The organism is Lentibacillus daqui, assembly GCF_027186265.1.
In the GTDB taxonomy this organism is placed as follows: Bacteria; Bacillota; Bacilli; order Bacillales; family Amphibacillaceae; genus Lentibacillus_C; species Lentibacillus_C daqui.
In genome coordinates, this window is sequence record NZ_CP114176.1 from 2363739 (window position 1) to 2594424 (window position 230686).

240 protein-coding genes, 1 tRNA gene, 7 pseudogenes and 1 other annotated feature (2 of these 249 only partly in view) are annotated in these 230686 nt (G+C 40.6%); of the genes and pseudogenes, 77 read left to right on the forward strand and 171 right to left on the reverse strand.

Going from position 1 to position 230686, the window contains the following annotated elements; all coding sequences use genetic code 11:
- Positions 1 to 379: the start of a 3-hydroxybutyrate dehydrogenase gene (locus tag O2S85_RS11915; protein ID WP_269409548.1), read on the reverse strand. Its footprint begins 401 nt before the window's first position; 379 of the gene's 780 nt are visible here — the first part of the coding sequence; it begins with the start codon at positions 377 to 379; the stop codon falls past the left edge of the window.
- Positions 380 to 490: 111 nt separating this feature from the next.
- Between O2S85_RS11915 and O2S85_RS11920 the strand changes: the two genes are divergently transcribed.
- The 3 genes from O2S85_RS11920 (at position 491) to O2S85_RS11930 (ending at position 3455) form a co-directional block, all read left to right on the forward strand.
- Positions 491 to 1354: an EamA family transporter gene (locus O2S85_RS11920; protein WP_269409549.1), complete on the forward strand. Its 864-nt coding sequence runs from the start codon at positions 491 to 493 to the stop codon at positions 1352 to 1354.
- Between the two features lie 728 nt (positions 1355 to 2082).
- Positions 2083 to 2526: an HTH domain-containing protein gene (locus tag O2S85_RS11925; protein ID WP_269409550.1), complete on the forward strand. Its 444-nt coding sequence runs from the start codon at positions 2083 to 2085 to the stop codon at positions 2524 to 2526.
- A 20-nt stretch (positions 2527 to 2546) separates the two neighbouring features.
- Positions 2547 to 3455, forward strand: a complete 909-nt coding sequence (locus O2S85_RS11930) for an IS3 family transposase (protein ID WP_269409551.1) — start codon at positions 2547 to 2549, stop codon at positions 3453 to 3455.
- Here the strand turns inward: O2S85_RS11930 and O2S85_RS11935 are convergent.
- From O2S85_RS11935 to O2S85_RS11955, 5 genes are all read right to left on the reverse strand, one after another.
- Positions 3379 to 3804 carry a hypothetical protein gene (locus tag O2S85_RS11935; RefSeq protein ID WP_269409552.1) on the reverse strand — a complete coding sequence of 142 codons (426 nt, stop codon included), beginning with the start codon at positions 3802 to 3804 and terminating at the stop codon, positions 3379 to 3381. The two genes, O2S85_RS11930 and O2S85_RS11935, sit on opposite strands and share 77 nt — an antisense overlap.
- 219 nt (positions 3805 to 4023) lie before the next feature.
- Positions 4024 to 5322, reverse strand: coding sequence for a M20 family metallo-hydrolase (locus O2S85_RS11940; protein ID WP_269409553.1), 1299 nt, complete (start codon positions 5320 to 5322; stop codon positions 4024 to 4026).
- 111 nt (positions 5323 to 5433) lie between these two features.
- Positions 5434 to 6666 (reverse strand): metal-dependent hydrolase family protein, encoded by a 1233-nt coding sequence (locus tag O2S85_RS11945; RefSeq protein ID WP_269409554.1) that lies wholly within the window; start codon positions 6664 to 6666, stop codon positions 5434 to 5436.
- A gap of 79 nt (positions 6667 to 6745) precedes the next feature.
- Positions 6746 to 7912, reverse strand: a complete 1167-nt coding sequence (locus O2S85_RS11950; protein WP_269409555.1) for a hypothetical protein — start codon at positions 7910 to 7912, stop codon at positions 6746 to 6748.
- Between the two features lie 310 nt (positions 7913 to 8222).
- Positions 8223 to 8750 (reverse strand): CBO0543 family protein, encoded by a 528-nt coding sequence (locus O2S85_RS11955; protein ID WP_269409556.1) that lies wholly within the window; start codon positions 8748 to 8750, stop codon positions 8223 to 8225.
- Positions 8751 to 8881: 131 nt separating this feature from the next.
- Here O2S85_RS11955 and O2S85_RS11960 point away from each other — a divergent pair, with 131 nt between their 5' ends.
- Together O2S85_RS11960 and O2S85_RS11965 are read left to right on the forward strand one after the other, a co-directional pair.
- Positions 8882 to 9670, forward strand: a complete 789-nt coding sequence (locus O2S85_RS11960; RefSeq protein ID WP_269409557.1) for a hypothetical protein — start codon at positions 8882 to 8884, stop codon at positions 9668 to 9670.
- Between the two features lie 6 nt (positions 9671 to 9676).
- Complete coding sequence (locus tag O2S85_RS11965) at positions 9677 to 10021, forward strand: hypothetical protein (RefSeq protein WP_367748339.1); 345 nt, start codon at positions 9677 to 9679, stop codon at positions 10019 to 10021.
- Between the two features lie 161 nt (positions 10022 to 10182).
- Here O2S85_RS11965 and O2S85_RS11970 read toward each other — a convergent pair whose 3' ends face one another.
- From O2S85_RS11970 to O2S85_RS12010, 9 genes are all read right to left on the reverse strand, one after another.
- The gene (locus tag O2S85_RS11970; protein ID WP_269409558.1) at positions 10183 to 11853 is read right to left on the reverse strand and encodes a CocE/NonD family hydrolase; all 1671 of its coding nucleotides are present in this window, start codon (positions 11851 to 11853) and stop codon (positions 10183 to 10185) included.
- Positions 11854 to 11925: 72 nt separating this feature from the next.
- Positions 11926 to 12588 (reverse strand): ABC transporter permease, encoded by a 663-nt coding sequence (locus tag O2S85_RS11975; protein WP_269409559.1) that lies wholly within the window; start codon positions 12586 to 12588, stop codon positions 11926 to 11928.
- Positions 12588 to 13502, reverse strand: coding sequence for an osmoprotectant ABC transporter substrate-binding protein (locus O2S85_RS11980; protein WP_500796419.1), 915 nt, complete (start codon positions 13500 to 13502; stop codon positions 12588 to 12590). Before O2S85_RS11980 ends, O2S85_RS11975 begins: the two co-directional genes overlap by 1 nt.
- Positions 13503 to 13529: 27 nt before the next feature.
- Positions 13530 to 14174, reverse strand: a complete 645-nt coding sequence (locus tag O2S85_RS11985; protein WP_269409561.1) for an ABC transporter permease — start codon at positions 14172 to 14174, stop codon at positions 13530 to 13532.
- A 3-nt stretch (positions 14175 to 14177) separates the two neighbouring features.
- The gene (locus O2S85_RS11990; RefSeq protein WP_269409562.1) at positions 14178 to 15344 is read right to left on the reverse strand and encodes a betaine/proline/choline family ABC transporter ATP-binding protein; all 1167 of its coding nucleotides are present in this window, start codon (positions 15342 to 15344) and stop codon (positions 14178 to 14180) included.
- A gap of 598 nt (positions 15345 to 15942) precedes the next feature.
- Positions 15943 to 16329 (reverse strand): ectoine synthase, encoded by a 387-nt coding sequence (locus O2S85_RS11995; RefSeq protein WP_269409563.1) that lies wholly within the window; start codon positions 16327 to 16329, stop codon positions 15943 to 15945.
- A 39-nt stretch (positions 16330 to 16368) separates the two neighbouring features.
- Complete coding sequence (ectB, locus tag O2S85_RS12000) at positions 16369 to 17616, reverse strand: diaminobutyrate--2-oxoglutarate transaminase (RefSeq protein ID WP_269412572.1); 1248 nt, start codon at positions 17614 to 17616, stop codon at positions 16369 to 16371.
- A 43-nt stretch (positions 17617 to 17659) separates the two neighbouring features.
- The gene (ectA, locus tag O2S85_RS12005) at positions 17660 to 18169 is read right to left on the reverse strand and encodes a diaminobutyrate acetyltransferase (RefSeq protein WP_269409564.1); all 510 of its coding nucleotides are present in this window, start codon (positions 18167 to 18169) and stop codon (positions 17660 to 17662) included.
- Positions 18170 to 18572: 403 nt separating this feature from the next.
- The gene (locus tag O2S85_RS12010; RefSeq protein WP_269409565.1) at positions 18573 to 19505 is read right to left on the reverse strand and encodes an aldo/keto reductase; all 933 of its coding nucleotides are present in this window, start codon (positions 19503 to 19505) and stop codon (positions 18573 to 18575) included.
- A gap of 433 nt (positions 19506 to 19938) precedes the next feature.
- Between O2S85_RS12010 and O2S85_RS12015 the strand changes: the two genes are divergently transcribed.
- Complete coding sequence (locus O2S85_RS12015; protein ID WP_269409566.1) at positions 19939 to 20391, forward strand: Hsp20/alpha crystallin family protein; 453 nt, start codon at positions 19939 to 19941, stop codon at positions 20389 to 20391.
- A gap of 77 nt (positions 20392 to 20468) precedes the next feature.
- On the opposite strand, the gene O2S85_RS12020 is transcribed toward O2S85_RS12015, so the two are convergent.
- The 6 genes from O2S85_RS12020 to mmgD form a co-directional block, all read right to left on the reverse strand.
- Positions 20469 to 20912 (reverse strand): GNAT family N-acetyltransferase, encoded by a 444-nt coding sequence (locus O2S85_RS12020; protein WP_269409567.1) that lies wholly within the window; start codon positions 20910 to 20912, stop codon positions 20469 to 20471.
- A 45-nt stretch (positions 20913 to 20957) separates the two neighbouring features.
- The gene (locus O2S85_RS12025; protein ID WP_269409568.1) at positions 20958 to 21209 is read right to left on the reverse strand and encodes a YppG family protein; all 252 of its coding nucleotides are present in this window, start codon (positions 21207 to 21209) and stop codon (positions 20958 to 20960) included.
- Between the two features lie 322 nt (positions 21210 to 21531).
- Positions 21532 to 21675 carry a hypothetical protein gene (locus O2S85_RS12030; RefSeq protein ID WP_269409569.1) on the reverse strand — a complete coding sequence of 48 codons (144 nt, stop codon included), beginning with the start codon at positions 21673 to 21675 and terminating at the stop codon, positions 21532 to 21534.
- Positions 21676 to 21743: 68 nt separating this feature from the next.
- Positions 21744 to 22649, reverse strand: coding sequence for a methylisocitrate lyase (gene prpB / locus O2S85_RS12035; RefSeq protein WP_269409570.1), 906 nt, complete (start codon positions 22647 to 22649; stop codon positions 21744 to 21746).
- An 84-nt stretch (positions 22650 to 22733) separates the two neighbouring features.
- Positions 22734 to 24167, reverse strand: coding sequence for a bifunctional 2-methylcitrate dehydratase/aconitate hydratase (locus O2S85_RS12040; RefSeq protein ID WP_269409571.1), 1434 nt, complete (start codon positions 24165 to 24167; stop codon positions 22734 to 22736).
- A gap of 44 nt (positions 24168 to 24211) precedes the next feature.
- Positions 24212 to 25321, reverse strand: a complete 1110-nt coding sequence (mmgD, locus tag O2S85_RS12045) for a citrate synthase (RefSeq protein ID WP_269409572.1) — start codon at positions 25319 to 25321, stop codon at positions 24212 to 24214.
- A gap of 454 nt (positions 25322 to 25775) precedes the next feature.
- Here mmgD and O2S85_RS12050 point away from each other — a divergent pair, with 454 nt between their 5' ends.
- Positions 25776 to 26645 (forward strand): LysR family transcriptional regulator, encoded by an 870-nt coding sequence (locus O2S85_RS12050; RefSeq protein WP_269409573.1) that lies wholly within the window; start codon positions 25776 to 25778, stop codon positions 26643 to 26645.
- Here O2S85_RS12050 and O2S85_RS12055 read toward each other — a convergent pair.
- From O2S85_RS12055 to O2S85_RS12125, 14 genes are all read right to left on the reverse strand, one after another.
- On the reverse strand, positions 26640 to 27623 hold the full coding sequence (locus O2S85_RS12055) for an MBL fold metallo-hydrolase (RefSeq protein WP_269409574.1): 984 nt from the start codon (positions 27621 to 27623) through the stop codon (positions 26640 to 26642). The two genes, O2S85_RS12050 and O2S85_RS12055, sit on opposite strands and share 6 nt — an antisense overlap.
- Before the next feature lie 25 nt (positions 27624 to 27648).
- On the reverse strand, positions 27649 to 28794 hold the full coding sequence (locus tag O2S85_RS12060) for an acyl-CoA dehydrogenase family protein (RefSeq protein WP_269409575.1): 1146 nt from the start codon (positions 28792 to 28794) through the stop codon (positions 27649 to 27651).
- 20 nt (positions 28795 to 28814) lie between these two features.
- Positions 28815 to 29594, reverse strand: coding sequence for an enoyl-CoA hydratase/isomerase family protein (locus O2S85_RS12065; protein ID WP_269409576.1), 780 nt, complete (start codon positions 29592 to 29594; stop codon positions 28815 to 28817).
- Positions 29595 to 29705: 111 nt separating this feature from the next.
- A complete protein-coding gene (locus O2S85_RS12070) occupies positions 29706 to 31049 on the reverse strand; it encodes an RNA-guided endonuclease InsQ/TnpB family protein (protein ID WP_269409486.1) in 1344 nt (447 codons plus the stop codon).
- Positions 31036 to 31458 (reverse strand): MerR family DNA-binding transcriptional regulator, encoded by a 423-nt coding sequence (locus tag O2S85_RS12075; protein ID WP_439649397.1) that lies wholly within the window; start codon positions 31456 to 31458, stop codon positions 31036 to 31038. The genes O2S85_RS12070 and O2S85_RS12075 overlap by 14 nt, the downstream gene beginning before the upstream one ends.
- Before the next feature lie 109 nt (positions 31459 to 31567).
- The gene (locus O2S85_RS12080) at positions 31568 to 32551 is read right to left on the reverse strand and encodes an NAD(P)H-dependent flavin oxidoreductase (protein ID WP_269409578.1); all 984 of its coding nucleotides are present in this window, start codon (positions 32549 to 32551) and stop codon (positions 31568 to 31570) included.
- A gap of 42 nt (positions 32552 to 32593) precedes the next feature.
- On the reverse strand, positions 32594 to 33364 hold the full coding sequence (locus tag O2S85_RS12085) for an enoyl-CoA hydratase-related protein (protein ID WP_269409579.1): 771 nt from the start codon (positions 33362 to 33364) through the stop codon (positions 32594 to 32596).
- Complete coding sequence (locus O2S85_RS12090) at positions 33357 to 34505, reverse strand: CaiB/BaiF CoA transferase family protein (protein WP_269409580.1); 1149 nt, start codon at positions 34503 to 34505, stop codon at positions 33357 to 33359. Before O2S85_RS12090 ends, O2S85_RS12085 begins: the two co-directional genes overlap by 8 nt.
- Positions 34506 to 34698: 193 nt before the next feature.
- A complete protein-coding gene (locus O2S85_RS12095; RefSeq protein WP_269409581.1) occupies positions 34699 to 35853 on the reverse strand; it encodes a thiolase family protein in 1155 nt (384 codons plus the stop codon).
- An 82-nt stretch (positions 35854 to 35935) separates the two neighbouring features.
- Positions 35936 to 36706 (reverse strand): 3-hydroxyacyl-CoA dehydrogenase, encoded by a 771-nt coding sequence (locus tag O2S85_RS12100; RefSeq protein ID WP_269409582.1) that lies wholly within the window; start codon positions 36704 to 36706, stop codon positions 35936 to 35938.
- Positions 36703 to 37323: a TetR/AcrR family transcriptional regulator gene (locus O2S85_RS12105; protein ID WP_269409583.1), complete on the reverse strand. Its 621-nt coding sequence runs from the start codon at positions 37321 to 37323 to the stop codon at positions 36703 to 36705. Before O2S85_RS12105 ends, O2S85_RS12100 begins: the two co-directional genes overlap by 4 nt.
- A 113-nt stretch (positions 37324 to 37436) precedes the next feature.
- On the reverse strand, positions 37437 to 37868 hold the full coding sequence (locus tag O2S85_RS12110; protein ID WP_367749021.1) for a class I adenylate-forming enzyme family protein: 432 nt from the start codon (positions 37866 to 37868) through the stop codon (positions 37437 to 37439).
- Between the two features lie 24 nt (positions 37869 to 37892).
- Entirely contained in the window at positions 37893 to 39518 is a 1626-nt protein-coding gene (locus O2S85_RS12120; protein ID WP_269409584.1) for an acetate--CoA ligase, read from the reverse strand.
- 279 nt (positions 39519 to 39797) lie between these two features.
- Positions 39798 to 41282 carry a peptide MFS transporter gene (locus O2S85_RS12125; protein WP_269409585.1) on the reverse strand — a complete coding sequence of 495 codons (1485 nt, stop codon included), beginning with the start codon at positions 41280 to 41282 and terminating at the stop codon, positions 39798 to 39800.
- Between the two features lie 464 nt (positions 41283 to 41746).
- On the opposite strand from O2S85_RS12125, the gene O2S85_RS12130 reads away from it, so the two are divergent.
- Both O2S85_RS12130 and O2S85_RS12135 read left to right on the forward strand, forming a co-directional pair.
- Positions 41747 to 43327, forward strand: a complete 1581-nt coding sequence (locus O2S85_RS12130) for a peptide chain release factor 3 (protein ID WP_269409586.1) — start codon at positions 41747 to 41749, stop codon at positions 43325 to 43327.
- A gap of 249 nt (positions 43328 to 43576) precedes the next feature.
- A complete protein-coding gene (locus tag O2S85_RS12135) occupies positions 43577 to 43858 on the forward strand; it encodes a spore morphogenesis/germination protein YwcE (RefSeq protein ID WP_269409587.1) in 282 nt (93 codons plus the stop codon).
- Between the two features lie 40 nt (positions 43859 to 43898).
- Here O2S85_RS12135 and O2S85_RS12140 read toward each other — a convergent pair whose 3' ends face one another.
- The 7 genes from O2S85_RS12140 to O2S85_RS12170 form a co-directional block, all read right to left on the reverse strand.
- Positions 43899 to 44096, reverse strand: coding sequence for a hypothetical protein (locus O2S85_RS12140; RefSeq protein WP_269409588.1), 198 nt, complete (start codon positions 44094 to 44096; stop codon positions 43899 to 43901).
- 23 nt (positions 44097 to 44119) lie between these two features.
- Positions 44120 to 44476: a cytochrome aa3 quinol oxidase subunit IV gene (gene qoxD, locus O2S85_RS12145; protein ID WP_269409589.1), complete on the reverse strand. Its 357-nt coding sequence runs from the start codon at positions 44474 to 44476 to the stop codon at positions 44120 to 44122.
- Position 44477: 1 nt separating this feature from the next.
- Entirely contained in the window at positions 44478 to 45083 is a 606-nt protein-coding gene (gene qoxC, locus O2S85_RS12150; protein WP_269409590.1) for a cytochrome aa3 quinol oxidase subunit III, read from the reverse strand.
- Positions 45076 to 47019: a cytochrome aa3 quinol oxidase subunit I gene (gene qoxB / locus O2S85_RS12155; RefSeq protein ID WP_269409591.1), complete on the reverse strand. Its 1944-nt coding sequence runs from the start codon at positions 47017 to 47019 to the stop codon at positions 45076 to 45078. The genes qoxC and qoxB overlap by 8 nt, the downstream gene beginning before the upstream one ends.
- Before the next feature lie 15 nt (positions 47020 to 47034).
- The gene (qoxA, locus tag O2S85_RS12160; RefSeq protein ID WP_269409592.1) at positions 47035 to 47973 is read right to left on the reverse strand and encodes a cytochrome aa3 quinol oxidase subunit II; all 939 of its coding nucleotides are present in this window, start codon (positions 47971 to 47973) and stop codon (positions 47035 to 47037) included.
- A gap of 336 nt (positions 47974 to 48309) precedes the next feature.
- A complete protein-coding gene (locus O2S85_RS12165; protein ID WP_269409593.1) occupies positions 48310 to 48465 on the reverse strand; it encodes a hypothetical protein in 156 nt (51 codons plus the stop codon).
- 54 nt (positions 48466 to 48519) lie between these two features.
- The gene (locus O2S85_RS12170) at positions 48520 to 48852 is read right to left on the reverse strand and encodes a YciI family protein (RefSeq protein WP_439649398.1); all 333 of its coding nucleotides are present in this window, start codon (positions 48850 to 48852) and stop codon (positions 48520 to 48522) included.
- A 195-nt stretch (positions 48853 to 49047) separates the two neighbouring features.
- Here O2S85_RS12170 and O2S85_RS12175 point away from each other — a divergent pair, with 195 nt between their 5' ends.
- Both O2S85_RS12175 and guaC read left to right on the forward strand, forming a co-directional pair.
- Entirely contained in the window at positions 49048 to 49518 is a 471-nt protein-coding gene (locus tag O2S85_RS12175) for a hypothetical protein (RefSeq protein WP_269409594.1), read from the forward strand.
- Between the two features lie 203 nt (positions 49519 to 49721).
- Positions 49722 to 50705: a GMP reductase gene (gene guaC / locus O2S85_RS12180; protein WP_269409595.1), complete on the forward strand. Its 984-nt coding sequence runs from the start codon at positions 49722 to 49724 to the stop codon at positions 50703 to 50705.
- 69 nt (positions 50706 to 50774) lie between these two features.
- Here the strand turns inward: guaC and O2S85_RS12185 are convergent, their stop codons facing one another.
- The 10 genes from O2S85_RS12185 to O2S85_RS12230 form a co-directional block, all read right to left on the reverse strand.
- The gene (locus O2S85_RS12185; protein WP_269409596.1) at positions 50775 to 51635 is read right to left on the reverse strand and encodes a Cof-type HAD-IIB family hydrolase; all 861 of its coding nucleotides are present in this window, start codon (positions 51633 to 51635) and stop codon (positions 50775 to 50777) included.
- A 113-nt stretch (positions 51636 to 51748) separates the two neighbouring features.
- Positions 51749 to 52579 carry a Cof-type HAD-IIB family hydrolase gene (locus O2S85_RS12190; RefSeq protein WP_369419439.1) on the reverse strand — a complete coding sequence of 277 codons (831 nt, stop codon included), beginning with the start codon at positions 52577 to 52579 and terminating at the stop codon, positions 51749 to 51751.
- Positions 52580 to 52660: 81 nt separating this feature from the next.
- The gene (locus O2S85_RS12195; protein WP_269409597.1) at positions 52661 to 52948 is read right to left on the reverse strand and encodes a nucleotidyltransferase domain-containing protein; all 288 of its coding nucleotides are present in this window, start codon (positions 52946 to 52948) and stop codon (positions 52661 to 52663) included.
- Between the two features lie 262 nt (positions 52949 to 53210).
- Positions 53211 to 54971 carry an adenine deaminase gene (gene ade, locus O2S85_RS12200; protein WP_269409598.1) on the reverse strand — a complete coding sequence of 587 codons (1761 nt, stop codon included), beginning with the start codon at positions 54969 to 54971 and terminating at the stop codon, positions 53211 to 53213.
- A gap of 28 nt (positions 54972 to 54999) precedes the next feature.
- On the reverse strand, positions 55000 to 56313 hold the full coding sequence (locus O2S85_RS12205) for an NCS2 family permease (protein ID WP_269409599.1): 1314 nt from the start codon (positions 56311 to 56313) through the stop codon (positions 55000 to 55002).
- 264 nt (positions 56314 to 56577) lie between these two features.
- Positions 56578 to 56883, reverse strand: a complete 306-nt coding sequence (locus O2S85_RS12210) for a DUF3892 domain-containing protein (RefSeq protein WP_269409600.1) — start codon at positions 56881 to 56883, stop codon at positions 56578 to 56580.
- Positions 56884 to 56971: 88 nt separating this feature from the next.
- A complete protein-coding gene (locus O2S85_RS12215) occupies positions 56972 to 57871 on the reverse strand; it encodes an MFS transporter (RefSeq protein ID WP_269409601.1) in 900 nt (299 codons plus the stop codon).
- A gap of 44 nt (positions 57872 to 57915) precedes the next feature.
- On the reverse strand, positions 57916 to 58173 hold the full coding sequence (locus O2S85_RS12220; protein ID WP_269409602.1) for a hypothetical protein: 258 nt from the start codon (positions 58171 to 58173) through the stop codon (positions 57916 to 57918).
- Positions 58174 to 58433: 260 nt separating this feature from the next.
- Positions 58434 to 58664: a heavy-metal-associated domain-containing protein gene (locus O2S85_RS12225; protein ID WP_269409603.1), complete on the reverse strand. Its 231-nt coding sequence runs from the start codon at positions 58662 to 58664 to the stop codon at positions 58434 to 58436.
- A gap of 95 nt (positions 58665 to 58759) precedes the next feature.
- Positions 58760 to 59839: an NAD(P)H-dependent flavin oxidoreductase gene (locus O2S85_RS12230; protein WP_269409604.1), complete on the reverse strand. Its 1080-nt coding sequence runs from the start codon at positions 59837 to 59839 to the stop codon at positions 58760 to 58762.
- Between the two features lie 250 nt (positions 59840 to 60089).
- On the opposite strand from O2S85_RS12230, the gene O2S85_RS12235 reads away from it, so the two are divergent.
- Positions 60090 to 61355 carry a dicarboxylate/amino acid:cation symporter gene (locus O2S85_RS12235; protein ID WP_269409605.1) on the forward strand — a complete coding sequence of 422 codons (1266 nt, stop codon included), beginning with the start codon at positions 60090 to 60092 and terminating at the stop codon, positions 61353 to 61355.
- 185 nt (positions 61356 to 61540) lie between these two features.
- Here O2S85_RS12235 and O2S85_RS12240 read toward each other — a convergent pair whose 3' ends face one another.
- Positions 61541 to 62668, reverse strand: coding sequence for a glycerate kinase (locus O2S85_RS12240; RefSeq protein ID WP_269409606.1), 1128 nt, complete (start codon positions 62666 to 62668; stop codon positions 61541 to 61543).
- Positions 62669 to 63252: 584 nt separating this feature from the next.
- On the opposite strand from O2S85_RS12240, the gene O2S85_RS12245 reads away from it, so the two are divergent.
- A complete protein-coding gene (locus O2S85_RS12245) occupies positions 63253 to 64302 on the forward strand; it encodes an enoyl-CoA hydratase/isomerase family protein (protein WP_269409607.1) in 1050 nt (349 codons plus the stop codon).
- A 245-nt stretch (positions 64303 to 64547) separates the two neighbouring features.
- Positions 64548 to 65717 (forward strand): YkvI family membrane protein, encoded by a 1170-nt coding sequence (locus O2S85_RS12250; protein WP_269409608.1) that lies wholly within the window; start codon positions 64548 to 64550, stop codon positions 65715 to 65717.
- 79 nt (positions 65718 to 65796) lie between these two features.
- Here O2S85_RS12250 and O2S85_RS12255 read toward each other — a convergent pair whose 3' ends face one another.
- Positions 65797 to 66072 carry a hypothetical protein gene (locus O2S85_RS12255; protein ID WP_269409609.1) on the reverse strand — a complete coding sequence of 92 codons (276 nt, stop codon included), beginning with the start codon at positions 66070 to 66072 and terminating at the stop codon, positions 65797 to 65799.
- A gap of 300 nt (positions 66073 to 66372) precedes the next feature.
- Here O2S85_RS12255 and O2S85_RS12260 point away from each other — a divergent pair, with 300 nt between their 5' ends.
- On the forward strand, positions 66373 to 66855 hold the full coding sequence (locus O2S85_RS12260; RefSeq protein ID WP_269409610.1) for a hypothetical protein: 483 nt from the start codon (positions 66373 to 66375) through the stop codon (positions 66853 to 66855).
- A gap of 61 nt (positions 66856 to 66916) precedes the next feature.
- Here the strand turns inward: O2S85_RS12260 and O2S85_RS12265 are convergent, their stop codons facing one another.
- The 15 genes from O2S85_RS12265 to O2S85_RS12335 form a co-directional block, all read right to left on the reverse strand.
- Positions 66917 to 67213 (reverse strand): hypothetical protein, encoded by a 297-nt coding sequence (locus tag O2S85_RS12265; protein WP_269409611.1) that lies wholly within the window; start codon positions 67211 to 67213, stop codon positions 66917 to 66919.
- Positions 67214 to 67217: 4 nt separating this feature from the next.
- Positions 67218 to 67415 carry a hypothetical protein gene (locus O2S85_RS12270; protein WP_269409612.1) on the reverse strand — a complete coding sequence of 66 codons (198 nt, stop codon included), beginning with the start codon at positions 67413 to 67415 and terminating at the stop codon, positions 67218 to 67220.
- Between the two features lie 225 nt (positions 67416 to 67640).
- Positions 67641 to 67713, reverse strand: a tRNA-Val gene (locus tag O2S85_RS12275).
- A 415-nt stretch (positions 67714 to 68128) separates the two neighbouring features.
- A complete protein-coding gene (locus O2S85_RS12280; RefSeq protein ID WP_269409613.1) occupies positions 68129 to 68284 on the reverse strand; it encodes a hypothetical protein in 156 nt (51 codons plus the stop codon).
- Positions 68285 to 68321: 37 nt separating this feature from the next.
- Positions 68322 to 69026, reverse strand: a complete 705-nt coding sequence (locus O2S85_RS12285) for a hypothetical protein (RefSeq protein ID WP_269409614.1) — start codon at positions 69024 to 69026, stop codon at positions 68322 to 68324.
- 27 nt (positions 69027 to 69053) lie between these two features.
- Positions 69054 to 69389, reverse strand: coding sequence for a hypothetical protein (locus O2S85_RS12290; RefSeq protein WP_269409615.1), 336 nt, complete (start codon positions 69387 to 69389; stop codon positions 69054 to 69056).
- Positions 69344 to 69637: a hypothetical protein gene (locus O2S85_RS12295; protein ID WP_269409616.1), complete on the reverse strand. Its 294-nt coding sequence runs from the start codon at positions 69635 to 69637 to the stop codon at positions 69344 to 69346. Before O2S85_RS12295 ends, O2S85_RS12290 begins: the two co-directional genes overlap by 46 nt.
- Before the next feature lie 472 nt (positions 69638 to 70109).
- Positions 70110 to 70553: a hypothetical protein gene (locus tag O2S85_RS12300; protein WP_269409617.1), complete on the reverse strand. Its 444-nt coding sequence runs from the start codon at positions 70551 to 70553 to the stop codon at positions 70110 to 70112.
- A 103-nt stretch (positions 70554 to 70656) separates the two neighbouring features.
- Positions 70657 to 70788 carry a hypothetical protein gene (locus tag O2S85_RS12305; RefSeq protein WP_269409618.1) on the reverse strand — a complete coding sequence of 44 codons (132 nt, stop codon included), beginning with the start codon at positions 70786 to 70788 and terminating at the stop codon, positions 70657 to 70659.
- Positions 70789 to 70921: 133 nt separating this feature from the next.
- Entirely contained in the window at positions 70922 to 71785 is an 864-nt protein-coding gene (locus O2S85_RS12310; protein ID WP_269409619.1) for a hypothetical protein, read from the reverse strand.
- 618 nt (positions 71786 to 72403) lie between these two features.
- On the reverse strand, positions 72404 to 72640 hold the full coding sequence (locus O2S85_RS12315; protein ID WP_269409620.1) for a helix-turn-helix transcriptional regulator: 237 nt from the start codon (positions 72638 to 72640) through the stop codon (positions 72404 to 72406).
- Positions 72641 to 72800: 160 nt separating this feature from the next.
- On the reverse strand, positions 72801 to 73346 hold the full coding sequence (locus O2S85_RS12320) for a hypothetical protein (RefSeq protein WP_269409621.1): 546 nt from the start codon (positions 73344 to 73346) through the stop codon (positions 72801 to 72803).
- Entirely contained in the window at positions 73346 to 74251 is a 906-nt protein-coding gene (locus O2S85_RS12325) for a DUF3102 domain-containing protein (RefSeq protein WP_269409622.1), read from the reverse strand. Before O2S85_RS12325 ends, O2S85_RS12320 begins: the two co-directional genes overlap by 1 nt.
- Positions 74252 to 74533: 282 nt before the next feature.
- Entirely contained in the window at positions 74534 to 74707 is a 174-nt protein-coding gene (locus O2S85_RS12330) for a hypothetical protein (RefSeq protein ID WP_269409623.1), read from the reverse strand.
- 179 nt (positions 74708 to 74886) lie between these two features.
- Positions 74887 to 75090, reverse strand: a complete 204-nt coding sequence (locus tag O2S85_RS12335; protein WP_269409624.1) for a hypothetical protein — start codon at positions 75088 to 75090, stop codon at positions 74887 to 74889.
- A gap of 157 nt (positions 75091 to 75247) precedes the next feature.
- On the opposite strand from O2S85_RS12335, the gene O2S85_RS12340 reads away from it, so the two are divergent.
- Positions 75248 to 75481, forward strand: a complete 234-nt coding sequence (locus O2S85_RS12340) for a helix-turn-helix domain-containing protein (protein WP_269409625.1) — start codon at positions 75248 to 75250, stop codon at positions 75479 to 75481.
- A gap of 922 nt (positions 75482 to 76403) precedes the next feature.
- Complete coding sequence (locus O2S85_RS12345; RefSeq protein WP_269409626.1) at positions 76404 to 77048, forward strand: recombinase family protein; 645 nt, start codon at positions 76404 to 76406, stop codon at positions 77046 to 77048.
- Positions 77049 to 77565: 517 nt separating this feature from the next.
- On the opposite strand, the gene O2S85_RS12350 is transcribed toward O2S85_RS12345, so the two are convergent.
- Both O2S85_RS12350 and O2S85_RS12355 read right to left on the reverse strand, forming a co-directional pair.
- Positions 77566 to 78351, reverse strand: a complete 786-nt coding sequence (locus O2S85_RS12350; protein WP_269409627.1) for a helix-turn-helix domain-containing protein — start codon at positions 78349 to 78351, stop codon at positions 77566 to 77568.
- A gap of 184 nt (positions 78352 to 78535) precedes the next feature.
- Positions 78536 to 79516: a tyrosine-type recombinase/integrase gene (locus O2S85_RS12355; protein ID WP_269409628.1), complete on the reverse strand. Its 981-nt coding sequence runs from the start codon at positions 79514 to 79516 to the stop codon at positions 78536 to 78538.
- A gap of 414 nt (positions 79517 to 79930) precedes the next feature.
- Here O2S85_RS12355 and O2S85_RS12360 point away from each other — a divergent pair, with 414 nt between their 5' ends.
- Positions 79931 to 80656 carry an alpha/beta hydrolase gene (locus O2S85_RS12360; protein ID WP_269412575.1) on the forward strand — a complete coding sequence of 242 codons (726 nt, stop codon included), beginning with the start codon at positions 79931 to 79933 and terminating at the stop codon, positions 80654 to 80656.
- Positions 80657 to 80805: 149 nt separating this feature from the next.
- Here the strand turns inward: O2S85_RS12360 and O2S85_RS12365 are convergent, their stop codons facing one another.
- Positions 80806 to 82548 (reverse strand): IS1634 family transposase, encoded by a 1743-nt coding sequence (locus O2S85_RS12365; protein ID WP_269409629.1) that lies wholly within the window; start codon positions 82546 to 82548, stop codon positions 80806 to 80808.
- A gap of 275 nt (positions 82549 to 82823) precedes the next feature.
- On the opposite strand from O2S85_RS12365, the gene O2S85_RS12370 reads away from it, so the two are divergent.
- Both O2S85_RS12370 and O2S85_RS12375 read left to right on the forward strand, forming a co-directional pair.
- The gene (locus tag O2S85_RS12370) at positions 82824 to 83342 is read left to right on the forward strand and encodes a YjcG family protein (protein ID WP_269412576.1); all 519 of its coding nucleotides are present in this window, start codon (positions 82824 to 82826) and stop codon (positions 83340 to 83342) included.
- Positions 83339 to 83764, forward strand: a complete 426-nt coding sequence (locus O2S85_RS12375; protein WP_269409630.1) for a GNAT family N-acetyltransferase — start codon at positions 83339 to 83341, stop codon at positions 83762 to 83764. Before O2S85_RS12370 ends, O2S85_RS12375 begins: the two co-directional genes overlap by 4 nt.
- Positions 83765 to 83869: 105 nt before the next feature.
- On the opposite strand, the gene O2S85_RS12380 is transcribed toward O2S85_RS12375, so the two are convergent.
- The 3 genes from O2S85_RS12380 to O2S85_RS12390 form a co-directional block, all read right to left on the reverse strand.
- Complete coding sequence (locus tag O2S85_RS12380) at positions 83870 to 84040, reverse strand: hypothetical protein (protein WP_269409631.1); 171 nt, start codon at positions 84038 to 84040, stop codon at positions 83870 to 83872.
- A gap of 113 nt (positions 84041 to 84153) precedes the next feature.
- Positions 84154 to 84363: a hypothetical protein gene (locus tag O2S85_RS12385; protein ID WP_269409632.1), complete on the reverse strand. Its 210-nt coding sequence runs from the start codon at positions 84361 to 84363 to the stop codon at positions 84154 to 84156.
- Between the two features lie 80 nt (positions 84364 to 84443).
- A complete protein-coding gene (locus O2S85_RS12390; RefSeq protein ID WP_269409633.1) occupies positions 84444 to 84692 on the reverse strand; it encodes a hypothetical protein in 249 nt (82 codons plus the stop codon).
- A 216-nt stretch (positions 84693 to 84908) separates the two neighbouring features.
- Here O2S85_RS12390 and O2S85_RS12395 point away from each other — a divergent pair, with 216 nt between their 5' ends.
- Entirely contained in the window at positions 84909 to 85403 is a 495-nt protein-coding gene (locus O2S85_RS12395) for a CotY/CotZ family spore coat protein (RefSeq protein ID WP_269409634.1), read from the forward strand.
- A gap of 121 nt (positions 85404 to 85524) precedes the next feature.
- On the opposite strand, the gene O2S85_RS12400 is transcribed toward O2S85_RS12395, so the two are convergent.
- Positions 85525 to 86058, reverse strand: a complete 534-nt coding sequence (locus O2S85_RS12400; RefSeq protein ID WP_269409635.1) for a CotO family spore coat protein — start codon at positions 86056 to 86058, stop codon at positions 85525 to 85527.
- 177 nt (positions 86059 to 86235) lie between these two features.
- On the reverse strand, positions 86236 to 87594 hold the full coding sequence (gene mgtE / locus O2S85_RS12405; protein WP_269409636.1) for a magnesium transporter: 1359 nt from the start codon (positions 87592 to 87594) through the stop codon (positions 86236 to 86238).
- A gap of 377 nt (positions 87595 to 87971) precedes the next feature.
- On the opposite strand from mgtE, the gene O2S85_RS12410 reads away from it, so the two are divergent.
- Positions 87972 to 89150, forward strand: a complete 1179-nt coding sequence (locus O2S85_RS12410) for an FtsW/RodA/SpoVE family cell cycle protein (RefSeq protein ID WP_269409637.1) — start codon at positions 87972 to 87974, stop codon at positions 89148 to 89150.
- Between the two features lie 135 nt (positions 89151 to 89285).
- Positions 89286 to 90026, forward strand: coding sequence for a bis(5'-nucleosyl)-tetraphosphatase PrpE (gene prpE, locus O2S85_RS12415; RefSeq protein ID WP_269409638.1), 741 nt, complete (start codon positions 89286 to 89288; stop codon positions 90024 to 90026).
- Here the strand turns inward: prpE and O2S85_RS12420 are convergent.
- From O2S85_RS12420 to yjbM, 3 genes are all read right to left on the reverse strand, one after another.
- A complete protein-coding gene (locus O2S85_RS12420) occupies positions 90010 to 90891 on the reverse strand; it encodes an RluA family pseudouridine synthase (protein ID WP_269409639.1) in 882 nt (293 codons plus the stop codon). The two genes, prpE and O2S85_RS12420, sit on opposite strands and share 17 nt — an antisense overlap.
- Before the next feature lie 88 nt (positions 90892 to 90979).
- Entirely contained in the window at positions 90980 to 91789 is an 810-nt protein-coding gene (locus tag O2S85_RS12425) for an NAD kinase (RefSeq protein WP_269409640.1), read from the reverse strand.
- A gap of 58 nt (positions 91790 to 91847) precedes the next feature.
- Positions 91848 to 92456, reverse strand: coding sequence for a GTP diphosphokinase (gene yjbM, locus O2S85_RS12430; RefSeq protein ID WP_269409641.1), 609 nt, complete (start codon positions 92454 to 92456; stop codon positions 91848 to 91850).
- Positions 92457 to 92661: 205 nt separating this feature from the next.
- Here yjbM and O2S85_RS12435 point away from each other — a divergent pair, with 205 nt between their 5' ends.
- The 3 genes from O2S85_RS12435 to O2S85_RS12445 all read left to right on the forward strand — a co-directional run bounded on the left by O2S85_RS12435 (position 92662) and on the right by O2S85_RS12445 (position 94758).
- Positions 92662 to 93231 carry a CYTH domain-containing protein gene (locus O2S85_RS12435; protein ID WP_269409642.1) on the forward strand — a complete coding sequence of 190 codons (570 nt, stop codon included), beginning with the start codon at positions 92662 to 92664 and terminating at the stop codon, positions 93229 to 93231.
- 102 nt (positions 93232 to 93333) lie between these two features.
- Positions 93334 to 93714 carry a globin domain-containing protein gene (locus tag O2S85_RS12440; RefSeq protein WP_269412577.1) on the forward strand — a complete coding sequence of 127 codons (381 nt, stop codon included), beginning with the start codon at positions 93334 to 93336 and terminating at the stop codon, positions 93712 to 93714.
- Positions 93715 to 93849: 135 nt separating this feature from the next.
- Positions 93850 to 94758 (forward strand): ClpXP adapter SpxH family protein, encoded by a 909-nt coding sequence (locus tag O2S85_RS12445; RefSeq protein ID WP_269409643.1) that lies wholly within the window; start codon positions 93850 to 93852, stop codon positions 94756 to 94758.
- A gap of 90 nt (positions 94759 to 94848) precedes the next feature.
- On the opposite strand, the gene O2S85_RS12450 is transcribed toward O2S85_RS12445, so the two are convergent.
- Positions 94849 to 96312, reverse strand: a complete 1464-nt coding sequence (locus O2S85_RS12450) for a nicotinate phosphoribosyltransferase (protein WP_269409644.1) — start codon at positions 96310 to 96312, stop codon at positions 94849 to 94851.
- A 628-nt stretch (positions 96313 to 96940) separates the two neighbouring features.
- Positions 96941 to 98365 (reverse strand): DHA2 family efflux MFS transporter permease subunit, encoded by a 1425-nt coding sequence (locus O2S85_RS12455; RefSeq protein WP_269409645.1) that lies wholly within the window; start codon positions 98363 to 98365, stop codon positions 96941 to 96943.
- A gap of 351 nt (positions 98366 to 98716) precedes the next feature.
- Between O2S85_RS12455 and O2S85_RS12460 the strand changes: the two genes are divergently transcribed.
- Positions 98717 to 98935, forward strand: coding sequence for a hypothetical protein (locus O2S85_RS12460; RefSeq protein ID WP_269409646.1), 219 nt, complete (start codon positions 98717 to 98719; stop codon positions 98933 to 98935).
- Between the two features lie 92 nt (positions 98936 to 99027).
- Here the strand turns inward: O2S85_RS12460 and pepF (O2S85_RS12465) are convergent, their stop codons facing one another.
- The 8 genes from pepF (O2S85_RS12465) to O2S85_RS12500 all read right to left on the reverse strand — a co-directional run bounded on the left by pepF (O2S85_RS12465) (position 99028) and on the right by O2S85_RS12500 (position 106570).
- Positions 99028 to 100833 carry an oligoendopeptidase F gene (gene pepF, locus O2S85_RS12465; protein WP_269409647.1) on the reverse strand — a complete coding sequence of 602 codons (1806 nt, stop codon included), beginning with the start codon at positions 100831 to 100833 and terminating at the stop codon, positions 99028 to 99030.
- Positions 100834 to 100926: 93 nt separating this feature from the next.
- Positions 100927 to 102117 carry a competence protein CoiA gene (locus tag O2S85_RS12470; protein WP_269409648.1) on the reverse strand — a complete coding sequence of 397 codons (1191 nt, stop codon included), beginning with the start codon at positions 102115 to 102117 and terminating at the stop codon, positions 100927 to 100929.
- Positions 102118 to 102230: 113 nt separating this feature from the next.
- Positions 102231 to 102410, reverse strand: coding sequence for a hypothetical protein (locus O2S85_RS12475; RefSeq protein ID WP_269409649.1), 180 nt, complete (start codon positions 102408 to 102410; stop codon positions 102231 to 102233).
- 79 nt (positions 102411 to 102489) lie between these two features.
- Positions 102490 to 103179 carry an adaptor protein MecA gene (gene mecA / locus O2S85_RS12480; protein ID WP_269409650.1) on the reverse strand — a complete coding sequence of 230 codons (690 nt, stop codon included), beginning with the start codon at positions 103177 to 103179 and terminating at the stop codon, positions 102490 to 102492.
- A gap of 409 nt (positions 103180 to 103588) precedes the next feature.
- Positions 103589 to 103984, reverse strand: coding sequence for a transcriptional regulator SpxA (gene spxA / locus O2S85_RS12485; RefSeq protein WP_269409651.1), 396 nt, complete (start codon positions 103982 to 103984; stop codon positions 103589 to 103591).
- A gap of 257 nt (positions 103985 to 104241) precedes the next feature.
- Positions 104242 to 104829: a GNAT family N-acetyltransferase gene (locus O2S85_RS12490; RefSeq protein ID WP_269409652.1), complete on the reverse strand. Its 588-nt coding sequence runs from the start codon at positions 104827 to 104829 to the stop codon at positions 104242 to 104244.
- A 78-nt stretch (positions 104830 to 104907) separates the two neighbouring features.
- Entirely contained in the window at positions 104908 to 106065 is a 1158-nt protein-coding gene (locus tag O2S85_RS12495; RefSeq protein ID WP_439649460.1) for a putative glycoside hydrolase, read from the reverse strand.
- 205 nt (positions 106066 to 106270) lie between these two features.
- The gene (locus O2S85_RS12500) at positions 106271 to 106570 is read right to left on the reverse strand and encodes a rhodanese-like domain-containing protein (RefSeq protein WP_269409654.1); all 300 of its coding nucleotides are present in this window, start codon (positions 106568 to 106570) and stop codon (positions 106271 to 106273) included.
- A gap of 143 nt (positions 106571 to 106713) precedes the next feature.
- Between O2S85_RS12500 and O2S85_RS12505 the strand changes: the two genes are divergently transcribed.
- Both O2S85_RS12505 and trpS read left to right on the forward strand, forming a co-directional pair.
- Complete coding sequence (locus O2S85_RS12505) at positions 106714 to 106848, forward strand: hypothetical protein (protein ID WP_269409655.1); 135 nt, start codon at positions 106714 to 106716, stop codon at positions 106846 to 106848.
- Positions 106808 to 106980 (forward strand) — a binding site (T-box leader). Its footprint overlaps the gene before it by 41 nt.
- Before the next feature lie 78 nt (positions 106981 to 107058).
- On the forward strand, positions 107059 to 108048 hold the full coding sequence (gene trpS, locus O2S85_RS12510; protein ID WP_269409656.1) for a tryptophan--tRNA ligase: 990 nt from the start codon (positions 107059 to 107061) through the stop codon (positions 108046 to 108048).
- A 130-nt stretch (positions 108049 to 108178) separates the two neighbouring features.
- Here trpS and O2S85_RS12515 read toward each other — a convergent pair whose 3' ends face one another.
- From O2S85_RS12515 to O2S85_RS12540, 6 genes are all read right to left on the reverse strand, one after another.
- Complete coding sequence (locus O2S85_RS12515) at positions 108179 to 108940, reverse strand: YjbA family protein (RefSeq protein WP_269409657.1); 762 nt, start codon at positions 108938 to 108940, stop codon at positions 108179 to 108181.
- A gap of 184 nt (positions 108941 to 109124) precedes the next feature.
- Entirely contained in the window at positions 109125 to 109331 is a 207-nt protein-coding gene (locus O2S85_RS12520) for a YuzI family membrane protein (RefSeq protein WP_269409658.1), read from the reverse strand.
- Positions 109332 to 109473: 142 nt separating this feature from the next.
- A complete protein-coding gene (gene fabF, locus O2S85_RS12525; RefSeq protein WP_269409659.1) occupies positions 109474 to 110712 on the reverse strand; it encodes a beta-ketoacyl-ACP synthase II in 1239 nt (412 codons plus the stop codon).
- Positions 110713 to 110861: 149 nt separating this feature from the next.
- A complete protein-coding gene (locus O2S85_RS12530; protein WP_269409660.1) occupies positions 110862 to 111800 on the reverse strand; it encodes a beta-ketoacyl-ACP synthase III in 939 nt (312 codons plus the stop codon).
- Between the two features lie 186 nt (positions 111801 to 111986).
- On the reverse strand, positions 111987 to 112949 hold the full coding sequence (locus tag O2S85_RS12535) for a BMP family ABC transporter substrate-binding protein (RefSeq protein ID WP_269409661.1): 963 nt from the start codon (positions 112947 to 112949) through the stop codon (positions 111987 to 111989).
- A 145-nt stretch (positions 112950 to 113094) separates the two neighbouring features.
- Positions 113095 to 113721 (reverse strand): hypothetical protein, encoded by a 627-nt coding sequence (locus tag O2S85_RS12540; protein WP_269409662.1) that lies wholly within the window; start codon positions 113719 to 113721, stop codon positions 113095 to 113097.
- 341 nt (positions 113722 to 114062) lie between these two features.
- Here O2S85_RS12540 and O2S85_RS12545 point away from each other — a divergent pair, with 341 nt between their 5' ends.
- A complete protein-coding gene (locus O2S85_RS12545; protein ID WP_269409663.1) occupies positions 114063 to 114239 on the forward strand; it encodes a YjzD family protein in 177 nt (58 codons plus the stop codon).
- A gap of 170 nt (positions 114240 to 114409) precedes the next feature.
- Here O2S85_RS12545 and O2S85_RS12550 read toward each other — a convergent pair whose 3' ends face one another.
- Entirely contained in the window at positions 114410 to 114742 is a 333-nt protein-coding gene (locus tag O2S85_RS12550; RefSeq protein WP_269409664.1) for a hypothetical protein, read from the reverse strand.
- A gap of 112 nt (positions 114743 to 114854) precedes the next feature.
- On the opposite strand from O2S85_RS12550, the gene O2S85_RS12555 reads away from it, so the two are divergent.
- From O2S85_RS12555 to O2S85_RS12565, 3 genes are all read left to right on the forward strand, one after another.
- Positions 114855 to 115676: an undecaprenyl-diphosphate phosphatase gene (locus O2S85_RS12555; RefSeq protein ID WP_269409665.1), complete on the forward strand. Its 822-nt coding sequence runs from the start codon at positions 114855 to 114857 to the stop codon at positions 115674 to 115676.
- Between the two features lie 131 nt (positions 115677 to 115807).
- Positions 115808 to 116509 (forward strand): Crp/Fnr family transcriptional regulator, encoded by a 702-nt coding sequence (locus tag O2S85_RS12560; protein ID WP_269409666.1) that lies wholly within the window; start codon positions 115808 to 115810, stop codon positions 116507 to 116509.
- Positions 116510 to 116680: 171 nt separating this feature from the next.
- Positions 116681 to 117373: a Crp/Fnr family transcriptional regulator gene (locus tag O2S85_RS12565; protein WP_269409667.1), complete on the forward strand. Its 693-nt coding sequence runs from the start codon at positions 116681 to 116683 to the stop codon at positions 117371 to 117373.
- A gap of 111 nt (positions 117374 to 117484) precedes the next feature.
- Here the strand turns inward: O2S85_RS12565 and O2S85_RS12570 are convergent, their stop codons facing one another.
- From O2S85_RS12570 to O2S85_RS12610, 9 genes are all read right to left on the reverse strand, one after another.
- The gene (locus tag O2S85_RS12570) at positions 117485 to 117952 is read right to left on the reverse strand and encodes a helical membrane plugin domain-containing protein (RefSeq protein WP_269409668.1); all 468 of its coding nucleotides are present in this window, start codon (positions 117950 to 117952) and stop codon (positions 117485 to 117487) included.
- Positions 117952 to 120891, reverse strand: a complete 2940-nt coding sequence (gene fdhF, locus O2S85_RS12575; RefSeq protein WP_269409669.1) for a formate dehydrogenase subunit alpha — start codon at positions 120889 to 120891, stop codon at positions 117952 to 117954. Before fdhF ends, O2S85_RS12570 begins: the two co-directional genes overlap by 1 nt.
- Positions 120892 to 120903: 12 nt before the next feature.
- Complete coding sequence (gene fdhD, locus O2S85_RS12580; RefSeq protein ID WP_269409670.1) at positions 120904 to 121710, reverse strand: formate dehydrogenase accessory sulfurtransferase FdhD; 807 nt, start codon at positions 121708 to 121710, stop codon at positions 120904 to 120906.
- Positions 121711 to 121888: 178 nt separating this feature from the next.
- A complete protein-coding gene (locus O2S85_RS12585) occupies positions 121889 to 123166 on the reverse strand; it encodes an L-lactate MFS transporter (protein WP_269409671.1) in 1278 nt (425 codons plus the stop codon).
- Positions 123167 to 123787: 621 nt separating this feature from the next.
- The gene (gene moaD, locus O2S85_RS12590) at positions 123788 to 124024 is read right to left on the reverse strand and encodes a molybdopterin converting factor subunit 1 (protein ID WP_269409672.1); all 237 of its coding nucleotides are present in this window, start codon (positions 124022 to 124024) and stop codon (positions 123788 to 123790) included.
- The gene (locus tag O2S85_RS12595; protein ID WP_269409673.1) at positions 124017 to 124490 is read right to left on the reverse strand and encodes a molybdenum cofactor biosynthesis protein MoaE; all 474 of its coding nucleotides are present in this window, start codon (positions 124488 to 124490) and stop codon (positions 124017 to 124019) included. Before O2S85_RS12595 ends, moaD begins: the two co-directional genes overlap by 8 nt.
- Position 124491: 1 nt before the next feature.
- Entirely contained in the window at positions 124492 to 124992 is a 501-nt protein-coding gene (gene mobB / locus O2S85_RS12600) for a molybdopterin-guanine dinucleotide biosynthesis protein B (protein WP_269409674.1), read from the reverse strand.
- Positions 124993 to 125065: 73 nt separating this feature from the next.
- Positions 125066 to 125377: a metal-sulfur cluster assembly factor gene (locus O2S85_RS12605; RefSeq protein ID WP_269412578.1), complete on the reverse strand. Its 312-nt coding sequence runs from the start codon at positions 125375 to 125377 to the stop codon at positions 125066 to 125068.
- 137 nt (positions 125378 to 125514) lie between these two features.
- A complete protein-coding gene (locus O2S85_RS12610) occupies positions 125515 to 126276 on the reverse strand; it encodes an alpha/beta fold hydrolase (RefSeq protein WP_269409675.1) in 762 nt (253 codons plus the stop codon).
- A 170-nt stretch (positions 126277 to 126446) separates the two neighbouring features.
- On the opposite strand from O2S85_RS12610, the gene O2S85_RS12615 reads away from it, so the two are divergent.
- The 5 genes from O2S85_RS12615 (at position 126447) to O2S85_RS12635 (ending at position 130183) form a co-directional block, all read left to right on the forward strand.
- Entirely contained in the window at positions 126447 to 127280 is an 834-nt protein-coding gene (locus O2S85_RS12615; RefSeq protein ID WP_269409676.1) for a Cof-type HAD-IIB family hydrolase, read from the forward strand.
- A gap of 153 nt (positions 127281 to 127433) precedes the next feature.
- On the forward strand, positions 127434 to 127586 hold the full coding sequence (locus tag O2S85_RS12620; RefSeq protein ID WP_269409677.1) for a hypothetical protein: 153 nt from the start codon (positions 127434 to 127436) through the stop codon (positions 127584 to 127586).
- The gene (locus tag O2S85_RS12625; protein WP_269409678.1) at positions 127587 to 127781 is read left to right on the forward strand and encodes a DUF3813 family protein; all 195 of its coding nucleotides are present in this window, start codon (positions 127587 to 127589) and stop codon (positions 127779 to 127781) included. It begins immediately after the preceding gene.
- 270 nt (positions 127782 to 128051) lie between these two features.
- The gene (locus O2S85_RS12630) at positions 128052 to 128315 is read left to right on the forward strand and encodes a NifU N-terminal domain-containing protein (protein WP_269409679.1); all 264 of its coding nucleotides are present in this window, start codon (positions 128052 to 128054) and stop codon (positions 128313 to 128315) included.
- A gap of 170 nt (positions 128316 to 128485) precedes the next feature.
- Positions 128486 to 130183 (forward strand): IS1182 family transposase, encoded by a 1698-nt coding sequence (locus O2S85_RS12635; RefSeq protein ID WP_269409680.1) that lies wholly within the window; start codon positions 128486 to 128488, stop codon positions 130181 to 130183.
- Here O2S85_RS12635 and O2S85_RS12640 read toward each other — a convergent pair.
- Positions 130180 to 131025 carry a YitT family protein gene (locus O2S85_RS12640; RefSeq protein WP_269409681.1) on the reverse strand — a complete coding sequence of 282 codons (846 nt, stop codon included), beginning with the start codon at positions 131023 to 131025 and terminating at the stop codon, positions 130180 to 130182. The genes O2S85_RS12635 and O2S85_RS12640 overlap by 4 nt on opposite strands.
- A 276-nt stretch (positions 131026 to 131301) precedes the next feature.
- Here O2S85_RS12640 and O2S85_RS12645 point away from each other — a divergent pair, with 276 nt between their 5' ends.
- From O2S85_RS12645 to yppF, 3 genes are all read left to right on the forward strand, one after another.
- Positions 131302 to 132162: a DegV family protein gene (locus tag O2S85_RS12645; RefSeq protein ID WP_269409682.1), complete on the forward strand. Its 861-nt coding sequence runs from the start codon at positions 131302 to 131304 to the stop codon at positions 132160 to 132162.
- A 166-nt stretch (positions 132163 to 132328) separates the two neighbouring features.
- Positions 132329 to 133564 carry a hypothetical protein gene (locus tag O2S85_RS12650; RefSeq protein ID WP_269409683.1) on the forward strand — a complete coding sequence of 412 codons (1236 nt, stop codon included), beginning with the start codon at positions 132329 to 132331 and terminating at the stop codon, positions 133562 to 133564.
- Positions 133565 to 133648: 84 nt separating this feature from the next.
- Entirely contained in the window at positions 133649 to 133834 is a 186-nt protein-coding gene (gene yppF / locus O2S85_RS12655) for a YppF family protein (RefSeq protein ID WP_269409684.1), read from the forward strand.
- Positions 133835 to 133883: 49 nt separating this feature from the next.
- On the opposite strand, the gene O2S85_RS12660 is transcribed toward yppF, so the two are convergent.
- On the reverse strand, positions 133884 to 135368 hold the full coding sequence (locus O2S85_RS12660) for an alpha-amylase family glycosyl hydrolase (RefSeq protein ID WP_269409685.1): 1485 nt from the start codon (positions 135366 to 135368) through the stop codon (positions 133884 to 133886).
- A gap of 68 nt (positions 135369 to 135436) precedes the next feature.
- Entirely contained in the window at positions 135437 to 135799 is a 363-nt protein-coding gene (locus O2S85_RS12665; RefSeq protein ID WP_269409686.1) for a YisL family protein, read from the reverse strand.
- Between the two features lie 205 nt (positions 135800 to 136004).
- Here O2S85_RS12665 and O2S85_RS12670 point away from each other — a divergent pair, with 205 nt between their 5' ends.
- From O2S85_RS12670 to O2S85_RS12695, 6 genes are all read left to right on the forward strand, one after another.
- Positions 136005 to 136217: a spore germination protein gene (locus tag O2S85_RS12670; RefSeq protein WP_269409687.1), complete on the forward strand. Its 213-nt coding sequence runs from the start codon at positions 136005 to 136007 to the stop codon at positions 136215 to 136217.
- Positions 136218 to 136235: 18 nt separating this feature from the next.
- Positions 136236 to 136445 carry a spore germination protein GerPB gene (locus O2S85_RS12675; RefSeq protein ID WP_269409688.1) on the forward strand — a complete coding sequence of 70 codons (210 nt, stop codon included), beginning with the start codon at positions 136236 to 136238 and terminating at the stop codon, positions 136443 to 136445.
- A gap of 101 nt (positions 136446 to 136546) precedes the next feature.
- A complete protein-coding gene (gene gerPC / locus O2S85_RS12680; protein ID WP_269409689.1) occupies positions 136547 to 137131 on the forward strand; it encodes a spore germination protein GerPC in 585 nt (194 codons plus the stop codon).
- Entirely contained in the window at positions 137128 to 137307 is a 180-nt protein-coding gene (locus tag O2S85_RS12685) for a spore germination protein GerPD (protein WP_269409690.1), read from the forward strand. Before gerPC ends, O2S85_RS12685 begins: the two co-directional genes overlap by 4 nt.
- Positions 137308 to 137380: 73 nt before the next feature.
- Positions 137381 to 137797 (forward strand): spore germination protein GerPE, encoded by a 417-nt coding sequence (locus tag O2S85_RS12690; RefSeq protein WP_269409691.1) that lies wholly within the window; start codon positions 137381 to 137383, stop codon positions 137795 to 137797.
- Positions 137798 to 137979: 182 nt separating this feature from the next.
- A complete protein-coding gene (locus O2S85_RS12695; RefSeq protein WP_269409692.1) occupies positions 137980 to 138198 on the forward strand; it encodes a spore germination protein in 219 nt (72 codons plus the stop codon).
- Between the two features lie 94 nt (positions 138199 to 138292).
- Here the strand turns inward: O2S85_RS12695 and addA are convergent, their stop codons facing one another.
- From addA to O2S85_RS12710, 3 genes are all read right to left on the reverse strand, one after another.
- Positions 138293 to 142012 carry a helicase-exonuclease AddAB subunit AddA gene (gene addA, locus O2S85_RS12700; RefSeq protein WP_269409693.1) on the reverse strand — a complete coding sequence of 1240 codons (3720 nt, stop codon included), beginning with the start codon at positions 142010 to 142012 and terminating at the stop codon, positions 138293 to 138295.
- Positions 142006 to 145533, reverse strand: a complete 3528-nt coding sequence (addB, locus tag O2S85_RS12705) for a helicase-exonuclease AddAB subunit AddB (RefSeq protein WP_269409694.1) — start codon at positions 145531 to 145533, stop codon at positions 142006 to 142008. The genes addA and addB overlap by 7 nt, the downstream gene beginning before the upstream one ends.
- 313 nt (positions 145534 to 145846) lie before the next feature.
- Positions 145847 to 146503 carry a TVP38/TMEM64 family protein gene (locus tag O2S85_RS12710; RefSeq protein ID WP_269409695.1) on the reverse strand — a complete coding sequence of 219 codons (657 nt, stop codon included), beginning with the start codon at positions 146501 to 146503 and terminating at the stop codon, positions 145847 to 145849.
- Between the two features lie 212 nt (positions 146504 to 146715).
- On the opposite strand from O2S85_RS12710, the gene O2S85_RS12715 reads away from it, so the two are divergent.
- Positions 146716 to 147105 (forward strand): YhjD family protein, encoded by a 390-nt coding sequence (locus O2S85_RS12715; RefSeq protein WP_269412579.1) that lies wholly within the window; start codon positions 146716 to 146718, stop codon positions 147103 to 147105.
- Here the strand turns inward: O2S85_RS12715 and O2S85_RS12720 are convergent.
- The 13 genes and pseudogenes from O2S85_RS12720 to lplA form a co-directional block, all read right to left on the reverse strand.
- A complete protein-coding gene (locus O2S85_RS12720; RefSeq protein ID WP_269409696.1) occupies positions 147053 to 147577 on the reverse strand; it encodes a competence protein ComK in 525 nt (174 codons plus the stop codon). The two genes, O2S85_RS12715 and O2S85_RS12720, sit on opposite strands and share 53 nt — an antisense overlap.
- Before the next feature lie 411 nt (positions 147578 to 147988).
- On the reverse strand, positions 147989 to 148429 hold the full coding sequence (locus O2S85_RS12725) for an NUDIX hydrolase (protein ID WP_269409697.1): 441 nt from the start codon (positions 148427 to 148429) through the stop codon (positions 147989 to 147991).
- Positions 148429 to 148632: a GNAT family N-acetyltransferase gene (locus tag O2S85_RS12730; protein ID WP_439649400.1), complete on the reverse strand. Its 204-nt coding sequence runs from the start codon at positions 148630 to 148632 to the stop codon at positions 148429 to 148431. The genes O2S85_RS12725 and O2S85_RS12730 overlap by 1 nt, the downstream gene beginning before the upstream one ends.
- Before the next feature lie 142 nt (positions 148633 to 148774).
- Positions 148775 to 149852, reverse strand: a pseudogene (locus tag O2S85_RS12735) (RNA-guided endonuclease TnpB family protein).
- A gap of 5 nt (positions 149853 to 149857) precedes the next feature.
- A pseudogene (locus O2S85_RS12740) lies at positions 149858 to 149959 on the reverse strand (transposase); the annotation flags it as partial.
- 97 nt (positions 149960 to 150056) lie between these two features.
- A pseudogene (locus tag O2S85_RS12745) lies at positions 150057 to 150428 on the reverse strand (tyrosine-type recombinase/integrase); the annotation flags it as partial.
- 11 nt (positions 150429 to 150439) lie between these two features.
- On the reverse strand, positions 150440 to 150586 hold the full coding sequence (locus O2S85_RS12750; protein ID WP_269409698.1) for a hypothetical protein: 147 nt from the start codon (positions 150584 to 150586) through the stop codon (positions 150440 to 150442).
- 72 nt (positions 150587 to 150658) lie between these two features.
- A complete protein-coding gene (locus O2S85_RS12755) occupies positions 150659 to 151822 on the reverse strand; it encodes a hypothetical protein (protein WP_269409699.1) in 1164 nt (387 codons plus the stop codon).
- A 70-nt stretch (positions 151823 to 151892) separates the two neighbouring features.
- Positions 151893 to 152327, reverse strand: a complete 435-nt coding sequence (locus tag O2S85_RS12760) for an ImmA/IrrE family metallo-endopeptidase (RefSeq protein WP_269409700.1) — start codon at positions 152325 to 152327, stop codon at positions 151893 to 151895.
- A 17-nt stretch (positions 152328 to 152344) separates the two neighbouring features.
- Positions 152345 to 152581, reverse strand: coding sequence for a hypothetical protein (locus O2S85_RS12765; protein WP_269409701.1), 237 nt, complete (start codon positions 152579 to 152581; stop codon positions 152345 to 152347).
- A 34-nt stretch (positions 152582 to 152615) separates the two neighbouring features.
- Positions 152616 to 152945: pseudogene (tnpA, locus tag O2S85_RS12770) on the reverse strand (IS200/IS605 family transposase); the annotation flags it as partial.
- A gap of 197 nt (positions 152946 to 153142) precedes the next feature.
- A pseudogene (locus O2S85_RS18925) lies at positions 153143 to 153290 on the reverse strand (GNAT family N-acetyltransferase); the annotation flags it as partial.
- A gap of 235 nt (positions 153291 to 153525) precedes the next feature.
- Positions 153526 to 154521: a lipoate--protein ligase gene (gene lplA, locus O2S85_RS12780; RefSeq protein ID WP_269409702.1), complete on the reverse strand. Its 996-nt coding sequence runs from the start codon at positions 154519 to 154521 to the stop codon at positions 153526 to 153528.
- 277 nt (positions 154522 to 154798) lie between these two features.
- Between lplA and yhfH the strand changes: the two genes are divergently transcribed.
- From yhfH to spoIIP, 3 genes are all read left to right on the forward strand, one after another.
- The gene (gene yhfH, locus O2S85_RS12785; protein ID WP_269409703.1) at positions 154799 to 154927 is read left to right on the forward strand and encodes a protein YhfH; all 129 of its coding nucleotides are present in this window, start codon (positions 154799 to 154801) and stop codon (positions 154925 to 154927) included.
- Positions 154928 to 155172: 245 nt separating this feature from the next.
- Complete coding sequence (pepF, locus tag O2S85_RS12790) at positions 155173 to 156984, forward strand: oligoendopeptidase F (RefSeq protein WP_269409704.1); 1812 nt, start codon at positions 155173 to 155175, stop codon at positions 156982 to 156984.
- A gap of 161 nt (positions 156985 to 157145) precedes the next feature.
- A complete protein-coding gene (spoIIP, locus tag O2S85_RS12795; RefSeq protein WP_269409705.1) occupies positions 157146 to 158267 on the forward strand; it encodes a stage II sporulation protein P in 1122 nt (373 codons plus the stop codon).
- A gap of 155 nt (positions 158268 to 158422) precedes the next feature.
- Here the strand turns inward: spoIIP and O2S85_RS18825 are convergent, their stop codons facing one another.
- Positions 158423 to 158614: a sporulation histidine kinase inhibitor Sda gene (locus O2S85_RS18825; RefSeq protein ID WP_367746219.1), complete on the reverse strand. Its 192-nt coding sequence runs from the start codon at positions 158612 to 158614 to the stop codon at positions 158423 to 158425.
- A 380-nt stretch (positions 158615 to 158994) separates the two neighbouring features.
- Between O2S85_RS18825 and O2S85_RS12805 the strand changes: the two genes are divergently transcribed.
- Complete coding sequence (locus O2S85_RS12805) at positions 158995 to 159477, forward strand: hypothetical protein (RefSeq protein ID WP_269409706.1); 483 nt, start codon at positions 158995 to 158997, stop codon at positions 159475 to 159477.
- 141 nt (positions 159478 to 159618) lie between these two features.
- Here O2S85_RS12805 and hemY read toward each other — a convergent pair whose 3' ends face one another.
- The 4 genes from hemY to O2S85_RS12825 all read right to left on the reverse strand — a co-directional run bounded on the left by hemY (position 159619) and on the right by O2S85_RS12825 (position 165427).
- Entirely contained in the window at positions 159619 to 161016 is a 1398-nt protein-coding gene (gene hemY, locus O2S85_RS12810) for a protoporphyrinogen oxidase (protein WP_269409707.1), read from the reverse strand.
- Positions 161013 to 161954, reverse strand: a complete 942-nt coding sequence (gene hemH / locus O2S85_RS12815; protein ID WP_269409708.1) for a ferrochelatase — start codon at positions 161952 to 161954, stop codon at positions 161013 to 161015. The genes hemY and hemH overlap by 4 nt, the downstream gene beginning before the upstream one ends.
- A 32-nt stretch (positions 161955 to 161986) precedes the next feature.
- Positions 161987 to 163036 (reverse strand): uroporphyrinogen decarboxylase, encoded by a 1050-nt coding sequence (gene hemE, locus O2S85_RS12820; RefSeq protein WP_269412580.1) that lies wholly within the window; start codon positions 163034 to 163036, stop codon positions 161987 to 161989.
- Positions 163037 to 163228: 192 nt separating this feature from the next.
- Positions 163229 to 165427 (reverse strand): transglycosylase domain-containing protein, encoded by a 2199-nt coding sequence (locus tag O2S85_RS12825; RefSeq protein ID WP_269409709.1) that lies wholly within the window; start codon positions 165425 to 165427, stop codon positions 163229 to 163231.
- Positions 165428 to 165617: 190 nt separating this feature from the next.
- On the opposite strand from O2S85_RS12825, the gene O2S85_RS12830 reads away from it, so the two are divergent.
- Complete coding sequence (locus O2S85_RS12830) at positions 165618 to 166112, forward strand: antibiotic biosynthesis monooxygenase family protein (RefSeq protein ID WP_269409710.1); 495 nt, start codon at positions 165618 to 165620, stop codon at positions 166110 to 166112.
- Positions 166113 to 166391: 279 nt separating this feature from the next.
- Here O2S85_RS12830 and O2S85_RS12835 read toward each other — a convergent pair whose 3' ends face one another.
- The 3 genes from O2S85_RS12835 to O2S85_RS12845 form a co-directional block, all read right to left on the reverse strand.
- The gene (locus O2S85_RS12835) at positions 166392 to 166883 is read right to left on the reverse strand and encodes a thioredoxin family protein (protein ID WP_269409711.1); all 492 of its coding nucleotides are present in this window, start codon (positions 166881 to 166883) and stop codon (positions 166392 to 166394) included.
- Complete coding sequence (locus O2S85_RS12840) at positions 166880 to 167317, reverse strand: disulfide oxidoreductase (RefSeq protein ID WP_269409712.1); 438 nt, start codon at positions 167315 to 167317, stop codon at positions 166880 to 166882. The genes O2S85_RS12835 and O2S85_RS12840 overlap by 4 nt, the downstream gene beginning before the upstream one ends.
- Before the next feature lie 454 nt (positions 167318 to 167771).
- Positions 167772 to 168428, reverse strand: coding sequence for a phosphatase PAP2 family protein (locus O2S85_RS12845; protein WP_269409713.1), 657 nt, complete (start codon positions 168426 to 168428; stop codon positions 167772 to 167774).
- A 120-nt stretch (positions 168429 to 168548) separates the two neighbouring features.
- On the opposite strand from O2S85_RS12845, the gene O2S85_RS12850 reads away from it, so the two are divergent.
- Positions 168549 to 168986, forward strand: a complete 438-nt coding sequence (locus O2S85_RS12850; protein ID WP_269409714.1) for a ferritin-like domain-containing protein — start codon at positions 168549 to 168551, stop codon at positions 168984 to 168986.
- Positions 168987 to 169087: 101 nt separating this feature from the next.
- On the forward strand, positions 169088 to 170263 hold the full coding sequence (locus O2S85_RS12855; RefSeq protein ID WP_269409715.1) for a M20 family metallopeptidase: 1176 nt from the start codon (positions 169088 to 169090) through the stop codon (positions 170261 to 170263).
- Positions 170264 to 170335: 72 nt separating this feature from the next.
- Here O2S85_RS12855 and O2S85_RS12860 read toward each other — a convergent pair whose 3' ends face one another.
- From O2S85_RS12860 to O2S85_RS12875, 4 genes are all read right to left on the reverse strand, one after another.
- Positions 170336 to 170734, reverse strand: coding sequence for a type II toxin-antitoxin system death-on-curing family toxin (locus tag O2S85_RS12860; protein ID WP_269409716.1), 399 nt, complete (start codon positions 170732 to 170734; stop codon positions 170336 to 170338).
- Positions 170735 to 170737: 3 nt separating this feature from the next.
- Positions 170738 to 170977, reverse strand: a complete 240-nt coding sequence (locus O2S85_RS12865; RefSeq protein ID WP_269409717.1) for an AbrB/MazE/SpoVT family DNA-binding domain-containing protein — start codon at positions 170975 to 170977, stop codon at positions 170738 to 170740.
- A gap of 147 nt (positions 170978 to 171124) precedes the next feature.
- Complete coding sequence (locus O2S85_RS12870) at positions 171125 to 172336, reverse strand: ABC transporter permease (RefSeq protein WP_269409718.1); 1212 nt, start codon at positions 172334 to 172336, stop codon at positions 171125 to 171127.
- Positions 172329 to 173072, reverse strand: coding sequence for an ABC transporter ATP-binding protein (locus tag O2S85_RS12875; RefSeq protein WP_269409719.1), 744 nt, complete (start codon positions 173070 to 173072; stop codon positions 172329 to 172331). The genes O2S85_RS12870 and O2S85_RS12875 overlap by 8 nt, the downstream gene beginning before the upstream one ends.
- 945 nt (positions 173073 to 174017) lie before the next feature.
- Here O2S85_RS12875 and O2S85_RS12880 point away from each other — a divergent pair.
- Together O2S85_RS12880 and O2S85_RS12885 are read left to right on the forward strand one after the other, a co-directional pair.
- Positions 174018 to 174446, forward strand: a complete 429-nt coding sequence (locus tag O2S85_RS12880) for an HIT family protein (protein ID WP_269409720.1) — start codon at positions 174018 to 174020, stop codon at positions 174444 to 174446.
- A 288-nt stretch (positions 174447 to 174734) separates the two neighbouring features.
- Positions 174735 to 175103, forward strand: coding sequence for a YtxH domain-containing protein (locus O2S85_RS12885; protein ID WP_269409721.1), 369 nt, complete (start codon positions 174735 to 174737; stop codon positions 175101 to 175103).
- A gap of 53 nt (positions 175104 to 175156) precedes the next feature.
- Here the strand turns inward: O2S85_RS12885 and O2S85_RS12890 are convergent, their stop codons facing one another.
- The 4 genes from O2S85_RS12890 to O2S85_RS12905 form a co-directional block, all read right to left on the reverse strand.
- Positions 175157 to 176068 carry a glycine betaine ABC transporter substrate-binding protein gene (locus O2S85_RS12890; RefSeq protein WP_269409722.1) on the reverse strand — a complete coding sequence of 304 codons (912 nt, stop codon included), beginning with the start codon at positions 176066 to 176068 and terminating at the stop codon, positions 175157 to 175159.
- 95 nt (positions 176069 to 176163) lie between these two features.
- The gene (locus O2S85_RS12895) at positions 176164 to 177063 is read right to left on the reverse strand and encodes a glycine betaine ABC transporter substrate-binding protein (RefSeq protein ID WP_269409723.1); all 900 of its coding nucleotides are present in this window, start codon (positions 177061 to 177063) and stop codon (positions 176164 to 176166) included.
- A 118-nt stretch (positions 177064 to 177181) separates the two neighbouring features.
- The gene (locus O2S85_RS12900) at positions 177182 to 178033 is read right to left on the reverse strand and encodes an ABC transporter permease (protein WP_269409724.1); all 852 of its coding nucleotides are present in this window, start codon (positions 178031 to 178033) and stop codon (positions 177182 to 177184) included.
- Positions 178026 to 179222, reverse strand: a complete 1197-nt coding sequence (locus O2S85_RS12905) for a quaternary amine ABC transporter ATP-binding protein (protein WP_269409725.1) — start codon at positions 179220 to 179222, stop codon at positions 178026 to 178028. The genes O2S85_RS12900 and O2S85_RS12905 overlap by 8 nt, the downstream gene beginning before the upstream one ends.
- A 560-nt stretch (positions 179223 to 179782) precedes the next feature.
- Here O2S85_RS12905 and O2S85_RS12910 point away from each other — a divergent pair.
- Positions 179783 to 180259, forward strand: coding sequence for a GbsR/MarR family transcriptional regulator (locus tag O2S85_RS12910; RefSeq protein ID WP_269409726.1), 477 nt, complete (start codon positions 179783 to 179785; stop codon positions 180257 to 180259).
- An 80-nt stretch (positions 180260 to 180339) separates the two neighbouring features.
- On the opposite strand, the gene O2S85_RS12915 is transcribed toward O2S85_RS12910, so the two are convergent.
- Positions 180340 to 180681, reverse strand: a complete 342-nt coding sequence (locus O2S85_RS12915) for a DUF1878 family protein (protein ID WP_269409727.1) — start codon at positions 180679 to 180681, stop codon at positions 180340 to 180342.
- Positions 180682 to 180841: 160 nt separating this feature from the next.
- Between O2S85_RS12915 and O2S85_RS12920 the strand changes: the two genes are divergently transcribed.
- From O2S85_RS12920 to O2S85_RS12930, 3 genes are all read left to right on the forward strand, one after another.
- Entirely contained in the window at positions 180842 to 181387 is a 546-nt protein-coding gene (locus O2S85_RS12920) for a DUF3267 domain-containing protein (RefSeq protein WP_269409728.1), read from the forward strand.
- 207 nt (positions 181388 to 181594) lie between these two features.
- Entirely contained in the window at positions 181595 to 181780 is a 186-nt protein-coding gene (locus tag O2S85_RS12925) for a hypothetical protein (protein WP_269409729.1), read from the forward strand.
- A 128-nt stretch (positions 181781 to 181908) separates the two neighbouring features.
- Complete coding sequence (locus O2S85_RS12930; RefSeq protein WP_269409730.1) at positions 181909 to 182814, forward strand: peptidylprolyl isomerase; 906 nt, start codon at positions 181909 to 181911, stop codon at positions 182812 to 182814.
- 125 nt (positions 182815 to 182939) lie between these two features.
- Here the strand turns inward: O2S85_RS12930 and O2S85_RS12935 are convergent, their stop codons facing one another.
- Complete coding sequence (locus O2S85_RS12935) at positions 182940 to 183164, reverse strand: sporulation YhaL family protein (RefSeq protein WP_269409731.1); 225 nt, start codon at positions 183162 to 183164, stop codon at positions 182940 to 182942.
- Between the two features lie 123 nt (positions 183165 to 183287).
- On the opposite strand from O2S85_RS12935, the gene O2S85_RS12940 reads away from it, so the two are divergent.
- Positions 183288 to 184517: a hydrolase gene (locus tag O2S85_RS12940; protein ID WP_269409732.1), complete on the forward strand. Its 1230-nt coding sequence runs from the start codon at positions 183288 to 183290 to the stop codon at positions 184515 to 184517.
- Positions 184518 to 184638: 121 nt separating this feature from the next.
- On the opposite strand, the gene O2S85_RS12945 is transcribed toward O2S85_RS12940, so the two are convergent.
- The 5 genes from O2S85_RS12945 to O2S85_RS12965 all read right to left on the reverse strand — a co-directional run bounded on the left by O2S85_RS12945 (position 184639) and on the right by O2S85_RS12965 (position 192035).
- A complete protein-coding gene (locus O2S85_RS12945) occupies positions 184639 to 185187 on the reverse strand; it encodes a GbsR/MarR family transcriptional regulator (RefSeq protein WP_269409733.1) in 549 nt (182 codons plus the stop codon).
- Positions 185188 to 185237: 50 nt separating this feature from the next.
- The gene (locus O2S85_RS12950; protein WP_269409734.1) at positions 185238 to 188195 is read right to left on the reverse strand and encodes an ATP-binding protein; all 2958 of its coding nucleotides are present in this window, start codon (positions 188193 to 188195) and stop codon (positions 185238 to 185240) included.
- Complete coding sequence (locus tag O2S85_RS12955; protein ID WP_269409735.1) at positions 188192 to 189439, reverse strand: metallophosphoesterase family protein; 1248 nt, start codon at positions 189437 to 189439, stop codon at positions 188192 to 188194. The genes O2S85_RS12950 and O2S85_RS12955 overlap by 4 nt, the downstream gene beginning before the upstream one ends.
- A gap of 453 nt (positions 189440 to 189892) precedes the next feature.
- The gene (locus O2S85_RS12960; RefSeq protein WP_269409736.1) at positions 189893 to 191143 is read right to left on the reverse strand and encodes an ABC transporter permease; all 1251 of its coding nucleotides are present in this window, start codon (positions 191141 to 191143) and stop codon (positions 189893 to 189895) included.
- Positions 191136 to 192035, reverse strand: coding sequence for an ABC transporter ATP-binding protein (locus tag O2S85_RS12965; RefSeq protein ID WP_269409737.1), 900 nt, complete (start codon positions 192033 to 192035; stop codon positions 191136 to 191138). The genes O2S85_RS12960 and O2S85_RS12965 overlap by 8 nt, the downstream gene beginning before the upstream one ends.
- Positions 192036 to 192221: 186 nt before the next feature.
- Here O2S85_RS12965 and O2S85_RS12970 point away from each other — a divergent pair, with 186 nt between their 5' ends.
- The gene (locus tag O2S85_RS12970; RefSeq protein WP_269409738.1) at positions 192222 to 192407 is read left to right on the forward strand and encodes a YhzD family protein; all 186 of its coding nucleotides are present in this window, start codon (positions 192222 to 192224) and stop codon (positions 192405 to 192407) included.
- Positions 192408 to 192771: 364 nt separating this feature from the next.
- On the opposite strand, the gene O2S85_RS12975 is transcribed toward O2S85_RS12970, so the two are convergent.
- Positions 192772 to 193131, reverse strand: coding sequence for a YlbF/YmcA family competence regulator (locus O2S85_RS12975; protein ID WP_269409739.1), 360 nt, complete (start codon positions 193129 to 193131; stop codon positions 192772 to 192774).
- Between the two features lie 218 nt (positions 193132 to 193349).
- On the opposite strand from O2S85_RS12975, the gene O2S85_RS12980 reads away from it, so the two are divergent.
- Complete coding sequence (locus O2S85_RS12980; protein ID WP_269409740.1) at positions 193350 to 194192, forward strand: PucR family transcriptional regulator; 843 nt, start codon at positions 193350 to 193352, stop codon at positions 194190 to 194192.
- Between the two features lie 108 nt (positions 194193 to 194300).
- Positions 194301 to 195398 carry an ABC transporter ATP-binding protein gene (locus tag O2S85_RS12985; RefSeq protein ID WP_269409741.1) on the forward strand — a complete coding sequence of 366 codons (1098 nt, stop codon included), beginning with the start codon at positions 194301 to 194303 and terminating at the stop codon, positions 195396 to 195398.
- Between the two features lie 115 nt (positions 195399 to 195513).
- On the opposite strand, the gene O2S85_RS12990 is transcribed toward O2S85_RS12985, so the two are convergent.
- Both O2S85_RS12990 and fumC read right to left on the reverse strand, forming a co-directional pair.
- Positions 195514 to 195711, reverse strand: coding sequence for an alpha/beta-type small acid-soluble spore protein (locus O2S85_RS12990; protein ID WP_269409742.1), 198 nt, complete (start codon positions 195709 to 195711; stop codon positions 195514 to 195516).
- Positions 195712 to 196057: 346 nt separating this feature from the next.
- A complete protein-coding gene (gene fumC / locus O2S85_RS12995) occupies positions 196058 to 197443 on the reverse strand; it encodes a class II fumarate hydratase (RefSeq protein WP_269409743.1) in 1386 nt (461 codons plus the stop codon).
- 201 nt (positions 197444 to 197644) lie between these two features.
- Between fumC and O2S85_RS13000 the strand changes: the two genes are divergently transcribed.
- Positions 197645 to 198562: a zinc dependent phospholipase C family protein gene (locus O2S85_RS13000; protein ID WP_269409744.1), complete on the forward strand. Its 918-nt coding sequence runs from the start codon at positions 197645 to 197647 to the stop codon at positions 198560 to 198562.
- A 136-nt stretch (positions 198563 to 198698) separates the two neighbouring features.
- Here O2S85_RS13000 and O2S85_RS13005 read toward each other — a convergent pair whose 3' ends face one another.
- Complete coding sequence (locus tag O2S85_RS13005; protein ID WP_269409745.1) at positions 198699 to 199970, reverse strand: MFS transporter; 1272 nt, start codon at positions 199968 to 199970, stop codon at positions 198699 to 198701.
- Between the two features lie 96 nt (positions 199971 to 200066).
- Positions 200067 to 200300 carry an IDEAL domain-containing protein gene (locus O2S85_RS13010; protein ID WP_269409746.1) on the reverse strand — a complete coding sequence of 78 codons (234 nt, stop codon included), beginning with the start codon at positions 200298 to 200300 and terminating at the stop codon, positions 200067 to 200069.
- Between the two features lie 460 nt (positions 200301 to 200760).
- On the opposite strand from O2S85_RS13010, the gene O2S85_RS13015 reads away from it, so the two are divergent.
- A complete protein-coding gene (locus O2S85_RS13015) occupies positions 200761 to 201639 on the forward strand; it encodes a cation diffusion facilitator family transporter (RefSeq protein ID WP_269409747.1) in 879 nt (292 codons plus the stop codon).
- A gap of 146 nt (positions 201640 to 201785) precedes the next feature.
- On the opposite strand, the gene O2S85_RS13020 is transcribed toward O2S85_RS13015, so the two are convergent.
- Together O2S85_RS13020 and O2S85_RS13025 are read right to left on the reverse strand one after the other, a co-directional pair.
- The gene (locus O2S85_RS13020; RefSeq protein ID WP_269409748.1) at positions 201786 to 202082 is read right to left on the reverse strand and encodes an AzlD domain-containing protein; all 297 of its coding nucleotides are present in this window, start codon (positions 202080 to 202082) and stop codon (positions 201786 to 201788) included.
- Positions 202079 to 202726, reverse strand: a complete 648-nt coding sequence (locus O2S85_RS13025) for an AzlC family ABC transporter permease (RefSeq protein WP_369419468.1) — start codon at positions 202724 to 202726, stop codon at positions 202079 to 202081. The genes O2S85_RS13020 and O2S85_RS13025 overlap by 4 nt, the downstream gene beginning before the upstream one ends.
- Positions 202727 to 203274: 548 nt before the next feature.
- Between O2S85_RS13025 and nhaC the strand changes: the two genes are divergently transcribed.
- Positions 203275 to 204654, forward strand: a complete 1380-nt coding sequence (nhaC, locus tag O2S85_RS13030; RefSeq protein ID WP_269409749.1) for a Na+/H+ antiporter NhaC — start codon at positions 203275 to 203277, stop codon at positions 204652 to 204654.
- A 35-nt stretch (positions 204655 to 204689) separates the two neighbouring features.
- Here the strand turns inward: nhaC and O2S85_RS13035 are convergent, their stop codons facing one another.
- Positions 204690 to 205457, reverse strand: coding sequence for a cobalamin-binding protein (locus O2S85_RS13035; RefSeq protein WP_269409750.1), 768 nt, complete (start codon positions 205455 to 205457; stop codon positions 204690 to 204692).
- A 105-nt stretch (positions 205458 to 205562) separates the two neighbouring features.
- On the reverse strand, positions 205563 to 206321 hold the full coding sequence (gene map / locus O2S85_RS13040; RefSeq protein WP_269409751.1) for a type I methionyl aminopeptidase: 759 nt from the start codon (positions 206319 to 206321) through the stop codon (positions 205563 to 205565).
- A gap of 413 nt (positions 206322 to 206734) precedes the next feature.
- Here map and O2S85_RS18930 point away from each other — a divergent pair.
- Both O2S85_RS18930 and O2S85_RS13050 read left to right on the forward strand, forming a co-directional pair.
- Positions 206735 to 206815, forward strand: a pseudogene (locus O2S85_RS18930) (YjcZ family sporulation protein); the annotation flags it as partial.
- Between the two features lie 115 nt (positions 206816 to 206930).
- A complete protein-coding gene (locus tag O2S85_RS13050) occupies positions 206931 to 207020 on the forward strand; it encodes a YjcZ family sporulation protein (protein ID WP_269409753.1) in 90 nt (29 codons plus the stop codon).
- Positions 207021 to 207213: 193 nt separating this feature from the next.
- Here the strand turns inward: O2S85_RS13050 and O2S85_RS13055 are convergent, their stop codons facing one another.
- The 4 genes and pseudogenes from O2S85_RS13055 to O2S85_RS13070 form a co-directional block, all read right to left on the reverse strand.
- The gene (locus O2S85_RS13055) at positions 207214 to 207972 is read right to left on the reverse strand and encodes a (S)-benzoin forming benzil reductase (protein WP_269409754.1); all 759 of its coding nucleotides are present in this window, start codon (positions 207970 to 207972) and stop codon (positions 207214 to 207216) included.
- Positions 207973 to 208104: 132 nt separating this feature from the next.
- A pseudogene (locus tag O2S85_RS13060) lies at positions 208105 to 209471 on the reverse strand (dipeptidase).
- A 101-nt stretch (positions 209472 to 209572) separates the two neighbouring features.
- Positions 209573 to 210037: an S-ribosylhomocysteine lyase gene (locus O2S85_RS13065; protein ID WP_269409755.1), complete on the reverse strand. Its 465-nt coding sequence runs from the start codon at positions 210035 to 210037 to the stop codon at positions 209573 to 209575.
- Between the two features lie 142 nt (positions 210038 to 210179).
- Entirely contained in the window at positions 210180 to 210917 is a 738-nt protein-coding gene (locus tag O2S85_RS13070) for a YhcN/YlaJ family sporulation lipoprotein (RefSeq protein ID WP_269409756.1), read from the reverse strand.
- Between the two features lie 170 nt (positions 210918 to 211087).
- On the opposite strand from O2S85_RS13070, the gene O2S85_RS13075 reads away from it, so the two are divergent.
- On the forward strand, positions 211088 to 211324 hold the full coding sequence (locus tag O2S85_RS13075; RefSeq protein ID WP_269412581.1) for a YhdB family protein: 237 nt from the start codon (positions 211088 to 211090) through the stop codon (positions 211322 to 211324).
- A gap of 134 nt (positions 211325 to 211458) precedes the next feature.
- On the opposite strand, the gene O2S85_RS13080 is transcribed toward O2S85_RS13075, so the two are convergent.
- The 5 genes from O2S85_RS13080 to O2S85_RS13100 form a co-directional block, all read right to left on the reverse strand.
- Complete coding sequence (locus tag O2S85_RS13080) at positions 211459 to 212196, reverse strand: anti-sigma-I factor RsgI family protein (protein WP_269409757.1); 738 nt, start codon at positions 212194 to 212196, stop codon at positions 211459 to 211461.
- A complete protein-coding gene (gene sigI, locus O2S85_RS13085) occupies positions 212193 to 212912 on the reverse strand; it encodes an RNA polymerase sigma factor SigI (RefSeq protein WP_269409758.1) in 720 nt (239 codons plus the stop codon). Before sigI ends, O2S85_RS13080 begins: the two co-directional genes overlap by 4 nt.
- Positions 212913 to 213300: 388 nt before the next feature.
- Positions 213301 to 215328: an ABC transporter ATP-binding protein gene (locus O2S85_RS13090; protein ID WP_269409759.1), complete on the reverse strand. Its 2028-nt coding sequence runs from the start codon at positions 215326 to 215328 to the stop codon at positions 213301 to 213303.
- The gene (locus O2S85_RS13095) at positions 215328 to 217076 is read right to left on the reverse strand and encodes an ABC transporter ATP-binding protein (protein WP_269409760.1); all 1749 of its coding nucleotides are present in this window, start codon (positions 217074 to 217076) and stop codon (positions 215328 to 215330) included. The genes O2S85_RS13090 and O2S85_RS13095 overlap by 1 nt, the downstream gene beginning before the upstream one ends.
- Before the next feature lie 648 nt (positions 217077 to 217724).
- The gene (locus O2S85_RS13100; RefSeq protein ID WP_269409761.1) at positions 217725 to 219224 is read right to left on the reverse strand and encodes a nitrate/nitrite transporter; all 1500 of its coding nucleotides are present in this window, start codon (positions 219222 to 219224) and stop codon (positions 217725 to 217727) included.
- Positions 219225 to 219634: 410 nt separating this feature from the next.
- Between O2S85_RS13100 and O2S85_RS13105 the strand changes: the two genes are divergently transcribed.
- A complete protein-coding gene (locus O2S85_RS13105; protein WP_269409762.1) occupies positions 219635 to 219964 on the forward strand; it encodes a PadR family transcriptional regulator in 330 nt (109 codons plus the stop codon).
- A gap of 52 nt (positions 219965 to 220016) precedes the next feature.
- Positions 220017 to 220736 (forward strand): pentapeptide repeat-containing protein, encoded by a 720-nt coding sequence (locus tag O2S85_RS13110; RefSeq protein WP_269409763.1) that lies wholly within the window; start codon positions 220017 to 220019, stop codon positions 220734 to 220736.
- A gap of 228 nt (positions 220737 to 220964) precedes the next feature.
- On the opposite strand, the gene O2S85_RS13115 is transcribed toward O2S85_RS13110, so the two are convergent.
- The gene (locus O2S85_RS13115) at positions 220965 to 221111 is read right to left on the reverse strand and encodes a hypothetical protein (protein WP_269409764.1); all 147 of its coding nucleotides are present in this window, start codon (positions 221109 to 221111) and stop codon (positions 220965 to 220967) included.
- A 70-nt stretch (positions 221112 to 221181) separates the two neighbouring features.
- Between O2S85_RS13115 and O2S85_RS13120 the strand changes: the two genes are divergently transcribed.
- The 4 genes from O2S85_RS13120 (at position 221182) to O2S85_RS13135 (ending at position 225796) form a co-directional block, all read left to right on the forward strand.
- A complete protein-coding gene (locus tag O2S85_RS13120) occupies positions 221182 to 221736 on the forward strand; it encodes a beta-class carbonic anhydrase (RefSeq protein WP_269409765.1) in 555 nt (184 codons plus the stop codon).
- A gap of 288 nt (positions 221737 to 222024) precedes the next feature.
- Positions 222025 to 223536: a spore germination protein gene (locus tag O2S85_RS13125; protein WP_269409766.1), complete on the forward strand. Its 1512-nt coding sequence runs from the start codon at positions 222025 to 222027 to the stop codon at positions 223534 to 223536.
- Between the two features lie 8 nt (positions 223537 to 223544).
- The gene (locus O2S85_RS13130; protein WP_269409767.1) at positions 223545 to 224663 is read left to right on the forward strand and encodes a GerAB/ArcD/ProY family transporter; all 1119 of its coding nucleotides are present in this window, start codon (positions 223545 to 223547) and stop codon (positions 224661 to 224663) included.
- On the forward strand, positions 224660 to 225796 hold the full coding sequence (locus O2S85_RS13135; RefSeq protein ID WP_269409768.1) for a Ger(x)C family spore germination protein: 1137 nt from the start codon (positions 224660 to 224662) through the stop codon (positions 225794 to 225796). Before O2S85_RS13130 ends, O2S85_RS13135 begins: the two co-directional genes overlap by 4 nt.
- 53 nt (positions 225797 to 225849) lie before the next feature.
- Here O2S85_RS13135 and O2S85_RS13140 read toward each other — a convergent pair whose 3' ends face one another.
- The 4 genes from O2S85_RS13140 to O2S85_RS13155 form a co-directional block, all read right to left on the reverse strand.
- Positions 225850 to 226674, reverse strand: coding sequence for an aldo/keto reductase (locus O2S85_RS13140; protein ID WP_439649401.1), 825 nt, complete (start codon positions 226672 to 226674; stop codon positions 225850 to 225852).
- A gap of 628 nt (positions 226675 to 227302) precedes the next feature.
- A complete protein-coding gene (rbsB, locus tag O2S85_RS13145) occupies positions 227303 to 228232 on the reverse strand; it encodes a ribose ABC transporter substrate-binding protein RbsB (protein WP_269412583.1) in 930 nt (309 codons plus the stop codon).
- A gap of 16 nt (positions 228233 to 228248) precedes the next feature.
- Positions 228249 to 229127: an ABC transporter permease subunit gene (locus tag O2S85_RS13150; protein WP_439649461.1), complete on the reverse strand. Its 879-nt coding sequence runs from the start codon at positions 229125 to 229127 to the stop codon at positions 228249 to 228251.
- Between the two features lie 55 nt (positions 229128 to 229182).
- Positions 229183 to 230686 carry the 3' portion of a sugar ABC transporter ATP-binding protein gene (locus O2S85_RS13155; protein ID WP_269409770.1) on the reverse strand. 2 nt of this gene lie beyond the right edge of the window, so only the last 1504 of its 1506 coding nucleotides appear in the window; the start codon is cut by the window's right edge — 1 of its three bases falls inside, at position 230686; the stop codon is at positions 229183 to 229185.

Sequence of the window (230686 nt, forward strand, 5' to 3'; positions counted from 1 at the left end):
TTGGAAATACATGTTTAATTGCCATAAACGGAGCAACAAGCATCAATTTGGTAATAAATTCGAATTTTTCGGTTGGAAAATCTTCAATTGGCGCAATATGCTGCATGCCGGCATTATTAATCAGAATATCCAGCCGACCGTAACAGTCAACCGTTTGATCAATGGCTGCAGTGAGCTCATCTTCTTTCGTAACATCACATTTGACACCAAAACATTCGTATTCTTTTCCGCTAAGGTCTGTTGTGACTTTCTGTAATTTTTCTTTGTTTATATCAGAGAAAACAACCTTGGCACCGTCCTTGACAAACGCTTCACCAATTTGATAACCAATACCACTGGCAGCACCAGTAATAAACACAACCTTATCATCGACAAACATGAATACAGCCCCTTTTTCCTGTTCAAATCATATAACCTTTTATTTTATTCCCAATTATACTAAAATGAAAACATATCTTTGGAGCAGATTCTTACAAAGGAGTTTTTAAACATGTCCTTATTCGCATTTTTCCTGATTATTCTTTCTGCATGTATGCACGCCACATGGAATTATCTTGCCAAACGTTCTGATAGTGGCTCCACCTTCGTTTGGCTTTATCTGGCAGTGAGTACAATCATTTATGCTCCCATTATCATGGTCTTCTTTTTCTATCAACATATCAATCTTGGCTGGATGGAGGGATTATTTATCATTGGCAGTGCCATCCTGCATTTGGCTTATTCCGTTACCTTGCAGAAAGGTTACAAAGTTGGTGATCTTTCCGTCATTTATCCAATCGCCAGAGGAACAGGGCCATTACTTGTCGCCATTTTTGCCATTTTTTTATTTAATGAGCGGCTCAACTGGGTTGGTGTCATCGGGGTTGCTTTGATTGTGGTTAGTGTGTTTATTCTCTCCGGCGGTTTTCAGGTTATTAGAAAGGCCAATTCACTGCTGCCGATTGGGTATGGATTATTGATCGGTGTGATGATTGCCGGATATACGCTGTTGGATAAGGGAGCGGTTAGTGTTGTTTATGTGCAGCCGTTATTGCTGGAGTATGCAAGTATTGTTGCGCAATTTTTACTGCTGAGCCCTGTCGCCAAGAAACATTGGAGCCAGGTTAAAGCTGATTGGCGCCAACACCGTAAAGAAGCGATTGGTGTAGGAATCCTAAATCCATTGGCTTACATCCTCATTTTGACAACCATGATGTTTACACCGGTCAGTCACGTCGCACCCGTCCGGGAAGTCAGTATTCTGATTGGCGCGATCATGGGGACGTACCTATTGCGTGAAGGATTTGGCATACGCAGAGTGATAGCTTCTGGTATGATGGTAATCGGGATTATTGCCCTAACGTTTTCCGGGTGAGTTTGATAATTATAATAAAGATTGATCATTTGTAAATAAAGTCCGAAAATTTATAAAAAGTTTGGTACAATTAAGTGATAAGGTGGAATTTACTCCATGCCATAACATGGAACGGTCATAATAGACTGAACCCCATCAAGAGGGGTCAGGCAGCTAGAGAAAAATAATCCCTCCACGCCCTTCAAAATAAACTGAACCCTATAAAACAGACACGGATAAAAAACTACTTATCCGTTCCGTTTTATAGGGTTCTTTGTCGTATACTTATTTTATGAGTATTGCGACCAGTTTGAGCCAGCAGTGCGGACTTTTGATCCACTGAATGCGGATGTTTGAGCCAATAACTGTGGAAAGGAGAGACACGGCCACATAACTAGCATAAATACTATAGTCCGCCACCATTGACTTAACTTTTGTCCGTGTTGAGGAATAATCGCAGGTCTGTCATAAATAATGCCAAATAGGCACACCTGCTCAAATATGATAACACGGACAAACCGATTCTAAGCATTTGCTGGCGGGGCCCCCGACCCCTTCCATCAAATGCAAAGAATCGGGCGTTACAGTCAATGGCAAGCAGCTTTCGCTGTGGCTCTGAATCTCTTCTTAAAAGAGTGGTTTTCCATTAGGGGGCTCCATTTTCTGCAACCTATGGCTCAAAACTATGCATAAATGGTTCATTTCATCTGAATAATCATTTTAAAATATTATAAGTGGGAGTTGATCACATGGGTGTGCATTATTTTTCGGATAAACAGATAGAAGAACTAAAAAGGAATCCTTATGTGGATAAGGTCTCTAACAAAGCTATTACCTATTCTGAAGCCTATAAGCGACATTTCATGCATGAATTAGATCAAGGGAAATTTCCTACACAAATCTTTAGAGAAGCAGGGTTTGATACACAAGTGATAGGGAAAGAAAGAATCAAGAGTTTCTCTCGCAGGATACGAAAAATGGCGGATAGAACAGAAGGTTTTACGGATTTACGTACGCAACATTCTGGGCGCCGTCAAACGAAAGAACGCACACCTGATGAAGAAATCGCCTATCTCAAACATAAAGTCGCTTTGCAAAAACAACAAATTGATGCTTTAAAAAAAATGAATTTTATCCATCGCAAAGCAGCCAAAGCTTTGCCCAAGAAAAATATCAACTCATCCAAACATTAACGGAAAGAGATCATAACCTCTTGAATATCAGGTGGTTATGTGAGATTGCTCAGGTTTCTCGTTCAGGTTATTATGCATGGTTTAAGCAGGAAGAGAAGCGTAAGGAGCGTGAGAAACAAGATCGCACTGATTTTGAATTGATTCTAGAAGTCTATCAATATCGCGGATATGCAAAGGGATCAAGAAGCATTTATATGCGCTTTCTTCAAACAGGAATCGTCATGAACCGCAAGAAGATTCAACGACTGATGAATAAATATAATCTCATATGTCCGATTAGGAAACCTAATCCTTACAAACGAATGGCAAAAGCCAGGCAAGAACATGCAACGAAGCCTAATCATTTAAATCGTCAATTTAAAGCTCATGGTCCCAAAACGGTCTTGCTTACGGATATTACCTATCTCTACTTTGGACGAGGTCAGAAAGCCTATTTATCTACCATAAAAGATGCGTTTACCAATCAAATTCTTTCTTATGCACTTAGTGAATCGTTAGAAGTGGATTTTGTTTTGGAAATGATTGAATACTTAATTGAACATCATGCGATTCCTAAAAAACAGAAAACCCTGATCCATTCCGACCAGGGCGTACACTACACTAGTATGCAATTTCAATCGCTACTGAATGATAAAGAATTACGGCAATCCATGTCACGCCGAGGGAATTGTTGGGACAATGCACCGCAAGAATCTTTCTTTGGTCACATGAAAGATGATTTAGGGAATCTTGGCTACATAATTACTTTTTCGGATCTTTCTATCAAAATTGATGACTATATGGATTACTACAACAACGAACGCTATCAATGGGGTCTCGCAAAGTTATCCCCCAATCAATATGCAGAATTCATTAAAACGGGAGTGTATCCTCTGGCTCATCTTGTGAAGACACCTGATCTTCCCGTTGTTGTTCCTCTAAAAGACTAATTGCTTGTTGGAATCGTGTCTCGTATTTTTCTTGTAGTTCGGTCCATTTCTCTGGTAGAAAGACTTCCTCCTCATAAAAATCAGGGTCTATTCGAGCTTTCACATATAGATCATACTCTAATTCGATGGATGGATACTTTAATATCCATTTTAATTGATCAATAAGATATGATTCGGATAGCATTTGATCGGCAACTTTTCGATAGGCTAGAAAATATTGCCATTGTTCCTTTTCTGTGAGAGATTCAAAATATCTTACCATCCAATTAGGGAAAATTCGTAACGCATGTTCATCTTGAAAAACAGAAAACTCTAATGCTTCCAAACTTGATAAACAATGTCTCTTCATATTTTTAGTGGATGACAAAAGCACACGCTCTTAGTTTTGAGCGTATGCTTGGACTTGCCACCGCTCCTCCTATGAAGCAAGCATAAGAGGAACAAGCAAAAAAAGTTAGTGGTTTTTTTCAAAGTGTCCTTGACAAGGGGTCCACTTTAAAACGCATAGGAGGGGTTATTTTTTATTTCGCATTAATAGCAATACTCCCCTACTAATTGAAGTTTCACCTTATTGCAGTTTTTCCAGGAAATTTTTCAATACATGAATTCCCTGCACACAATCATTCAAATCGGACCATTCTGCCGGGTTATGGCTAATCCCGTCCTTGCTCTGTACAAACAACATTGCCACAGGTATCTTGCGGCCAATCACCGCGGCATCATGACCCGCCCCACTTGGCAAACGATACGGCCGGATTCCGTTTTCTTCGACTGATTGTGCTAAGAGGTCTTGTGCCTCTTTTTGAATCGGAATCGGCATTTCCCGCATTTTCACCGTGTGTTCTACTCTGACTTGGTGTTCCTCAGCAATTTTTTCACCCAATGCTAATGCGCGATCCACAACTTCATCCCTTGTATCTTCCTGAATATCACGGATATCTACATAAAACGTAACCTTACCAGGGATCACATTTACCCCATTTGGTTCCACTATTTGTTTGCCAACTGTTGCGACGGCCGAGTTATTGACTTGTTGTGGAATCTTGTTTACTTCATAAATAAATTGACTAGCCGCAACCAATGCATCATTCCGATCATCCATTGGTGTATTACCCGCATGACCTGCCTTACCGGTTATCGTAAATTCTATCCAGCATGGTCCGGCAATTCCTGTTACAATTCCGCATGGCAACTGTTCCTTTTCCAAGCGTTTACCTTGTTCGATATGTAATTCCACAAACATTTCCAATTCGTCCAGGTTACGCTGTGCCGCTTGATAGCCGTCAACATTCAGACCAACATCCTCCAGAACTTCAGTAAAGCTCATGCCGTCTTTATCAACCTGCTTTAATTTTTCTTCCATGTCCCCTTCACCGATCATCGCCTCACTACCGTTTAACCCACCATTAAACCGTGAACCTTCTTCGTCGGTAAAAATAATCACTTCAAAAGGCTTTTCTGGCTGGTACCCAGTAGCATTCCAAGCCTCGACAACTTCCAAGGATGATAAAACACCAAGAGTTCCATCAAAATGCCCGCCATTGGGAACACTGTCCAGATGGGAACCACTCATGATTGCTGGAAATTTATTATTTTTGCCATCCAATCGACCAATCACATTTCCGGCACCATCCCAATAAACTTTTAATCCTGCCTCCCGCATCCAGTCAGATACGAGTTTTTGTGCTGCTTTTTCTTCTTTGGAATATCCCGGACGATTGGATCCATTGTCATCAGTTAAACCGATTTGGGCAAGCTGATCCAGTCTTGATGCCAGCCGTTTACCGGAAACCCCATCATGATCATAACCATCATTATAACTTTCCAGCAACTTTTCTTGCAGTAACAATTGCTTTTCTTGTTTCACTTAAATCCCCCCTCGTAGGACAGAGAGACAGGCTCCCCGCCCCTCCATTTTCTACCATGTAAAGATATGGTGGGACAAAAAGAACCGTCCCCGTGTCATTCCTATGTCCCATTATTTCTCCACTTGCCCATTTTTTATGACAGTTTTTATAGTGTCGTTATTGGCTAGTGAATAAATATCTTCTAACGGATTACCTTCTACAACAACAATATCAGCCAGCTTTCCTTGTTCAAGGGTACCTACTTTATCATCCCAGCCTAAACATTCCGCAGCTGTTTTGGTGGAGGCAACAATTGATTCCATTGGGGTCATACCGGCATCAACCATCAAGCCAAGTTCGCGCAAGTTTGTTCCATGCTTGAAGACACCAGCATCGGTACCCATGGCGATCTTAACACCAGCTTTATAGGCTTTTGTGAAACTTTCCCGATGCTGTTCGATGACCTCCTTGGATTTTTGCACAGCGGTTACCGGCATGCCCACTTCATCGGCTGTTTCCAATACAGCCACAGGTGCAAGCAAAGTTGGAACCAGGTACGTACCGTTTTCAAGCATTAATTCAATGGCCTCATCATCTATGAAAATACCATGTTCAATCGAATGAATGCCGGCTTTCACTGCATTTTTAATTCCTTCCGCACCCTGGGCGTGGGCCATGACTTTAATACCTTTTCGAAAATGACCTTCCTCAACAATCGTCTTTAATTCTTCCAAAGAAAATTGTGTGAATTCCGGATGGTCGGTTGCACTTAGTACCCCGCCGGTTGCGTGAACCTTAATGACTTCCGCACCGGCACGCAGCATTTCACGCGTCTTTTTCCGTACTTCCTCAACACCATCACATTTCCCATTTGGCATTCCCGGATAGCCGGACGGTAAAATATCGAGCACATTTCCGGAAACCGTATAGCCATCCCCGTGTCCACCAGTAATAGTTAATGCATTAATACTTAATTGCAAGCGTGGACCGGGAATTAACCCTTCCTCTACAGCTTTTTTTACACCCAAATCAGTACCGAGCGCATCACGAACAGATGTAACACCGGCATGAAGCGTGGTTTTCAAATATTCTGCAGCTTTGTAATACATGAATGAAAAAGGTGTAGCCAACTTTTCTGCTACTGATTGATATTCCATCATCATATGCACGTGTGAGTCAATAAATCCGGGAAGAATAGTACCACCTTGGGCATCAATCACGGTTTCATCTCCAGTCGTCCGATAATCACTTTCCGGTCCGACATATGCAATTCGTTCGCCATCCGTAACAACGACATGATCCCTCTGTACTTCCCCGCCATTTCCGTCAATCAGTAATCCATTTCTAATCAATTGTTTTCCCATGTTTCTTACCTCCTGTAGTTTTATTATGAAAATATGAAAATGCCCTCAACATCTCTATATTAGAGGGAATTTCCATTTTCTACAATGTTTGTACGAGAATTCCGGCAATAATGACAGATGCGACGGTGACAGTGGTAAAACCGCCAATTAACATCGGTGCCAGTAATTCATCGAAAATCTGCTTCTCTTCTTGTTCATTCCTGGCAACACTTCTCGATACTTCTTCACAGAGCAGGAAATCACCAGGAAAGCCAAATAATGCCGTTAATGCGACAGGCATACCTTTGTACGGATGCCATTTGACCAATTTGGAAGTGAGATAACCGCCGATCGCAATTCCCAAAGTGCCAATGATTAAGATTAATAGGATCTTAGGTAAATTATCCAGTACATCCGATGGCGTAACATCTGCCATTTGTCCGATGACGACAAAGATAATCGCAATCATAACAACTGTAAATGAATTAGATTTCTCCAAGGTTTTCGCCTCGAACACGCCCAGTTTATGGCCAATCAGACCAATTGCCAGACACCACAAACTGTAATGGATGGGCGTGATCTCACCAAGAACTACCCCAATTGCCGCACCGACGAATACAAAGAATAATTTCAATGTCGTACTGGATTTCAATGGCCCAGACTTTTTCGTTTTAACTGTCTCTAATGTTGCGGCACCTTCATTCGCCATTGCTACAAATGACCCATTATCCATGTCCGTTTGCATTCGTAAGGCGTACCTTCGCATAAAATTCATCGCCAGTGGCATACCCATCACACCTTGAAACGCAACAACCAGTGCAGGGATAACAACCAATGATTGCATCCCGAGTTCTGATAATTTATCAGACGTAACGATCAGCGCGATCACTCCTCCACTTATCGGACCAACTCCAGCAACCGCTGATGGATAATCAAAAATCAGCGATACTGTCACAAGAATCAGAATTCCTGAGACAATGACCCCTCCCAAAGCAATCGCTACCGCCTTGATTTGTTGCTTTAAGACGGACAAAGGAATCATTGTACCCATATGCAAAATGGCGGGACCAATCAGAATGGCACCCAGGGCGGCAAACTGAGATTTGTCCAGAATATCTTCCGGGAAAATACCTGTCCATATACAAACCAGATATCCAACCATCGCAGTTAACAGCATGGGAACCCTCGCCCTGGTAACTATGGATAGCCATTCACCTAGTGCGATTAAAGCAAAGATCATAACTGTAAAAATTATCGGATTATTCATCGTATTAGTCCCTCCTTTTTAATAAGGTGATTCATAATATATCACTCCCAAAATAATTTGTCTATACGTGTTTTCGACAATTTTCTATCTTTTACACGAAATTAATTAAATATTTTTATGATAGTCGTAAAATGCAAAATTCGCGTCATATTATTCTACCAACAAAGAAAACGATTGCATAAGGGATAAACATGAACAGCTACAATGGATAAAATTACAAGGGCGGGACAGAGGGACAGGCACCTTTACCATCCATTTTCTACCATGTAAAAATATGGTGGAACAAGGTGCCTGTCCCCTCGTCCCACCGCTATACACGGTCCGCTACCCATTTCAACACCACGCCGATTATTATGTAAAAGGGTAAAGAGAATACGTGCTTCCAGTGAATTAATCTATATAAATCCGCAAGTACGAACAGTGGCTCCACAATGAAGGCAGCCAATAAGGCCAATATCACCAGGATGGGCAAATATAATAACCATGGCCTTATATACTGATATAAAATCATATAACATACCGGAATGATTGCCAAATCAACTGGTAGAAACTCCCATGAAAAGAATGTTAATTGATAGGGATAAAACCACAAATGGAGCGATCGGCCAATATTATCCAGAGAAAAAGCAATTAAACTGGAAAACATTCCTACAAACAAGATCGGTGGCATGTGTTTTCTATCGACCAATATGAACCATAATATCCACATGCCTACTGTTATACAGACAAGTAGCCACCACTGATAGGAAAACAGCACTTGTTCAAAAAAATATTGTTTTCCCAATTCAATGAACTCTCTTTCTCGTTCAATCATCTCATTCACTTTCGAAAACAACATGCCCCACACCACCTTTACGGGGAAGTTCATGGCTAGGTTTTGTCACCACACGATTCCTATACATGGCTTAAAAGAATAATATTCCCGCATTTGGTTAATCTAAGTAAGCGACATGGAGGGTGGTGGTCAACATGAACAATTACACCAATGACAATACAGCCAGACGATATCTCGCACATGTCAGCGTATTTGGCACCACACAGCTTCACCTCAGAAACCCGTACATTATCGGTTGGTGGAGTGCCGCGTTTCCAGGTCTCGGCCATTTACTATTATCCAAGTATATCAGGGGTTTTATTTTGTTTATCTGGGAAGTCTTCGTTAATTTGCAAGCTAACATTAATTACGGAATCATCTATACGTTCCTGGGCGAGTTCGATAAGGCCATTCATGTTCTGGATACAAGATGGCTGCTCCTCTATATGCCGGTCTATCTATTTAGTATTTGGGATAGTTATCGCACAACGGTTGATATGAACAAAATCTTCATTCTTGCTGATAGTGAAAATCATCGGTTTAATTCATTTACGCTGGGATCATTGGAAATTAACTACCTGGATAAACGTAATCCGGTCATGGCACTGATATGGTCATTTTTTGTTCCCGGACTCGGGCAGCTGTATATCCATCGTATTGGGGTTGCTTTTTTTGTGACCATTTGGACGGTCATTTTTTTCTATTTCTCACATTTTCCACAAGCCGTTCCCTACTTGTTTTTCGGGGAGTTTGATCAGGCAACGAACCTGATAAAACCCGATTGGCTGTTGTTCTTGCCTTCCGTCTACGGTTTTTCGATATATGATTCCTATATAAACACAGTCGAGAATAATAAATTGTTTGAGCAGGAACAACGAAATTACCTAATGGACCATTATCAACATCCACATTTTCGCTTGGTAAAAGGACAAAAAGTGAAGTGATCAGACATGCAGCTATTTTCCACCTTTGATAGTAATATTTATGTTGAACTGGCATTAAAACAGATGGAGCAACGAGGGGTGACGCAAGAAAATATTTTTGCCGTCCCATTGAATAACCGAATAGAAAAAAGCCGCTTATTTGACAGTATTCATCGTGCGGATGGCGTATCACTGGTTGATATCGGCATATCACTCGCAACCGGATTTTCGGTCATTGGCGTAAGTGTTGGATTACGCTTGGCATGGGGACCTATCATTTGGGGATTAATCAGTGCTATTATTGGTTTTGTGCTTGGCTTTGTCATAAAACTGATATTGTATCGGTTACCCGTAATGGTCCACGCAGACTGAGTGGTAAACATGCGGAAGTAATTCTGATTGTTAATTGTGAAGAACAACAAGCTGATGAAATAGAGAAGATTCTGTGGGAACATTTTGCGTTAGGTGTGGCCAAAGTCAAACTGGTACTTAACGAAGAAGGGTGACCCTTAAATGGAATCACCCTTCTTCCATCACTTATTTACAATCGGCAGAATAATTTTCGATGATCGTGATCCGCCATGATAAACATGCTCATAGGCCACCTTACCATGAATCGCGGTTTTTGTGGTTTGGCCATTGTTTAGATTCACATCGTAAAGCGGGGAATTGCTCGCTGCGATATCCAAACGTAATTGATGTCCAGCCTGTAGCAAATAAGCGGTGTGTCCGATGGTTAAGTCCATACAGGCTGGTTCGCCAATGGTGTTTGTTTGTTGTCTATGAAAAGCATCTATAATATTGATCACTTCTCCATTTGGAGCTACATCTGACAACCGTACCGCCAAATCGGTTAACGGCGTGGCAGCGGAAACCCAAATCGATGCGCGAACTGTTCCCAGAATAGAGAGTGCATCCTCTTGTGCTGTCGCGGTATAGACAAGCACATCTCCACGATCCTGAATGTCACCAATCGCAAACACACCAGATTCATAACCGGCAATCAGCGCACCGCCACCCCTCGTTGGCACTGGATTGTCTGGATCCAATCGTAAAGACGCCAATGTCTCCTGATTTGCTGGAACCGTAGATAAGCGACCATCCCCATCTCGGGTTTGCGCATGACCTTTACTATCCAGATACAATACTCTTTGCTCTGTTGTCGGTGGCCAGACATCAAAGGCTGCCCATTTCTCCTGTCCCATCAAATAAAGATGAACCGGTTTTTCGATTGGCATTGGCTTATCTTTTAACCATTTGTCAAACCATTTTATATGAATTTCAGTCGGATCTTGTATCTGATCGACCCCGATATTGGTCTCGGCATTGCTGAAAAATTTCTCTCCTGCATGTCCGGTCATTTCTTCATGTGTCCACGGCCCGATCCATAACATACGTGGTCCATTGTAAGCATGATAAGCTGCTAATGTCGATGAAAGTAACGCATCATACCATCCCCCCATAAACAAAGCGGGGATCGTGACGTCCTTTAATTGCTCCTTTACAGACATGTTTGCGATCTGTTCAGCAGGCAATTCCCCGTCCATCACCTCAAAATAAAAGGATTCCGGGTCGAGCTCTTTCATCGGCCACCAATCATTTGCAGGCCGTTCCTGTAACAACTCAGGCAGCTGCTCGATCAATTCCAATGCTCTGTCCGCCTTTGGATCATGGCGACGTTGCAATTGATCATGGACAATCGAGCCAAGCGTCCATGTCTGGAAATTGGCGGAACTGCTTGCCAGTGATGCGCCGCCGAGTAAATCTTGCCATGGATCCGCCATCGTCATCACTGGCGCAATCGCTTTTAAAGAAGGTGGCATTTCCGCCGCTGCAGCCAGTTGCGTATAACCATGATATGACATACCAAACAAACCAACCTTTCCATTGGCATACGGTAATCGGGCTGCCCATTCGACCGCTTCATATCCATCTTTTCCTTCATTAATAAATGGATAAAACTCTCCTTCTGAGGCAAAACGTCCGCGAACATCCTGCAAAATCACAACATATCCGGCTTCAACCATCCGTGGCACACGCACATATTCATCGTAATAACGCTTTACCGTTTTATCGTATGGCAAACGCAGCATCAGCACCGGATGGGTTAGTTGATCATCTGGACGGTAAATATCTGCCCGTAATATCGTGCCATCACTTAGTTTACAAGCAACATCTTTTTCTACCATCATATCTTTATGCATCGTTATTTTTACTCCTCCCTTGAATAGGAAAAGGTAACACCTGACATGACCATTCAAGTGTTACCATTTTGTTTAAGTGGTTTGGGTTTTTGATGATTTGACCGGGTCAAGTCGGCGTTCAATCCAACCCAACACCAAATCGCAAATAATTGCCATTAGTGCGGTAGGAATGGCTCCGGCAAAAATTAGGGCAGTGCCATCTGTTGCGTTTGTTCCCCGAATAATAATTGTACCCAGACCACCGGCACCGACAAATGCACCAACCGCAGCGATCCCGATTCCAACAACCAATGCCGTTCTGAGTCCAGCCATGATCACACTAATCGCAAGTGGCAATTCGACCATCCGTAATAATTGAAATCGGGTCATTCCAGATGCAAATCCTGCTTCAACGACTGTTTTATCTACATTTTTCATCCCAACGTACGTATTTTGCGTAATGGGCAGGATGGAATAGAACATTAATGTGACAATGACTGTATTCGTACCAAGACCAAGGACAATCATCACCACGGCAAGTGCACCCAACGCCGGGATAGTCTGGATAATACTGCCAATTGCCAATACCCAGTTACTCAGCTTTCCATATTTCGCAATCAGAATGCCAAGGGGAATCGAGAATATGGCAGCAAACAACACCCCATATGCCGCCATTAAAAAGTGACGGTAAAATTCTTCCCAAACATAGCCAGTGTTATTGCTCATAAAATCGATGAATTGACTAAGCGTCTCCATTAGTTCCCCTCCTTCTTAGCCTCGAAATAATTGTTTTCCTCCAAAAACTGTTTGGCTACTTCTTTTGGACTCGTTAATTCCACGTCCGCTTGATAGTTTAACTCTTGCATTTTTTCCGTTGAAATGGTTCCCGCTAGTTTTTTTGTGATGTTTTCCAATTGTGGATATTTTTCCAATACATCATTGCGAATAACCGGTGATCCATCATACGGTGGGAAGAAGTGTTTATCATCTTTCAACACCTTCAGATCAAACTCCTTGATTCGGCCATCTGACGAGTATGCAAGCACCACATCCATATGGCCACTTGCCGCTGCTTGGTAAACAAGTCCAGTGTTCATCGGATATACCTCATTAAATGGGAAGTAGGTCTGCTTAAACCCATCATACCCATCCCCTTTTCGGTTGACCCAGGCATTGTCCACACCGAATCGCAACTCATCGGCATACGGTTCTAGATCAGACACCGTTTCAATGTCGTGTTCTTCGGCGAATTTCTCGGTTACAGCTACAGAATAACTATTCTCAAATCCATAGGAGTCCTCCCATGTTTGATCAAACTGTTTCGGAAATTCCCGTCTGACGATTTTCCTCGCCTTGTCCGGGTCGGTGACAGGATCCATGCCCAATGCACCGGAGATATCTGTACCTGTATAGCGGGTTGAGGTAATATCAAGATCACCGCGCATCATTCCTTGGTGCTGGACAATTGATGATCCCAGGTCAGTTACAAGCTCCGTATCCAAATCCGTTTCTCGTTCAATCATCAATGCCAGCATATTTGCCATGATTTCTGATTCTGATGTTGCCAAGGTACCAATCTTCACCGTTTGTTTGGTGGTACTGGCAAGACCGGGTAAAGAACAACCCGATATCAGAAATAGCACCAAAATGGCACCCAATATTTTTACCATTCTTTTCTTCAAACATGTCACCTCCATTTACGCTGCTTCAGACGTTTCTTTATAGCCACTTGGCGTTAATCGATTCTCAATCAGGGCAAGCAACTGATCCGCAATTAAAGCAAGAATCGTTGCTGGAACCGTACCTGCAATGATTAAAGAAGGTTGATATAGATTTAGTCCGTCAAAAATAAAGTCACCAAGACCACCGCCGCCAATAAATGCAGCAAGCGTTGCCCAGCCGATCAAATAAACGGTCGATAAACGAACACCGGCCATAATCACCGGCAAAGCTAGTGGTAATTCTATTTTATAAATCGATTGCCAGCCGCTCATGCCCATTCCTTTCCCGGCTTCTTTGACACTACCATCAACGTCGCGTACCCCGATATACGTGTTGCGTAAAATCGGTAGTAATGAATAGAAAAACAGGGCAATGATTGCAGGAAATTTACCTACACCTATCAATGGAATAAAGAAGGCCAAAATAGCCAGGCTTGGTATCGTTTGTAAAATACCAACGAATGAAATCAACTTGTCAGCTACTTTGGGCATTCGGGAAAATAAAACCCCAAGTGGAACAGCCACAACAATCCCAAGCAGAATCGCAGCTAATGAAATATACAAATGTTCCCAAGTTTTTATGATCAACTCGTTTCCATGTGCAGTGAAAAATTCAGCCATAGTCTATATCGCCCCCTGTCCAACTTGTCCTTGGTTCTCATCGATATCAAAGCCATCTCCCCAGATGGTATCAAAGACAAGATTTGCCAGTGTTGCCCGTGTAACGATCCCGACAACACGATGGTCTTCATCTACAACCGGCACGTACTTCACACCGCGTCGTAAAATCTTATAAACGGTATCTCTTAGTAAACTGTCGTTAGTGACAGATAGTGGTTCTTTCTCCATGGCCTCTCCGACAGTTTTGACTTTTTTATATGCCAGATTAATAATTTCAATATCAATAAATCCTTTTAATACGTTCTCGGAATCAACAACAAGCAAGGAGTCGACATGTTTATTGCGCATTGTGGAAATAGCCGATTTGAGGGATTCATCTGGTTTAACTGTGACAGGAGAAGTTCCCATAATTTGACCTACCGTTGTTACATCTGGACGACCTTGGATCAGTCGTTCTTTGCCAAGGAATTCTTCCACAAACTCATTGGCCGGGTTCCGGAGAATTTCATCTGGTGTATCCGCTTGGACGATTTCTCCATCACGCATAATCACGATGCGATCGCCTAGCTTCAATGCCTCATCCATATCATGCGTAACAAACACAATCGTTTTTCCCAGTTCTTTTTGCAGTTTCTTAAATTCATCCTGCAATGAATCCCTTGTAATTGGATCAAGCGCACCAAATGGCTCGTCCATTAAGATCAATGGTGGGTTTGCAGCAAGTGCACGCAATACACCAATTCGCTGTTGCTGTCCACCACTTAATTCATGTGGATATTTGTCCAAATATTCTTCCGGTAAATCTACCAACTTAATTAATTCACGCGCCCGGGCATCTTTTTGTTCTTTGGACCATTTTAATAATGTTCCAACCAGCACGATATTTTCTTTAATGGTCATATGCGGCATCAGGCCGATTTGCTGGATGACATAGCCAATCGAACGACGTAATTGAACAGGATCTTGTTCATAAATATCCTTCCCATCAACCAGGATTGACCCTTCTGTAATATCAATGAGTCGATTGACCATTTTCATTGTTGTTGTTTTACCACATCCACTTGGTCCGATAAAACAAACAAATTCCCCTTTTTCAATGTTAAGGTTTAAGTTTTTGACAGCAGGTTTCTTCCCGCTATATTTTTTGGTTACATTCTTAAATTCTAGCAATTCTTCAAACACCTCCGAATAAGTCTTGCCGAATAGTACTTTTACAGTATATATAAAAAAATCGAACTCGTAAACTTTTAAAAATACGTATAACATTTACTTTACAAACTTTATAAAGTGGATAACGTGAATATGCTCCCATTTGCTTAGAATTTCGACAGGATTTGTATTTTGAGGTGGTACATGCGGGCGACGTTGGCCAGACAGTCAGTTCTCTTGCCCCGCCACAAAATGGAAATAATTGCTGAATTGAAATCCATACAAAAAAGCAGATGCAAGAATCCGAGATCCTTGCATCTGCTTTTGGTGATAACCTATTTATTTGTGGTTGGGGCGGTGATTGTATCACGGCAGACACCGGGGTCATCGCTTCCAGACTATCAACAAACAAGCGAAAAAGGTGATTTTTCTTTTTTATGCATCAGCCGATGATATATCAGCGATTTCGCATGTTCTATCAGCGATTTACAGCATTCTATCAGCGGGTTCGGGCGTTCTATCAGCGGTTCTGCACGTTCTATCAGCGGGTTCAGCCATTCTATCAGCGATTTACTTTAAGGAAGTCCCGGGCCCCGGATGATTCCTGTCCCCCATCCCATTATTCCGTCAACAACGGATAATATCCTTCTTCGTTATGTGTTTCGCGACCAACTAGTGGCGGGTTGAATACGCAGACCATGCGCATTTGGGTTCTGGCGCGGACGATATGTTTGTCATTTTCATTTAAAGTATACATGGTTCCCGGTTTCAGTTGCCATACCTCCCCGGTTTCTACCTTCTCGATTTCACCTTCTCCTTCTATCAGATATACCGACTCAATATGGTTTTTGTACCAGAAGTAATTTTCCGTACCTGCTTTAATGACAGTATCATTAACACTGAAACCAACATTATCTTTTTTTAATAAAAACCGGCGACTCGTCCAATTCCCATCTGATGTTTCGTCTTCCGTTCCAATGATATCTTCCAGCGATTTTACGATCATAACTATTTCTCCTCTCCAATGGTTTACCTTCCATGTATATTACTGCAAAACCTGATTAATGCTTGCATCTAGAATGTTCATGCCTTTTTCCAGACCTGCTTCGTCAATAATTAGTGGCGGCAAAAATTTAATAACCTCATCAGTAGGTCCAGATGTTTCTATGATTAATCCACGTTCAAATGCTTCGGAACAAATTTTTGCGGTTAGGTCATCTGTGTTATCAATGGCGATCCCTTGCATTAAGCCTCGACCACGTGCTTCTCCGTTTAATTCAGGGTATTTTGGGATGATTCGGTTAATTCTATCATGCAAGAAGTCCGCTTTTTTCATAATTGCATCACTAAACTCAGCTGTCTCCCAGTAGGTTAGCGCTTCGGTAGCTGCAAGAAAAGCCAGATTATTGCCGCGGAATGTCCCATTATGCTCGCCTGGTCCCCATTGATCATATTCCGGTTTGATTAAGGTGATCGCCATGGGCAGTCCAATTCCGCCAATCGATTTAGACAGGCAAACAATGTCCGGATTAATTCCCGCTGGTTCAAAGCTGAAGAAAGTTCCCGTTCGCCCGCATCCAGCCTGGACATCATCGACAATGAGCAAAATATCCCAGCGCCGGCAAATATTTTCAACTTTTTTCAGCCATTCCATCCGAGCAGCATTCATGCCACCTTCTCCTTGAACAGTTTCCAAAATAATCGCTGCCGGTAGCGCTACACCACTGCCGCTATCTTCTAAAAATCGTTCCAGATATGCGATCGAATCCTGGTCCTCTACATATTCATCAAATGGCATCGATACCGAATGATGCAGTGGAATGCCCGCCCCATGACGCTTAAAGGAATTTCCAGTTACAGACAGCGAACCAATGGTCATCCCGTGAAAGGCATTGGTAAAACTAATGACCGTATCGCGCCCGGTTACTTTTCTGGCAATTTTCAAAGCACTTTCAACCGTATTGGTTCCGGTTGGTCCAGGAAACATCACCTGATAATCAAGTTCTCTTGGTTGCAGAATAATATCATTAAAGCGTTCTAAAAATTCTTGTCTAGGGGTTGTTCCCATATCGAGGCTATGAATAATTCCGTCTTTTCGAATATAATTAATCAACTTTTCTTGCATGGCATCATTATTATGGCCGTAATTTAACGCCCCTGCCCCAGCAAAAAAATCAATGTATTCTTTATCATCAATATCCCACAGCTTATACCCTTTGGCCTTCGTAAAAACAGTTGGCCAACTACGACTGTAGCTTCTTACCGTCGATTCCAATTCTTCAAACGTTTTCATTTTCGCATCGCTTAATACTGCTGTTGTCAATCAAATCATCCTTTTATCGGTTTATTTTTTCCTTTATCGGACCAATCTTGTATAACATTTCGTTTTCATGTCCTGTTCGCGGAAAATCAATGGATAGAAAATAATTAGATATAGAACATTTTGTATCAAGTTTTTTTGCCAGGCCTAAAAATAAGTGTTGTGACGGTATGTTTGATGGCGATACCGTTGCTTCTACATACGCAATGTCTCGGCAACAATCCCGTTCCAATAACTCCAATAACATCTTGGTTCCCAGTCCATTGCCGCGTTGGGATTCATCCACAGCAACTTGCCAGATAAAAAGACAATTCTCATTTTTCGGATTGATAAACCCGGAAATAAAGCCGACAATATCCCCATCTTTCTCTACCACAATCGATGTTTCAGAAAATATTTCACACCACATCAGGTAGCTGTAGGAAGAGTTCAGATCCAATACACCAGTATCGTTCACCAGTTCCCAAACGGCCGCTCCATCGTTTTTTTCAGGCCTGCGAAAATGAAATTCCTTTGTTGTTAACATTGGCTTCACTAATTCCTTCGTTACGCTATTACTAATGCTCCCACCTCCAGATTGATTTCAAAAAACAATTGCACGTTTAATAGCTTAAACGACCGCCAATATTTCGTCAAAACGCATTAAACGTGATATAGCTCGGTTAAACGTGATCAGTTGAAGTGAATCGTATTTATTCATCACACCTTATCAATAGCTGGCAAATGGTATGGAATAATCCGAATTTTGGAGACTTTGTCCAAACAAGAGGCTGATATGAACCTGTTTAAAAGACGCTAAAAATGATGTAAAACAACCCTCCACTTTACATCTATAGCGATTTTGCCATCATCTACAGCGTTTCTTAGCTTTTAAAAAATAACTGCGCCGCACATAAATTCATGTACGGCGCAGTTATTCGTTTGTTGTATTAAGAAAAAATCGCGTCTATTTTTTGAATATCTTCTGCAGATAAATGAACCTCTGCCGCCCGTTTATTGCTAGCCACTTGCTCCGGGCGTTTGGCGCCGGGAATAATCACGTCCAATGATGGCCTGCTGAAATACCACGCAAGAACAACATGGACAACATCTTCCCCGTAACGTGTAGCAATCTCACGCACTTGATCGACTTTTTCCAGGTTTTGTTTAAATGCTTCTCCCTGAAAACTAGGCTTCTGAGCCCGAAAATCCGAAAAAGTAGTCTGCAGATTATATTTTCCTGCCAAAAGACCTGATTCCAGCGGAAAATAAGGAATGAACGTAATCCGATTTTCAGCTGTATACGGAAAAATATCCTGTTCTGCCTTTCGATTGAGCAGGTTGTACTCTGATTGAATCACATCGACATAGCCATCCTTATTCGCTTCTTTCAGCTGGTCAAGCGAAAAATTGGATACGCCAATCGAGCGGATTTTTCCTGCATCTTTTAATTCTTTCAATGCGCCAACTGCTTCATCTTTTGGCGTTTTCTCATCTGGAAAATGAATGTAAAATAGGTCGATATAATCGGTTTGTAACCGGCGCAGACTATCATCTACTGCCTGTTTTAGAAATGCCGGTGAATTATCCATGACAACGTCCTCACCGACAAACTTATGTGCTCCTTTTGTTGCCAGTACTATGTCCTCACGCCGGTATTCTTTCATAACTTCACCAACTAATTCCTCCGAACGTTCGGGTCCATAAATGAACGCAGTATCCAGCATATTGATTCCATTATCGAGCGCAGTACGAACAACATTTTTCCCCTGCTCCTCATCAAGCATGTTCGGGTATATATTGTGTCCACCTACTGCGTTAGTACCTAAACCAACAGGAAAAACATTGATATCCGACTTTCCCAACTTTGTTTGATTTGCCATTGTAACCTTCTCCTTTCCCTAATTAAAACGCTCTCCCAAATAATGTATCACAAAAATTGTTGGATGAAACGTATTCAGATTTTCCCCTATTATTATGCCCGCCTATTACACTTTTTTCGGTTTAGCATAATTTATTAATGAATGAATGTAGAAAAGCGCAGGCGCCCGTTTAGCGGCGTATGTGCTGCGCCCGTGCAACACGGGTGGTTCGGTGTTGCTGCGCAAAGCAGCGGTTTTAACCGAACATTCCTACCGCAGGAGATAAAGGAAACCATGCCCCTTCATAGGGGGTATGCCGACGTTGGACGCAAAGTCCGTTCTTAGTCGGCCTTCCTTTGTCCCCCGAATCGATGTTGACTTATCGCACGGAGGTAAAGGAAGCACACTAGCCGCTGGGCGCTGGAGCTAAACAATGGAGTGAGGTGAATATATAATGGCGGACAACAAAAAAAATCAACCAAGACGATTTGATCATAACCATTTGCTGGACCAGATCGATTCCTTTTTTAATGAATCCTTTAACAACTTCCATCAATTAATAAACAAACGCTCAATTCGAGTCCATACACACGAAACAAAATCCAGTGTTGTAGTTGAAGCGGAATTGCCTGGTTATAAGCGGGATCAGATCCAACTTGAAATTATCGGCAATCAATTAAGAATCATTGCTGAAGACACTTCCAGTTTTGAAGGAAAAAATAAAAAAGGTGAAACGTTCCATAAAGAACAGTCCTATCAAACAGCGGAACGTCTCATCACATTGCCATTTACCATTTCCGAAAAAGACACCAGTGCCGTCTTGAAAAATGGGATCTTGAAAATTTCCATCCCGAAAAAGAATGAAAGCAGAAGGTTTATTGATATTTATGACAATTCCGATGAGTAATGCGCCCGACACCATGACACGGTAAAAGCCGGATCCCGCACGTTGGATCCGGCTTTTACGTTAGGTCAATAAAGTTTTCACTCATCAAGCTTTTTCGTCATTAATGTTGACGTATCGGTAAAACCAAATTTTTCATATAGCTTTTTGGCTGGATTTCCAACAAACACTTGGAGTTGTACCTGCTTTAATCCTTGCCGTTTCAGTTCGGTTAATGCGCTCGCAAGCAAATTTTCAGCTATTCCCTGCTTACGATAAGTTGGCAATACATAAAGTTCCGGAATAAATCCTTGCCTTTCTTCTGAGATATTATCCATTGTCTTACAAACACCAATCCAACCGCGCAATTGAGACTGATAGATATCAACCAGGTAGTAGCCACCACTATTCATTACAAAGGATACAAGTGAATGGTTATTGTTGGCAGCAGGTTTGCCATGGCCCGCCACCGACTCACTCATTACCTTGCTTGCATGTTGCCTGATCATATTTAATTCCCTATATGTCGCCTTTCTGATTGTCATTCGTATCAAAATCCTTTACTTAACATCATCATTATTTCGATGGGACTACTTGAAAAATTTGCTCAACAATGGACCAACCATGGGACTGACTTGATGGTAGATTTGATTAAATTGTCTGGCAGTTGAGGATATTTTATCAAAATCAAGGCTTCCTTCTTGTGTTTGAAACATTGCAAAAACATTACGATTTCGTTTCTGTTGTTGTGGTTGTTGCATCCGGGGCATACCAAATGGAGTTGGTGGCATCCTTCTTTGTTGACGCGGTCCTGGCATTGGTCTCGGTCTCGCCGGAAACATTCGAACACACCTCCTCATAAAAATATCTATATTATCCTATTCCAAACCGACCAGCTATGAAAAGGATGACTGCCCCAGTTAATAAAAAAGATGAACAGGGGAAATCCTGCAATTTTTTTAATGCTTTTTTTTGGCTGAACTTGGGTTGATATTTTGTGATTTGGTCGATTTCTCTGATGCTTTGGTTGATAAAACACACCTTTTGGTCGATATTGGTGTTTCCTTGATTGATAATGGCCAGTGTAGGTTGATAATGCCCAAGATGCGGTCGATAATACGTGTGACGCGGTTGATAATCATGACTTTCCGGCCGATAAAGGCATCATCTGGTTGATACCCAGCCTTTTCGGTTGATAAAGTCCAGACCGTGGTCGATATTTTTAAGTCCGGATCGATACCATATTATCCAGTCGATATTTCCAATTCCCGCATCAGAAACTATCAAGATCGTATGCCCATTTTTCATAAGCCCAAAAAGTAGGAGCCCCCCATATATTTAATGGGGAAACTCCTATTTTCGTTCCATTTCATCCATCAATCATCCTGTAAAATCGTTTTGGCAATACTTTGATCAAGTGCTTCGAAGTCATGTAACGATATGGTTTCATATAATTCCTTTCGCGTTTGCATATCATCAAGACCAGATTTTTGCGTCCCTTCTTCTTTGATCAGACCAAAGATACGTTCATAGGCTTTGGCTGCGACCCTTAATGAAGTGACTGGATAAATAACCATTTGAAAGCCCATATCCTGAAATTCCTGTGCCGAAATATATGGTGTCTTGCCAAATTCGGTCATATTCGCCAGCAATGGGGCATTAATTTTTTGGGCACATAACTGAAACTCCTCTTCGGTCTGTAATGCCTCTGGGAAAATCGCATCAGCGCCGGCCTCGATATACGTCTGTGCTCGCTCAATGGCAGCGTCGATTCCCTCAACCGCTTTTGCATCTGTACGGGCGACGACAACGAGGGATGGCGCTACTTTTTTGATGGCTTGGATTTTTTGTGCTAATTCTTCTTTAGGAACAAGCCGTTTTCCGTTCAAATGACCACATTTTTTTGGAAGCTGCTGGTCTTCTATTTGTACGGCGGCTACCTTAGCTTCCACCATCTCCATCGCCGTTCGGGCTACATATAAAACCCCGCCAAAACCAGTATCAATATCTACAAGTACGGGAAGATTACTGGCACGCACTAACTCCTTTGCCTTATCTGCTACTTCGGTTGAGGTAACCATACCGAGATCCGGTAATCCCTGGCTTGCCGTGTACGCACCACCAGATAAATATAATGCGGAAAACCCAACTTTTTTAGCCATTAGCGCAGCCATGCCATCATGCGCCCCCGGAATTTGTAAAATCTTCTCCTCTTGAATCAATGCCTTAAATTGTCCTGCCAATTCTTCCTGTGTAGCAGGCTGATCTACTATCCATACCATCGATAAAAACCTCCAATTCCATACAAGATGTTCAAAAAGTCCGGTAAAAATGACGTTTCGATAGATCCTACTTTTGAACACACATTATACGAACAATTCAACAAACTCATTCACATTCATTTGTGCTACCTTATGATAGTCACTAGTCACATCTACTATATTTCGCTGTTTCTTTTGTGGATATTGCGTTGCCAGATTTGCCGCATATTTTTCCAACACTTTCGGGATTGCTTCGTCCCGACGGAAGCGGTGACCTAGCGGGTATTCACAGGCAATATTATCTGTTGATGTACCATCCTTAAAATGAACCTGTACCGCGTTGGCAATGGAACGTTTTTCCGGATCCAGATAATCCTCGCTATATGCTTTATTTTCGGTTACCACCATTTTATCACGCAATGCATCAATTCGTGGATCTTTTGCTGCTTCATCTTCATAATCTTCCGCCGTCACATTCCCTTTTAAAAGGGCAACAGCAGTAATATATTGAATACAGTGGTCACGATCAGCTGGATTATATAACGAGCCTGTTTTATCAATAATACGGATAGCTGATTCATGGGTAGTAATCGTTACCTGATCAATTTCGTCCAGCCGATGTTTTACTTCAGGATGTAATTGTACTGCTGCTTCGGCTGCTGTTTGGGCGTGAAATTCAGCCGGATAGGAAACCTTGAATAATACATTTTCCATGACATAACTATCAAGTGGCTGGGATAATACTAATTCTTGCTGATTAAATAATACATCCTGAAATCCCCAGCCCGGGGCACTTAATGCTGTCTTATACCCCATTTCTCCCTGAACCGCCATCATTGCTAGACGAACACCTCTGCTTGTCGCATCGCCTGCCGCCCATGATTTGCGGGATCCGGTATTAGGTGCATGCCGGTATGTCCGTAAGCTGGAATTATCGATCAAGGCATTGGAAACCGCATTAAAAATCTCTTCTCTGCCACCACCCAGCAACTTGGTTACCACCGCTGTTGTAGCAATCTTTACATATAACACATGATCAAGACCAACTCGGTTCAGGCTGTTTTTCAGGGCAAGAATTCCTTGAATTTCATGAGCTTTGATCATCATTTCCAGTACTTCTTGAACCGTAACAGGAGTTTGCCCTTTGCTTAACCGTTCTCTACTAACGAAATCTGCAGCGGCTAAAATTCCGCCAAGATTATCGGATGGATGCCCCCATTCTGCAGCAAGCCATGTATCATTATAGTCAAGCCAGCGAATCATGGTACCAATATTAAATGCCCCTTGTACCGGGTCAAGCACATATGGTGTTCCCGGCACATGAGTTCCATTCGGCACAACCGTACCAGGCACAATCGGTCCGAGTAATTTGGTGCACTCTGGATAGTTTAATGCCAAAATTCCGCACCCCAGTGCATCGATCATCACATAATGTGCCGTGGTAAAGGCTTCCTTACTGGTAATTTGTTTATTTAACACATAATCTGTAATTTCTTCAATCAATGCATCGGTTGTCTGTTTTTCCTGCAGTTTTTCCATTGTCAGCTTCCTTTCTGATTCTTTTACATATTTCTCATGTTTGCCTATAGATCTCTTTTGCCGGTATACTTCACCCGTGGGCGGAACAGCCGGTTATTGGCATGCTGTTCGGTAATATGTGCACATAACCCGGCCGTACGGGAACTAAAGAAAATTGGTGTGTACAGAGGAATCGGAATCCCAAGCATCCAATAAACAGGTGCCGCATAATAATCAAGGTTTGGATAGAGTCCTTTTTCTTCAGCCATAACCCTCTCACCTGCCTCACACATATCCAGCAGCAATGAATCCCCTTTCAAATCGCAAAGTTGTTCCAATGATTCCTTCATCATTAATGCACGTGGATCCATCTTTTTCATATAAACACGGTGTCCAAAGCCCATAATCTTTTCTTTGCGCTGTAATTTTTTGTGCAACAATTCTTCAAATTTGTCCACCGAGTTGGCTTCTTGCAGCATGTACATGACCGCTTCATTCGCCCCGCCATGCAAGCTCCCTTTTAGCGAAGAAACTGCACCAGACAATGCGCCATACATATCCGCCTGTGTCGAGGCGATCACACGGGCAGTAAAAGTGGAATTCGGCATTTCATGTTCACTATATAATAGAAGCGAACGATCAAAAATTTCCGCTTCCAATTCCGTTGGTTTTTTACCAGTAATCATATACAGGAAATTGGCACTATAATCCAAATCATGATCTGGTTCGACAAGTTCCTGATTGGTTAAAATCCGGTAACTGTTCGCTGTTATTGCCGGCAGCTTGCCTAACAGCGCATAAGCCCGTTTTTTATTGGCTGCTTCAGATCGGTCATTAATGGTACTATCAAATCCTGCCAAAACTGATACACTAGTACGCTGTCCGTCCATTGGGTGTGTATCATTCGGCAACAATTTCAGCACATCATTCACTGTTTTGGGAACATCATAATTCTCTTTTAATTTCCTTTCTAAAGCTTCCCGTTCACTATCAGATGGCAGTGATCCTTCCAGTAAAAGGTAGACAACATCGGCATATTTCTTTCGTTTGGACAAGTCAATCAAATCATGTCCACGAATGATTATTTTTTCCTGTTCGGTATCCAATAAGGAAATAGCAGTCTCGGCCGCAATGACCCCTTCCAAACCCGGTACAAATGCTTCTTCGGTTCTCATGTAAAAGTCCCCCTTTTTTTCATTTGTTATTTGCGCTGTTGAAACCCTTTTCATTTACCTTTAAAATCCAATCCCTAAATTCTTGCATTTTTTCTATAACTCTATTATAAACTGGAAAGGGAAATAATAAAAATATATAATAATAATATCCAGCCATAGAATTTTTCAATGTCTAAAAAATGAGCTCTTAACCAAAATCTATGGTTGACAGGTTATATGTAATTTTGATATAGACGATCGCTACGGAAAAACACTACGCTTTCCGTGGGCTTGTCCTCAGCCTCCTCGAAAAAGAAGAGCACTTTTTCTGCGGGGTCTTCACACTGCGCTTTCCCACAGGAGTCTCCGTGTTTTTCCTCCGCTAGGTAATTTATCATTACCATTTTTATTCATTATTTTGGTGCTAACCCGAAATAAACAGTGATATCAGAATCGAAAAAGGAGTGTATTTCACATGGACTATCAGGATTGGGAAATGCTCGCGACCTTGTATGCAACCGAAAACATTACCAAGGCATCTCAATTATTATTCTTGTCCCAACCAACTCTAACATCAAGAATCCAAAAACTGGAGGAATATTACGGTGTACAGCTGATCATTAGAAAACGTCGGGGAATCACCTTCACACCTGAAGGGGTCATACTGGCACAACATGCGGAGCAGATGCTTAATGAACAGCGAAAAATTGAAGAAATGATCAACAACATGAAAAGTCATGTAGCGGGGACACTTCGGGTTGGTGCATCGAATTTTTTCGCATTAAATAAAATGCCAAAAGTCTTACGGTTATTTAAACAACAATATCCAGATGTAGAATTTCAGGTGGTAACCGGTTGGAGCAATGAGATGCATCGGTTCATTTTAAACCACGATGTACATATCAGTTTTATTAAGGGTGATTATTCATGGAAGGATCGCAAGGATGTACTCTATGAAGAAGCCATTTGTGTCGCCGCCCCGTGGGAATTTAAGTGGGAGGAGCTCCCGGAATTGCCGCGGATCGGTTACTATACCGATGAAAATATGCAAAACCTTGTTGAACATTGGTGGTATACCAATTATAACCAAGCGCCGAATATTAATATCCAGGTTAACCAGGTGGAAACTTGTAAGGAAATGGTTGTCAATGGATTAGGATATGCGATACTGGCCAACCTTGTTGTACGTCCACATCCGGAACTAATTGTCAAACCAATTCACGATATAAATGGGGAAGCGATCACCCGCAAAACATGGATGTATTACCATGAGGAATCTTTGCGGATGAACATTGTCCAGGCTTTTGTTGATTTTATCCGTCAATTGGATGTTAAGGCATTATAATACGTAATACCAATATGCGCCGTTACGCATTTCCCGCTGGCATTCACCGGCATATCGTAAATACTCCAAATGGGCGAGTGTTTCACCAATGGCAAACCGGGTTTCATGGATGTTCAACTTTTTCCGAAATAGCGTTTGACATGCCTGGTAAATGCTTGCCCCATTCTTGATAGCGTCCAAGGCAACCGTCAATCGATCTTCATGATGTTTTTCGATTTCATCAATCCGGTCATTTGCCCCATAAAATGGTTTGCCATGTGAAGGAACCACCAAATCTGCATCCAGTTTCTTGACCTTTTCCAATGCCTGCAAATAACTTGCTAATGGATTTGGATCTCCATGGAACCAGTAGGATATATTTGGCGTAATTTTCGGCAGGATGTGGTCGGTTGACAATAATATATTTTGCTCCCGGTTATAAAAGCAGACGAGTCCATCCGAGTGTCCCGGCGTGAAAATAACCTCATATTCACCGTTACCAATTTGCATTTTTTCCCCCTCTTCCAGATAATGATCCACATCCGGATATGGGGTAACCCGCGCCACAAATTCCTCTGTATTCCCGGTCATTTTTACGGCAACCTCATTGGGAATTCCAGCCAGTTTGTAATTACTGTTAAGCGTAGAGAGAAACTCATCTGTCCAAGCCTTTAACCCGGCATCATAATCAGTTTTCGTCATCAACACATGTGCACCTGTTTTTTCTTGCAATCCACCTGCATAACCAAAATGATCAGGATGGTAATGGGTAATGATGATATCTGTTACCGTTTTTTGCTTTAATTCCTTATCCCACTTTAAAACAGTTTCCTGATTATGTAACCCGGCATCGATCACGATCCAACCATTCTCTCCCTCGGCCAGGAAACAATTAACATGGTCAAGGCGAAATGGTAGATCGAGTGTTATTTGTTTCAATTTGAATGGTTTGAGGATATCGTTAGTTACTTGATCTGTATAACATGTTTGTTTGGGCATTTGCTCTCTCCTTTCTATATCACGATTACAATCCCATATTTTTGGCGATGATCCCTTTCATGATTTCATTGGTACCGGCGTAAATCGAGGTAACAGCAACATCACGATATCTCCTTGCAATCTCGTATTCTTCCATATAACCGTACCCGCCATGTAGCTGCATACATTCTGCGGCAACCCGCTTTGCCAGGTCTGTCGTCCACCATTTGGCCATGGAGACTTCCGTGACAATATTTTTACCAGCCATATGATCTTCAATTAATTTATCGACAAAGGTGCGGCCAATCTGGACTTCAGTCTGCATTTCGGCAAGCTTAAATTGGGTGTTTTGAAACTTGCTAATACTTGTTCCGAAAGCCTTTCGCTGTTTGACATAATCGATGGTCAGCTCAAGCATCCTTTCTGCTGCAGGAACGCTTGAAATAGCTACCATTAACCGTTCCTGCTGGAGTTTTTCCATTAAATAATAAAACCCTTTACCTTCTTCACCTATTAAATTGGCAGCAGGTACACGAACATCTTCAAAAATAAGTTCACTTGTGTCGTTTGCATGCTGACCAACCTTGTTGAGTTTCTTCCCGCGCTTGAAACCAGGCATGCCTTCTTCCACGACTAACAGACTAATGCCTCTGTGCGGTGGATTTGCCTGGGGGTCTGTCTTACAAACCACAACAATGAAATCAGCCGAATAGCCATTGGTGATAAACGTCTTTTCCCCATTGACAATATAATCATCACCAGCTTTGATTGCACTCGTTTTCACAGCGGCCAGATCTGACCCTGTCCCCGGCTCGGTCATGGCGATCGCGGATATCATTTCCCCTGTTGTAGCTTTGGGCAACCAGCGTTGTTTTTGTTCCCCTGTACCATATGTTTCGATGTACGGGATAACAATATCGTTGTGTAGTCCAATCCCTGTTAGTCCTGTTCCAATGCGTTCAAATTCCTCCGATAACACGACGGAATAGCCAAAATCCGTATTGGAACCACCGTATTTTTCATCTACTTGTGGGCAAAGGAACCCCTGCTCCCCAGCCTTCTTCCAAAAAGAACGCGGTACTTGCTTATCCCTCTCCCATTGTTCATAATTGGGAGCAGCTTCTTTTTCTAAAAACTTTCTTAACGACTGACGAAAGATTTCATGTTCTTCTGTTTGAAAAGCCCTGCTCATGGTACAACCCTCCTTACACACTATTTCCCAACAAAGTGTGGTGATCGCTTCTCCAAAAAGGCCTGAACCCCTTCCTTGGCATCTTCAGACTGAAACATCAATGACTGGATTATATTTTCCTGCATTAAACTCGTTTCGTGCGTGAATTCACCCGCATGGTTCAATAGGTATTTGACAAATTTATTAGAGAATGGCGGCCCTTCGACGATAAACGTTGCAAATGCAGCTGCTTCCTCGATAACATCCTTTTCTTCTGCCAACCGATTAATCAACCCTTTTTCGTAAACAGTTTCCGCATGAATCGGCTTTCCGGAAGCTACCCATTCTTTTGCAATTGGCAACGGAACACGATCAGCAAGTAATTTTATCAATCCCAAATCAGGAGTCAGGCCGATATTACGAAAACTGGCGATGAATTTCGCATGTTTATCGGCAACAATAAAATCGGATGCAAGTGCAAGGCTGAATCCGGCACCTGCAGCAAACCCATGAACGGCACTAATCACGTATTTGTTTAAATGGAGGATCGTCTTGGTTAGTGATGCGGTCGCTTCCATGTGAGCAACCGTATCTGCCGGGCTGCTTCTCTTACCCATTGACCCAATATCACCCCCGGAGCAATAGGCCTTTCCTTCTCCGGATAAAATAATCGCTTTCACATCATCATCCTGTTCGGCATCTTTTAAAGCACGAATAACACCTGATACCAAATCATCAGATAGGGCATTTCGTTTCTCCGGACGATTCATTGCAATATAACAAAGCTGATTTTCTTTTTTTACGTGAACAACTTCAGTCATTGTTTTGTCCCGCACTCCTTTATTTATTTAAACCTAACCGAAATTAAGCCTAAAATTAATCAAAGACCTCTTCTCTGTTACCAAGAAGAATGTTTATTTCCACCCTCGGATTTACTTCCCGAGGCCAGCAGATGGGGTCAAACCACAAGCAATCTTTGCCTGTTTAAAATCCCACCACACTGTATACATAGGGGATTCCACACCTATGTAGCCTGCGCGAGGCAATATCTTTTTGGCTTTCTTTCCGATATTAACTGTACTGTTGATATCCCTTGAAAGCATGGTACCACAGTTTACACATGTAAAGCTGCGAATAGATGGATCTTTTTTCTCCTTATTACCGCAGACACAACAGGTTTTGGTTGTATCCCGTTCATCAATCTTTTGATAATATTTACCGCTTTTTGCCTGCACCCAGTTCAAAATACTCCTGAATTTACCGACTGGTGTTTGATTTAACATGGCCCTTCTCATCGTCCCGTACTTTGCCACATCGGGAGTTGGAGTATAATCACCAATGTAAATGGCATCGTAACGCTTGGAAAAATAATGCGCATAGCTAAATAACAGCGTCTTCATTTGTTCTCGACGTTTTAATTGCGCCTTTTCCAAAGCATGATTGAGTCTCTTCCAACGTTTGCTTGGCTCAAAATACGTAACATTTGGGGTGCATACCAGTTTATTAAACTTTTCACATTTGTCCCGTTTTGATTTGATTTCATCGATTCGTTTATCCCAATACTTCAACAGTGCATTCATCGATTTCAATTCATATGATTTTCCATCACTGCCTAATCCCACCGCCAGATTCTTATGGTTGGGATCAAATACAATAAACGATTGTTCCTTCACCTTGGTGATTTCCTTGGCATCTTCTATTGTAAAAATGGCATAATACGAATCCAGATCCTTTGTGATGCGAAGGGTTTTGATTCTCTCCGTTTCGCTTAGTTCTACCGCTTCCACAAGTCCAACTTTGATTTTGATGGTCTTCTTAGCCTTTTTATCTTTTTTCTTTAATTCCTTATGTTTTTCATCTGTTAACTTGCCAAAACTTAAGGAAAGCAGATTGGTATCTAATAATTTAAAACCCTTTTTTGGTTCATCATAATATAGCGAAAACCACTTCTTTTTCCATGAACGATATTTTGGTTTCTCATTCATTAATTTTGGATCAAAAAATCGTTCATAGGCATCTTTTAACCGTAATGCCGTATTTTTCAATGGGGAGGAATGGACTTTAAACAAAAATGGGTTTTCCCCTTTTATTTTCGGTACTTCATTCCTCAGGTTTCTGCCGGAAAGCAGTTTTTTCTTTTTTCCATTGCGATAGTCTTCCTCCACCGCATCCAGCAATTGATTGTACAGCCAGTTGCACATTCTGGATTGAGAATCGAGTAACTGCTTGTTTTCCTTTGTAACCACCAATCGTACCTTTTTATTATACGTAAGCATGGCCGTTGTCCTCAATGACCTGTTTCACCGCTTGTTGCAGTTTCTTTCGCTTGTGACTTCTGCTTCCATACAAGCGGCTGCTGAAGACAGTAATAATGGAAAGCATACCACTTCCCAGATCTTTTATAAAACGAAACTGATATCCATTTGCCGAACAATACTGCGATACAGTATGGACCTGCCTTTTTAACTCTTCCTTTTGGTCCGATGATGAGACGCGACAATACCCGATAACAATTTTGTCTTGAAGTGGTTTCAAATCACGCTTGATAGCACTAAGGTCTTCTACAGCATATCTTCTATGGCCACCGGTGGTTCGAGAGGATGTTATCTTCCCCTCTTTCTCCCACCTTCTTAATGTAGTGGGATGAACACCAAGTATGTTGGATGCTTCATCGATGGTATACATTTTAGCGATCCTCCTTATTTTTCTACATACAAAGTTCGACATAAAATGCGAGAATCCTGCTAAAAAGTAATTAATTTTAAATAATTTAGATTAAACTGTTTTGGAACCCCTAAATAGATACATTATTTTTTCTAGATATTTTTTCAATTGCTTGGTAATAACCAGCCTTTAATTCCTCAACAATGTCTGCTACTGGTTGAATGTTGTTAATCGAACCAACTCCCTGACCCGCACCCCAAACATCTTTCCAAGCTTTTACTTCTTTGTTTCGTAATTCTGAGAAATCGACTTTATCTTTTTTCTGGAGATTTTGCGGATCCAGTCCGGCACCAGTGATACTTGGTATCAGGTAATTGGCGTTCACCCCGCTAAACGCATCTGTGTAAATAATATCTTCAATCGATGCATCAACAATCATATCTTTATACCCGGCTTGAGCCGAACTTTCTTCAGACGGGATAAACCGTGTCCCAATGTAGGAAAAATCGGCTCCCAATAATTCAGTTACAAGGATATCTTCCCCTTTGGTCAAACCGCCAGATAAGGCAATTGGCCCGTCAAAAAACTGCCGTACTTCGTGTACAAATGAAATAGGATTATATGTACCACCATGACCACCCGCACCGGCGGCAACCAGGACTAAACCATCAGAACCTTTCTCAATTGCTTTTTTAGCAAATTTTATATTAATTACATCGGAAAGAACCACCCCACCATAGGCATGCACAATTTCAGCTACCGGTCCAGGGTCACCCAATGACGTAATGACCAGTGGTGGCTGATACTTCTCGATTAAATTCAGATCTTCTACATATCGTTTATTCGACCGGTGAACGATAAAGTTAATTCCCCATGGTGCAATTTTTTTACCCGGATTTTGTTGTCTCAATTTATCCAATCCGGCATTTATTTCCTGCATCCAGTCCTCCAGTATTTCGCCTGATCTGGCATTTAAGGCAGGAAACGTTCCAGCAATTCCCGATGCACAGGCATTGATCACCATTGTTGGATTACTAATGATAAACATAGGTGCCATAATTACAGGGATTTCCATTGCTTCTTTCAAGTTGGCGATTGCATTATTGTTCGGCATGTTGTTTACACCTTCCTCCGCATAATACCATTGCAGTCACGACTATCGATGAACAAATTCGGGTTTTCGTTTTTCAATAAACGCCTGTACTCCTTCTTTGGCATCTTCGGTAACAAAAACCTCATTGAATAACTTTTCCTCCAGTTTTAATCCTTCATCAAGCGGTAACTCCTTGCCTTCATTCACCAATCGTTTGATCCGGCTTAATGCCTGCAATGACTGGTCGGCAAGTTTTTGTGCAAGTTTTTCTGCAGCTTGCTTGCCTTCTCCTTTTGCGATAACTTGGTTGACAATGCCTAACCGACATGCTTCATCAGCCGACACAGGTTCTCCGGTAAACATCATTTCCTTTGCTTTTCCGGCACCAACGATTCGTGGTAGTCGTTGCGTACCACCGCCACCCGGCAATATCCCTAAATTTACTTCAGGTAATCCGATTTTTGCATGTTCTTCGGCGATCCTGATATCACACGTTAAAGCAAGTTCCAATCCACCTCCAAGCGTAAAACCATTTAATAAGGCGATCGTCGGTTTAGGAATTGATTCGATGCGATTAAATACTTCATGGATACTGACCGCACTTTCATTATTCACGTCTCGTTCCGGAAATTCTTTGATATCCGCACCAGCCATAAACGCACGATCACCTGCACCGGTCAGGATAATCGAGATGACCTCGTGATCTGCTTTCAATTCACTAAATACCTCATCTAATTCCGCCGTTACCTTTTCGCTTAACACATTCATTGGCGGATTATCGATAACTACCGTTGCAATACCATCATTTTTGGTTACTGATAGTAGTTCAGCCATCTATATCTTCCTCCTCTATTAACGTCTTTAAAATTTCTTCGGTATGTTCCCCCAGCTTTGGCGCTTGCGAATAGATTTTCCCAGGTGTCTCTGATAATTTAATCGGCGTACCAATTTGCTTCATCATCCCCAACATACGATGTTCCAATGGTTGAATCATTTCTCTGGCACGCACTTGAGGATTTTTTAATACTTCAGCAAAAGTAAGCACTGGCGCAACACAGGCATCTACTTCGGCAAAATCCACCATCCATTCATCCAGTGTTTTATTGGAAATAATCGCTTGAATTTCCTCTTTCATATGTTCTTGTTCCTCGATCGGGGCTGCCAATTTGGGGATAAGATCTTCTCTGTCAATCACGGTGCAAAAGGCTTGCCAAAATTTCGGTTCCAGTGCACCAACCGATAGAAAACGTCCATCTCTTGTTTGATAGACCTCATAACAAGCACGACCACCACTCAGTTCCATTTCGCCTCTTTGCGGTTCAACATGATTTGCCAGATAGCCCGAAAGAAGAATTTGCAGCCAGGAAATCACCCCATCGGTCATGGAAATATCCACAAATTGTCCTTCACCCGATTTTTCTCGTTCAAATAAAGCTAGTAAAATACCAATCGCTGCCGGAAGCGCCCCACCGCCGATATCAGCAATTTGTGCAGCGGGTACGATTGGCTTGCCTCCTCTTTCTCCCATCAACTGCAGCAACCCGGCATAACTGAGGTAGTTTATATCGTGTCCGGGGCGATTCACATATGGTCCTGTTTGTCCATACCCGGTAATCGCACAGTAAATAATTTTTGGGTTTATCTCTTTTAATGTTTCGTAATCCAAACCAAGGCGATTCATCACTCCGGGTCTAAATGATTCCACGACAACATCTGATTTCTTGACTAATTTTATAAAACTTTCTCTGCCCGCATCCGTTTTTAAGTTCAAGCAAATACTTTTCTTATTACGATTAAGCGCGTGAAAAAAAGTACTATTCTCATCCAATTTTGGTTCATTCTCCCTTGCGTAATCACCAACTTTTGGATCCTCTACTTTTATTACTTCAGCACCAAAGTCAGCTAGCAGCATGGTACAGTAGGGGCCTGGTAATAACCGGGTTAAATCGAGCACTCGAATGGATGTAAGCGGCAAATGAACTCCTCCTTTTAAGAGGATGTTCAAAAAGTCCGGTAAAAATGACGCTTCGAATTTCGTCGTTGGCTTGCTTTTCCGCTCCTCATGTACCTTTTATGTACACTCCGGTGCTCAAAGCTACGCCGCCTAGAACTTCTCGGTCCTTTTTATCCTCCTTTTTGAACACGCTCTTTAAAATTTTTCTCTTAATCTATTCATCGAGCCGTTCAATAATCGTCGCATTCGCCATTCCATGACCTTCACACATGGTTTGTAATCCATAGCGTCCGCCAGTTCGTTCAAGTTCATGGAGCATGGTAATCATTAAGCGCCCACCACTTGCACCTAGTGGATGACCCAATGCAATCGCACCACCATTCGGGTTCAATTTCTTTGGATCTGCTCCTGTTTCTTGTAGCCAGGCCATTGGTACTGACGCAAATGCCTCGTTCACTTCAAAAATATCAATATCATCGATGGAGAGTCCCGCTTTTTTCAGCACCTTCTCTGTAGCCGGAATTGGGCCTGTTAACATGAGTGTTGGATCAGAACCAACAACAGAGCGGGCAAGCACCCGGAATCTTGGTTTCAAACCTAAATCTTCTGCTTTTTCCCTGGACATCAACAAGATTGCATTGGCACCATCACTAATTTGACTAGCATTTCCTGCAGTGATTTTTCCTTTTTCTTGAAAGGAAGGTTTTAATGAATTGAGTTTTTCCAGACTCGTATTTTCTCGTGGACCTTCATCCTGTTTCACCGTAATAGTTTGACCGCCTTCTAATGTCACTTCCAAAGGCATGATTTCCTTTTCAAAACGCCCTTCATTACGTGCCTTGATTGCTTTTTGATGACTTTCCAGCGAGAATTGATCCATTGCTTCCCGGCTAAATCCCCATTTTTCGGCAATCCTATCAGCGGATAAACCTTGATGAATCATTTCGTAGTTCGCAGTTAATTCCGGACTAAAAGCAACGCCTTGTCGATTGGATCCCATTGGTACGCGGGACATGCTTTCAATTCCACCCGCAACAACAACATCCATATCCCCACTGATGATTGCCTGTGCCGCAAAATGAACCGCCTGTTGACTGGAACCACATTGCCGGTCAACCGTTGTACCAGGAACCTCAATTGGATATCCGGCTGTTAAAGCCGCAACTCTGGCAATATCCAACGATTGCTCCCCAACCTGGGAAACGCAGCCAAATACAACGTCTTCCACTAAATCAGGGGAAATACCAGCCCTTTTCACTATCTCAGCTAATGGTTTTGCCGCCAGTACATCCGCACGTACATCGCTTAACACCCCATTCCGCTTTCCTACCGGTGTTCTTACTGCTTCAACTATTACTGCTTCACGCATAAACATGTTCCTCCTGTTATAAAAATTTTCATTTCAAATCAAACGAAAGATTTGTAAACACGATCATCATTCACGTTGAACTTTATTTCGGTTGCATGCGGATTGCACCATCAAGGCGAATTACTTCTCCATTCAACATCGGATTTTCCATGATACTTTTGGCAAGGGTGCCATATTCGTCTGGATTTCCCAACCTTGATGGAAACGGTGTCATTTTCCCCAATGCGGTTCTTACTTTCTCAGGCAGCTCACCGAACAATGGCGTTTCAAATAAACCTGGTGCAATGGTCATTACCCTTATCCCCAAATTAGCTAAATCTCTTGCAATCGGTAAGGTCATTCCAACAATTCCACCCTTGGAAGCACTATAGGCGACCTGGCCCATTTGTCCTTCATAGGCGGCAACAGATGCGGTATTAATGATCACTCCTCGTTCACCATTTTCATTCGGTTCATTATCACTCATTTTTTCTGCGGCTAGACGGATCGCATTAAACGTTCCAATTAAATTTACTTGAATCACCTTGGAAAACGATGCTAACTGATGGGGACCTTTTCTATTGCTGTATGTTTTTTCCGCGTTTCCAATCCCGGCACAATTCACAAGTGTCGTGATCGATCCATATGATTCTATTGCCTGATTTAATGCAGCGCTAACATTGCCCTCATTGGTAACATCGGTTTGGACAAAAGTTACATTTTCCCCAAGCTCCGCCGCCAAGCGATTACCTTTTTCCGCTTGCAGATCCAAAATGGTTGCCTTTCCGCCATTTGCAACAATGTTCCGGACCGTTGCTTCCCCTAAACCAGAAGCGCCACCAGTTACTACTGCAGATACATCTTCCATTTTCATCGTATCATTCCTCTCTCCACCTTGTAGGTATCCTTGATCAAAATACGCAATAAATAGTCTGCTATCGATTCTGCCAATTCTGTTTTATCTTTTACGCCTGTTGGTGAATACCACTCAATCACCCAGTTCATTGCCCCAAGTATAATATTACGGACAATCTTGATATCAACGGCAGTAAAAACATCTTCAGCAATTCCCTCTTGCAATATATCATCAATATGCTTACTATATTGATCTCGTAGTTGTAAAATACCTTTCAATTGGTCACCTGAGAAAAATTGTTCCGGTTTGGATCCCATGGCAAATCCGGTTCGTTCAGTAATCAGATATTCAATGTGTACAACCATGATCTTCCGGAGTTTTTCAGATATATCCAAATCTTTGGCTCTAATTTCTTCTATATTGGTAATACATTGGGTTAATAGCATTTTTTGACTTTGAAATAACAGATCCTGCTTATCCTTAAAATAATAGTAGACTGAACCCTTAGTCATTAATAATTTGGAGGCAATATCCTCCATTGTTGTAGCATGATATCCCTTTTCTTCAATAATGCTTAAAGCCGACCTAATCATCTCCGCTTTTTTCTTCGCTGCCTTTTTTTCGCGTAATGACAATTTCCCAACACTTCCCCTACGCACTACTATATTATCATCGAGTTAATATTATTCTAACTATTCATTTTTTGAATGTCAAGTCAAAAAATGAACATACATTTTTCTTCCTTTTTTCAGCGAATTTGCTCTTCACTTTGTAATACATATTTCAAAATCTTTCCCGAAGCATTCCTTGGTAATTCATCCGTAAACACAACTTCTCTTGGTTTTTTATACGATGCAAGATATTGCTGGCAATAGTCAATAACCTGTTGTTCGGTTAATGTCTGATCAGGCTGTAATACGACAATCGCCTTTACCCGTTCACCCCATTGTTTATCAGACGCACCGATAACTGCACACTCCAATACCTCGGGCATCTGATAAAGAATTTCCTCAATCTCCGCGGGATAAATGTTTTCTCCACCACTAATAATTATGTTCTTTTTACGATCAACAACATAAATAAATCCCTCATCATCCATTCTGACCAAATCACCACTATGGAACCAACCACCTGCGAATGCCTCTTCTGTTTCCTCTGGATTTTTATAATATTCTTTCATGACGGTAGGTCCACGGTATACAACCTATTGTTCCACATGCATTTTCCGCAGCATATATCGCTGGATCTTACCACTTTGTGTTTTAGGCAATTCTGGCAAAAACTCTACTTCCCTTGGATATTGATGTTTCGATAATTTTTTCTTAACATACTGACTAAGTTCTTCCGCTAATTCATCCGATGGGTTGTATCCTTTGTTTAACACAACAAATGCTTTTACAATTTCACCTTTTGTTTCATCCGGTTTGCCAACAACGGCGGTTTCTACAACAGCTGGATGCGACATCAGACTATCCTCCACTTCAGTCGGACCAATTCGATACCCTGCACTGGAAATCACATCGTCCGCCCGCCCCTGGAACCAGTAATAACCATCTTCATCCATTTTGGCAAGATCACCCGTGATAAACCATCTGCCAAGTTTCTTGTCTGCTGCTTTTTGCGGGTTTTTCCAATATGTTTGAAACTGGAAAAAGTCGTTCGTGCTATCAACCGCGATTTGGCCGGTCTCACCTTGTTTTACGGGGTTGCCTTGATAATCGATTAGTTCAACCTTGAAACCCGGTATTGGAAACCCCATGGACCCAGGTTTCACACACATATCTATAATATTATAATTGTTTACAATCATGCCCGTTTCGGTTGAACCATACTGATCATATATTCCCCTTCCAAAATGTTTCTCAAAAAACCGGACTACCTCACCATTTAACGGTTCTCCAGCACTACTAAACTTGCTTACCTTGAGATTATATTGTTTTAACAGGTCCTTACCGGCAGCCTTCATCATCCGGTAGGCAGTCGGCGCATAGGTAAAGTTGGTCACCGCATATTTATCCAGTAATTCATAAATTTTCTCAACTTGAAATTGGCCACTGTAGGCAACGATCGGTATGCCAAAACTCAATGGGGAAAATGTACAAGCCATTAATCCATATGCCCAGCCCAAATCTGCCCCGCCAAAAAATATGTCGTCATTTTCCAAGTTTAGGGCAAATTTTGTATATGGATAAAGGGAGATAATACCTTTATGCGTTAAAACTGCTCCTTTTGGCAATCCCGTTGTTCCAGAAGTATACTGAATAACAGCAGGATCCGTTTCAAGTGTTGGTTGCATCTTATGTTCCGTGGAAAAAGACTCCACAAACTGCCAAAATGTTTGACCCTCATTTGTCAAACCGTCAGACAAAAGAATTTGAACAGTTGCAGCTTTATCAGCAATTTTTTCCACCTGTTGTTTGTTTGTTATGACCAGATGTGCACCGGAATCATTCAAACGGTGCATAATGGCATCTGTTTCAAACGCGGTAAAGAGCGGAACATAAATTGCACCAACTTTCCATGTTGCCAAAATTGCAATGATTAACTCCATATCCTTTCCTAACAATCCTGCGACGCGATCACCTTTTTTAATTCCCATTGATTGCAATCCGTTTGCCAGCCGGTTTGATTGTTCCATTAGTTGTAGATAGGTCCATGTCTGCTGATTCCCTGCTTCATCTTCCCAATAAATTGCAATACGATCAGATTCTGTTGCCCAACGATCACATGTTAGGTATGCCATATTGATACTTGCACCTGGTTGCCAATTAAAAAAATGTTCAGCCTCTTTCCAAGAAAAATTTTCCTTCAACTCCTGATAATCCAACATTAATCACCTCTTTGGGGGCTTTCTTCTAAACCTTTTGGTAATCGCTTTCATTTACGTTGACAACTTATAACTTGTAGTGGTATTTAATATCTTAGTAGTTGATACAGCTCTAATGAACCTGGACTTTATATGAATATTATGCATTATGATTCTATTATAATAATTCTGTGTAAAAATAACAACCAATTTTTTAATATGAATTTATATTTTAAATGCGTGTTTAATTCAAAATGAAAAAAGGACAGGAGATGCAACATCCCTGTCCTTTTCCTCGTCATATCAATTAACGCCGCGCATAAACTGATGGATTTTTTTCGAGAACAACCATAAGACAATTCCAATGACGACTGAAACAATACCGATGATTGTAAAATAAATTACTTGTGTATCAATATGATAAAACTTTACCAACTGTGCATTGATCGCTTGTGCTGAGGCATTTGACAAATACCAAACACTCATGGTCTGTGAAGCGAATGCTGCCGGTGCAAGCTTGGTTGTTGCTGACGCTCCGACTGGCGATAAGAACAACTCACCCATTGTTACAATAAAAAAGCTTAATACCAGCCACATCGGGTTGATCTTATCCGCACCGGTGATAAATGGAATAACCATAACGAGAAACGATAGCCCGGCTAAAATAACGCCGATCGAAAATTTCACTGGTGTTGTCGGTTGCCGTTTGCCAAGTTTCGTCCAGGCCACGGCAAACAACGGTGCAAACACTACAATATAAAGTGGATTAATTGATTGGAACCAGCTTGATTGGACGTGGATCCAGCCTAAATCCAAATTTGTCTGGCTATCCGCAATCCGGGCAAATATGGTAGATCCCTGTTCCTGAATGGACCAAAACATCATAGCTGTAATGAATAACGGAATGTAGGCCAGCAACCGTGATTTTTCTACATTGGTTGTTTTTTTACTGAAGTACATCACTAAAAAGTAAATGATAGGAATAACGATACCCAAAATACTGATCACATTAACAAAACGATCGATGGTTAACAGGCCGGTTACAATCGTGATAACCAAAGCAATGGCAATGATGACTCCACCGACTGAAAAATAAATACCTAATTTTTTCTTTTCACTCGAAGCAATTGGATTTGGAACATAACGACCAGCTTCTCCCAATGTTTTTCGGGATGACATAGCATACCAGATTAATCCGATGACCATACCGATGGCTGCAATCGCAAACCCGGCATGGAAATTATAGGTTTGACCAATTGTTCCGACAATTAACGGTGCAAGTAACGCCCCAGCATTTGCCCCTGTATAAAAGATACTAAAACCTGCATCACGGCGATAATCTTCCTTCGTGTATAAATCACCGACAATGTTGGATAAATTAGGTTTTAGAATACCCGAACCCAAAATAATCAAGGCCATGGATATAAATAAGGCCGGAACACTACCCGGAACCGACAGTGCTAAGTGACCAAGCGCGATCAGAATTCCCCCGTAAATAATAGTTGACCTGCTTCCGAGAACCCGGTCTGCCAACCATCCACCAACAATCGTGGACATATAAACAAGGGAACCATAGATGGACATGATCGATGTGGCGGTTGTTTTATCAAGGCCCAACCCACCATGCACTGTCTCGTAATAAATATAGTATAGGAGTACGGCACGCATCCCATAATAAGAAAAACGTTCCCAGAACTCAATCGAAAATAACGTTAAAAGCCCTTTTGGATGGCCAAAAAATCCAGATTGCGGAATAGTCTTCAATATTTCTTCTTTGCTGCTCTTCATAGTTGTTTCAACCTCGCTTCTGTCTAGCTCAATTGCATATAATAATGTGATAATTCTTTTTATAGTAGTTATGTTGTACTGGAGCAATAAAACTAGGATACGCTTTTCTTTTTGTAATTTCAATGCATGGACAAAAAGTAATTTTAGCGCGAATTTCATGAAAAATGAATTCGAATACAAGGTTGGTTTACCATCTTATCATTTCAGACTATTTACGTTTTGCAAGTCTCACTCATTAGGGAATATCTCCATTTCATGCTTTAGGAAGGAATAAGGCTTCCAATTTATGGTGGGACGAGGTGCCTGTCCCTATGTCCCACAGTTGTACTTTGGAGGTGTTGTTGGTATGATATGAAGTGCGAAATTTTATTTAAAAGGAGCATTATTCCGATGTGAATCAAAAATCCCTCTGACATAATTAATAAAACAACCGGAACAAAATAAGAATGGAAGGGATTTTTTATATGAGTTTGTATGATGAAGTTAATAAACGACGGACGTTTGCGATTATTTCCCACCCGGATGCAGGGAAAACAACGCTAACCGAGAAACTGTTATTGTATGGTAATTTAATTCGATCGGCTGGAACGGTTAAAGGTAAAAAATCCGGTAAATTTGCGACATCGGACTGGATGGAATTGGAGAAACAACGTGGTATTTCCGTTACTTCCAGTGTCATGAATTTTCCATACAAAGGTTATGAAGTAAATATCCTTGATACCCCTGGTCACGAAGATTTTAGTGAAGATACGTACCGAACATTGACAGCTGTTGACAGTGTTGTCATGATTATCGATGCGACCAAAGGCATTGAAGCACAAACCATTAAATTATTTAAAGTATGCCGGATGCGTGGTATTCCCATCTTTACCTTTATTAATAAACTCGATCGGGAAGGTAAAGAACCATTTGAACTCATGGATGAAATCGAGGATGTATTGAATATCGAGACACATCCCATGAACTGGCCGGTCGGAATGGGTAAACAGTTCGTTGGTATTTTCGATCGGAACGAACAGCAATTTGTCCAATTTACCGGGAATGAAGAAGAAATTTCCATCCCTTTTACCGAATTGAACAATCACGAAGATTTGGTATCACAGCCGGCCTATAAAACTGCCAAAGAAGAACTGGAGCTGTTGGATGAAGCTGGTGGCACATTTTCTTTGGATGCGGTACTGGCCGGTCAGCTAACGCCGGTATTTTTTGGTAGTGCCTTAGCGCCTTTTGGGGTGCAAACATTTATTGATACATTTATATCGATGGCACCTGGCCCAACACCGAGAAAATCAACGAATGGAGTCATTTCCCCTGAAACCAGCGAATTTTCCGGTTTTATTTTCAAAATCCAGGCAAACATGAACACGAAGCATCGTGACCGGGTGGCGTTTTTACGGGTTTGCTCAGGAAAATTTGAACGTGGCATGACGGTTAAGCTGGCACGAACGAATAAATCAATCAAGCTGGCACAGACACAACAGTTCATCGCTTCTTCAAGAGAAACGGTGGAAGAAGCATATGCCGGGGATATTATCGGTATTTATGATCCGAACGCATATCGCATCGGTGACACACTGATCGAAGGAAAAGATACATTTACCTATGATGAATTACCGCAATTCCCACCAGACCTGTTCAAAAAAGTAACTGCGAAAAACGTAATGAAATCCAAGCAATTTAGAAAGGGGCTCGAGCAACTGGTACAAGAGGGAGCCATCCAATTATATAAAGGGTACCGGACTGATGAGAATATCCTGGGAGCAGTTGGTGAATTGCAATTCGATGTTTTTAAATTCCGAATGAAAAACGAATACAATGCTGACGTTATGCTGGAATCAATTGGTGAACGAATTCCACGTTGGCTCACTGTTGAAAAACCAGATGAATCCCTGTTTGATGAACGCAGTATGCTTACCAAAGATCGGGAAGGAAATTTTGTTGTTTTATTTAAAAATGACTTCTCTTTGCGTTTGTTCATGGAAAAACACCCGGATGTTGAGTTAATTGATTTGTTTGAAACGAAACAATTTGAACAAACACAGTAATGTATCGTAAACCGCTTAATATTAGAATTTGCCTCAAATGAATATGCACACAAACTTAACAAATAATAAAAATGGATGCTGACGATTGGCATCCATTTTTTATTAACATTCATTTTGTCTCCTTTGCAAAAAGTCAACACCAATTTCTTGAATGATACGTGAACTTTTTGTGTCTTTTTTTCAACATATCTGTTACAATATAGATATAGGAAAAAACAACGCAAATCTTCAATTAGGAGATGATTTTAAATGGGCATCATTGTCATGTTTATGGTATTGGCAACGCTTACGCCATTTCTATTCATTCATTTGAACAAAAAAATACTTGCTGTTGTGCAAACAGTGATGATTATTGGAATGTGGTTATATTATTTCGAAGCATTATTTCATACTGCACCACCTGCCTTCTCGATCATGTGGATCATGTTCTATCTCAGTATGATTCTTGCCGAAGTGGCTTGGGTCATGTTTATCATTAGAGTGGTAAAAACATCTGACACTACTAAAAGAACAACAACTTATTATCAATAAGCGAAAGCCCCTCCATCCAAACCGGAAAGAGGGGCTTTATTTATTCCGTTTGTGCAGGCTTCACCTGAAACAATTGAATGATCGCTTGCACGAACGCTAACACAGCAATTGCAGCAAATACTATTTTATAGGAATAACCCGAGAATACAGCAGCCCAAAGTGAAAAGGCACTTAACAATATACAAAGTGTAAAGCCGATATAATAACGAAATTGTATGCCTATCGTGTTTTCTTTCATAACGCTACACATCCTATACGTTTTTAGTGGTGCATATCTTCCATCTGTTCGTGTTGTTCCATATCATCGCCATGATGGTGATCGAAACCATACGACATGGTAAATAAGGACCCAGCAACAATGATAGCTGCGATTACAAATCCGTGAAAGATCATATTCCAAGGGACATGACCATTACCGCTCGCAAACTCCGTCATATGCATGAACATAAATAGTTGCAAGGCTGCTTGCATGACAGCAAGTACCATAATCCCCGTAATCACCCATCCTTTTGGCAAGCTGGATTCAAGTGCGGCCCATGCGGCGATCACAGTTAGGACCAAGGATATCACAAAACCAATAATATGTTGTACGGGAATTCGTTTCGTCTTTTGTTCCATTTTACATCACCATCCCGATTAAATAAACACTGGTAAAAATGAAAATCCAAACAACGTCCAGGAAGTGCCAGTACAAACCAATAATAAATACCTTTCGACTGGTGATCTTAGTGATGCCACGTTGTCCGAGCTGAATTAACAAACAGATCATCCAAACCGTTCCAAGTGTGACATGTAGTCCGTGTGTACCAGCCAGAATAAAGAAACCCGACCAGAATGCACTGGATTGCAATGTTGCCCCTTCCTGTACATAGGTGGCAAATTCATTGACTTCAAAACCAAGGAAGCAGAAGCCAAGAATTAATGTGATCACAAGCCATGTCATCAAGCTGTTCCTTGCACCACGTCGCATCTCATGAATAGCAATTCCACAGGTGAAACTGCTGGTTAACAATAAGAAGGTCATGATCAACGTATCTTTTGCTTCAAACAGTTCCCCGGGTTCGGGAGCGCCTGCCGTACGACCAAATAACACAGCATAGGTCGCAAACAGGGTGGCAAACAGAGCAAGCTCAGCAGCAAGGAAGATCCAAAATCCAAGAATATTCAGCCGTCCTTGTTCCGATTGATATTCCAGTGGTCGAGACTCTACATGTTGCTCACTCATGATCTAACCCCCTTCTTTCCCGCTCCAAACGTTTTATTTCAGCAACGCTAATATGATAGCCCTCATCATAGTCAAATGACCGGATAATCATCATGATAAAACCACCAGCCAGGAATATAGCTGCAAGTGGGATCCATTCAAAGACAAGCGCAAAACTTGCAAAGAACAAGATCAACATCATAATGAATGGTTTACCCGAATTGTTTGGCATATGAATTGGCTGCAGTTTTTTCTCCTCAAAGGTTGTTTCACCTTTTTCCTTCATTTCCATGAAGGCGTCCAACTGATGTACTTCAGGCAATGTCGCAAAATTATATGGTGGTACCGGAGTAGGCGTTGCCCATTCCAGCGTCCGTCCACCCCAAGCATCGCCAGTCTCTTCACGTGGACTATACCGGTAACTATAATAAACATTATAAATGAAAATCGCAAAGCCAATTCCCATTCCGAACGCGCCAATTGTTGAAATGAAATTAAGTGTGAACCATTCCGGCATGATATAGAATATCCGTCTTGGCATCCCGTCCCAGCCAATAAAATACTGTGGCAAGAAACAAACATGAAAGCCAATCAAGAAGAACCAGAAGGCCCATTTACCCAACCGTTCATTTAATTTCAATCCAAACATTTTTGGATACCAGTACGTTAAACCGGCAAAACATGCAAACACCGTTCCTGCAATCAGCACGTAATGGAAGTGTGCAATCAGGAAGTAGGAATTATGAAACTGGTAATCTGCCGAGGCCATTCCCAACATAACACCGGTTACCCCGCCAATCACAAAGCTTGGAACAAATGCCAACGCCCAGAGCATGGCCGTGGAAAATTCAATTTTTGATTTATACAGGGTACCAAGCCAGTTAAATATTTTCACACCGGTTGGTACAGCAATCAACATCGTTGAAACCGAGAATACCGAGTTGACAAATGCGCCTGCTCCCATGGTAAAGAAATGGTGAACCCAGACAAGGAAGCTAAGCCCGGCGATAATAATGATCGACCATACCATCGCATTATAGCCGAATAGGCGTTTATGGGCAAAGGTCGATATGACTTCCGAAAAGATACCAAACGCCGGCAAAATAACAATATATACTTCCGGGTGTCCCCACATCCAAAATAGGTTTGCCCACATCATCGGCAATCCCTCACCAGTAAGTGTGAAAAATTGCGACCCGAAAATCCTGTCAATCGTTAACAACGCAAGTGCGATTGTCAGAATTGGAAAGGCAAAGATAATGATAAAACAGGTTATCAACGACGACCAGGTGAAAATCGGCATTTGAAACATTTTCATGCCAGGTGCACGCATTTTCAAGATGGTTACCATCAAGTTAATACCGGTCGCTAACGTACCTATACCAGCAAGCTGCAAACCTAGTAAATAAAAGTTTTCACCAGGTCCCGGACTCATTGCCGCTCCAGCCAATGGGGTGTAACTCGTCCAGCCGGCATCAGGTGATCCCCCAATAACAAACGAGATATTAAATAACATCGCTCCAAAGAAGAAAGACCAAAAACTAATCGCGTTCACAAACGGAAACGCAAAGTCCCGCGCACCAATTTGCAATGGGACAACGATGTTCATTAAACCAATCAGAAACGGCATCGCCATAAAGATGATCATAACCGTTCCGTGCGTGGTGAAAATTTCATTATAATGCTGAGCGTTTAAAAAGTTCCAATTCGGAACTGCCAATTGCGCGCGCATCATTAATGCGTCCATCCCACCGCGAAATAACATCGCCAAGGCACTTAAAATATACATAATGCCAATTTTTTTATGATCAACCGTTGTCAGCCATTCCTGCCACAGCCATTTCCACTTTTTAAAATAAGTCAGGATAAAAATGATCGCTGACGTCACGAGTACAATAGCAACCATACCGCCATAAATCAGCGGTTCACCGGTAACGAAAAATTCATCTAGTTTCATGGATTCACCAACTTTCTATTTTTCATTTTCTATACTTTCTTTTACCGTTTTACGTTCCAAACCTATTGACTCTTTGTATAAATCCCTGAAACGTGAGATTTCATAATCCATTCCTGCATGGGTTCCATGATTTACCCAATCCAGGTGGGTCGATGAGTATGTCTGTTTATCCGTAAGCCCAGGCTTAATTAATTGGTCGTATTGCTTTTGTGTCAATTTCGGTGCATTTGCTTTTTTGTCCTTCACCCAATCCTGAAACGCGCCGGGATCTTCCGCATGTACTTTGAATTTTTGTTCAGCAAAACCTTCCCCATTGAAATTGGAATTCATTCCCTTATAGACACCAGGTTCATCCGCTTGCAAATAGAGAATGGTCTCCATCCCGGCCATGTTGTATTTCTGTCCGCCGAGTTGTGGGATCCACAGTGCAGCCATGGATCCTGTAGAGGACAGACGGAATTCAATCGGGCGATCAGTAGGGATGTGCAAATAATTCACTGTTTCGATCCCCTCTTCCGGATAACTGAAAATCCATTTCCAGTCGGCAGATGTTGCATAAACAACCAGCGGATCTTTTGAGCTGTTTTCTACCGATGCCTCTGGTGGTTTTTCCAAATCAAACAAGGTCGTAACTGTTGGGATAGCCAACGCTGTTACAATCAGGATAGGAATGACCGTCCAAATCGTTTCAATCAGATTATTCCCATGCATATTGCCATCATAGCTTTCCTCCGTACGATTTTTATGATTACGATATTTGATCACAATAATGGTAAATGCCACATAGACAACAAGAATAATCCCCCCCATAAAATACAGGGAGTATACAATCAAGTTACGCTGACTTTCGGCAACCGGTCCTTTGGGGTCAAAGATTGCCATTTGTTCACAACCACTCAACAAACAGAGAATTGCTACTAGTATAAGTGTCAGACCTTTTTTGTTCACACGCATTCGTAACACTCCTAAGGTTATTTACTATCAACATCACGTTTAACTTGTAAATTCGATACCAGTTAGTTTAACAATCCAATACAAAAAGATAAATAGCTAAGAAAGCTTATATGATAATGTTCATGTTATTGTTGATACATTGACACAAAAAGTTTACATTTGTCGAATGAAAAACGAAAAGGTTTTGTATTTTCACGGAATATACATCACAAGCCCGTATAATATTTTTCACAACTAGGCATACCCTAAAACATTTCCTTTCACACATACTATGATTGGTCACAGTAAAACAAGAAGGCCGCTCCAATCAATGGGACAGCCTTCCTGTTTTACTTTTTATTTGCGTTTACGTTTATTTTTCTTACCGTCCAAATTTAGAAACTCACTATCCTCGGAAAACTCTGCGTCGTTTCTGCCAATCTTGTCATGTCTCGTCCAATTGTTTTGTCTGCCTTTATCCTTATTGCGATTTTTGTTTTCTTCAGACATCATGGATCCTCCTCACATCAGGTACTTCATATAGATTGTCCATTTTGACAAAAATTATCAATCACGAGGATTCCAAAAACGAGAAACCGGATACCTATATGAGAGATATCCGGTTTCTCGTTTACAATTAACACTGGGACATTTCCCATTCATGAATATATATCCACGTGCGCCCTTGATAACGTATGGATCTTGTTTGGCAATTGCTTCTACTTCAGCATAGCTGTCAGCCTGATAAATCACCAAACCACCCGCCCCATCAGCAAAGCGCCCTTTCGCAAAAATATTCCCTTTGTCCAATTGTTCCTGGATAAATGCCAAATGATCCGGCCGATAGTGTTTATTTTTTTCTTCATCAAGCATTGGCGAAAAAACAGCAAAATACTTCATCTTCGTTTCATCCTCTCTATTCTGTACCTTCCTATTATATAGAAATTACACAACTTTTGCTGATGTAAGGTCCGTTCATACATCATATCTACGGTTCAACATATATATTTTCTTTTCTATTATTGTACGTTATATTTGTAGACGTACGTTAGAGTGAACCCAGGAATTTCAAAAAATATTATTAGAGGAGATCCTATGAGCAAATGGTTTTATGCCAATCTGTTATTACTTCTTGTAACCGTTTGGCAGGTTATGAGACATAGTCCTTTTACAAATATACATATTAGCGTTGGATTTATCGGGCTGTTATTTTTCTTATTTAATTGGACCCGGCAAGCCGTATTTTCAACCATTCGTAACACGCCAAAACGGAAAACAAAAATAAAACTTGCCAACCTTTCCAAAAAAATCGTACCGTTCCACCGTTGGACAGGTACTATGGCACTTATAATTATGATCATACACGCTGTTTTGGCTATTCATCGTTATGGTTTTCATCTGCAATGGCATAAAATGTCTGTAGGTCTTGTCGCCGGGCTTCTCCTAATTGCCATGGTTGTCTCCGGATGGCTGCGGTTATTTTGGCCATCTGTCCCCAAACGAAAATGGCATATTTATATTGGAATGACGTTGTTTGTTGTTATATTTATTCATATCCTGCTTTGATATTGGGCGAACAGTCGCTATTTTTGACATTATACATTATAGGCTATCTTTGGACATGTCTATTGATCTCCATTTGCCATTTTTTTATAGCGACAACCGCATACCCCGCTAATTGACACACATCAAAAAATCAAGTACTATGATTAATAGACGAACATTTTTTATCTGCAATATTTTATCATTCGTTTTTAGGAGTGTATATCATGGAAAATGTATTTGATTACGAAGATATTCAATTGATTCCCGCTAAATGTGTGGTCGAAAGTCGCTCGGAATGTGATACATCGGTAACATTTGGCGGACGTACATTCGAACTACCTGTTGTCCCCGCTAATATGCAGACAATTATTGATGAAAAGATTGCCCTTTATATGGCAGAGCATAATTATTTTTATATCATGCATCGATTCAAGCCAGAAAGAAGACTTCATTTTGTTAAAGATATGCAAGAGCGTGGGCTGTTTGCTTCGATAAGTGTCGGAGTGAAGAAGGAGGAATATGCGTTCATTCAACAATTGGCCGATGAACAGCTTATTCCTGAATATATTACGATTGACATTGCCCATGGTCATTCAAATGCGGTCATCAAAATGATTCAACATATTAAACAGCTTTTGCCTGATAGTTTTGTTATTGCCGGAAATGTTGGTACGCCGGAAGCGGTTAGAGAATTGGAGCATGCGGGTGCGGATGCGACAAAAGTAGGTATTGGCCCGGGAAAAGTATGTATAACCAAAATAAAAACCGGATTTGGTACAGGTGGCTGGCAACTTGCTGCCCTAAAATGGTGTGCCAAAGCAGCAAGCAAACCAATTATTGCTGATGGCGGGATTCGCACACATGGCGATATTGCCAAATCCATCCGTTTTGGCGCATCCATGGTGATGATTGGTTCATTATTTGCCGGTCACGAAGAATCACCTGGTGAAACAATTGAAAAAGAGGGACAACGTTATAAAGAATATTTTGGCTCGGCCTCTGAATTTCAAAAAGGTGAAAAGAAAAATGTCGAGGGCAAAAAAATGTATGTAGATTATAAAGGACCACTGCAAGATACTCTGAACGAAATGAAACAGGATTTGCAATCATCCGTTTCTTATGCTGGCGGGAATAAATTGGATGCCATCCGTACTGTTGATTACGTAGTGGTCAAGAATTCGATCTTTAATGGAGATAAGGTATATTAAGTACAGGAAAAAGCGCGGGCCAACACGGTTATTCATGTTGGCCAGCCTGCCTTTCATATATGGTATGTTTTAATCCTCCTGCAAAACCCATTTCTTTAATCCATATGCCACGCCATTGTTCTCATGATGCACCGATACATAATCAGCCACTTCTTTCAGCTTTTCTTCCGCATTTCCCATGGCAATGCCCAATCCGGCTACTTCAAACATGGAGACATCATTTAAGTTATCTCCCATTGCAACGGTATTTTCCAACTCTATTCCCATATAATTGGCAAAAAATTGGAGCGCATTACCCTTACTTGCCTTTGGGTGTGCAATTTCCAGTTTTTGTTGACCGGATGTCGTTAGTGATATGTCATTTCGTTTTGCTAATTGCTCCTGGAGCTTGTCCCGTTTTTCTTGGTCAAACGAGAGAACAAATAGCTTATAAACCTCTAAAGGCTTGAAATCAATCGCATGGTAATCGGGAACATATGTGATACCACCCTGTTTCGACTGGGTATCAAGCATCTGATAGGCATGCTCGACATCAAGATTGCCCGTTTGTTCCTGCATATGTTCAATCTCTTCCATTAAGAATTGCTTTCCATCTTCTTCTATGTAAACTCCTTGATTCGTATAAATTTCGTAATATAATCCTATTTTTTCGATCAAATCCATGATGTCTGTCATTACGTTTACCGGAATAATCAAATGTTGAATTCGTTCACCCGCGTGAAATACGACCGCACCATTTCCCGTTATAATCGAGCAGTCTAACCCGGCCAGATGCAATATTTCCTGTGTATCATGCAGCGAGCGGCCAGATGAAATGGCAATCGTATTTCCCTGTCGTTGTGCCTGTTTAATAACTTCCCTATTCTCTTCGCTGATCGTACCATCATGTGATAAAAGTGTTCCATCCAGATCAATTGCAATTAATGTCAACGCTTTTCCCCCATTACAAATTTATCTTCTATTTAAGTTTGAATGAATCTCTTGCTTTTATTGAATCAAGGAAACACTCCTCTTCCATGAAAAAGAGGAGCGTTTGATCTTCATCATTCCGCCATTCCAAGACATTTTAACCCATATGCCAAACCATCTTCGTCAACCGTTTTTGTCACCATATCGGCATGTGGAATCAAATCCGGATGTGCATTTCCCATTGCAACGCCCATACCAACATACTCCAGCATTTCCCGATCATTTAAGCCATCTCCAAAGGCAACAGCTTCTTGTGGTGCCAGATTAAGATGCCGGAGCATATCCCGAATACCATGCGCCTTTGATAAACCTTTTGGCATCACATCCATTGCCAGTTCATGATACCGGACAAATGACAAATCCGTAACTGATTGTGTGTACAATTCTTCCTCATCTTCCTGACAATAGAGCACAACCTGATATATGTCTTCCTGCTCCCAATAATCAGGATTAAACGCAGGTGTATAATGCAACTTTAATTCAGTGAATGTATGATTTACGTCCGGATGATCTTTCACATTGCAAACCGCTTGATCCATTCCGGAAAAAACGAGTGGATGATTATGTTGTTTGGCCCGTTGCACCAACGTTTGCAAATATTCACGTTTCAGTGGATATTTTTGTATCACTTTTCCCTCGTGCACCATATATGTACCATTATAACTAACGAATGAGCTGATATCCAAGTCACCAGCTATTTCTTGAAAATGAAATGGTGGCCGTCCTGTTGCCAAGACAATTTCAATCCCTTTATCCTGTAATTTTTTGATCGCTTTTTTAGTTGGATCAGAAATAACCTTTTCTTTGTTTACCAGCGTCCCGTCAATATCAATGAAGACAATTTTATACATAAAATCTCCCTTTGCTTTTTGCCCTATTGTTCCCGAGATAACCAGTTTCGTCAAATGTGGTTAAGTTGAACCATTCAGGAATTTACTGGCAGTTTATCCCCTCAAGTTCTTGAAGTGGGGGGTATTACTGCCAGTTCATGCGTGATAGATAACAACGCCATCCCTTGTAATCTGCTGTTTTAATTCTGCATTTAATTCGTCACAAAATACGACATCACATGAATAAATACCAACCAGTTCATCTATTTCTTCCTTGACTTCAGCTTTCTGGTTCCCTTTTGCTGAAATACATAAATCAATATCCGAATTATAAGCCGCCATATTTTTTGCCCGGGAACCAAATAAAGTTACTTTAACAATAAAATCATGTTGTTTAAAATAGTTCATCAAATGATTGTAGACTGATTTTTCAATACCGTACATTTACATCACACGTTCTTTCAATGGTAAAAATATATTTGGGTAAATTAACTTAAAACTATCTGTATCACCGTATCACTCTCAACTATGATATCATGAATTTTTATAATTTAAAGCATGAATTAATGGAGCGTAAACTAATCACTTATTTGGTAGAAAACAATGAAATCAGCACTTTATGAACCCAAGTGCGAATATAGATAAAAAGCATGAAGTTAGCAAAAACCCCATGCTTTGTTACCAGAAATTTTTATTGTCGTTTGAATTACGCATCCACAAACAACGGAATCAGCTCTTGCTTATCCACATCGACCAAGCCGAGATCGCTTATTCGGATTCCCGGAATAACGGTCAATGTTAATGAAGAAAAGGCCATGGCTGGTGACCGTCTGCCTACTTTCACTCCCATTGATTTGGCTATCTCGCTAAAACGTTCAACTTTTGGTGAAAGTTCCTCGATTGGCTCAGGTGACATCAAACCAGCTAATGGTAAATGCAATTGATCCCTGATTTGACCGTCCTTCACCAAACATAATCCGCCACCAGCTTTTTGTACCTGCTCTGCAGCCAATAACATATCATATGCATTTGTTCCGACAACAACTAAATTATGACTGTCATGCGCAACCGTTGTCGCATAGGCACCATGACGAAGGCCGGAATTTTTCAATACACCGACAAACGGTTCCCGATTTTGTCCATGACGGCCAGTAACAGATGCAAACACATAATCCTCTGGCAGCGATGTTATTTTCCTATCGTTTACCTGCAATTTCAATGTTCCTTTTTCTGTTGTACCAACTTTTGTCATTTCCATTGTATTTAATGTAACCGTACCATTTTCCACGGGTGCATGGATGATAAAATCTTCCTCTGTCAATTCCGGAATACGCACCGTATTTCTTAGCAACGGTGGAATTGCACTGGTGATTTCTTCGGTTACCTGACCGTCTGCCACCAATTGTTTCCCACTTACAAATACATCATTGACTTCCATCGTTTTCAAATCGTCTACTAAGGAAAAATCAGCCAGATATCCGGCTGCAATTGCGCCACGATCATGCAAGCCATAACGAATGGCACCGTTTAATGATGCATATCGAATCGCCAATGCTGCCGGTATCCCTTCCTCAATACACCGGCGAACGACACGGTTCATTTGCCCATTTTTTAACATATCACTTGGCTCTACATCATCCGTACACATAGCGATATTAGAGACATGTGGTACAGATTTCCAAGCCTCTGCGGCTATATCGGCAAACTGGCTGACACTGGATTCACGTATATAAACCAGCATACCGGCACGCAGTTTTTCCACAATCTCTTCACTCGTGCGGCTCTCATGATCGGAATTGACCCCTGCGGCTAAATAGGCATGCAGGTCACGACCCGAAACCCTGGGCAAATGACCTTCATTCCGTACACCGGCATCCAAGCCCTTCTGAACAATGCCCGCCATCCTTGGGTTTTGTTTAATGACACCGACATAATCCATTAATTCAGCCACTCCCACAACGTTCGGTAATTGCAACAGTGCCTCCATATCATCCGGATTGAATTCTGCTCCTGCAGTTTCCAAGCCAGGCACAGCCGGTACACAGGAAGGAATGGTAGTTAAAATTTTCACGGGCAGATCCTTGCTTGCTTCCACCATATACTTTACCCCTTCTGCACCTAAACAATTGCCAATTTCGTGTGGGTCAATCACTGCAACCGTTGTGCCATGTCTTAGAACCGCTTTGGCAAACATATCTGGCGGGATCATCGTGCTTTCAATGTGCACATGGCAATCGATCAAGCCTGGAACGGCATATTTTCCTTTTGCATCTATCTCATGTTTCCCCTCCATCGGGAATGTTGGCTGGTTATTTTCATACCGGGCAATCGCTGCAAACCGATTTTCTTTCATGCCAATATCTGCCTGGTAAATTTCCGCTGTAAAAACGTTGACCAAGTTTACTCCACGAATAATCGTATCCATTAATTCATCTCCGCGTGCAGCGGCAACAATGTGTTCACGCATATGTATGTCAACACTCCTTTTCTCTTTATTATTCAGCTAATGTGATGAAATAAATAATTAATGGGATCATCACGATATACAGACCCCAATGTACTTCCCTAAATCTTCCTGATAGACTTTTTACTACCACATAAATGATGATTCCAGCGGCAATACCATTTCCAAAGTTAAAGGTGAATATGGTAATAACGATCGTCATAAATGCTGGCAATGATTCGGTTACATCAGCAAAATTAATATTTTTAACCGAAGATAGCATCGTTAATCCAACCAAAATGAGCGCTGGCGCCGTTGCCTCGGTTGGAATAATCATGATCAGCGGCGTTATAAATAAGGTAAGCAGGAATAAAATACCGGTCGTTACCGATGTTAAGCCAGTACGTCCGCCAGCTTCAACTCCTGCTGCTGATTCCACATAGGTGCTCATAACAGGGACAGAGAACAAAGAGCCCAGCACGGTGCCACCAGCATCAACGGAAAATGGTTTATCAATATTCGGCAAATCCCCATTTTTATCCAACATATCTCCTTTGCTAGCTACCCCTAACATGGTACCAAGACTCGAGAAGAAATCGGGTACAAAAAATGCCAACATAAACGGAAAATAGGAGATCTTTAATGCCTCCATAATGTCCAATTTAAAGGCTACCGGTGCGATGCTTTGTGGAAGTGAAAAGACCGAATCCGGCAATTTGGTAACCTCCATTGGTATGCCGATTAATGTGACAATAACAATACCAATCAACAGGTGCCCACGCACATTCCTTGCCAACAGTACACTCATAATCAGAAAACCAATTAATGCTAAAATTGCGTTTGGTGAGCTGATATCTCCAAGCTGCAATGAATTGGCATCTTCACTCGCTACCACAAGCCCTGCATTGCGAAAACCAATTAATGCGATAAATAACCCAACCCCTGCTCCGATAGAAAGTTTGATTGCAGGCGGCATTACTTTGACGATAAGCTGTCGCAAACCCAAAATCGTAAATAAAACAAATAGAACACCCGAAATAAATACCATTCCCATCCCGACTTGCCATGGGATCCCCTCTGATACAACTAATGTAACCGATAAAAAAGCAACGGAACCGAGACCCGGCGCTAAAGCAAATGGCCGATTACTGTAAAGTCCCATGATAATTGTAATAATACCGGTCATCAGAATCACGGCAATTGTTACCGGACCTTTGGGTATTCCACCCTCTTCCAGCATACCTGGTACAACGATTAAAACATAGAGCATCGTCATAAAAACAGTTAATCCTGCGGTAAATTCCGTTCTTACATTTGTTCGATGTGCGGTTAATTTAAATAATTTTTCCGTTATTTTATTGTTCATGATGTTCCCCCCTTGATGCCAGCGATATTCAAGCCTATTTCTAACTAACAACGAACATTCAGATTGGTTTTTACCAATTCATTCGTAATTTATTATACTGTTTAATTTATCAGTAGGATAATAGACTGTCAAGGTTAAACACGAACTTTATTTAATATATTTCTGCAAAAAGTACGGAAATGATGAAATTCGGGGTCTGACCCTCCGAAGCATTAAAGCCCCCCCCATCACACGAACGTAATTGTGTAAGGGGGGACTTACACCTTAAAAACTGTCCAGATTATCCAGGTTATTCTCCTTTATCCCGTCTGGTTCACTGCGAATGATATCGCGGCCATATTTATGGAACACATCTACATGTGCCAGCTTGCCTGCTTTCGCTTCATCAAGTGCAGTTATATAGTCCAATTCCCTGCCGCTTTCTGTTTTAAAGGCAATAATATCACCGTCATCATTCTTACGGACTGCCACTATTTGTTCTTGCCTCGGATGCGCTGAAGCACTGCCAGCTTCCATATCCGATTGATTCCTGTATTCATCATATACTTGTTCAAAATCTTTATTTTCCATAAAAAAACACCTCCATCTATACGTTTAGTATGAATGGAAGGTGTTTGATTTATGTGTTTTCATCGAATTTGTTTAGTTATTCCCATCTCTACAATGAATTTGTCGCCTGTCTCCGTTTACTTTTGATCCATCTGCCCTCCAAATTAAATACGAAATAAACCAGTAAAAGCACAACACCAAGTATTGCGGCAAATTCGTACATGGAACTATAGCCAACTCTACTGACGACTGTACCAAGGATGATAGCACCAACTGCATGTCCTAAGTCCATAAAGCTCAATGCCATTGCATTTGCTGTTGCCTTGTTGCCTGGATGCACCCGGCTGACCGCCCACGCTTGCAATGTTGGTTGCATCACACCATATGCCAAACCATAAAAAACACTTGCTACTACCAGCGTGCTCATATTTTGCATATTGGCAAGCATCATCAAGCCAATAATCGCACAAATAGCGGAAGGATAAAGCAACACTTTATGTCCTTTTCTATCATAGATTCTACCGGAAAATGGTCTGGTTATCAGTAGCATAATCATAAGAATGAAGAAAAAGAAAGAAGTATCACTCATTCCCACCGATTTTCCGAGACCATCAAGAAAGTTCACATTACCAGTAAAGGTGATATAAAATAAAAATAGCAATAAGCACGGAATAAACGCTTTACCCGCAAAAGCCGATTGTAATAACGATGTATTTTGCACTTGTTCTTTGTCATAGTCATGCACTTCTTCCATGTCTTCTCGTTTAAACAACATTGCACCAGCAAGAATAGCGACTATAAGGACGAGCGAAAAAATAAGTAACGCGTAAAACGATACGGAATGAATAAAAAATAGCGCAACCATAGGGCCAATCGTTGTACCCACGCTGGTCGCCATACCATAATAACCAATTCCCTCGCCCAGGCGGTGATTTGGAACCACGTTTGTCACCACGGTAGCTAATAGTGTCGTCGTAACACCAAATCCCAACCCTTGAAACACTCTCAAGATAACCAAAGCGGGTATAGATTCCCAAATAAAACTAAACAAAATCATGAAAAAAATATAAACAATGGATACTTTTTCATGTTAATTTTATGCATCATCATTCCCATAATTGGCCGGGACACAACCGCCGCAAACATAAATGCGGTCGTCATCAAACCAGCATTTGCAGGATTGTGACTAATTTCCGTCACATAAACCGGAAAACCACCTAATAAGGCTTGCAGACTTAGGAAGAATAAAAAAGTTAATGTAACAGCAAGTATATATTGCCATGTCCATAATTTCTCCTTTGTTTGTTTCAATGAAATTCCTTCTTTCTCGTTCTAAAAAATAACGTCATCCATTCGTAAAAGAACCTGCTAGACTAAATAATGTCCCGCAGAAAACGGACAATAGCCATTATTATACTAGATTACCTTTCATATGTTGAGGTATTTGATCAATATTCATAGATTTAATAGTATCTGTTTTCAAACATTACTTTTGCCAGCCCAGATGCATCTCGTGATTTTCAAAACAAAAATTCCGCGGGCATCACCCCCACGGAAATAAAGTCTATCTATTATAATGTATGAACCTGAGCCACTTTCGCTGAAAACCCAACCCTATGAATTCGGTCAACAATATCTGCCATGGTTATCAAACTTTGATCGAATGTTACACAACCCATTCCATTCTGCCAGTCCACTTCAATTTCAATGACACCTTGCATCTTTGAAACGGCTTTTTCAATTTTGATTGGACAGTTGATGCAATGCATCCCATCAATATCCAAATACGCTGTTTCGATCATGCTCACCACCTTTGGGCACTAATAATACATTCTATGTTTACCCAAAACAGCTTAGAACAACGGACAAGGTATGAAAGTAAGCCATCATGAATCAACTACCTTGCCTCTTTATTATTCACCATATCATCAACTTGAGAAATGATATCCGAAATCATTTCACCAGCAGATTGTTGTTTACTTGAACGTGGATTTTGACCACACCAAAGGGACATCCATTCAGGCCGATTTTGTTTACCTGCTTCACTGCGAATCGGTTTCGTTAGCGTATTTTGAATCGGATATTTCGGCAGTTTATTCTCATATTTTGCCATTTTTGTGATAAACTCGTTTCTTATGCCTCTTGCAGGTTTACCGCTAAATGACGAGGTCACAACCGATTGATCCTCATGACTGTTCAAAATCGCCTCTTTATGTTGTTCCGCCACTCCGCTTTCCAGACTAGTGACAAAGGCCGTTCCCATTTGGACAGCTTCAGCACCCAATACCAGAGCTGCCAGAACACCTCTCCCGTCCATGATACCGCCTGCTGCAATCACCGGAATATCGACATGATCCACGGTTTGCGGAACAAGTGCCATTGTCCCGATCATCGCCTCCGCAAATGATCCTATAAAGGTTCCACGATGACCTCCAGCTTCACTTCCTTGTACAACTACCATATCCATACCGTTTTCCTCGTTGGCGATCGCTTCTTTTACGGTCGTCGCGGTTCCGATCACCGTCACATCGGCCTTCTTCAGTTCGTTTACCATTTCTTTAGTTGGCATACCGAATGTAAAACTGCATACGGGAATTCGTTCTTTTATCACAATCTCCATTTGCTTTTCAAAAAGAGATGTGGATGGTTGATTCACTTTTGGTATTTCCGAAATATTCAATTCTTCCCGAAAAGGCCGGAGCCATTCATTTGCTTGTTCGATTTCTTCTTCGGATACATCCGGAGTTTCCGGAATAAATAAATTCACGCCAAAAGGGTTATTCGTGAGCTGTTTAATCTTCTGAATACTCTCTTCCATCTGTTCCGGACTCATATAACCGGCACCAAGCGTCCCAAGGGCCCCAGTATTGGAAACAGCAGCAACCAGTTCAGGCGTTGTAACACCTCCAGCCATCCCCGCCTGAACGATTGGATATTTGATATGCAAATCTTGTGTGATTCTGTTTTCATACCACATCTTTACCTCTCCTTAGTTTCTGTTATCATCAGCCTTGCAATACTTTAATTGTAGACCTGGAGCAACTGAAAAATCAAACAATCATTATGTTCTTGTCCGAGAGTTTTTTAATTTAATGAAATCGTCGTAATTAATTTTTCGTAATCAATTTCTTTTACTGCAATAACCACAGGAAAAGACAAAGCTAAGTCATTAATCATGTAACCGTTATCATAATATATATTTAAAAGGTTATATGGAGGGATTTCCTATGTATAAGCTCTGGAAATGGTACCTGGGAAAGTCGTTTATCTCGAAAATTTCGGTTGGATTTTTGCTGGGAATTATCGTTGGTTTGATTTTCGGTCAGTCAGCAAGTGTGTTGGCGCCTTTGGGAGATGTGTTTTTAAATCTCTTGAAAATGATCGTCATTCCTCTCATTCTATTGACAATCATTGTTTCCGTAAATAATGCCAATCCCAAAGAATTAGGACGTATTGGTGGTAAAATTTTTCCCTACTACATTATTACGACTGCTATCTCCGTATTTCTTGGTCTTGTGATTGCCAAAATGATTAACCCCGGAAGCGGCCTGGAATTGCCAACCAGCACGAATATGGAAGTTTCAGAAGCACCATCGCTAATTGATGTATTGTTACAAATCATACCTGCAAATATATTTCAATCCCTTGCCGATGGTGATGTTTTGAGCATTGTCTTTTTAGCGGTGATTGTTGGGTTTGCCATCTCCTTCATGCGCAATTCCACGGAATCACACATGAACGAATGGGGATCGCTATTGTTGAAGTTGATGGAAGGTGGCAGTGAGGTGAGCTTTCGAATTTTAAATGGTATCTTACAATATGCACCAGTTGGCGTGTTGGGAATTACGGCATCAACCATTGGTAATCAAGGGCTTCATACCTTACAATCATTAGCCAAATATGTCGGTGCATCTTATCTTGGCGTTGCGATTCATATGTTTATCATTTTTTCGATATTGTTATTAATTTTTAAAGTTCCTGTATTGAAATTTTTCCGTGACATACGTGAAGCAATGATGACAGCTTTTGTTACGGCCAGTAGTTTAGGTACGCTCCCAATCACCATTAAAAATGCGCATAAAGCAGGTATCAGTGATCGAGTGGCCAATTTTACTCTGCCAATTGGTGCCACTGTCAATATGAACGGTTCCGGAATTCATTTTGGGGTTGGCGTTGTGTTTGCTGCCAATATTGTCGGTTATGATCTCTCAATCGGCGCAATTGTTGCTATTATCTTGACCGGGACACTAGCTGCAGTGGGTACTGCCGGTGTACCTGGAGCGGGGTTAATCGGTATGTCGATTGTATTTACACAAGCAGGGCTTCCAATTGAAATTGTTGGTCTTACAGCAGGTGTAAATGTGTTAACCGATATGGTTTTTACCTGCTGTAATGTAACCGGTGATCTGATTGGAGCAGCTATTGTCGATAAGAGTGAGAAAAAACATATAATGTCGACGAAAGATGCGATAAATGAAACGACTTCCAATTAAGGCTTAAGGACTTTGCAAAGGGCAAAACGTAAAGTTATTGCAACGATGTAAAGTCTGCCACTCTTCCTCTTAATAATTTCAATGCCCAAAAGGCCAGAAACAGCTTTTTTGCGATTTTCTAGCAACTTTTAAATCTGTGCATTATCATTCCGTTTCGTTATCATTCAAACTCATCATCTACTAAATCACTGCCTTACATTTCCCATAAAATGAACGACCTGTTTTGTTTGATCAAAGAGCAATTCACCAGCTTCGTTAAAACATTGCTCTAATGACAATGGCCTATTAATAATGGAAAAGCAGCCGGAAAATCTTTCTCGTAATAAGTCTAAATCCCCGTTGAGACTTCCGGAAATTAAAACAACTGGAACGTCGTATTTCCTTGCGATTGTGGCAACATAACCGGGTGCCTTTCCATAAAGGGTTTGTTCGTCACTCTGCCCTTCCCCGGTAATAACGAGGTCAGCAGTTTTAATGGCATCTTCAATACGTATTGTTTCCCCTATTAATTCTGCACCGGAAACCAAGCTGCCACCAATTGACATAAGCGCAAAGCCTAAGCCTCCCGCTGCTCCTGCTCCTGGTCTTTCTTGCACATTGATGCTGAGATTAGCTTCAACCTCATTTGCAAAACGACCTAAAGCTTTATCCAATTGTTTTATTTCATGCTTAGGCACACCTTTCTGTGGACCAAAAACATGAGTTGCCCCTAACTCGCCACATAATGGATTTTCTACATCGCTTGCGACTTTAAATTCTGCTTTGGTCAATCTTTTGTCCATATGATCAAATTTAATCGTTTTCACGCGATACAAATCTCGTCCATACCCGGTTATCTGTTCACCATTTGCATCCCAAGCGTCCATTCCCAGAGCAAGCAGCATTCCCAACCCGCCATCATTTGTAGAACTGCCACCTAACCCGATAATAAAGGAATCACACCCCATATGAAATGCATGAACAATGACTTCGCCGATGCCATATGTTGTTGTATTGTTTGGATGACGTTCATTGTCAGGTACTTGTGTTAAGCCTACAATATTTGCGCACTCAATAACCGCCGTATTTGTATTTATAATTCCATATGAAGTGGTTATTTTATCCCCCAAAGGCCCAGTACAATCTACCTCTATACGTTCGCCGTTGCTAGCATTGAGTAAAGAATCCAGTGTCCCCTCCCCACCATCTGCCATCGGTTTTTTTGTGACGAAATAACTATTGTTAACATCCATTATAGCCGATTTCATTATTTCGGACGCCTCAACTGATGTTAAACTCCCTTTAAATGAATCCGGCGCGACAACAATATTCATAGTAATCTCCTTTATTGTTCAAATTAGGTTTTGCTTGATTAATAATATTTTCCGCTTCTGTTTGATATTCTGATGGGAGCCTTTTTACAAAGATCCCTTTATACGTCATGCTCATTGTTAACCGTATACCCCACGTTTTTCCCTCTTTCCTTTATTATATTCGATTTTTGTTTGAATTCCATCATTATTATTACGGTTTTTTGTTTAAATGGCAAAAATGGAAAAGTTAAATATAGGTTGTAAATTGGTAGTAGAAATTGATTTTTCATCTAGGATAAAAGTGAATTTTTACATGATGTAACCTGGAGAAAAATAAAAAATGAAGAAAGTACTGTTATATCCACCAAAATATATCATTTATACTATCCTACAAGTTTCCAGACTAAACAAATAAGTGGCAAATAGACATAAACAATTGATATCATTCTAGTAACCGCTTCCGTAGATGAGCTGCTTCCTATTGCCTTAATGATTACAAAACAATTTGCAGCGCTTTTTTTACCAAGGATGCAACAGAAGGTGTTCTGGCTTTCATCGACTGTGAACACCTTCATTCAAACAATCTAAAAAGGAGTGTTTCATCCATGACAGACCAAGCAATATTATTTACGACCAATGAAAATGGTGTTGCTACCATTACTCTTAATCGTCCCAAAACAATCAATGCTTTGACGTATGACATGCTAGTTCCAATGAAGCAAAAAATTCAGGAATGGGAGCAGGATCAGGCCATTCAGATGGTTATTCTTAAAGGCGCTGGTTCTAAAGGATTTTGTGCTGGCGGAGATATGAAAGCATTGTACAAGGCCAGACAGGACTCGGAGATATTGCAGGAAGCTGAACAATTTTTTGCAATTGAGTATCAAACAGATGAATTGGTAGCACAATTTTCCAAACCAATTGTTGCCTGTTTGGACGGTATCGTCATGGGCGGCGGTATCGGTCTTTCCTATGGTGCAAGCCATCGTATCATAACGGAACGCACCAAATGGGCGATGCCGGAAATGAATATCGGCTTTTTCCCAGATGTTGGAGCCGCCTACTATTTAAACAAAGCACCTGGTTACATTGGACGCTACCTTGCTCTGACAGCCACCGTACTTCATGCGGCTGACGTACTGTACATAAGTGGTGCGGACGCTTTTATCCCGAGTGATAGATTAACAGACTTACTGCATCAAATCGAAACAACAAACTGGCATACAACCAACACGGGAAAACAACTCCAAGAACTCCTGGATGCCTATACAGAACAACCAAAAACAGATGGAACATTGGCATCACTACAAGCAGATATTGACCGATATTTTTCCTTTAATAGTGTGGAAGAAATCATCGATGCCTTGACAAAAGATACAAGTGATTTTGCAGTTAAGACAAGAGAAACGATTCTTTCCAAATCACCTGTCTCTTTAAAAGTAACTTTGGCACAATTAATCAAAGGAGAAGGAGAAACACTCAAAGCATGCCTGGAAACGGATCGTATACTTGCCCATCATTTTATGCGGAATGAAGATTTTTTTGAAGGCGTCCGGTCCGTGCTAGTTGATAAAGACCACCAGCCACAATATCGATACAAGCAATTAGCAGATGTATCCGAAGAATTGGTGAGCTCTTTTTTCAAAGCTTATTAGGAACTTAATGAAAAATTATAAACGCTAAAACAGCAAGCAACACCATACATGTAAACGGTATAAAGCAAACGGTATAAAGCAAAAGGTATAAAGCAAAAGGTATAACAGCATTGGATACACCGTCAAAATCTGCTTTACCGAATCATACTTTGCGCAAAATTTCGTTAAATGTATTTACATTCTTGTCAAAATAGTATAAATTTTAAAGTAGGCAGGTGATTTAAACGAAATGAGGTGGGCAAAAATTGGCAAACAATGTGAAGGGCAGCTTTTTTGATGGTGCATTCGGCAGGTATATTGTACCCGGTATTGTCCTGCAGTCAACATTAATAGGAGGTGGGTATGCAACAGGAAGAGAAGTGGTTCAATACGGAGCACGATTTGGAGCATTAGGCTGGGTTGCCGGGGTTTTCATTATCATTGGGTTTGCTTTGATGGCATTTCTCATGTTTGAGATTGCCAGAAGATTCAGGACCTATGATTACCGCAGTATGATCAAGCGACTCTTGGGTCCTTTATGGTTCTTATTTGACATCATCTATTTCCTGCTGGCGATTTTAATGATTTCTATTGTTATCGCAGCAACCGGATCAATTTTGCACACCACCCTTGGATTTAATTATTGGGTTGGGGTTGCGATTATTGCAATTTTGACAGGACTTTTAAACTTTTACGGAGATAAACTCATTGAACGTTTCAAAACGATTGGTACCGTTGCTTTATTTTCCGGCTATATCATTTTTGCGATCCTGGTTATTTCATCCACGAAAGGCGAAATCAAGGAAGTATTCGCTGCCGGTGATACCAGCTTTGGCGGTAACTTTACCGTTTGGTCCGTCATTTGGGCAGGCATCATTTATGTTGGGTACAACCTGGCTGTTTATCCAGCAGCATTATTTACACTAAGACGGCAAAAGTCGATGAAAGATACGATCATCGCTGGCATCGTAGCTGGTGTACTAATGACCGTTCCTTGGTTTTTAACCTATGTCGCTTTGATGGGCTATTATCCTAGCGAAACAGTTTTCAACGCAGAAGTACCATGGCTGCATATGCTTAATGGATATGGCTTATGGGTTGTTATCATTTTCGGAATCGTTGTTGGCTGGACATTAATTGAAACGGCAACAGGACTTATTCATGCGTTTATCGACCGGGTGAATTACAACCTTGAAGAAGTTGGCAAAAAACAGATGTCCAAAGGGATGGACGGAACAGTTGCCATTATTGCACTTATCCTTTCCGCCATACTTTCTGGTGTAGGTATCAGTGATCTCGTATCAATAGGTTACACGATTCTGGGATATTGTATGCTGGTTGTATTCGGCCTTCCATTATTAGTGATCGGATTCTATCGCATTATTAAAGGTCATAAAGCACCGGCAAATGAACAAGTGACAGATAAAATTAGTTAACCTCTTACCTTTAAATTACAAAAACATAAACAAAACAGTTGTTAGTGAGTCTTTAACAACTGTTTTGTTTATTTAATCGTTATAAAATATCATTGTTATTCTGCTGTGCTTCTTGTACCTGTTGACGTAGATCATGCAGCTGCTCGGACGCTTGTTGAAACTGCGGATTATCCGTTGCCTCTGTTCCAGCCTGAAGACGTGCGTTATGCAATTCCTCCTCCGCCTGTTGCAGCTGGTGTTCAGCTTGTTCAAGCAATTGCGCATCAGACCCCTGTGCATTACGAATCGAAGTTTTAGCCTCATTAATTTGCTGACTGGCTTTTTGCAGTTGCTGGTGTAAATGCTGCTGTCCCAATATTTATACCCCCGATAAAATTTACTTGTTGGCATATATTGTTCCCCTAGTTATTGAGATTATGTGTTTTAAATATGTAGTAGAGACTGAACGAAAAAAGCCCATTAAAAATATAATTATTTTTCAAGAAAAAGAATCCCATAAAAACTGGTTTGTAAAGTAGAAATCAATTATTCGTCGGAATTCCACTTGTAAAACCAAATTTTATACGCTTTATAGCAAATTTCGTCCAATTGTAACGCACTTCCACAAAAATCATTTATCCGGTATAATAGATTTAACAGGAAGGAGGTTAATGAAATGGAAGAATCGTCACTAAAAGAAATTCTAAATGCACTTCAATTACATTCCGGGCGTACTGATGAGAAGATCAAACAGGCGCTTCAATCGCATTCCGAGCGTACTGATGAGAAGATCAAACAGGCACTACAATCACATTCTGAGCGTACTGATGAGAAAATCAAACAGGCACTACAATCGCATTCTGAGCGCATTGATCAGAGAATAGAACAGAGTCTTCAATCACATTCTGACCATATCGACCAAAAACTGGAACAGCGATTTCAATCATATTCTGACCACATCGACCAGAAACTGGAACAGACGAAATTGGATTTGCAGAATCAGATGAATGAGGGTTTCAAGCAGGTTGATAAACGTTTGGATAATCTCGATAAAAAATTTACCGGTCTACGCGTTGAACTAACCGAAACCCAGGAGACAGTCAACTTTCTATCAAGTAAATCTGCACAACATGAGCGAAAACTACAAAACATCTACTGAGTTCAATCCTAAATTTCCATTACTTATAACAACCACCTCCATGATCGCTACCCAAAAAATATCATCGATTGTAGAGGTGGCTTCTGTATGCATGATAGAGAGCCAATTTATTTAACTTCGCGCAGTGTACTTCTACGACTTGATAGGGAACCATCGACTCGACACTCAGAGATTCTTTGGCTACTGTCTTCATCGCTTCTGCAACCTCTGGATTAAATGTTTTCCCGTATACATCCAGTTGATAAACACCTAGTTCCTCCAAATTCCGTAACAACATTTGTGACCATTGGTTTAACAAATGATTCCAAACAGCATCATCTTCTTTTAATCCCGACAAAACGTGATCCATTTCGTCCAACAAACTAATCAATCGTATCCATGGTAAAATCCCGTTGACGTTCATAACGCTGATGCTCAGACATTAAATCATTTTGTTGGTTGTAATTTGACAATTCTTTCGCAAACTGATCCATCTTTTCCTCCATGTTTTTATTCGATTTAAATTGGACCCGGGTTAATTTCGTCAATTGATCTGTAACATTTTTTAAATACGTTTGCACCGTTGCAAATTCCTTTTGTACATATTCCCATTCCGAGGATGTCTCATCTTTCTTTTTTCCAGAATTTCCAGTTCATGTTATTCTCCTTATTAACGCTGATACTTATAGTGATTCGACAAATATATACTATTCCCTTCAAAAATCGCCCATTATTTTTATTGGTCAATTATATCTTTTTACGGATAAAAAATAAAGAACCCTTTATAGTTAAGGATTCTTTAGGTATGATTCCGATTGGGCTCGAACCAACGACCTCTACCCTGTCAAGGTAGCGCTCTCCCTGCTGAGCTACGGAATCGATTCGTATAAAACTACGTCAAAACGATTATATCAACGTTCCTTTAACGGAAAGTCATTCGATATGTCACACGTTTATATTAGGTATTATAGCAATAATTCCGCAACCTGACAAGCTAATTTTATGTAAAAATGCATACAAATTTCGCACCAACTGTAGAAGTATCGCCAACTTGAATCTAATTGCGCTAAAATCGACTTGTACGACATGTATCCACGGAAAAAAGGAATAAAAAAGTAGGACGCCCGTAATATGATCGGACGCCTTATTAGGAGATTTATACGTTTCTTAGGAGAAATATAGGCTGTCTCCCTCCCGGCTTCGGTAGAGTAAGCCGTTCATCGGAAGATAGTCCTTTCATCGGAAGATAGCTTTTACATCGGTTGACCGTCTATATTCTAATTAGTTATTGAATTTACATAAAACGATAATAAACGGTTATATATCCGGTCATTCCGTCATATGTCGTAGCTGTAACGTTCCCTCCGATATGACAGAGATAATCCCGGAATACGATCAACTCGTTAGAATCCGCAACTATCCGTTTATATTCTCGATTAATAGCCGTCAATTTCTTACGTCCCTTTACGGATAAACTTACATGCTTCTTACATGTCGCGATAAAATACGTCCGTTTTCGTCGTACTTAATTCGCTACTCCCTTCGGTAGAAAATAGCCCCCTTAATTCCTTGCCGGCCTGTTCGGCCAGCGTCATGTTACGGTATTCTTGACCGATGCCACTGGCAACGGCCTGCTTCATAAGTTCTAGCGCGCCCTCTGCTTCTGTTTTTACGGATAGACCATACCCAATGGATCGTAAGCCTTGTTTTGTCTTATCCGAATCAGCATAACTTAACAACTCGGGCATTTTTCGTTTCAAGGCGACCTTTTGACTATCCGTCATGTACTCGACTTGGTTCCTTAGTTTCGATATAGCCTCTTGCGCTGACGTATCTCCGACTGCCATAGCTAGGTTAAACTTCGCTTCTTCGGCGATTTCCTCAGCCAATTCCTTGTCTTTTAGCGTCGGCTTAATTGTTGTTAGTGCTGCCTCGCGTTCGAGTTCGGCTATATGCTGATTCCCGATTTCTTGATAGGCTTCTCTGATTACCTTTATATTGTCGTCCAATATCCTGCGTTGCTGTGCCGTTTCATAGTCTTTAACCTCCTTCGTCATCATCGGATTATCGTCATTTTTAATCTTTTCGACTATCTTCTTATATTGACGTACTTGACTGTCCGCCATACTTTTCAACGTATCCATCGAATCGCCTTGAATGTCTGCTTTCTTAATTTCTTCTAGTTTTTTCATAGTAAATCTATCCCCTTTTAATTATTTTTATCTTGATCGTTTTTCCGTTGTCTTAATCTTCGGCATACCGTCATCTTCTAGGTTATTACTGACGATATTAGGTATATAGTTTTCATTACGGCAAAACTGCTTGGCAATTTGTTCCGCTCTTACATATGCGTGATATTCTGTTTTGCTTCCCTTCTCTACGTACTTGGAACGGTATACCGTTTCCCCTGTTTGTTGTTCAACTATCACGGTTTTTACCTCGGTTTGAAACCGATCGACTGGCTTTATTTTTATGTTTACTATGACCTTGCCGTCCATTTCCGGTTGGTCTACTGTGATCCTGCCTTTGTCCTTTCCTTTACCGAATAATCCCACGTTTGAGACCTCCCTTCGTTCCGGTATCGCTTATGTTCCGGTTTTACCGTCGAATACTTTACGTGGCGTAAACCTTTTGGCGGTTTCCATTGCCTGCGCTTGCGTTCTAAATGTTCCAATCCCTCGACATGCTCGGTCATATAGCGAACAAACGGCGTATACCAATCGTTATAAACCGTTCGGCCTTTCCGTTGTCGCCTATCGCTGTTTTCATTGTCATACCGCTGTTGTTGCTCTTGAATCGTCATTTTCGTGTCCTCGCCTTCCTGTCCGTCTAGTAACTCGAATATCGTTTCTTTCCGTTCAATTTGCTTTTTACGAATAATTCTGCTATATTTTAGATATGATGATGGTAGCAGGGAAGGGCGTACCCTCCGCCTGCATAAGGTTATTTACGGCGCTGTTTCCTTGTTCGTCTCCCCGGACGTTTACGGAAATGGCGCTTTTCTCTTTTCCGCTTACTACTTTTTCAACAATGACTGTCGGTTGTCTCCGGCAGTCTCCCCTATGAACCGTGACCCTTTATAACCTCGACTGCTATAATCACTTTCCTTATAAAGACACTTCATTTCTTGCAATCTCCCATCCCTCCGATCTATAACTGACTAGACAAAGTAAACCCAATCGCCTACCGTTCCCCTTGCGATTGAAAAACGATCCCTTACAAACGCTGATATGGCAGGTTTTTCAAACGTCTAAAATGTCTAGTTTTACGTCCGTTTATTCCGACTTTGTACGGTGATAATACTCTCTTTTACGTTCCTTGTCCTGGTACTCCCGGCAACTATCGCAATACACTTGGTTACTTGATCGCTTTGTAAATGACTGGCCGCAACGTTTACAAGTACCGGTCATGACCGACTGGCTAACCTTACCGCCTTGAAATACGTTCCAATAGTCCGCCTCCAGGTTCTTATCCATCGGAAGGACATGCGTTTCAAAGTACGTACACCGCCTATTAGGGTGCGTAGGAAAGCCTTCACGTAATGGCGGATATAAGTCCGACCCATCTACGCCTGTTCCGTCGGAATTACATAAGGCAGATTCATACGCCAACTTCCGCAACTGACTTTCAAATGACTTAACTCCCGGCTTGTTCAGATATTCCGTTACCGTCATCCGTTTACCATCGTACATACATACTGTTTTATCGTTGTTCATCATCTATCATTCTTTCGGCATCTCGTGCAGTTTGAGACTCGTTTTTGTATACCTGCGTCATCCCATGCCGTTTATTCCGGGACAGCACGTAAACCCTACTTTGTTGTTAGCTGTGTATTTCGCTTTCTATTGCGTCCATTGTCGATTTGATTTCTAATGTGACGTGATGGCCAGCGTATTTTAATTTGGCCAACGCCTTCAGATACTCGATCAAATCCGATAGTTTTACTGCGTTCATCGCTCTTTCACTCCTTCCGGCGTAAGTATGGTTGGTTATTCGTTATCCTCCGTACCGTTAGGCCTTCATCGGATAGATTCGTAAGTCATCGGATAAATTGCGCATAATAAAAACGCCTGTATGGCGATAAGTTTTATAGCCCGAATATTTGTTTTATTGTACTGCCTGGATCGCCTCGTAACCTTGTGGCAATGCTAGGATTAATTAATATGACAATTTCCCTACCATCTCCACGCGCATTAGGTGCAAAGGTTGCCTTCCTCTTAACTTCCGCGACAACGCCTTGTAAGGTTAACTCTTTTATAACTTGATCAAATTTTTGACGGCTTATTCCTAACAAACTGGCAATCTGCGACTTACTTAAAACATTAACGTTATTGTCGTCCTTTTCGTGCGGATTGCTGCAAAGTAAATTTGAATTATAGTGTATGAACGGTATCAACTTATAAATAATTCCTAATTCCGATGGACTTAGCTTTAAACCCTTAACGGCTGTGTGAAACGTTTTAACTAACATGTCCGCTTTACCTCCTGCCTTTTTCCGAAAATGATAGCGTTCATTCATAAGGTACTGGTCTCCGTTTTCCATAATCACACTAGCGTCTGTTAACGTTTGAATAGCTTGTTTGGCGTACCTGCGTTGTATTCCGAATATCTTTGCTATTGCGTTTATATCTAAAGGTTTTGGATTTCTCCCTGCCGTCACAAGTACATTTGTTTCGTACTGGATATACGGTTGCAACATTAAAACATATCCGCATTGCTTATTTGTTAGGGATTCCGTTATCTCTAATACTCTTTGCATGTGCGTAAAGGTAAAATGCCGTTTATCTCGTTTATAACTTGCGTACAACCTCTTACGTTCCTTAGATTCAATAGATTCATATACATACGCCCTACCTGCTTCGTCCACTCCATAAGTATCGCTCCTTGGCGTGATAATTCCTATCGGTTCTTCACTTGTCAAACTGGCGACTTTGTTTCCGATCTCTCCCATTTAACCCCTTCTTTCTATGTTCCGTTAAAAAATACGTAACCTTTTTCGCACGTTTTCCAAGAGATACGTAACCTTTTTCGCATGTGCCTTTACCTTCCTAAACCCGTTGTGTGACGTGAGTTATGGCGGTTTTTAAGGCTGTTTTTCGATAAGTTGATTCTTAGTCTTTATTTATCGGTAAACCTCAGCCCTGTTCGATATATACCTATCATTAATAGGAATGTGCGCCGGAATATTTATATTCCCCGTTATACATTCCCCGGATAATGTAGACGCACTATACGCCCAGGACGTTCTTTATTTCCGAAAATGAATAACGTCTATCCTTACCCCGTTTAAGACGAGGAAATTTATTTCCGCTGTCTTTGAGGAATGAAGGCTTTAGCCGGAATGACGAATAGGTGATAACCTCCGTCCCTATCCGTTTGTATCGTTTATTTCGTCCTATAACGTTTTGTAGCGAGAATTGTAAACAATTCAAGGGAATAAATTCCCCCTCCTTCCTTTCGTCAGTCGGTATTAATACTTTTAAACCATCTTGTATATTAAAAGCGTGGTAAAATACTATTAATATATAATAGTACGTTACCACGGTTTTTAGCGTAATTCCTGCTCCGGCTATGTTCCGTAATCTCCATTCCGTATAGTATCGCCCACTCCCTGTACATATTCGATCTGATCCGCCCCAAACTCCCGGATAAAACGCTGTTCGATTCTTGGCGTTAGGTTGCGGTGTTCATTTTCAATAAGTCCGATCAATTGACGACTGACTCCGATCCTATGAGCCATTTCCGCCTGTGTTAGCCCGTTTAGAGTGCGGACGTTTCGAAATGTTACCGTATCTGATTGCGTCATATTCTTCGCCCTCCCTTCCGTTTATAGTTGTAATTAGTAGAGTTATGCTACTTTATCGGATAAAAAAAAGAAGGCGATTGTTTGGCGTCTATATCCCTCTACTTAATAGACGGAATGTGCGTTTGTTTGCATAGTTTTAGCGTAAAATTACAAGAAAATTTTAAAAACTGTATAACCTTCGCATCAACTCCATATCTTGTTGATAAAGTCGTTGCTGTTCGGCTTCTTCTACCTCGTCCAGCATGGCGTGTCCGAACTCATCGTCGCTATCCGGGGAAAAATCGACGGGTATTTCCTGTACTTGACGGCTATATCTCGGATCAATGGCCGTGCCTCCCGTTCGTGTATAGTTCCGGTAATTCCTGGCGCATTGTTTGCTGCATGTTAAGCTACGACCGTTACGGCTAACATCGTAGAAATAATTCATGCAGACCTCACAACGAGTGACACGTTTCGGCTTGAAAATGACTTTCCGCCAATTTAATTCAACAGGTAACGGATACTTGGCACAAGCACCGTCTATTATCGAACGAAAGAAAGCTAGTTCATGTTTGCGTATACTGGCGATTCTACTACGGAATTGTTCAGTCTCCGGATGTTCGGCGATATACTCAAATTCCGCCGTTATTAAATCGTATAAAGCTATGGCGATTTCCTCCGATACTCCTGCATCTATGACGCTTTGTACTTCTTTTACGTATGCCATTACTGAACACTCTCCATTTCGATAATAGTTTCGTCCTTAAATGATCCCTTAACAAAGTTCTCCCAAAAGTCATCGAATCGGTTTATAGATTTTCCAACGTTACCATCTCTATCGCAATATTTTCGTACATCAGGACCGTCCAACGTGATGGAGCCATACTTTGAAATCATCTTTTCCAGATCAGACGCAAACTCTCGGTAAAATTCCTCCCTAGCCTTGTTGTCCACTTTCCGATATCCTTCTGACCCGTACTTACTACGATATTCCTCGTTCTCCTGACGCAACTGTTCGTAATCATCCGGAACAATTTCGACATATTGAACCTTGTACTCTACTTCTGGCTCCTTTCCTACTTCGACCTCCAACCGTTCTCTCTCCGATCTTTCTGCGTCCTTTTCCTGTTCTAAACGTTGCACCCGATCTTGTTCCGCCTTTAACTGCTCCTTCAACTGCTCTTTCACCTCTCGTAGTTCCTTGACGGTCATATCCTCCGGTTTCTTTTCTTCACCCTTGGACGTTGTGTGCGTTTTGGTGCGTTCTTCTGGCGGTAGGGTTGCTATTTCGTAGAGAACATTTAAAGCAATTTCCGACGATGTCGTCGTATTTGATTCACCCAGCTCTGTATAAACTTTCATTATACGTTGTGCTTGGCGTTCGTGTATTCCGACACTTTCAAGCCACTTTCCGAACTCTCCATGTGCCAAATCGTTTTCTTTTACGTGTTTCAGCCTCCTTCCTATTTCGAAAATTGCTTCGCCTGCGACCCGTTTATATGCGTTTATTTCCGCTGTTATCGTTGGGAGATCGTTGGATAGTTCCTGTACGTCTCCTTCGCTAGTTAGTTCCGTCATTCCGCTATCTCCTTTCCTTTTTTCCTGCTTTTTCTTTTGTCTACTATTAGTCATGTAAAATCCTTCTCCTTTAAATAAATTTGTCTGCAATTTTTCCGCCCTCACTTAAAATACCCAAATAACTAGCCATTTTTGGGACATTCCGTTGTAAATACAGAAGATTCAAACATAAATATGCAAATAAAAAGCCTACTGTCCGCCAAAACAGTAGACCCGTGTATCTGTCTATATTTTATTGCGCGTAAGACTCCGCCTTTACCTCCGATAACTGCGCCAACATCTTTTACCACTCAGAATTGGGATTTCGCTTAAAGTCCGTTTGCTCCCTTACCCTAATCATTCGTTATCCCTCGATTCCTCCAGTTTATTCATTAAAGCCCGTGCCTGCTTTCCCATTTCGTAGCTTGCCAATCGTTCTGATAAGTGGAACAATACTAGCTGCAAAACGGGAATATACTCGTTATCTATTTCCAATCTAGTTACCGTTCCGTCATTGTATACGTCACACATTGAATTTTAGCCTCCTTCGTTACTTGAACTACGTCAGTTTCACTTGAACTACGTTAGTACTTTACTTAAACAGTTTACGTATGCCTTTACCTGCCGCCTTTCCAGTCAACCTCCGGCCTATACGTTTACCGACCTTGCCCTTTTTAACGGCGTTTATATCGTTACTGATTCGTAAAATTTTATAGAGTACGCTCTTTATCCCATTCGCTCAACTCCCTTCCGTTTGTTAGTTCGTCGATGTATGCCTCTAATTCGCCCGCCATTTTCCGATCACCATTACTCTTATATATCGTCTTTGCTTGCTGTAATCCGGCGACTATGAAAGTCACTGTTTCATGGTTTGTCTTAATTGTGACTGTTTTTCCGCTGCTTTCTACCCTCATGATACCGCCTCCCTTCTTTCTTGCTGACACGTTTTCCGTTACGTTTACCGTAACACAATTATAGTATACCGAGTTTATCTCGAATTGTCAAACTAACATTTCGTTTACCGTAACACTATGATATAATGATGTAGTAAGATGACGGGGGTTGCTAACAATGAAAGTAAAAATAACGTTAAAAGAACGCTTACAAGAGCGCAATATAGGCCAGCGTCAATTTTCTAAAATGACCGGGCTGTCTGTCCGCACCATAAACGAATTAGTGAATAATAAGACATTGCGGATTCCTGTAAGGGCATTAGAACGAATCGCTTTCGTATTGGAAATAACGAATATAAGCGAATTATTGACGATTGTTGACGATGATAAGGACGATGGGAACGGTGTATAGGGCAACGTTGGTGTCTCCGTCTATTCATCCGTCCTTCCCTTCATTGCGGAAGATTCCCTACTGCTGCCTCCCGCAGGAGTCTCCGACCCCCGTCCTTTTAAAATTTTGTACGCAAATTGTTAACGCCAGCAGTCGGGAGTTGTCAGAATAGTACCCCGGGTATAAACTGTTTAAAATGTTCAGAATAATATATGCAAATAAAACAGTTTATCTACTGATTAATGTTCGTTTTTAACGTAATCCCAACGTCAAGTACCGCCATGTCGCAATACCCCTTTTAAACGGAAGTGTTATCCGTTTTGTTTCATGTTTGTTTCATGTTTGTTTCATGCTTCTCTTATCCTTCGTCATCCTTGTCCTATTGCTTTCCCTGTTACTCAACCCTTCAAGTCGTACTGTATCCTAGTCCTGTATCGTCACTGTGGCGTCTGTGTGCTGTCCTATGACTGAACGAGTAATAACGTTGTAACGTTGGCACATCTTATAAGGCTTGTATGTGTGCGTTGTATGCCTTGTATTGCTATGTCCTATGTCCTACAAGTGATGGCGTTGCCTCCGTCCTTGTCCTTCCTGTTATCGTCCGTATGCCATCGCCTATGCGTGTCGTGTCTGTGTCGTACATGTTCCTGTACGTATGCCTAATGTATGTATGCCTGTCCGTGCCTGGCTGTCGTGTATGCCATGTGTCACTGTGCGCCTTGTATGACTGGCCTGTCCTCATAGGTTACGTTGCTAGTACTGAATGGATAGCCATGTAACGCATGTCCGCAAAAGTATACCATTACGTCCGTTATGATCCGATATATTTTCGCGTCTGTAAACATACAATAACCAATTATACAAACGTCCATATAGTTACTTGACCTTTACAAACAGATAGTATACAATAGACTTAACAAACATTACGGAAGGATGATGACCTATGACAGACAGTAAAACATTCGCTTACATACGAGTCAGTAGCAAGGAACAAAACGAGTCTCGGCAGATTCATACGATGAGGGAAAAAGGCGTACCCGAACGTAACATATTCGTCGATAAACTCTCCGGAAGTAATACGAACAGACCGCAATATCAGTTGTTAAAGACGTATGTCCGTAAAGGTGATACGGTTATATTCGATTCTATCTCCCGTATGTCACGGAATATGGACGATACAAAGAACGAATACAAGTGGTTCGTCGATAACGGTATTTCCTTACAATTCGTTAAAGAACCGATGTTAGACTATGACGTAAACAACATAGAAAACGATCCGGTAAAGAAGGCCATTCCCGATATTATCCTAACGTTGCTTGCTTCATTCGCTGAAAAGGAACGTCTCGATACAAGGCAAAGACAACGAGAAGGAATCGACGCTGCTAAACGTAATGGAAAGCATCTCGGACGGCCTAAAAAGTCTTATGAAACGTTATCGAATGAAGATAAACAGTTATTCCACGAACAGTATAGACGGTGGAAGAACGGTGAACAGACTGCTGTACAAACGATGAATAATGCCGGACTGAAAAAGTCCACGTTTTATAAGATAGTAAACGAATACGAATCGCTATTGACCGCTAACTAATCGAATGGTTTGCGGTTTATTTCCTTCCTAGTTTCCGTCTATGTACGTTTTCGGTATTAATAACTTATTTATATCTACGTAACTCCTTCGCCTATTCCGTAACACATCCGTCCTAACAACCTACGTATGATATGCGATAATGACGATAATGTACGTATAAAGGCGTAATGTTCGTGTTTTAACAGTCTCCGACCTCCCCCATTATTCCGAGATAGCTTCGACTGGTGAACGGCTCGCCTAGTATACATACGTAATAGCAACGGAATCGAATCGGACATCATACGCAACTTCATACGCAATACCTACCTTCCGCAACTAACGCAACGCCTAACTCAATACAATATATAGTATATAACATAATCAATACGTACTACATATACGTGTCGTGTACGTTTGTAACTTTTAAAACAAAGTAAATTAATAGGAATAATACAGTTATATCCTGCGTCACATCAACGTTTTACAACGGAATAAGCAACGGTTTGTCAAGTACATCAGCTTTACACTTATGCGGAACTCACGCAAATAAATTTGCCATTAATTCGCTTCCCATCCGATCAAGCATATTACTTAATATACCGTTAAAGTATCCGGCAATGTTACGCAACTTTTTCCGTTTAGTTGCGTGGAAGGTCTCCCGGATTGCTTGGATAGCAACGTCAATTAATTCGTCATCCTCGTATGCTTTCCGCAATTCCTTCGTTTGTCCTCTGAACACACCATAAAGACGTGATACCAATCGTTGGCTATCTTTTCCGACGAATTGTTTTACGGCATCTTTAAAACGTTTGTACGGCGTTCTGATGGCGATACAATACGTATTACTGGAAGTAATTGTATAATGATTATAGTTAACTGGTTCGGCTGCATTTTCGGACTTTTCCACCTTGTTTTGCTTATCATTTTCGACATTGTTTGCGGTGACAGCTTCCGGTGACAGTGACGAATTAACGACGATAATATTTACCGATTTCTTGCGACTTTTTCCGAATCCGGTCCACTTTTTAACCGTCGGAATACGTTCGATCATTCCGTAACCTGCCAACTTGTTCACCGCTCGTATAACCGTCCTTTTCGACATTCCGATACTTTCTGCAATCGTCTGGTACTTCGCGAATGAAACGCCAATAACACGTAAACTAGAACGTCCCAGAAAACGCAAAACCTCAATGACAGACTCCGGTTGCTCATCATTGCGTAGGACTTCGATGTATTCGTAAATTTTTTCGTCCATTTTGGCGATAGTTTCGAATGAACGGTATTTTTCGATATTGGCGAATGTGATTTGTTCGTAGTTTGACATTTTCGTTGCCTCCGTTTTCTAAGAGGCGTACACCGCCGAATTAAAACGTTAGTAGACGCAATATTCCGTAAACTATAAAGGATATACGTCCAGAATTTGACGTATCCGGCTTTTTTGCGATATACTGTTTATACGGTAGTTGTCGTATATCACCTTCGGGTGTGTACGACTCTTTTTTTTGTTTTTAAATTTTTCTCTTCCTTGGTCTGCTCATTTTCTCCGCAACCTTATTTACTGGTGAATGTTTCGTGTGCTGATTTTCCAACGCTTTATTGGATAAATGGGTGTAACGTAGAACCATTCTTAAATCGGCATGGCCCAGCAACATTTGTAAATGGCGTATACTTCCGCCGTCCTCCAGAAATAAAGTAGCTGATGTATGACGTAATAAATGCGGGTGTATATTTTTCTTGATCTTCGCCTTTTCCCCGTATTCATTTAATCGTTTCCTGAACAAGTCCCGATCTATCTGTTCACCGTAATTAGTAAGGAATACATATTCGCTATCAAATTCGCTATTTGCCAATATCAACCGTTTAACTAGCTTCGTTGTCGCCGGACGTAAAGGTAATGTCCTTGGCTTTCTACTTTTGGCGATATTAGCAGGAATAGTAACGGTGTTATGCTTTAAATCGAAATTACTTTCTTTAAGATTTGTTGCTTCGCTAATCCTCATCATTCCGTCGATAAGTACATACATAAGTGTATGGTCTCGGAATCCCGCATACATAGACTTATCTGGCGCTTTTAGTAACCGCTTTAATTCGTCCAAATTCATTACTTCAACCTTTTCCAACGGCTGCGGGAGATTCTTAACGCCTTTCATCGGATTACTAGGCGTTATTTCTTCCTCATACAAACAGGCAAACATGACACGCATTGTTTTTAACCTTGTATTTATCGTACTTGGAGCCAACCCTTTATGGCGTTGCTTATCAGTCTTGTACTTGTGCCCGTCAAATGTTATAACCTCGGTTTTCATGTAAGTTATATAATCGCGGAATACTGATCGATTTAATTCCTTGAATACGGGCTGTATATCTCGTACCTTTAAAAAATTGACGAAATACGAATAGTTATCTTTGTACTGTTGTAGCGTGCTATCCGCCTTACCCTCTGCAACCTTAATCGAATAGAAAGTCCTAAATAAATCGTCCAATTCCATAAAAAAACACACCTCCCATTAACGGAATGTGTGCGACAATATCGACCAATTAATACCGAAACTTTGCGTCAAAGTCACCGTTTTATGTCAACGCAAAAAAGCACCAAAACGTTGGTATTTCAACATCTTGGCGCGTATGTAATATCCGAAAATTCCAATAGCCACTGTCAAGGTAGCGCTCTCCCTGCTGAGCTACGGAATCGATTGATATAATTTCGATCAAAACGGCGATACATTAATGTTACTTTAACGGTAACCAATCCATATATCATCTGTTTACATGAAGTATTATAGCAATAAGTCTGCTACCTGACAAGCCCTTTTTTTATCGGTGATTCACTTTATCGGCAGCTCTTACCTGTCTCTTTGTCCCAATCCGTGATAAACTTAAGTGTGGAAGTGAGGTGTGAGCTGTTGCGAAGAAAAGGAACAATGAAAGATTATACAATTAAAAGTCGGTATTTGGATGAGGATATGACATTAAAAATTTATTATCCTGAAGCTTTTTCTCCTTTATACAAATACCATATTTGTATCATGCAGGATGGGGACGATTATTTTCAATTGGGAAGGGTAGCAACATTAAGCGATAATCTTCATGAAACGGGAGAAATTACAAATACCATATTTGTCGGCATTCATTACCGGGATAAATTTGACCGCAGAGAGAAATATCATCCCAACGGTAAGCAAAACAATGCATATACCAAATTTTTGATCAATGAAGTGGTACCATTTTTGGATGATTTGCTGCCCGCTTATCATATGGGTCAGTCACGAACATTAATGGGGGATTCACTAGCCGGAACACTGGCATTAATGACAGCTATTCATTACCCCAACACATTTAGTAACGTGATTATGCAGTCACCTTATGTCAATAATACCGTAATACAGGCCGTGACAAATGCCAGGAATATTGCTTCACTTGATATTTATCATACAATTGGTACAGAAGAAACGGCTGTACATACGACAGACGGTTCCGTAGAGGACTTCCTGACACCAAACAGAGACTTGCACAAACTTCTGGTCACAAAAGGAATGAGCTATTTTTACCATGAACTGGACGGCCCACATACTTGGAAACCATGGCAAAAAGATTTGCAACATGCATTAACCACTATATTGGAACCATGAATTCCTTGTGTTAATTATCATGAAATTTTCGACAAATGCTTTTCAACTGTTGTTACTTTTTGTTATAATCTCATCTTTGACAGTAAAAATCACAGAAACGTCCTCATATTAGGCGCAACTGTGATTTTTTTAGTGCTAAAAAGTGAGTACTATTTACTTTTTTTAACCTCTTTTAAAATTTTTTTCATTTTTTGTATCGGCACGATTTCCGTGTCTGTTCGAAATCCGAAAACATCGTGCAATTTGTCTGTTAGATCTGTTCTGGTATAAGTAGGAATGTAACCCTCGTTTGTAGCTTTCAACACACGCATTTCCCGTAATGTTTGAATGATTTCAAAACAGGTAGCTGACTCGTCAATTTTCTTTTCAATTAGGCGGTAGGTCAATAATGACAGAAAGCATACTAAGAAGTGGGCCTTGATTCGCTCATCTTTTTGGAGGAAGACCGGTCGCGTTCGCATTTCACTTTTTAAAATGCGAAAGGTCTCTTCAATTTCCCAGCGTCGTTGGTTGATTTTAACAATTTCCCCTGGTGTGCTTTCCAAGTTTGTACATACACCATAAAAACCATCAAATTTCGATTCTTCATCAACGAGTGCTGAATTAATGGTGTACTTACTCTTTCCAGCAATCTCTCCATCTTCTGTGACATGTGTGGACTGTATAAAACGATCTGGCGAATTTGCCCGCTTTTTCTCTATCCGCGAAGGATTATCCACCTTTTTCAGTGCGCGATCTATTTGTTTTTCACGAATACCTGCTTGATAGCGTTTATGTTTCGGTGAAAAGGTGACGACCAATTTTTGTTCGAATCCATTTTCATTGATCCAGCGTTCTTTATGGTATACTTGTTTATCATTTTTAAGATCAAGATCATTCAGATTGATTGTTTGTTTTCTTTTCTTGGCGGCCGCTTTCTGAGTAGGATCTACCATCTCCCACCCTGAAGGATCCAAAGCCCACTCTTTCAAATGCTTTTTTAATTTTTTGATGGACTGTGTGGTGACAAAAGCTCGTTTATTCATAGAATTGTACAATCGATTTTCATGGGAAGAAAGCCCGGCATCTGTACAGACTACAAATTTAGATAGCTGAAAATCTTTCAAGATTCTTTTCTCCAGGGGCTTTAATGTTGGCTGCTCATTTTGATTCCCGGGATTGATTACAAAGGCGAGTGGAAGCCCGCTGCCATCCATAAATAATCCCATTTGAACGATTGGATTCGGACGGTTTTCTTTCGACATCCCATATTGTTTCAGACCTTCTTCTTCTTCAATCTCGAAATAGAAATTTGTACAGTCATAGTAAAGGAGCTCCGTCTTTCGCTCAACGATGGCTGTGCTATTTTTGTATACTGTCCTTTCGATCGTATCGGATTCCTCAGCTAAGATATCTAATGCCCGATATATATGCTGTGTATCTACGGAATGGGGCTCCAATAAATCATCTGCCCTCTCTAATGTTCCTTTTTTTGAAGTTGGGTAAATAACCCGCATGTATATTAGGAGAGCTAGAATCTTGTTTAAATCGTATGTAAAGTTGTGTCGATCGGAAATATCTTTACATATTTTATCTAGTTTTAGTTGATGATAAATCGACTTTAAGAAAAGATAACCAACGTTAAAAGATCGTTTTCCCACCTTTGGTATCGACTTTTTTGGATTGTACTTGACGATAATCGTTTCTGACTTTAGCTTTTTTTCTTCCGTTAATTTTTTTGCATATGCACGTGCCCATTCTTCCGGGTCAACACCAGGATATCTTTCACGAATTTCCTGTTCGTTGCCTAAAGATTCAATGACTTTCGTAGTTGATTTCCCATTAATATCTCTAACATTTTCAATAACGGAATAGGAAACAGAATTCTTGGATACACTTTTTTTAATACGCATGGATATCCCTCAAATCTTCTTGAATGCCTCTATCATAACATAGTACTATGTAGTACTCAATAATTTAATTAAAAATTTGACAAAAAAATAAAGCCATCACAGGCTTTAAAGGCAATTTCTGATTATGTAGGTGTCAAACTCCCGTTAATTATCATGAAATTTTCGACAAATGCTTTTCAACTGTTGTTACTTTTTGTTATAATGAAGAGTAATCATATGATAGAATAAATGTGCTATCATAATAGGGAGTAAAATAAGAACAAGGAGGTTGTATGATGAAGTACGGTATTGTTACCTTTCCATCCAAGCCTGTCCAAGATGAAGTCAATTCTTATAGAAAACGGTATGATCCGCATTATGCGTTAATTCCGCCACATATTACGTTAAAGGAAGCGTTTGATGCAACAAATGATGAGCTGGAAACGCTCGTAACCGAATTAAAACATATTGCAAACGAAACAAAACCGTTCAAAATCAACGTGAACAAAGTAAGTACATTTGCTCCCGTAACCAACACCATTTATTTGAAAGTGGAGCCGATTCAGGAATTGATCGATTTACATGAAAAGCTGCAAAGCGACAAATTCCCCGAGAGCGAGGAATATACATTTGTTCCACATATCACGATTGCCCAGAAATTAAAATATGAAGAGTACTCCGATATTTTTGGCAGCTTAAAAATGAAAGATTTCAAAATTGAGGATACCATTGATCGTTTTCAATTACTTTATCAGTTAGATAATGGCTCGTGGACTGTTTATGAATCTTTTGTGTTTGGGAAGGAATACGTGTGATTATCAAACGTGCCCGAACTGAGCAAGAAATCAAACAAGCCTTCCAGGTACGTACCACAGTATTTGTTGACGAACAGCACGTACCGCCGGAAGAAGAAATTGATCATTTCGATAAAGAAGCAATCCACTTTATTGGGATTCAGGATAATCATGCCATCGCTGCCAGCAGACTACGTTTTACGGAAGATTATGGTAAGTTGGAGCGTATCTGTGTCATGAAAGATGCACGCGGAAAATCATATGGTTCTGAACTGATCAGGAAAATGGAAACAGAAATAATGGAAAACGGGTATCAAAAAGCAAAATTAAATGCACAAACTCATGCGGAAAAATTTTATAAACGACTGGGCTACGAAACGATTTCGGGGGAATTCCTTGATGCAGGTATCCCACACGTTACCATGATTAAGAATTTGGAATAAAAAACAGTCCGTCATCATATGGCGGGCTGTTTTTTGGATAATGATAACATTTGGGTTCGTGTTCACACGATGCTGACATACCCTTTCCCACAAACAGCCCCTTTCTTAGATACTTGCATTAATTCGCTGTGGTTTTTTCTGAAGGGTTTGGTAACCATATGCCTTCAAGCTGATTTTATACGGTCCTTCAATATAAAATTGACCTCGCTTATCACCAACCATCCGATTTTTATAATCCTGGTATTGATATTCAGAAACGGGTAACACATAACCCATTCAAATCACCTTCCAATAGTTTATCCATGTTTCGTTACGAGCGATTTTCATTTATCTTTTCAAACTATTCAATTAACAATACCCGTTTTCCTTGAAAGTTATGCATTGAATCTTCACTCATCCTCCATCTTTTTTTCCAGTTCCTTAATAAGTGATTCAAGGTGGCCGATTCCTTCTAAAAAGTCATTGTTCCATTTATCCAGTTGTTCATCCCATTCACCCATGCGACGTTCCGGATATTGGAACCACTTCTCATTCTTTTCCAAATGTTTTTCAATATCACGCAGATGCCGCAACCAAGGTATTCTCGGCTTTTCCCACATGCAACCTATCCTCCTTAAGGTGTTGTCCAGATTTTAATGAAAGAAAAGACAGCTTCATCAGCCGTCTCTCCTTGTTCTCGTTAAATCCAGGAAAACGGTCCCCTATTCTCCCGCTCATCATTCTCATCTTCTGCTTTCTCTTCGCCTTCATCATTCTGTTCAGATTCACGCTCTTCATTAGCCGGTTCTTCATTTTCACCACGTTCTGGAATTGGACGGCCAAGGAACGGGTCATACCTGGGATGGCGGCGCTGCTGCGGTTCCACTTGTACATTGTCCGCCTTAATAACCAAATCTTTCACATGGATAACTTTTTTATTATCAGACATTTATCATTCACTCCTTTATAACATTTACTCCCTTATTAATATGGTCGCTATTAGTCTATGTAGACACATCACCTTGGTTATAGACATTCGCCCTTTTCTGTTAAAATTCACTTTCCCTTTTATACATCAGTTGTCCGCCCACACCACCATGGGGTTATGTCATATTCTATTAAGGACACTAGGTCAAATCACACTTTCAGAAAGGAGTAATAATTCATGGGTTGTTGCGGAAAAGAGTATGAAACTGGCAATTGTGTATGTGATATTCTAAAGGAAATTGCAGACGTTCAAAGTGACATCGTTGAGAATTGCTGTGACACAAGTTGCGAAAGATCCATCAATGATTTACTAGGTGAACAAGAATCAGCTGATTTAGATACAGTACCAGTTTTATTGTACTGTCAAGATGGCTGCAAACCTTTCAAAGGGTTCGGAGCTTTTAGAGGTGATGGAAACGGAGGCTGCGACTTTGGTGAAGTAGTTGGAAGTTTCTATTTCCGTGTGAAAAAAGTTGACGATAATTGCTGTGCTACACTGGAGCTATTAAGGGATCCTTATGATAAAGATAGCAATCCGGCAGATCCAGTCTGTCAGGATACGTGTCATTTGCGTGCTACAGGAATCTGCATTACCGTTGATGTTAACTGTTTCTGCCACATAACATGTTTACCGGCGATTTCAGCATTCAATACAGTAACTGGTCCCGCATAATAAGTATTAAATCATTATCAACCAAGGAGAAGAGGAAATACCCCTTCTCCTATTTTACATGTCTCGGTCTTCGCTTCCTGACCCATCCGGCTCCTACGACCAGCGGCTTTCGTTTTTGACCTTACATACCCAGCATGCGTATGTCTATTATTTCCTCCATAGGTATACTAAAATTCCGTCTTCCTGTTCTTAGGATAATTGTTTCTTCCTCTTGATCGATGATAATTCCACGGTAGGCGCGTTCTTCAGTTTTTACTTCACATTTCAAATTTGGAATATGCGACGGTAAATTCAATAAATAATCAACCTTTTCCTCGACTGTCATATCCTTAAATTTAGTCCTTTCCCGGTTTTTCTGTGAATTTTGTTCACCCTCTGTTGTGTCTTCCTGTTCTTCCTGATGTTCCTGCCATGTTTCTGTTAGCGAATCTTCATCATCCTCGTCTATTACTGCGGGCTGAGGATTTTGAAACTGTTGAAAGCTATTCCCTCGTGTGGGCATGACACTGGATGTATTCGTTTCATGTTGTTCGGGGGCTGATTTGGCTGTTTTTTTGGGGGTTGCATAATGATCTTGCATTTTCACTTCAGGCTTTTTCATTTTGGGTTGTTGGATATAAAATAATGGATCTTTGGCATACCGCTTGCGCACCATTCGACCATCTCTCCTTTTATACTTGTTATCAACTCATTATATGAAGCCTTTTTAAAAATGTGTTATTTGCCTATATCCTTATAATAGCTCATACAAAAGCAGAAGCTCTTTCTAAAGCTCCTGCTTATCCTGCATTGTTGCAGATACGTTGCTGAACGGTCGCCTCCGCTTTTCTATCTAAATTAAAAAACTCATAAAGGCTGTTGCCAATCCGAAATAAATCAATGTAGAAATAAGGTCGTTAAGCGTGGTAATAAATGGTCCGGATGCAACAGCCGGATCAACTTTCAAACGATCCATCAGCATTGGCACCAAGGCACCAGCTATCGTAGCCACTGTCAAGGTAATCAAGAGGGAGATACCAACAAGCAAACCTAAGAAGAATTGACCCTTCCATAAATAGATCACAATCGTAATAATAATCCCACATGTTGATCCTGTAATGAGTCCGGTCCCCAATTCACGAAAAATAAGTTTAAGTTTGCCTGTTGCACCGTACTCCCCCGTTGCAATCCCGCGTACCGCTACAGCGAGTGCTTGTGTACCTGTATTTCCCGACATCCCGGCTATTACCGGGATAAAAGCAGCCAGAATCGCAACTTTTTCCAGTGTATCCTCGAACATACCGATCAAACTTGCCGTTAGCATGCCTAAAAATAATAAAATGATTAACCATGGGAGGCGTTTTTTGGCAGATTTGAAGGCATTTTCACTGGGACGGTCAACATCTTGAACCCCGGCAAGTTTGGAATAGTCGTCACTTGCTTCTTCATCCATAACATCCAAAATATCGTCAACTGTAATGATACCAAGCAAATGTTGCTGAAAATCTACAACAGGTACGGCGAGAAAGTCATAATCCCGTATCATTTGCGCAACCTCTTCCTGATCCAGACCAACCGATACGGACACCACTTTTTCACTCATGATATCACCTATTTGTGTATTCTCATCAGCAACAATCAGATCCCGTAACGAAAGCACACCAACCAACTGTTTATCTTCATCGATTACATATAGATAATAAATGGTTTCCGCATCTGGTGCCTCTTCCTTTAGATCAAGCATGGCCTGCCCGGTGGTTTCTGTCTTGTATAGAGCGATAAATTCTGTGGTCATAATACTTCCAGCTGTTTTTTCCTCGTAATGTAACAACTGTTTGATTTCATCAGCCGATTCCGTATCCATGATGGTCAGGAAGCTGGCTACTTTATCTTTTTCCATTTCGTTTAAAATGTCAACCGCATCGTCAGTCGCCATTTCTGCAAAGACCATTGCCGCAAACCGGGGATCCATCTCACTAAAAAAGCTTTCCGTATCCTCAAGTTCAATATTTTCCATGATTTCAGATGTTTCTTCAGGAGATAAATACGAATATATCCGCATTCTTAATTCCCTTGGCTGTTCCATGAAAAATTGCGCCTGATCGTATGGATGCATATCAAGAAATTCTTCACGAAACTGTTCGATTTCTTCATCTTCCAAAACCGCTATCAATTGGTTCCATTGGCTAGTTTTTTCGTTATGATCTTCCATAGGTATCACTTCCTCTGGGAACTATACTATCCCATTATTTCCCCGGCTTCAACCGGCATAAACATTTTACTCACGCTATCCCCTTCGATATTAATAAGGAAAGAATAAAGTGAAACTTCAATCAGTGGGGGATTACTGCCAGTTAATGCGTGATAAAAATATTTATGGTTATTTATAAAGAGTCTGTACATGGTGTAGTATAAATGACACTTATTTAGTTGTCAACAATTAAATTTCCCGCACGCAACTTTATTGATACAATTATCATGGTGTTATTATTTCATTTTTCAAAATACAATAAGAAAGCTTAAAAAAATTACGGTTTTCGTGTAAACTGTCATAAGGGACTATAATTGTAGAGAAAGTAAGGAGTTTAAATGAACAGTCTATCAAACCGACCGAATATTGATTATACATTAATTTTTATTATTATCCTTTTGGGATGTGTGAGTTTATTTACCATATATACCATTGTGCCTTCCTTGCCGGCAAGTTATGATGGATCCCACTTTGTCTTCAAGCAATTTGCCTGGTATATTGCAGGTGGCATCTTAGTAGCGTTTATCATGTTGCTCGACTATGATCGTTTTAAGCAAATTACCTGGATTTTATACGGTATCGGTCTTGTTTCATTGCTTATGCTAACGTTACGTTTTCCAGCTCCAATCATCCATGAAGCCAATAACGCGGTCAGCTGGTTTAAGTTCCCTGGGATTGGTACAGTACAGCCCTCTGAGTTTATGAAAATATTTCTCGTGTTGGCAGTTTCACTGGTAGTTGCACAACATAACGAGAAATATAGGACCAAAAAAAACATCAAAAGTGACTTGTGGCTGCTGTTAAAAATTTTAATTGTCGCCCTTCCACCAATGCTGTTAATTGCTACTGAACCTGACTTGGGAGGTTTTTTAGTTTTATCGTTTATTACGGCAAGTATTGTACTTGTGTCCGGAATCAGCTGGAGAATTATTTTTTCTATTTTGGGGGCTGCCGTTGGAATTGTTGCAGCCGGAGTAGCTGCATGGTACTTTTTCCCGGGACCGGTTGCCGACTTTCTTGAGGATTCCGTATTCGGTCACGTATCAAGTCGTATTTACGGTTGGCTTGACCCTGAACAATATCCGGATTCGGGGTACCAACTTATTCTTGCTATGTTAGCGATTGGGTCCGGGCAACTATTTGGAAAAGGAATAAGTAATTTGGAAGTGTATGTACCGGAGCGGCATACAGACATGATTTTCACTGCAATTTCCGAGCAATTCGGGTTTATTGGAGCAAGCCTTGTTGTCGCCTTGTTCTTTGTCTTTATCTATCGTTTAATTCATATTGCCCTGATGAGCAATGATAGCTATGGCAGTTATTTGGTGACGGGGCTGGTGGGAATGTTTTCCTATCAGGTATTCCAAAATATCGGCATGTCTATCCAATTACTCCCGGTGACAGGGTTGCCATTACCGTTTCTAAGCTATGGCGGCAGCTCGACCTTGGCCTATATGATGGCAGTTGGTATTGTGCTTAATGTACACTCCAGAACCAGACAGTATATGTTCCAATAAGAGCACGCTTCACTTAACATTCCTATGTAGGGGAAAAGGTTGCATCTACCATAACGGATGATGCAACCTTTTTTTAGGCTTGTTTATACTAATGGTGTTAAAGCGGCTAATGAAAAAATCAGGAGTGATCCATACATGAAAATTGATGTGATTGGCGATGTGCATGGCTGCCTAGAGGAGTTGCAGCAATTATTTTTTCAATTGGGATACGAAAAGGAACAAAATCATTATTACCATCCTGATGGACGTTTGCCTGTTTTTGTTGGCGACATTACCGATCGCGGTCCCAATTCCGTTGGAGTGATAAGGCTCGTATGCGAAATGGTATTACAACAAAAAAATGCCAAATATGTTCCGGGCAACCATTGCAATAAGCTATACAGATATTTTTTAGGTAATAACGTCATGCAAAAGCATGGGCTTGAGACAACTGTTGCCGAGTTACAGGCGTTGGATAGCGCGGCAAGAGCAGATATCCGCAAGCAATTCATGACCCTTTATGAAACCGCCCCACTCTATTTGGAAATCCCGGAAGTAAATGCAATCGTTGCTCACGCCGGAATCAAAGAATCCTATATCGGCCGGTATGATAAGAAAGTTAAATCGTTTGTCCTGTATGGCGATGTAACGGGGAAACTGGATGAAAAAGGACGTCCGATCAGACGAGACTGGGCCAAGTACTACCACGGCTCCCGTTGGATTGTTTATGGACATACACCGGTCATGGAGCCGCGGATGGTGAATAAAACAATCAACATTGATACAGGGTGTGTATTCGGAAATGCCTTAACCGCATTTCGACTCCCCGAGGAAAAAACTGTTATCGTACCATCCAATCAGCCATTTATTGCAGATAAATTCACATCGTTTCCTTAATGAGTTGGTTCATATCTTCCGGGATGTTTGTGTGAAACTCCATTACCTCTTTGGTAAATGGATGCACAAATGCGATATGGCAGCAATGGAGAGCCTGCCGGGATATCAAACGATTTGTTCCGCCATATAACTGATCACCTGCAAGCGGATGACCAATATGGGAAAAGTGGACGCGGATTTGGTGGGTTCTCCCTGTCTCAAGACGGACATCAACGAAGGAAAATGCTTCACTTTGCTGTATGACCTGATAATGCGTAACGGCAGGTTTTCCTGTTTCAGTCACGGTTCGTTCGATGATTGATCCTTCTTTTCTGCCAATTGGTGCGTTAATGGTTCCGTCGATTGGTAAGCCCCCTTCCACAATTGCCCTGTAACCCCGTTTCACTTTACCGGCTTTTTGTGATTTAGCTAATAAAGAATGACTGTAACGATGCTTGGCAATCAACAATATTCCAGATGTATCCCGGTCCAGTCTTGTAACGACATGCACGGTAAATGGAAGGCTATGCTTTTGGTAGTGCGCTAACACCCCATTTGCTATTGTTCCCGACGTATCATTCATCGAAGGGATCGTTACAATCCCCGCTGGTTTATTAATCAATAAAACAGCGTCGTCTTCATAGATAATATCAAGCTGCATTGGTTCCGGATGCAAACTGGCACCGACTTCCTCCGGTGGAAAGGTTAATTGAACCTCTTCTCCCGCTGTCAAACGGAAACGAACAGATTGCACCTTTTTATTGACCATTATTTTTCCACCATCATGGATGACAGCCTTTAATATCCGTCTTGACAATCCTTGTACCTGCTGTAAATATTCACGGAGAAGCATACCATCATGTTGTTGTGCAATTTTCCACTTCAAACAAATTCACCTTCTAAAAAGATGTTCAAAACCATTTTTTATTCATTGTTCCTAATATAATAAGACATAAGGTTTTGAACATACATTTCTATTTCTTCATGTCCCCGTCTTTAACAAACGATTCCCGTACCCGATGCCAAAACGGAAATGGACGGAATCTGGCAAACCTCACCTTCTCCTTGGCAACACGGCATTGAATTGATTTTACATCCTTATATGTCTCTGTTATATGGTCAATCGTAATCAGAAAACTTCGATCAACAATAGGTTTGAGCAAGCATGTATGGTGCTTGGGCAAAATTAATGGTGATCCTATTGTCCGGTAAACACGATTGTTAATCGAAGCCATTTCCGTCAATTGAATTGCCTCAATAGACGGATGAATAATACCGCCGCCCAATGCCTTATTATAGGCAGTACTTCCGGAAGGCGTAGAAATGCATAGACCGTCCCCGCGAAATGTTTCAAATTGCTCTCCTTTAATTTCCACATCACATACCACAGAACCTTCTGCCGTTTTTATCGTGGCTTCATTTAGTGCCAAAAATCGTTGTTCCTGTCCACCACTTTTCGAACGCAGAATCACCTCAAGCAACGGGTATTCAACAACTTGAAACGGCGTCTTGGCAATTTCAATAATCAATTTCTCCACTTCACTCGGAACCCAATCCGCATAAAAGCCCAAATGGCCGGTATGGATCCCGATAAATGCCGTTTGATCAGTTCTATGTAAATATCGATGAAACGCCTCTAGAAGTGTCCCATCACCACCGACAGAAATAACCAATTCCGGTTCTTCCTCATCATACACTAAATCAAAATCAGTCAAATAATGCTTCATTCTTGCCATAATGTTGTTTGACCGTTCGTCGCCTTTTGAAACAATAACAAATTTCACGCGAACCTTCCCCCCCTCTTACTATGATATAATCAGTCCAACTGCAGGCACCGGCGTTTTACTTCCGATGAAAAATCGCCTGTGCTTCCTGGACCTCATTTTTTATTTTCGACATTTCTTCATCAAGTTTAAATGCAGCCTCGGCAGCTCGCTTTAGTCTCGTTTTAATCTCGGATGGAATCCTGCCTGCATATTTGTAGTTTAAGGAATGTTCATTGGTTGCCCAAAAATTCATGGCAAGTGTTCGAATCTGTATTTCTGCCAGCACAATTTTCTCTCCATGAATGGTTTCGACCGGATAATGAATAACCATGTGAAAGGAACGATAACCGCTCTCCTTCTTGTCGGAAATATAGTCTTTTTCTTCAATAACAGTAAAATCATTCCGTGATCTGATCATATCAACAATTGTATAAATATCATCAACAAATTGGCAAACAACGCGCACACCAGCAATGTCCTGCATCTCATTCGGAATATTCTCCAGTCTGATCTGCTTTCGCTTGGCTTTTTCCAGTATGCTCGGAATCGGCTTTACCCTGCCTGTAATAAACTCAATTGGCGAATGCCGTTTTTCATATTCAAATTGTGCTCGCATTCCTCTTAATTTTACCTTTAATTCATCAACTACCTGGGAATAAGGTGCAAGAATAATTTCCCAATTCACCGTACGCACCACCTGTCCATATAATCCTATTTTATCACGTATTGACGTTCTATTCATGAAACCTCTACTAAATGAAGTTTCACCTTATTTTAACATATTGTTCTTCAATCATGTGTCACTTGCAGCAACGGATAACTTTTGCATATTTGTCCAACATTAGCGATAATCAAAGGTAAGCTAATGGAATATAAGAGTGGAGGTTATTATGGTACAGGAAATTGAGATTGAATATAAAAATATATTAACGGAAAAGGAATTCTATCAATTGTTGAACCAATACCCATTTCCCAAAGAGGCAACAGTCCAGACGAATTATTACTTGGAAACCCCTGATTTTAAGTTAAAGGAAAACGGCTGTGCATTGCGGATCCGCAAAAAACAGAATAGTTTCGTTCTAACATTGAAAGAACCACATCTAAACGGACTGCTGGAAACACATGATACGCTTACCAAGCAAGAAGCGTGTGCTATATTGGATGGAAGTGTGATAAAAAAAGCAAATATCATCGAACGTTTAAACGCAATGCATATCCCTGTCTCTTCTTTAGTATACTATGGTAAATTAACGACCGAGAGACGAGAAACAAAACTCAATGGGACATTACTCGTGCTTGATCATAGTATGTATAATGGTATAACCGATTATGAGTTGGAAGTTGAATCACCTTCTGAGCAAATCGGCATTCGGGTGTTTAAACAGATATTAAAAGAGCAGGCAATTGCGAAACGGGATACACCAAACAAGATTAAACGTTTTTTCACTTCCATTCCGTAATGATCCTGGGCAATGAAGGCGTTATCAAACAGATTGATTGCCGGTTTGAGCATTACATTGCTACAATAGAGCTACTACATGATAGAAGAAAGTGAGCAAAAAATGAAACAGCCAGGAACCATTTACGAAGCGATTGGCGGATTTGATGCGATAGAACGATTGGTAGCAGCCTTTTACAAACGAGTTGGAAAAAATCCAAAACTAATCCCGATTTTTCCGGATGACTTAACGGAAACAGCTAGAAAGCAACGGTTGTTTCTAACCCAATTTTTCGGTGGGCCAAGACTTTATTCCGAAGAGCGTGGTAATCCAATGATGCGACGGCGACATTTGCCATTTGAAATTACCCCTTCCCGAAAAGACGCGTGGCTGGAATGTATGAGCAAAGCCTTGGAAGAAGCTGCGATTGCTGAACCATATCGAACTGCTATTTTCGAGAAATTAACCATGACAGCACACCATATGATGAACACCCCTGAGTGAACCAGGTGAAGGGTACAGGCAGGTCATGTTCAGCACGAAGCCAGGAACGTCACGGTTTTAGCCCCGTCTTGGTATAGTGCAATTAGAATTGATCATTTAATATACTTTCTTAACTGGATAGAAAGGAGAATCGATGTGAGTTGGGAATATGCTGGGCTCAAAGGCTCAAACAAGACTAACACATCGGCTGGAAACAGATTACTTAATCGTGGAGAAAAGCCTATTGAAATCTTTGTTTTTATTGACCCATTATGTCCTGAATGCTGGTCACTGGAGCCATACTTAAAAAAACTAACCATCGAATATGGTGACTACCTGATAATCAGACCCATTGTCACCGGGCATCTGAACAATTTAAATAAAGATAAATTCGATAGACCAAAACGTTTAAAGGAAATATGGCAAAAAACAGCGTGTCGAACCGGAATGAGCTGTGACGGGGATGTATGGATTGATAACCCGATATCCTCACCATGGATCGCTTCATTGGCAATCAAAGCTGCTGAACTGCAGGGAAAGCGGGCCGGACGGATATTTTTACGCAAGCTTCAAGAGAACTTATTTTTAATGAAACAAAATATTTCGGATGAGGACGTGTTAATGGCCTGTGCCAGAGAGGCAAACCTTGATATTGAAGAATTCAAAAATGATTTATATTCATCCTCTGCCAAGAAAGCATTTCAAGGTGATATGAAATTAACACAGGAAATGGAAGTAGATTATATCCCGACGATTGTCTTTTTCAACCAGGACGTAGAAGAACATGGAATCAAAATTTCCGGACTTTATCCATATGATATTTATTTACGCGTGCTACAGCAAATGTTGCAGTGGGATCCTGTCCCGGCGGAAAAGCCCGCTCTGGAAGACTTTCTTGCTAAATATGAAGTGGTTGGAAATAAAGAAGTAGCGGTTGTTTACGATTGGACCATTGCCAAAGCTGACAAGGAACTAAAAAAACTGCAGCTAAAACAAATAGTAAAAAGAATTCCCGCAAAGTATGGTACATTTTGGCGATATATTGGTGAAAAACCCTCTATTTAGGAGGGTTTTTCTTTTTTCGATATGGGTTTCATTTGATCATGGAATCAGCAATAATTCCGTCAATAAATCCGAATCCCCATCCAGATCCTTTCATTTGCCGCCATTCATCGCCTTTACTTTGTTCCTTACTTCACGAATGTTATCCATCTTGTTATCCCAGGTTTTTTGGCTTAAATCGACCGCATAGTCTTCTGGATTGTGGGTTCGTTTATGTTCATCCCAAAACAGTTTTAATTGTTCTTTGGCATAGGTCTGCACCTCTGATAAAGATGGAATCTCATAGACTAATTCCCCCTCTTTAAAAATGTCATGGTGCAAATTAACGGCCTCAAAATCGGTTACAGTTTTACTAACATATGTGTGAATCGGATGGAACATATGGAGACTTTCCTCTTCATTGGGATGCTCGTCTTCTAATGTAATATAATCTCCTTCCGCATGATGATCAATGGTATTAATGATGCGATAAAGTTTTTTCTTTCCCGGTGTCGTTACCTTTTCCGGATTACCCGATATTTTAATGGTATCTTCCATTTCTCCTTGATCATTTTCAATCGCAACCAGTTTGTATACAGCACCCAAGGCAGGCTGATCATATGCAGTAATCAGCTTGGTTCCTACTCCCCAAACGTCAATTTTGGCCCCTTGTGCCTGCAAGCTTAAAATGGTTGATTCATCTAAATTGTTTGAGGCATAAATTTTGGCATCCGTAAATCCAGCTTCGTCCAGCATTTCCCTGGCCCCTTTTGATAAATAAGCCATGTCACCACTATCCAAACGGACGCCTAAGAAATTAATCCGGTCACCAAATTCCTTCGCTACTTTAATAGCATTCGGCACCCCTGAACGCAATGTATCATAAGTGTCGACAAGGAACACACAGTCACGATGACGCTCGGCATATTTGGTAAATGCCTGATATTCATCTTTATATGCCTGAACCATCGAATGGGCATGCGTGCCAGAAACGGGAATGTCAAATATCTTCCCTGCTCTGACATTACTCGTTGCATCAAATCCGCCAATAAACGCTGCTCGTGTTCCCCAAATGGCTGCATCCATTTCTTGCGCTCTTCTCGTACCAAACTCCATCAACGGCTGATCTGCCACGATTTGTTTAATTCTCGAAGCTTTCGTCGCAATTAATGTTTGATAGTTCACAATGTTAAGCAAAGCGGTTTCAATTAACTGTGCTTCTGCCAAATTTGCTTCCACACGCAAAATCGGTTCATCTCCAAAGACAATTTCCCCTTCCCGGAGTGATTTAATAGTTCCGTTGAAGCGGAGATTCTTTAAGTAATCGACAAAATCTTCCCTATACCCTAACGCCTGTAAATAAAATAAATCTGATTCATGGAACCGGAATCCTTTTATATAATCAATAATTCTTTCCAATCCTGCAAAAATACCATAACCATTCTCAAATGGCAGCTTTCGAAAATATAAATCAAATACCGCCTTTCGATTATGTATATTGTCACCCCAATACGTTTCCGCCATATTTATCTGGTATAGATCAGTATGAAGTGCTAACCCGTCATCCTCGAAAGTCATCCGTATTACCTCCTGAAATAAAGTTGCGTGTGATCATACTAAAAATGAATTGCTCGCTCCCAATTAATGTCCATAGCAAATTTTTCACAAATACAATATTACCAATAATCATACCCTCCACAATAACAAAAAACAAGCTATTTTGTCGATTTCTTTGATCTAAATTCGGTATAATTCCCCTATTTATAGGATTGGTTGACACATCGTATTTTCCAACCATTTCAAATTCAAATAAAGGGTTTTTGCCGGTTGTAAAAGGGATAAAAACGTGTTAAATTATACATTGCTGAAGTGATACGTAAGCATATTTTTGGTTTAGGGGGTATGTTTGAAATGAAAGGTAAGGGAAATGTGGCAAAAAGGGAAACCAGAGATATTTTATGGTTTGTACCCCTGATTCTCTTTATTGGAAGTATCATTGCCATGAACATTCATTTTTAGTTGAACAACAAGCATCGCACATTAAAAAACGGCGACTCGATAAAAAATGAAAAATAACATAAAGGGTCAGCATATCCTCCAACGATTGAGATATTGCTGACCCTTTATTTATTGGTAAAAATACCTGGCAAAGATACCTGGATATCTACTGACAGATTCTCCTGGCATCGTGAAGTTATCTGAGTCCTTATCTGGCGCTTGACTGTATTTGATCTCCAGAGGGTTGTGATTTTTTAATGAAAAAGGCCATAATGAGCGCAATGACTGCAAATATTCCAGCTACAATAAAGGAGACATTGACACCATGCACCAGTCCATTCACACCTTCTTCAGGAATAGCTGCATCGGCCATCACAGTAACCAGCAATGCTGTTCCAATCGCTCCTGCTACTTGACGCATCGTATTGTTCATTGCTGTTCCATGCGGGATTAAATCAACCGGCAACTGGTTCAATCCGGCAGTGGTAACGGGCATCATAACCATGGATATGCCAAACATCCGGATACCGTTTACCGTTGCAATGTAGACAAAGGTCGTTTCGCTGGATAAATTAGTAAACATAAATGTTGTAATCGTTACAATGGTCAGTCCGGTAATTGAAAGCCATTTTGCACCAAACTTATCAAATAATCTTCCCGTGATCGGGTTCATAAGCCCCATCAAAATGGCACCCGGAAGCAATGCCATACCGGATTCAATAGCGCTAAAACCCAACATTGTTTGCATGAGCAACGGCAACACAACCGCAGCCCCAATCATGGCCATAAATGTAACCATGCCTAACGCGGTCGTTAAAGTGAATACGGGATTTTTAAACACGCGAAATTCCAGTATCGGATCTTCCAATTTCAATTGTCTAAGAATAAAGAAGACAAGTGCAATAGCACCAACAATCATGGAAATCAATACATGCATGCTCGTCCATCCGGCATCTCCGGCAGTACTAAAGCCGTATAATAGACCACCAAATCCTAACGTGGACAAGATAATAGATAGTATGTCGACCTTAATATCCTTCTGTTCCGTGACGTTCTTCAGCACAAAATAAGCAAGGATAATATCAAAAATAACAATTGGAATAACGATATAAAAGAGACTTCTCCATGGAAATTGCTCGACCATCCAACCGGATAACGTCGGCCCAATCGCCGGGGCAAAAGCAATCACCAAGCCAAACATCCCCATGGCCGTTCCGCGTTTTTCAAGCGGAAAGATGAGAAACAAAATGGTTTGCATCAGTGGCATGATAATTCCTGCACCAGCGGCTTGTAAAACACGACCGGTCATAAGTAATGAAAAATTGGGTGCAATGGAACAAACTAATGTACCGATACCAAATATCCCCAGCGCAAACATGAATAATTTTCTAGTTGTGAACCGCTCAATTAAAAACGCTGTTATCGGGATCATAATGCCGTTCACCAGCATAAAAATGGATTGTAGCCATTGGACAACTGTTTCTTGTAGCTGCAAATCTTCCATAATTTTCGGCAATGCGGTTGCAAGTAATGTCTGATTTAAAATCGCGACAAACGCCCCGGAAATCAATACGAGCATAATCGGTGTTTTCTTTATATTTTTGGGGGATGCTGCAGTTTGATTATTAACCATATTTCTCCTTCTTTCTCCTCTTTAATTATTTAATTTTTATCATTTCCATAACAAATTATTTTATCATGGCTTCATATCTTGGTTTCACTATAACTTTTCCTCAATACTATTTTACATTTTTTTCATCCTCTAAAAAAGAAAAAGGAAGGATACGCGGGGCAGCGCATATCCTTCTCTATTCTTTCCTTTATATTACAAAGGGGGGATGGGAGAAAGTTCATGTTCAAACAAAGGGGTTTTGTTTGTTACTGATCTTACATTTACATAATAGCAACTTGTAAACTTTATTTCAATAACTTTGTGCATCGTTTCACAAAAATGTCACAGAATGATTCATAATGGAGGTTCTGTATGACATATACTCTACCAAGAATATTTTTCGAGGTGATTACAATGCGGGAGATTATGCCATTTTTATTTTTAGTCCTGACGATTTTCGCCTTTTTCTTGAATGTACTAGGGTTCATGAAATTAATTCCGCTTTATATCTCGCTACCAATATTATTTGTTTCACTTTATTTAACGATCTATTCCTTCACGCATAAGCACGCATTCCGCGGCATGCGTTAATTAATAGGTTCATTTATTGCAATTGGAACTTTATTCACACAAAACTGCACCATCCTTTATGGGTGGTGCAGTTTTGTGAAGTTTATCTCGTCTTATTTAGCAAGCATTTTTTCCATTTCCGTTAATTTCTCTTCAAAAACGGCTAATCCATCCATGATTGGCTGTTTGGAGGTCATATCAACTCCTGCATGTTTCAATATTTCAATTGGGTAGTCACTGCTTCCGGCCTTCAGGAATTTATTGATATAACGTTCAACTGCTCCTTTTTCACCGGACAAAATTTGGTTGGCAAGTGCTGTAGCTGCCGAGTACCCTGTCGCATACTGGTACACATAATAGTCCATATAGAAATGCGGAATACGAGCCCATTCCATGCCAATTTCCTGATCAGATACGACATCTTCGCCAAAGTATTTTTTGTTTAAATCATAATAAATCTCGGTCAGCTTATCCGCGGTTAACGCTTCCCCATTTTGCATGCGGACATGGATGTCGTGCTCGAATTCAGCAAACATCGTCTGGCGGAAAACCGTCCCACGAAAACCTTCCAGAAAATGATTTAACAAATATAGCTTTTGTTGTTTGTCCTCCAAATTATTAAGCATATAATCATTTAACAATGCTTCATTACAGGTTGATGCCACTTCCGCCAAAAAAATATGATAGTTTCCATAACGAAATGGCTGTGATTTTCTCGTATAATAACTGTGAACCGAGTGTCCCAATTCATGTGCCAGGGTAAACACATCATTTAACGTGTCCTGCCAATTTAACAAAATATATGGATGGGTACCATATGCGCCGGATGAATAGGCTCCACTACGCTTTCCCTTATTTTCTTCCACATCAATCCAACGACTTTGAAAACCTTCTTTCAAGATGCTTGCATACTCTTTTCCCAATGGTGCCAAGCCGTCTAATACATACTGCTGGGCTTTTTCATAAGGGATCTCCATGTCAACATCCTGAACCAGTGGTGTATACATATCATACATGTGTAACTCGTCAAGCCCAAGCACCTTTTTCCTTAGGGCCGCATACCGGTGCAAGAGTGGCAGCTTTTCATTAACCGCTTCGACCAGATTCTCATACACTTGCTCAGGGATGTTGGCACTATCCAATGCTTCCTGTCTTGCTGAGTCATAATGCCGAACTTTGGCATTGAAATTATTGGTTTTGACAGTCCCTGTTAGTGTTGAGGCAAATGTATGGATAAAATCGCCATATGTCTTGTACATTTTTTTAAAGGCCTCTTCCCGTACACGGCGATCTTTTGATTCCAAAAATCCGATGTATCGCCCGTGCGTCAGATCAACCTCTTCGCCTTTTTCATTCGTAATGGATGGGAAAGTCAAATCTGCATTATTCAGCATGCTAAATGTTTGTGAAGCATTATCCATTGGCTCGGCCGCTTCTGCCAGTAATGCTTCTTCTTTCTGACTCAATACATGTGGACGCTGGCGCATGATTTCATCCAAAGTGTGTTGATACAACTGCAATTCTTCCAACTCATCAACAAATTTCTTGATTGTTGCTTCATCAATGGATAGAATTTCCGGAACAATGAAGCTCATAGAACTGGATGCCAAAGTCAGGACATTTTCCGCTTTTTGGTTAATGGCTTGGTAGAATGAATTCGTTGTATCCTCATCATAACGCATATGAGCATATGTAAATAATTTGCCTAACCTCAGCGACAAATCATCCTGTGTTTTCAGTACATCATACAACGTCTGAGCTGATTCCGCTAATTTACCTTGAAAATCCTCTATTTTCGGGATATCCTGTTTTAACTGCTGTAATTCTTGTTCCCACGCATCATCTGTTGCAAAAATATCTTCCAGCTTCCATTTTCGCTCATCCGGAATTTCATTTCGTTTTGGTAATGCTTTTGCCACGTAGATTTCCTCCTTCTTTTGTAAAACATCACTATACCAATTCTACATGATCCATCTAGATTCCTTTATTTAGTATAACGAATAATCCATGAATCATGCTCGTATTTCGATTTGATTCCCTGCTTCTATCATTTTTAACAATGCTTCATCCCCTTTTAACGCCTCTTCTACATTTTTATAGAATTTAAAATGGCGTTGTTTGGTAAAATGGTAAGTTGATTCCTGTTTGAGAATATGAAGCTGTGTGAGTAGCAGAAGATATTGGTGAATAGGCTGATCGTGGGAGTGAATTAACGGAAGATCGCGTATCGGTATCATATGTTTTCTTAATAAATACATGCAATATGCGACAGAAACGTGTCCACCAATTGGCAAAGGGTGCAATATTTCAAGACAAATACGACTTTGCCAATTCCACAATGGACTTCGCATACGATATTGAGCAGGTATGGGAAGATGTATAATCGATGGCAAGTACTCCAAATGCGTTCGTTTTAAATAAAGCCATTGATACCATGACCGTTCATCCCTGGACAACCGATCCCGTGGCCGTAAACGAAAATGCCGCTTTTCCCGCTGCCATAATGCAAAAAGTTGTTGCCTTGATAAACGTTTCCTTGAAAACAATGTGGTAAATATCATATCCCGTAGTTTGTTAAATTGAAGTATTCCTATTGCCTGTTGTGCTCCAGTGATATATATATCCTGAAAAATGATAAATGTTTGCGTATCCGGGGAGAAGAAATAACCGGTTAATGGGGAATGAGATGAAAATTGATGCAGGAACTGACGTAAAAAATGATCCAGTTTAATATGATGTTGTGATTGTCGCCGAAAATGATTTGCGCCAATAATCCAGATCGGCTGAATGCCAAGTTTTTGATATCCCTGATTTCGTTTAAGAACCTCCGTTACAGAAATTCGGGCACATTGATATTCTATTGCAATTTTTTTCTGATGAATAGTAACCAATAAATCAGGTCGCTGTTTGATTTCAGGTAAATATACCTCAAGTTCGACATCAAGTCGCTGCCATTTTAACCATTCATATAATATAAGTTTGCCTTTCTCGTGGTAGGTTCCTTCCCCACCTTCCTTTGCCGGGCACTTTCCCTTGGTATGATGGGCAAAATGTGGAATGGTCTTTGTTCCCGCCTTTATGATTACCCGTTCACGGCAAATCGGGCAGAAAAATTTTTCCTTTACTTTAAGTCCGGTGATTTCCGTCTTCGTCAAAGGAGCGAGCGTTACCCGTTTTCCATCTTTTGTTATCGCTTGTAACATGATTCTTAACCACCTCCATCTATATCTTTTCGACAAAAGATGGAGAAATCCTGCAAATTCAGGCAAAATTTTTCAATAAAAATGACTCTTAACCAAAATCTATAGTTGACCGATTAGAGGTAATTTTGATTTAGGCGACCGCTACGGAAAAACACTACGCTTTCCGTGGGCTTGTCCTCAGCCTCCTCGAAAAAGAAGATCGCTTTTTCTGCGGGGTCTTCACACTGCGCATTCCCACAGGAGTCTCCGTGTTTTCCTCCGCTAGCGAGTTTATCATCACCATTTTTATTCATTAATTTTAACTATAGATTTTGGTATAAAAATAAAATAAACCTGCAAAGTATTTCTTTACAGGTTTTGCTTAATTAGTGATTATCGTACAGGGAAGTATGCTTTCACCTGATTAAATGTATCATTTTCAAAAACTTTTTTCCCGTACTCTTCTAGAAAATGAATGGTTACCTCTGAATCATTTCCAAATTCAAGAACCTGACTGATCAAATCCTCTTGTTCATCGTCATCCAGTATATCCTGGTTGAATTCCATATATAAATAGTAAGCATCATGATAGTGATATAGGCTATTCTCCTCTACCCCCATACCCGAACCCTGGAAATAATGACTCAACTGAATAACATCTTCAAAATCCTTGAAACAAACCGTTAAAGATAGGTTACCATCTTCAGTCAGCTCCTGCTTTTCTGTTTTCTTATCGCTTTTTCCGAACTTATCATCCAGAAAATTTTCGATCTTCTCATCAGCAGCTAAATCAATTGTTTTTCCATCTTCTGCTGGAAGTTCGATACTCTCGCCATTTTTCGAAATTTGTGCTTTTGTTACGATGATTTCCAACCCTTTTTCCAGTGCCTGAACCTGAATCCATAACGGTCCATCAACATTAAAATCCTCTTGATAATTCACTTCATCCATCATTTGCCAAAACAACTGTTCACTACGCTCGCGGTTATACCAAATTTCTTCCCGCTCAAACCCGCGATCTTCAATATCCAAATACGAAATATAAAATTTAACCGTATTTTCGTTAATACGTTCTATTTCCATTCCTTTCTCTCCCTTCTATGAGAAAAAACATCCAGAATAAACATTGGTTCACTGGTTCGTTTTCCCGTTACTTCCCTCGCATCATTTATCTATTTTCCACGCGATTCGTTTTTGGGGGGTGGAAGAGACAGCCTCACCTTTTATGTCCCTGTACAATTCAACTGGACATGAACCATTTATGATTTATTATCTATAATTTTATTGTATGATACAATCGTGACTTTTGAAAATTTAAATGCCTAGAATAATAATTAATTTATTATAATAACTGATTTACTTTCATTTGTCATCAGGATATTTTTGTAAAAGCTGAGAAAATTACAGCTAATATTGGTTATCATTGAATTGTTAAGAAAACAAAAGCGCAGATCAGCATTCCCAGATCTGCGCTTTTGTGTTATTTGAACAATCAGTTTACCATACGCTGTGCTTCACGCAATTGAAAAGTACGGACTGTCCGGGGTAAAAAACGACGAATCTCATCTTCGTTATAACCAACCTGCAGACGTTTATCATCCAAAATGATTGGTCTCCGTAATAGTCCGGGGTTTAACTGAATTAAATTAAACAAATCTTTCATAGGCAATTGATCAATATTGACATCCAATTTCTGAAAAACTTTTGAACGTGTCGATATAATCTCATCCGTTCCATCCTCAGTCATACGCAATATTTCTTTGATCTCATCCAATGATAATGGCTCGGAAAAGATATTCCGTTCAGTAAACGGGATGTCATGTTTTTCCAGCCATGCTTTTGCTTTTCTGCAAGATGTACAACTTGGTGAGGTATAAAGTGTTACCATGAAACTTCACTCCTCATTTCTTTAAAAATGTATAGTCATCTTCTAAACGTTAAGTAACTTATCAGATTAAAATAAGTTTAAATAACCTTATATGTACAGTATACTACAATTGTCAAGCAAAAGGTAGGGGTTTCTTAGAAAAATATGCTAAAATTCGCATGTTCACCAATTCGTTATATTCATGTATAAGATACCCCGAGAAGTTGTCAATTAAACCTCCTATTTGAAAAAAATTTTGTAAGAGGGAGGCTTATTCTCTAATCCGTCTTATCCAATTTAGCAAATAGATTGTCTGAATCACGCGCTTCATCGTAAACCAATACTTCATCGACCGGTTGATAAGCTGCTCCATACATTTCTTTATCTTTATACGTGTGAATATCTTCATACATCTTTTTCATTTGTTTATAAATCATATCTTCTGAAGCATCCTCAGGAGACCAATACAGGATTTCCATTGGAGTTGTCTCATTCGTTGCCAGGGATCGACGATTGTAACCAATTGATTGTGCATGGGTAAACCCTTCCCGTCGATAAAAATGCAACCGTTTCTCCGTGTCTGTGTCCTCATAATCAACAGGCTCTACCTCTAAAATAATCGGCTTATTCTTTCGTTTCAATTTTTCAATCTGTTTGTGGCCAATCCCCTGTCCTCTTGATTCGGCCGACACCCAAAGGTAATCAATAAAAAGAAACGTATCAAATTCCGCATACATTAATACATGGTAGCGACCTTCATCTTTATGATAGACGTCACCCTTTTCCTGCAATAATATTTCCATATGTTCCTTGGATTTCATTTCTTCAACCGGAAAATATTTGTTTAGCTTTTCATACCAATTCATTGATCTACTCCTTTGCCTTTATACCTGTTTATTATACCCTTTACAGACTTTCTAAAACAAGTAGTCATAAAATTACTGTCACGGGGTATAGTCCACGTTTTGCGTGTAGGAATTGGCGGCATTCCAAACCAGGAATTCATCGATACCATTTTCCTGTAATGCTTTAATTTGTGCTTCCACTTCCGCTTTCCCATAATGTGTCGGCTCTTTGTCATACAGCCATGGCGCTTCGAAATCCTGAATCCATGGTCTTGTGATTGGCGGATTATCCAGCTTGCCCAATACTTCATTCTCCACCTTTGCATAGGAATTTACCAATTGGTATGGATGTTTATCCGGGAAATCAATGCCAAAATAAGTGGACCAGTGGCTCGGATAAATCATCGATGAAATGACATCCACGTTCTCAGCTATTTTCGAGAAATTCTGACCAATACCCGGTGCTTCCGGAATGGTTGCGGAATATCCAAAAATATCCACGCCAACTTTCACATTGTAATCTGCCAATTGCTCTTTAGCATATTTAACGAAATCAGTAACGGCTTTGACACGGCGCTTTGTATTCGTCATATCCAGGTTTTTGTAGTCCCCTTGACTGTATTCCAATTCCTTATCATAGTGCTCAAACCCTTCCGGAAAACGCACATAATCAAACTGGATTTCCTGAAACCCAAATGCTGCTGCTTGTTTGGCGAGTTCCACATTATATTCCCAGACCTCTTTTTTAAATGGGTTGACAAACGACTCTCCTTTCCCATTTGTCCACACTTTACCATTTTCCTTAAAAGTTAATTCCGGCTGAGAGTTGGCCAAAACAGAATCTTTAAACACGACAATCCTGGCGATCGGATATATTTGCTTTTTTTCAAGAAATTTCAGCAGTTTCTTTGGGTCATCAATATAATCCCGTGCAGCTTCTTCATACGGAGAGCCTTTCTCCGGTGTGAAAGTAATATTTCCATGGTCTTCTTTGATATCGATAACCATTGTATTCAAATCGGTTGAATCGACCAAATCAACAAGTGAATCAAATTTGCTTCCTCCTACAGATGGGCCGGTAACATAAATTCCTCTAACCGCGTCCGGATAAGCAAAATTTAAACCGGAATCATGGGTAAATCGTGCAAAAGGAATGTCGATGTCAGCCGGTTGAATGCTTGTCGTATTAGCAGCATAAGTACGGGCTGTTTGTATCTCTTCACCGCTGGATATATATGGAATCCCCAATCCAACCATGAGAATTCCGGCAAATGTGATGTGCTTGAATTGTGCTTTTTCCAATGATCATTCTCCTATCAAAGGTTTTTACAATAGTTTTAGGAACCTTCTATACACGCTCACCTATAACTTTTATCAAAACATCACATTTATACATTAAAAATGGAGGACAGACTCCCGTTACGTTAACACATTAGTGTAACGGGGCTGTCCTCCAATAACGTTATTTTTCTACTTCATCTTCCCAATCCAGCATGCCGCCTTTCATATTGGTAACATCGTAGCCTTTGCTTTCTAAAAACTCGTATGCTCTGCCACTTCGTCTACCGGATCGGCAAACAAGGTAATGATGTTCATTTTTATCAATTTCGTCCAGACGATCAGGAACCTCTCCAAGCGAGATATGACGCGCACCAGGTATTTTGCCTTGTGCAACCTCTTCATCTTCTCGAACATCGATAATGTCAAGATCCTCACCAGACTTTAATTTTTCTGCAAGTTCTTTTGTGGTAATTTCTTTCATTTTAAATTCCCTCCATTATAAAAAAGTGGCATGGGATTCCCCCACTTAATTACCAAATGATGAACTATCAAGTCACGTGCACTACAGTTTCAAAGTACGTTTTAATTCACTGGCTAGTGTGTCTAGTCTACATCACTAACTACATGCATGACAAACGTAATGATCACAGAAAAAATCGCTTGCTTGATTTCATCCTTGCATTTCAGGATAAAAATCTCTATAATGATAAAAACAATATCATTAGCGATGAAAAAGGCGTAGTACCACTTATCCGTTGATTTTAGAGAGCTTGTGGTTGGTGAAAACAGGCATCAAGGTAAATGGGAATTGGACTTTTGAGCTGAATTTGATGAAGTGATCCTGTAATTGCAGGATAATAAGGGTGGCACCGCGGTTCATTCGTCCCTTTTAGCAAGGGATTAATGAACCTTTTTTATGTCTAAAATGAAGAATAACCTAGGTAAAATGATTTTAATGGAGTGAACTAAATGAATACAATATTTTCGGGAATTCAACCAAGCGGGACACTAACAATCGGGAATTATTTGGGGGCCATGCAGCATTTCGTTAACCTGCAGGAAGACAACCAATGTTTCTTCTGTATTGTTGATGAACATGCGATTACTGTACCACAAGACCGCTTAAAGCTACGGAAAAATATTCGCTCGCTTGCCGCGCTGTACCTGGCTGCAGGAATTGATCCAAACAAGGCAACCCTGTTTATTCAATCCGAGGTATCTGCCCATGCGGAACTGGCTTGGATTATGCAGTCAATTAGCTATATTGGCGAGTTGGAACGTATGACTCAATTTAAAGATAAAGCTGCAGGTAAGGAAGCTGTATCCGCTGCATTATTAACTTATCCGCCGCTAATGGCCGCCGATATTTTACTATACCAAACCAATTTAGTACCTGTTGGCGAGGATCAAACCCAACATCTGGAACTAACTCGTAATCTGGCACAGCGGTTTAATAATAAATTTAATGATATTTTCACGCTTCCACAGATCAGCGTTCCAAAAGTCGGCGCAAGGATTATGTCGCTACAGGAGCCAACCAAAAAAATGAGTAAATCAGACAGCAATGAGAAAGCCTTTATTTCCATGCTTGACGAGCCGAAAAAAATCGAGAAGAAAATAAAAAGTGCGGTAACCGATTCAGAAGGGATTGTTAAGTTTGATAGAGATAATAAACCTGGTATCTCCAACCTATTAACGATTTTATCCGCTTGTTCAGGTGAATCAATAGAAAAACTGGAAGCAGATTTTGCCGGAAAGGGCTATGGAGAATTCAAACAAGCGGTTGCCAATGCGGTTGTACAAATACTTGGACCAATTCAGGATCGTTATGATGCCTTGATTGAAACGACTGAACTGGACGATATTCTTGATCATGGCGCTGAACAGGCTGCCGAAATCGCGAATAAAACATTAGTCAAAGCAAAACGGGCCATGGGACTGGGACGTAAGCGTAAATAAAAGCAAGAGGTTGGAGTTTGGAAACTAAAGTCGGAGTAAAGAGACAAAACTCAACCCGACCTTAAAAAAGCACTTGACTGGTATCCTCGCCAAGTGTTTTTTATCCGACTCCGACCTCTGAACTTCGCTATTATTTCTGTTTCGATTTATCCGGTTCCTGATTTTGTTCCAGTTCCCACATTTTTTCCAAAAACGGCTGACCCTTAATCATTTTTCCGCACAAATCCTCATGTGCTGTGCTCCATCCATATTTTACCCCTTCATACAATGCTTCCCAAACCTTTTCTTCATCCATATATCGAATATAGGGATATTTTTTCGGATTCCACTCGGTTAGCCAATAGCGCAATTCTTCCGGGTTATTCGCGGTATGCAACTGATCAAGTGCCATCATTAATAATTGTTTTAACTGCCGCTCGCGTCTGGTCAAACCATAAACAAGTTCCGGCGGCATGGATAACATATGATATTCTTTTTGGTGCAACGTTCCATCAAATTTAAACGATTGTTTTTTTGTGTTTTCGACCATATCAAAGACAAGCTGTTCCTGTCTCGGTATGAGTCTGCTTTTGCGAATCGGGATTTGATATCCTATCGTATCGATCGCGATAATATCGGTTCCATCCGTGACGATGCAAGCATAATCCAGCACGGTACGTTCCTGTCCTTTGCGAATATATGCACGCTTATAAATGGCATCGAGCATCGGTTTTGGCAGGTCATGCATATCATTTTCAATATAATGGTATAAGTCATCAGTTATGTACAATAACGGGACCTGATCAAGCAACTCGATACCGTCTTGTTTCCGCCACTCATGAAAATAACATACATTATAACCATTCTCTTCTCCTTCAAACCAATTCACCCACACATCGTGCAAATATAACATAAAACAACCCTCACTTTTTAACTAACATTTACCATACATTATGACCATCATGTCAGAAAAATATTCTGGGACTTTTCATTTATATGTGTGCAAAGTATAAATAAAAATACAAGTAAAAAGCCCAAATTAGCGCTGTTTTGGACAAAAATAAAAAAATAATTACCGAACCATTTTGCTCATTCATCTAACGGGTGTTTGGATAGTTGTAAATCGCGATTGCCATCAAAATAAAACCGATCGGCAAAAAGTAACATTCCGGTCTGCCTTTCAAAAATATAAAGTAATCAACCCACCCTAAACCAACTGGCAAGAAATTTGCATAGGCAATAATGGTGACGCCACCAGATACAGCCATGCCAAATCCCAATAAAAAAAGAAATAAATAAAACATGTTATCCCCCACCCTGCCTGTCCATTTCATTTATTTCATTCTATGCTTGTACAAGGAAATACATGATAGGGTTGTCCTGTTTACGGAGGCATCAAAAAAAAGCCAACCAGAATCCTCAATCCTGGCTAGCCTTTTTCTATTATTATGCATATTTTTTAAATATCAAAGCCACATTATGCCCGCCGAATCCAAGCGAGTTACTCATGACTACATTGACATCCTGCTTTCGCGCCTCATTTGGCACGTAATCCAAATCACATTCTTCATCAGGTGTTTCATAATTGATTGTTGCCGGAATGATGCTATCCTCAATAGATTTCATCGAGATCACGGCCTCTAATCCCCCAGCAGCTCCCAATAAGTGGCCAGTCATCGATTTCGTTGATGATACAGGCAATTGATAAGCGTAGTCACCAAAAACAGTTTTAATGGCAATTGTTTCCCATTTTTCATTCAATTGTGTGCTTGTTCCATGCGCATTAAGGTAATCCACTTGTTCAGGTGTTAACTGGGCATCCGCTAATGCTTGTTGCATGGCCCGAGATGCTCCTTCTCCGTTAGGTGCTGGTGCTGTGATATGATAGGCATCACCTGTTGCGCCGTAACCGACAATTTCTCCATAAATATGCGCACCGCGTGCTTGTGCAGTTTCCAGTGTTTCCAGCAATAAAATGCCAGAACCTTCACCCATCACGAATCCATCGCGATTTTTATCAAATGGTCTGCTTGCGGTTTGTGGATCATCATTCAATGACAATGCTTTAGCGGAACAGAAACCGGCAAATGCCATATCAGAAATTGGGGCTTCTGTTCCACCTGCAATAATATAATCTGCCGCACCACGCTGAATGGCCTTGAATGCGTCCCCGATCGAATTTGCTCCAGATGCACATGCTGTCGTTGTACATGAATTAATCCCTTTTGCACCCAGTTGAATAGATACTTGGCCCGCAGCCATATCGGGAATCATCATTGGCACAAAAAAAGGGCTGACCCGTTTCGGTCCTTTTTCCAGGAATTTATTGTGCTGGTCTTCCCATGTCTTCATTCCACCAATACCGGAACCGATCCAGACTCCAACACGTTCAGCTATTTCATCATTAATGGTTAAATTGGCATCTTCTACAGCCATTTTTGCTGCTGTAACAGCGTATTGTGTGAACGGATCCATTTTGCGAGCATCTTTTTTATCAATATAAAGCAATGGGTCAAAACCTTTTACCTCTGCTGCTACTTTTGCCGGAAAATTATCCCTGTCCACTTTCGTCGTGAAATCGATGCCTGATTTTCCGGCAACAAGATTATCCCATGTTGTCTTGACATCGTTGCCCAAAGGAGAAACGGCTCCCAATCCAGTCACAACAACTCTTCTTTCTTCCATCTGATTGTCCTCCTAATCCAATATGCTTTTATCATTATAATTCATTTTGTACATTTAGGAAATTACGAAGCACTGTTCATGTATTCCCTTTGCCAAAATCAGTGATGGGAAGACAAACTAAATACGCAAGTTCTGTAAGATTAAATATCTTATTTACCCCAGCGCAATGCTACCGATCCCCAGGTTAAGCCACCACCAAAACCAACCAGCACCAGCAAATCATTATCCTTGATTCTGCCATTTTTCACAGCCTCGGATAGTGCCATTGGTATGGAGGCTGCAGATGTATTGCCAAATCGTTTGATGGACGTGGCCATACGATCTTCGGAAATATCCAATCGCTCACGGGCAGCCTCCATAATCCGGATATTCGCTTGATGCGGAATCAGATAGTCCACATCATGTTTATTCAAACCAATTTTTTCAATGACATTTACAGCTGACTTTGGCATTTGCCGGACCGCAAATTTGAAGACTTCCCGGCCATTTTGGAATAAATAATCTCCAGGGTTCTGATACAAATATTTGCCACCTGCTCCATCTGCGCCTAACTCAAATGATAATATTCCTTTTCCCTCTGAAACATTACCAGCCACGGCAGCACCAGCACCATCGCCAAAAAGTACGCATGTATTCCGATCAGACCAATCGGTGATTTTGGACAATTTTTCAACACCAATGACCAATACATGTTTATATACATTGGTTTCAATAAATTGTTTTGCAGTTATGAGAGCATACATAAACCCGGAACATGCTGCACTAATGTCCATGGCAGCTGCTTTTGTTGCTCCCAACCGATCTTGCAAGCGGCATGCTACAGATGGGAAAGGCGTATCTGGTGTTACTGTTGCCACCAGGATCAGGTCAAGCTCTTCTGCGTCTATATTTGCATCTTCCAACGCATTTACTGCCGCATAAAAGGCCATGTCTGACGTATCCATATCATCCTCTGCTATGCGGCGTTCTTCAATCCCCGTTCTCGTTCTGATCCATTCGTCATTGGTATCTACAATTTTCTCCAAATCATGGTTTGTGACAACCTTTGTTGGAACATAATGCCCTACCCCAACGATTCCAACACTCATATTTACATCTCCTCTAATATCAATTGTCTAGCTTCGGTGCCCAGCGACTAGTGTGCTTCCTTTACATACATCGCTACCCCGGCACCTTAGGCCTTTCAGTGATTAACATCAATTATTATGACTTGGTACTAATTTTAATGTATCTTTCCCCGCGTTGCAAGTGAATTTATTACTATCCGGGTTCCGTCATTTCTGTTCATTTGGCAGCAACCCTGTCTTTTTATAGGTAGCAACTGCCTTTCTTATTTTTTCCTGAAATGCTTCAGGAACGTCAGGACTAAACTCGCCTAATGTGATAGCTTCGTCCTTGAAATCGTAAGTCAGAATCCGATCGGTCATCTCACCTTTATTAAATCTTTTGGCCATCAGTTCATACAATTTATCCACATGTAAAACAACGCTGGTTAATACCGTTCGATCATCCATAACAGATCGATCATCAACATTTCCAAATGCGTAAATCCCGTCTCGGCTCGCTCGTTTAATAATATCTGAACGAAATGATTCACTAGCGGGGTATACAACATCAACATCTTTTTTTCGCATTTTTTTATAATTGGTTAAAGCATTTTCTTTATCATCCAGATTTTTCACATAGTTAATATGTACTTCTGCATCCGGATTTTGATATTTAACCCCATCAAAAAATTCCTCTACTCCCGGTTGCCATTCATATTCTGCCAAAACCCCAACCTGATTGGTTTCGGTCATTTTTCCAGCAATCATTCCACCGAAAAAACTCATTGAACCAGTATTGAAGTTTAGACTGGCTACATTTTCCGCATAGTAATCGCCATTAAAATAAACAAATTGCACCTCTGGGTATTGCTGGGATATATCTACAAATGCCTTGCCATAGGAACTGCTCTCACCAAAAATAAGGTTTACCCCCTTATTAACCAATTCCTCAACGGCATGTTGTACATCTTTTTCGGTTTTAACCCCTTCTCTATAATAAATGTCGACATCATATTTATCCCTGATAGCTAACAGACCCTTATAGTTCTTTTTTTCCCATGCTTGATCATTAACGGACGTTTCTACAAGCATCCCGGCCTTTTGGATATTTCCATGATTGAAGAAGTGCCCACAACCTGATAACAATACCATGAGCCCAAACAGGATCCATACATATCGCTTTTTCAACATTTGCACTCCCATTATTAAAACATTGGCACATACTACCATTGTAGCGTTTACCCGTCCAGTAGTAAATGCATTTGCAACGGATGGTAAAAAAAGCCCTGTGAAAATGGCACGATTATTTCCAGCAGATTTTGATTTCCTTTGAGCATTAATTATAAGGATACAAGGATTTAAACCGTCTATAATGATTAGTCAACGATTTTACCTGCCTGTGTATCTGGCCAACATGAAGCGGAAAAACCATTTGCTTACCGTTCACTACATCAAATGATTCCTGTTTTTGCGATCTTATTTCCAATCGGGATGGCAACCGGCTGGCCTGTAAACATTGCATGAAGCTTGGTAGGAAATCCTCAATATGGACCGCTTCGTTATAAAACGTTTCTGAATCAAATGGAATAAACGTCTGCTGATCATATACCCCATGCTCGTTCATGGGCATCCATTCACCGAAAAGCAATGGAAGCTTAATCGTAACCATGTTTGATTCAGGATTTTCTTCTTCCCCACGACAGAGCTTGAACGATTTTTCCGCATGTATGTGCAATGGTGGTTCCGATGCTCCATTTACAATCATTGTCTGATAGTGTTTTTTTGTCGTCTTTTCATCTGTGACAAGGGAAAATAAATCATTTCTTCCTACCATCATTGCCAGCTGTTCGGCTGTTGCGGTACTAAATGTATCTTGTCCTGCCACCTCAAACCCACGTTCAAGCAAATCATTCACAATATGAAAGCCGATCCAGTTAAAGCAATTAGTGATGAAATAAGACATAGCCATCCTCCTCATTTCCTTAATTATTATATTATCGTCCTGGTCTACATATGTTTAAGAGGATGTTCAAAAAGTCCGGTAAAAATGACATGCCCCTGCAAAAGGGGTATGCCGACGCCTGAGCGCAAGCCCGGTGCTCAAAGCTACGCCGCCTAGAACTTCTCGGTCCTTTTTATCCTCCTTTTTGAACACGCACTTTAAGCAAGGCGTATTAACAAATGAAAACAAACGGTTTGGAAAATACACGAAAATGGTTCTTCCATCTTGAAAATGCTTTAATTTTTTTTACATGTTTGATAAACTATAGACATAGACAGTATGTTAAAGAATGAGGTGTTGAGATGCGGTTTTTTTGGACATTCATTTGGGCACTGGCAATCGGCGGTGTTATTTCGTATATCCTGTCCGCCATGGCTGGTGAACCATTCAATGTTATTCATACCTTAGTACTTTCCATTATTTTCACAATTGCTATTTATGTGTTGGGTGAAGGTATCTTAAAGGAACAAGCGGAATAGCTCCGCAAAGCAATTATAGTGCTATAGCTCACGTAATGAAGTTTCACTCGATTAACCCTTGTCATCGTTTACTGATTGACAAGGGTTTTTTCTTTTAAGATAACAATAGATTTGAATCTATATGAATTTCTTAACAAGCAGCCTGCCCCCAGCGCCCGTCATCACTTTTCTTAATACCATGGTAAAATGCTTAATGCCACTAGTGCAGTCAATGGTAAAATTAACCGTCTAAACCTTCTTGGTGGACCATAATATCCTGGATTTCCGTAGCCTGGATACCCATAACCATACCCAAACTCCGGGCCGTAACCATATTGCTGCATTCGCCACGGATCAGACATTTCCTGTTCCCGTTGATCTATTGGTACCGCTAAATAAACGTATTCGTCATCCAATCCGGTTATAATCCCGTCGACTTTTGAACCATCTGCCATTTCAACAAGTACATACGCATGCATATGTTGTTTACAAGTCTCGTATATATGATGAAGATCGTGTTTCATGTTCACCCTCCTCTGTCACCAGATTATGCATTTGCCTATTTGTTGGTGACTGAACCGGTAAGAGCGGACGAAACGGGGTTTAAAGTGGACAAGTTAAAAGGGGGCTTTCTTGATGGAAAGTGTTGCAGCATTTTGGTTATTAATAAAATATATCGTACTAGGAATCATTCAGGGAATTACCGAGCCGATTCCGATATCCTCAAGTGGGCATTTGGTAATTTTACGGGAATTGTTTGGCATTGAAATCAAAGGGTTATCATTTGAAATCATTGTCAATTTCGGATCTTTGCTTGCCGTTTTTGTCATTTACCGGCGCGACATCATACTGCTCATCCGTGAATTTTTCCAATACCTTTTTACAAAAAATCAATCAGCCAAAAACGGTTTTCAATTTGTTCTGTACTTAATCATTGCGACTATTCCAACTGGTGTGCTTGGACTACTATTGGAAGACTATATAAGCAGCAAACTTAGTACAGTAACCGTTGTCGGCGTGACATTACTTATAACCGGAATTGCACTCTGGATAATCCGCAATCTTAGAGGAAAGAAAAACGATGGCGATTTAACAGTAAAAGATGCCATCATTGTCGGACTAGCCCAGGCTGTTGCCTTAACCCCTGGGATCAGCCGCTCTGGTGCAACGATTGTGGCGGCCATCTTGCTGGGGATGAAACAGGAGACTGCATTACGATTCTCATTTTTATTATACATTCCCGTTAGTCTTGGTGTTACGGTTATGTCTGTTACAGATATTGTTTCCGACCCCCATTTTGATGCATTAATGATTCCTTATCTGCTGGCTTTCATGGCGGCAATTATCGGCTCTTATTTCGCCTTGAAATGGTTTATGAACATCATGCGGCATGGCAATTTAAAATATTTTTCCTTCTACTGTTTTATTGCAGGAATTCTCGTTATTATCTTTCTATGAAACTGCCTTTCTTTTTTACCATACAATCTGATATACTGATCAAAAGAAGATGAACGTTATTTGTCAAGTAGTGTTCAAAGAAGGAATGAACCGGGCTTTTTGAATAACTTGAAAAAAGGTGGTTTTGAAAGATGCAGCAACCATTTTTGAAGCCAAGTATATCTGATGAATTACGTCATATACTTGATTCTGCGGATCGTACGAAACCAATCAAAAAAGATACTTATTTATTTTCGGAAGGGGAAAACGCGAAAGAATTATATATTATCCAATCAGGACGTGTACAAATTGGAAAACTTTCCCCTGATGGTCGCGAACTTACCTTAAGGATTTGTAATAAAGGGGATATCGTTGGTGAGCTTTCCCTTTATGATGAAGTAAAATATATTTTGAATGCCAAGGTACTGGAAGATGGCAAGGTGGCCGTTATCAACAAAGCCCGCCTGGAGGAAGAATTGATCAACAATGGCAGTCTGGCCATCGAATTTATGAAAATGATGAGTGAATCATATCGCCGGGACCAGACACGATTCCGCGATCTTGTCATGCACGGCAAGAAGGGGGCTCTCTATTCCACCCTTATTCGTTTGTCCAACAGTTATGGTCGGAAACAGGATAATGGAAATATTTATATTGATATTGTCCTGAACAATCAAGAACTGGCCAATTTCTGTGGAACCTCACGGGAAAGTGTCAACCGTTCGCTAAATGAGCTGAAACGGAAACAAATCATTTCCATGAAAAAAGGCCATATCATTATTCATGACCTAACCTATTTAAAGGCAGAAATTAACTGTGAAGAATGCCCCATTGAACTGTGCAGCATTCATTAACCTATAAAAAAACGGAGGCGCTCCTTTGCCAACAAGCGACTCCATTTTTGATTTAAAAAAGATGCTCAAAAAAGTCCGGTAAAGCATTGAAATCAATTCTCACCACGTAAAAAACATGAAGGCTCCGTTATGATGTTTGTTTCTCTAGTTCATGTAAAGGAGTAGAATGGTATGAATAGCCAGTCCGTCAAAGAACTTCTTCAAAAGGTTCCATTATTCAGGGATTTAACCGATGATGAAATGAAACCGATTGTAGAACTTGCTAACTCCCGTACGTATCAACGGGGGACACATATATTTATGCAGGGCGACCCCTTGACAAATGTTTATTTTATTCATCAAGGGAAAGTCAAAATTTATAAAACCGACTTTCATGGCAAAGAACAAATCGTCAACGTTCTGCATACCGATGAGATGTTCCCGCATCAAGGCTTTTTCAGAAAAGATAACTATCCTGCGCATGCCGAAGTTTTGGAAGATGCCATCTTGATCTACATTCCGATCCATTCCTTTGAAAACTTTCTCATTACCCATCCTGAAATTTGCATAAAGCTTTTCAAAGTGCTTGGTGATCGAATTGTTGACTTGCAAAATAGGTTAGAAGAGAAGATTCTGCATAATACATATGAACAGATTATCTTGTTATTGTTACGACTATCCCGGCAATACGGAAAGAAGCTTAACGAACAGCAGATAACGGTCGATACACACTTTACCAATCGGCAACTGGCTAATATGATCGGATCCAGCCGGGAAACTGTAAGCCGTACCTTAACCCAATTAAAAAAGCAAGACCTTGTTTCCATGGATAAAACGCGGCGATTCGTGTTGGATCCAGGGAAACTCGAGGATGAGTTATTTTAATATAACGCTCTTTCCACGGTATAATTTGCAGTAATTTCGCGTGCCGTTTTGCGATGTGTTCAGATTTAGGGGAAAAAAGGCCGCCCAGTCACCTTCTGGACAGCCTTTTGTTTAATCTTTCCCCATACCACGTAAAAATTGCAGCATCATGGTAATACTTTTATTAATTTCCGGATCTTTCAATGCCTTCAATAGATCCATTGGTTTCGTTGGTTCCGTTCGTTCAAATGTCCGCGCCTCATTTAAACCGTGATTGATTTTTCCCGTAAAGTATTGAATATCATCCATTGGCAAATCACCGATTAAGAAAGCAAGTTTTCCCAAATTCCCCAGGATTTCAGTGTATTGTTCCTTATTCAGCTCATTCATGATATTTTCCACTGCTTCTTCTTTATGAATGATCAACGCAGTGATTAACTGTAGAAAGCCTTTATCATGAAGAGATGCAAGCAAGTTAATTCCCTGCAAAATGGCGTCTTTATTCTCGCTAACCGCAGTTAAGACCTCTTCCAGTTGCTGTTGTTTGATAACCTCTTCGGGAATTTCCATTCGTTTGATCGATGTAATTGGTTCAGCCACTATTTGTTCACCACGCTTCCCGGGAAGGTATAATCATTTCGTTCCCATTTTCGTTCCACCTGAACACTGATTTGCGACTGACGATTCCCCCTCCTGTGATTATGGGATGGGATCGGACTTTTTCCATTTTTCTTGAGTACCTTCATTTTTACGGCAACCTCTTTATATGCTGGTGTGTTGGTATCCTTATCAACCGTGTTATTGGTTAAGTAATTGACCGCCGATTTTCCATTATCATTCAATGGTAAATAAACTTCTTTGCCATGCACCCGATCCGTTATCGTAGCTGTTACGGTTACATGCCCTTCAGGAGAAATCAATTTTACCAATGCCCCCTCCTCTACACCACGTTCTTTGGCTAATTCAGGGGAAATTTCCACAAAAGCTCCCGGTAATTCATGGGTCAATCCTGCAGATTTATACGTCATGTTCCCTTCATGGAAATGCTCAAGCACCCGACCATTATTCACATGCAGATCATATTCATCATTGGTAGCATAATCAAAATTGAATTCCAGTGGATATAGCCTTGCTTTTTTATCATCAAATGGGAACCCATCCGCGAAAAGTAATGGTGTGTCCGTTCCATCGGCTGCCACTGGCCACTGCAGACTGTTATAGCCTTCTAAACGATCGTACGTGACACCGGCAAATAATGGAGCAAGAGATGCTGCTTCATCCATGATTTCTGCAGGGTGGGCATAGTTCCAGTCATATCCCATTTGTTTGGCAATCGCCATAATAATTTGCCAATCCGGTTTTGCATCCCCCACTGGATCAAGCGATTGATATAGTCGTTGAATTCTTCGTTCGGTATTGGTAAATGTGCCTTCCTTTTCTAAGCTTGGAACAGCCGGTAAAACAACATCCGCATATTCTGCAGTCTTTGTTAAAAATAGATCCTGGACAACGAAGAAATCCAGTTTTTTAAAAGCATCAGTTACATAATTGATGTTAGCGTCCACCACTCCAGTATCCTCGCCTAAAACATACAAGGATTTAAGATCACCTTCATGGATTGCTTCAATCATTTCATGGTTATCCCGGCCTGGCTCGGCTGGAATCTCCACATTCCATTTCTCTTCATACCGTTTACGAACGTTATCATCGGCCACTTCCTCATACCCCGGGAAGAAGTTTGGCATACTGCCGAAATCACTGCAACCCTGGACATTATTGTGTCCTCGTAATGGATAGGCACCGGTTCCGTGTCGCATATAGTTACCAGTGATCAAAAGTAAATTGGAAATTGCCGTACTGGTATCGCTTCCCAATGTATGCTGCGTAACGCCCATCGCCCAACAGATTACTAGTTTATCAGCACGAACAATTTGATCGGCAATGTCTATTAAATCCTCCTGTGAAATTCCGGTGACTTCTTCCGCATATGCTAATGTGAATTTCTCCAGGCTTTGTTTATATTCGTCAAAGTTATTCACCCACTTATCTATGAATTCCCGGGCTTCATGGCCTTGATCAATAATGTATTTGGCAACGGCCGACAACCAGACCAGATCAGTTCCGCTTTTGGGCCTGAAAAATCGATCAGCACGCTGTCCCATTTCATGTTTCCGTAAATCAAACACGTACAACTTTTGTCCAAATAATTTATGTGACCGTTTAATTCTGGAGGCTAGAACAGGGTGTGATTCAGCCGTGTTGGAGCCAATAATTATCACCATATCGGCTGCCGCAATATCATCAATAGACCCGGAATCCCCTCCATGTCCGACTGTTCGGAATAATCCTTTTGTTGCTGGTGATTGACAGTATCGGGAACAATTGTCCACATTGTTTGTACCAACCACTTGCCTGGCCAGTTTTTGCATGAGAAATGATTCCTCATTGGTTGCTTTGGATGATGAGATAAAACCTAATGCATCAGGCCCATGTTTGGATTTGATGTCTTGAAAGCGTTTAGCAATATATTGTAGCGCCTCTTCCCATTCCACCTCAGCAAAATGATCGTCTTTACGAATCAATGGCCTAGTCAGACGCTCCTCAGAGTTGACATAATCCCAGCCAAATTTTCCTTTTATACAGGTTGAAATATGATTGGCTGGAGATTCTTTTTGCGGCTGGACTTTGAGTACTTGGCGATCCTTTGTCCAGACATCGAAAGTGCAGCCTACACCACAATACGTACAAACGGTTTTGGTTTTCTCAATTCGTTCCTCCCGCATCGCTGCTTCGGTATCGGAAATCGCATACAATGGGCCATAACCTGTCTCCGTTTTCTTGGTCACTTCAATCATGGAGCGCAGCAGACCTGGTTTATGATCGGTCATATAACCTGCTTCACCTTCCATGTTGGTTTCGATTAAGGCATTACATGGACAAACCGTCACACACTGCCCACAGCTGACACATGATGACTGGTCAATCGGTACATCATTGTCCCAAATGACGCGCGGTGATTTGCGATCCCAATCGATAAGTAATGTTTCATTAACCTGTACGTCCTGACAAACTTCCACACAGCGTCCGCACAAGATACATTGATCTGGATCATAACGATAAAATTTCGAGGAACGGTCGACCTCATATGGTTTTGCTTGAAAAGGTCTGGATTGATGTTCTAATCCGAAATCGGCCATCGTGTTATGAATCTCGCACGTTCCGTTATTATAATCGCAAACAGTACAGTATAGTTCATGTTTTTCAAGGATACGATCCAAAGCCTCTTTTTGTGCACTATGTACAACGTCTGCTGTTGTGTCTACTTCCATGGCGCTTTCAATTGTTGTCCCGCATGCCCGAACAATTTCGCCATTCACCTTGACCATGCAGGTATCACATGTTTGAATCGGTCCCAATGATTCGTTATAACAAATCTGCGGGATAAACGCTTCCGTAGTATTAAGTAAATCCAGTAAATTCTGCCCCGGATCAGCCAAATACTCCGTTCCATTAACCGTTACGATAACATGTTCTTGCATTATATCTCCTCCCTATTTTGATACATGATGACCCATATCTCCATATATGCGCGAATCATGCGTATATACATTTAGTTTATTTTCACGGATAAATCCAGCTGCAGTGATTTGTAAATCCTCTGCTAATTTCAGGGCTAAATCAGTGGGAGCTGACTTGGCTAACAAGACACCACAGCCTATCTTGGAAACTTTTAAAACGACCTCAGAGGAAATTCTGCCGCTAAAGAGAATACATTTGTCCTTCAAAGATAGATGATGTTCCAAGATAAACCCGAAAAGTTTGTCAAGGGCATTATGACGGCCAATATCAATGAATGCGCAAATCATTTCCGTCCCGGTAGCAAGTGCTGCCTGGTGTACACCGCCTGTTCGATCATGTATTTTTGCAGCTTCATCAAATTTCCTCATGAGATCAACAATTTGTTGGCTTGACATAGTTGGTGCCTTGGTAATTGTTTTAGCCGTTTTAACATCTTGTTTCAAATAAAACTCTCTGCTCTTCCCACAACAGGAACCAATCCAGCGCTGTGTTCGCTCGGTAAGGTCAACCGACATGCTCAGTTCAACATAAACAAATCCTGTCTTTTCGTCGACTGTAAGGCCTTCTATCTGATCCATGGTACGAATGATTCCTTCTGATGCCAAAAAGCCGATGACCAGTTCGTGTACATGTGTCGGTGTACAAACAATCGTTGCATATTGGTCACCATTAATCATCACGGTTATTGCCGTTTCCCTGGCAATCTCATCATCTTCTTTGGTCTGTAAATGTTGATGATATCTCGTTATTTTCCATGACGTGGTACTATCGCTGTGCACTTTTATCCTCCTTTCGTTGAATTTTCACATCTTTACATGCTGGTTTTTGTCCATCGTATAGGCAGTTTCAAGACGGTTACGTGCCATATGACGAACGCAACCGCTACACAATCTCTTAATTTTTTAAACATGTGCATTAAATCATATTTTCAGAATCCAGTCTTTGCTTCTATTCCCGCTATTTATTACTAATCCTCGGAAAAGACCCGGTGGAAACATGTTGCTGTTCTCTTAATCTCCTCATATCAACCCGAATCCATAAAGAAACAATGAAAGCAATTACAAAAATGATACCAAAAATAACCATAGTTAAATTATAACTCTTACTGGTATCATAGATCAATGATAATAGAATCGGTCCTACAGCTCCACCCATTGCCCAGGCAGTTAATATATAGCCGTGAATGGCGCCAAGCTGTTTTGTTCCAAAGATATCACCAATGTAAGCGGGAATGGACGCGAAACCACCGCCATAACAGGAGACAATAAGAAATACCAGTATTTGAAACAAGATAACATTAGCAGAAATCGGCAGCAGGAAGTAAGCGATTATTTCAATGGCAAAAAAAGTCGTATATATATTTGGACGTCCAATATAATCTGACAATGTTGCCCAGCCAATCCGGCCACCACCATTAAATAATCCCATAACACCAACCATGGTTGCAGCTGCGGCAGGGGTCATCCCGGCGATTTGCTGAGCCATTGGGGAAGCAACCGAAATAATGGCGATACCACACGTAACATTCAAAAACAACATCACCCACAACAGCCAAAAGCGGCGGGTCTTAATTGCCTCATTTGCAGTAAGCTGAGATAGATCCGGTTTTACCATCCTGGTTGTTTGTTGTGCTTTTTCACGGAATCCTTGTGGTGCCCAATCCGCTGGTGGCGGAGATAAGTATAAAGAAGCCAGGGTCATCACAAAAAAATAAACCATACCAAGAATAAAAAATGTATTGGATATGCCCACTGAATCAATTAAGGAAGCAGCGGCCGGCCCACTAATTAAAGAGGCAAACCCAAACCCCATAATCGCAAGACCCGTTGCCAATCCCCGATGATCCGGAAACCATTTAACCAACGTTGAAACTGGTGCAATATAACCGATGCCCAGTCCAATCCCTCCAATAATCCCGTAAAAAAAATATAATAGTATTAATGATTCCATCGCTGTAGCAAGTCCCGATCCCGCTACACCCACACCAAAAAATAAAGCAGCAAGCATGGCTGATTTCCTCGGCCCATGCTTTTCAACAAATTTGCCCATAAAAGCAGCCGAAAAACCCAAAATAAAAATTGCAATACTGAACACCAGTGAAATTTGTGTTGTTTTCCAACCGTATTGAGTTGCCATTGGATTGGTAAACACACTCCAAGCATAGGCGGAACCAATACAAATATGGACGCCAACGCCACAAACAGCAATAAGCCAACGATTTTTCACCTTTTGCAACTAAAGAACCTCCCTTTTTTCCATACGAATGAATGTGCATTTGCAAGCAGGCGTCATGAATATTTGCTATTTTCTAATTATCATAATATCATATTTATAGCTGATTGTCCCTATGAATTTGCTAATTGTATCGTGGTGTATGGAGAGAAATTTACCATTAAAAGCAAAATCGATAAAATACAGGAGAAAATTGATAGTGTAGGGCGCAAAATCAATCGGAGTGTGTTAAACATTTCAAAAGCGGCAGAGAAATAAACGAACTTGAGAGCAACGCCCTTTCAAAAAACCGATTTTCTATTAGCGGATGTTCAAAAAGTCACACACTCTAATCTAAGAAAATCGGTTTTGTGTTCTTATTAGAGGATGTTCAAAAAGGCCGGTAAAAATGACATGCCCCTGCAAAAGGGATATGCCGACGCCTGAGCGCAAGCCCGTTTTTAGTCGGCCTTCATTTGAAGAACTCGTCGGCTTGCTTTTCCGCTCCTCATGTACCTTCTATGTACACTCCGGTGCTCAAAGCTACGCCGCCTAGAACTTCTCGGTCCTTTTTATCCTCCTTTTTGAACACGCACTATTAGCAATACTGTTATATTAGACTTATTGTGATACATACAGGAATCATCATCCGCCACTAACCGGTGGAATAAAGGCAACCACATCACCATCGATAAGTTCGGCGTCTTCTGTTGCATATTCCTCATTTACAGCAATCATGGCACGATCTATTGCTTCCAGTTGGTACTCACTTTGCAAACGTGTTTTCAATTCTTTTACCGAAGCAACATTCGCTGCTTCGAGTGATAGTCTATCTTTGCCTAAGGATTCTTGTAATTCCGCAAAAAACAACACATCAATCATGGTACATTTCCTCCTCTGTTGGCAATTGATCTTGATAAGATGTCGTTTCCAATTGATCCCCAATCCATTTGGTACCATCTTCCCAATGTTCCTTCTTCCAAATAGGGACAATTTGCTTGATTCGGTCAATCGCATAACGACTCGCTGCAAAGGCATCTGCACGATGTGGGGTCGAGACCGCAATCACAACGGCAATATCCGATATCTCCAAGCGGCCTATTCGATGGGCAATCGCCGTTTTTGCATCTGGCCAGCTAGCTTGGATTTCGTCACCAATTTGTTTGAGTTTTTTCTCGGCCATCGCGATATATGCTTGATATTCCAAATATAGTGTTCGCTTGCCTTTGGTAAATTCCCGAACCGTGCCAATAAAAGTGTTAACTGCACCTGCTTCCGGTCGAACAACTTTTTCGATGCAATCATTTACCTGAATGGGGCAGTCGGTAATCCAAAAATATTTTTCCATCTTAACACCCTTCATTTACAATAATATCAGCAAGCATGCCGAGATGTGCTTCAATCTTTGGAACCGAAAACACTGGATAGTCAACATCTGCCACTATTCCTTTGTTCCAGGTTCCTACAGCAATTATAGTAGAAAGCCTATGTAAAAGCGATACATCTTCCTCGTTTTTCACCAAAACAATTTTGGGAAAGACCGCTTGTTTAAAACCTTCTACCAACAGGATATCGATATGTACTAACTGATACAGTTCCATCATTTCGGCTACTGGTATGTTTGGCAGAAGGATCTCGGTGCTTGTTTCCCCTTGCACCGCACTAAGGCTTGCCCCCGATGCAAAGTGTTGATAAGTATCAGTATTTTGCATTACTGCAGGATCTCCGCCGTGCCCGTGATGCTTTAATGTACCAACTTTCCATCCATATTTTGTAAGGTGCCGAATCAGTTGGCTCATAACTGTTGTTTTACCCGTATTTTTATGACCAACAATTTGGCATATTTTCATATATAACACTCACTTTTGAACTTCATGTATTAAAAAAGGCTGATCCATTATTCTGAATCAACCTAATATCTCATCAATCTGGAATACCCAACGCAATCTTAGCATATCGTGACATTTTATCTTTACCCCAAGGCGGATTCCACACAATGTTTACATTAACTTCTTTGATTTCAGGGATATCTGCAAGCGCTCGCTGAATGTCAGCCTCAATATGTGCAGATAACGGGCACCCCATGGCAGTTAATGTCATTGTCACATCACAAACACCATCATCATTCAACTCAACACCGTAAATGAGGCCTAGATTGACAACATCAATCCCCAGTTCCGGGTCGATAACATTTTCGAGTGCACCAAGGATATTATCCTGTAACGCTTCATCCATTGTTTCAATACCTCCCCTGCTTATTCCTACTTTCATTTAAACATATTTCAACGTATTTTCAAATGATTTATCTCACACGTCAATCAATGAATGTATTGTTTATTACGCATTACGAGATGCAATACCAATTTTTCACTTTATAAGTACGTTTCAAACCATTTTTCCGTTGCCAGAATCGCTTTTCGGCTAACTTTATGATCGCGATTGGCTTCTTTCATAAATTGAATCTGATCCTGATTGGTATAATGATGTTTGACATCCTCATAAAAAGTGTACGAGTGATCAAAAGGGACAACCGAGTCGTTTTCCCCATGCCAGAATAAAAGTGGCCGCTGGTTTAGTTTTTCAGGATGTAGTGACAAGTCAACCATTTTCAAATCCTGATACAATTGATCGATGATGTCATCTGTAACTGGCAGTTTGCCCATCTTCTTAAGTGTATCAACTAATGTTTTAGCATAAACAGTAATCTTCGGTGACCCCATCAAAATCGCCGCGACTTTAATCCATGGATATTGGGTCAAGGCTACTGATGTTGTAATTCCTCCCATACTTGTCCCGGCAATCCCAATCCGGCCATCAAGTAAAAGACCTTGCTCTGTTAAGGTATCCCGGATTTCTTTTAATTCCTTTATGTTCTGCATGACAATATCCCAGAAGGAAACTTGCCGCTCGATTGCTGACATTTCAATTTCACGTTCGCCATGATATTCACTGTCAGGCAAAACCACCCTGTATCCTTTTGCAGCTAATAAATAGGCGAGTGGTAAATTATGTTCTTTGGCACTAGTGAAGCCATGAAAATAAATAACAACGGGTAATGCCTTTGTTTCATATTTGACATCAACCACTTCTAATGCCGGAATATTGTTGAAGTTTTTATGTATGACACCAATCATCCTTAAGATCCTTTCATCAAAAATAATATATTATACCTATCTTAATATTACTATGCGCTGCATTGCAAATAAAGTGAGACTTCAAGTACAACAACAAAAGCTAAATCTGTAATATTATTCTTTACTTTCTAATGAAACACTTATACACTATTGGCATGCGAGGTGAAAATATGGAAAAGAAACAACATTTAATTGCTTTGGACTTGGACGGTACCCTCTTAACCGATGATAAAGTTATTAGTCCGCTAACAAAACAAGCGATTCTACAAGCAAAAGAACAAGGGCATATTGTCATCATTTCAACAGGCCGGCCACATCGGTCAAGTATCGGTTATTATCAAGAACTTGGGTTGAACACACCAATGGTTAATTTTAATGGCGCGCTCATTCATCATCCATATGATAATAAATGGAGGGTTTTACACAACCCTATGCCCAAACGAACTGCGCTAAAAATTGTTGATGCGTGTTACCATATAGGCGTTTATAACGTGATGGCCGAAGTAAAAGATAACGTCTATCTGGACCAATATGATGAAAAGATCCTGGACATTTTTAAAATGGCACCAAACGATCCGCCATTTACTATCGGGGGATTGAAAAATAAACTGCAGGATGATCCAACCTCATTGCTTATTTATCCAATGGAAAATAATATAACTGCGCTACGCAATCATTTGAATGATTATCACGCTGAATTGATCGAACACCGTAAATGGGGTGCACCATGGAACATTATTGAAATTGTCAAAAAGGGGATGAACAAAGCAGTTGGTGTACAAAAAGTCGCGCATTATTATCATATCCCAAAAGAACGGATTATTGCATTCGGTGATGAGGACAATGACCTGGAAATGATTGAATATGCTGGTGTTGGTGTCGCCATGGCAAACGCAATCGATGAATTAAAATCCGTTGCTAACCATATAACAGATACAAATGAACAAGACGGTATCGGTCATTTCCTTGATCGTTATTTAACCCTGAACACAAAGGCAATGTAACATCCGTATCTTTTTGTTCTTGATAATGTTACTGGACTTATTTGAATCCTTTAGCATGTTCCCGACATTTTCCTTTTATATTTCAACACACATTCATCATACTATAAGTGAACGTATCCATCGCGTTCACTTATTTTGTTGGGAGGAATCGTCATGGCGAAAAACAGTAAGTCGAGACGGTTTGTGCAACATGGCTCAGATTCCGTGAAGAAGCATGATGAACGGTTTCCTTACCGGTCACGTCTTTCCGATGCAACAGTAGACACCGAAGAGGAAGCCAATAACCATACTGTAGGAGGATTTTAATTGGAAAACAATTTTTTTCAACAGGCCAAATCCGCTATCAGTCGTTTAACAAACACCAATAACACACCGAGTGAACAAGATAAACAAGCAGCCGAGCAAGCTATCCAACAGGCATACAATAATTGTACCGATGAGGAAAAGCAACAGCTTGAGCAATTGGAACAATCACTCAAACAAAAAAATCAATTAAGCTAACCTCCGCAGAAGAAGCGCCCGGTTAGCGGCGTATTTCATAAAAGCTTGATCCTAGTCAATATCCAACTCATTAACAGTGATGAAATGGTTTCACGAGTTTCGAGCAAAACCCCGTGGTTACCAAATACTACGGGGATACATATGCTCCCAACTATGCTTGTATTTTAATAATTAGCGTAACAAGAACAAGACCTGGATATCCCTTTTATCCCTGTCCTATTTCTGCTAATATAGAGACAAATGGGTTTTAAAATGAGGAGGAATGACACAATGGGAGTGCGAGCAGAAGCTACACCAAATCCAAACGCATTAAAATTCACAACCGATAAATTAATATTTCAAGGCACCAACAGTATTTCGGTTATGTCCGGGGATACAAGTGAATATGATATTCTTAACGATCTTATGAAATTGAATGGCGTCGATAATGTTTTTGGTTACCAAAATTTTATCACCGTCAATAAAGAATTCGATGCAGAATGGGAACAACTCCAACCAGAAGTCGAGAAGGTTTTTACGAAATACGGATATTAATCAAACAAAAGAGGCTGGGACAAAACTCCAGTAAATAAAAATTAAGGCGTAGGAGCTTACACTAAAAAAAGTGTAGGCCCCACGCCTTTTTTGACATTATTTTAGTAAACAAAAAGGACACCCTTTGATAAAATTAAAGTAACTACACAATAATTTATGGAGGTGTCCTTATGTTTAAACATTATACCATGAATCAGGTAGTTTTGCCGCTAGATTTAGAAATTAAATTGAAAGAGAATGATATTGCTTTTGCGATCAACGATCTTGTCGAGAGTATTCCCGAAGAGGTTTTCGATGACTTTATACGACAAACCGGCCGTCCTGCGTACCATCCTCGCATGATGTTGAAAATCATTTTGTGTGGGTATACGCAATCCGTGTTTTCTGGTCGTAAAATAGAAGCTTTATTACAGGATAGTATCCGCATGATGTGGTTGACTCAAGGACATGAACCCAGCTATCGCACCATCAATCGTTTCCGTTCGAATCCACTCATCGAAAACATACTACGTGAATGCTTTGTCCAGTTCCGGAATCAGCTTGTGGAAAAGGAATTGATTGAAGAGGAAGCCATTTTTATTGATGGTACAAAAATCGAAGCGAACGCAAATAAGTTCACCTTTGTGTGGCGGAAATCCGTTGAAAAATATAGTGATAAGCTAATCGAAAAGTCCAATCAACTGTATGATGAGCTGTTGGAGAAGGAGATCATTCCGGCAATAGAGCGAGAAACAGAAGAGGAACTTTCCGTTAAAGAAATGGGAGAAGTAGTCGAAAAGTTAGATGAAAAGGTTGAGGAATACGATAAAAAAATCGAAGCTTGTGAAGTTGGTAGCGAACGAAAGAAAATCCGTTCCGAACGTAAATTTCCAAAACAAGCTCGCAAGCAGTTTAACGATTTCATCACTCGTAAGCAAAAGTATCAAAACGATATGGAGAAATTCGGGGACCGTAACAGTTATTCAAAGACAGATCCGGATGCGACGTTTATGCGCATGAAGGACGACTACATGAAGAACGGTCAATTGAAAGCTGGTTACAATGTCCAGATTGCAACGGAAGGTCAATACGCGCTCGCTTACGATGTTTTCCCAAACCCGACGGATACACGCACTTTAATTCCTTTTCTCGACTCGATTGAAGAAAACTTTTTCGAACTGCCGGAACACATTGTCGCGGATGCCGGATATGGCAGTGAACAGAATTATGAAGATATCATCGAGAATCGAAATCGAACGCCACTTATTACATACAATCAATATCGAAAGGAGAAGAAAAAGAAGCATAAGGACAACGCTTTTCATGTAGATAATTGGGATTATAATGAGGACGAAGATACTTTTCTGTGCCCAAATGGACGGAAAGTACGATTTAGCCATCATTCCAAACGAACAGACAGGTACGGATTCACCCGTGAATTTAAAGTGTACGAATGTGAGGACTGTTCGGGCTGTCCACTCCGCGATTTATGTACGAAAGCAAAAGAAGGAAACAACCGAAAAGTCTACATGAATGAAAAGTGGGAATCCCAAAAAGAATATGTACGTGCGAAGCTTTCAGACGAGAAAACTGGTGAAATTTACGGAAAACGTAAAATCGATGTAGAACCAGCGTTCGGCTTTCTGAAGGCTAATTTGGGTTTCACTCGTTTTTCCGTTAGAGGAAAACAGAAAGTGAAAAATGAATTAGGAATTGCATTGATGGCGGTGAACTTGAGAAAGTACACCGCCACGAACGGTAAATTAGTACCGGAAGATAGAAACAACTCCACAAAAAAGGTTCCAAGCAAACTTTTGATTTGCTTGGAACCTTTTTATTTACTATTTTTGGCTAGTTATGTCCCAGCCCCTTTTCGTTTTTCCAATTAATTGTCACGCCTAAATAACCCGAAAATACCCGTTGTTTGAACGATATTAGTAAACGCGTTTGGATCGACTTCCGAAATTACTTTCTCCAAATCGTATAATTCGTACCTCGTTATTACCAGGTACATCATGTTTTTATTCTCGCCTGTATAGGCGCCTTTTGCCGGCAAAATGGTAATCCCCCGTACCATTTTATTGTGAATTGCCTGTTGCAGCTCTTCCGCTTTATGGGTAATAATCATTGCAGTTACCTTCTCATGACGCGTATGAATAGCATCGATGACCCTGGTTGTCACATAGAGCGTTACCATGGTGTATAGCGCGTTCTCCGGTTTATAAAGAATACCGGCAAATGCAATAATGATGGCATTTAAAAGAAGAAAATACGTACCAATTGGTTTGTCCTTCATCCGGGATAGAACCATGGCAATGATATCCAGTCCCCCGGTCGATGCCCCATACCTCAATGTAAGCCCCACTCCGGCACCGGAAATAACGCCGCCGAAAACCGCATTCAAAATAATATCATTGGAGAATTCCACAACAGGAAGCACCTCCAAGAATACTGTTGTACATAATACGGAAATTGCGCTATAAATCGTAAATCCCTTGCCAACCTTAAACCAACCAAGGACGGCGACAGGAATGTTAAGTATGAATAGTAAAATACCTGTACTAATTTTAATTCCAAGAAAATCACCAAACACACTGGAAAGTAGCTGGGCTGCCCCGGTAAAACCGCTCGCATAGACATTTGCTTCAATAAGGAAAAAGTTTAGTGCGATCGCTCCCAATAAAGCACCAAATATTACAATGATGATTCGCTTGGCCTCAACTAAAAACATAACACCTCTCCTTGTTCACGCAACCTATTAAGGCTGTAGCAAGAAATATTTTGACTATCTTACATGTTCACTATACACTAAATACAATGTTAATTATTAAAGGATGTTCAAAAAGTCCGGTAAAAATGACGCTTCGAATTTCGTCGTTGGCTTGCTTTTCCGCTCCTCATGTACCTTTTATGTACACTCCGGTGCTCAAAGCTACGCCGCCTAGAACTTCTCGGTCCTTTTTATCCTCCTTTTTGAACACGCACTATTACGAATGAAGGTGAAGACATGAAGGTGAAAATCCTTGCCGATTCTGCATGTGATCTGTCAGAAAAACATTATAACGAATTCAACATTGAAATGATACCCTTAACGGTGCACCTGGACGAAAAAGATTACCTGGACGGACAAACCATTTCACCGAAAACCGTCTATGATGCCATGCGTGAAGGAAAAGTCCCAAAAACATCGCAACCGTCGTTACAGGTTTTCAAAGATGTTTTCACATCATATGCAGAGATCAATCAACCCTGCATCTACTTGAGTTTTTCCTCGGAATTATCCGGTACCTATCAAACCGCCAAAATTGCCGAGCAGGAGATAAAAGAGGAATATCCAGAAAGCTCCATCCATGTCATGGATACCAAATGTGCTTCCCTTGGTTGTGGTCTTATCGTACTAAGAGCTGCAAAAATGGCAAACGATGGCGCGAATGTTAAAGACATTTGGGACATGGCTAACTTTTATGCCAGTCATATGGAGCATATTTTTACGGTAGATAATTTGGAATACTTATATCGTGGTGGACGTGTCAGCAGAACAGCTGCATTCGTAGGTTCCCTATTAAAAATCAAACCCGTTTTGCATGTGGACGATGGCAAATTGGTTCCTCTGGAAAAAATACGCGGTGCAAAAAAACTGCTCAACCGTATGATCGAGATTGCTGAACAGCGTGGTGTTCATTTAGAGAATCAAGTGATAGGTATCGTTCATGGAGATGATTTAGAACGCGCAGAAAAATTAGCAGAACTTGTCAAAGAGAAACTTCATCCAAAAGACTTAAAAATTGAAATGATCGGCGCAGCCATTGGCGCCCATTCCGGACCAGGAACACTAGCAGTATTTTGTTTGAATGATGAATATAATTAAGTATTTTAAAAACAATGGTTTACGGCATAAGCCAATTCTTAAAAGTTACCAATTCTGCCACAATCATGTTATTTTTTTTGACATTGGCTTTGATATGCTTGCATCTTTTGCCCTATTTCGCGACAATAGTGTAGTATAGCTATTTTGTAATGGGAGCGATTAGAACATGCCGCGGCTTTTTGCACATTTTACATTCTTACTATTCATCCTGACAGCTTTATCCGGATTATGGATGCGATTATCCCCGTATCTTCCGGGTGAAATCATCCCTTATACAAACGTGATGCACGCACATTCACATTTGGCTATTTTAGGTTGGACTTTCCTTGGAGTTTTTCTTATTTTTTTATCGCTTTTTTGGAAGTCAATCCAGCAAAAAAAACAAGCATATGCACTTGTCGTATCCATTTTTATTACATCTTGTCTAATGTTTATCGCTTATATTGGTCAGGGATACGGGACATATGCCATTATTTTCTCGATTATTCATATTGTTGTTGAATATTGGGCTGCTTTATTTATGTATCTGCAAATCAAACGTCGGCAAAACAGTGTACCGTATGTAAGCCGGTTGTTTATATATGGTGCATTAATTGCGTTGATCATTTCATCGATTGGTCCATTTTCTCTGGGGTTTATCGCAGCAAATGGGTTACGAAATAGTCCAATTTTTGATATGGCCATTTATTTTTATTTGCATTTTCAGTACAATGGCTGGCTAACGCTGATATTAATCGGATTATTTATTTTTACCATTCATCGACGGAAAATACCTTTCCCGCATATATGGTTAAAATCCGGATTTTGGTTTTATTTTGTTGCTTTATTCCCGGGATACTTTTTATCCATCCTCTGGAGCAATGTAGGGTACTGGGGGCACATACTTGCAACTATTGGCAGCATCGGTCAATTTATCGGCGTTGTCTTTGTTATCATTGCTTTTAGAGAAATCTGGGTGCATCTCTATCGACAGGTCCGTGAAATTACAATTGTCTCTTTATGGATCACTTTCTTTTTACTCGTCGTAAAGAGCACGATGGAATTGGGATTAATCTCGCCGACAATGGCTGCGCTTGTCTACCAAACAAGAAGTATCATCATCGGCTATTTGCATTTTTCCTTGTTGGGCTTTATCAGTATATTTATTTTGACGCAGTTCCAATTAAACAACATGATTCATACAAGCACGAAACTTTTTCCATCAGGCATGATCATTTTCTTCGTTGGTTTTTTCTTAAATGAACTATTCTTATTCGGGGACGGATTTGCCCGCTGGTGCGGATTTGGTTATATTCCCTACATTTCAGAAGGATTACTTGGCGCAAGCATATTAATGATTGTCGGTATTGTGATCATTTGGATTGCCTTCGCTATGCAGCGAAAAACAAGATCGATGAATTAATTACCTGCACCCTTCATATATTTTAGATAGAACCGATTGGACAGGTTACAGCAATGGCTCAAAAATATGTGAGGGAGTGTGTTTATGCAGTTGGAGGATATGATGAGGCAGTATGCGCTGGATCGTGAAGAGACTCACCCATCCATCAACCAGTTATTGGATTTTTATCAAAAGCAATATGTTGCCGGTGAAATCGATATTACCACCTATCAAGATATATTTCATTTTTTACATGAACAAGGGGCAACATCTTCCCATGAGTATATTTGATCATTTAAAAAAGAGCGTCCACAAATCATCGGGGCGCTCTTTTTAATATCTAAGATTGCATGTCCTTATTCTTCCGCTGTTTTCTGCTTAACAAGACAACTGCAAGAATGAATATGACAAAGACGCCAACAATCATACCAATAAACAGCCAATTTAAACCAGTATCTTTCTCAACAACATATACTTCTACAGATTCACGGTCAATGCCTAATTTGTAATTGCCGTCTTGATCTTTTCGTACAATATTATCTCCCAATAATCCGGTCAACTGCATGCCATTGGGAACATCGTCAATCGTAACAGCTTTTGTACCCGTATCATTATTGATCGCTATGTACATCGTCTCCTGACCATCCGAGCGTTTAAAAACACTCATTGCCCCATTGGATCCTGCGAGTTCAAAGTCTCCATCCCTTAAAACGGGAAACCTTGTCCTTAAAGATGTCATTTTGGTGAAAAAATCTCCCATATCCTCATCCTTATGGTTGAACTGCACCAATCGGTTACCAGCCTCAACCGTCTCACCATCCATGGGAATTTCCGACCCTTGATATACTAGTGGAACCCCTGGTGTTGTATACATATAGGCAAGTGCGAGCTTCCATGCTGTTACAGGATTCTGACCATTATCAACGATTTTCTGGGTAAAGCGTTTCGTAAATTTATTATCAATATACAGTAAATCATTATTTTTCCCAGCTGTTTCCCATTGCTGATAAAGCTTATCCACTGGTGTTCCGACATGACTGAAGACGTCAGCCATTGACGCTTGCATTGCCGGGTTAGCAATGAGTGGGATACCTGCATCATAGCTTTCCTTCGATAGATCATCCGCGTTCAACACGCTTCCGGTCAAAAAAATGTCCGGTTTTTTACTTTTTAAATGATCAACGAAAGCTTTCAAAAATTGTGGCGGTGTTTGATCAACAGCATGCACGTTGTAGCCATCAATATCCGCCTTGTCCAGCCAAAAGTCACCGGCGTCGAACAACATTTGTTTCACTTCAGCGTTTTCCGGATTCAATCTTACTGCTTGATCCAACCCTAATGAATCATCGGTAATATCGTTTGCCAATGTCTTGTCGGGATCTTTGGCAAATGGATGTGTTGGTGCTGCATAATTCGGAACAAACTCCAATAATACTTTTAAATTACGCTTATGTGCTTCTTTTACCAGCCTTTGTAAATCTTTCATCGTGCCAAATTGGTCATTAACCTTTAAAAAATCATCAATCCAATAACCATGATAGCCACCTTTGGCATTTTGCATAATGGATGATAAGGAAATGGTTGTGAAACCTAATTCCTTAATGTAATCAAGCTTATCGATTATACCCTGTAGATCTCCACCGTGATATGCTGCCGGATCATCCACATTCATCTGATTACTAGGTTGCTGATCACCATTATTAAACCGATCGACAAATATCGAATAAATAATTTCATCGCTAATAGCATTCTTTTGTGCATGAACCGGATTTGACCAACAAAGCAAAAGCGGAATAGCGAACACAAGCAATACATACTTTTTCATACCGTTTCCCCCATCACTTAAGCCCCCGTATATGCACTTATATAACGGGGGTCTTGCTATCTATATTCTTAGAAAAATCCTAAATGCAAGCGGCCGAAGCCCAAAATGAATGTCAGTAAAACCGCGATAATTAATTGTATCCAAAAACTTTTGGTTGGTTCGCCCTGTCCGCTCTTTGTACTGATCATTTCCAGTGCAAAGATTGCCCAGATACCGGCAAGTCCTTTAAAAATCGCTTCTCCAATTTGCGGTGTGCCAAAATAATAGGCGAGTAGCGTACCACCTGAATACAAGATAAGTAAAAAATCCAGTCTTAAGATCATTTGAACAATTTTTGCTCCTTTGGCTTTTCCTTGTTTATTGAGTATCAATACGACAATAAACAGGATAAACGCCAGGATCCACGATGTTACGTGCAGATGTGTGTTCATTACCATTCCTCCCAATCACGGTTACTTACAAATTTACACCAAACCTATCATACCATGTCCGACTAGTAAATTCATTTGAAAGTTATATGAACACTTTATGAACTGTTTAATCATTCCACCCTACCCGCTCTGGTTTACCTCTGTTCACTTAATTCAACAATTCCACCCAATTCACATAAACTATACCGTAAAGGGGGACGAATGCATGCCGGCAAAAGTGGGAGCGGTAAAAGTTGTCAGTATTGGTTCATCCAGTATTTTTAATATTGGAGATGTCTATGCAATGTGTCCGGAAAGTCAGGCAAAAACATACGCTGGCGGCGGTTCCTTTAACACTGGAAATGGCACTAAGATTCGTCTTGGTCAGTCAAGTACGAATGTATATGATAAAGACACATTTGATCAAGGAATCGTGTAATGAGTGGGAGTGAGAAACATGTGCCTTACCATTCATCAGTCCATCAATATTAACCTTATTAAAGTCGGTGCAATCACCAACTCCTCTGTATTACAAATTGGCAGTACTGGGAGTATTCAAGCACGTTCCGATATTCATAATACAGGAGGGTATACTGAGCCTGTTGAAAAGGCAGAGGCGCTTACAACGGAATTTTCTCCATTAGTTCCACTTGCACCTCAAGGGTAGCACAAACAAATAAAATGCTGCATAAACTGATCATAGGCCTCTGCCCATGGTACCAATTACCAAGTGGAACAACTGTCCTGGCAGAAAGGGGGGAGATTTTCATGAACCCAAATGAATGGATGAATTATGTTTACGACCTTCATCAGCATATCCGGTCACAGGATCAAAAAATCAAAGATCTGGAATCAAGACTTCAGCAAATGGAACAAACATCACAAAAGAAAAATCCAACCACGATTGAAAAAATAGAATATAACTTCGATCAGTTAAAAATCGAACGACTGGATGGGACCTTGCATATTGGCCTCTCACCGAGTGACCTGGCGAAGATGGACGAATTCGGGGTTAACCAGACAAACCCACCAGACGAAAAAGTACCGTTAAATCAGACATTACAAACTGATTTACGTAATCATATCTATCAGGAAGGTCCAAAAATAATTCAACATTTAGCTGAGCAGTATCAGCATCCGGTTAATGAAAACTTCCAACATGTCATGCTTCAGGATATTGAAAAACAGCTGCCACAACGAATTCATGTTCACGAGCAGGAAGTCAGAAATAACCATAACCTGGCAACAGAAGATCAGATCATGAACTATGTTAAGGATCAAATTAAACACGAAATCCATCAATCACTAATTACCTATATGCAAGGTAATGGGAAAGAAGGTAAAGATCAATGAATCTGGTAGTTCACAATTGGGAATTATGTGTTGGGAATGTCGATATTGCGGCAGTTTCCGCATCATCAGTATTTTTAATCGGTGATAACGATGAAATGAAACTATCCTCATTTTTTGATACACCACCAGAAGCATTTACCATTGGAACCATTGTCCCATTAGCACCACAGGGTTAATAACGCTTCGCCCGGTTAAACGGGTTCTGGATTGAATAAACATATTTATTTCAACTAAAAAAGGTGATGTTATATGGAAAAACGAACTGCTGATGTCAAACAATTAGAGGGTGTTGCCGTCGCCTTTAGTTCTATTTTAGCAATAGGTGACACAGAAATAGCCAGGCCAAAAGCAAAAATATCTGCGGTACAAGAGCAGGGTCCTATCTTTTCAAAGCGAGATCAAGTCATATTTTCCAACTATCCAATCTACTCCATGCCTGCCAAATGGATTGAAGAACCGGTTCCAGTTCACCAGCAAATTTATCATCACAAACCTTTCATCTGTCTAAATCGCTTTCAATTTGGTTATGTTTCGGTCTCTTCCATTCTGCAGGTAGGCAGTATTAGCGACATCACTGCGGACGCCCGGATCAAACATTTTCGTATTTTGGAACCAAATGCGGCGGCTTCAAGTTCGGGAAACGCCAACAAAAATAATCAGGATTAAAATCCAAACTTATACACCTCCAAAATATATATAACAAACTACACAAGGCACATATATCGTTCATACCTTATATGAAAGAAGTTCAAAAGACTTACCTTAGACATTTTTAAAAGTACGGTTTAAGCTTAACGTCTTTTGGACTCATTTATCGTTATCATACCAAGGATTAGGAAGGTGGAAAAATGCCATCTATTGTAGGTCCGCTAAAAGTTAACAGCATTACTGGAGGGGTGGTAAACTTTGGTGACTCCTTTTATCTCTCGCCAAAGAGCACTGCAAAAACCGCTACCGGCTCCGGTTCAATGAATACGGGAGATTTTATTAATACAAATACCGGATTTAGCTCGACCAATCCAGTTGATCCCGACATGATTGATCAACTAATTGCAGGAAACACCTAACACATCGGTCCTCCGTCATCATTGTACTACGGAGGACCGACGCTATTCATAAGTTGACTGATCTAAAAAGATGAATTGAACACCATCGTCACAATTATGCTTTAACCAGTAGTTGTTTGGCAAAAAAATAAAGATACGCTTCTTTAACCGGCTGCTGCCAAACTGTCTCCAACGCCTGTTTATAGAGTTTTATCTGCGTCTGATACCGTTCACGCAGCTGCTGGATAATTCCTTGCGTTGCTTCTCCATCAATCGCATCGGTTTTATAATCGACAATGACCCAACCGTCTTCTGTATGAATAATACAATCAATCACGCCTTGCACCAGTACCCGTTCATCTGTGTCACTTTCCCAGTTGGCATAAACCTCGCTTGCTGGAAGTGAAAGACTAAATGGCACTTCGCGATAGACAGTAGGCGCAGTTACAAGAGATGTGCCAATACCCGTTGTGTAAAATTGCTCGATCGCCTCTGTATCAATAATAGCTGCCTCATCAGCGGTTAAAATTTCCCTGCCGACCAGTTCTTCAATAAATTCCGCTATCTCTGCTTTATTTAAGCTACGGGTAAGCGGGATATGCTGCATCACCGTATGCATTGCTGTCCCACGCTCTGCAGCTGAAATGGACTTCTCTGTTTGCATAAATTTTGGCCGTTTGACAATTGGCGCATGAAACGGCTGGACAAGCCGCATATCACTATAATCATCCTTTACTTCCCGTTGCCGTTTTAGTTCCGTAACCGTTTGTTTGGCCCGGGCTGTTTGCGCCTGCGGAAATGGATAGCGAAATGATAGACGTTCATCAACCATATGCATCTGCTCTTCATCGGTAAGCTCAAGCGGCTGCCATGTCGTAACACTTTCTTTTAGCACCTCATCTACATACTCGTCCACTTTTTCCAGATTGGTATAATCACTTCCATGAACAACAAAAACTTTCCATGTTGATGGATCAATTTTGATCGGATCCAACACGGCATCACCGACATCCTCTGTCCTGAGCAAACCATTGGCCTGATGCCGGATCAAGGCCGGGCCCACCCAATCCAAGTAACTTTTCGCTTCCAGCCGATACTGTGCTGGTAAGACCCAGGCTTCATGGTCAGCCATCTTTTGCCATTTTGCTTGTTTCTTTTCGAATGAAGCAACATTGGCAACCATAACCAGTTTTTCTTTTGCCCTGGTTAAGGCAACATACAAAACACGCATTTCCTCCGCTAATTGTTCACGCAATTTTTCACTCCGAAAGGCATGAAACAAAAGGGTTGGGTAGGTAATCCGTTTTACCGGATCAATATACTTACTGGCAAACCCAAGATCTTTATGCAATAAATAGCGCTGGTTGAGATCCATCAGATTAAATGATTTATCCATTGCCCCAACAATGACAATTGGGAATTCGAGTCCCTTACTGCTGTGAATGGTCATCATGCGGACAACATCTTCTTGTTCACTAAGCGCCCTGGCTGCTCCAAGATCATCACCGCGTTCTTCCATCCGTTCGATAAACCGCAAGAAACGAAATAAACCGCGGAACGATGTCGTCTCGTAGCCACGAGCACGATCATACAGTGCCCTTAAATTTGCCTGACGTTGCCGACCACCTGGCATACCTCCGACAAAATCATAATAACCTGTTTCCCGGTAAATTTGCCAGATCAATTCCGATAATGCCCCTTGTCTGGCAGCGACACGAAAGCGTTCCAGCTGCTCCATAAACGGCCGCAATTTTTCCGCTAATTCATCGGTTTCATTATCGGTAAATCGCCGTAGTGCATCATAATACGTATGACGCTTATCCGCCAGACGTATCCTGGCCAATTCCTCTTCATTCAGACTGACGATTGGCGAGCGCAATACAGAGGCAAGCGGAATATCTTGTCTTGGGTTATCAATGATCTTTAATAAACTGATCATGATTTTTACTTCAATCGCTTCAAAATAGCCTGTGGATAACTCCGCATAAACAGGGATCCCTTGTTTTTTCAGTTCATCGGCAATTGTCGGTGCCCAGGTCATGGAGCGCAATAAAATAACGATGTCACGATATCTTACATCCCGCTGTGTCTGTGTTCGCTTATCGACTACCTGCAATGGTTTTTCATCCCTTTGGCCTACCCACCTCTTTATTTTTTCTGCGTAGGCACGCGCCTCCAGCTGGGCTTTCTCCAAGTCCTGATAGTTCTCCTCATCGTCTTCTGTCACCTGATCTTCCTCAGGTGCTTCGCGATCAATAATTACAAGTTCCGGATCCGCCTGTGGCAGTTCAAGGGTATCGTACATATGGTTGGCATAAATTAATTCTGCATCCTGATCATAATTAATCTCCCCTACGTCTTCATCAAGGATCTGCCTAAAAATATAGTTTGCTCCTATTAAAACTTGCTTCCGGCTGCGAAAATTACTGGCCAAATCAATCCGTTTCGCTGGTGATTTTTGTTCAGCAAACCGTTTATATTTATCAATAAACAAAGATGGTTCAGCATGACGAAATCGGTAAATACTTTGTTTCACATCGCCAACCATGAACATATTCCCAGAACCATCCTGATCACTGATTAATTTTAAAATGGTCTCTTGCACCAAGTTGGTATCCTGATATTCATCAACCAGTACTTCAGTAAACTTGGTCTTGAACTGACGGGCAACACTAGATGGAACGACATGCTGCGGATCAGATGTATCGTCCATCAGCAGCTGCAGGCAATAATGTTCCAAATCGGAAAAGTCGACAATTGCTTTTTCCCGTTTTTGTTCGGTGAACCGTTGTTTAAATTGTTTCACGAGTTCGGTCAGCTGCCTGATAACCGGTGCCAATTCCTGCATATCCGCAACATGTCCGGTGAGATTACGGGTAAACCAGCTTTCCTTCATCTCATTCCAGCGTTTTTTGTAACTATCACGCAATGCTTTGACTTTTGCCTTCTTGTCCTCATTACAGTCCACTCGTTTGCCGGATAGTTTGGTAAATGTACTTGTTTGCATAAAGGCTTGTAATTGATCCCACGAAGCAAATTTCGATAACGCCTCATGCAATTGATTGATATCTGCATCAATGGCATCCGCATAATGGTATGGCCCATCATTTTCCTTTGTCAGATCCAGGGCACGTTCCATTTCCTCTTTGATCGCTGTGAATTGACTGTTTATCTCCCGTTTGATGATCGAAAGCCAAGGCAAATCCTGCTCAGTCCATTGATCTGGCACATCATACGTGTCGACAAGGCGATCCAGCCACTGGTCCGGCCATGGATTTTGTTCGGAGAATGTATACAATTTCAGCACAAGGTCTTCCACATCATTATCATTGCGATCACTGGAGAAGCGATCAACCACCGCAAAAAACTTCTGCTGTTCCTCTCCTTGCTTGCCATACCATTCCTCAAATAAATCAGCAATGACCTCTTGCTGGATCAAATCAGTCTCCATATCATTGGCAATTCGAAATCCTGGATCGATATCCAACAAGTACGCATATTCCCTGATGACATCCAGACAAAAAGAATGCAAAGTTGAAATTTGCGCACGCTGCAACAAGGATAATTGTTTTTTCAAATGGTTGGATGATGGATTTTCTGCCAGCTTATTTTCCAGGGCAAGACCAACACGGTTGCGCATCTCTTGAGCCGCTGCATTGGTAAAAGTAACGACAAGCAATGTATCGATATCAACCGGGTTATCCGCACGAATCAATTTTTGAATTATCCGCTCCACCAAGACTGCCGTTTTCCCAGATCCAGCCGCTGCTGCCACCAAAATATCACTGCCATCAGTATAAATCGCCTCATGCTGTTCATTCGTCCAATTTACCATTGTTCTCCCTCCGTTTGTCCGGCACCGGTATCTACTTTTCTACGCAGTTCTTCCAAAATTTCATCGTCCTTTCGATCCGTTAGCTTGCGATAATTGTTTTCTTCCAGAGTCGGATCGAATTGACAAACCGAGCGATATGGGCAAAAGGTACAAGCAACCCTTTGTTTATGCTGGTATGGGTTTAAATGGACTTTACCTTCTGTCATATCAACACCGGCACGAACCATTAACTGTTGAATATGGTCTTTGAGAATATGGAAAGTTTCCTCATCAGCAATCCGTGAACTGCTGTAAAATCCGCCATTTTTCTTCACGCCTGCCGGTACAATCTGACTTGATCCTGACTCCAGTGATGTATCCATTAACTTGACGGCAGTTTCATCAGCAAGCAGAAGTCCCTGCATTTTGTATTTTTTAAAGATTTCCTGGTCAATTTCTTGGTCGTCCATTTTTTGTTTTGCTGAAATCATTGGATTATGCACATGGAAATAGAGTACTCCCGCTGGCGTAGCCTTTACACCCAGCCATTGTTCAGATTGGGACAGAACAACATCCAAATAAGCAAGCATCTGCAAGGCAAGGCCATAGTATACCTCTACCAGATTCAACCCTTTGGCACTTGATTTGTAATCAATGATACGCAGGAATAAATGCTCCTGATCCAGCGCCTTGTCTACCCTGTCAATACGGCCGCGCAAGACCAATTCAAATCCATTTTTAAGGGGTAGTCTCACTGGCTTAAGTGTTTGATTATCCCCCATACCAAAGTCAAGCTCCAGTCCAACCGGTGAAAAATTGCTTTGCCGTGCCTGTTCGCCTAGCACATAGGCAGCACGAGCAATGACGTCTTGCAATTTTTGCTGAATGTATTGATAGCGATTCGAGCTGTGTAAAATCTGGTGTTGCAAAATTGGCGCAAGATGGTTGACCGCTTGTTGGGCATAATGATCGGTCTCCTGTTTCGTCAGTTGCGCATAATCTTTTCCTGCCTGTTGAACCCATTCAGTAATCTGTTTTAATGCTTCATGGAACAGCTGGCCAATATCTGGTGCATCCAATTGATAGGTTTGCCGTTCGTCCAGGCCTAAACTGTATTTGGCGAAATGCTGATATGCACAGCGATAATACATTTCCAGCCTGGAAACACTGGCCTTCACTTCTTTGGGATAAAGTTCTTTTGTTGTTTCTTCTGACAAATCAACAGGCTGATTACGATAATACAGACTTTGTAAAATGGAATAGGTTGTACCAAACTTCCTCGTATTTTCAATATACCAGTTCAAAACATACCACCAAATCGGCTGAACCGGGTATCCTTTTCGTTTTCGGCTTAGTTGTGCGGTTAATGCTGCTCTCGTTTTAACCGGTGTTGTGATGAACGCCTGTGCATCGAATAATTCATCTGGATCCTGCAACAGCAAATGTTCACAACAAGACGGAAATAAATCCTCCATGCGCTTAATCAGTTGGGAAGGCATTTTCGCTTTTCCCTCTTCATCACTTAACGGATAACTAATCCACATTTGTTCACTTACCGCTGTAAAAGCCAGATACATATAAAACCAATCGTCCAATAATTGACGCTTACTGCTATCAGCCAGTCTTAATCCATGTGTCGCCAGCAGCTCCCGTTCGCGCTCATTAATCATCCCGTCTGCTTGTGGTTTCATCGGCCAAACGCCGTCATTTACACCAAGTAAAAACGCACATTTCTTGCCGCTAATCCGGGAACGGTCAATGGTCCCAACAATCACATGATCCATGCTTGGTGGGACGTGCGCAAACTTCAACGATTCCAAACCAGCATCAAGGGTGGTACGAAACGTGGCTAATTCCATCGGTTCATCACCGGCAATTTCGACCATTTCATCGATCAATTGGACAATGGCCTCCCAGACTTGTTCCTGCTCACGTCCCTTTTCAATTTGACCTGCTTCATCAAAGGTATCCCTTAGCTGTTCCAGACGTTTTGGTACACGAAGTTCTTCCAGCCATGTAAACAGGACTTCACACATCCCGGCAACCGTTTGTGCTTTTCGGATTTTTTCATCAAATGACTGTAGCGCCTGAACTACTTGACGACGATAGGCATTAATCCGTTTTTGTGTCTGCTTTTCCGCATCAGTCTGTGCCGTCTGATCAAATCCGCGAAAACGACTGTATTCCCAGTCTTCTTCACTCATCCAGCGTGCCCGTGAACGGATACCATACTCCAACACATAATTTTCCAATTCATCAATGGCATCATTTGTTAATGGATATTCTTTATCCGCGATCGGGATAAATCCTGTCTTTAGCACCCGGAAAACTGCATCATAGCGCCAATTCCCCTGTACCATATCAAGGGCAGAACGAATCAATTCGATCAAAGAATGATTCAGCATCGTTCGCTTCTCATCGACAAACACGGGGATACCATAATCTGCAAAAATCGTGTCAATCAGGTCATGATAAGTTTCCGGCTGCCGAATAAAAATAGCCATGTCCCGATACCGGTAATGCTCTTCTCTAACTAAGCGAATGATTTCCTGTGCCGCTCCTTCTACTTCCGCGCGCGGATGTACCGCCTCGGCAATCTGAATGGGTACAGCCCCTTTATATTTCGGTGCCGGCCGATTATCGAAATTAGCGTCTAAATGATAAAAAGCAGGACTCCCCTTAAATCTTCCATACGCTGGGTTCATTTTTATTGTTTCCTCAATGGGAATTTGATTTTCTTCTACCACGGCTTTCAAAGTTTGATAGGTTTCCTTCGTTTGATAAAACAGATCCAATTCTGAAGGTTTGGTTTCTTCCGGATCATCAACGGTTAAGCCGATAGTAACGCAGCTGACTTTGTTCAACAACGCCTCCACTACAAACAATTCCTGCGGGGTAAATCGGTGGAATCCGTCAACGTAAACAATGGCATCATCCAGTATCGGTGCCTGCCTGATTTTTTCCGCCAGTAATCGTAATTGATCCTCACTATCAATGTATTTATCATGTAACGCAATGGATAATTTTTCATATAAATAAGTCAAATCTTGCAGTTTATTTGTTAATGCCACTTCTCCAGGTTCTTTATGGGTAAATTGATTGATGTGTTCCATTTCCATTTTCAACATTTCCGGAGTAATGCTGTAACGCTTGAACTCGGTAATCATTTTTTCCAGCTGATCAAGAAATCCCTGTTTCTCCATCGCTTTTTGGAACACCCGCCAGTCTGATTGTTTTTCCTCAATAATCTTTCTCAGCATCATTTGAATGCCGATGGAACTAATAAACTGTTTTGTCCCCCCGCCGGTTTCTTGTAATATCCGCCAGGCAAGTCTGGAAAAACTGACGACATTTGCCCTTGTACTCCCTTGAATAAGGTTATCATCAAATAAGGCATATTCTTGTTGAAACGTCATTTGATCCGGAACGATATAAAAGATTGGTGGACCTTGTGGATCCTCCAACAGCATTTGTTTCATTTCATCCAGCATTCGGCCACTCTTCCCCGTGCCGGCAGTACCTAATAAAAAGCGAATCCCCATGTAATCCCCTCTCCAACAGACATTTTTCAGCAAAAAAATAGCTTTCTTCCATTTTACCAAAGAAGAAAGCTTAATTATACTTATTTAAATGATGATCGGTTTTTCAGACTCTTAACCAAAATCTATGGTTGACAGATTAGATGTAATTTTGATTTATGCAATCGCTACGGAAAAACACTACGCTGGCTAGTTTATCATCACCATTTTTATTCATTAATTCAACCATAGATTTTGGTGACCGGTTTTTCATTTAATTCAATTTCCTCATATGTTCCTACTAGGTTATTCTCTTCATCCCCTGTTTTCCTGCCAGTTAATCGTCATTCCAATGGGACGTTCCTTGGGTTTCACCTTTCTTTTGCAAGCGTTTTTCTATGTATTTGCCCAGGATCCAAAATAGGACAATACAGATACCAATAACAATCGTACGAACAGGATGTTTGGCAAATGACATAATACTGGCTCCGACATATGCCATAGTAAAGATCATCACCGATTTCCCCATCAGAACAGCTAGTATAAATTGTTGCAAACTGACTTTTGATAATCCAGCAACAATATTAATAACTGCCGACGGGGAAAACGGAAAACACATTAATAAAAATAAAGGTCCAAAGCCATGGCGCTCAAACCAGGCTGTCACTTTATGTACCTGTTTATTTTTCCGAATGGCCGTAAAGATCCGCTTTCGACCAAGCTTACGAATAATAATAAAAATAGTGATCGCGCCGAGACTTGAACCTAACCATGAAAGTAAAAAACCCCAAAACAAACCATATGCTGCTGCATTTGCGAAGACAAACACGACCAGTGGCAAAAATGGTAAAAAGGCTTCGAGCAATGGTAGTAATATCCCTGGTAACGGCCCGAGTTGCTGATAGTTGTCCAAAAGCTGTTCAATATATTCATCCAGTAAATCATTTTCAACAATCATTCGCCAATTTTTAATACTTAAGTCCGTTAGAAACATTTAGCTATAATCCCCTCACACAAACATCACATCGAGTTATCATCTGACTATAATATTTATTTTAATGGAATAATCAGTGTCTGCATAGCATGACCAGCTAATTTTTTTGCCTCTTTCTATCCATTATGAACAAAATTAAAGATTTTAGTGTTTTTTGTACGTGATTATCGTATAATTAAATAGAACAAATGTTTCATCGGAGGAGATTCATGATGCGTTATCTAAGTGATGAGGAAATCGAAGTGGCTTCACGCTTTTTGTTTCTGTCCATGGCATTGATTGTTATGGAACAAGATATGCAAACAATTGAATCAGGTTCATTCAAGATAAAAGAGCCGTATATGGAACTCCTGGATAGAATGACTACTGAAGCAATGAATGAGCGACGTAAGCTACGGGATGTAATGAGGAAAAAACACATGAAAGTTGTCACCTTAAATAAGAATGATTCCTTTTCGTCCTACCTTTTCTTGTGCGAAGGCCGTGAAGAAAAACGCAATTATTTTAATCCAGCCATCCGAAAAAAAGTTGAAGCCATCATCCATGAGCTTATGCATAGGGCTCTGCCACTATTTCAACCGAGTGCTTCTGCAAATACCTGATTCGATTGTCGAGAAGATAGCGAAATTGAGCTGTTCGCTGGATCTGATTTAATACGGAACCAACGGAAACATCAAGAATTACCCTTTTACCTGTTTTAAATGCTATTTCCGTCTGTCTGTTTGTTACCTTATACACTTCGTCAATATGCGAATGGGCAATCCAGGAACAATTGGCACTTGACGGTGAAAATGTTGGAAAGAAATACATGCCGCTTGCAGGGTCAATCGAGATCGGAGCCTTATGTGTAATGCCACATATATCCCGGGTTCCATCTTGGCGGCCCTTAAGACTTGCACCGAAAAACTTGCATGCATAATCGATAATTTTGGTCGGTGATTGTCTTACAATAAATTCATCCTGTTCTTCCAAAATTCGCGCAGACACCTTTCCGGATTCATCACGATGTACCAATACCGCCATTGTTAGCGGCGTCACTTCATAAGTTGGGTTAAAATAATAATTATTTTCCATTTTTACATTACTTCCTTCCTATAATTGTTCCATGAATTAGAAAGAGGACTATTACTAATTTACCAAATTTATAGGTAAAAAGATACCCAAAAAGACATTTTTCTTAAAAAAATCTTTATTTTAGAGTAAATTAAGATATTTCCTTTGGCCTTACATTTTTTTGAGAATGTTCAATATGGGGGGTTTTGCCCAGACTCCCTGAAAATGTTTGGCTCATTACTCGGTCAATTCAACTGAAATTGTATTGATTTGGGCAGGATCTGATTCTTGATAATGCTATCGTATCCCAATTTAATTTTATTCCCAATTTGAAACGTTTCATTGCTAATTACGGAGAGAACAACAAGCATGATACGTTGAGATGTCCCCACTTTCTGATTGAACAATGGCACTTTGATTAAAAATTCCAGATTATTGCCCTTTAGACGAACATGAATTAAAAATGAGGTTTAAATAATCTCCGTGTCCCCGAATGAGTTTAACCTCATTCTCCGAAGAAATCCAAAAAAAATGGAAAGTTAGCCCTTCTTCATCCTCTCCACCTGTTGGTTCGTAATCCCACTTGTCTGGAACATTTGATACATTTATTTTGTAAAAAAATCTATTATGTATAATACCATCATCATTTTCCCAATAATCTTCTGCAATTAGCTTTTCAATCTCAAAGTTTTTCAATCCTGTTTCTTCTTTAATTTCTCTAATTATTGCATTATAAGTGCTTTCTTTGGACTTTATAGTACCTTTGGGGATCTGTATGCCAGCTTCAGTAACAGGATGGCGGAATACCAATATTTGCGTTCTGCCTTCTTTAACTCTTGTTACATAACCATATGCTTTTTTAATCGCCATCATTAATTCCCCCATGAATATTTCCTCAGCCTTATGGTCCAGTCACCAAACTCGTAAATAAATCCCTTTCTCGTGCATTCATAAACCATTCCTACACGCTCTATTAATCGAATGGAAGGTGTATTATCTACATTGATATGAGCCTCGATACGGTGATAACCTAAGTTTTTGAACCCAATTACGAAGCATCTCTTTGAGACTCCCACGGCTAAAGCCGCAAGCCCTATACCTTACGATATTACGGGTGGGATTCTTGAATGACTATGCGTTCGCAGTCCATTTCTGTTTTGAACAGCCTTCAAGATGAGGGCATCTCATTGCCCCTCCTAAGACAGTGCATATAGCATCTTAGGCTGATTGACTACCACCATCAATCACAGGTGCATAACGAATATTCATTGCACCAACTAAATCACGATGTTTTTCAAATCCACATGTACACTTGTATTTTCTGTCTTTTGCCTTATTCTTGTAGAACACTTTGGGCATGTTTGACTGGTGTAGGCAGGGTTTACATATTCAACTTTATGCCTTCTAACTTTGCTTTGTATTCAATGAATTGTGATAGACGATAAAATGACCATGTGTGCAAGTTTTTTTCGTTTTTACGACTGTTTCTTGTCGTTTCCCTAATATTCGCCAACTGTTCTAAGCGAATGACGGAAATGTTATTTTCTTTTGCAACGTTTATAATTGCTCGACTAACCTTATGGTCTTGGTCTTTCATCCAACGTTGTTCTTTATCATCGAGCGTGCGAATGGTGTTTATCTTTTTCTTTTTTCCTAAGATTTTACGCTTTGAACGAAACACTCGCTTTTTGAATTTGTTTTGTCTGCCATTTTCAAAGAATCGTACGTTACCATCGTCTGTTACTGCAACAGCAGGAACTTTAAGTCCTAAATCGACACCCATTATCTTTGTACCTGTTTTTTCGATTGTAGGGAGCGTGATGGAAATTTGGGCAATCCATTTACCTGACTTTTTCGTTATGCGTAGTGTACCTAACTTGTTGTGTTTAATCAACTCTAAATTACGGTTATCTTTATCAATCAATAAAGCACGAATTGGAGTTTTCTTTACTTTTCCACCAACCATAATGGGCACTGAAATATGGGTGGAGTCAAAGGAATAGTTTTGATTGTTCCAAATACAGACAGGCTTCTTTAAATTGGGAACAACTTCATATTTATTCTTCTTCGCTTTTTTGAAAACACTTTTAGCGTCTTTAATTGCTTGGTTTTTCACTGCACTTGGTAGAGGAATATGAATATCCTTGCTTGATTTCTTCGTGCTTTTCTTTTCCTTGACCATTTCAGATACAAGCGTATTGATGGTAGAGATATACGTTTGGCTCATCTCATACAAAATAGAAGACTGTTCTTTCGTTGCAAGTAGTTTAATTTTAATTGTTATCGTTTGCGACATGCTATTCACCCCCTTGTTTTTTGTTGTTCAACATAGCGTTTAATAGTTTCACTCGATGCATTTTTCGCGGTTGATACAAAATAAGAACGTGTCCAAAGACTTGACAAGTGCTGAAGATGAGGAAATCCTATAATGGTAGAAAATAGTTGAACTCGCTAGTTCCTTGCCATCTGAACGCATTCCTTTTTCTTCTAAGTTTTGAAGAAAATTAATAATATGGGCCGGTTTTATTTGGTCCAGCCGTAAATGTTGAAATGCCGGTAGGATACGCAACTCCAAGTAATAAATATGTCTTTCTAATGTAGTGTGAGCCAATCTCCTTTTTGCACATTTTGGCAGCCATTCATTGTACACAAAGTCCACAAAGTTTATTTTTTGCGGCTCAAAATATCCTTTTCCAGTGACTTTGGCAACGAATTGGATCAGTTGTTCATCTGCATACCGTTGTCCTTTTGCATCAATCGTTTTATATTTTTTGTTCCGTCTTCTTTTACCATTTATGTCTGTATAACTGCCTAAATCAACTTCTAATTGCCATTTACCGTTACCACGCGGTCTAGCATGTCCTTTTGCCATGCGAATCCCTCCTATTGTTCTGTTGGATCGGTTAAAAGACCAACAGGAATGTCTTCATATCCTTCTAACTCATAGATAAGTATCCCGTTTATTAATTTGATGCTAGAATAAACAGGGATTTTAACTGTTTTTCCTGGATCAAATTCCTTCTGCATCATGCTTCACCCCCTTAAATCGGGGAACGTAGGTTCTGTTTAATTGTGTAAAAGAGGGTGTACGTGATTGTACACCTAACTCACCTTATTAGCGCCGTATGCTAAATTATCTTTAATTTTATCTTTCAAATCATAGTAAACACCAACATGAAAATAGTAATAATCCGACTCATTATAGATGCGCCATTCCTCGCCATAAGCCATTTTATGAAAGTTATCGTAGTTTAGTTCTTCAAAGGTATCCCTGTTATAAGTTATTGAAATAACTTCTTCTTTGGATTCATTTCCTTTCGTGTCAGTCATTGTACCTGTGACAACAGCAGTAACCTTGTTTACTTTTTTGTCACCAAAAGCTATTTTCATTGCTTCCAACGCGTTCATTGATTGATTTGACACCATAGTGTTCACACTAAAAGAATCGTCTCCATCAAATTCTATTTTTAAATTACCATCGTCATCTAAATTCGTACTCACTATATTTTTATTATCTTCCTTTAGTTTTTCATCTATGGGTCTATTTTCTTTCTTTTTCTTAGCTTTTTCCTTTTTCTTCTTTTCAGCTGCGGCTTTCTCTTCATCTTTTTTCTTCTTCTCGGCAGCTTTCTTCTTCTCAGCAGCGGCTTTCTTTTCCTTGGCCTTTTTGGCTTCCTCTTTTTTGTCTACAGTTTTATTTACGGGTTTAGCTTCTTCATTCTCAACTTCTTGTTTCGGTTCACCAGATGCTTTTTCTTCGTCGTTTCCGGTAAATGCACCAATTATCCCGAAAATGATAACTAAATATATCAAACTAGCAGTGATCATTTTCCATTTACTTCCTGAACGGAACCCTAGAATTTTTTGGTACCATTTCCGAGATTGATTGATTACATGAATCTTTGTATGCTTCCGAATAAGCTCTTCAACTTCTTTTCCAGAACCATCGGAAACAATAAATTCCTCTTGATTATCGTCACTTCTAAATGAAAAGATGGATTTTAATGCAAAATGATCAATTTTTACATCTTTCCAATCCGACCAATCAATTGATCGATGAAATATTAATTCTTTTTCGCTCGTAAATTCATAAATTTTAATTCCGTCCTGGTCAAATGCTGCAAAGAAATTAGTTAGACGTTTTTCCTTTACAGTAACTCCAGACACGCGATAAAGTGTATTCCCATCTTTGATATATTGGGATTCTAATGCCTTTGTCGCTTGTTCCGATATACTTTCCTTCTTTTTCTTTTTTTCTTCACTCAATTAAAATGCCCCCTCTAGTAATATATAACTATATCAAATCTATAATAAAACGATCTCAATAGACCGTGTTTTATTTAAATTCCTTTAAATGCGAAACCTCACTAGGAATGCCATAGAGACCTGCTACATCTTTAATAGTCATATTGGTATCGCTTAATTTATAAAGTTCATCATCGGGCAATAACAACTCGACCGCAAACTGATTGGCCTCGGTTTCTATTTTATCAACGGAAAACAATGTGCGTCTTTTTAAAAAAGGTGTGCTTAATCTGGGGTGTATTTCTGAATGCCCTAATTCATGGGCGCAAGTGTAGCGTTTAACCTCTGGTTGTGAATTTGAATTTATGTAAATGAACTTATTTCTTCTTATATATTTATAAAAGCCGTATATTTCTTCATGAAGATTATGTTCAATTACATAAATATTTTTTGCAGAAGCAATTGCGAATGGATCATTGGTTCCGTATTTTTTTACTAATTTTATCACAATCTCTTTTATCCACATAATTGACCCCCCTTAAACTAATCTTTATCTCTATGTTTTTTAGGGGTGTATTTTTTATTCGTCAAAGTCGCAATGCGTTCTGCATGTTCAAGTGCTTCTAAAAGTGTTTCAATAGCTTCCTCACTCATGGGTTCGCCCATATAATTCAGTCCATCGCCTTTGCCTTCTTTTAAATCATTCCTCATTTTTTCCATACGCTTTGCAATGTCTTTTTCGTCTTTTGCAGTTAATTCTGGATCGGCGGATCTTCCCATTAGATAATCCGTTCGTATATCAAAAAGTTCAGCAATACTGTTTAATCCAAGATTGATCTTTTCTTTGCTGCATCTGATGCGTTGTCTCCTCTCTCAATTTTTTAGAAGTCACTCCTTTGATTTTCGCCATGATATTCGCTGGACTAAGCGTTGGCAATGCATTGAGAAACATATATGTATGATCCTTGTCACATTCTAAAGCGACAATGACAATTCTAAGTTTTTCACATATTTCTTATACCAACTGCTTGAAACGTTCTTCCACATCAGCACGAAGAAATATTTTCCTTCTATATCGAGGACAAAAAACAAAATGATAGTTGATTAATGATATGGTTGTGTTGTTTCTTCTATATTCATTCATAAATTTATTGTATCATTTTATTCGATTAACTGTAACGAATATACAACAAAAAAGAGTGAAACTTTCGGATACTTGAAGCACCACAAAACCATTCAGTTTAAGTGGTACTTCTTATCCGACCTCACTCTCATCCCACACCTAAAGAAGTGGGCTTTCCCGTTCGGAAAATCTGTAAATGATAGCAATGGATTGTTTTAATTTTCCTCAGCAATAAAACTTGAGTCGTTAAAGTGATCAAAAAATAATTTCGGTACCATGTTTGACATTTGTCGCCCACTCCACCAATTATTTATTCAATGGTGATAATACATAGTAATCTGATCTATTTATTGTTCCAATTTCCATGGTTCATCCTCCAACATAAAGTTAGGCTTATTCTAGCATAGACCATAGGCGAATATCCATTTCTTATTCCTGATTCGCACCCGTTTTATGCTTTTTAGGGAAGGATTAAATGAATGAACTGGTTCAAAAAAACAGTATTCTGAACTGACCTTTTTGGGGCATTCGGCAAAAACACCCCATACCTATAAAAATTAGGCTGCCAAAGCATTAACTTCAACAGCCCAAGGAAAATAAATTAATATAACAAGTTCAGCAAATCTTCCTTTGATATCTTCCCTAAATAATGGGATACATCCACATCAGCCAACGCCTTCTCGATAGACGCCCGTTCATGGCGAACACCAATTAAACGTTTTTCCAGTTCCGAAACATCACCAATGCCAAAGAAATCCCCATAAATTTTGCAGTTTTCGATGATTCCTTTGTTAACATCTAAGCGAACATCGACAAGACCAGCCGGAAATTTATATGAGGCTTGTACGTTAAACGATGGAGACTTACCATAGTTCCATTCCCATTTTTGATAGCGGTCACGGGAAATTTGGTAGACGTTCTCCCAATCCTGCTCAGTCAACTCATAACGAGGTACATCCTTTACATCGTCCACATCAAAAATGTAGCGCAAAATCAATTCCTTAAACTGGTCCATCGTAATCTTTTCATCGAGAAATTCAGAAATGTTTGCGACACGGCTGCGAATCGATTTAATCCCTTTTGATTCAATCTTCTCTTGTTTTACGTTTAATGCCGCTACCACATTTTCAATTTCCGAATCGAGCATCAATGTCCCGTGACTGAACATCCGACCCTTTGTCGAGAACATCGCATTCCCGGAAATCTTTCGGCCTGCAGCTGCCAAATCATTTCTGCCCTTTAATTCTGCCGGTACCCCTATTTTATTCAGTGCCTCGACAACTGGTTTGGTAAACTTGGCAAAGTTTTGAAAGCTGTCCCCATCATCTTTGGTAATAAAACTGAAGTTCAAGTTTCCTTCATCATGGTATACCGCCCCACCACCAGACAGACGGCGCACCACCTTGATTCCATTTTTATCAACATAGTCTGTATTAATTTCTTCAATCGTATTTTGGTTACGGCCAATAATGATCGATGGCTGGTTAATATAAAATAGTAAATATGTATCCTTTTCACCAAAATTCTGCAGCACATATTCTTCAAGCGCCAGATTTACGCTTGGATCGGTAATTCCCTTGTTATCAATAAATTTCATTCTAACGTATCCTCCTCATTTTTCTTGTACAAAAGTCCTACTTTCATTGTAATGCAAACCGAACAGGCAAGCAAAAGAATAGATCAAACAATGCTATTTAAAATTTTTATTAAAAAAGTGATCTTTTCTATACCGAAAAAACCTTTATCAGCACGGTTGTGAAACCATTTACTTTCACAAGAGAATGACTTTTATAAATAATTTTGTTGTAACACACTATTGACAAAATGCATACTGTTGTAATACAATACAGTTACTATAACAAAGGGGGATGAACATGGATAACATCGTTGAGTTTTTTAAAAAGTTGCCTAAGAAGAAGTGTCAGCGTTGTGGTCAGGATATCGAAGAAAAAGCGGATTGCTACGGTAATGTCTGTGACGAATGTGATCATCCAGCACGGTAAACGATACGGTATTAATTCTGTAGTATAACACACCGCAAAAACAATCAGATAACAGCTTTCCCGCATGTGGGATAAATGAGTTAAGCAGCTATTCTTCGGCTGTTTATTTTTTTTGGACATCACAAAATAAATTACTGTAATCTCCTCCTTCTCACCACATCGCTTTTCTGAAAAGTCATATCATTCTTGTTCATTTTGTATTATACTAGTTACTGGAAAACATGATAATCGGAAGGAGCGTACATATGACGACTACTAAAAAACGATTAAAACGTTCAGAAGTCCCTGTGGAACAAACATGGGATTTACGTGATCTATTTACATCAGAACATGACTGGGAAGAAGCATTAACAACCATTCAATCAACAGCGGATCAAATCACTCCATTCAAAGGGAAAGTAACAGATAACGCGGCAACACTTACTGCATGCTTAAAACAGCTGGAGGAGTTACAAGCGCGTATCATTCGTATTGCGACATATGCGAATCTGAAACTAAGTGGTGATGGCAGTGACCCGCAAAATCAGGCCAATTCAGCAAAAACAGCCTCCGTATTAGCCGCAATCGGAGCAAAATTATCATTTATTGATTCCGAATTATTAACATTATCCCAGCACACGATTGACCAATATTTACAAGAGGAACCACAATTAAAAACATACGGAAAAATGCTGGAGGATAAATTGGAGCGTAAAGCTTATACCCTTGCACCGGAAATTGAGGAAATATTGGCTGCATTAAGTGAAGTACATGATGCACCATATATGATTTATGAACGTAGCAAGTCATCAGACATGGCGTTTGCACCCATCAAGGATCAAAACGGAAATGAGCTGCCCATGTCAGCAGCACTCTATGAAGATCGCTATGAAATCACCGCGGATACAGACATTCGTCGTAATGCTTATGATTCCTTTATCCAGACATTAAATCGATATAAAAACACGTATGCAGCTACATATGCAACCGAGGTTAACAAACATGTAACAATGGCACGTTTGCGTGGGTATGGTTCGGCAACAGAGATGTTATTGCATGAACAACAAGTCACACCTGATATGTACAATAATCAATTGGACATTATTCAACAAGAACTTGCCCCAAGCATGCGTCGATTTGTTAAATTAAAGCAGCAAGATCTTGGTTTGATGGAAATGCGTTTTTGTGATTTAAAAGCACCACTTGATCCATCGTTTAATCCAAAAACAACGTACGAAGAAGCAACAGCGACGATTATCGAGGCTTTACAAATAATGGGACCAGCATATAGTGATATGATCGAAACAGCGGTACGCGACCGTTGGATTGACCGTGCAGATAATGTGGGAAAAGCAACCGGCGCGTTTTGTTCCAGTCCCTATGGTACGCACCCATATATTTTGTTGACCTGGACCGATATGATGCGGGGAACGTTTTTGCTTGCCCACGAGTTGGGGCATGCCGGACATTTTTATCTCGCCCATAAAGAACAATCCCTTGTGAACACGAGACCATCAACATATTTTATTGAAGCACCATCAACATTAAATGAGTTATTGTTGGGCAATCATCTCTTGCATAAAACAGACGACAAACGAATGAGGCGCTGGGTCATCAGCCAAATGCTCGGCACGTACTATCATAATTTTATTACTCATCTATTAGAAGGAGAATTTCAGCGCCGGATCTACACACTTGCTGATGCTGGCACCCCAATCACTGCCGATGTGTTATGCAACCAAAAGAAAGAAGCGATTGTAAACTTCTGGGGCAAAGACGTTACAATCGATGATGGTGCCGGATTAACCTGGATGCGCCAGCCACATTATTACATGGGGCTTTATCCGTACACCTATTCTGCCGGACTAACTGTTTCAACCACAGTCGCGCAAATGATTCAACAAGAAGGGAAACCGGCTGTAGACCGCTGGTTAAACGTGTTAAAATCCGGCGGCACCATGAAACCACTGGAGTTAATAAAACAAGCTGGTGTGGACATGGAAAACCCGGATACAATCCGTTCTGCTGTCGCTTATGTTGGTAAACTCGTCGATGAACTAGAAAAAAGCTATGCATAATCATTAACTTCAGAAATCCTCATTCCAACCCATCTATGAATGAGGGTTTCTTGCCATTCTATCAATTAATCTCCCCTTACTATAAAACCACAATAAATGAAGTCTATTTCACCCAAATCTAGCATATCCTTTTATAAAGACATACTAGAAAGGATTTTTATATGAAGATCAGACAAGGTATCCTAGTTATTTTCGTAAGCATCGTCATTCTCATGTCCTTTATTTTCGTCGTAACACAGCCGAATCAGAGCAACTACTTCAAATCTGACTTCATTGGTCAGTTAACTCAATCAGATACCATTACCGACACACTGCTCTTAATGATGAGTACAGAAATCCCAACATTAAAAGCAAACTTGGAGGAAAATGATATTGAACCACCAAATCTGTCACATGTCTTGTTTAAAGTTACCTCGGGGATTACTCCCAGCAATTTCACGAGTTTATTGGAGGTAGAATTACCCGGGTTAAAATCGTATGCTCATGGCATTAACATCTCCAGAAGTGGCGATGATGTCGCTAGTATGCCTATCGAATCACCACCACCAGACTTTGATAAACTGTTGGAAGAAGACAAAGATAAACCAGAAGAGGACCAGCCTGAATCGGATAAAGATACTGACAGCACAGGACCGAAACAAGTATTTATTTATCACAGCCATGCATGGGAAGCCTTTTTTCCTTTAATGGGCAAAAAAGGAAAACTGAGCGAGGCATCAAGTACCGATAATAAGGAAAATGTCTTTTATGTCGGATCTATTCTAGCCAATAATCTAAAAGATGCAGGAATAAATACTGCACATGATACAACCAACGTTACAGCTGGATTGCATGCCAAAGGATGGGATTACTATGATGCCTACAGATTTTCCAGGGAGACGGTTGAAAAGGCTATGGCATCCAACAAATCACTCAACTACTTTATCGATATCCACCGGGATGCACAACGAAAAGATGTCACAACAACCGATATTAAAGGGAAGAAATATGCAAAATTATTCTTTATAGTTGGCGTCGCTCATGAAGGTTATGAAGAGAATTTACAGTTTGCCAAAGACTTAAATGACAAAATAGAAGAAAGGTACCCTGGAATCAGCCGTGGTATTTTCAAAAAAGATCAATCAGAAGGAGACGGGGTCTATAATCAAGATTTATCCAACCGTTCCATAGTAATCGAAGTTGGTGGTGTAGATAACGATAGTAAAGAATTACAAAATACAGCAGATGCATTAGCCGATGTCCTTAGTGAATATATCAAAGATGCTAAAAAGGTGAACGGTTAAAAACGGATAAAAGATCCGTCTCATTTTAAACAAGTTTAATAGGAGATAAAAAGGAAGCAGGAATGTTGCTTCCTTTTTATTTGTTGGTAAGTTGTTGATTAGGTGTATTGCATTTGTGAATCCTTAGGTGAAGGTTCAAAAAGCCATTCCATTATTCAGTAAGATAATGTCCGTTTATTTTTTATGTAATTGCCATTGTCAAACCGATAGTTATCCGTTGTTTCTTCTACTGATATGGAACGTTCGCTTAATTCCTTTTTGATTAAATGAATGAACTGATTATCCAATTTCATTTGCGTTGCTTTATAGTATGCTTCAATGAGCAATTCATTTGATATTGATTCCATTACTAAAGCTCCTTTAACGTATTAAACAAACATCTTTACTATCGTACTATAATCGTGTTTAATTCACAACAGTAATGTCTCAAAAGGTTACAATTTGTCTAATTAGATTGAATTATTAATAATAACCTTCATACGTGACGAATGAAAACAAGAAGCCAATTTTCGGGTCATGTCCTCAGAACACTTCGGGTTATCCTAAAACAACATTTCGTAAAATAGTGCTGTAATACCACCTGTAAACGAGCGCAAGAGGGATTCATAGTATTCGAATATCAGGGTAAAACACTACACCAAATAAATTTTTACTTCATCCGCCCAGTCCAGACTAGACTAATATCCATATAGTATACAGAAGAATTTTTTGAGGAGGAATCATGAACATGAACTTTTATTATCCGCCATATGACGAATACGATGAATATGATGAATATGATGAACGATTTAATATGCCCGGTTTCCCCGGGGGATTCCCAGGTGGAGGCCCATCTGGTGGTTTCCCTGGAGGTTTTCCCGGTGGAGGCCCATCCAGTTTTCCTGGAGGATTCCCAGGTGGAGGTCCATCCGGTTTTCCTGGAGGTCAACCTGGGATACCAGGAGGAGGACAGACTGCTGGAGCACCTACTAGTCCTCCACCATCCTTCATACCAACACAACCACAATTCCAAACTTTTGCGGTGGACCCAGGCGCGATTCGAGGCTGCTTGTTCCGCTTCACCTATATATGGCTAAATAATCGGGATTCTTTTTGGTTTTTCCCTACCTTTGTAGGTCGAAACTCGGTTGCAGGTTTTAGATGGCGTTTCAATAGATGGGTATACTTTGGCATTGACCTTAATCGAATAGTATCGTTTCAATGTTTTTAAGTGGTAGATGATTGCAGGTTTCGCTAGGTGTTTCTGTCCGGCAGCCGGGATCGATAGGCACTGCTTTCTTGGCGAAAAAAAGGAGAGTCCTAAGCCATTCAAGGACTCTCCTTCTAACAATTCAAGTATCTGTACGAAATTCTATTGTAAAAACGACAACACTTCTGAGACCGCCTTTTCTCCCTGTTCTATACAATCAGGCAAGCCAATTCCTTCGTAGGAGCTTCCGGTTAAAAAGACGCCAGGTAATTGATTCGCTACTTCCTGTCGTACTTGCGCAATACGTTCCTTGTGACCAACCGTATACTGTGGCATCGCATTTTTCCAGCGTGATATGACACTGAATATTGGTTGTTGTGTAATGTTCATCGTTTGATTCAAATCATGTAAGACTATATCGACCATTTCATCATCAGACACATCAACAACGGATTGATCGTTTGGACGGCCAACATAGCAGCGTAACAACACCTTGCCGTCTGGTGTCGTGGTTGGCCATTTTTTGTGGGTCCAGGTGCAAGCCGTAATCCGAAAATCGCTGTTTCTTGATACAACAAACCCGGTGCCATCAATATCCTTCTTAATGGCTGATTGATCAAAAGCCATGGCAACATTCGCCACTGATGTAGCAGGAATCTCATTAAATGTCTTAAAGAAATCATATTGACTAAATATTTTCGGCACACTGTAATGCGGCGTAGCCATTATCACAGCATCCGCTTTATAGACATCCCCATTGTCCAATAATACATGGTATCCGTGGTCTTTTTTTTCAATATGATCAACCGTTGCGTTTAGTTGAATCATATCACCCAATTGCTCGCGTAATGCGTCAATTAAAGTCTCCAAACCACCGGAAAATGATAAAAACATTCCTTTTTTCGGCTTCTTTTTCTTCGCTGGCTTCGGTCTGGTTTCCTGCAAACCTTTGATTAAACTGCCATATTCCTGTTCCAACTGATAAAAGTTAGGAAAGGTAGCCATCAAGCTCATGTCATCAATATCACCAGCATAAATTCCCGATAATAGCGGCTCCATTAAATTTTCAACCAGTTCATCGCCAAAACGATGCCGCAAAAAACGGCCCAGAGATTGGTCATGCTGTACCTTTCCTTTTGGCAGAGCTAAATCAAGGCCAGCCCGTGCTTTACCTTTCCATGAGGCAATCCCGGAAAACAGGAATGGCCGCTTTTGCATTGGGATACCCATGAATGAGCCCTTTGGCATTTTGTGCAATTTATGATCAACCAAAATATAGGATTGTCCTGTGCCATTACGAACAAGCTGATCCTGAATGCCAAGGTTCTCAACCAGTTTGACAGCAGGTTTTTTTCGTTCCAAAAAGGAGTCTGGCCCTTGTTCAATGACAAAACCGTCCCGTTTATAGGTCTTGACCTTGCCGCCAACCCGATGACTGGCTTCCACGAGTTTCACTTCATAAGGCAGCTGGCTGGCCTGAATCTCCTTTTGCAGATAGAAAGCCGCTGTTAATCCAGTAATTCCGCCACCAACGATCAAAATTCGTTTCTGTTTACTCACTTTGCTTCACTTCTTACTTTTTTCATAACGACGGTTGCCAATGCATCGATGAATTCTGGCTGGGCATTTGGCATCTCTGGCCGGTGATAGGTTGCACCCAATTCATCACAAACGACTTTACATTCATAATCATTGTCATAAAGCACTTCCAGATGATCGGCAATAAAACCAACCGGTGCATACACAAACGAACGATAGCCCTGTTGTTCATACAATTCGCGCGTTAAATCCTGCACATCTGGTCCCAGCCATGGATCAGGAGTATTTCCTTCACTTTGCCAGCCAATCGCATAATTGGTAATACCGGTTTTCTCGGAAATCAATTTGGCTGTTTCTTTTAATTGGTCAGGGTATGGATCCCCGTTTTGCAGAATTTTCTCTGGCAAACTATGTGCAGAAATAACCAAACAAGCATTTTCTTTCTCTTCTTCCGGCATCTTGTCGTATACTTGATTAATTTGTTTGGCCCAAAAATCAATAAATCCTGGCTCATTATACCAGCTTTCCACGGAAACAATCTTGGGTTTTCCGTGTTTAGCCGCAGCATCATTTGCCCGTTGATTGTAAGCCATCACGCTGAACGTCGAATAATGTGGTGCCAGAACGAGCGATACAGCCTCTTCCATACCATCCTTTACCATTTGCTCGACCGCATCTTCAATAAAGGGTTCAATATGTTTCAAGCCGATATAGACATGAAATTCATATTCATCCTGTTGTTGATTTAGATTTGTTTCCAAAGCTTTGGCCTGTTCTTCCGTGATTCTGGCCAGCGGGGAAATGCCACCGATTGCTTTGTACCTGCTTTTTAAATCTTCCAGCATTTCCGGTGTTGGTTTCCTGCCATGACGAATATCCGTGTAATATCGTTCAATATCCTCTTCTTTGTATGGTGTGCCATAAGCCATAACTAGTAATCCCATTTGCTTTCTTTCCATGTTCTAACATCCTTTCTGAGCAATGTTGCTGCTTATCTTGTCTTCGCTACACTGGAATATGTGTGCACGAGTTCCGTTAGCTGTTTCAATGTTGCCGGTTTAATGTCCGGAGTTACACCATGCCCCAAATTAAAGACATAGCCACCTGATTGTTTGACACCTTCTGTTAAAATTCCTTTGGTTCGATCCTCAATTGTCTTCCAATCGGTAAGTAAAATGGCTGGATCCAGATTACCTTGCAATACTTTCGTCACACCCATTTGTCTTGCTTCCGTGATCGAAGTGCGCCAATCAAGTCCAATCACATCAACCGGCAAATCGTTCCATTCCAGCAGTAAATGCCTTGCACCTACGCCAAATAAAATCAGTGGAACATTTTCCTGTTTTAATTCGGTAAAAATCTGCTTCATGACCGGCTTGATAAAGGTCCGATAATCATCCTTGCTAAGCGCTCCAACCCAGGAATCAAACACTTGGATGGCTTTTGCCCCAGCGTGGATTTGTGCTTTCACATACGTAACAATCATATCTGCCAATTTGTCCATTAAAGGAAACCAGCTTTCAGGACTCTGATACATAAAAGCTTTCGTTTGATGATAATTTTTTGAAGGGCCGCCTTCTATCATGTAGCTTGCAAGTGTGAAAGGGGCTCCTGTAAAACCGATAAGCGGTACATCAAGCTGTTCCTCGGTCAAGAGACGGATCGTATCCAGCACATATGGCACATCCGCTTTTGGATTAATCGTTCCTAACCGATCCACATCCTGGAAATTGCGGATCGGATGATCAATTACCGGCCCGACATTTTTCTTAATCTCCACGTCAACACCAATTGCCGGTAATGGTGACATGATATCCTTGTACAGGATCGCTGCATCAACGCCATAATGTTCAACTGGCAGACGGGTCACATAAGCACATAATTCTGGTTGATGGGTAATCTCAAATAAAGAATATTTCTCTTTTAATTTCCGATATTCCTTTTGTGATCTGCCAGCTTGTCGCATATACCAGACAGGCGTATAATCCGTTTGCCCGCCTTTGTAGGCTTTAATAATCGCATCATTAATTTGTTTCGCCATTTTTTCACCCTTTTTCATGCTTATCACTTGTACAATTAAACATCTTTTTAAAACCAATACTTTCAAGCTTGTGATCTAATGAACTTCCCTAATTACTATACCGATTTCTATTGATTCTGTATAGCAGTCTACAGTAATTGTCATTAATTTGTCTTTAATTCAATGAAAAAGTTACCTGAACATTCTTTTGGATCACAGGGAAGGTTCGACTACATTCGATCGATTACCCTCGGTTTTTGTTAGTGGATCATATGGTACAACGAAATAAGATGGTGGATGAAACATTGAAACATCGCCCACCTCAAATTCATTATCTTGAACAGTGCCAATTCGCTTGGGAAGTTCTCCCTTTTGTTTCTGATAAATATGATATTCCACTCGATCATCTTGTGCTGCATTCCAGGTTATTTTCCCTTTAACCAGCTGTAATCCACCGAATTGGTAAGTTATCTTTATTTTTGTTGTTTCCGGCAGTTTGACCGGCTTTGGCACAGTCTTCACATGTTCCGGCTTGGTAAAGGAAGCTGTTAACGAATTTTGCCTATCCATTTCCGTCAAAATCGCCTTGGTTAACATGGTTGGATACTCGCTACCTCCTGTTAGATAGTGATCCTTATCCGAATCATCATAACCCATCCATAATGCACTCACATATTGGGGTGTGTAACCGACAAACCAGGCGTCCTTATCAGTCCCTTCCACGTGTGGGTGCTGGGTAGAACCGGTTTTTCCTGCCAGAGCTTTGTTATAGTCTCCAGCTTGACCTGTTCCATTTTCCACGACGGACGACAGGATTTCCGTCATGTTCCAGGCAACTTGCGGCGTGAAAACTTTTTTCGGCTTCGGTTTTGCCCGGAATATCTGTTGATTGTCCCGGTCATAAATCCGATCAATGGTGTGAGCCGAAATCATTTCTCCATTGTGGGCAAATGTCCCGTAGCTTTGCATCATATCCATTGGTGTTAAACCTTCTTTTAGTCCGCCAAGGGCAATCGATAATCCTTTATCAGGCAGGGTAATCCCCATCTTTTTTAGGTACGCTTTAGCATCAGCTATGCCCAAATTATTTAATAACCAGACAGCCGGTGTGTTTTTTGATTGTACTAATGCCTGGTAGATGGACACGACACCATCATATTGACCGTCATAATTGGTTGCCGAATACCCGTTGTAATCCTTCTTTTGGTCCGGTATCAATGAATAAGGTTGAAATTTTTTCTTCATCATTGCCGGGCCATAGACAGCGATCGGCTTGATGGTTGAACCAGGCTGTCTTTTCACTGTAACCCGATTCAACCCACCAAGTTCATAATCACGACCGCCGATTGCAGCAACAATTCCACCGTCTTGTTGATTCATCATGACGAAAGCACCTTGAACCCCCGCGGTATTACCTGGGAAGTAGTCTGGCTTTTGAAATAAGTTATAGGCAATTTGCTGGGTTGATTCATCCATATTGACGACAATTCGGTAACCCCCACGCTTTAACTCATCAATCGATAATTCATGCTTATCTGCAGCTTCTTTCATGACCAGATCCACATAACTGTCAGCCACATGGTTTGTTTCTTCTTGCTTCACATCCAAACCCAATGGCTTATCCTGTGCCTTGGTACGGTCTTCGGTTGAAATCATTCCGGTATCTTCCATCGCTTGAAGTACCATATTTCTCCGGGTCAATGCCTTTTTAGGATGGTCAATTGGCGAATATCCATTTGGCCCTTTTGCCATCCCTGCCAGCAATGCACTTTCTGATAGAGTTAAGTCACGTGCCGATTTGGAAAAATACATTTGTGATGCCGTTTCAATACCATATGCACCACGGCCAAAATACATTTGATTCAAATATAGCCCTAAAATTTCATCCTTGGAAAGATGCCGTTCCAAATAAATGGCTGCCAGTGCTTCCTTTGTTTTTCGCATCAACGTTTTATCATTAGTCAAAAATAAATTTTTCGCAAGTTGTTGGGTAATCGTACTTCCACCTTCAACCCTTCCCATTGCAATCACATCTTTGTAAACCGCACGAACAGCAGATTTAAAATCAATACCGCCATGCGTGTAAAAACGTCGATCTTCAATGGCAATAAAAGCATTTTTTATATTATCCGGAATATCTTTACGATCAATCAATGTACGGTTTTTATGGTAAACAGAGGCAAGCACTTCCCCTTCCTGGGTTTCAATCGTTGTGGTTGCATCCAGTTCCATGTCCTCCTGATCGGCTATGAAAGCCCCGCCGAAAAAAACAACACCATATCCAATCAACCCTAAAATGAGGAGAAACCCAATGATACTAATGGACCATTTTATTTTTCGCGGTAATGACTTCCATCCTCTTTTGGTATGTCGATCACTTCTTCTTTCTATATGCTTGTCGCTTCTTTTCATAGTTCACCTCTACTATCTCATCCATTATACGACAGAATGTGACAATCGAAAAGCGTTTTAATTACTATTAGATGATAATTATTATTATATGGTAATGTGTTATTTTTCTTTGGTCGAGGGTATACATAATAAGAGTATGTTCTTAAAGCATCTATAATTTAGGAAACTATTTACGAGAGGAGAATGAAATGTGCATGCATATATGACGAAAGGAACATATGATTTTTTGCAAAAACTGCAGGACAAATATCCTGATATCCCATTTTATTTCATGGCAGGCGACTCAGGTACGCTGGCGTATTATGAGGGAAAGGAAAAAAGTGTATTTGTCGCAGGCAGTGCCTATGACGTGATCGAGTCTCAAGGTGAGATTGCCAAAAAGGGATATGTTGTCATGAACCATATTCCAGTGACTGACGATGGCACGACCAAAGTGGAAGAACGGTTTAAACAACGCAAAAGCGGACTGGATCATATGCCAGGGTTTCAGGCCTTCCGTCTGCTTCGTCCCCGAAAAGGCAATACATACGTTGTTGTCACCCAGTGGGCATCTGAACACGATTTCGAAAACTGGAAGAACTCCAGCACTTTTAAAAAGCAGCATCAGAACCAAGCCGCAAAACCACCAGCATATGTAGCAGCCAAACCATTTATCACAACCTACCAAATGGTCAAACAAGAATAGGGACACAGGGACGTTCCTGTGTCCCTATTTGACGGGGATTAGTGTAGGACCGCTGATGCTGCATAGCATTTTTATCAGCGGTTTTGTTTGTTGTATAAGCGACTTTTGTACTTGTATCAGCGGTTTTGCGTGTTCTATCAGCGACTTTTGCACTTGTATCAGCGGTTTTGAGTGGTCTATCAGCGATTATTTCACTTATATCAGCGGTTTCATGCGTTTTATCAGCTTTCCCGTTTTTTGGTAGGCCCCGGATGGTTCTCCTGTCCCTTTGTCCCACCATTATTCTACGTGTTCTTTTAAAAAGTGTTGATACATTTGCTTTGTTTCTTCTTCTGTTTGGCCTTCTCCGCTAATTCGATCGGCTTCTTTCCCATTTTTGTAATAAACAAGTGTTGGGGTTGATTCGATCGCATACGTATCCCATTTATTGTCAAACTCCCAAAGGTTAAGCTTCTTCACATCCGCGCCAAGATCCTCTGCCAGCGGAACAAGCACTGGTGTCACACGTTGGCAATGCGGGCAAGTTGGACTGTAAAAATAAACAAACATATCCTCTTTATTTGCCAATTTCTCATCTAGTTTATCTGGTATGATTTGATTTTGATACATTGGATCATCCAGTTGATCAATTGTCTCCTGTTTCAAATCATTTTTTCCGTATGGATTATCATGCTCATCAACTGCTTGTTTGTTTTTAAAAACAGTGACAAAGTACAATGCTGCAAACAACACAACAATTATCACTGCGAAAATGATCATCTTCTTTTTCAACGTCCTGCTTCCCCCTTTTGCTGTCTAAGTAAAACCAGATGAAGTACAAAAATAACGATAAATGCAACCCCTGCTAGAAATGGGATCGTAATAAATCCAAAGTAATTCACATATTCCGTATTACACGGAATGACCCCGCATGATCCACCAGCTTCCTGTAGGGCGGGCAGTTTTTGCACCAAATAGTGATAGATGGATACAAGCAGACCAATCCCGCTTAGGATAAGTCCCGGCAGAGCAATCGCCAAATCCTTTTTGACCATTGCGGCACCATAGATAATCACCAATGGATACATCAAAATCCGCTGGAACCAACAGAGTTCACACGGGACATATCCCATAACCTCTGAGAAAAACAAACTACCGACAAACGCAATGACTGCTTGTCCCCAAATAACAAACAGAATCGTCTCCCCTGACTTTTCGTTTTTCATTTATGTAAATCTCCCTTAATTTCAAGATACACCCGTATTATACAGTGCAACCCTGAAAAAAACAATCAAGGGACATGCGAACAAGAGGCCATTTAAAAAACATTACCGCCAAGAACAGTTCATTGAATTTCCTCCACTTAATCAACCGTTCGCGCGTTTTGATCGTCTTGTAACTGTTTTCGATCAACTTTCAGCCGTGCCCGATCAACTTTTGGCTACCCTCGATCAACTGTACGTCCGGTTCGATCGACTTTTGGCTGTGCCCGATCAACTTTGTATCCGTTGATTGATAATGCAGCTGACCCTTTTCCGTAGTCAAGAAAAGATACTGTGTCTAAAGATTTATGAAAGGTTTGTGAATTTTTATCGGCTGGTTTTCTCTATTTATTTTGGTAAGTTGCCTTTGTCCCGGCTGGTGGCTTTTTCAACTTCAAAAACATTCGGAGGCACTCCCTTAGCCTGTCTCCGGTGTTCGACGGCCGCGCAATCGCTGGACATATCGATACACCCTAACCCAGATCATCAGATAAAGCAAACCAATACCAAAGCCCGCTATGACATCGGTTAAATAATGGACCCGAATGATGTACCTGCTGAGCCCGATCATCAGGACAAGTAGTGCGAAACATATTTCCAACCAGACAGCTGCCTTTCTCGTCCGTAATTTCCCAACCATAAAATAAACAAACAACCCATAACAGACGATAGAAAGCATCGAATGTCCGGAGGGAAAGCTATATCCAACCGCATCCGCTGCTGCCGACACCCGCGGGCGATCTCTGGCAACAATAAACTTGATACCATAATTAAGCAGATAACAAACAATCACTCCACTGGCGACCATCCCTCCCGAAAACCAATCACGATACATCAGTCCAACAAGGAAGCTTATGATTACGACAAAAGGAAATAAAAATGAACCTGATCCGAATTCCGTAAACCAGCGAAAAACCGCATATAATTTCGTTCCAGCCATGTTTTCTGCAAAAGCTTCTGTCCACTGATCAAGGTATGGGATTCTGCCAGTATATGCATCGAACGCCCAGACAATAATGACACCCGTAAGCAGCAGCAACAGAAAATAATAAAAATACCGCATGTTGTGATTCAACCTGAAAACCTCCTGCAACCAATAGTATTACAAATTACATGTTTAAACTATTCTTTTCCGGGAACCTAATAAATATAGGCGTACGAATGAAAAAAAAGAAATGTGAAAGGATGGATAAAAATGAACGAAGACTTAAAAAAGTTAATTGATGGATTAAACGTTGATTTGGCACATGAATATGGTGCAGCCATTCAATATACGTACAGTGCCGCCGTCGTTTCTGGATTGTATCGCTCTGCATTAAAGCCGTTTTTTGAATCAGAAATTAATGATGAAATGGGTCATGCCGCCTATTTATCGGAAAAAATCAGTGCATTGGGCGGTACACCAACGACTGAATCTGCGAAAGTTGAGCAGCCTACCCAAGTAAGAGACCTTTTGAAAGCGACATTACAAGCAGAATCCGATACAATCGATCGCTATGAAGAAAGAAAAAAACTTGCTGATAAGTTGGGCTATACCGAACTGGTGGTAAAGTTGGAAGATATCATTGCTGATGAAACGCATCATAAAGAAGAGGTAGAACGACTACTTGCTGATCCAAGAATTTCTGAATAAAATACTACTTCCTTTAAGGATGACTGATTCGGTCATCCTTTTTCGTTTTTTCCAAAAAATGATATAATATAACATAACCAACTATGCAGGAGGAATGATCCATGCGGGAAGATTTACATAAAGCGATTGATGATTTATACCCGGAAACGGTGAAGATACGCCGTCATTTACATCAACATCCGGAATTGTCATTTAAAGAAACTGAAACAGCATCATTCATTGCCAACTTTTATGAGGAATTAGGCATTCCTTATCAAAGTCATGTTGGCGGAAACGGCGTTGTCGCGACATTAAAAGGTGGTAAACCCGGTAAAACAATTTGCTTGCGCGCTGACTTTGATGCATTGCCTATTCAAGAAGAAAATGATGTACTCTATAAATCAACAGTTGATGGGGTCATGCATGCCTGTGGTCACGATGGCCATACCGCCCAATTATTGGCATTGGCCAAAGCAGTTCAGCCATTCCAACACGAGCTGCCTGGTACCATCATCTTTTTACATCAACATGCCGAAGAATACGCACCTGGTGGAGCAAAACCGATGATTGAAGCGGGCGTACTTGATGATGTTGATGCAGTGTTTGGTACGCATCTATGGGCAACCACCCCTATTGGTGTTTTGCAAACATCGAAAACTGCTTTTATGGCAGGTGCTGACCGTTTCAACATTACAATTCAGGGTCAAGGCGGGCATGGTGGTTATCCACACGAAACAAAGGATGCATTAGTGATTGGCGCACAATTACTTGTCGAGCTTCAGCAAATCGTTGCGCGACGAATGGACCCATTGAAAACAGCAGTCATTACCGTGGGAAAATTTGAAGGTGGCTCCGCATTCAATATCATTGCTGACAAAGCAACATTAATCGGAACCGTCCGCTACTTTGACCCGTTATTGCAGGAGAAGATCATCAGCGAAATGGAAACGATCATCAAAGGTGCGTGTATAGCAAGCAACGCAACCTATAAGTTTAATTATGAAAAAGGCTATCCGCCATTGATCAATCATCCAAAAGAAGCAGAATTGGTATTGGAGGTTGGAAACGAGCTGCCCGATGTGGTTTCCAGTGAAGCGGTTGATCCGTCCATGGCGGGTGAGGATTTTGCCTATTACATGTTAGAACGCCCTGGTGCCTTTTTCTTTACTGGTGCTCAAAAAGGAGAAAATCCATATCCACACCATCACCCGAAATTTGACATTAATGAAAAGGCAATGCCGATTGCTGCGAAAACACTCATCGATGCTTACTTAAAATATCAAGAATGGCATCGGTAACGCAAACAGGTTATCTCCTGACACAACTGTGTTTGGGATAACCTGTTAGATTTGTGGGTATATAGTAGTGAACTACCTTTTTTCCACAGCATGCAGCCGTATCCAAGCAGAAATCTTACCAGTGTGAATTTTCCTTTCCGCCACCTGGTACGTAAACGCTTCGTTAGTGTCCGTATCAGGGATAATATAATACCCATTTTTCTTTAAAAAGATGTCAAGGCTGGTAAATGCAGTTCGTTTATTGCCATTAAAAAAGCAATGGTTTTGTACCAAGGACTCAAAAAAGGCGCCTGCTTTATCCCATAAGCTTACGTAGGCATCTTCACCAAATACAGATTGTTGTGGGCGATATACAGCCGATTCCAACAAACCTTGTTCCTTGATCCCCACCTGTTCCCCTTCACCATATTTTTTCATGACCATAAAGTGAATGATTGTAACATCTCTAACACTTAAATAATGTATATCCATGGCCTACTTCAATCTTTCCAGTAATTCATTGTGATCACGAAAGGTTTCCTGAAGCATTTTCAACATCTCCGGATCCACCTGGTCTTCCAATTTTTCTTTCTTACGCATAACAATCTCATCGTTTCTTATTTCAAATTCCATTTCATCACCACGATGAATATTTAATGTTTCTAAAATTTTTTTCGGGATGCCTACTCCCACGCTATTCCCAAATGGTACCACTTTTCTGGTTTCTTTATCCATGCTTAACACACTCATTCCTTTTTATTTCCAAGTATATTCATTTGAGGACAAAATATACGTATGTTAGTACATTTGTATTTACTTACATCATACCATAGTTTGTAAAAAGTTAAAACAAATAAGAGAGATTGCTTTCAACAATCCCTCTTACGCCAATTTTTTTCTCACATATCCGGTAATAAACAAATAATTGAACAAGGCACCGCCGATCAAAGTAATCACAGCACCCAAATAATCCCCGATCAACACAAACAACACAGCAAATATAATCGTTTGAATAAAGGTAAGCTTATATAACCATGTTAATACAGCATCTCTCCGCAATTGGATTGATACAGGGTAGATATCCAGCCAGATAACAGTGCGATGGTGTTGGTATAAAGTCATCATCTGGAAACTGCTTAAGTATAAAAACAATAACGCAAAAACAATTTTTACCCAGCCGTTCGGAATAAAATAAATCAGCAAGCCGCCGATGACAAGTAACCGAACAAACATCCCGAGATAATCTCCACTTCTGATGAAAGTAATCCGGTATAAATAGTCGAAAGTTGACTTTTGGCGAAACGGAACCCGATTGACAAGATTAACCAACCATTGCCGTTTCTTGACCCGATTTTTCAGGTGCGGTACATCGGTAAACATATTCGCAATCCGGTAAAAGAATTGCATGCGGTTCTGATCCTTTTCCAGCAACACATCCCAAACAAGACCAGCCTGTTTTTTTGAAATACTATAGTCATATAAAAACAAGATAATAAATACGACCGTTGCAATTGCTGCAAACAGGATATTTCCATGAACAAGTAAATAAAACACCGCACAATTGAGCAAGACCCTTAACAGTATATCCGTACGTCTGGTTGCCAGATCGCGTACTTTAAGCATCCACCAGTTGGCAAGCAAATTCCATACTTTAAAAATCAGCACAACCACAATCGTAATCAGATATTCACTGCCACTTCGCTCTGAAAAAGATGCAAAATAAAGTGGTCCAAATGCCGCTGCTGCGAGCAAAATCAAATAAAGCTGGATGACAAAACTATAAATTAAGGCATTCCGAAAATAAGCCCCAAGCTTATGTTCAGCGGCAATCAGGAAAACCAGGTCAGGTTCCTTTAATAACGTGCGGACAGGGCTGTAACTGACCAAAAGTCCAAAAACAATGCCAATGATCCAGTCGGTTGGGAAGTTTTCGGGCATACGGGTGAGCCATTGTTGATAATAGTAAGCAGCCGCTGCGATAAAAAACAGCATGGCAAACGCAATATGCCCATTAAAAATGTATTTTAGATAACGGCTTGTCTCCTTTAAATGCTGAGAAAACCGTTGTTTAAAAAATTGGTTGGCATCAAACATGGCTTTCTTCCTTTGTTAATTGAACATAGATATCATCGAGCGTTGCACCAGGCATTTGGAAATCACGCTGCAAGTCTTTTAATGTGCCAATAGCGCGAATGTTTCCATCGTGCAAAATAACAAACCGGTCACAATAGCGTTCTGCAGTTGCCAGAATGTGGGTGGACATCAACACGCCAGAACCGTTGTCTTTCATATGATTCATCAATTGTAAGTAAGACTGAATGCCAAGTGGATCCAAACCAACAAATGGCTCGTCCACAACATACAAGGATGGTTCGATTAGAAAGGCACACATGATCATGACCTTCTGCCGCATCCCTTTGGAAAAATGTACAGGGAACCATTTTAATTTTTTCTCCATCCGAAATTCCTTTAACAATGGATGAAGTCTTTTTTCAAACACATCTTCCGGCACATCATACGCCATCGCCGTTAAGCGCAAATGTTCATATAATGTTAACTCATCATATAAGATCGGCATTTCTGGAATATAAGCCATCTGACTACGGTAATTTTGCGGGTTTTCTGCAAAGGTTTTTCCGTTTACAGAAACCGTCCCTTTTTTTGCCTGCATTAGACCAATAATATGCTTAATCGTCGTACTTTTACCGGCTCCATTTAATCCAATTAAACCAACAATCTCATGGGGATACACATCAAACGAAATACCATGCAGTACATTTTTATGGGTATACCCACCGTGCAGGTTCTCTATATGTAACAATGGTTTCAAAAGACTTCCTCCTCGTTACTTACCTACTTAAAATTTTACCATTTATGCTCCCAGATGCCAAAGCAAAGTGTGCAAGGAAATTCGACATCACCGCAAATTCATTTTAAAAAATCGTCCCAAAAACTTTTAACTTATATGTATGAAACGAGCAAAACCGCACAAAATAGCTAGTGAAGAACGGGGTTGATTCACTAAACAAAATTTTTCGTGTCAAAACACAAATGAGGTGTTAGTGTTGGAAAAAGAGGCTAAACTGAATTTGTAAATTAACACAAAAATGAGGTGTTGGTGAAAGATAATCTAATGAAATAAAACCCTTCTGCCAGAATTCATCCCAAGGGATACCTTGAGATGCTGACAAAAAGGTTTTTGTAATGACGTTAATTGGCCAAATGGACATTAACAAAATTACCAAGTCCCCAACGTTAGATACAAACACCGTTCTTCAAGGACTGGTCCGGAATTCCGGGTCAGTCCTGTTTTTTCTAAAAGGGGATGTTCAAAAAGTCCGGTAAAAATGACACGTCGAATTTCGTCGTTGGCTTGCTTTTCCGCTCCTCATGTACCTTTTATGTACACTCCGGTGCTCAAAGCTACGCCGCCTAGAACTTCTCGGTCCTTTTTATCCTCCTTTTTGAACACTCACTAAAAGGGCTTTGTGGTCGATAGTTCCCAGGTTTGGGTCGATATTTACTTTATCTGGTTGATATTGCAAAACTTTTGGTTGATGTTAGCCTTTTCCGGTCGATGTTATGACTTTTTTGGTTGATATCCTCTATCTCCGGTTGACACTATAGTATATTTGGTTGATATTCCTTATTTCCAGTCGATGTTTAGGCTCAAACATCTTTTCAGTTGATACCATGTAAGACAAAGCAACAGAAAACTTTACATATTCAACCACTTCTATATACAATAAGAGAAAAGGATGAAGGAGTGGATACGATGCAACATGAGGATTGTATTTTTTGTAAAATTATTAATGGTGACATCCCATCAGCAAAAGTGTATGAAGATGACCAAGTATACGCATTCTTGGATATCAGCCAAATTACTAAAGGACACACACTTGTGATTCCAAAGACACACACGAAAAATATTTATGAAACCTCACCGGAAGTTGCCAGTGAATTGTTTGCCCGAATTCCCAAAATAGCCAATGCAATTAAAGAAGTGTACAAGCCAATTGGGATGAACTTGTTAAATAACAACGAGGCACCAGCAGAACAATCCGTTTTTCATTTACATATCCATATCATTCCGCGGTATGGAGAAGGTGACGGTTACCAGTTAGGCTGGTACACGCATGAAAATGACTATTCTTCTGATGACTTGCAGCAAATTGCCAAGGAGATTGGTACAGCGATTAAATAATTATCCTTAATATCCCGGTTATTGATAAAACCTCTGACATAATAATTTGTCGGAGGTTTTTGTACAAAAATCTTGCTCACTGCTGCCCATTTTCATATAATTTTTTTACCTTATCCTTATACTTTTACCTAAAAAACCTTTATAATAGAAGTGTGGAAGTTGTTTTGTACGTTCCGCTTTGCTTCATCATCTATACATCCGAAAAATTACATATTCCCTTAACGAAACACGTTTCATAACCGTGTTAAGAGGAAAACATATACTATGAGTTGAAAGGGGCGTTATGATATGTCTAAAAGCAGTTTATTATTGGGATTTGTTATTGGAGGCGTTGCAAGTGCCACAGCTACACTGCTAAGTGCGCCATCCTCCGGTAAGGAATTACGTTATCGGGCCAGACAACAAGGTGCTGAATGGAAACAAATGATTGCGGATCTCAAACGGGATGGATTACGACTGAAGGAGCAAATTACCAATACCTCCAAAGAAGGTGCTGCATTAATCAAGGATTTAACCCAGGAAATGAAGGTCTCAGTACAAGAATGGAAACAATCCGTTGAACCCCATCAGCAAAACATCAAACACTACTTGGAACAAATCGAATCCAGCTTAAAAGATCTTGAGGAGAAAATGAAGAACGAACAAGAGGAATATTGAACATACTAAAACGAAAGCGTACTGGATGTTTTCAGTGCGCTTTCGTTTTAGTATTATTTCGGCTCTAAATCCTCAATGGAGTCTATGTCCATATAATCTGGAACAACTAAGCCAATTTTAGCTCCCTTTAAATTTTCACCCAAATCTTCAAACTGCCCGTCATATTTATCATAAAAGTCTTTATGCGTCATTGGCATCCAAGCGGCCAACGTCGCATCACCGTCACCATTGGCTACCGATTTGAATACGACGGCGACATCAACCGGGGTAACGGTAACATCAAAGCCTTTTGACCTTAATACCTCTGCTACCACACCCGAGGAAGCGCGTTCAGAATCCCACGGGGTTGATACCAATTCAATTTCCTCACCGTCTACATCATCAACACCTTTTGTCCATTCGTCTACTTTATCCGGATTTTCTTCTACCCATTCTTTCGCTACATCGTCAATATCTGCTCCGGATTTGGTTGCCTCATACATAATGTCTTCCATATCTTCCACTTCCCATTGGAACTGATCAAGCAATTTATAGGCTTCCGGTTTATCTTCCTTTAGCCCTTTGCGTGCAAGCGTTTTAATTACTTCTGTTTCACCGTAAACCCCTTTCGGATCATCCAGGTATTTCATATCCGGATATTTAGCAAACATCCAATGGGGGTTCCAACCAGTTACCACAATTGGCTCTTCTTTATCAATCGCTTTCCCCAGTTCCTCCATCATGGCCGCTGTAGACGCCTCTTCCACATCCCAGCCTTTTAAATTGTCATATTCTTTCAAAGCCTTTTCTGTTGTTACGGTAATTCCTGCTCCGGGCTCAATACCAGTGATCGTATAATCTACTGCTTCACCTATATCTGTTTTCTCTCCATCACCGTTTGCTTTGTTTCCCGAACAACCGGCTGCAATCAATATAAATAGCACGGCAATCATCAAAACAACATATTTTTTAGTTAGATGATTCATATAAAGTTGAACTCCTCCTTATAATAGGAATGCTGATAAATAGTTTATCAGCATTCCTTCAAGCATTATTCACTTTTTACGAAGCAATTGGCTGATTATTCTACGCCTTCTGTCCACTCGTCTACCTTATCCTGATTATCTTCCACCCATTTTGCTGCAGCATCTTCCGGATCCTCTCCATTTTGGATATCTAACATAACACTTTCAATGTCATCTGTTTCCCACTGGAAGTTATCCAGAATTTTATAAGCATCAGGCATGTCATCTTTCAAGTCTTTACGAACCATCGTTCTAATTTCTTCTGCATCACCGAATGAGTTTTTCGGATCATCCAGATATTTCAGGTCATATTTCTGGAACATCCAGTGTGGAGACCAGCCAGTAATAACGATTGGATCCTTTTTCTTAATTGCTTTACCCAAGGCAGAAGCCATGGCACCACTGGAGGATGTTTCCACTTCCCAGCCATTCAGATTATCGTAATCGTCTACAGCTTGTTCAGCGTGTTGTACAACGCCGGCACCCGGTTCAATACCGGTGATGGTTTTATCCGCTTCGTCTTTCAAATCTTCAATCGAGTCTACATCCATATACTCTGGTACCGTCAAACCAATTTTTGCACCTTCAAGGTTCGTACCTAAGTCTTCTACATCATCTTTATGCTCTTCATATAAATCACCGTGTGTACCTGGCAACCATGCAGCAACCATACCGTCAGACTCTCCGGAAGCTACTGATTGCCACATGACAGCATTATCAAGTGGGGTTACCGTCACATCGAATCCTTCATCTTCCAATACTTTGGCAATCACGTTTGTGGAGGCAACCTCTGTATCCCATTCTACATATGAAAGTTCAATTTTTTTATCTCCTGACGAACCGCTATCTGAATCTTTATCTGATGAAGCATCATCATCTGAACCGCACCCTGCAGCAACTAATGATAATGATAGTCCGGCTGCTACGCCAAGACGTTTCCAGTTAAGTGTAAACATAACTATGAATCTCCCCTTTTTGTAGTTTTTAATATATGGAAATTCTCACTGCAAACGCTCAAAGGCGGTGAACCCCCTTTTGAACGTTTGTGCATAGTAAAAAGCTAACCAACCATGTTTATTTTTTGGCATTCATACTTTGTGTCAACCGGTCGATAATGATAGCCAGAATAACAATTCCCAATCCGGCAACAAAGCCTGTTCCGACCGTTGCACGTTGTAATGCCGATAGTACCTCTCGTCCAAGTCCCGGTGCACCAATCATGGATGCAATAACAACCATCGATAGTGCCAGCATGACTGTCTGGTTAATTCCTGCCATGATTGTTGTTTTGGCCATTGGCAGTTCAACCTTGAATAATTTTTGTGCACCGGTACTACCAAATGCCTCTGACGCTTCAACCAGTTCTTTGGAAACCTCACGAATGCCCAGGTTGGTGAAACGAACGGTAGGTGGTGTGGCAAAGATTAATGAGGCAAATACCCCTGGTACCATTCCGATTCCGAAAAAGGCAACGGCAGGGATTAAATATACAAACGCGGGCATGGTCTGCATAAAGTCCAATATCGGCTTGAGAATAGCCTCAGCAATTTTACTTTTTGCCATTAAAATACCAAATGGAACGCCAACAATGACTGACAATACACTAGATATCAAGACGAGTGTAAATGTGTCCATTAATTTGTCCCACATTCCCTGGTTATAAATTAGCCATAATCCAACAATCGAAAAAACAGCCAGCCCCCATTTTTTTCCGGAAACGAAAAAGGCAATCAACGCAATGATGATAATCACAATAAGCGCTGGTATTTGACTTAACAAATCGGAAGTTAATTCCATGAAGTCGCCAAATTGCTCTTTAATGGGGTCAAATAGAAATGCAAATACATCCGTTATCCAATCGGTAAAACTTTCAACCCATTCAGCTATAGGAATCTCTTTCACAAAATCTAATGCATCATCAAGCATTCAAATTCACCTCTCCTTCACCGGCCAATGCTGAGATTACCGTACCGCGAATAATAATTCCCAGTAGTTTACCATCTTCCACAACAGCAACCGGAATTGGAGCATCGTAAATGATATTAAAGATGTCGTTCATGGGTGTATCACTTTCAACCCGCGGTATGTCATTTTTAATAATTTCATTAATATCGCGAACATCATTTTTTCTGGCATCTGAAGCATCTTCTGCCGTGACATATCCTTTCAAATTGCGATGCCGATCGACAACAAAAATACTTGATAAACCTTCTTCACGCATGCGTTCCAAGGCTACCCGCGGACCATGCTTTTCGATGTTGATGGTTTCCGGACGCCGCATAATATGTTGTGCGGTTAACACTTTGGAGCGATCAATATCCTCGACAAATTTTTCCACATAATCGTTGGCTGGATGTACCAGAATTTCCTCTGGTGTACCAATCTGGACGATCGATCCATCCTTCATCAGGGCGATTCGATCACCAAGCCGCAATGCCTCATCCAAATCATGTGTGATGAATATAATGGTTTTCTGCATTTTAGCTTGTAAATCAATGAGTTCGTCCTGCATATCTTTACGGATTAATGGATCAAGTGCGGAAAATGCTTCGTCCATCAATAGCACTTCCGGGTCATTGGCAAGTGCCCGTGCAAGTCCAACACGCTGTTGCATACCGCCTGATAGCTGGCCGGGGGTTTGTTCTAAATAGTTCCCAAGACCAACAAGTTCCAACGCTTCCTTTGCCCGCTTTCTTCGTTCTTCTTTGGGTACCTTTTGGATTTCCAAACCATATTCTGCATTTTCCAGGATGGTTCGATAAGGAAATAAGGCAAATTGTTGAAATACCATACTTAGTTTTTCCCGGCGTACTTTGCGTAACGAACTTTTGTCCATGACTGCGAGATCCTCGCCATCAATATGCACGTTTCCTTTTGTTGGTTCAATTAGACGGTTAATTAATCGAACCAACGTTGATTTCCCACTACCGGATAAACCCATAATTACGAATGTTTCTCCGGGTTCAACAGAAAAAGAGGCACGGTTAACCCCTACTGTACAGCCAGTTTCCGCTAAAATTTCTGCTTTTGTCTTGCCTTCATTCAAAAGCTTCAGCGCCGCTTTTCGATTTTTTCCAAATATTTTGGTCAAATCTTTGACTTCAATAACCGGCATTCCCTTCACCTCTCTCTAACAATTTTTTATATACCGTATCAAAATTGATTAAGCCCAATTGTTACAAGGAACAGATCTAAAAAATAACTGATCCGCTTTCCCTTGTATCATTCATTAACATTCCAATGAAGCATGTCATTCGTCTTGCTACTTTTCTATCAGGTTACATCCATGCATAATTTATTAAACTAGAAAAATCGTTCAACTGATGATTGGGCAGCTGAACAGAAAAATAATAGTTCAATAATGTTTCATCAGAGATCATTCGGCTTTCAATCACTCTATTACTATACAATGTTTTAGTTGTACAGTTCAAACACTAAATACCACTGATTTCAAACATATTTTTCGTACAGTTTGAACTGTACATATTCTTAATCCAATATGCTTTTAATTACGCCAATTTCCGCTTGTTTTCTATGTAATGACCCATTTTCATTATTTCCCTTTTTGTTGTAACCTTTATATATCAGGGTTTGAGGGGTGGATTCAAAGAACTTAGGCAATAAGGCAAATTCAGTTATTGCTGATTTGGAACCATTCTCTTTTAGGAGGATATTATGGTTAATCAACAAAAGGAATGGATGATGCAAAAAATAATAAGTGAGTTTGCACCAACTATTGAAATGTTCAATTTATCTTCATCTGAGGCACGTTTATTTACTTTCTTATATTTGTATGGGGATCCAATGACACTGGATGAAATGAGTGAAGCATTGGGAAAGAGCAAGACTACGATGAGTACAAGCGTTAGAAGTTTGGTTGATGCAAATCTGGTAACGAGGGTATGGCGAAAAGGAGTTCGAAAAGATTTATATCAGGCAAACGCCCATTTATTTAAATCGTTTATGCACACATCCATCACAAAATGGATTGACGCAACCAGCAATCAAAGGGAATCACTGGAAGAATTGTTGACGAGCATGAAGGAAGAACAAAATAATCAGGGTGTTATATCCCTTCGTGGCCGATTACAGAATATTATTGCATTCCATCATCAAATCGAAGCCGCTTTTCAGAAAATGAAGAATAACTAACGAATCATACTGTTAATATGTTGGAATCGGGCCATTTCAATGCTGCTTATCTTACTTAATGAATCAACCATTATCCGAAGTCATGTACGATCATCTTCCAATATTTTAATAAATTCGTCCATTAAAGAAGGGTAATATCCTTCTTTTTTTAATGCAAAAATAGTTTCGGTTGGATCCAGTTTCACTGTTAACATGCCGGCAAAATGTACAAGCAATGCCGTAAAATTTAATAACCCTTCTTCTTTTTGTATTCCATATTGTTCATTTAAATTGGCAAGAAGATCAAGCAAATCCTTATATTCCTGGAAGGTAACCCGATGATCAATGATTAATTTACTAAAGGGATATTGCTTCATATCAATTAATTTCGCTAACAATTGCAAATGAAAATATATGGTATCATCATTTTGTAACTTGTCCAACTAAACCTACCCCCTATGTAATGCTACTTTTAGCCTACCGAAAATCCCGAAAAAAGGAAAGGAATATTTTTTTGTGAATACCTATTGCTTTTTGGCCAAAAACATACTATGATTCTCTTGAATTGAGGATAAACGAATGTGTCTGACAGGAGGGTCAAAAATGAATTGCTGGAAATCGTTTAATTTTAATAAGGAATTTGGTTTAACCCGTATTTACTCGCTTTCACTTTTGATCGGAATTGCGGCTTTTATTTGTTTGTATGTCCCACTATCCTTTATCCATGGAACTCCTAGCATAAACAAGAATGGTATGATTCTATTCGGTATTTTGTTTATTATCTTGCCTTTTGTACATTCGTTTATGCATATTTTACCATTAATCATAACGAATAAACGAACAAACATGAAGATTAAAATTAAAAAAATCATTCTGCCTGCATTAACGTATTTCCCAACGGCCCGTATATCCAAGCAGCTGTCGATATGGGTTGCCCTGGCACCAACTATTCTGATTACCGTACCAGGGATCATTGCCAGTTACGTGACAGATGATTATTATCTGCCTATCGTATTAATTACCGCCTTTCATATCGGTGTATCGTTTTCCGATTTTATATATATGATTCATTTGCACAAAGCACCAAAAAAATCGCTAATTGAAAATGAAAATGGGGCGTATGCAATACTGGTCAATGCCCAGGATTAAAGAAAAACAAGGCATTCATCCGAGAAAGCAGAAAAATGATACGAGACGAGGATCTGTTTAAACAGGTCCTCTTTTTTGTGTTAAATACTAATCGGCTCTGTTCATGAAGTCTATATTTTGATAAAGTAATACTTACAGGTGTCACATCATTTGATTATTAAATATATAACACACCATTTGCTTTTGTATTCAGGGGGGAATATACACATGGTAATCTTTTTTGTTGTTTACGCGCTTTTTATTCTGCTGATCTTTAATTCATTAACGAACCAATTCTGTTTAAAATTGGAAATGAACCGGCATAAACAATCCCGTGTGTTTCGCATGATTAATATTATGATCATTATTTTATTGGTTTCTTCGTATGTGAAGGTCACAAATGTGATAAGCTAACAACCTAATCTGCAAAGAAATATCTCTTTTTATCCTTGCACTATTTTTTTTTTGAATAAAAATGTGGTATATTTATCATTAGTTTCAAAATCAATTAGGAAACAATCAGATTAGGAGTGTTTAATTCGATGAAAAAACTAGTCATTGCTCTCACATTATCAGCTGGTGTCCTTGGACTGTCCGCATGTACAAACAATGATTCATCACAGACAGTTGTCAAAACTGATGCCGGCAATATAACTAAAGAAGATTTTTATGATCAATTAAAGGATCAGGCCGGTGATCAGGTTCTACAGCAAATGGTAACCGAGAAAGTATTAAACGACAAATACGATGTTTCCGATAAAGCAGTGGATAAAGAAGTGAAGAAAGCCAAAGACCAAATGGGCGATCAATTTGAGATGGCCTTGCAACAACAGGGAATTAAAGATGAAGACGAGTTCCGTCACATGGTTCGCCTCAGTATGTTACAAGAGCAGGCTCTTTCCGAGGATATCGATATTCCGGAAAAAGAAATCAAACAACATTACGATCGCATGAAAGAACAAATCAAGGCATCACACATTCTTGTTGACGATAAAAAAACTGCGGAAAAGGTCGAAAAAGAATTGGATAACGGCGGTGATTTCGCCAAGTTGGCCAAGAAGTATTCCACAGACAAAGCTTCTGCCGAAAAGGGTGGTGACTTGGGTTACTTCTCAGTCGGAAAAATGGATCCCGCATTTGAAGACGCGGCCTACAGCATGAAAAAAGGTGAAATCAGTGATCCAGTTAAATCCCAATTTGGTTACCACATCATTAAAGTAACCGGCAAGAAAAAATCCGATCAGGACGTTGGCAAATATGAAGATGTAAAGGATGACATTCGTCGCGAGATCATAAACCAAAAAGTGGATCCACAAAAAGCACAGCAAAAAATTGATAAACTTATGAAAGATGCTGATATCAAAGTGGAAGACAAACAATTTAAGGGATTGTTTAACTCAGACGATGATAACGCCAAGGATCAAAAAGAAGATAAAGATAAAAAATAACCTGGACAAGCTCAGCTGATCCACATTCTGAGCATATAAAAAAATGGAGTCAAGTTCTTATAACTTGCCTCCATTTTTTTATAAGTTAAGAAAGGCATCAACCTCATGACTGTATTTAGCTTATGCTAGGAAAGCCCCGTCTTGTGCTGGTTTTCCCTCTTTTGTCGTTCTTCACGCATTCGCTCAAGATACACATTCCCTTGCTGTTCAATAAATTGCTGATCCAACTTCTTTTCCGCACGCATGGCTCGAAATGACATATATCCGCTCAAGAAAATAAACAGGATCAACATAAATACCCACCAAGGTACCCCGACAATCATGTCCTCGTCCCCCTTGTCAATCATCATCTATTTCATATATATGTACAAGCACATCACTTTATTCTCGAATCACAAGGTTGTTATACGTTACAATAGAGTGGATTGTTTGATTGAACACATACATGAAACTTGTAATTGGAGTGAAACAAGATGCCGGATCAAGCATACTTTTATGAATTTATCCCGATTAAATATGACATTTCCGCTGAAGAACGCAAAGAAATTCTTACCCGGTTTCCCCCACCAGCCTTGCCAGACAGTGAGGAATACTTTGATCTACAACATGAAGTCCAGGGAAACCATGTACAAACCCGTGTGCTTTTGAATGATTTTCAGGTACAGCTTACCAAAACGAATAAACAGTTTTTAAAAATACGATTTAGTAATAATGCCGGAATGATTCAGGCAAAAATGTGGGATAACCAAGGCGAGGTAGACAAATACCAGCCGCTACTGGAAAAATATGCAGTGTTTGATATCGAGGGGATCGTTGACGAATTTCGCGGTCATAAATCCGTAACGATTAATCAGCTGACACCGTGTGATGAAGCGATTAATCCCTTCTCATTGTTGGCTTATACCAGACAAAACATGGATGACTTAACGGTTGAACTATTTACGTATCTTCGGGAATTACAACCGCCATTTATGGATATTTCATTCGCTGCAATGGACCGCTTTTGGGATCAATTCCGGATTCGGCCGGCTGCAAAAGGATACCATCACAATTATTTAGGCGGGTTATTAAAACATACGGTTGGCCTGATGCGCTTTGCCAGGTACATCCTAAAACTAGAGAGTGATCCTTTCAAAGCGGTAATGAAGCTGATCAATGTTGTCGAAAAGGCATACAAGAAGGAACTTTGGACGCAGTTTCAAACAAACGAGCCTATACAACAACAGTTTGTCTGGAAAGATACGATTGACCATCTGTACCATATGTTGCAAGGAATGATGGGGTATAAAGAGGCCACACCAAACTATGATACTATCTTAACTAGTATTCTCTTTCATGACATTGGTAAACTATTGGAATATGATCATGCCGGGAAAACATTTGATACGTTCACGTTTCTGTTTCCAACCGCTGACATTTCAGAAACTGAAAACCGTAAGCAGGCGGGAATCACCATGGATGCTTTAGGTGCCAGGGTTGGGCATATTCCGTATGGGGTACTCATGCTTGCCAGAATTATTGAAACGGAGAGAATAAGTCTTTCATTAACGGAAATTCACGAAATGTCTCACTGTATCCTATGCCATCATGGACTGCCGGAATGGGGTTCATGCATTCGATCACCACAATCCATTGAAGGGTATATTATTCATATTGTCGATTTCCTTGATAGCAGGTATGAAAATACAGAAATGATCAAGTAAGGGAGCATAGTCCGAACCTTGTAAAAAGGTACGAAAGGCATCCAATTTAAGTTTGGCAACAGCTACCGCCAGTAAATCCCAAGGCGGTAGCAGTTTTGTCTGCCTGCTCAACTGATGCTGCTTATTTATTCTTTGGAATATATTTAAAGATTTCCCCTGACTCCACGACCTGGATAAATTTCATGAGCCATTTATAATAATTTTGTGCATAGCGTAAACGTTCAATATCGTTATTAATCGCTTCTTTTAATGTCTCATCGTTTGTTTGTCCGGCAATATAGGTCAACTCCTCAATTGTTTCCTCTGCTTCTTCAATATTTGTTTCGGTATGTTGACGCCAGCGATTGCCAAACAGTGAGGTAAACGACTTGTACCAATCATCTTCGGTCCGATACAGATCTTTGCGGACACCGCGTCTAAACGTGGATTCCACCATCTTCATTTCCGATAATGCCCGAACCCCTGTTGACATGCTTGTCTTGCTCATCTTCAGTGCTTCACGCATATCGTCCAATGTTAATGGATTATCCGAGAAATACATGACGCCATATAACCGGCCAACAGATGAAGTGATACCATACAAATTCATATTCTTTGCAATAACCTGGATGAATTTTTCAATTGTTTCCTCGTATTTTTCCCATTCCTTTGATTTCTGATCCTCTGACAATGGAATTCCCTCCACCTATTCGTGATTATCTGGAAATAGTTTATCATTATTTATGAAGAAATGCGAACAGTATTTTCTATATGAACAACTTTTCCGTTACGAACCGTATTTTTGACATCGTTCTTGCAAGTAAACAAGATAATTTGCTGTTTTTCGGCAATGGTTTCTAAAATGGTTAGCATGTTTTCCGTTCGCAAAGCATCAAAATGGACAAACGCATCGTCAATCACAAACGGCAAACCATGTTGCTCACTCATCACCTCACTAATGGCGATCCGCAAAGACACATACAACTGGTCGGTTGTCCCCTTGGATAATTCATTCACAGAATAACGTATTTGATCAGTCGACATCACCTGAATAAACTGGTTCCCTTGTGATACTGCAACGCTCGTATACTTATGATTCGTTAATTTGGCGAAATAGGCACTTGTTTTGTCCATCACCGCCTGCAAATATTTATCCCGATAATCGCGTTTCGTTTCGATTAACAGTTCTTTGGCCGTTTTTAATACAGCCCATTTCCTGGCGAACTCCTCCAATTGTTCCCGCTCCATCTCAAACCGGTGCAGCAACTGCGAGTACTGTTGTGATGTTTCCAGTCTGTTAATTTCCGCGTTTTGATCGGCCAATGCCTGCCGCTTTGTATCCAGGGTTGTTTCCATAGACTTGATCGTGGAAAGATGATGCTCCTGCTCCTGTTTCAATTCTTGTTCTTGTAGTGAGGCCTTACAAACTTTTTTCCACTCGTCTTGTGAAAAAAAGGAAGAAAGCTGATCATTTACCACAGCAAGTTTGGTGCGAAAATCATTAATTGCCTCCCATGTTTTCGCCTTTTGAAAGAATTCCTCCTCTGTTTCTACCACGGCTGCCTTATATAATGTTTGTTGCTCTTTTTGGTAAACACGCATCCGCTGCTTGACCGTCTCCAGTTGCGATACATTATCCTGAATCAGACGGTCCAAGTGTTCCTTACGTTCGTTTGTTTGCTGGTGATCCTTGACAAGCTTCTCCAATCGTTTCATGTTTTCATCAACTGATTTGCTAGTCGATTCCCCATCGCTTCCTTGAAAAAACGTCTGCATATTCTTCGCAAATTGGTCCATTTCTTGCTCTATCGTTGCTTGTTTTTCGGCGATTTGTTTGATTTCTCTATATACGCTCAGCGCACTGCGCAATGCATGATAAAGCGGTGTCCAATATGCTAAATCTACTTCCCGCAAAAATGGATAGATCGCATATTGCTGCTCGATTTGCTGCTGTAAACGTTCCTGTTTCACCTCCAACGTGTTCTTGCGTTCGGCTAACGTTAACCATTGCACATTGGCGGTTTTAAGCTGATCCTTAATAGCAGAAAGTTCTGCTTCATGACGCTCATTTTTTGCCAATAAATCCTTTGCCTCCATCCATGCTTGTTCGGTGACATACAGTGGCGCCTGTTCCTCATGTTCAAACAATTGCTCCATATCCCTCAGCGATCGTTTCATCCATCCCCAGCATCCGATCCCGATAACTAGTATCACGACAATGGTGATCCATACATTGGTTCTATCAAACACCCACAATCCACCAAGACAGATCAAGGCTGCGAAGAAACTTCCAATCAATACCTGTTTTGCCGACTTTTCCTTTTTCTGTTTCAATTGTTGCCATTGCTTTGAACCTGTTTGATGTTGATTTTCGGATTGCGTCTGTTGTTGATAGGTTTGTACCGTCTGTCTTAACTCCTCGACACGTGAACCGGATAAAACCTGCGTCTGTAATGTTTCTTGCTGCTCGAGTAGATCCTGTTGCTGACGTTTGGCTATCCGTTCTTCCTGTTCAAATTGTTCCCATTCCAGTGCGATTTGATTGCTATTTTGCACAAGTTTATTCCAAGTATCTTCTGTATGAAAGGATAAAGACAGCATCGCTAAATCATCAGTCGTGATTCCAATGTTTAATTGATCCAATGATGCTGTTAGTTGTGCTTCTTTTTGCTGTTTCTTCTCCAGAAGTTTCTGTTGATCGCGTTCTTTTTCCAAATAATTCGTTGCTTGTTCCAACAGTTCACACGCTTGTTCATAAACCGCATCACTAACTTGATCGGCCATTAATTGTTTTTTATTGGCACGGTATGTTTCCAAGTTATCCATTATAACGGCGTGTTCACTTTGTATTGGCAAAAGCGCATCCTTTATCTGTTGAAACCGATTTACTCCATCTTCCGGAAAAGAAATCGATGTTGGCAGTGCTGCTAATTGTTTCTTATAAAAGCGATATTGCTGGATGAGTGGTAATGCCTGCATTTGTTTATCACAGAAAGAAAGCAACTGTTTTTCCTGTTGTAAATTTTGTTTTAACTGATTGATCTCGGTTTCCAATTGATCAATCATGTCCTTTCGTTCGCGATAACTTGCCTCCTCCTGATCCGCCTGCTGTAATGATGTCCGCAATTCGTTTAACAAGGCCAGCTGTTCATTGATCACCGGCTTTTTTCCATACGGTTTAAACAACGCTGCCATTTGTGCATCTAATTGCTTTTCTACCTTCTGAATGTTTTTTGCCCCAGTCATTCCGATACTCAATAACACATCACCAAGGTCCTCTTCCTTCATTTCCCGAAGCCCCGCCAAATCATTAGCAGAAAACGAAAAAATCGCCTGATAGGTCTGGAGGGTCATACCATTTAGTCGTTTATAAAGCCATGCTTCATCCTTGAATTGCCCATCACTCGTATAACATACAGCTGCTCCGTTCCTCTTGGCATCATAGCGTTCAACTGTATACTCCCCTATTTCCGGATCATATAAAGTTAATCGTCCCCCCATTTTTGCCCCTGTTTTCGGGTGGAACAGCTCTCGTTTCTTTGGGGACAAACCAAATAACATAAACAAAATAAATTGATAGAGCGTTGATTTCCCCGATTCATTTTCCCCGTACAAGCATGTCAGGTTAGCCGATGAAAAATCAATTGTTTCATCATACCATTTGCCAAATCCGTCAATTGTTGCCTGTACGATTCTCACGATGGGTCGCCTCCCTGATTTAACAGTTCCTGAAGAAGATATTGCTGCGCTTTTTGCTTAATTAATTCTTCCTCATCATTTGCTAGATGAGGTAAGTATTTTCGTGCCTGTCGATGCTGATATAATTCACTGATAAACGGCTTAATGGATGTATTCTCCGCATGTCTGACAAGTTCACCGAAAAAGTGCTCCCCTTGAGCGAGCATTTCCTCTGATGGCTTGACGACCTGTTCTAGTTGATGCTGATAAATGTATACCCAATTCACCTGCTGAAGGAAAGACTCATTGACCAGTTCTAAACAATCACTAATGATTCCATCTGTTTCCCATTTCTGGTGTTCCTGTGATGAACTCGTTAGCACAAGCGAAATGAGTTGCCGCCCTTTATTACGTTTGTCTGTTACTGTGTTTTCGATAACAGATGTCAACTGCTCAGCTTGCTTACAAGAGCTGATATCAAGTGTTACGGTATGAAACTGAATCGACTGTAATGGAATAAATGATGACTGGATACCAGTTTGCGTCAATACCGTATAGTAACACCCTTTTTCCCCTGCCTCTTTCCGGTGACGGCCTTGGGTATTGCCTGGATAAATGATTGGCGGGTTCTCCGCAAGTGTTTCCCGTTGATGAATATGTCCCAATGCCCAATAATCAAACGGCTGTTGTTTCAGATCGGCCACAGCAAACGGGGCATACGTGTCATGCTCCGTGTTACGATGTAAACTGCCATGTAACATCGCAATATGAAACGGAATGTCGTTATGATGAATCACGAATTCTTGCGCTTTATTTGTAAGTACTGCCTGATTTTCATAACTAAACCCGTAAATTGCAGCAAGCTTTTCCCCATCCTTTTCGTAAATAAACGAGCGTACCGTTTCATCCGGAAAAATAAACACATTATCCGGGTAGGTAATCGGATAGCGGTTCCCGTTGATATAGTCATGATTCCCGTATGATATAAAAACCGAAATATGATGATGATTCAGTTTCACAAATAAATCTCTTAGTTTAATTTGCGCCTTCAGACTTGGCCGCTCATTATCAAATAAATCACCAACAAGCAAAATAAGATCAACCTGCTTATCAATTGCAGTTTCCACGAGCCGGTTCAGCGCCATAAATGTACTTTCTTGAATTTCTTTAAAAATAGCTTCCGGAACACGGGCTAACCCCTTAAATGGGGTATCCAAATGCAGGTCAGCCGCATGCAAAAAAGAAATTTGCTTCTGTTCGGGCAACGTCACCACCACCTTTACCCTTATCTTACCAAAGGCTATTGTAGCATGCACGTTCGAAAATATGACAAATTAATGTTGGCCTTAACCAAAATCTATGGTTGACAGATTAGATGTAATTTTGATACAGGCGACCGCTACGGAAAAACACTACGCTTTCCGTGGGCTTGTCCTCAGCCTCCTTGCCCTGGCAAAGGGTATGCCGATGTTGGCCGCAAAGGCCGTTTTTAGTCGGCCTTCCTTAACACCGCACTTTTTCTGCGGGGTCTTCACACTGCGCATTCCCACAGGAGTCTCCGTGTTTTTCCTCCGCTAGCTAGTTTATCATCACCATTTCTATTCATTATTTTCAACCATAGATTTTGATGCTGTCATTAATTTTTTGGGTTGATATTTCTACAGATTTGGCCGCATATTAAAAGACCACACCCAGGTGGCCTTTATTTATAAAATCAGCTATTCTTTTTTCGACAATTTTAATGCCTTTTTCAAATCTTTTAACGAGCCGGCATTGCCATACATCAGTACACCGCCCTTATAAATCCTAGCGCCAATGATTGCAAACAGCACAATCGTCGCCACTAAGATACCGATCGACAAAGCAACCTGCCAAATCGGAACATCGACCATGCCGACCCTGAGAAACATCAACATCGGACTGAAAAATGGGATATACGAACTGATTTTTACAAAACTGGATTCTGGAACACCTAACCCAAACATGGCAATCATAAAAGCAGCGATAACCAGAAACATCATGGGCATCATTAGCTGCTGGACATCTTCTATTCTGCTAACCAATGATCCTAACATAGCTGCCAGTGTTGCATAAAGCAAATAACCAAGGATAAAAAAGACAACCGCGTAAACAAACAGGGAAAGGGACGCACCCCCAATACCAAAGTACGTAAAAATTTCACTGGTCATGTCATCCTGTTTAGCGGAAACCATCAGATAACCCGCTCCAATAATCACAACAATTTGCGTGATCCCGACCAAAGCAATACCAAAAATCTTTGCAAACATCTGTGTGACCGGTGACACGCTGGAGATCAATATTTCCATTACCCGTGAAGACTTTTCCGTGGCGACATCCTGGGCAATCATTTGTCCGTAAATCAACACCGTCATATATAATAAAAATAGCATGACATAAACAATACCTCGTGCTTGATTAAGCTCCTCATCGGTTTTTGCACTTTTATCCAAGGAAACCGTATGAAAGTCTACCGGTGCATAAATGTCAGCCAATGTTCCCTGATCAATTCCTGCCTGTTGCGTTGCCATGGAGATTTTCAACTGCTGTAATTGCTGTTCCATCGTCATTTGTCGCTCAGAATCAGTGATCGTATTGGCGAAATACGTTGCTTCAGGTAATTTATTTTCATTCATAGACAAGACAACTAAAGCCTGATAATCCTCATCTGTAACGGCCTGTTTCCCTTCTTCCTCCGTACCATCAAAAGCAACCAGTTGGAAATCATCATCTGCACTTTTTACACTTTTCTGAAATGGCTTAAATAGTTCCCCAGATTCATCAATCACCGCGACTTTGTTATCCTCATCACCTGAAAACAAATTAATAATCGTTTGGATATTGGCAATGGCAAAAATGATTACTAACGAAATAAGCGTCGTAATCAAGAACGATTTAGCCTTAACCCTTGTCAAAAATGTATGTGACAAAATAATCCAAAATTTATTCATAGGCGTCACCTACCTTCTCAATAAAAATATCATTCAATGATGGCTCTTCTAATTCAAACCTGCGAACAAAACCCTTACCCTGCAATTCCTGAAAAATCTCCTGTGATACTGCTTCATTTTCAATCTGCAAACTGCAACCTTCTGTTAATGACTTGTATTGGACAACCCCATGATGATCCCGCAAAAATTCCAATGATGCATCCGCATGGATTAATAGATTTTTCTTGCCAAATGATCGTTTAATATCTCGCAGGCGTCCCTCAACAACCTGGTGTCCTTTATGCAAAATACACAAATGCTCGCAAAGTTCTTCCACATGTTCCATCCGATGTGATGAAAATACGATGGAAGTCCCTTGCTCCTTTAGTTCAACAACCGCTTCTTTCAACATTTCTACATTGACCGGATCCAGTCCGGAAAATGGTTCATCCAGAATCAACAATTTCGGCTGATGAATCACGGCGGAGATAAATTGAATTTTTTGCTGGTTCCCCTTGGATAATTCCTCTACCTTTTTATCCAGATATTCCGGTACCTTTAATCGATCAAGCCATCCTGTTAGTTCGGTCAAAGCATCATGTTTGCTCATCCCCCGCAATTTTGCCAAATAAATAATTTGCTCACGAACCTTTAGCTTGGGATACAGCCCCCGTTCCTCTGGTAAATAACCGATTAAATGGCTTTTGTTATAACCGATTGAGTCTCCATTCCAAGTGATTGATCCTTGTGTTACATCCAACAATCCAAGGATCATCCGGAATGTGGTTGTTTTTCCTGCGCCATTCCCACCAAGAAACCCGTACATCTCTTTTTCCGGAATTTCCAGTGATAAATGATCAACAGCTGTGTGCTTGTCAAACCGTTTGGTCACATTTTGTAACGATAATGTCATCAGACCCTCTCCTCTCTCCCGTTTATGTTACGTTATTAATTAGCTAATGGTTTCATTTATTTTTAATGCTTCCTGCTGGCATAGTAATCCCATTTTACCATGCTTTTTGGCTTTGATTGCAGGATTTTTTACGGGTGGTGTCGAATAGTATGAAATTAGGAAGAAATATTTCGGGAGGTAAAATAAATGCGGACATACGTATTAACTGTTTTTGAAAAGAATGGAAATAAATTACTTGATGAGTCATTTTCGGCGGAGAATGATACTGAAGCTAAAAAAGTGGGTCAAGCACGGCTGGAAGACGAGGGCTATACTGAATATACCCACCGCTGCGTCTCACCAGAAGCAAAGCTGCTATTGTTTCACCGATGAGAAAAGGGACGTTTTCCTGCTCGGGGACAGGGAGAGGTTAATGAAACATCCAGACGATATGTACAGTTCAATTCATTTTTCCGCACACTCGATCGATTTTGTACCCGCAAGATCAACTTTCCGTCCGGTTCGATCAACTTTTATGGGCACTTGATCAACTTTTCGCCTAGTTCGATCAACTTTCACGCTTTATTGATCAACTTTGTTCCCGACCTGATCAATTTTTGCCTAACTGACGGACATGCACTTTTTCAAAGGACTCAAGCAGGTACAACAGCCCGTTTATGAATTTCAAAGACCTTCATACGATCGTACCGAACATAAAAAGACCCGGAAAAACTCCGGGTCCCATTTATGTATACTTTTACTGTTGCTGCTCTTCCGGATTACCGTAAAGTTCTTCCAATGGCTTAGTAATAATCCGGCTCACATCATTGATTACCAAATTTAACCGCTGTTCTTGTTCCATTAGTTTGGAAATGGCATCATGCTGTTGAACAAGCTCTACAATATTACGGGCCTTCTCCACTTCCTCCTCGGAAATATCTTCACCCTTCATTTGCTTTTCCTGTAATTCCATTTGGGTATCACGGAAATTATCAAACATTTGCTTTGCTGATGGGTCGTTCATCACTAGCTCATAGGCATCTTTCAAGTGATTGAATTCTTCACTTTCCCGTATGGCTTTTTCCAAATCATATGCACGATCGTAAATGTTTGGCACGATCATTCCTCCTCAATTTTCAGCTAAAACAACTATAACAGAGGAGCGACCTCATGTATACCATTTTAAAAAATTGATCAAGCCAAATATCGGCGGAATCATGCTATAATGAATGTAATGTTATCCATCAAAACGAGCACAATTGTAATCGAATCATATTAAAAAGGATTTTGCACATGATCACAACACTACAAGCCATATTTCCATCATGTATTTTTATGAAAGATACCAAACACATCACAAAAACGGACTATCAATGGTTCATAACTGAAAACAATGAACTGATCGGTATCAAAAAGGATGAATTAACGGATAAAGATCACACATTATTGTCCGCTTTTTTAACACCTTATCATGTAGAACTGCCATCGATGACCGATGACGAACGATGGTGGACACAGCTGGTGCAACATGGAGAAATTCCCATCAACCGTCCTATAGACAAATATCGGTTTGTCTTTTTTTCCTTCCCCATCAATCAGCTGGAGCCTGACGCATTTAAAGAAGCAATTCGGGATATTTTTACAACCAGGATCTCTATTCTATGGGAGAACAACCATACAGGAATAATTGTGGAAGAAACTGACGAAAGCCTTTCCTATGAGCAAATTGTCGATGTACTAATAAGCGATTTATATGTCAATATTAAATTTTACGTTGGACCGTACCTGTATGATATAAAAAAGGCAAAACCATATTATCAGCAGCTGTTACACGATGCGCCAACCGTCTTTCACTACTCGACAGATAAGGTGGTGTCCTATATCACGGCGATTCCGTATTTGCTTATTGACCAAGCAAATGATACTTTCCTTCACTATGTTCCCGAGATTGTTTTCCATGACGTATTAGCTGATAAAGAGCTGCTGGAAACAGTCGAAACATTCATTCAGCATAATTTGAACATCTCGGTAACAGCAAAAGAATTGTATATGCACCGGAACAGTCTCCAATACCGAATTGATAAATTTATTGAAAAAACCGGGATTGATATCAGGCAGTTTCAAGCAGCTATGACCGTACAATTCGCCTTACTAATAAAAAAGCAGCTGGATTTGTAAACGTGCACAAAATAACGAAAGATCTTCGGGCATGTTTACTATTTCCCCTTTTCAAACTTTTTTATACAATAGATGTATGAAAGGGATTACATGGAGGAGATATGAAAAATGGCTGAATTACGTTTGGATCACATTCAAAAATCATATGACAAGAAATCGATTGCGGTGGATGACTTTAACCTACATATACAAGATAAGGAATTTATTGTATTTGTTGGTCCTTCTGGCTGCGGGAAGTCCACCACATTGCGAATGATTGCCGGACTTGAGGAAATAACGGACGGGGAACTTTATATTGATGATAGAAAAATGAATGATGTTGCACCAAAAGACCGTGATATTGCCATGGTTTTCCAAAACTATGCTCTATATCCACACATGAATGTTTACGATAACATGGCGTTTGGTTTGAAATTACGGAAATTTAAAAAGGATGAAATTAAAAAACGGGTGGAAAATGCAGCGAAAATTTTGGGATTAGAGGCGTATTTGGATCGGAAACCAAAAGCACTTTCCGGTGGTCAGCGGCAGCGGGTTGCCTTGGGCCGGGCAATTGTTCGTGATGCCAAAGTATTTTTAATGGACGAGCCACTATCCAACCTGGATGCCAAGCTTCGCGTCCAAATGCGTGCGGAAATTCAAAAACTGCACCAGCGTCTGCAAACAACGACCATCTACGTAACCCACGACCAAACTGAGGCGATGACGATGGCAACCAGACTAGTCGTCATGAAAGATGGGATTATCCAACAGGTTGGTGCACCGAAAGAAGTATATGATAAACCGGAGAACATGTTTGTTGGCGGATTTATTGGTTCGCCATCCATGAACTTCCTTTCTGGAAAATTGGTGGACGGATCCTTTCAAATAGGTGATGTAAGCGTAAAAGTGCCAGAGGGTAAAATGAAAATATTACGTGAACAAGGATATGTGAACAAGGATGTAGTCCTGGGTATTCGTCCCGAGGATATTCATGACGAACCCGTATTCATCGATTCCACACCAGACACAAAAATCACCGCCACAATTGATGTCGCCGAATTGATGGGGGCAGAATCCTACCTTTATTCCAAGGTGAATGAACAGGATTTTGTTGCCAGGGTCGATTCCCGATCGGACATAACCGGTGGCGAGCAGGTCGACTTAGCCTTTGATATGAATAAGGTCCACTTTTTTGACACAGATACAGAGCTGCGCATTCATTAAGTTTTGTTTATATGTATAGAAAAATAAAATATGGAAAAGTTTAAAGGGATGTCTGTTAATAGACATCCCTTTTTATATTAGGTGAGACCATACTCACCAAAGCCATCATTATTTGTTATTGTCGTCCATGCATTTGTTGTTGTGCAGCTGTTACAAGACGCTTAGTGATTTCTCCACCAACGGAACCGTTAGCACGAGAAGTTGTATCAGCGCCAAGGTTAACACCAAATTCTTGTGCAATTTCAGTCTTCATTTGGTCAAGTGCTTGTTGTACGCCAGGTACGACTAATTGGTTTGAGTTGTTGTTAGCCATGTCTATCACCTCCTGTAATCATATTGTCTGCACTTCGGGGAAACTTATCACAGATTTGGACTGGTAAATTGTGTTTTATACCGGGCAGGATTTGGTATATTCATGCACTAAAAAGACGAATCCGCCGTAAAGGTTGGGCAAATCGCCGTATATCTCGTTAAATTCGCCGTATAACATGCCGAATCCGCCGTATAACATACAAAAATTACCGTAAAAAACCACCAAACCCCGTCGTTAAATTTCGCTATTGGCATAGTCGGAACAAATACTGCTGGTGTTGCAGTATTTTAACGTAAGCCTTCCCAGCAAAAAAGCCCATTCATAACGAATGAGCTTTTCTCAAATCTTATTTCGGATGGGTCATTTCTTTTGGATTGACATATTCATCGAATTGTTCTGGTGTTAACAGACCCAGTTTGACCGCTGTATCTTTTAATGTTGCATTATCGGCAAATGCCTGTTTGGCAATCTTTGCTGCATTTTCGTAACCAATATGCGGGTTCAATGCAGTAACAAGCATAAGCGAATCAGTTAAATATTTATCGATTTGTTCCTGATTTGGTTCGATTCCACGTACACAACGCTCTTCAAAGGAAAGCATCGAATCTGCCAGTAATTGACTGGATTGCAAGAAATTATAGGCAATAACCGGTTTGAATACATTCAATTCAAAGTTGCCCTGACTTGCGGCAAATCCGATCGTCGCATCATTTCCCATCACTTGCGCCGCGACCATGGTTACTGCTTCACATTGGGTCGGATTCACTTTACCAGGCATAATCGAGCTGCCCGGCTCATTGGCTGGAATGGTCAACTCACCAATGCCACAGCGCGGTCCACTTGCCAGCCAGCGAACATCGTTAGCAATTTTCATCAAGTCAGCTGCCAGTCCTTTTAATGCTCCATGTGCATAAACAGATTCATCGTGACTTGTTAACGCATGAAATTTATTCGATGCAGAAATAAAATCCTTCCCTGTTTCCTCGTTAATAGCCTGACATACCTTTTCAGAAAAATCAGGATGGGCATTCAATCCAGTACCAACCGCTGTTCCGCCAATAGCCAATTCTTTCAAATGATGCAAGCTTTCATGGATCATCACTTCTGATTTTTCAAGCATCCGATGCCAGCCACTAATTTCCTGTCCTAAAGTCAATGGTGTGGCATCTTGCAAATGGGTACGTCCTATTTTCACTATATCTTGAAACTCGTCCATTTTTTCTTTTAGCGTATTCTTTAACTGCTTCAATGCCGGAAGTACAACGTCTTCTAGTTTTAACACATCAGCAATATGCATCGCGGTTGGATACGTATCATTCGAACTTTGTGACTTATTGACATCATCATTCGGATGCAAGGTTAATTCGCTGCCTTGTTCGTTTAACCATTTCGTCCCTACATGTGCAATAACCTCATTGACATTCATATTGGACTGTGTTCCACTTCCCGTTTGCCAAACAACTAATGGAAAATGCTCGTCCAGTTTGCCTGCAACAATTTGGTCAGCAGCATGAGCAATTGCTTCTGCTTTTTGCTTTTCCAATAAACCTAACTCGCTATTTGCTTTTGCTGCACTTTTTTTCAATATCGCAAATGCCCGTACAACTTCCAATGGCATTTTTTGACCACCGATGGGAAAATTTTGTTTACTGCGCTGTGTTTGCGCACCCCAATATTTATCAGCAGGTACTTGAACTTCTCCTAATGTGTCTTTTTCAATACGATATTCCATCACTTGTTGCCTCCCCTATGTAAGCTATTTTCACCCACTTTTCATTTTAGTATAGCTTTGGTTGTAAAACAATTTTTTTGCCAATATCCTGCTGATTTGTCGGTATAGATGCAAAATTGTCTTAACTTTTCATTCCTTTTATCCAATATGTCTTTTATAATATATGTATACGTGATAAATAAATCTAAAGGATGAACTATCATGCCAAACATTTGGACACATATCGCATTCTGTAAAGATATGGTAAATGCGATGAATCATCCAAGTCGTTTTTTTACACACGAACAATATTTGAATTTAGGAGCTCAGGGACCAGATCCATTTTTTTACTATAATTTTTGGCCATGGATAAAAGATGAACCAGTTCATGATATCGGCACAGCATTACATACGAAACATTGTGGGGATTTTCTGATGGATTTAATAACCAAATCAGCTAGTTTGGATCCATCCATACAAGCCTATGTCTTTGGGTTTGTCACTCATCATATCCTTGACCGCAATGCCCATCCCTACATCCATTATCGCGCAGGCTATGAAGGTAATGACCATCAGCGGCTTGAGGTATTGATTGATACCTTGATGATGCAACACAAGTATCGAATGCAAACATGGAAAGTCCCAGTTTACAACGAAATTGATGTTGGGCGTAACTTAAATCCTGAACTTGTCAAGCTGTTGTATTCGATCATACAGGCCCACTATCCTGATATTAACCCACAAAGTTCAGCATATATTCAAAAAGCTTACCAGGATATGAAATTAGCCTTGCGAATATTGGCTGATCCACACGGATGGAAAAATAAATTATTGAAATCACTGGTCTCCGCCTATTCCCACCAGCCGATCAAAACGGATATCGATTATCTAAATCTAAAGCAAACGACCTGGTATCATCCAGCTACCCAAGAACCAAGCAACCAAACGTTTATGGATCTTTATGAAGCAGGACTTGCCGAGGCAATCGAAATAATGACCTTGATACTGGAGTACTGGCGGGGAGACGACGCGAATCATATCACGCAGCAAATTTCTGGGTTAATCGGCGATATTTCCTATGATACCGGGAAGCCATTGAAGTTTAATTTGGAGAATAAATATAGTGATCCGATTGTGTAGCATATAATAGCCGGATTAATATGAATGATATCCGGCCAATCATCATGGTTCTCCGCTAAATCCTTGGCTCCCATGTGTCAACTGCATGATCTTTTAAGAAATTGGGCTTAATCAGATACATTAACATAAGCTAAACTTACTTTGCTTTGGCCCCTGCCTCTTCTACCCCTTTATCAATATCCACAAACCGCAGCATGATAATGCCAATGATAAAAAACAAGGCAACTGAAATGATTCCAAAGCGGCTAGATCCGGTTAGCTGTCCGACCAAGGCAAACAGAAATGGACCGAAAACCGCCGAAAACTTGGATGATATCCCATAAAAGCCAAAGAACTCCGCACGTTTATGGACTGGAACCATGCGTCCGTATATCGACCGGCTCAATGATTGTGCCCCACCTTGCACAATACCAACCGCGATTGCCAGCAAATAAAAATGCAATGCAGACGACATCGCATAACCTAATAGTACGATCCCCAAGTATGTATAAAGCGTGATATACAGTGTTTTCTTAGCAGTAATTTTTTGTGCAAGCCAACCAAAGAAAAACGTACAGGGAATCCCCACAAATTGCGTAATTAACAATGCAGCAATTAACGCATTGGAATCAATCCCAATATCCCGGCCATAAATGGTGGCCATGCGAACAATCGTCGAAATGCCATCATTGTAAACCCAGAAAGCGAATAAAAAAATTAATAAGTGCTTATACTGTTTGATTTCCTTAAAGGTATTCGTTACCCTGGACAAACCAATATAAAAATAGGAGTGTTCCCGTTTGGCAGTCGTTTTCTTCTCTTCTTGCAAGTTTTTAAACAATGGCAGTGAAAAAATGAACCACCAAATCCCAACACTGGCAAAGGATAATTGACTTGCCATAGTAGCATTTGGTATACCAAACCATTCGTATTTTAAAATCATTAGAATATTAATCGCCAGTAATACTCCGCCACCGATATACCCGACAGCAAATCCGCCGGCCGAAACTTTATCAATCGATTTGTCATCCGCAATCTCCGGTAAGAATGCATCGTAAAAAATATTCCCGCCAGAAAAACCGATTGAACCCACAACGAACAGGATTGAAGCAAACAAGTAGTCACCTTCCCCGACAAACGCCAGCAAAATACTTGCCAGAACACCCATGTACGCGAAAAATCGCAGAAATTTCTTTTTAGCAGCGGAATAATCACTGATCGCTCCCAGAAACGGTGCCAAAATCGCGACAATCAACACAGCAATAGATTGCGAATATCCCCAGTAACTTGTCGCCAATGATTTATCAATTCCAACTGCCGCAACATCATAATAAAATACCGGCAACACCGCAGCGATAATCGTTGTCGCAAAGGCAGAATTACCAAAGTCATACATCATCCAGCTCATAATTGTTTTTTTATTTTTCATGCGTTGCCTCCCACTTCCACCATATGCATCTCAACAATCAATTTCATTTGAAAAAAGACCCCACCACATGAACGGTGAAGCCTTTTTTCTTAAGATTTATTCCCAAACAAACTGCTTATATTTCTCGCTTAATCGTAAAAATTCCACCTCATCACCATTGTCAATCGCTTGATTTATAGCCGCTTCCAAGTGTGCTTTGTTCCAGTTAAAGCACAATTCATCCAGCAGCATACGCGAGGCAAGCCTCAACTCGTATGGTATCTCCCGTTTGGCATGGATCATATCCCCCGTGTACCGAAAATACTTATACACTAATTTTTGCTTTTTCATGGAACATCTCTCCTTTGTTCCTTTTTTCTATTATCCTAAATCTTATGAATAATTGCAAGCAAAAATTTTTACTTCTTTGAATGATCACCGAATGAAGTTGGATACTAAAATAAACACCAACAGATATTGCGTGCACGAAACATCATTAGTTTTCAGCAATACATATAACCAGATGCTTGAATGTTTCTCTAGACCCACCACACACACCTTTGGTAGACTGTTTAAGGAAAAGCGGAGAACGACCGTTTAGGGGCGTATGGATTGGACTGAGCCGTAGGAGATAAAGGAAACACGGTGAGCTGAAAGCGAGCCGATGTTGACTTATCGTACGAAGGTGAAGGAAATCCACTAGCCCCTGGTCGTTGGAGCTGGACAATAAGGAAAAGCGGAGACGACCGTTTAGGGGCGTATGGCTGCTTTTAGATCAACTCAGATACAGCTAATTATGGAGGCAAGTTAAATGAATCGTGCAGACGACCTGAAAAAAGGTGAAAAAGGTGCTTGGATCAGCATCATTGCTTACCTTTTTTTAGCAACTGTAAAATTAGTCATCGCTTATATCGGACACTCTGAGGCATTACGCGCTGATGGATTAAACAACTCCACGGATGTTATTGCTTCTATAGCGGTTCTGGTTGGATTGAAAATTTCCAGAAAACCTCCCGATGAGGATCACCACTATGGGCATTACCGGGCAGAAACAGTTGCATCACTATTTGCCGCCTTTATTATGATCACGGTAGGTTTGCAAGTGCTTTATGGAACGCTAAAGAAATTGATTTCCAGCCAAACCCAGCAGCCAGATATGCTCACAGCCTGGACAGCTATTGGTGCTGCTGTTGTCATGTTTTTGGTGTACCGTTTTAATAAAAGCTTAGCCAAAAAAATCGAAAGCTCCTCCCTCAATGCGGCTGCGCAGGACAACCGATCTGATGCGCTTGTCAGTATTGGCGCATTCATTGGTATCATCGGTGCGCAATTCGGGTTATATTGGTTAGACCCGCTTGCCGGATTCATTGTTGGGATCATCATTTGTAAAACCGCGTGGGATATTTTCAAGGATTCTACTCTGACCCTGACTGATGGTTTTGATGAAAAACAATTAGAGAAGATAAAAGATAGTATTGCGAAGGTTTCCGAGGTAAAGGAAGTATATGATGTTAAAGGAAGAATTCACGGTAACCAGGCATTTATTGAAATTACAATCCTGGTTGATCCCCATTTAAATGTAAAAGAGAGTCATGACATCACTGTAAGGATTGAACAATTTTTAGCTAAAAAACATAACATTCCTTATGCTCATATCCATATTGAGCCTTATCCAAAACACCCAAATTAAGCATACAGTTCCTCTTTTGCAAGAGATCTGTATGCTTAATTTAAATATTTTTCCAACTTTTTTCGTGAATGGTTGCAATTACTTCTGCATCTGTATAAACCGCTTTTCGTATGGAATACATCCAAATATCCCCCTATGACCGTCCCTTACATCACTGTTATTAGAAAGACTGCAAGAATGGCACCCAATACAACCAGGATAACGTTTAGCCCGATAAAAGCCAGAATAATCGCGACAATCCCGCCAATGATCCCGACATACGGTTCGCCAGACTTGACGGACATAATTCCCGGAAAGATCAATGCTCCCAATGCCGCAAAAGGAATCGCATTCAACCAACGATTGATCCAGTCCGGGAATTTAATTTTATCAACAATATAGACTGGAATCAGACGCGGAATCATGGTGACAAGCGACATACCGATGATAATAGCAAAAATCAAGATTCGCTCTCCCCTTTCAAAAGGTAAACACCAGTTAATCCGCCTAAAACGGTGCCAATCACAATTGCCCATCCTTCACTCATAAATGGACTGCACAATACATTAATCAGCATTGCAATAATCGCGATTAATCCGACCTTTAATTCCTTTTTTACCGAGGGAACCAGCAATCCGATAAACATCGCATATAAAGCGATCCCCATGCTTTGGCTTAAAGTTTCTGGAATAATTTCGCCTAATACACCACCAAGTAATGAGCCGGCGATCCAAGAAAAATAGGCCGTTAATAGGAGTGCCAGATAAAAGAGGGCACCCTTATCCTCTCTTGCCTCTTTGGTATGTAATGATGATACGGCAAATGTTTCATCGGTCAATCCCAATGATAAAGGAACCTTCCAAGTTCGTCCAATGTCACGAAACCGATTCATAAACGATAGGCTCATCACAAATTGGCGAAAATTAAGGACGAAGGTTGCGACAATAATTTCTGCAGCACCCGCACCAACAGCAATCATATTGGCACCCATAAATTGACTGGCACCAGCGAAAACAAGTACACTCATCATTGTTAACTCTACAAGAGAAAGTCCGGCCTGTTTCGCCAACACGCCATATGCAATCGCGATTGGCAAGTAACCGAGCATGATTGGAAAGCCAACCGCAATCCCCCCGCCGGACCATACGCATTGTTTGGGAAGAATCCTCTTCTTTTTTAACCGTATTTGTCATCATCTTCGCTATCCCCTTGTATTTAAAAATTGACGCTATTATACCTGATATTTGCAAATTTAAAAAGTATTTAACCCTATATTGACAATGGGTACGCTAACGATGTATATTCTAAATTACATCATTAAAATGACGATGAACTTTAGTAGTAAATAAATACGATTATCCGGGAATGCAAAGTAGAATTTTTCCGAGCAGTATAAAGGCGGACGAAAAGGTGGAAAACCTGGCGTTTGGCCTATTTTAAAGAGACGGGGCGGCTGGTGAAAGCCCCGGCAGGTTAAATTTGAAATACACATTCAATTAAAGTCGGAACCTTTATAAATGAGGTGGATGGTGACAATCAATCATCAAGCAGGGTGGTACCGCGGAGTTAAGCTTCGTCCCTATTATGGGGATGAGGCTTTTTTTATGGATAATTAACCAAAATTTGGAACATCAATGATAGATAGGAGGAAATGCCATGTTTCCAATTCGGCCAAAATATAACCCTTCCGTTGTGGAATCGATTATTTTCTTTGTACTCATCGTAGCTATGATTAGTTTTTTCATCATTAAGCTGGAAACATCGCCACATATCCCGATTACACTCGCCATCTTTTTGCTCATCGCCTATGGGCTGTTCCGGCAAATTTCATTTAAAGATCTGGAAGAAGGAATGATCTTCGGTGCAAAATCCGGCATGGGAGCCATTTTCTTATTCATGTTAATTGGTGTGCTCATCAGCAGCTGGATCATTAGCGGAACCATTCCAGCATTAATTAACGTCGGTTTTCATGTTATTGGCGGGACATGGTTTTATGCCATTGTATTTGCGATCACATCCCTAGTCGGAGTCTCGCTTGGCAGTTCATTAACAACGTCAGCAACCATTGGCGTTGCCTTTATCGGCATGGGGAGTGCCCTTGATGCCTCCATGGCCATTACCGCCGGCGCCATTGTTTCCGGAGCGTTTTTCGGGGATAAGATGTCACCATTATCCGATACAACGAATTTGGCATCAACAATCGTGGAAGTTGACTTGTTTGATCATATTAAGCATATGTGTTTGACTACGATCCCGGCATTTATTATTTCATTTATTATCTTTGCTTTTCTTTCACCAAATGGATCCGTGCCATTAGAAAATATTATGCAATATCAACGTGCATTGGAAGCGTCACAATTAATTCATTGGACATCATGGCTGCCATTACTAGTTCTAGTCGTTTGTACCATTTTTAAAACGCCTGCATTTATTGCGCTCGGTTTAAGCAGCTCACTGGCAACACTGCTTGCGGGAATAACCAGTCATTTAACCTGGTCGGATATATGGAACACGTGGTTTAACGGTTATACCGCCAACACCAATTTCGAACCAATGAATGAATTGCTAACGCGGGGCGGCATCACGAGCATGTTGTCAACAGTATCGCTCGTTATATTAGCCTTAGGATTCGGGGGATTACTATTTGTAACAGGAATTATTCCATCCATCCTAAATGCGTTTAAAGAGAAACTGAGACGAGTCCGGACGATTATTATTTCCACCGCACTTACAGCAATTGGGGTCAATGTGTTTATTGGAGAGCAATATTTGTCTATTCTGCTAACTGGCGAAACGTATAAAGGTATTTACAACCGAGCGGAGCTGCCAAATAAAGTATTATCCCGGACACTGGAGGATGCCGGCACTGTCATTAATCCACTAGTTCCATGGAGTGTATGCGGTGTGTTTATAGCCGATGTACTGGATGTTCCCGTGTTAACTTACCTGCCATTTGCCTTCTTTTGTTTATTAAGCCCGATTATCACCGTCATTTTTGGTGGAAGAGGACAACAATCCGAATCACCGGGTAAGTAGCGCGTTACAAGCAAAAGCTGACGACTCCACGCTCGTCAGCTTCCCAATATTTTATCCAATTTCTGTAAACCTTCTAACAACCTTGGGGAGGGGCGGCAATATAAAGATTCTTCCATTACATGAATGTTCCCTGTCTTAATCGCCTTCATCTCATTCCATCCTGGTCGCTTTTTGACCAACTCCGGCCGCATTTTCTCCTCCTTGACCCCAACCCACACCATGCAAACATGATCCGGGTCACGCTTTTTTACTTGATCCCAGGTTGTTTGGAAATTGGCAACATCCTCCGTGGCAAAAATATTACAGGCACCAGCAAGCTGACTGATTTCTGTTAGCCAGTTAGCTTTTCCTGGAGTGAATATCGGTTTCGGCCACCACTCCCAATATAATCTTGGGGTAGTTTGCCGCCTTTGTGCTCTTGTTCGATAACGGGCTATTTGCGATCGAAATGTATTGGCTTTGTCCTCGCCAAGATCCGGGTCACCCAATGCCTCTCCTACAGTCTGGATATCACGGGCAATCTCGTCAAGTGAGTTTGGATTAAGGATAATATGCGGGAGTCCGCGTTCTTTGAGTGCAGCAATATTTTTTTCCATGCCTGGTACACTCAATGAGGCCAATATTAGATCAGGTTTTAGCTCTGCTACTTTATCCATGTCAATCGATAAATCCGGGCCAAGTTTCGGTAGTTCCTCTACTTCTTTTGGCCAATCTGAAAAATTATCCACACCGACTAGTACATCCGTTTTCCCCAAATAAGCAACAATCTCCGTATTACTCGGGCAAATTGACACAACCCGCATGATGGCTCCTCCTTACATGGGTAAAGGCTATTTTACTCTCCCGAAAATCCCCATTTTTAATTGATTATGGCTTGCCGTATTACTTCACCGGTTTTCAAGTAACTATTACACGTCGCGATCCTGTTCGGTCGTCACCAATGGACCATCCTTCGTAATCACGATGGTGTGCTCATATTGTGCTGAACGTCCTCCATCAACGGTTCTCGCTGTCCAGTTATTACTGTCCATTTTACTTTTCCATGTACCTTCATTGATCATCGGCTCAATTGTGATGACCATGCCTTCTTTTAAACGCAACCCTTTATTTGGCAGACCAAAATGCGGGATATGCGGCTCCTCGTGAATCGTTGGGCCAATGCCATGCCCGGTAAAGTCACGCACTACGGAAAATCCTTCCCCTTCTGCATAGGTTTGAATGGCGTGACCGATATCGCCAATCCGGTTACCTGCCTGGGCTTGCTCAATCCCTTTATAAAGCGATTGTTTCGTTACATCCAACAAATGCTTTCCAACCTGATCAATTTCCCCAACTGCATAGGTCCAAGCTGAATCGGCTAATCCCCCATTTAAGTTGACGACAATATCAATGGTGACAATATCGCCTTCTACCAATTTTTCATCATTGGGGAAACCATGGCAAATTTCATCATTAACAGAGGCACAGATAGCAAATGGATAGCCCTCAAAGCCTTTCTGTTCGGGGGTCGCCCCATGTTTTGCCAAAAACTCCTCAACAAATGTATCAATTTCCTTCGTAGTGATTCCTGGTTTAATCATTTGAGCAATTTCCTTATGACACTGCACCAATAAATCACCCGACTTCTGCATCATTTCAATCTCACGTTTACTTTTTCGTGTTATCATGCCGTTCTTCCTTTCAACCATTATCAGTTATATCTCACTGTAATTATAAGCACCCCTAATTTTAACACAGATTTATCTTAACATAGGAACAGATGAATCGAAAAATGAAGTGGGATGAGGAGACGGTTCCATTGTTCCACCAGAAATTGGGAATTGCTAATAATAAATCGTTGATATCCAAGCAAATGCAGAAATCCCCTCAGCAATCACCGCCCAAAACCAGAATCATCAACGTAACATGCAAAATTGAAAGTAAATCTATGCGTCCGCCCTCCCAAGTCCGTGATATTCACATACATTAAATAAAAGAGCGTGTTCAAAAGGAGGATAAAAAGGACTAGGGTTTTGGGTGAAGATCCCCTATTGGTGTCATTTTACCGGACTTTGAACATCCTCTAAAGGGGGTGAGATGATTGAGTGATGGTGCAGGCTATGGTGGTGGCTTTGCCTTTGTTGTCGTGTTATTTATTCTGCTAATTATTGTTGGTGCCAGCGGCTGGTGCGGAGGCTACCGCGGTGGTTATGGCTATGGTGGTGGCTGCGGCGGTTACCGTTGTGGTTGGTGCTAACCAATACTAAAATAAAGTTCTAATAAGGAGGTGACTATTTATGAACGGTGGATTTGCATTAATCGTCGTATTATTCATCTTATTGATTATCGTTGGTGCTGGTGGTTATGCTGGCGGTGGATACTATTAATCTATATACCTCTTATTTTCAAAGAATTACATGAGTATTTGATTTCAAGCAAAGTAGAGCATATTTTTATTCTTTCTTTTCTTTCAAAAAACGAACCCGTTATACCTAGGGTTCGTTTTTTAATGCTTGGCAAATTATTAAAAGTTATGACTAATTCGGTGATCTGAGGGTTCGTTCGGATGCAGTCCCCATCTTAAAAATAGTCTTTTACATCGTACACTTTTCCATTTACAATATTGGATTCGTCGGTCAAAATATCAACGAGCACGCCACCAACAGCATCTGTATCTTTTAGCAAATTTCGTTGTTTGTAGTTGCGGAATGTATCCACTTCAACGAAATCAGCAGCAGAACTAGCACGAATCTTTTCTTGCATTTGCGTATCCATGATTCCTGGGCTAAAGGCGATTACCTTGTTCCCGGTCCCCAATTGATCCTGTTCCACTGCAACTGTTCTTGTATACATATTGATCCCAGCCTTTGTACTGCAGTAGGCACTCCATCCATAATATGGTTTTTCTGCTGCACCGGATGTAACATTTACACCAATAAAACGCACATCTTCTTCTAATGCTTTTCTTATTAATGAATTCATTAAGACCATTGGCGCAATCGCATTTACCTGTACATGGTTTTGCAGTTCAAGATTGTTTATCTCCGTAGCTTGAGCAATAGGTTCTAGTACCGCGGCATTGTTTACCAAGTAAATAGTTGTCGGTTCTTCCTGAAACAAAAATGCATTCATTTGATCGATTGTCTGCTCCAGTATTTCTAAATTGCCTAAGTCACAGGATAAATGTTGGAATAATACATTATTTTGCTCGGCAAGTGTTGTCAATTTTTTATTGTTATTTCGGGAAATGCCTATCACATGTATACCGGATTCAATAAATAATTTGGCAACTGCTTCACCTAACCCCTGCGAAACCCCTGTTACGATTGCATACTTCACTATTCATCTCCCCATTTCATGTTTATATCTTTTTTGTAAAAAGTCCCCACCCAAATAATTGAACAAAGAAAAGTTTAATAGGTTTATGCAGCAATTGATTCCCCTTCAAACAAGGAAGCAATTGCCGTTTGATTAATGACGAATTTCGTCCCAATAATATGCCAAGGTTTCCATACCCTTGGTAAAGCTGTCAATTGGAAAGCTTTCATTTGGCGAATGTAGCCGGTCATCCGGGGTGCCAAATCCCAATAAGACAATTGGTATATTGTATAATGCTTCCATCCATTCAACCACTGGAATCGAGCCGCCCATTCGGACATAAACGGTATCTTTACCGAATGCTTTGCTATAGCTTTTGGCAGCTTTTTGGATCAGTGGATGGTTCGGCTCCACTTGATATGCTTTTGCTGACAGCTTTTCTTTTTTCACCTCGACTGTAACGCCGGATGGTGCATGCTTTTTCACATGTTTATCAAGCAAATGTTGAATTCTTTCCGGATCTTGCCCAGGTACCAGACGACAGGTGATTTTAGCAGTCGCTGATGCAGGAATAATTGTCTTGGTTCCTTCTCCTTGATATCCACCGTAAATACCATTTATTTCAAATGTTGGTCGGCCCATTGTGTGTTCTTTTGCCGTGTACCCTTTTTCGGAAACGGTTTCAGGAACACCGGTGGATTCACGATAATCCTCACCCTCTACCTGGTCAATTAATTGTCGTTCCTCATTGGTCAGCGGCTCAACACCCTCATAAAAACCGTCCACTGTAATGACTTCATCTTCATTTTTCATCGATGCCAAAATATGACTAAGTGCCATGATTGGGTTTCGCACCGCCCCACCATACATACCGGAATGCAGGTCATGGTCTGGTCCATTTACGGTGATTTCGACACCAGTAAATCCTTTTAAACCGTAAAGGATCGTCGGCTGATTCTTGGCAACCATTCCCGAGTCGGAAATAACGACGAAATCTGCTTGGAACTGCTCTTTTTATCCTTTAATGTCTGATAAAGATTTTCACTACCGATTTCTTCTTCTCCTTCAATGCAGACCTTTACATTTAATGGAAGTTTTCCATCCGTCTTCATAAACGCCTCAAAGACGGCCAGATGCATAAAGACTTGTCCCTTATCATCACTTGACCCGCGGGCATACAGACGTCCATCGCGAATCTCCGGTTTGAACGGATCACTCTTCCATTGGTCGAGCGGATCAACTGGCTGTACATCGTAGTGGCCGTAGAATAAAACCGTTGGCGCGTCCGGACCTGCCTGATTGTATGCTGCATACACAAGTGGGTGTCCACCTGTTTCCTGTTGTTCAATGTTTTCAAAACCAATTTCTTGTAAATATGTCGTCAAAAAACTTGCTGCATCTTTAATGTCCTTTTTATGTATACTATCGGTGCTCACGCTTGGAATCGCTAAAAACTGGTTTAATTTTTCCAGCAGCTGATCGTGATGTTCCTCTAAATACTTGATTACCTGCTCACTCATCCTTTACCCTCCAATGCATTTTCACTTATTTTAGCATACCGAATCCTTCATAGCCAGCAGTAGACCAACACAAAAAACAGGACAAGGAGAAACCCTTGTCCCTATGCGAAAACCTGGTGCCATTCGTTGCGTGATTGGAGCATTTGCCGGGCAATTTCCTTGGCGTCTTCAAGGCTATGACTTGCGGCCCACCCGCACTGAACCTCATTACATGCAGGTACCTCTGCAGCCTCTAACACATCGTTTAATGTTTTTTCAATCGCGTCCAGTACCTCATCGTAATCATCGTTGTTAAAAACGGATAAATAAAAGCCTGTTTGGCAGCCCATTGGACCGATATCAAGCACATTATCCAGATGTTCCCGGATATTCTCGGCCATTAGGTGCTCTAATGAATGAAGCCCAGGCATATCCATATGTTCCTTATTTGGCTGCTTAAAACGAATATCATATTTATATATCTTGTCTCCATTGGCGCCCTCTGTTACACCAACCAAACGTACATATGGTGCCTTCACTTTAGTATGATCCAGGTTAAAGCTTTCCACGTTCATTTTTTCCGCCATATTATCCTCTCCCCTTTTGCTGATAAAGCTACCGTATGTATATGATAACGAAAAAAATCAACAAATAAAAGCACAGAAACCTGTACAAAAAAGTCACATCTAAAAATAGGACAAGGAGCCTGTCCCCCCTGTCCCATTGATTTTAGCGATTGTTATGTCCTTGTGGGAATACGCGTTGGATCATGTTACCAACTTGGTCGAAAAATCCGCGAACCGGTTTACCATTGTTTAAATCGTCAGCATAGTTGTCGGCAAGGTTAAGGAAATCCGGGTTTGTGGAAACATATACATTGTCAATATTGTTGTCCACATCTTTAACAATGTCACGGATTTGACGTTTTGTCTCATCTGTTAGTGCATCACCATTGTCCGCACGGTTGTTATTCGTTACACCATTGTTATCATTCATCGCGCCATTATTGTTATTGTTTACACCGTTATTGTTGTTAACACCAGTATTATTGTCGTTGACGCCATTATCGTTATTAACGTTGTCATTGTCATTGTTATTTTCATCTAGTCCCGCTGCAACATAGGCATTGTTTCTTGTTGTTACGACATAGGCACGATCGATTCCGGCCACTTCATCTGTAATACGGTCTGCCGCTTCTTTGGAAATATCATAACGATCGTTGTTATTGCCATTGTTATTACGGTCATTGACGTTGTTATTATTCAAATTACCACGGTCACGATCCGCATTTTGTGCATTTCTTAACGATTGACCATGGTTTTCATCGTTTGCATTGTTATTGTACCGTGTTGGTTGTGCACCGTCGTTATCCCCATTGTTGTCATTGTTTGCCCCGTTGTTTCCATTACCACATGCTGCAAGTGCGAACATTGCTGCAAATACAACACATAAAAGTTTGAACTTCATTTGCTCATTCCTCCTTACATATTTGCCCATAGTATGTTTCAAAAAAACGGGTTTATACCGGTTTCTGCTTCATCCTATTTTTGGCAAAGACACCAATTTTGTTTCAGACAATATATATATAAAATGGAGAAACTACAAATGACCCTTTAATTTATAAGGAGGGGAACATGATGGATATACCTGATTACGATAAGGCATTGTATTACTCACTATGGGGGCAATGGGACGACTTATTAGTGCTGATGGTACGTACACAAGATGATATGCTTTCGAAAAAAATCCAGCATTTTCTGCATGCGTATCATTACTCACTTGATCAAACAAAAATTCTCCAATTGCATGATGAATTACTTTACTATATTGATCATGCCATGAAACAAACACCAACTGCCGTCATGGAGGTTTAAAGATAGGGACATGGGGATACAGGTTCGTTCGACATTGCAATAAGAGGCAGTGCTCCAAGTCGAACATCCCCTTCATTGTCCCACAATATTACATGAAAATAAAAGGTGGGACAAAGAGCCTTGTCCCAGATACATTATTGATAAAAAGAATGGATAATTGCTTGTTCATTAGGTTTTAGCTTTTCTATTTCTTTCCTTACCTTCGTGGAACCTTCTTCAAACTTTTTTGCCATCACCTCATTCATGGCTCTATCCTGTTGTTTGGCTGTTCTTCTAATTTCTTCGGGCACACGAAAGGAAACAATCTTCCAATCACCATGTTGACCACGGAAATATTGTTCCAATTTATTCAACACGGGAACCTTACAGCTTTTTACATAACTAACACCAACTATGACTTTTTTACCATGTGTCATCAAGCCCGACTGTTCGGTTTTTACCATTATACGTGAAACGGTTCGATCCAATGGTTCATTTTTATAATTGGATAATTGATCCATAAGTACATTTGCATCATCGTTTAACGGCTTAATGGAGCGGACATGCATCTGTTCATCGATTTCCAATTCCACACTTGGGTTTATATCAATATTTACGTAGGCATATGTTCGCTTATTGCTGGATATTACATAAAGTGGAAACGCAAACAGAAGTAAAAAGAAAGCCATGGCAATAAATCGAAATGCGTTTTTTACTGTTTGCCCGGGGTAAAAAGAGAATAAATAGCGTCCTTTCCTTTCCAGCATTTCAACGGAAACTTCAGTGCCAATCGATGCAGTATCCCCAAGTGGCTTCGTTTTGAAAAACAGGCCATTGTCAGTCATTACAATCGTATATCGGCGGTGTTTCTCCATTACAATCCCTTTTCTCACCTACCCACCCCCTTGAGATAATCATTCAGATATACGAAATCATTACTAAGTACAATAAAAATAGCCAAAATATATTTCCTGTTTCGTTCCAATGTTTTTTTACTGACATCCACTTTTTTGACAAGTGCTTTGATGGGAAGTTTTTTCTTGCGTTCAACAAACGATCTTAATTCAGGATCATTAAACAAAACACGCGCTGTATGAACTGCGGAGTCTCTGGCATCACGGTGCTTTGGCGAGATCTCGGTTAACTCAGCCAGGGATAATTTATAGTCCTTTAATTTTTCCTTAAATTCGGCAATTTCTTCCCTTCGATGCCATGTATCCTGTTCTTGTTGATAAATTTCTTTGACCGCAACAATCTCGCTGTGGTTTTCCATTTGTTCCTCATCATAGCTCTCATCCAGCGATGCAGCAATGGGGTTCTTTTGGATAAAACGAATATAATCGATCACTTTACGTTTTACTACTAGTTTGGCAAAGGATAGAAAGGAACTCCCCCGGTCGGCAGAATAAGTTAAAATTGCCTCGTTAAATGCTGCTAAACCGATGCTGAATTCATCATCCTGTTTGGGATCAATATATCGTTTACAAACCTCTGAAACGCATTTGGCAATAAACGGCTGGTAGGTTCTCAATAAATTGTACTGTGCCCGTTCATCCCCCGCTTGGATGGAGGAAATTATTTCTTCCAGGGATTGGTCTTTATGTTTCAAACCGAAACACCCCCAGCCATTATAAGATACGATTGTTTGTCAACCTTTTTGGGTGTATTTATTAGGTATTTTTGTTTCATAACAACTCACCATCTTCAATATGATTAAATACAGGGTAGTCAAAATTCGCATTAAAACGACATTTTTTGACCATCCAGGAAAAATTTTTTAGTTTACTCATCAGGTCTACTGACTTTCAACATTGACCATCTTTTAATCGTCAACATATCTAATCCTACCGCAAGAAGACAAGCGTTGCTATCACAAAACATTTACAGTTCCTTTAAATATTGATTGCATACCCCAGGGCCATAGGGACGGTTCCTTTGTCCCACCATTTTTAACATGGAAGAAAAAGGTGGGAGAAGGTGCCTGTCCTCTTGTCCCACTACCCAGCCTGGCGTGTTCTTCCTTGTTGCATTTGATACATTTGATGGTATAGGCCTTTTTGTTGAATGAGTGTTTCATGATTTCCTTGTTCTACAATTTCACCATGCTCGAGTACAAATATTGCATCGGCCTGTTGAATTGTTGACAAGCGGTGCGCAATAACAAGTGTGGTACGCCCTTGCTTCAATACATCTAATGCTCGCTGGATCATATGCTCCGTTTCTGTATCAATATTGGCAGTCGCTTCATCGAGAATTAGTATGGCCGGATCAAATGCCAAGGCACGGGCAAAAGAGATCAGTTGCCGCTCCCCAAGTGAAAAAGTAGTCCCGCCCTCGGTGACCTTTTCATCGTACCTGTCAGGCAATTTCTCAATAAACCGGTTAGCCCCAACTGCCTGCAATGCCGCGATTGCCATTTCCCGGGTAATATTTGGGTCATTCATCGTAACATTGGAGATGACAGTCCCCGAAAACAGAAATGGATCCTGTAAGACGATGCCCATATGACTTCTCACCTGCTGTCGTGACAAGGCAACGGTTTTTTGTCCATCGATTGTAATCGTTCCATGCTGTGGGTCATAGAAGCGAAACAACAGATTCATAATCGAACTTTTGCCTGATCCGGTATGCCCGACAAAAGCAACGGTTTGCCCCGCCTTAACCGAAAAAGACATATCTTTGATGACATAATCCTTATCATCATAGGCAAATGACACATGGTTAAAATCGATATTCCCGCGATATTTGTCGATTTTTCGAACTTGCACATCCTCGCCTTGGTGATCCATTAAGGTAAATACACGATTGCCGGCTACCCTTGCCTGCTCAATCAGTGGTAACTGGTTGACAATATCCTCCAATGGTTCAAATAAGCGGTTGAGATAATCCACAAACGCATAGAGAACACCAATGGAAATAATGCTACCAGGCTCAAGCGAAAATGAGCCAAAATACCAGATAAAGCCAACAAAGGCCAGGTTCCGAAAAACTGTAACAAGATTATATGATGTTAGTGCGCTTAATTTAACCAATTTGCGTTGATACGTAAAATTGCGTTCATTTAATGTCTCAAATTCAGCTTTCGTTTGTTTTTCACGACGAAACGCCTGGATAATCGGCATTCCCTGAATTGCTTCATTAATATTTCCATTAATGGCACTGACCGTAGAGCGAATCACAGTATTATATTTGGTTCCAAAGTACTTATACACCTTCATCCAGCCCAGAATCAACGGAATAACAAGCAAACTGAATGCCGCCAATGTGACATCAAGTAAAAACAAAGCAATAAAAATACCTGCCATATAAATAATACTCGTTACTACAATCGATAACACACGTTCATATAAATCCCGAATGGCTTCCGTATCATTGGTAATTCTAGCGACAATTTTTCCTGCCGGCTGATCCACATAATAATTGATCGGAAGCCGCTGTGTATGGGCAAACACATCATTGCGCATTTTCTTAACAATTTGATTGGACACCTTCTGCAATAAGAAGGTCTGAAAAAATTGAAAAAACGCTGCGATCACCAGCAATGCTACATACAATCCCAGCAAGAACAGAATCGGACGTTGCTCCGGTTTAAAAAATGGATAAATCTCCGACAAGGAAAGCTTCTCAGCAGTATATGTCTGTGTATCATTTCCTTGTTTGATCAAAATCGTATTTCCATCAACAGATCGCTTACCGGATAATGGAAGGTCCCCATCCGCCAAATAATAACTGTTTCCAACCTGTAAAATGGTCTTTGTTTCCCCTGTTTGTTCTTGACCGGTAACCCGATCGGCGCGTTTATACTGTTGGTCATCAAAGGTAACGGTATTGCGATCGTGTTGGCTGTTCACCTGTATCCAGTTACCTTCCACCCCAAGAATATGATCATCAATTACTGTTTTGGCAATGAGTGGCCCGGCAAGTTCCAGGCACACAGCAATCATTAAGCAAACCAGGCCAATAATAATACTTTTTTTAAACTGTAACGCATAACCAACTAAACGTTTTTCGGTTGATTGTTTCATTAGGAGATCTCCTCCTTATCCTCCAATTGCTGTAGCTGATACTGTTGCATATACCAGCCACCTTGGTTCATCAGCACCTCATGTGTGCCTGCTTCGGTAATTTTTCCGTCGTCAAGCACAATAATATGATCGGCATGGGTGACCGCTGACAGCCTGTGCGCCGCGATAAAGGTTGTTTTGTTCCGGCGTTCATGACGTAAATGTTCCATGATTTTCGCCTCCGTTTTTCCATCGACTGCAGATAATGAATCATCAAGGATTAAAATTTCCGGATCCTTGATAAACGCCCTGGCTAAGGCCACACGCTGTTTTTGTCCGCCTGAAAGCGTAACACCGCTCTCACCAACCTGCGTATCCAATCCATTTGGCAGTTGTTTGATATCATCAAGGAAATGAGCCAAGTCCAGCGTCCGGTAAATTTCCTGATCCGTCGCGTCAGCTTTGCCAAATTGAATATTTTCCCGAATTGTTTTCGAAAACATGATTTGATCCTGTGGCACATAGCCAATCCAATCGCGAATTTGCCCAAGGCTTATATCTGATAATTCCACACCTGAAATACGGATACTGCCAACAAGGCCCGGATACTGGCGAAGCATTAATTTAAACAAGGTTGTTTTACCAGCACCGGTTTTACCAACAATCCCGATGGTATCACCAGGGTTCACTTGCAAGTTCACATGGGTTAATTGATTGGATACCGCCCCAGGATAGGCAAAACAGACATCGGAAAATGTGATCGAATCAACCGTTTTCACCTGCCTTGGATGGGCACTATCTTGCACATCCGCTTCATAGCTCAACGTTTCCTGTACGCGATCCAATGAAGCATTTCCCCGCTGTAAAATATTAATTAATTCGCCAACCGCAAACATCGGCCAAATGAGCATACCAAGATAGACATTAAATGTAACCAAATCACCAAGTGTGATCCCGCTTTGGAACACTAGCAATGCCCCATAGCCAATCCCGATCGTATACGACAGCCCAACAAGAATTTTCATCGTTGGCTCGAATAAGGCATCAATTTTTACAACCTCGATATTTTTCCGATAGACATCCTCCGTCATCGCTTGAAATCGTACCTCTTCCTGTTTTTCCTGCACAAAAGCACGGATCACCCGCACCCCACGAACCGATTCCAAAACATCATTATTCATCTCGCCAAATGCAGCTTGTGCCTTCATAAAGCGAGCATGAATTGCTGCTCCATATTTATTCATCACGACTGCCATAATTGGTAATGGGATCAGCGCAGCAAGGGTTAATTTCCAACTGATGGTAAATCCCATCATGGCGATAATCATCAACATGAACATACTCGAATCAACCAGTGTCAACACACCAAATCCCGCCGTCAACTGAATGGCACGCAAATCATTCGTTGCACGGGCCATTAAATCACCAGTCCGGTATTTACCAAAAAAGGTTGGCGTCATATGCAAAAAGTGATCCATCAATTTACTCCTGGTCCACCGTTCTAAAATCGCCGCTCCGCTGAACAAGGTATAATCCCACAAAAACGAGATGGCATAATGAATAACCGCTAGCAGCAAATAACCGGCAACGATCATGGTTAATAATTTCATTGTCAGTGTTTCAAACTGGATTTTATCAATCGCGAAGCCAACTATTTTGGGCGGGATTAAGCCAATCGCACTGGCAATAATTAATACCGTTATTGCTAACACATACCGTTTCCAATAATACTTAAAAAACCATTTTAACTTGTTAAAAACCTGAAACATCTTCTCACCCTCTTCTTGCAAAAATCTGCTGACATACGCTTTGTTACGGTTTTTTTACATGGGCTAACATCTCCTGTTAATTTCATTATCATCCGGGAGTTTCGACCAAATTGGTATGGATATCGACCAGTTTGGGGCACGTATCAACCGATTGAAGGCAGATATCGACCGCTCATGACTGGATATCAACCGGTCTCGCCAACATATCAACCGGATTAGCGCTGTTATCAACCGGTTCGTTCAACTATCCCTAAACAAAAAAGCACACGTCGCCTATGACGTATGCTTTCGTAAAATAGAGTGTTCTTACCGACAAAAATTTCGTTAGCCGGGCGAATGAGCTGTTCTAAATCACAAAAAGGCCACAGACATATGTGACCTTTACCAAACAGTTTCAGCTTATCATGTAAATCAGCTATTGCTTCCACTGACATCGTTTGAGGTCACACCATTTATAAAATTTTGCTTGTATAGTTGTTGCTTTTGCTGTCGTTGTAATTGGCGTTGCATGGTAATGACCTCCTCTCGTTATTTGACTCCCAGTAATTATAATATTACTAAAATTTAAAGTCAATGCCCTTTTTCTTCTTTTCCTCAAAATAGGTAAGTATTCCTGCAAAAAAAGAAGATGTCATATGGTCTTCTTTTTTACTTTTTCACTTCAGATATATCACTCATCATCCCGACATAATACTGCGGCTGTCCTTTGCTGTTATTTAACTGGCTTATGGTCAACCATTCGGGATAGATCTCACCGTTTTTCCGCTTATTCCAGATTTCTCCTTCCCAATAACCTTTTTCCCGCATGATCTCCCACATGTCTTGATAAAAAGTTTCATCATGCTTGCCCGATTTAAGTACACTCGGCGTTTTCCCTCTCACTTCTTCTTCCTTAAATCCAGTTATACGCGTAAACGCAGGGTTAACGTTTCGGATAACACCATGTTTGTTGGTGACCATGATGCCTTCCGCGGCTCCTTCAATAATTCGTCCCTCAATACTCAAGCGATCTTGATAATACATATAAATGACAATCACAAAACTGACCAGTGCAAATTCTGACAATGCCATAAAACCAATTGCATAGTGTCCGGTTAAATTGAAGACCGTTGTGAGTACAATTGGCGGAAAAAATCCCCCTAGTCCGCCCATTGCCGACACAATTCCGTTGACGATCCCGGCTTGTTTGGAAAAATGCAGTGGGACAAGCTTAAACACGGTACCATTTCCAATCCCGACAAAAACAGCAACCGATAACGTTCCAAACGTATAAAGGCCAATCGTTGGTGAAAAGGATAAGATAACACCTGATATACTGGTTCCCAAAAAGATAATCATCAAAATCACATACGGATTAAATTTATCGGCAAGCCAGCCACCTAATGGACGCAACAATGTCGCCAATACAATAAAGCCGGCTGTTCGAATCCCGGCATCAACCGGATCCAGTGAAAAGTGTGATGCCAAAAAGTTAGGCAAATAGACGGTAAAGGCAACAAAAGCACCGAACGTGATAAAATAGAAAAAACTTAAAAACCATAGTGTTTGATTGCGGTAAACACTTTTGATTTGCGCCATCATGGAAACCTTGACTTTTTTCTCCTTGCGATCGCCAATGATAAAATTAATGACAATAAATGCAAGTAACAAAACAAGATAAAAGCGAACCGTATTTTCCCAGCCATACGATTTTGCCAGCATCGGCGCAAAAAATGTGCTGATTGCTGTTCCTGCGTTCCCTACCGCATAAATCCCGTTTACTAATCCATGTTTTTCTTTTGGATAATATTTTGGCAGTGAGGTTACTCCGATAGAAAACGTGGCTCCACCAACCCCAAGGAAAAGTCCACTAATAATTAAATCGGTAAACGACTTGGCAATACTCATATAAAACACAGGAAACAAAAGGATAACAAAACTAATCATAAAAATTGTCCGGGCACCAAAGCGATTTGTATAAAATCCGATCGGAACCCTTAACACAGATCCAAGAATAACCGGAATCGCCGTAACAAGCGACATTTGCCCGGCTGTTAAATGAATGTCTTCGTTAATAATTGGCATCAACGAGGAAATCAGCACCCATACCATAAACCCAACGATCAAACTGACGGATTGCAGCGAGAGTTGTAGATTTGGCCGATTCATGCTCAACCATCCCTTTCCAGATTTGGTTTTTAAAACTGAATAAAATCCCTTCCTACCTTCATATCACTAGCTTATGACAAAACACATTCACCAACTGTGAAAAAAATCACATAAAGATCCAATCATTATGACACCTTTTTGACATTCTTCCGTTTCTCTCCCTTTGTTTTCTATTTCCTCCCTTCCGAACTTGGGGAGCACACTCTGCTTCTTTTTCGTGATGAAAGCACTATTCCCAAACATTTGGCCAACACTCTCAAGTGATAATTCAAGTGCTTGCTGTTTTTTTCCGTTTGCCGCTGATCTTTTTCATTCGAGTCCCCTTATTCATTTACATATTTGCTGTTATACACAAATTACTTTGACAGATATAGTAATTTATTATATATTATACACAAGGAGGTGAGGATGTGGTTCAGTCAAAGCTATCCTCCGATCTGCTGCGCGGACACGCTGATACGATGATCTTAAAACTTTTGTTAAATGGAGATAAATATGGATACGAAATTAGTAAATTAATCCGGGCGAATTCAGGGGAACAATACGAATTAAAGGAAGCGACCATGTACTCCAGTTTGAAACGGCTTGAAAAAGAAGGCAACATCCGCTCCTATTGGGGGGACGCGACTCAAGGCGGACGAAGAAAATATTATACGATCACATTAAGCGGGAAAGAAACCTATAAACAAAATAAACAAAACTGGGAACAGGCAAAGAAGATTCTGGAACGCTTGTTATGAGAAATGAAGTACCCGAATGAAAAATGTTAAACAATAGAAAGGATAATGATCCATGATTGACCAAATAAAAGCGCATGTGCACAGCATTTTTATGCCCTATCAAAATGTAAAATCTGCCAAAGAACTGGAAGAAGAACTGTCGCAAAATCTCAAAGAAAAATATGATGATTACAAACAACAAGGATACAGTGATAAAGAAGCATACAGGTTAACCATCGACTCCATTGGTGAGGTATCGGAGTTGGTAGAATCCATTAATCTAAAACATAATGAATTAGAGCAAGCCGTACAGATGAATTTTTCCTGCCAACGTCTCCGGGATTCAGATTTCCGTTCGGTTTCGGTTCATGATGGTAAATTTAATGCCAGTGAGTTAAAGGGATCCGATTTCAGCCATTCTGACCTGACCAACAGTACGTTTAAAGGCAGTGATTTATACCAATGCATTTTTGAAGATGTCAATTTAACCGGAACGCTATTTAAAGGCGCGAATTTGAAAGGGGCAACTTTCAAACATTGTATATATAATGGCACACACTTTAAAAATAGCAATTTGGAGGGATTAGTCTTTGATGGGGAAACCTTTCATCAAACGATATTTGAAGGATCCACGTTAAAGAAGGCATCATTTCGTAATGCAATATTGACAAGCGTTCAATTTCGCCAGTCAGATGTAAGGAAAACCGATTTTTCCGGGGCCAGGATGGATAAGTTAACCTACAACTTTTTACATGGAGCCAAGGTAGACTTAAGTAACGTTACGATTATATAAGGGGGTATATTTCATGAGTATCGCAACAGCTATCGTTATTTCGACGGCAATTGTTTGTGTAACAGGATTTATTACGGCTGTTACTTTAAAAGGCATGAGTATGGGTGACTGATTTAAACAAAAGCCAATGCTCACTTTAGGTTGAACATTGGCTTTTGCTCAAAATAGATCGGACAATTCAAAATAAACAGTCTGAAAGCTACGCCGCCTAGAACTTCTCGGTCCTTTTTATTCTCCTTTTTGAACACGCACTTGAAGCAATAAAGTAAAATATCCCGAAAAATTTAGCCAGTTAGACATCGCCTGTTCGCCTTCTTTCACCTCAATCGATCCTTGTTTGAAATAACCAATGGAATAACTCCCCGTTTTATACAACAGACTGGTCGAACAGCATCAAAACCTGCTATAGTTATATAGAAGAGATTTTTAAGAAGGAGTGGATTGGATGCAAATCGATGAGATACTCGCTTACAACCAAAAATTTGTAGAAGGAAAGGAATACGAGCCCTACAAAACCGATAATATTCCCAATAAACGCCTAGTTATTGTAACCTGCATGGACACACGACTTGTTGAATTGTTGCCAAAAGCATTAAATATTCATAATGGCGATGTAAAAATGCTTAAAAATGCCGGTGCAATTATTCGTAGCCCATTTGACAGTATCATGAAGGGTATCCTAGTCGCTATCTATGAACTAAAAGCAGAAGAAGTAATGGTCATTGGTCACCACGATTGCGGCATGTCCCACGTGGATACAGATGTATTAAAAAAATCCATGCTTGAAAAAGGTATTGCGGAAGATACACTAACAACACTCGAACATGCCGGCATTGATGTACATAAGGAATTCGAGGGATTTACAACTGTTGAAGATTCCGTCAAGCAAAGTGTTGATATTGTGCGCAATCACCCACTTCTGCCCCCAGCAATTAAGGTACATGGCTTGGTTATCGATCCGGCAACAGGAAAACTTGATCTTGTTACCAAAGCAGAATAAGTAGCACACCATTGAAAAAACTTTCCATGGATGGTTGGTATCAAATCGGCCATCTATGGAAAGTTTTTTTCTTGATTGTTTACGCCCCTTATAAAATAAGATAAAAAGCAACCACCGCAACTTCACTCTGTACAGACCATCTGGATATTTCAGTAATCTCAAACTACCACTCATGCTCCCGCTGACCCTCTACGCTATCTCTATAATAATTTCAGCGATTTTTCACATACTAGGTGTTATCAGTTTATCACTTATAAGCGGACTGTAATATTGTTCCAGGAGGTCCACATGAGAAGAAATCGTCAGCAGAAGAAAAACACAAACAGTTTCTTTCCGATCAAACTGGAAGAACTCGAGCAGATCATGCTCCAAAAATTTGAAAACAACGATGACTTATTATTTCGTACATATAATCAGGATAGTGGTAAAAAAGCAGCAGTGTTTTTTATCTCCTATCAAGTCGACTTGAACATCATTGGTCAGTTTATTCTTGATCCGCTGTTAAGCAGCAAAGAGGAATGGAGCAATGATTCTATTTTAGACGATATTCCCGAAAATACCGGACACACGGTGGATAAATTGGAGGACATTCTAAAAGGATTGCTGGTCGGAGAACTATTCATTTACGTGGAGGGGGAAGAAGAAGCGCTTGGTTATCTTGCCCTGAAAAAACAACAACGTCAGCTGGATAAAGCAGAAAATGAAACCGTTGTGATTGGACCACAAGTCGCTTTTACCGAGTCGCTTGTGACCAATCTTAACGTGGTTCGTTGGAGTATTCGCTCTACTGATCTCGTATTGGAACAGCTGATGATTGGTCATCGCTATCCACGGGAAATTCGGATTTGTTACATAAAATCCATTGCCAACGAGCAATTGGTCAACACGATGCGGCAACGTCTACAAGATTTGGATGTAGATGAAATAGAAGATAGCACTGTATTGCAACAGTATCTCAATGATTCATCCTCTACCGTCTTTCCCCAGTTCTATTCCACCGAACTTCCTGATCGTTTCAGCTATGCGATCAGACAGGGTCGGATTGGGGTATTGACGGAAAATAGTCCGACTGGGTTCATTGCGCCATCCACATTCTTGAGTTTTTTTGAGTCAACAGAAGACTTGTATATGCGTTGGAATATCGGCACTTTTTTATTGATTTTGCGCTTTTTCGCAATATTTCTTTCAGTTACGATGACGCCATTATATGTGGCTGCGGTGACCTATCATTACGAGATTATTCCTGTTGACGAGCTGATAACGATCGGCCAGTCACGGGCAGGTGTTCCTTTTCCACCAATCTGGGAAGCGATAATTCTGGAATTTTTGATTGAACTATTGCGTGAGGCTGGAGCCAGACTGCCGACCAAAGTAGGTCAGACGATTGGAATTGTTGGCGGGGTTATCATCGGACAGGCGGTTGTTCAGGCAGGATTAACCAGTAATATTTTAATCGTCGTTGTTGCATTAAGTGCACTATCCTCTTTTACGACACCAAGTTATTTGATGGGGACAGCGGTTCGAATCGTTCGTTTTCCGATGATCGTCCTGGCTGGATTATTTGGTCTTATTGGGATTATTTTTGGTGCATCGTTTTTAGTCATCCATTTGCTAAAACTAAAATCTTTAGGGATGCCGTATTTGACGCCCATCTATCCATTCCGCTGGGCCGACTTGAACAAATCACTGACTCGTGCTCCGCTCCAATACGAAAACAAGCGATTTTTCTCCATCAGACCGAAAAATTTGCTTCGTTATAAACGCAAAGAGTCCAAACGCAAACATGACATTGAAGATTAGGTGATAGGATGGATATTAATGTAAAAGTAAAAAATGACTTGCAGATTCGTGCATTCTATTTGTTCTTTATCGTTACAGGCACGCAAATAGGAGTCGGCATGATGGGGTATCCGATGTATGTTTACAATGAGGCAAAACAAGATTCATGGATATCCATTCTTATTGCCTATGTCTACCTAATGGTTGTTGTCTATGTCATGTACTTGATACTGAAGCAGTATAAAAACGCAGATATTTTGGGTATCCAGGTTGATGTATTTGGCAAATGGATCGGCAAATTATTGGGTACGATTTATATGATTCATTTTACCGTTGGCCTCATCACCGTGTTTGTCACTTATATTGAAGTTGTACAAATTTTTATTTTTCCACAACTGAGTTCGTTTGTGATGGGCGGACTGTTGCTTATTTTGATTATTTATGGTGCCTTGGGTGGGCTACGAGTCATTGTTGGGGTTGCATTTATATTCTTTTTTTTAACACAGTGGTTACTATTCTTGTTTTACGAGCCAATCATGAAAATGGAATTTAATAATTTCCAGCCTTATTTCGAAGCAACTATTCCTGAATTGCTTCAGGGGGCAAAAAAGACAACCTTTACCTTTGTCGGGTTTGAAATTCTCTTTTTTGTTTACCCATTTATCCAAAACAAACAAAAGGCCAAACGCCCAATCTTTTTGGGTATAACCTATACTGCTTTAATCGCTTTATTGCAGATGGTTATTGCAATTGGCTTTTTCAGTCCGGGACTGCTTGGGCAATTAGAATGGGCTGTATTGACCTTATTTAAAGGGTCGAAATTGCCATTTATCAATCGCATTGACTTTATTGTCATCGCCGAGTGGATTATGGTGATCGTACCGGTGATGCTGTTGTTAATCTGGATGATTACTTATGGGATGAAGCGATTATATAATATACCAAGGAAATTCACGCTTTTTACCGTTGCCCTTCTCCTCTTTATATCATGCGGGTTTATCTCGCGTCATACATATGTGATCAAATTGACCGATGCCTATTCCGTCATTAGCTTCTGGATCGTCTATGTTTACCCGTTTATTCTACTACCAATCGTATGGATAAAGAGACGCTGGGATAAAAAAAGAAAAGGTGGGGGTAAAAAATGAATCGGACATGTGTGATGATCTTGGCATTTCTCATTTTTCTTGCCGGTTGTGTGCCCACCAAAACAATTGAGGACTTGGGAATCATTAATAATTATGGGGTAGACCAGCTGGAAAATGGTCAACTTAAATCGACAATGGTCATATACAAATTCGCAAAACAAAATGAAGAAACCTCCCAAATTGTATCCGGGGAGGCAAATACAATGAAACGTGTGCGTCAGATAGCCAATCAATATACCAGTTTTGAGCTGGCTCCCGGATCTATCCAATTGGCGTTATTTGGTGCGGAACTGGCCAAACAGGGATTGTCACGTTATCTTGACCCCTTGGAACGTGATGCAAAAATATCCGATATGATGTATTTGGCAATAGCAGAGCCAACCGCTGAAAAGATCATTTTAACAGGGAACAAAAATCCGAGAATCAATCTAAATCGTTACCTGAATGATCTCATCAAACAAAATAAAAAGAACAATGTCATCCCGGACGTTAGATTAATTGATTTTTCTAATGAATATTTCAAGATAGGCAGGGATCCGTATTTACCGATATTATCCATCAAGGACAACCAACCAATTATTTCATCAGTTGCTCTATTTTTGGATGACCAACTTGTTGGCAAGATACCATTGGATAAAGTTTATTTAATTTCCATGTTGCATAAACCAATCAAGAAATTGGATATACAAGCCGCGATTCCATTAAAACCATTCAAGGAGCACATGAAAAAGCAATCAACGAAGCAGCAAAGTAGAAAGTATGCTTATGCTGACTTATCCCTTCGTAAGGGGAAAGCCAAAACAAAATTGCTTGATAGCCAAAACTTGAAGTTTCAAACGAATGTAAAACTCAGTGTGGATTTAATGGAATTGAGTGAGGAAATTGATTTGCGAGATCCAAAGGTCATTAAAAAATTTGAAAAAGAGATTGAAAACGAGGTAAAGAGCCAATATGAGAAGTTATTGGCCTACACACAAAAGTTAGGTGCCGATCCCTTTGGTTACGGGGTTGTTTATCGCACCCATCAAAAAGGAAATAAACCCGGCAACGATAAATTACATGAGATTTATCCAAACATAGATGTTGATTTTAATGTCGATGTCCGGATTCTACATCATGGAATTATCCCATGATGGGTGGTCAGTCCCTCATCGATTAACATGCTAAAGCGATGAGGGCTTATCCCCTATTTTGGTGGCTGATCGGGGTGTGATCCGACACGCATGCCGCTTTCCAGCTGATCCAATAATCTCATATCGCCATCGTCAAGCTGAAAGTCAAACACGGTCATATTTTGTCGCTGCCGTTCTTTGTTCGTTGACTTTGGAATCACAATAAAATCGTGCTGCAGGTGCCACCTGATTATTACTTGTGCCGGCGTTTTGTTGTACTTTTTGCCAATTTTCATAAGAACCGGATCATCCAAATACTTTGCCCTGCCAAGTGGAGACCATGATTCAACGGCAATTCCATGTTCCCGACAATAAGTTGTTGTCTCTCTTTGTTGCAACTTGGGATGAAGCTCAATTTGGTTGACGGCAGGTGCGATCTGCTGGGTAGCTGCCAGGGTTTGCAAATGGTGATCCAGGAAGTTGCTGACCCCGATCGCTTTCGTCCTACCATCCTGATAGAGTTTCTCCAACGCTTTCCATGTTTCCGGGAACATATCTGGAACCGGCCAGTGGATCAGGTAAAGATCAACATAATCAAGCCCGAGCCTTGTTAAACTGGCTGCAAACGCTTGCTGCGCCCGTTCAAAGCCTTGCTGGTCATTCCATACTTTGGTCGTGACAAAGAGCTCTTCCCGGGGAATTCCAGAATCTTGGATTGCTTTACCTACCCCCTCTTCATTCCCATAAAAACTCGCCGTATCAATATGCCGATAACCAAGTTCCAGTGCATGTCCAACCGTTTCATATACATCTTCAGCAGGCACTTTGTATACACCCAGCCCCAATTGCGGAATGTACGTGCCATTATTTAGTTGTTTTTGTGTTTGCATATCCATCATGTTTCCCTCCTTGTCCTCTAGTATATCACGATGAACAGGTAGAAAATGAAGTGTGTATTTTGAGTAAAATTTGCCTAGCCAGATATTCTAAACGTAAGAGGTGAAGTTTAGGAGAAGTTATTTTTACTTGCTGTCCTTACCGTCCCACGGTTGAGGATAGCTATTCTGGGTAAAAAGGCATTTAAAAATTTCTGCCGGCCGCCATAGTTATGTGTATATTCACCAAAGCACTTGATCAGTTCGGCCAAAAGAAAAATGGCGGATATGTTATAAAGAAATTAAACCGCTAAATGGTGTTAAATTTGTAAGTCGCTCCAAACTAATTACGTTGGCAAAATTGACAAAACTCCAGTACTTGGGAATTGATTCGATACGAGTATTACTTCTTTATGGGTTTCAATATATGATCGATTTCACTTCCAAAGAAAGACAAATAAAAACAGCTAAAATATTACAATTTTGTAAATGGGAGACTGTCCCCTGTTGTAGTAAAATATTAAAGTGTTAAAGCAATTATAGATGAATGGGTGGAATGTAAGGTTGTGTTTACGCAGCATGTATCTGTCCGTAAAATAATGTCAGGTACCCGCACTACTAACATGGGCGCCTGACACCAATTCAAAAACATCTATTTGATCAATTTTAATTCAACCGGAACGAAGTCGTCTAGTTTTTCCCCATCGAGTACTTTAGCTGCTGTTTCAACAGCTTGTTTTCCGATTAGATCCGGCTGCTGTGCAATAGTCGCAGCCATGTCCCCTTCCTTTACCGATTTAACTGCATCATCTGTCGCATCAAAACCAACAACAACCACATCATCCATTCCTTGTGCTTGCAACGCCTCGTATGCTCCTAATGCCATTTCATCGTTTTGAGCGAATACTGCATCGATATCCTTATGGCTTTGGATGATATTCTCCATTACGCTCAATCCTTTGGTTCGATCAAAATCACCAGATTGACTTGCAATTATTTTGATATCCTTCTTCTTATCAATAACATTGTGAAAACCTTTACCACGTTCCCGTGTAGCGGAAGCACCAGAAACACCTTCCAGTTCTACTACGTTTCCTTTATCTTTCAACCTTTCGCTTATAAACTTCGCTGCCATTTCTCCGCCTTCTACGTTGTCAGAAGCAATATGGGTAACAACTTCTCCCCCATCAGAACTGCGATCCACGGTAATAACAGGAATATCCTCATCATTAGCCATTTGAACAGCGGAAGCCACCGCTTCAGAATCAGTCGGATTTACAAGCAATATATCAATATTTTGCTGCAGCATATCTTCAATATCACTCATTTGTTTAGAAGGGTCATCTTGTGAATCTGCTGTTACAATATGATGTCCAGCATCTTTTGCGGCTTTTTCCGCCCCGTCACGCAATGTCACAAAGAATGGATTATTCAAAGTAGAAATAGATAATCCGATTTTAATATCTTTATTTTTTGTATTGTCACCATCACCTTCAGACTTTCCAGGCTGATCCAAAGAGCAACCCGTTACCAGCATCATAACCAATACTACTAAGCCCATTAGTTTCACATATTTTTTCATCATAATCCTCCCCAACCTATTGTTTTTTAGATTGCCTGTCCAATAATACAGCTAACAATATAACTGCACCTTTGACGATTTGTTGATAAAAAGAAGAAACATTCAACAAGTTCAACCCATTGTCAATGACACCAATAATCAGGGCACCGATCAGTGTACCTAATATTTTTCCTCGGCCACCCATCAAGCTTGTCCCTCCGATAACCACCGCCGCAATAGCATCCAATTCATATGAAGTCCCCGCGGTTGGCTGGGCGGAATTAAGTCGGCTCATCATAATTATGCCAGCAAGAACGGACAGCATCCCTGTTAAGGCATAAACCCAAATTTTGACACGATCCGCCTTAATACCGGATAACGTCGATGCTTCTTCGTTACCACCAACTGCATAAACTTGTCTTCCAAAAACCGTGTTCCTCAGAATAAAAAACAGCACCAAAAATATAATCAGCATGATGACGACCGGAAATGGGATGCCAAGTAGATAGCCTTTACCGATCATTTGAAAACTGAAGCTATCCGATAGTCCTGTAACAGGTTTTCCGTTTGTGAAAACAAGCGTTGCTCCGCGAAAAATCGTCATCGTCGCCAATGTTGCAATGAAAGGGGCCACCTTTCCTTTCGTGATGATCAGTCCATTGATGGCACCTAATCCCAAACCAATCAAGAGTCCAATCAATATCGCCAACATTGGGTCCATTCCACTTGTCAACATACCCGCCGTTAAGGCACTGCCCAGTGCAAGCAAAGATCCAACTGACAAGTCAATCCCTGCTGTTAAAATAACGAAAGTCATCCCGAAAGCAATTAGTGCATTAATAGAAATTTGTCTAAGTAGGTTTAGGATATTGTTCATTGTCAAAAAGCTGTCACTTAAAATACTGAGTATGATCATAATGAGTATTAACCCGATAAGTGGACCAATTTTTACGAGACGACTAGCCAATGATTTATTCAATATATTCACCTCCAGTTGCTAATGTCATAATTTTTTCCTGGTTTGCTTGTTCTCTGTCTAAAAACCCGGTGACTTTCCCTTCATGAACCACCATTACCCGGTCACTGACGCCAATTACTTCCGTTAATTCAGAAGAAATCATGATAATGGCAACTCCATTTCTTGTTAATTCGCCCATTATGTCATAAATTTCCGTTTTCGCACCAACATCTACTCCTCTGGTCGGTTCATCCATAATAAGCAACGTTGGATGAATACTAAGCCATTTTGCAATGACAACCTTTTGCTGGTTTCCGCCACTTAAAGACTTGGCAGGCTGTTCACTACTCGTCGTGCGAATCATCAATCTTTCAATGAGTTGATCCACGAGTTTCTTTTCATCCTGTTTGGAAATCACACCGGTTTTCGAAATATCTTTCAAATTGGTCAATGCCATATTTTCCTTAATAGAAGCATCAATCACTAATCCCTTTGTCTTTCTGTCCTCCGTTATAAAGCCGATGCCTGCCTCAATCGCATCCCGCGGGTGCTTAATATGCAATTCTTTACCATTGAGTTTTACACTGCCGCTTTTCATTTTTCGAAAACCGAAAATGGCCTCCATCATTTCAGACCGCCCGGCACCCATAAGCCCAGCGACCCCGAGGATTTCTCCTTCACGGACTCGAAAGGAAACGTTTTCAAACCATCCTGGACTGGACAATTCGTGAGCCTCAAATACGACCTCCCCGATTTTCCCCTCTCTGTTTGGGAACCGATCCCCTAATTCACGCCCTACCATCATTTTTACAATTTCTTGAAAAGACGTGTCTGAAATATTTCTAGTGCCGATCGATTCCCCGTCCCGCAATACTGTTATCCGGTCGCAAATTTGAAAAATCTCCTCCATACGGTGAGAAATGTAGATGATACTAACCCCTTTTTTCTTAAGTGAATCAATCACTTCAAAGAGACTCTCAATCTCACGCTCCGTTAGTGCCGCTGTAGGCTCATCCATGACAATCATTTCAGCCTTTGTTGCCAATGCACGAGCAATTTCTACCAATTGCTGCTGTCCGACCGATAGATTACTAGCGATTTCATTGGGATCAATATTGGTAACTCCCAAATCTTCTAGGCTCTTTTTCGTTCGGTTTTGCATTTCCTTTGTATCCAAAATCCCGAACTTCTTTGTTAATTCCTTCCCCATGAACATGTTCTGGGCAACGGTTAGATACGGGATGATATTCAACTCCTGATGGATAACACTGATGCCCTTCTGCTCCGCTTCCTTGGGATTGGCAAAATGGACTTGTTTTCCCTTCATCCTTACAACCCCACTGTCTTTTGGATAGATACCTGTCAGGATTTTGATTAAAGTAGACTTCCCTGCACCATTTTCACCCATCAATGCATGGATTTCGCCACTTAACACTGTAAACTGAACATTGTTTAACACCTGATTTCCCGAAAATGATTTACTAATATTTTCCATTTCAACAAAAGTGGTACGGGGC

What these genes read in the sequence shown, in the direction of transcription:
- O2S85_RS11920 (WP_269409549.1), top strand. Translation starts at nt 491, where the DNA reads ATGTCCTTATTCGCATTTTTCCTGATTATTCTTTCTGCATGTATGCAC.
- O2S85_RS11925 (WP_269409550.1), top strand. Translation starts at nt 2,083, where the DNA reads ATGGGTGTGCATTATTTTTCGGATAAACAGATAGAAGAACTAAAAAGG.
- O2S85_RS11935 (WP_269409552.1), bottom strand. Translation starts at nt 3,804, where the DNA reads ATGAAGAGACATTGTTTATCAAGTTTGGAAGCATTAGAGTTTTCTGTT.
- O2S85_RS11945 (WP_269409554.1), bottom strand. Translation starts at nt 6,666, where the DNA reads ATGGGAAAACAATTGATTAGAAATGGATTACTGATTGACGGAAATGGC.
- O2S85_RS11950 (WP_269409555.1), bottom strand. Translation starts at nt 7,912, where the DNA reads ATGAATAATCCGATAATTTTTACAGTTATGATCTTTGCTTTAATCGCA.
- O2S85_RS11955 (WP_269409556.1), bottom strand. Translation starts at nt 8,750, where the DNA reads ATGTTGTTTTCGAAAGTGAATGAGATGATTGAACGAGAAAGAGAGTTC.
- O2S85_RS11960 (WP_269409557.1), top strand. Translation starts at nt 8,882, where the DNA reads ATGAACAATTACACCAATGACAATACAGCCAGACGATATCTCGCACAT.
- O2S85_RS11965 (WP_367748339.1), top strand. Translation starts at nt 9,677, where the DNA reads ATGCAGCTATTTTCCACCTTTGATAGTAATATTTATGTTGAACTGGCA.
- O2S85_RS11970 (WP_269409558.1), bottom strand. Translation starts at nt 11,853, where the DNA reads ATGCATAAAGATATGATGGTAGAAAAAGATGTTGCTTGTAAACTAAGT.
- O2S85_RS11975 (WP_269409559.1), bottom strand. Translation starts at nt 12,588, where the DNA reads ATGGAGACGCTTAGTCAATTCATCGATTTTATGAGCAATAACACTGGC.
- O2S85_RS11980 (WP_500796419.1), bottom strand. Translation starts at nt 13,502, where the DNA reads ATGGTAAAAATATTGGGTGCCATTTTGGTGCTATTTCTGATATCGGGT.
- O2S85_RS11985 (WP_269409561.1), bottom strand. Translation starts at nt 14,174, where the DNA reads ATGGCTGAATTTTTCACTGCACATGGAAACGAGTTGATCATAAAAACT.
- O2S85_RS11995 (WP_269409563.1), bottom strand. Translation starts at nt 16,329, where the DNA reads ATGATCGTAAAATCGCTGGAAGATATCATTGGAACGGAAGACGAAACA.
- ectB (WP_269412572.1), bottom strand. Translation starts at nt 17,616, where the DNA reads ATGAAAACGTTTGAAGAATTGGAATCGACGGTAAGAAGCTACAGTCGT.
- ectA (WP_269409564.1), bottom strand. Translation starts at nt 18,169, where the DNA reads ATGTTAACAACAAAGGAATTTCATTTTCGCAGGCCTGAAAAAAACGAT.
- O2S85_RS12010 (WP_269409565.1), bottom strand. Translation starts at nt 19,505, where the DNA reads ATGGCAAATCAAACAAAGTTGGGAAAGTCGGATATCAATGTTTTTCCT.
- O2S85_RS12015 (WP_269409566.1), top strand. Translation starts at nt 19,939, where the DNA reads ATGGCGGACAACAAAAAAAATCAACCAAGACGATTTGATCATAACCAT.
- O2S85_RS12020 (WP_269409567.1), bottom strand. Translation starts at nt 20,912, where the DNA reads ATGACAATCAGAAAGGCGACATATAGGGAATTAAATATGATCAGGCAA.
- O2S85_RS12025 (WP_269409568.1), bottom strand. Translation starts at nt 21,209, where the DNA reads ATGTTTCCGGCGAGACCGAGACCAATGCCAGGACCGCGTCAACAAAGA.
- O2S85_RS12030 (WP_269409569.1), bottom strand. Translation starts at nt 21,675, where the DNA reads ATGAAAAATGGGCATACGATCTTGATAGTTTCTGATGCGGGAATTGGA.
- prpB (WP_269409570.1), bottom strand. Translation starts at nt 22,649, where the DNA reads ATGGTATGGATAGTAGATCAGCCTGCTACACAGGAAGAATTGGCAGGA.
- O2S85_RS12040 (WP_269409571.1), bottom strand. Translation starts at nt 24,167, where the DNA reads ATGGAAAAACTGCAGGAAAAACAGACAACCGATGCATTGATTGAAGAA.
- mmgD (WP_269409572.1), bottom strand. Translation starts at nt 25,321, where the DNA reads ATGAGAACCGAAGAAGCATTTGTACCGGGTTTGGAAGGGGTCATTGCG.
- O2S85_RS12050 (WP_269409573.1), top strand. Translation starts at nt 25,776, where the DNA reads ATGGACTATCAGGATTGGGAAATGCTCGCGACCTTGTATGCAACCGAA.
- O2S85_RS12055 (WP_269409574.1), bottom strand. Translation starts at nt 27,623, where the DNA reads ATGCCCAAACAAACATGTTATACAGATCAAGTAACTAACGATATCCTC.
- O2S85_RS12060 (WP_269409575.1), bottom strand. Translation starts at nt 28,794, where the DNA reads ATGAGCAGGGCTTTTCAAACAGAAGAACATGAAATCTTTCGTCAGTCG.
- O2S85_RS12065 (WP_269409576.1), bottom strand. Translation starts at nt 29,594, where the DNA reads ATGACTGAAGTTGTTCACGTAAAAAAAGAAAATCAGCTTTGTTATATT.
- O2S85_RS12070 (WP_269409486.1), bottom strand. Translation starts at nt 31,049, where the DNA reads ATGCTTACGTATAATAAAAAGGTACGATTGGTGGTTACAAAGGAAAAC.
- O2S85_RS12075 (WP_439649397.1), bottom strand. Translation starts at nt 31,458, where the DNA reads ATGTATACCATCGATGAAGCATCCAACATACTTGGTGTTCATCCCACT.
- O2S85_RS12080 (WP_269409578.1), bottom strand. Translation starts at nt 32,551, where the DNA reads ATGCCGAACAATAATGCAATCGCCAACTTGAAAGAAGCAATGGAAATC.
- O2S85_RS12085 (WP_269409579.1), bottom strand. Translation starts at nt 33,364, where the DNA reads ATGGCTGAACTACTATCAGTAACCAAAAATGATGGTATTGCAACGGTA.
- O2S85_RS12095 (WP_269409581.1), bottom strand. Translation starts at nt 35,853, where the DNA reads ATGCGTGAAGCAGTAATAGTTGAAGCAGTAAGAACACCGGTAGGAAAG.
- O2S85_RS12100 (WP_269409582.1), bottom strand. Translation starts at nt 36,706, where the DNA reads ATGAAAATGGAAGATGTATCTGCAGTAGTAACTGGTGGCGCTTCTGGT.
- O2S85_RS12110 (WP_367749021.1), bottom strand. Translation starts at nt 37,868, where the DNA reads ATGAAAGAATATTATAAAAATCCAGAGGAAACAGAAGAGGCATTCGCA.
- O2S85_RS12120 (WP_269409584.1), bottom strand. Translation starts at nt 39,518, where the DNA reads ATGTTGGATTATCAGGAGTTGAAGGAAAATTTTTCTTGGAAAGAGGCT.
- O2S85_RS12125 (WP_269409585.1), bottom strand. Translation starts at nt 41,282, where the DNA reads ATGAAGAGCAGCAAAGAAGAAATATTGAAGACTATTCCGCAATCTGGA.
- O2S85_RS12130 (WP_269409586.1), top strand. Translation starts at nt 41,747, where the DNA reads ATGAGTTTGTATGATGAAGTTAATAAACGACGGACGTTTGCGATTATT.
- O2S85_RS12135 (WP_269409587.1), top strand. Translation starts at nt 43,577, where the DNA reads ATGGGCATCATTGTCATGTTTATGGTATTGGCAACGCTTACGCCATTT.
- O2S85_RS12140 (WP_269409588.1), bottom strand. Translation starts at nt 44,096, where the DNA reads ATGAAAGAAAACACGATAGGCATACAATTTCGTTATTATATCGGCTTT.
- qoxD (WP_269409589.1), bottom strand. Translation starts at nt 44,476, where the DNA reads ATGGAACAAAAGACGAAACGAATTCCCGTACAACATATTATTGGTTTT.
- qoxC (WP_269409590.1), bottom strand. Translation starts at nt 45,083, where the DNA reads ATGAGTGAGCAACATGTAGAGTCTCGACCACTGGAATATCAATCGGAA.
- qoxB (WP_269409591.1), bottom strand. Translation starts at nt 47,019, where the DNA reads ATGAAACTAGATGAATTTTTCGTTACCGGTGAACCGCTGATTTATGGC.
- qoxA (WP_269409592.1), bottom strand. Translation starts at nt 47,973, where the DNA reads ATGCGTGTGAACAAAAAAGGTCTGACACTTATACTAGTAGCAATTCTC.
- O2S85_RS12165 (WP_269409593.1), bottom strand. Translation starts at nt 48,465, where the DNA reads ATGATGTCTGAAGAAAACAAAAATCGCAATAAGGATAAAGGCAGACAA.
- O2S85_RS12170 (WP_439649398.1), bottom strand. Translation starts at nt 48,852, where the DNA reads ATGAAGTATTTTGCTGTTTTTTCGCCAATGCTTGATGAAGAAAAAAAT.
- O2S85_RS12175 (WP_269409594.1), top strand. Translation starts at nt 49,048, where the DNA reads ATGAGCAAATGGTTTTATGCCAATCTGTTATTACTTCTTGTAACCGTT.
- guaC (WP_269409595.1), top strand. Translation starts at nt 49,722, where the DNA reads ATGGAAAATGTATTTGATTACGAAGATATTCAATTGATTCCCGCTAAA.
- O2S85_RS12195 (WP_269409597.1), bottom strand. Translation starts at nt 52,948, where the DNA reads ATGTACGGTATTGAAAAATCAGTCTACAATCATTTGATGAACTATTTT.
- ade (WP_269409598.1), bottom strand. Translation starts at nt 54,971, where the DNA reads ATGCGTGAACACATTGTTGCCGCTGCACGCGGAGATGAATTAATGGAT.
- O2S85_RS12205 (WP_269409599.1), bottom strand. Translation starts at nt 56,313, where the DNA reads ATGAACAATAAAATAACGGAAAAATTATTTAAATTAACCGCACATCGA.
- O2S85_RS12210 (WP_269409600.1), bottom strand. Translation starts at nt 56,883, where the DNA reads ATGGAAAATAAAGATTTTGAACAAGTATATGATGAATACAGGAATCAA.
- O2S85_RS12225 (WP_269409603.1), bottom strand. Translation starts at nt 58,664, where the DNA reads ATGATCGAAACAGCGTATTTGGATATTGATGGGATGCATTGCATCAAC.
- O2S85_RS12230 (WP_269409604.1), bottom strand. Translation starts at nt 59,839, where the DNA reads ATGTGGTATGAAAACAGAATCACACAAGATTTGCATATCAAATATCCA.
- O2S85_RS12235 (WP_269409605.1), top strand. Translation starts at nt 60,090, where the DNA reads ATGTATAAGCTCTGGAAATGGTACCTGGGAAAGTCGTTTATCTCGAAA.
- O2S85_RS12240 (WP_269409606.1), bottom strand. Translation starts at nt 62,668, where the DNA reads ATGAATATTGTTGTCGCGCCGGATTCATTTAAAGGGAGTTTAACATCA.
- O2S85_RS12245 (WP_269409607.1), top strand. Translation starts at nt 63,253, where the DNA reads ATGACAGACCAAGCAATATTATTTACGACCAATGAAAATGGTGTTGCT.
- O2S85_RS12260 (WP_269409610.1), top strand. Translation starts at nt 66,373, where the DNA reads ATGGAAGAATCGTCACTAAAAGAAATTCTAAATGCACTTCAATTACAT.
- O2S85_RS12285 (WP_269409614.1), bottom strand. Translation starts at nt 69,026, where the DNA reads ATGAAAAAACTAGAAGAAATTAAGAAAGCAGACATTCAAGGCGATTCG.
- O2S85_RS12295 (WP_269409616.1), bottom strand. Translation starts at nt 69,637, where the DNA reads ATGACGATTCAAGAGCAACAACAGCGGTATGACAATGAAAACAGCGAT.
- O2S85_RS12300 (WP_269409617.1), bottom strand. Translation starts at nt 70,553, where the DNA reads ATGATGAACAACGATAAAACAGTATGTATGTACGATGGTAAACGGATG.
- O2S85_RS12305 (WP_269409618.1), bottom strand. Translation starts at nt 70,788, where the DNA reads ATGAACGCAGTAAAACTATCGGATTTGATCGAGTATCTGAAGGCGTTG.
- O2S85_RS12310 (WP_269409619.1), bottom strand. Translation starts at nt 71,785, where the DNA reads ATGGGAGAGATCGGAAACAAAGTCGCCAGTTTGACAAGTGAAGAACCG.
- O2S85_RS12315 (WP_269409620.1), bottom strand. Translation starts at nt 72,640, where the DNA reads ATGACGCAATCAGATACGGTAACATTTCGAAACGTCCGCACTCTAAAC.
- O2S85_RS12320 (WP_269409621.1), bottom strand. Translation starts at nt 73,346, where the DNA reads ATGGCATACGTAAAAGAAGTACAAAGCGTCATAGATGCAGGAGTATCG.
- O2S85_RS12325 (WP_269409622.1), bottom strand. Translation starts at nt 74,251, where the DNA reads ATGACTAATAGTAGACAAAAGAAAAAGCAGGAAAAAAGGAAAGGAGAT.
- O2S85_RS12330 (WP_269409623.1), bottom strand. Translation starts at nt 74,707, where the DNA reads ATGTGTGACGTATACAATGACGGAACGGTAACTAGATTGGAAATAGAT.
- O2S85_RS12335 (WP_269409624.1), bottom strand. Translation starts at nt 75,090, where the DNA reads ATGAGGGTAGAAAGCAGCGGAAAAACAGTCACAATTAAGACAAACCAT.
- O2S85_RS12340 (WP_269409625.1), top strand. Translation starts at nt 75,248, where the DNA reads ATGAAAGTAAAAATAACGTTAAAAGAACGCTTACAAGAGCGCAATATA.
- O2S85_RS12345 (WP_269409626.1), top strand. Translation starts at nt 76,404, where the DNA reads ATGACAGACAGTAAAACATTCGCTTACATACGAGTCAGTAGCAAGGAA.
- O2S85_RS12350 (WP_269409627.1), bottom strand. Translation starts at nt 78,351, where the DNA reads ATGTCAAACTACGAACAAATCACATTCGCCAATATCGAAAAATACCGT.
- O2S85_RS12355 (WP_269409628.1), bottom strand. Translation starts at nt 79,516, where the DNA reads ATGGAATTGGACGATTTATTTAGGACTTTCTATTCGATTAAGGTTGCA.
- O2S85_RS12365 (WP_269409629.1), bottom strand. Translation starts at nt 82,548, where the DNA reads ATGCGTATTAAAAAAAGTGTATCCAAGAATTCTGTTTCCTATTCCGTT.
- O2S85_RS12370 (WP_269412576.1), top strand. Translation starts at nt 82,824, where the DNA reads ATGAAGTACGGTATTGTTACCTTTCCATCCAAGCCTGTCCAAGATGAA.
- O2S85_RS12380 (WP_269409631.1), bottom strand. Translation starts at nt 84,040, where the DNA reads ATGGGTTATGTGTTACCCGTTTCTGAATATCAATACCAGGATTATAAA.
- O2S85_RS12385 (WP_269409632.1), bottom strand. Translation starts at nt 84,363, where the DNA reads ATGTGGGAAAAGCCGAGAATACCTTGGTTGCGGCATCTGCGTGATATT.
- O2S85_RS12390 (WP_269409633.1), bottom strand. Translation starts at nt 84,692, where the DNA reads ATGTCTGATAATAAAAAAGTTATCCATGTGAAAGATTTGGTTATTAAG.
- O2S85_RS12395 (WP_269409634.1), top strand. Translation starts at nt 84,909, where the DNA reads ATGGGTTGTTGCGGAAAAGAGTATGAAACTGGCAATTGTGTATGTGAT.
- O2S85_RS12400 (WP_269409635.1), bottom strand. Translation starts at nt 86,058, where the DNA reads ATGGTGCGCAAGCGGTATGCCAAAGATCCATTATTTTATATCCAACAA.
- mgtE (WP_269409636.1), bottom strand. Translation starts at nt 87,594, where the DNA reads ATGGAAGATCATAACGAAAAAACTAGCCAATGGAACCAATTGATAGCG.
- O2S85_RS12410 (WP_269409637.1), top strand. Translation starts at nt 87,972, where the DNA reads ATGAACAGTCTATCAAACCGACCGAATATTGATTATACATTAATTTTT.
- prpE (WP_269409638.1), top strand. Translation starts at nt 89,286, where the DNA reads ATGAAAATTGATGTGATTGGCGATGTGCATGGCTGCCTAGAGGAGTTG.
- O2S85_RS12435 (WP_269409642.1), top strand. Translation starts at nt 92,662, where the DNA reads ATGGTACAGGAAATTGAGATTGAATATAAAAATATATTAACGGAAAAG.
- O2S85_RS12440 (WP_269412577.1), top strand. Translation starts at nt 93,334, where the DNA reads ATGAAACAGCCAGGAACCATTTACGAAGCGATTGGCGGATTTGATGCG.
- O2S85_RS12450 (WP_269409644.1), bottom strand. Translation starts at nt 96,312, where the DNA reads ATGACTTTCGAGGATGACGGGTTAGCACTTCATACTGATCTATACCAG.
- O2S85_RS12455 (WP_269409645.1), bottom strand. Translation starts at nt 98,365, where the DNA reads ATGGTTAATAATCAAACTGCAGCATCCCCCAAAAATATAAAGAAAACA.
- O2S85_RS12460 (WP_269409646.1), top strand. Translation starts at nt 98,717, where the DNA reads ATGACATATACTCTACCAAGAATATTTTTCGAGGTGATTACAATGCGG.
- O2S85_RS12470 (WP_269409648.1), bottom strand. Translation starts at nt 102,117, where the DNA reads ATGTTACAAGCGATAACAAAAGATGGAAAACGGGTAACGCTCGCTCCT.
- O2S85_RS12475 (WP_269409649.1), bottom strand. Translation starts at nt 102,410, where the DNA reads ATGAATAAAAATGGTGATGATAAACTCGCTAGCGGAGGAAAACACGGA.
- mecA (WP_269409650.1), bottom strand. Translation starts at nt 103,179, where the DNA reads ATGGAAATAGAACGTATTAACGAAAATACGGTTAAATTTTATATTTCG.
- spxA (WP_269409651.1), bottom strand. Translation starts at nt 103,984, where the DNA reads ATGGTAACACTTTATACCTCACCAAGTTGTACATCTTGCAGAAAAGCA.
- O2S85_RS12490 (WP_269409652.1), bottom strand. Translation starts at nt 104,829, where the DNA reads ATGAATTGGTATGAAAAGCTAAACAAATATTTTCCGGTTGAAGAAATG.
- O2S85_RS12495 (WP_439649460.1), bottom strand. Translation starts at nt 106,065, where the DNA reads ATGGTTGGATTGGGGATTCCATATATATCCAGCGGTGAAGAGATACAA.
- O2S85_RS12500 (WP_269409654.1), bottom strand. Translation starts at nt 106,570, where the DNA reads ATGAAAGAAATTACCACAAAAGAACTTGCAGAAAAATTAAAGTCTGGT.
- O2S85_RS12505 (WP_269409655.1), top strand. Translation starts at nt 106,714, where the DNA reads ATGCATGACAAACGTAATGATCACAGAAAAAATCGCTTGCTTGATTTC.
- trpS (WP_269409656.1), top strand. Translation starts at nt 107,059, where the DNA reads ATGAATACAATATTTTCGGGAATTCAACCAAGCGGGACACTAACAATC.
- O2S85_RS12515 (WP_269409657.1), bottom strand. Translation starts at nt 108,940, where the DNA reads ATGTTATATTTGCACGATGTGTGGGTGAATTGGTTTGAAGGAGAAGAG.
- O2S85_RS12520 (WP_269409658.1), bottom strand. Translation starts at nt 109,331, where the DNA reads ATGTTTTATTTATTTCTTTTTTTATTGGGATTTGGCATGGCTGTATCT.
- fabF (WP_269409659.1), bottom strand. Translation starts at nt 110,712, where the DNA reads ATGGAAGAAAGAAGAGTTGTTGTGACTGGATTGGGAGCCGTTTCTCCT.
- O2S85_RS12530 (WP_269409660.1), bottom strand. Translation starts at nt 111,800, where the DNA reads ATGAGTGTTGGAATCGTTGGGGTAGGGCATTATGTTCCAACAAAGGTT.
- O2S85_RS12535 (WP_269409661.1), bottom strand. Translation starts at nt 112,949, where the DNA reads ATGTTGAAAAAGCGATATGTATGGATCCTGTTTGGGCTCATGGTATTG.
- O2S85_RS12540 (WP_269409662.1), bottom strand. Translation starts at nt 113,721, where the DNA reads ATGTCTTATTTCATCACTAATTGCTTTAACTGGATCGGCTTTCATATT.
- O2S85_RS12545 (WP_269409663.1), top strand. Translation starts at nt 114,063, where the DNA reads ATGCGGTTTTTTTGGACATTCATTTGGGCACTGGCAATCGGCGGTGTT.
- O2S85_RS12550 (WP_269409664.1), bottom strand. Translation starts at nt 114,742, where the DNA reads ATGAAACACGATCTTCATCATATATACGAGACTTGTAAACAACATATG.
- O2S85_RS12555 (WP_269409665.1), top strand. Translation starts at nt 114,855, where the DNA reads ATGGAAAGTGTTGCAGCATTTTGGTTATTAATAAAATATATCGTACTA.
- O2S85_RS12560 (WP_269409666.1), top strand. Translation starts at nt 115,808, where the DNA reads ATGCAGCAACCATTTTTGAAGCCAAGTATATCTGATGAATTACGTCAT.
- O2S85_RS12565 (WP_269409667.1), top strand. Translation starts at nt 116,681, where the DNA reads ATGAATAGCCAGTCCGTCAAAGAACTTCTTCAAAAGGTTCCATTATTC.
- fdhF (WP_269409669.1), bottom strand. Translation starts at nt 120,891, where the DNA reads ATGCAAGAACATGTTATCGTAACGGTTAATGGAACGGAGTATTTGGCT.
- moaD (WP_269409672.1), bottom strand. Translation starts at nt 124,024, where the DNA reads ATGATTGATGTGTTGTTTTTTGCGGAATTACAAGAATCCTTAGGCAAA.
- O2S85_RS12595 (WP_269409673.1), bottom strand. Translation starts at nt 124,490, where the DNA reads ATGGAAAAATATTTTTGGATTACCGACTGCCCCATTCAGGTAAATGAT.
- mobB (WP_269409674.1), bottom strand. Translation starts at nt 124,992, where the DNA reads ATGAAAATATGCCAAATTGTTGGTCATAAAAATACGGGTAAAACAACA.
- O2S85_RS12605 (WP_269412578.1), bottom strand. Translation starts at nt 125,377, where the DNA reads ATGGATGAAGCGTTACAGGATAATATCCTTGGTGCACTCGAAAATGTT.
- O2S85_RS12610 (WP_269409675.1), bottom strand. Translation starts at nt 126,276, where the DNA reads ATGATTGGTGTCATACATAAAAACTTCAACAATATTCCGGCATTAGAA.
- O2S85_RS12615 (WP_269409676.1), top strand. Translation starts at nt 126,447, where the DNA reads ATGGAAAAGAAACAACATTTAATTGCTTTGGACTTGGACGGTACCCTC.
- O2S85_RS12620 (WP_269409677.1), top strand. Translation starts at nt 127,434, where the DNA reads ATGGCGAAAAACAGTAAGTCGAGACGGTTTGTGCAACATGGCTCAGAT.
- O2S85_RS12630 (WP_269409679.1), top strand. Translation starts at nt 128,052, where the DNA reads ATGGGAGTGCGAGCAGAAGCTACACCAAATCCAAACGCATTAAAATTC.
- O2S85_RS12635 (WP_269409680.1), top strand. Translation starts at nt 128,486, where the DNA reads ATGTTTAAACATTATACCATGAATCAGGTAGTTTTGCCGCTAGATTTA.
- O2S85_RS12640 (WP_269409681.1), bottom strand. Translation starts at nt 131,025, where the DNA reads ATGTTTTTAGTTGAGGCCAAGCGAATCATCATTGTAATATTTGGTGCT.
- O2S85_RS12645 (WP_269409682.1), top strand. Translation starts at nt 131,302, where the DNA reads ATGAAGGTGAAAATCCTTGCCGATTCTGCATGTGATCTGTCAGAAAAA.
- O2S85_RS12650 (WP_269409683.1), top strand. Translation starts at nt 132,329, where the DNA reads ATGCCGCGGCTTTTTGCACATTTTACATTCTTACTATTCATCCTGACA.
- yppF (WP_269409684.1), top strand. Translation starts at nt 133,649, where the DNA reads ATGCAGTTGGAGGATATGATGAGGCAGTATGCGCTGGATCGTGAAGAG.
- O2S85_RS12660 (WP_269409685.1), bottom strand. Translation starts at nt 135,368, where the DNA reads ATGAAAAAGTATGTATTGCTTGTGTTCGCTATTCCGCTTTTGCTTTGT.
- O2S85_RS12665 (WP_269409686.1), bottom strand. Translation starts at nt 135,799, where the DNA reads ATGAACACACATCTGCACGTAACATCGTGGATCCTGGCGTTTATCCTG.
- O2S85_RS12670 (WP_269409687.1), top strand. Translation starts at nt 136,005, where the DNA reads ATGCCGGCAAAAGTGGGAGCGGTAAAAGTTGTCAGTATTGGTTCATCC.
- O2S85_RS12675 (WP_269409688.1), top strand. Translation starts at nt 136,236, where the DNA reads ATGTGCCTTACCATTCATCAGTCCATCAATATTAACCTTATTAAAGTC.
- gerPC (WP_269409689.1), top strand. Translation starts at nt 136,547, where the DNA reads ATGAACCCAAATGAATGGATGAATTATGTTTACGACCTTCATCAGCAT.
- O2S85_RS12685 (WP_269409690.1), top strand. Translation starts at nt 137,128, where the DNA reads ATGAATCTGGTAGTTCACAATTGGGAATTATGTGTTGGGAATGTCGAT.
- O2S85_RS12690 (WP_269409691.1), top strand. Translation starts at nt 137,381, where the DNA reads ATGGAAAAACGAACTGCTGATGTCAAACAATTAGAGGGTGTTGCCGTC.
- O2S85_RS12695 (WP_269409692.1), top strand. Translation starts at nt 137,980, where the DNA reads ATGCCATCTATTGTAGGTCCGCTAAAAGTTAACAGCATTACTGGAGGG.
- addA (WP_269409693.1), bottom strand. Translation starts at nt 142,012, where the DNA reads ATGGTAAATTGGACGAATGAACAGCATGAGGCGATTTATACTGATGGC.
- addB (WP_269409694.1), bottom strand. Translation starts at nt 145,533, where the DNA reads ATGGGGATTCGCTTTTTATTAGGTACTGCCGGCACGGGGAAGAGTGGC.
- O2S85_RS12710 (WP_269409695.1), bottom strand. Translation starts at nt 146,503, where the DNA reads ATGTTTCTAACGGACTTAAGTATTAAAAATTGGCGAATGATTGTTGAA.
- O2S85_RS12715 (WP_269412579.1), top strand. Translation starts at nt 146,716, where the DNA reads ATGCGTTATCTAAGTGATGAGGAAATCGAAGTGGCTTCACGCTTTTTG.
- O2S85_RS12720 (WP_269409696.1), bottom strand. Translation starts at nt 147,577, where the DNA reads ATGGAAAATAATTATTATTTTAACCCAACTTATGAAGTGACGCCGCTA.
- O2S85_RS12725 (WP_269409697.1), bottom strand. Translation starts at nt 148,429, where the DNA reads ATGATGGCGATTAAAAAAGCATATGGTTATGTAACAAGAGTTAAAGAA.
- O2S85_RS12750 (WP_269409698.1), bottom strand. Translation starts at nt 150,586, where the DNA reads ATGATGCAGAAGGAATTTGATCCAGGAAAAACAGTTAAAATCCCTGTT.
- O2S85_RS12760 (WP_269409700.1), bottom strand. Translation starts at nt 152,327, where the DNA reads ATGTGGATAAAAGAGATTGTGATAAAATTAGTAAAAAAATACGGAACC.
- O2S85_RS12765 (WP_269409701.1), bottom strand. Translation starts at nt 152,581, where the DNA reads ATGGGAAGATCCGCCGATCCAGAATTAACTGCAAAAGACGAAAAAGAC.
- lplA (WP_269409702.1), bottom strand. Translation starts at nt 154,521, where the DNA reads ATGAAATTTATTGATAACAAGGGAATTACCGATCCAAGCGTAAATCTG.
- yhfH (WP_269409703.1), top strand. Translation starts at nt 154,799, where the DNA reads ATGGATAACATCGTTGAGTTTTTTAAAAAGTTGCCTAAGAAGAAGTGT.
- pepF (WP_269409704.1), top strand. Translation starts at nt 155,173, where the DNA reads ATGACGACTACTAAAAAACGATTAAAACGTTCAGAAGTCCCTGTGGAA.
- spoIIP (WP_269409705.1), top strand. Translation starts at nt 157,146, where the DNA reads ATGAAGATCAGACAAGGTATCCTAGTTATTTTCGTAAGCATCGTCATT.
- O2S85_RS18825 (WP_367746219.1), bottom strand. Translation starts at nt 158,614, where the DNA reads ATGGAATCAATATCAAATGAATTGCTCATTGAAGCATACTATAAAGCA.
- O2S85_RS12805 (WP_269409706.1), top strand. Translation starts at nt 158,995, where the DNA reads ATGAACTTTTATTATCCGCCATATGACGAATACGATGAATATGATGAA.
- hemH (WP_269409708.1), bottom strand. Translation starts at nt 161,954, where the DNA reads ATGGAAAGAAAGCAAATGGGATTACTAGTTATGGCTTATGGCACACCA.
- hemE (WP_269412580.1), bottom strand. Translation starts at nt 163,036, where the DNA reads ATGGCGAAACAAATTAATGATGCGATTATTAAAGCCTACAAAGGCGGG.
- O2S85_RS12825 (WP_269409709.1), bottom strand. Translation starts at nt 165,427, where the DNA reads ATGAAAAGAAGCGACAAGCATATAGAAAGAAGAAGTGATCGACATACC.
- O2S85_RS12840 (WP_269409712.1), bottom strand. Translation starts at nt 167,317, where the DNA reads ATGAAAAACGAAAAGTCAGGGGAGACGATTCTGTTTGTTATTTGGGGA.
- O2S85_RS12850 (WP_269409714.1), top strand. Translation starts at nt 168,549, where the DNA reads ATGAACGAAGACTTAAAAAAGTTAATTGATGGATTAAACGTTGATTTG.
- O2S85_RS12855 (WP_269409715.1), top strand. Translation starts at nt 169,088, where the DNA reads ATGCGGGAAGATTTACATAAAGCGATTGATGATTTATACCCGGAAACG.
- O2S85_RS12860 (WP_269409716.1), bottom strand. Translation starts at nt 170,734, where the DNA reads ATGGATATACATTATTTAAGTGTTAGAGATGTTACAATCATTCACTTT.
- O2S85_RS12865 (WP_269409717.1), bottom strand. Translation starts at nt 170,977, where the DNA reads ATGGATAAAGAAACCAGAAAAGTGGTACCATTTGGGAATAGCGTGGGA.
- O2S85_RS12870 (WP_269409718.1), bottom strand. Translation starts at nt 172,336, where the DNA reads ATGTTTGATGCCAACCAATTTTTTAAACAACGGTTTTCTCAGCATTTA.
- O2S85_RS12880 (WP_269409720.1), top strand. Translation starts at nt 174,018, where the DNA reads ATGCAACATGAGGATTGTATTTTTTGTAAAATTATTAATGGTGACATC.
- O2S85_RS12885 (WP_269409721.1), top strand. Translation starts at nt 174,735, where the DNA reads ATGTCTAAAAGCAGTTTATTATTGGGATTTGTTATTGGAGGCGTTGCA.
- O2S85_RS12890 (WP_269409722.1), bottom strand. Translation starts at nt 176,068, where the DNA reads ATGAATCATCTAACTAAAAAATATGTTGTTTTGATGATTGCCGTGCTA.
- O2S85_RS12895 (WP_269409723.1), bottom strand. Translation starts at nt 177,063, where the DNA reads ATGTTTACACTTAACTGGAAACGTCTTGGCGTAGCAGCCGGACTATCA.
- O2S85_RS12900 (WP_269409724.1), bottom strand. Translation starts at nt 178,033, where the DNA reads ATGCTTGATGATGCATTAGATTTTGTGAAAGAGATTCCTATAGCTGAA.
- O2S85_RS12905 (WP_269409725.1), bottom strand. Translation starts at nt 179,222, where the DNA reads ATGCCGGTTATTGAAGTCAAAGATTTGACCAAAATATTTGGAAAAAAT.
- O2S85_RS12910 (WP_269409726.1), top strand. Translation starts at nt 179,783, where the DNA reads ATGGTTAATCAACAAAAGGAATGGATGATGCAAAAAATAATAAGTGAG.
- O2S85_RS12920 (WP_269409728.1), top strand. Translation starts at nt 180,842, where the DNA reads ATGAATTGCTGGAAATCGTTTAATTTTAATAAGGAATTTGGTTTAACC.
- O2S85_RS12925 (WP_269409729.1), top strand. Translation starts at nt 181,595, where the DNA reads ATGGTAATCTTTTTTGTTGTTTACGCGCTTTTTATTCTGCTGATCTTT.
- O2S85_RS12930 (WP_269409730.1), top strand. Translation starts at nt 181,909, where the DNA reads ATGAAAAAACTAGTCATTGCTCTCACATTATCAGCTGGTGTCCTTGGA.
- O2S85_RS12935 (WP_269409731.1), bottom strand. Translation starts at nt 183,164, where the DNA reads ATGATGATTGACAAGGGGGACGAGGACATGATTGTCGGGGTACCTTGG.
- O2S85_RS12940 (WP_269409732.1), top strand. Translation starts at nt 183,288, where the DNA reads ATGCCGGATCAAGCATACTTTTATGAATTTATCCCGATTAAATATGAC.
- O2S85_RS12960 (WP_269409736.1), bottom strand. Translation starts at nt 191,143, where the DNA reads ATGAATAAATTTTGGATTATTTTGTCACATACATTTTTGACAAGGGTT.
- O2S85_RS12965 (WP_269409737.1), bottom strand. Translation starts at nt 192,035, where the DNA reads ATGACATTATCGTTACAAAATGTGACCAAACGGTTTGACAAGCACACA.
- O2S85_RS12970 (WP_269409738.1), top strand. Translation starts at nt 192,222, where the DNA reads ATGCGGACATACGTATTAACTGTTTTTGAAAAGAATGGAAATAAATTA.
- O2S85_RS12980 (WP_269409740.1), top strand. Translation starts at nt 193,350, where the DNA reads ATGAAAGATACCAAACACATCACAAAAACGGACTATCAATGGTTCATA.
- O2S85_RS12985 (WP_269409741.1), top strand. Translation starts at nt 194,301, where the DNA reads ATGGCTGAATTACGTTTGGATCACATTCAAAAATCATATGACAAGAAA.
- O2S85_RS12990 (WP_269409742.1), bottom strand. Translation starts at nt 195,711, where the DNA reads ATGGCTAACAACAACTCAAACCAATTAGTCGTACCTGGCGTACAACAA.
- fumC (WP_269409743.1), bottom strand. Translation starts at nt 197,443, where the DNA reads ATGGAATATCGTATTGAAAAAGACACATTAGGAGAAGTTCAAGTACCT.
- O2S85_RS13000 (WP_269409744.1), top strand. Translation starts at nt 197,645, where the DNA reads ATGCCAAACATTTGGACACATATCGCATTCTGTAAAGATATGGTAAAT.
- O2S85_RS13005 (WP_269409745.1), bottom strand. Translation starts at nt 199,970, where the DNA reads ATGAAAAATAAAAAAACAATTATGAGCTGGATGATGTATGACTTTGGT.
- O2S85_RS13010 (WP_269409746.1), bottom strand. Translation starts at nt 200,300, where the DNA reads ATGAAAAAGCAAAAATTAGTGTATAAGTATTTTCGGTACACGGGGGAT.
- O2S85_RS13015 (WP_269409747.1), top strand. Translation starts at nt 200,761, where the DNA reads ATGAATCGTGCAGACGACCTGAAAAAAGGTGAAAAAGGTGCTTGGATC.
- O2S85_RS13025 (WP_369419468.1), bottom strand. Translation starts at nt 202,726, where the DNA reads ATGCTCGGTTACTTGCCAATCGCGATTGCATATGGCGTGTTGGCGAAA.
- nhaC (WP_269409749.1), top strand. Translation starts at nt 203,275, where the DNA reads ATGTTTCCAATTCGGCCAAAATATAACCCTTCCGTTGTGGAATCGATT.
- O2S85_RS13035 (WP_269409750.1), bottom strand. Translation starts at nt 205,457, where the DNA reads ATGCGGGTTGTGTCAATTTGCCCGAGTAATACGGAGATTGTTGCTTAT.
- map (WP_269409751.1), bottom strand. Translation starts at nt 206,321, where the DNA reads ATGATAACACGAAAAAGTAAACGTGAGATTGAAATGATGCAGAAGTCG.
- O2S85_RS13050 (WP_269409753.1), top strand. Translation starts at nt 206,931, where the DNA reads ATGAACGGTGGATTTGCATTAATCGTCGTATTATTCATCTTATTGATT.
- O2S85_RS13065 (WP_269409755.1), bottom strand. Translation starts at nt 210,037, where the DNA reads ATGGCGGAAAAAATGAACGTGGAAAGCTTTAACCTGGATCATACTAAA.
- O2S85_RS13070 (WP_269409756.1), bottom strand. Translation starts at nt 210,917, where the DNA reads ATGAAGTTCAAACTTTTATGTGTTGTATTTGCAGCAATGTTCGCACTT.
- O2S85_RS13075 (WP_269412581.1), top strand. Translation starts at nt 211,088, where the DNA reads ATGGATATACCTGATTACGATAAGGCATTGTATTACTCACTATGGGGG.
- O2S85_RS13090 (WP_269409759.1), bottom strand. Translation starts at nt 215,328, where the DNA reads ATGAAACAATCAACCGAAAAACGTTTAGTTGGTTATGCGTTACAGTTT.
- O2S85_RS13095 (WP_269409760.1), bottom strand. Translation starts at nt 217,076, where the DNA reads ATGTTTCAGGTTTTTAACAAGTTAAAATGGTTTTTTAAGTATTATTGG.
- O2S85_RS13100 (WP_269409761.1), bottom strand. Translation starts at nt 219,224, where the DNA reads ATGAATCGGCCAAATCTACAACTCTCGCTGCAATCCGTCAGTTTGATC.
- O2S85_RS13110 (WP_269409763.1), top strand. Translation starts at nt 220,017, where the DNA reads ATGATTGACCAAATAAAAGCGCATGTGCACAGCATTTTTATGCCCTAT.
- O2S85_RS13120 (WP_269409765.1), top strand. Translation starts at nt 221,182, where the DNA reads ATGCAAATCGATGAGATACTCGCTTACAACCAAAAATTTGTAGAAGGA.
- O2S85_RS13125 (WP_269409766.1), top strand. Translation starts at nt 222,025, where the DNA reads ATGAGAAGAAATCGTCAGCAGAAGAAAAACACAAACAGTTTCTTTCCG.
- O2S85_RS13130 (WP_269409767.1), top strand. Translation starts at nt 223,545, where the DNA reads ATGGATATTAATGTAAAAGTAAAAAATGACTTGCAGATTCGTGCATTC.
- O2S85_RS13135 (WP_269409768.1), top strand. Translation starts at nt 224,660, where the DNA reads ATGAATCGGACATGTGTGATGATCTTGGCATTTCTCATTTTTCTTGCC.
- O2S85_RS13140 (WP_439649401.1), bottom strand. Translation starts at nt 226,674, where the DNA reads ATGATGGATATGCAAACACAAAAACAACTAAATAATGGCACGTACATT.
- rbsB (WP_269412583.1), bottom strand. Translation starts at nt 228,232, where the DNA reads ATGAAAAAATATGTGAAACTAATGGGCTTAGTAGTATTGGTTATGATG.
- O2S85_RS13150 (WP_439649461.1), bottom strand. Translation starts at nt 229,127, where the DNA reads ATGATCATACTCAGTATTTTAAGTGACAGCTTTTTGACAATGAACAAT.